Source organism: Wenzhouxiangella sp. 15190, from assembly GCF_003417465.1.
Taxonomy (GTDB): domain Bacteria; phylum Pseudomonadota; class Gammaproteobacteria; order Xanthomonadales; family Wenzhouxiangellaceae; genus Wenzhouxiangella.
In genome coordinates, this window is sequence record NZ_QVMV01000052.1 from 53,930 (window position 1) to 246,023 (window position 192,094).

164 protein-coding genes, 10 tRNA genes and 2 pseudogenes (1 of these 176 only partly in view) are annotated in these 192,094 nt (G+C 63.3%); 109 read left to right on the top strand and 67 right to left on the bottom strand.

Annotated features, from left to right (window positions below; translation table 11 throughout):
• Window positions 1-586: the beginning of an aldehyde dehydrogenase family protein gene (locus DZK26_RS12825; RefSeq protein ID WP_116899293.1), read on the bottom strand. The gene continues 944 nt to the left of window position 1, outside the view; the window shows 586 of its 1,530 coding nt (coding positions 1-586); its start codon is at window positions 584-586; the stop codon falls past the left edge of the window.
• Between the two features lie 192 nt (window positions 587-778).
• On the opposite strand from DZK26_RS12825, the gene rpoE reads away from it, so the two are divergent.
• From rpoE to pdxJ, 12 genes are all read left to right on the top strand, one after another.
• Window positions 779-1,360 carry an RNA polymerase sigma factor RpoE gene (rpoE, locus tag DZK26_RS12830; RefSeq protein ID WP_116899292.1) on the top strand — a complete coding sequence of 194 codons (582 nt, stop codon included), beginning with the start codon at window positions 779-781 and terminating at the stop codon, window positions 1,358-1,360.
• Between the two features lie 13 nt (window positions 1,361-1,373).
• Window positions 1,374-1,976, top strand: coding sequence for a sigma-E factor negative regulatory protein (locus DZK26_RS12835; protein ID WP_116899291.1), 603 nt, complete (start codon window positions 1,374-1,376; stop codon window positions 1,974-1,976).
• Between the two features lie 5 nt (window positions 1,977-1,981).
• The gene (locus DZK26_RS12840) at window positions 1,982-2,977 is read left to right on the top strand and encodes a MucB/RseB C-terminal domain-containing protein (protein WP_116899290.1); all 996 of its coding nucleotides are present in this window, start codon (window positions 1,982-1,984) and stop codon (window positions 2,975-2,977) included.
• 9 nt (window positions 2,978-2,986) lie between these two features.
• Window positions 2,987-3,448 carry a SoxR reducing system RseC family protein gene (locus DZK26_RS12845; protein ID WP_116899289.1) on the top strand — a complete coding sequence of 154 codons (462 nt, stop codon included), beginning with the start codon at window positions 2,987-2,989 and terminating at the stop codon, window positions 3,446-3,448.
• A gap of 21 nt (window positions 3,449-3,469) precedes the next feature.
• A complete protein-coding gene (locus DZK26_RS12850) occupies window positions 3,470-4,879 on the top strand; it encodes a DegQ family serine endoprotease (protein WP_116899288.1) in 1,410 nt (469 codons plus the stop codon).
• A gap of 107 nt (window positions 4,880-4,986) precedes the next feature.
• A complete protein-coding gene (lepA, locus tag DZK26_RS12855) occupies window positions 4,987-6,792 on the top strand; it encodes a translation elongation factor 4 (protein ID WP_116899287.1) in 1,806 nt (601 codons plus the stop codon).
• A 4-nt stretch (window positions 6,793-6,796) separates the two neighbouring features.
• Window positions 6,797-7,597, top strand: coding sequence for a signal peptidase I (gene lepB, locus DZK26_RS12860; RefSeq protein WP_116899286.1), 801 nt, complete (start codon window positions 6,797-6,799; stop codon window positions 7,595-7,597).
• Between the two features lie 34 nt (window positions 7,598-7,631).
• Complete coding sequence (locus DZK26_RS12865) at window positions 7,632-8,000, top strand: DUF4845 domain-containing protein (RefSeq protein ID WP_116899285.1); 369 nt, start codon at window positions 7,632-7,634, stop codon at window positions 7,998-8,000.
• Window positions 7,978-8,718 (top strand): ribonuclease III, encoded by a 741-nt coding sequence (rnc, locus tag DZK26_RS12870; protein WP_404976208.1) that lies wholly within the window; start codon window positions 7,978-7,980, stop codon window positions 8,716-8,718. Before DZK26_RS12865 ends, rnc begins: the two co-directional genes overlap by 23 nt.
• A complete protein-coding gene (era, locus tag DZK26_RS12875; RefSeq protein ID WP_116899283.1) occupies window positions 8,715-9,611 on the top strand; it encodes a GTPase Era in 897 nt (298 codons plus the stop codon). Before rnc ends, era begins: the two co-directional genes overlap by 4 nt.
• Window positions 9,612-9,620: 9 nt before the next feature.
• Entirely contained in the window at window positions 9,621-10,349 is a 729-nt protein-coding gene (gene recO, locus DZK26_RS12880) for a DNA repair protein RecO (protein WP_116899282.1), read from the top strand.
• Window positions 10,346-11,068, top strand: coding sequence for a pyridoxine 5'-phosphate synthase (pdxJ, locus tag DZK26_RS12885; protein ID WP_116899281.1), 723 nt, complete (start codon window positions 10,346-10,348; stop codon window positions 11,066-11,068). Before recO ends, pdxJ begins: the two co-directional genes overlap by 4 nt.
• Before the next feature lie 2 nt (window positions 11,069-11,070).
• Here pdxJ and DZK26_RS12890 read toward each other — a convergent pair whose 3' ends face one another.
• Complete coding sequence (locus DZK26_RS12890) at window positions 11,071-11,835, bottom strand: response regulator (RefSeq protein WP_181918499.1); 765 nt, start codon at window positions 11,833-11,835, stop codon at window positions 11,071-11,073.
• Between DZK26_RS12890 and DZK26_RS12895 the strand changes: the two genes are divergently transcribed.
• On the top strand, window positions 11,823-13,862 hold the full coding sequence (locus tag DZK26_RS12895) for a hypothetical protein (RefSeq protein WP_117238667.1): 2,040 nt from the start codon (window positions 11,823-11,825) through the stop codon (window positions 13,860-13,862). The two genes, DZK26_RS12890 and DZK26_RS12895, sit on opposite strands and share 13 nt — an antisense overlap.
• Window position 13,863: 1 nt before the next feature.
• On the opposite strand, the gene DZK26_RS12900 is transcribed toward DZK26_RS12895, so the two are convergent.
• Window positions 13,864-15,117 (bottom strand): HlyC/CorC family transporter, encoded by a 1,254-nt coding sequence (locus DZK26_RS12900; protein ID WP_116899278.1) that lies wholly within the window; start codon window positions 15,115-15,117, stop codon window positions 13,864-13,866.
• Between the two features lie 4 nt (window positions 15,118-15,121).
• Window positions 15,122-15,949 (bottom strand): inner membrane protein YpjD, encoded by an 828-nt coding sequence (locus tag DZK26_RS12905; RefSeq protein WP_258870904.1) that lies wholly within the window; start codon window positions 15,947-15,949, stop codon window positions 15,122-15,124.
• 69 nt (window positions 15,950-16,018) lie between these two features.
• Between DZK26_RS12905 and ffh the strand changes: the two genes are divergently transcribed.
• From ffh to rplS, 5 genes are all read left to right on the top strand, one after another.
• The gene (gene ffh / locus DZK26_RS12910; protein WP_116899277.1) at window positions 16,019-17,392 is read left to right on the top strand and encodes a signal recognition particle protein; all 1,374 of its coding nucleotides are present in this window, start codon (window positions 16,019-16,021) and stop codon (window positions 17,390-17,392) included.
• Window positions 17,393-17,496: 104 nt separating this feature from the next.
• Entirely contained in the window at window positions 17,497-17,754 is a 258-nt protein-coding gene (gene rpsP, locus DZK26_RS12915; protein WP_116899276.1) for a 30S ribosomal protein S16, read from the top strand.
• A 4-nt stretch (window positions 17,755-17,758) separates the two neighbouring features.
• Window positions 17,759-18,274, top strand: coding sequence for a ribosome maturation factor RimM (rimM, locus tag DZK26_RS12920; protein ID WP_116899275.1), 516 nt, complete (start codon window positions 17,759-17,761; stop codon window positions 18,272-18,274).
• Between the two features lie 4 nt (window positions 18,275-18,278).
• Window positions 18,279-19,028 carry a tRNA (guanosine(37)-N1)-methyltransferase TrmD gene (gene trmD / locus DZK26_RS12925; protein WP_116899274.1) on the top strand — a complete coding sequence of 250 codons (750 nt, stop codon included), beginning with the start codon at window positions 18,279-18,281 and terminating at the stop codon, window positions 19,026-19,028.
• A gap of 86 nt (window positions 19,029-19,114) precedes the next feature.
• Entirely contained in the window at window positions 19,115-19,492 is a 378-nt protein-coding gene (gene rplS / locus DZK26_RS12930) for a 50S ribosomal protein L19 (RefSeq protein WP_116899273.1), read from the top strand.
• Window positions 19,493-19,704: 212 nt separating this feature from the next.
• Here rplS and DZK26_RS14750 read toward each other — a convergent pair whose 3' ends face one another.
• Entirely contained in the window at window positions 19,705-20,160 is a 456-nt protein-coding gene (locus DZK26_RS14750) for a polymer-forming cytoskeletal protein (RefSeq protein WP_116899369.1), read from the bottom strand.
• The gene (locus DZK26_RS12940; RefSeq protein ID WP_116899272.1) at window positions 20,064-21,017 is read right to left on the bottom strand and encodes a M23 family metallopeptidase; all 954 of its coding nucleotides are present in this window, start codon (window positions 21,015-21,017) and stop codon (window positions 20,064-20,066) included. The genes DZK26_RS14750 and DZK26_RS12940 overlap by 97 nt, the downstream gene beginning before the upstream one ends.
• 166 nt (window positions 21,018-21,183) lie before the next feature.
• On the opposite strand from DZK26_RS12940, the gene DZK26_RS12945 reads away from it, so the two are divergent.
• From DZK26_RS12945 to DZK26_RS12965, 5 genes are all read left to right on the top strand, one after another.
• On the top strand, window positions 21,184-22,905 hold the full coding sequence (locus DZK26_RS12945; RefSeq protein ID WP_116899271.1) for a dipeptidyl-peptidase 3 family protein: 1,722 nt from the start codon (window positions 21,184-21,186) through the stop codon (window positions 22,903-22,905).
• A gap of 71 nt (window positions 22,906-22,976) precedes the next feature.
• A complete protein-coding gene (gene htpG / locus DZK26_RS12950; protein ID WP_116899270.1) occupies window positions 22,977-24,869 on the top strand; it encodes a molecular chaperone HtpG in 1,893 nt (630 codons plus the stop codon).
• On the top strand, window positions 24,853-25,695 hold the full coding sequence (locus DZK26_RS12955) for an ion transporter (protein ID WP_116899269.1): 843 nt from the start codon (window positions 24,853-24,855) through the stop codon (window positions 25,693-25,695). Before htpG ends, DZK26_RS12955 begins: the two co-directional genes overlap by 17 nt.
• Before the next feature lie 147 nt (window positions 25,696-25,842).
• The gene (locus DZK26_RS12960; protein ID WP_116899268.1) at window positions 25,843-26,226 is read left to right on the top strand and encodes an RNA-binding S4 domain-containing protein; all 384 of its coding nucleotides are present in this window, start codon (window positions 25,843-25,845) and stop codon (window positions 26,224-26,226) included.
• A gap of 34 nt (window positions 26,227-26,260) precedes the next feature.
• On the top strand, window positions 26,261-27,466 hold the full coding sequence (locus tag DZK26_RS12965; protein WP_116899267.1) for an MFS transporter: 1,206 nt from the start codon (window positions 26,261-26,263) through the stop codon (window positions 27,464-27,466).
• 12 nt (window positions 27,467-27,478) lie between these two features.
• On the opposite strand, the gene DZK26_RS12970 is transcribed toward DZK26_RS12965, so the two are convergent.
• The 3 genes from DZK26_RS12970 to DZK26_RS12980 all read right to left on the bottom strand — a co-directional run bounded on the left by DZK26_RS12970 (window position 27,479) and on the right by DZK26_RS12980 (window position 32,389).
• Entirely contained in the window at window positions 27,479-30,106 is a 2,628-nt protein-coding gene (locus DZK26_RS12970) for an HAD-IC family P-type ATPase (protein ID WP_116899266.1), read from the bottom strand.
• Window positions 30,107-30,202: 96 nt separating this feature from the next.
• Entirely contained in the window at window positions 30,203-30,667 is a 465-nt protein-coding gene (locus DZK26_RS12975) for a peptidylprolyl isomerase (protein ID WP_116899265.1), read from the bottom strand.
• A gap of 81 nt (window positions 30,668-30,748) precedes the next feature.
• Complete coding sequence (locus DZK26_RS12980) at window positions 30,749-32,389, bottom strand: acyl-CoA dehydrogenase family protein (RefSeq protein ID WP_116899264.1); 1,641 nt, start codon at window positions 32,387-32,389, stop codon at window positions 30,749-30,751.
• A gap of 99 nt (window positions 32,390-32,488) precedes the next feature.
• Between DZK26_RS12980 and DZK26_RS12985 the strand changes: the two genes are divergently transcribed.
• The 25 genes from DZK26_RS12985 to DZK26_RS13100 all read left to right on the top strand — a co-directional run bounded on the left by DZK26_RS12985 (window position 32,489) and on the right by DZK26_RS13100 (window position 58,113).
• Entirely contained in the window at window positions 32,489-32,938 is a 450-nt protein-coding gene (locus tag DZK26_RS12985) for an Rrf2 family transcriptional regulator (protein WP_116899263.1), read from the top strand.
• 134 nt (window positions 32,939-33,072) lie between these two features.
• Window positions 33,073-34,383, top strand: a complete 1,311-nt coding sequence (locus DZK26_RS12990) for an N-acetylmuramoyl-L-alanine amidase (RefSeq protein ID WP_116899262.1) — start codon at window positions 33,073-33,075, stop codon at window positions 34,381-34,383.
• A gap of 220 nt (window positions 34,384-34,603) precedes the next feature.
• A complete protein-coding gene (mutL, locus tag DZK26_RS12995; RefSeq protein ID WP_116899261.1) occupies window positions 34,604-36,364 on the top strand; it encodes a DNA mismatch repair endonuclease MutL in 1,761 nt (586 codons plus the stop codon).
• Window positions 36,365-36,404: 40 nt separating this feature from the next.
• Window positions 36,405-37,331, top strand: coding sequence for a tRNA (adenosine(37)-N6)-dimethylallyltransferase MiaA (gene miaA, locus DZK26_RS13000; RefSeq protein ID WP_116899260.1), 927 nt, complete (start codon window positions 36,405-36,407; stop codon window positions 37,329-37,331).
• A gap of 100 nt (window positions 37,332-37,431) precedes the next feature.
• The gene (gene hfq, locus DZK26_RS13005) at window positions 37,432-37,674 is read left to right on the top strand and encodes an RNA chaperone Hfq (RefSeq protein ID WP_116899259.1); all 243 of its coding nucleotides are present in this window, start codon (window positions 37,432-37,434) and stop codon (window positions 37,672-37,674) included.
• Complete coding sequence (gene hflX / locus DZK26_RS13010; RefSeq protein WP_258870902.1) at window positions 37,643-38,974, top strand: ribosome rescue GTPase HflX; 1,332 nt, start codon at window positions 37,643-37,645, stop codon at window positions 38,972-38,974. Before hfq ends, hflX begins: the two co-directional genes overlap by 32 nt.
• Before the next feature lie 105 nt (window positions 38,975-39,079).
• Window positions 39,080-40,249: an FtsH protease activity modulator HflK gene (gene hflK / locus DZK26_RS13015; RefSeq protein WP_147306721.1), complete on the top strand. Its 1,170-nt coding sequence runs from the start codon at window positions 39,080-39,082 to the stop codon at window positions 40,247-40,249.
• Window position 40,250: 1 nt separating this feature from the next.
• The gene (gene hflC, locus DZK26_RS13020; RefSeq protein ID WP_117238668.1) at window positions 40,251-41,108 is read left to right on the top strand and encodes a protease modulator HflC; all 858 of its coding nucleotides are present in this window, start codon (window positions 40,251-40,253) and stop codon (window positions 41,106-41,108) included.
• Window positions 41,108-41,293: a DUF2065 domain-containing protein gene (locus tag DZK26_RS13025; protein ID WP_116899255.1), complete on the top strand. Its 186-nt coding sequence runs from the start codon at window positions 41,108-41,110 to the stop codon at window positions 41,291-41,293. The genes hflC and DZK26_RS13025 overlap by 1 nt, the downstream gene beginning before the upstream one ends.
• Window positions 41,294-41,314: 21 nt before the next feature.
• Complete coding sequence (locus DZK26_RS13030; RefSeq protein ID WP_116899254.1) at window positions 41,315-42,601, top strand: adenylosuccinate synthase; 1,287 nt, start codon at window positions 41,315-41,317, stop codon at window positions 42,599-42,601.
• A gap of 215 nt (window positions 42,602-42,816) precedes the next feature.
• Window positions 42,817-44,097: a serine--tRNA ligase gene (gene serS / locus DZK26_RS13035; protein ID WP_116899253.1), complete on the top strand. Its 1,281-nt coding sequence runs from the start codon at window positions 42,817-42,819 to the stop codon at window positions 44,095-44,097.
• 7 nt (window positions 44,098-44,104) lie between these two features.
• A complete protein-coding gene (serC, locus tag DZK26_RS13040; protein WP_220337270.1) occupies window positions 44,105-45,172 on the top strand; it encodes a 3-phosphoserine/phosphohydroxythreonine transaminase in 1,068 nt (355 codons plus the stop codon).
• On the top strand, window positions 45,135-46,271 hold the full coding sequence (gene pheA / locus DZK26_RS13045) for a prephenate dehydratase (protein WP_258870901.1): 1,137 nt from the start codon (window positions 45,135-45,137) through the stop codon (window positions 46,269-46,271). Before serC ends, pheA begins: the two co-directional genes overlap by 38 nt.
• Window positions 46,272-46,331: 60 nt before the next feature.
• Window positions 46,332-46,556 (top strand): hypothetical protein, encoded by a 225-nt coding sequence (locus tag DZK26_RS14205; RefSeq protein WP_147306720.1) that lies wholly within the window; start codon window positions 46,332-46,334, stop codon window positions 46,554-46,556.
• Window positions 46,557-47,678, top strand: a complete 1,122-nt coding sequence (gene hisC / locus DZK26_RS13050) for a histidinol-phosphate transaminase (protein WP_116899252.1) — start codon at window positions 46,557-46,559, stop codon at window positions 47,676-47,678.
• 3 nt (window positions 47,679-47,681) lie between these two features.
• Window positions 47,682-48,977: a 3-phosphoshikimate 1-carboxyvinyltransferase gene (gene aroA / locus DZK26_RS13055; protein ID WP_116899251.1), complete on the top strand. Its 1,296-nt coding sequence runs from the start codon at window positions 47,682-47,684 to the stop codon at window positions 48,975-48,977.
• Window positions 48,978-49,165: 188 nt separating this feature from the next.
• Window positions 49,166-49,870 (top strand): (d)CMP kinase, encoded by a 705-nt coding sequence (cmk, locus tag DZK26_RS13060; protein WP_116899250.1) that lies wholly within the window; start codon window positions 49,166-49,168, stop codon window positions 49,868-49,870.
• 91 nt (window positions 49,871-49,961) lie between these two features.
• Window positions 49,962-51,686, top strand: coding sequence for a 30S ribosomal protein S1 (gene rpsA, locus DZK26_RS13065; protein WP_258870900.1), 1,725 nt, complete (start codon window positions 49,962-49,964; stop codon window positions 51,684-51,686).
• 67 nt (window positions 51,687-51,753) lie between these two features.
• Window positions 51,754-52,047, top strand: a complete 294-nt coding sequence (gene ihfB / locus DZK26_RS13070; protein WP_116899249.1) for an integration host factor subunit beta — start codon at window positions 51,754-51,756, stop codon at window positions 52,045-52,047.
• A 7-nt stretch (window positions 52,048-52,054) separates the two neighbouring features.
• Entirely contained in the window at window positions 52,055-52,330 is a 276-nt protein-coding gene (locus DZK26_RS13075) for a lipopolysaccharide assembly protein LapA domain-containing protein (RefSeq protein ID WP_116899248.1), read from the top strand.
• Entirely contained in the window at window positions 52,323-53,492 is a 1,170-nt protein-coding gene (gene lapB, locus DZK26_RS13080) for a lipopolysaccharide assembly protein LapB (RefSeq protein ID WP_116899247.1), read from the top strand. The genes DZK26_RS13075 and lapB overlap by 8 nt, the downstream gene beginning before the upstream one ends.
• The gene (locus DZK26_RS13085) at window positions 53,492-54,511 is read left to right on the top strand and encodes a glycosyltransferase family 4 protein (protein WP_116899246.1); all 1,020 of its coding nucleotides are present in this window, start codon (window positions 53,492-53,494) and stop codon (window positions 54,509-54,511) included. Before lapB ends, DZK26_RS13085 begins: the two co-directional genes overlap by 1 nt.
• 2 nt (window positions 54,512-54,513) lie before the next feature.
• Window positions 54,514-56,400 (top strand): nucleoside-diphosphate sugar epimerase/dehydratase, encoded by a 1,887-nt coding sequence (locus tag DZK26_RS13090; protein WP_220337266.1) that lies wholly within the window; start codon window positions 54,514-54,516, stop codon window positions 56,398-56,400.
• Between the two features lie 61 nt (window positions 56,401-56,461).
• On the top strand, window positions 56,462-57,493 hold the full coding sequence (locus DZK26_RS13095) for an alpha/beta hydrolase family protein (protein WP_116899245.1): 1,032 nt from the start codon (window positions 56,462-56,464) through the stop codon (window positions 57,491-57,493).
• Window positions 57,494-57,537: 44 nt separating this feature from the next.
• Entirely contained in the window at window positions 57,538-58,113 is a 576-nt protein-coding gene (locus DZK26_RS13100) for a NifU family protein (protein WP_116899244.1), read from the top strand.
• Window positions 58,114-58,947: 834 nt separating this feature from the next.
• Here the strand turns inward: DZK26_RS13100 and DZK26_RS13105 are convergent.
• The 3 genes from DZK26_RS13105 to DZK26_RS13115 form a co-directional block, all read right to left on the bottom strand.
• On the bottom strand, window positions 58,948-59,286 hold the full coding sequence (locus DZK26_RS13105; RefSeq protein WP_116899243.1) for a cytochrome c: 339 nt from the start codon (window positions 59,284-59,286) through the stop codon (window positions 58,948-58,950).
• Entirely contained in the window at window positions 59,283-59,621 is a 339-nt protein-coding gene (locus DZK26_RS13110) for a cytochrome c (RefSeq protein WP_116899242.1), read from the bottom strand. Before DZK26_RS13110 ends, DZK26_RS13105 begins: the two co-directional genes overlap by 4 nt.
• Window positions 59,622-59,758: 137 nt before the next feature.
• On the bottom strand, window positions 59,759-60,151 hold the full coding sequence (locus tag DZK26_RS13115) for a hypothetical protein (RefSeq protein ID WP_116899241.1): 393 nt from the start codon (window positions 60,149-60,151) through the stop codon (window positions 59,759-59,761).
• 228 nt (window positions 60,152-60,379) lie between these two features.
• Here DZK26_RS13115 and DZK26_RS13120 point away from each other — a divergent pair, with 228 nt between their 5' ends.
• The 6 genes from DZK26_RS13120 (at window position 60,380) to DZK26_RS13145 (ending at window position 71,840) form a co-directional block, all read left to right on the top strand.
• On the top strand, window positions 60,380-61,549 hold the full coding sequence (locus DZK26_RS13120) for an acyl-CoA dehydrogenase family protein (RefSeq protein WP_116899240.1): 1,170 nt from the start codon (window positions 60,380-60,382) through the stop codon (window positions 61,547-61,549).
• Between the two features lie 251 nt (window positions 61,550-61,800).
• Window positions 61,801-64,044 (top strand): transketolase C-terminal domain-containing protein, encoded by a 2,244-nt coding sequence (locus DZK26_RS13125; protein WP_116899239.1) that lies wholly within the window; start codon window positions 61,801-61,803, stop codon window positions 64,042-64,044.
• 274 nt (window positions 64,045-64,318) lie between these two features.
• The gene (gene icd, locus DZK26_RS13130; RefSeq protein WP_116899238.1) at window positions 64,319-65,572 is read left to right on the top strand and encodes an isocitrate dehydrogenase (NADP(+)); all 1,254 of its coding nucleotides are present in this window, start codon (window positions 64,319-64,321) and stop codon (window positions 65,570-65,572) included.
• A gap of 6 nt (window positions 65,573-65,578) precedes the next feature.
• Window positions 65,579-66,379, top strand: a complete 801-nt coding sequence (locus tag DZK26_RS13135) for a nitrilase-related carbon-nitrogen hydrolase (protein ID WP_116899237.1) — start codon at window positions 65,579-65,581, stop codon at window positions 66,377-66,379.
• A gap of 307 nt (window positions 66,380-66,686) precedes the next feature.
• Entirely contained in the window at window positions 66,687-69,665 is a 2,979-nt protein-coding gene (locus DZK26_RS13140) for a TonB-dependent siderophore receptor (RefSeq protein ID WP_116899236.1), read from the top strand.
• Window positions 69,666-69,818: 153 nt separating this feature from the next.
• A complete protein-coding gene (locus DZK26_RS13145; RefSeq protein WP_116899235.1) occupies window positions 69,819-71,840 on the top strand; it encodes a S9 family peptidase in 2,022 nt (673 codons plus the stop codon).
• A gap of 22 nt (window positions 71,841-71,862) precedes the next feature.
• Here the strand turns inward: DZK26_RS13145 and lexA are convergent, their stop codons facing one another.
• The 7 genes from lexA to phhA are packed head-to-tail and all read right to left on the bottom strand — an operon-like array spanning window position 71,863 to window position 78,142.
• A complete protein-coding gene (lexA, locus tag DZK26_RS13150) occupies window positions 71,863-72,492 on the bottom strand; it encodes a transcriptional repressor LexA (RefSeq protein WP_116899234.1) in 630 nt (209 codons plus the stop codon).
• Between the two features lie 37 nt (window positions 72,493-72,529).
• Window positions 72,530-73,075 carry a Slp family lipoprotein gene (locus tag DZK26_RS13155; RefSeq protein WP_181918498.1) on the bottom strand — a complete coding sequence of 182 codons (546 nt, stop codon included), beginning with the start codon at window positions 73,073-73,075 and terminating at the stop codon, window positions 72,530-72,532.
• A gap of 41 nt (window positions 73,076-73,116) precedes the next feature.
• Window positions 73,117-75,096, bottom strand: a complete 1,980-nt coding sequence (locus tag DZK26_RS13160; RefSeq protein ID WP_116899232.1) for a DUF3488 and transglutaminase-like domain-containing protein — start codon at window positions 75,094-75,096, stop codon at window positions 73,117-73,119.
• Window positions 75,093-76,058, bottom strand: coding sequence for a DUF58 domain-containing protein (locus tag DZK26_RS13165; RefSeq protein WP_116899231.1), 966 nt, complete (start codon window positions 76,056-76,058; stop codon window positions 75,093-75,095). Before DZK26_RS13165 ends, DZK26_RS13160 begins: the two co-directional genes overlap by 4 nt.
• The gene (locus tag DZK26_RS13170) at window positions 76,058-77,008 is read right to left on the bottom strand and encodes a MoxR family ATPase (protein WP_116899230.1); all 951 of its coding nucleotides are present in this window, start codon (window positions 77,006-77,008) and stop codon (window positions 76,058-76,060) included. The genes DZK26_RS13165 and DZK26_RS13170 overlap by 1 nt, the downstream gene beginning before the upstream one ends.
• Complete coding sequence (locus DZK26_RS13175; protein ID WP_116899229.1) at window positions 77,001-77,339, bottom strand: 4a-hydroxytetrahydrobiopterin dehydratase; 339 nt, start codon at window positions 77,337-77,339, stop codon at window positions 77,001-77,003. Before DZK26_RS13175 ends, DZK26_RS13170 begins: the two co-directional genes overlap by 8 nt.
• A 2-nt stretch (window positions 77,340-77,341) precedes the next feature.
• The gene (gene phhA / locus DZK26_RS13180) at window positions 77,342-78,142 is read right to left on the bottom strand and encodes a phenylalanine 4-monooxygenase (protein WP_116899228.1); all 801 of its coding nucleotides are present in this window, start codon (window positions 78,140-78,142) and stop codon (window positions 77,342-77,344) included.
• Window positions 78,143-78,196: 54 nt separating this feature from the next.
• Here phhA and DZK26_RS13185 point away from each other — a divergent pair, with 54 nt between their 5' ends.
• Window positions 78,197-79,498: an FAD-binding oxidoreductase gene (locus DZK26_RS13185; protein ID WP_181918497.1), complete on the top strand. Its 1,302-nt coding sequence runs from the start codon at window positions 78,197-78,199 to the stop codon at window positions 79,496-79,498.
• Window positions 79,499-79,700: 202 nt separating this feature from the next.
• Here DZK26_RS13185 and DZK26_RS13190 read toward each other — a convergent pair whose 3' ends face one another.
• From DZK26_RS13190 to DZK26_RS13220, 7 genes are all read right to left on the bottom strand, one after another.
• Window positions 79,701-80,879, bottom strand: coding sequence for an acetyl-CoA C-acyltransferase (locus tag DZK26_RS13190; protein WP_116899226.1), 1,179 nt, complete (start codon window positions 80,877-80,879; stop codon window positions 79,701-79,703).
• 128 nt (window positions 80,880-81,007) lie between these two features.
• Window positions 81,008-83,377 carry a 3-hydroxyacyl-CoA dehydrogenase/enoyl-CoA hydratase family protein gene (locus tag DZK26_RS13195; protein WP_116899225.1) on the bottom strand — a complete coding sequence of 790 codons (2,370 nt, stop codon included), beginning with the start codon at window positions 83,375-83,377 and terminating at the stop codon, window positions 81,008-81,010.
• Between the two features lie 123 nt (window positions 83,378-83,500).
• The gene (locus DZK26_RS13200) at window positions 83,501-85,939 is read right to left on the bottom strand and encodes an acyl-CoA dehydrogenase (protein WP_181918496.1); all 2,439 of its coding nucleotides are present in this window, start codon (window positions 85,937-85,939) and stop codon (window positions 83,501-83,503) included.
• Window positions 85,936-86,574, bottom strand: a complete 639-nt coding sequence (locus DZK26_RS13205; protein ID WP_116899223.1) for a TetR/AcrR family transcriptional regulator — start codon at window positions 86,572-86,574, stop codon at window positions 85,936-85,938. Before DZK26_RS13205 ends, DZK26_RS13200 begins: the two co-directional genes overlap by 4 nt.
• A 183-nt stretch (window positions 86,575-86,757) precedes the next feature.
• Complete coding sequence (locus DZK26_RS13210; RefSeq protein ID WP_116899366.1) at window positions 86,758-87,288, bottom strand: GspH/FimT family pseudopilin; 531 nt, start codon at window positions 87,286-87,288, stop codon at window positions 86,758-86,760.
• Window positions 87,289-87,465: 177 nt separating this feature from the next.
• Window positions 87,466-88,158: a YceH family protein gene (locus DZK26_RS13215; RefSeq protein WP_258870899.1), complete on the bottom strand. Its 693-nt coding sequence runs from the start codon at window positions 88,156-88,158 to the stop codon at window positions 87,466-87,468.
• Window positions 88,155-89,333, bottom strand: coding sequence for a pyridoxal phosphate-dependent aminotransferase (locus DZK26_RS13220; RefSeq protein WP_116899222.1), 1,179 nt, complete (start codon window positions 89,331-89,333; stop codon window positions 88,155-88,157). The genes DZK26_RS13215 and DZK26_RS13220 overlap by 4 nt, the downstream gene beginning before the upstream one ends.
• Window positions 89,334-89,433: 100 nt before the next feature.
• Here DZK26_RS13220 and uvrB point away from each other — a divergent pair, with 100 nt between their 5' ends.
• Entirely contained in the window at window positions 89,434-91,452 is a 2,019-nt protein-coding gene (gene uvrB, locus DZK26_RS13225) for an excinuclease ABC subunit UvrB (protein ID WP_116899221.1), read from the top strand.
• Between the two features lie 81 nt (window positions 91,453-91,533).
• Window positions 91,534-92,052, top strand: coding sequence for a type 1 glutamine amidotransferase domain-containing protein (locus DZK26_RS13230; protein ID WP_116899220.1), 519 nt, complete (start codon window positions 91,534-91,536; stop codon window positions 92,050-92,052).
• Window positions 92,053-92,054: 2 nt separating this feature from the next.
• Here the strand turns inward: DZK26_RS13230 and DZK26_RS13235 are convergent, their stop codons facing one another.
• From DZK26_RS13235 to DZK26_RS13265, 7 genes are all read right to left on the bottom strand, one after another.
• Complete coding sequence (locus DZK26_RS13235) at window positions 92,055-92,375, bottom strand: DUF4156 domain-containing protein (RefSeq protein WP_116899219.1); 321 nt, start codon at window positions 92,373-92,375, stop codon at window positions 92,055-92,057.
• Between the two features lie 130 nt (window positions 92,376-92,505).
• Window positions 92,506-94,698, bottom strand: coding sequence for a TonB-dependent receptor domain-containing protein (locus tag DZK26_RS13240; RefSeq protein WP_116899218.1), 2,193 nt, complete (start codon window positions 94,696-94,698; stop codon window positions 92,506-92,508).
• A gap of 393 nt (window positions 94,699-95,091) precedes the next feature.
• Complete coding sequence (locus DZK26_RS13245; RefSeq protein WP_116899217.1) at window positions 95,092-95,430, bottom strand: hypothetical protein; 339 nt, start codon at window positions 95,428-95,430, stop codon at window positions 95,092-95,094.
• Complete coding sequence (locus DZK26_RS13250) at window positions 95,427-96,395, bottom strand: hypothetical protein (protein WP_147306718.1); 969 nt, start codon at window positions 96,393-96,395, stop codon at window positions 95,427-95,429. The genes DZK26_RS13245 and DZK26_RS13250 overlap by 4 nt, the downstream gene beginning before the upstream one ends.
• Entirely contained in the window at window positions 96,392-97,276 is an 885-nt protein-coding gene (locus DZK26_RS13255) for an ABC transporter ATP-binding protein (RefSeq protein ID WP_116899215.1), read from the bottom strand. Before DZK26_RS13255 ends, DZK26_RS13250 begins: the two co-directional genes overlap by 4 nt.
• Window positions 97,273-97,647: a GntR family transcriptional regulator gene (locus tag DZK26_RS13260; RefSeq protein ID WP_220337264.1), complete on the bottom strand. Its 375-nt coding sequence runs from the start codon at window positions 97,645-97,647 to the stop codon at window positions 97,273-97,275. Before DZK26_RS13260 ends, DZK26_RS13255 begins: the two co-directional genes overlap by 4 nt.
• Window positions 97,644-97,916 (bottom strand): hypothetical protein, encoded by a 273-nt coding sequence (locus tag DZK26_RS13265; protein ID WP_116899214.1) that lies wholly within the window; start codon window positions 97,914-97,916, stop codon window positions 97,644-97,646. The genes DZK26_RS13260 and DZK26_RS13265 overlap by 4 nt, the downstream gene beginning before the upstream one ends.
• A 181-nt stretch (window positions 97,917-98,097) precedes the next feature.
• Here DZK26_RS13265 and DZK26_RS13270 point away from each other — a divergent pair, with 181 nt between their 5' ends.
• Both DZK26_RS13270 and DZK26_RS13275 read left to right on the top strand, forming a co-directional pair.
• Window positions 98,098-98,817, top strand: a complete 720-nt coding sequence (locus tag DZK26_RS13270; protein WP_116899213.1) for an FKBP-type peptidyl-prolyl cis-trans isomerase — start codon at window positions 98,098-98,100, stop codon at window positions 98,815-98,817.
• Window positions 98,818-98,834: 17 nt separating this feature from the next.
• Window positions 98,835-99,425: a DUF2058 domain-containing protein gene (locus DZK26_RS13275; protein ID WP_116899212.1), complete on the top strand. Its 591-nt coding sequence runs from the start codon at window positions 98,835-98,837 to the stop codon at window positions 99,423-99,425.
• 78 nt (window positions 99,426-99,503) lie between these two features.
• Here the strand turns inward: DZK26_RS13275 and metH are convergent.
• The 6 genes and pseudogenes from metH to gloB form a co-directional block, all read right to left on the bottom strand.
• Window positions 99,504-103,210 (bottom strand): annotated as a pseudogene (metH, locus tag DZK26_RS13280) (methionine synthase).
• The gene (locus DZK26_RS14630; protein WP_258870898.1) at window positions 103,207-104,100 is read right to left on the bottom strand and encodes a metalloregulator ArsR/SmtB family transcription factor; all 894 of its coding nucleotides are present in this window, start codon (window positions 104,098-104,100) and stop codon (window positions 103,207-103,209) included. The pseudogene metH and the gene DZK26_RS14630 overlap by 4 nt, the downstream one beginning before the upstream one ends.
• A 274-nt stretch (window positions 104,101-104,374) precedes the next feature.
• On the bottom strand, window positions 104,375-104,944 hold the full coding sequence (locus DZK26_RS13295; RefSeq protein WP_116899208.1) for a carboxymuconolactone decarboxylase family protein: 570 nt from the start codon (window positions 104,942-104,944) through the stop codon (window positions 104,375-104,377).
• Between the two features lie 77 nt (window positions 104,945-105,021).
• Window positions 105,022-105,609, bottom strand: a complete 588-nt coding sequence (locus DZK26_RS13300) for a TetR/AcrR family transcriptional regulator (protein WP_116899207.1) — start codon at window positions 105,607-105,609, stop codon at window positions 105,022-105,024.
• Between the two features lie 66 nt (window positions 105,610-105,675).
• The gene (locus tag DZK26_RS13305; protein ID WP_116899206.1) at window positions 105,676-106,545 is read right to left on the bottom strand and encodes a cupin-like domain-containing protein; all 870 of its coding nucleotides are present in this window, start codon (window positions 106,543-106,545) and stop codon (window positions 105,676-105,678) included.
• A 16-nt stretch (window positions 106,546-106,561) separates the two neighbouring features.
• Entirely contained in the window at window positions 106,562-107,329 is a 768-nt protein-coding gene (gloB, locus tag DZK26_RS13310) for a hydroxyacylglutathione hydrolase (RefSeq protein WP_116899205.1), read from the bottom strand.
• Window positions 107,330-107,387: 58 nt separating this feature from the next.
• Between gloB and DZK26_RS13315 the strand changes: the two genes are divergently transcribed.
• From DZK26_RS13315 to dnaQ, 3 genes are all read left to right on the top strand, one after another.
• Complete coding sequence (locus tag DZK26_RS13315; protein WP_116899204.1) at window positions 107,388-107,987, top strand: class I SAM-dependent methyltransferase; 600 nt, start codon at window positions 107,388-107,390, stop codon at window positions 107,985-107,987.
• Window positions 107,984-108,421 carry a ribonuclease HI gene (rnhA, locus tag DZK26_RS13320; protein WP_116899363.1) on the top strand — a complete coding sequence of 146 codons (438 nt, stop codon included), beginning with the start codon at window positions 107,984-107,986 and terminating at the stop codon, window positions 108,419-108,421. Before DZK26_RS13315 ends, rnhA begins: the two co-directional genes overlap by 4 nt.
• Window positions 108,422-108,501: 80 nt before the next feature.
• A complete protein-coding gene (gene dnaQ, locus DZK26_RS13325; RefSeq protein ID WP_116899203.1) occupies window positions 108,502-109,203 on the top strand; it encodes a DNA polymerase III subunit epsilon in 702 nt (233 codons plus the stop codon).
• On the opposite strand, the gene mltF is transcribed toward dnaQ, so the two are convergent.
• Window positions 109,200-110,690 (bottom strand): membrane-bound lytic murein transglycosylase MltF, encoded by a 1,491-nt coding sequence (mltF, locus tag DZK26_RS13330; protein WP_181918495.1) that lies wholly within the window; start codon window positions 110,688-110,690, stop codon window positions 109,200-109,202. The two genes, dnaQ and mltF, sit on opposite strands and share 4 nt — an antisense overlap.
• 148 nt (window positions 110,691-110,838) lie before the next feature.
• Between mltF and gltX the strand changes: the two genes are divergently transcribed.
• The 11 genes from gltX to DZK26_RS13385 all read left to right on the top strand — a co-directional run bounded on the left by gltX (window position 110,839) and on the right by DZK26_RS13385 (window position 123,490).
• Entirely contained in the window at window positions 110,839-112,269 is a 1,431-nt protein-coding gene (gene gltX, locus DZK26_RS13335; RefSeq protein WP_116899202.1) for a glutamate--tRNA ligase, read from the top strand.
• A gap of 239 nt (window positions 112,270-112,508) precedes the next feature.
• The gene (locus DZK26_RS13340) at window positions 112,509-112,955 is read left to right on the top strand and encodes a Fur family transcriptional regulator (RefSeq protein WP_116899201.1); all 447 of its coding nucleotides are present in this window, start codon (window positions 112,509-112,511) and stop codon (window positions 112,953-112,955) included.
• Window positions 112,952-113,920, top strand: coding sequence for a YafY family protein (locus DZK26_RS13345; protein WP_116899200.1), 969 nt, complete (start codon window positions 112,952-112,954; stop codon window positions 113,918-113,920). Before DZK26_RS13340 ends, DZK26_RS13345 begins: the two co-directional genes overlap by 4 nt.
• A gap of 105 nt (window positions 113,921-114,025) precedes the next feature.
• The gene (gene phoB, locus DZK26_RS13350) at window positions 114,026-114,724 is read left to right on the top strand and encodes a phosphate regulon transcriptional regulator PhoB (RefSeq protein WP_116899199.1); all 699 of its coding nucleotides are present in this window, start codon (window positions 114,026-114,028) and stop codon (window positions 114,722-114,724) included.
• The gene (gene phoR / locus DZK26_RS13355) at window positions 114,724-116,040 is read left to right on the top strand and encodes a phosphate regulon sensor histidine kinase PhoR (RefSeq protein ID WP_116899198.1); all 1,317 of its coding nucleotides are present in this window, start codon (window positions 114,724-114,726) and stop codon (window positions 116,038-116,040) included. The genes phoB and phoR overlap by 1 nt, the downstream gene beginning before the upstream one ends.
• A gap of 61 nt (window positions 116,041-116,101) precedes the next feature.
• Window positions 116,102-117,073 (top strand): PstS family phosphate ABC transporter substrate-binding protein, encoded by a 972-nt coding sequence (locus tag DZK26_RS13360; RefSeq protein ID WP_116899197.1) that lies wholly within the window; start codon window positions 116,102-116,104, stop codon window positions 117,071-117,073.
• A 104-nt stretch (window positions 117,074-117,177) separates the two neighbouring features.
• Window positions 117,178-119,481, top strand: a complete 2,304-nt coding sequence (locus DZK26_RS13365) for an ABC transporter permease subunit (RefSeq protein WP_116899196.1) — start codon at window positions 117,178-117,180, stop codon at window positions 119,479-119,481.
• A 276-nt stretch (window positions 119,482-119,757) separates the two neighbouring features.
• On the top strand, window positions 119,758-121,425 hold the full coding sequence (pstA, locus tag DZK26_RS13370; protein WP_116899195.1) for a phosphate ABC transporter permease PstA: 1,668 nt from the start codon (window positions 119,758-119,760) through the stop codon (window positions 121,423-121,425).
• Window positions 121,426-121,513: 88 nt separating this feature from the next.
• Window positions 121,514-122,350 carry a phosphate ABC transporter ATP-binding protein PstB gene (gene pstB, locus DZK26_RS13375; RefSeq protein WP_116899361.1) on the top strand — a complete coding sequence of 279 codons (837 nt, stop codon included), beginning with the start codon at window positions 121,514-121,516 and terminating at the stop codon, window positions 122,348-122,350.
• A gap of 147 nt (window positions 122,351-122,497) precedes the next feature.
• Complete coding sequence (phoU, locus tag DZK26_RS13380; RefSeq protein WP_404976210.1) at window positions 122,498-123,229, top strand: phosphate signaling complex protein PhoU; 732 nt, start codon at window positions 122,498-122,500, stop codon at window positions 123,227-123,229.
• A 75-nt stretch (window positions 123,230-123,304) separates the two neighbouring features.
• Complete coding sequence (locus tag DZK26_RS13385) at window positions 123,305-123,490, top strand: hypothetical protein (protein ID WP_116899193.1); 186 nt, start codon at window positions 123,305-123,307, stop codon at window positions 123,488-123,490.
• Between the two features lie 50 nt (window positions 123,491-123,540).
• Here the strand turns inward: DZK26_RS13385 and DZK26_RS13390 are convergent, their stop codons facing one another.
• The 3 genes from DZK26_RS13390 to DZK26_RS13400 all read right to left on the bottom strand — a co-directional run bounded on the left by DZK26_RS13390 (window position 123,541) and on the right by DZK26_RS13400 (window position 127,034).
• A complete protein-coding gene (locus DZK26_RS13390) occupies window positions 123,541-125,043 on the bottom strand; it encodes an aminotransferase class III-fold pyridoxal phosphate-dependent enzyme (protein ID WP_116899192.1) in 1,503 nt (500 codons plus the stop codon).
• Between the two features lie 87 nt (window positions 125,044-125,130).
• A complete protein-coding gene (gene tsaE, locus DZK26_RS13395) occupies window positions 125,131-125,556 on the bottom strand; it encodes a tRNA (adenosine(37)-N6)-threonylcarbamoyltransferase complex ATPase subunit type 1 TsaE (RefSeq protein WP_181918494.1) in 426 nt (141 codons plus the stop codon).
• Window positions 125,553-127,034: an NAD(P)H-hydrate dehydratase gene (locus DZK26_RS13400; RefSeq protein WP_116899191.1), complete on the bottom strand. Its 1,482-nt coding sequence runs from the start codon at window positions 127,032-127,034 to the stop codon at window positions 125,553-125,555. The genes tsaE and DZK26_RS13400 overlap by 4 nt, the downstream gene beginning before the upstream one ends.
• On the opposite strand from DZK26_RS13400, the gene queG reads away from it, so the two are divergent.
• Window positions 127,026-128,108 carry a tRNA epoxyqueuosine(34) reductase QueG gene (gene queG / locus DZK26_RS13405; RefSeq protein ID WP_220337254.1) on the top strand — a complete coding sequence of 361 codons (1,083 nt, stop codon included), beginning with the start codon at window positions 127,026-127,028 and terminating at the stop codon, window positions 128,106-128,108. The genes DZK26_RS13400 and queG overlap by 9 nt on opposite strands.
• 1 nt (window position 128,109) lies before the next feature.
• On the opposite strand, the gene DZK26_RS13410 is transcribed toward queG, so the two are convergent.
• The gene (locus DZK26_RS13410; protein ID WP_116899189.1) at window positions 128,110-128,835 is read right to left on the bottom strand and encodes a DUF1499 domain-containing protein; all 726 of its coding nucleotides are present in this window, start codon (window positions 128,833-128,835) and stop codon (window positions 128,110-128,112) included.
• A 142-nt stretch (window positions 128,836-128,977) separates the two neighbouring features.
• On the opposite strand from DZK26_RS13410, the gene DZK26_RS13415 reads away from it, so the two are divergent.
• A complete protein-coding gene (locus tag DZK26_RS13415) occupies window positions 128,978-129,778 on the top strand; it encodes an undecaprenyl-diphosphate phosphatase (RefSeq protein WP_116899188.1) in 801 nt (266 codons plus the stop codon).
• 13 nt (window positions 129,779-129,791) lie between these two features.
• On the opposite strand, the gene mutS is transcribed toward DZK26_RS13415, so the two are convergent.
• Window positions 129,792-132,359 carry a DNA mismatch repair protein MutS gene (gene mutS, locus DZK26_RS13420; RefSeq protein WP_116899187.1) on the bottom strand — a complete coding sequence of 856 codons (2,568 nt, stop codon included), beginning with the start codon at window positions 132,357-132,359 and terminating at the stop codon, window positions 129,792-129,794.
• Between the two features lie 183 nt (window positions 132,360-132,542).
• Here mutS and DZK26_RS13425 point away from each other — a divergent pair, with 183 nt between their 5' ends.
• On the top strand, window positions 132,543-133,040 hold the full coding sequence (locus tag DZK26_RS13425; protein ID WP_116899359.1) for a CinA family protein: 498 nt from the start codon (window positions 132,543-132,545) through the stop codon (window positions 133,038-133,040).
• 128 nt (window positions 133,041-133,168) lie between these two features.
• Here DZK26_RS13425 and DZK26_RS13430 read toward each other — a convergent pair whose 3' ends face one another.
• Entirely contained in the window at window positions 133,169-134,161 is a 993-nt protein-coding gene (locus DZK26_RS13430) for an SMP-30/gluconolactonase/LRE family protein (RefSeq protein ID WP_116899186.1), read from the bottom strand.
• Between the two features lie 158 nt (window positions 134,162-134,319).
• Here DZK26_RS13430 and DZK26_RS13435 point away from each other — a divergent pair, with 158 nt between their 5' ends.
• Both DZK26_RS13435 and thpR read left to right on the top strand, forming a co-directional pair.
• Window positions 134,320-136,116, top strand: a complete 1,797-nt coding sequence (locus DZK26_RS13435) for a winged helix-turn-helix domain-containing protein (RefSeq protein WP_147306717.1) — start codon at window positions 134,320-134,322, stop codon at window positions 136,114-136,116.
• On the top strand, window positions 136,113-136,628 hold the full coding sequence (gene thpR, locus DZK26_RS13440; protein WP_116899184.1) for an RNA 2',3'-cyclic phosphodiesterase: 516 nt from the start codon (window positions 136,113-136,115) through the stop codon (window positions 136,626-136,628). The genes DZK26_RS13435 and thpR overlap by 4 nt, the downstream gene beginning before the upstream one ends.
• A 14-nt stretch (window positions 136,629-136,642) precedes the next feature.
• Here the strand turns inward: thpR and DZK26_RS13445 are convergent, their stop codons facing one another.
• Window positions 136,643-137,233 (bottom strand): hypothetical protein, encoded by a 591-nt coding sequence (locus DZK26_RS13445; RefSeq protein WP_116899183.1) that lies wholly within the window; start codon window positions 137,231-137,233, stop codon window positions 136,643-136,645.
• Between the two features lie 298 nt (window positions 137,234-137,531).
• Between DZK26_RS13445 and recA the strand changes: the two genes are divergently transcribed.
• The 7 genes from recA (at window position 137,532) to DZK26_RS13480 (ending at window position 145,107) form a co-directional block, all read left to right on the top strand.
• On the top strand, window positions 137,532-138,593 hold the full coding sequence (gene recA, locus DZK26_RS13450; RefSeq protein ID WP_116899182.1) for a recombinase RecA: 1,062 nt from the start codon (window positions 137,532-137,534) through the stop codon (window positions 138,591-138,593).
• A gap of 20 nt (window positions 138,594-138,613) precedes the next feature.
• Window positions 138,614-139,066, top strand: coding sequence for a regulatory protein RecX (locus DZK26_RS13455; protein ID WP_116899181.1), 453 nt, complete (start codon window positions 138,614-138,616; stop codon window positions 139,064-139,066).
• Between the two features lie 94 nt (window positions 139,067-139,160).
• Entirely contained in the window at window positions 139,161-141,773 is a 2,613-nt protein-coding gene (gene alaS / locus DZK26_RS13460; RefSeq protein WP_116899180.1) for an alanine--tRNA ligase, read from the top strand.
• A gap of 181 nt (window positions 141,774-141,954) precedes the next feature.
• Window positions 141,955-142,045 (top strand) — tRNA-Ser (locus tag DZK26_RS13465).
• A gap of 269 nt (window positions 142,046-142,314) precedes the next feature.
• Window positions 142,315-143,280: a Gfo/Idh/MocA family protein gene (locus DZK26_RS13470; RefSeq protein ID WP_116899179.1), complete on the top strand. Its 966-nt coding sequence runs from the start codon at window positions 142,315-142,317 to the stop codon at window positions 143,278-143,280.
• A complete protein-coding gene (locus DZK26_RS13475; RefSeq protein WP_116899178.1) occupies window positions 143,277-144,383 on the top strand; it encodes a DegT/DnrJ/EryC1/StrS aminotransferase family protein in 1,107 nt (368 codons plus the stop codon). Before DZK26_RS13470 ends, DZK26_RS13475 begins: the two co-directional genes overlap by 4 nt.
• Window positions 144,384-144,477: 94 nt before the next feature.
• Complete coding sequence (locus DZK26_RS13480) at window positions 144,478-145,107, top strand: bifunctional 4-hydroxy-2-oxoglutarate aldolase/2-dehydro-3-deoxy-phosphogluconate aldolase (protein ID WP_116899177.1); 630 nt, start codon at window positions 144,478-144,480, stop codon at window positions 145,105-145,107.
• Here the strand turns inward: DZK26_RS13480 and DZK26_RS13485 are convergent.
• From DZK26_RS13485 to DZK26_RS13510, 6 genes are all read right to left on the bottom strand, one after another.
• A complete protein-coding gene (locus DZK26_RS13485; protein WP_116899176.1) occupies window positions 145,104-145,751 on the bottom strand; it encodes an SCO family protein in 648 nt (215 codons plus the stop codon). The two genes, DZK26_RS13480 and DZK26_RS13485, sit on opposite strands and share 4 nt — an antisense overlap.
• Before the next feature lie 4 nt (window positions 145,752-145,755).
• Window positions 145,756-146,520 (bottom strand): formylglycine-generating enzyme family protein, encoded by a 765-nt coding sequence (locus DZK26_RS13490; RefSeq protein WP_181918493.1) that lies wholly within the window; start codon window positions 146,518-146,520, stop codon window positions 145,756-145,758.
• Window positions 146,521-146,557: 37 nt separating this feature from the next.
• Window positions 146,558-147,706 (bottom strand): multicopper oxidase domain-containing protein, encoded by a 1,149-nt coding sequence (locus DZK26_RS13495; protein ID WP_116899174.1) that lies wholly within the window; start codon window positions 147,704-147,706, stop codon window positions 146,558-146,560.
• Window positions 147,707-147,891: 185 nt separating this feature from the next.
• Complete coding sequence (locus tag DZK26_RS13500) at window positions 147,892-149,304, bottom strand: dihydrolipoyl dehydrogenase (protein WP_116899173.1); 1,413 nt, start codon at window positions 149,302-149,304, stop codon at window positions 147,892-147,894.
• A 43-nt stretch (window positions 149,305-149,347) separates the two neighbouring features.
• The gene (locus DZK26_RS13505) at window positions 149,348-151,537 is read right to left on the bottom strand and encodes a TonB-dependent receptor (RefSeq protein WP_116899172.1); all 2,190 of its coding nucleotides are present in this window, start codon (window positions 151,535-151,537) and stop codon (window positions 149,348-149,350) included.
• A 74-nt stretch (window positions 151,538-151,611) separates the two neighbouring features.
• A complete protein-coding gene (locus tag DZK26_RS13510; RefSeq protein WP_309545078.1) occupies window positions 151,612-153,753 on the bottom strand; it encodes a cytochrome D1 domain-containing protein in 2,142 nt (713 codons plus the stop codon).
• Window positions 153,754-153,960: 207 nt separating this feature from the next.
• Between DZK26_RS13510 and DZK26_RS13515 the strand changes: the two genes are divergently transcribed.
• From DZK26_RS13515 to DZK26_RS13580, 14 genes are all read left to right on the top strand, one after another.
• Window positions 153,961-154,037: transfer RNA gene (locus DZK26_RS13515), tRNA-Arg, on the top strand.
• A gap of 337 nt (window positions 154,038-154,374) precedes the next feature.
• Window positions 154,375-155,553, top strand: a complete 1,179-nt coding sequence (locus DZK26_RS13520) for a glycoside hydrolase (RefSeq protein ID WP_147316872.1) — start codon at window positions 154,375-154,377, stop codon at window positions 155,551-155,553.
• Window positions 155,554-155,595: 42 nt separating this feature from the next.
• Window positions 155,596-155,672: transfer RNA gene (locus DZK26_RS13525), tRNA-Pro, on the top strand.
• A gap of 14 nt (window positions 155,673-155,686) precedes the next feature.
• Window positions 155,687-155,763, top strand: a tRNA-Arg gene (locus tag DZK26_RS13530).
• 65 nt (window positions 155,764-155,828) lie between these two features.
• Window positions 155,829-155,904, top strand: a tRNA-His gene (locus tag DZK26_RS13535).
• Between the two features lie 5 nt (window positions 155,905-155,909).
• A tRNA-Lys gene (locus tag DZK26_RS13540) sits at window positions 155,910-155,985 on the top strand.
• A gap of 68 nt (window positions 155,986-156,053) precedes the next feature.
• Window positions 156,054-157,334, top strand: coding sequence for a trigger factor (gene tig / locus DZK26_RS13545; protein WP_116899170.1), 1,281 nt, complete (start codon window positions 156,054-156,056; stop codon window positions 157,332-157,334).
• Window positions 157,331-157,936, top strand: coding sequence for an ATP-dependent Clp endopeptidase proteolytic subunit ClpP (clpP, locus tag DZK26_RS13550; RefSeq protein WP_116899169.1), 606 nt, complete (start codon window positions 157,331-157,333; stop codon window positions 157,934-157,936). The genes tig and clpP overlap by 4 nt, the downstream gene beginning before the upstream one ends.
• A 63-nt stretch (window positions 157,937-157,999) precedes the next feature.
• A complete protein-coding gene (clpX, locus tag DZK26_RS13555; RefSeq protein ID WP_116899168.1) occupies window positions 158,000-159,259 on the top strand; it encodes an ATP-dependent Clp protease ATP-binding subunit ClpX in 1,260 nt (419 codons plus the stop codon).
• Between the two features lie 119 nt (window positions 159,260-159,378).
• Window positions 159,379-161,793: an endopeptidase La gene (gene lon, locus DZK26_RS13560; RefSeq protein WP_116899167.1), complete on the top strand. Its 2,415-nt coding sequence runs from the start codon at window positions 159,379-159,381 to the stop codon at window positions 161,791-161,793.
• Between the two features lie 186 nt (window positions 161,794-161,979).
• The gene (locus tag DZK26_RS13565) at window positions 161,980-162,252 is read left to right on the top strand and encodes an HU family DNA-binding protein (RefSeq protein WP_116899166.1); all 273 of its coding nucleotides are present in this window, start codon (window positions 161,980-161,982) and stop codon (window positions 162,250-162,252) included.
• Between the two features lie 14 nt (window positions 162,253-162,266).
• A tRNA-Val gene (locus DZK26_RS13570) sits at window positions 162,267-162,342 on the top strand.
• Window positions 162,343-162,348: 6 nt separating this feature from the next.
• Window positions 162,349-162,425 (top strand) — tRNA-Asp (locus DZK26_RS13575).
• A gap of 98 nt (window positions 162,426-162,523) precedes the next feature.
• Window positions 162,524-164,428 carry a SurA N-terminal domain-containing protein gene (locus DZK26_RS13580; RefSeq protein WP_116899165.1) on the top strand — a complete coding sequence of 635 codons (1,905 nt, stop codon included), beginning with the start codon at window positions 162,524-162,526 and terminating at the stop codon, window positions 164,426-164,428.
• A gap of 73 nt (window positions 164,429-164,501) precedes the next feature.
• On the opposite strand, the gene DZK26_RS13585 is transcribed toward DZK26_RS13580, so the two are convergent.
• A complete protein-coding gene (locus DZK26_RS13585) occupies window positions 164,502-165,287 on the bottom strand; it encodes an enoyl-ACP reductase (protein WP_116899164.1) in 786 nt (261 codons plus the stop codon).
• Window positions 165,288-165,433: 146 nt separating this feature from the next.
• Between DZK26_RS13585 and DZK26_RS13590 the strand changes: the two genes are divergently transcribed.
• The 4 genes from DZK26_RS13590 to DZK26_RS13605 all read left to right on the top strand — a co-directional run bounded on the left by DZK26_RS13590 (window position 165,434) and on the right by DZK26_RS13605 (window position 170,797).
• Window positions 165,434-166,093, top strand: coding sequence for a TetR/AcrR family transcriptional regulator (locus tag DZK26_RS13590; protein ID WP_181918492.1), 660 nt, complete (start codon window positions 165,434-165,436; stop codon window positions 166,091-166,093).
• A gap of 104 nt (window positions 166,094-166,197) precedes the next feature.
• The gene (locus tag DZK26_RS13595) at window positions 166,198-167,175 is read left to right on the top strand and encodes an efflux RND transporter periplasmic adaptor subunit (RefSeq protein WP_181918491.1); all 978 of its coding nucleotides are present in this window, start codon (window positions 166,198-166,200) and stop codon (window positions 167,173-167,175) included.
• A complete protein-coding gene (locus tag DZK26_RS13600; protein ID WP_116899161.1) occupies window positions 167,172-170,258 on the top strand; it encodes an efflux RND transporter permease subunit in 3,087 nt (1,028 codons plus the stop codon). Before DZK26_RS13595 ends, DZK26_RS13600 begins: the two co-directional genes overlap by 4 nt.
• Window positions 170,255-170,797 (top strand): NADPH-dependent FMN reductase, encoded by a 543-nt coding sequence (locus DZK26_RS13605; protein ID WP_116899160.1) that lies wholly within the window; start codon window positions 170,255-170,257, stop codon window positions 170,795-170,797. The genes DZK26_RS13600 and DZK26_RS13605 overlap by 4 nt, the downstream gene beginning before the upstream one ends.
• Window positions 170,798-171,156: 359 nt before the next feature.
• On the opposite strand, the gene DZK26_RS13610 is transcribed toward DZK26_RS13605, so the two are convergent.
• Both DZK26_RS13610 and DZK26_RS13615 read right to left on the bottom strand, forming a co-directional pair.
• Window positions 171,157-171,233: transfer RNA gene (locus DZK26_RS13610), tRNA-Arg, on the bottom strand.
• A 10-nt stretch (window positions 171,234-171,243) separates the two neighbouring features.
• The gene (locus DZK26_RS13615; RefSeq protein WP_116899159.1) at window positions 171,244-172,404 is read right to left on the bottom strand and encodes an HRDC domain-containing protein; all 1,161 of its coding nucleotides are present in this window, start codon (window positions 172,402-172,404) and stop codon (window positions 171,244-171,246) included.
• A gap of 161 nt (window positions 172,405-172,565) precedes the next feature.
• On the opposite strand from DZK26_RS13615, the gene DZK26_RS13620 reads away from it, so the two are divergent.
• Together DZK26_RS13620 and DZK26_RS13625 are read left to right on the top strand one after the other, a co-directional pair.
• Window positions 172,566-174,395 (top strand): formylglycine-generating enzyme family protein, encoded by a 1,830-nt coding sequence (locus DZK26_RS13620; protein WP_181918490.1) that lies wholly within the window; start codon window positions 172,566-172,568, stop codon window positions 174,393-174,395.
• 193 nt (window positions 174,396-174,588) lie between these two features.
• On the top strand, window positions 174,589-175,866 hold the full coding sequence (locus tag DZK26_RS13625) for an NAD(P)/FAD-dependent oxidoreductase (RefSeq protein ID WP_116899157.1): 1,278 nt from the start codon (window positions 174,589-174,591) through the stop codon (window positions 175,864-175,866).
• 10 nt (window positions 175,867-175,876) lie between these two features.
• Here the strand turns inward: DZK26_RS13625 and DZK26_RS13630 are convergent.
• The 7 genes from DZK26_RS13630 to DZK26_RS13660 form a co-directional block, all read right to left on the bottom strand.
• Window positions 175,877-175,963, bottom strand: a tRNA-Leu gene (locus DZK26_RS13630).
• A 38-nt stretch (window positions 175,964-176,001) separates the two neighbouring features.
• The gene (locus DZK26_RS13635) at window positions 176,002-176,574 is read right to left on the bottom strand and encodes a cysteine dioxygenase family protein (protein WP_116899156.1); all 573 of its coding nucleotides are present in this window, start codon (window positions 176,572-176,574) and stop codon (window positions 176,002-176,004) included.
• Window positions 176,571-177,656: a homoserine O-acetyltransferase gene (locus tag DZK26_RS13640; protein WP_116899155.1), complete on the bottom strand. Its 1,086-nt coding sequence runs from the start codon at window positions 177,654-177,656 to the stop codon at window positions 176,571-176,573. Before DZK26_RS13640 ends, DZK26_RS13635 begins: the two co-directional genes overlap by 4 nt.
• Window positions 177,657-177,705: 49 nt before the next feature.
• Window positions 177,706-178,857 (bottom strand): DUF819 domain-containing protein, encoded by a 1,152-nt coding sequence (locus DZK26_RS13645; protein WP_116899154.1) that lies wholly within the window; start codon window positions 178,855-178,857, stop codon window positions 177,706-177,708.
• Window positions 178,854-180,437: a serine hydrolase gene (locus DZK26_RS13650; RefSeq protein WP_181918489.1), complete on the bottom strand. Its 1,584-nt coding sequence runs from the start codon at window positions 180,435-180,437 to the stop codon at window positions 178,854-178,856. The genes DZK26_RS13645 and DZK26_RS13650 overlap by 4 nt, the downstream gene beginning before the upstream one ends.
• A 10-nt stretch (window positions 180,438-180,447) precedes the next feature.
• Window positions 180,448-182,718 carry a TonB-dependent receptor gene (locus DZK26_RS13655; protein ID WP_116899152.1) on the bottom strand — a complete coding sequence of 757 codons (2,271 nt, stop codon included), beginning with the start codon at window positions 182,716-182,718 and terminating at the stop codon, window positions 180,448-180,450.
• A 168-nt stretch (window positions 182,719-182,886) separates the two neighbouring features.
• Window positions 182,887-183,930, bottom strand: a complete 1,044-nt coding sequence (locus DZK26_RS13660) for a helix-turn-helix domain-containing protein (protein WP_181918488.1) — start codon at window positions 183,928-183,930, stop codon at window positions 182,887-182,889.
• Window positions 183,931-184,055: 125 nt separating this feature from the next.
• Between DZK26_RS13660 and DZK26_RS14755 the strand changes: the two are divergent.
• A pseudogene (locus DZK26_RS14755) lies at window positions 184,056-185,225 on the top strand (serine hydrolase domain-containing protein); the annotation flags it as partial.
• 848 nt (window positions 185,226-186,073) lie between these two features.
• Window positions 186,074-187,078, top strand: a complete 1,005-nt coding sequence (gene dgcA, locus DZK26_RS13670) for an N-acetyl-D-Glu racemase DgcA (protein ID WP_220376499.1) — start codon at window positions 186,074-186,076, stop codon at window positions 187,076-187,078.
• Window positions 187,079-187,093: 15 nt separating this feature from the next.
• On the opposite strand, the gene DZK26_RS13675 is transcribed toward dgcA, so the two are convergent.
• On the bottom strand, window positions 187,094-187,363 hold the full coding sequence (locus tag DZK26_RS13675) for a Trm112 family protein (RefSeq protein ID WP_220337252.1): 270 nt from the start codon (window positions 187,361-187,363) through the stop codon (window positions 187,094-187,096).
• 101 nt (window positions 187,364-187,464) lie between these two features.
• Between DZK26_RS13675 and purE the strand changes: the two genes are divergently transcribed.
• Both purE and DZK26_RS13685 read left to right on the top strand, forming a co-directional pair.
• Window positions 187,465-187,962, top strand: a complete 498-nt coding sequence (purE, locus tag DZK26_RS13680) for a 5-(carboxyamino)imidazole ribonucleotide mutase (RefSeq protein WP_116899150.1) — start codon at window positions 187,465-187,467, stop codon at window positions 187,960-187,962.
• Complete coding sequence (locus DZK26_RS13685; RefSeq protein WP_116899149.1) at window positions 187,959-189,083, top strand: 5-(carboxyamino)imidazole ribonucleotide synthase; 1,125 nt, start codon at window positions 187,959-187,961, stop codon at window positions 189,081-189,083. Before purE ends, DZK26_RS13685 begins: the two co-directional genes overlap by 4 nt.
• A 7-nt stretch (window positions 189,084-189,090) precedes the next feature.
• On the opposite strand, the gene DZK26_RS13690 is transcribed toward DZK26_RS13685, so the two are convergent.
• From DZK26_RS13690 to DZK26_RS13700, 3 genes are read right to left on the bottom strand one after another with little or no spacing between them, the layout of a single operon-like run.
• Entirely contained in the window at window positions 189,091-189,651 is a 561-nt protein-coding gene (locus DZK26_RS13690) for a DUF1543 domain-containing protein (RefSeq protein ID WP_181918486.1), read from the bottom strand.
• Window positions 189,641-190,711 carry an ABC transporter ATP-binding protein gene (locus DZK26_RS13695; RefSeq protein ID WP_116899147.1) on the bottom strand — a complete coding sequence of 357 codons (1,071 nt, stop codon included), beginning with the start codon at window positions 190,709-190,711 and terminating at the stop codon, window positions 189,641-189,643. The genes DZK26_RS13690 and DZK26_RS13695 overlap by 11 nt, the downstream gene beginning before the upstream one ends.
• Complete coding sequence (locus tag DZK26_RS13700; RefSeq protein ID WP_116899146.1) at window positions 190,708-191,883, bottom strand: aspartate aminotransferase family protein; 1,176 nt, start codon at window positions 191,881-191,883, stop codon at window positions 190,708-190,710. The genes DZK26_RS13695 and DZK26_RS13700 overlap by 4 nt, the downstream gene beginning before the upstream one ends.
• Between the last annotated feature and the right edge of the window lie 211 nt (window positions 191,884-192,094).

Genomic DNA, 192,094 nt, shown 5'->3' on the forward strand with positions numbered 1-192,094 from the left:
CCAGCACGCCCTTGGGGCTGGGCTTCCATACCGTGGCGTTGCCGCAAATCGCCGAGATGAAGGCGTTCCAGGCGTAGACGGCGACGGGGAAGTTGAAGGCGGTGATCACGCCGACGACGCCCAGCGGGTGCCACTGTTCATACAGGCGGTGGCCCGGGCGTTCGGAGTGCATGGTCTTGCCGTAGAGCATGCGTGACTGGCCCAGCGCGAAATCCCCGATATCGATCATTTCCTGGACTTCGCCGTCACCTTCGGGCTTGATCTTGCCCATTTCCAGCGCAACCAGGGAGCCCAGGGCGTCCTTGTAATCGCGCAGCGCGTCATTGACCAGGCGCACGGCGTTGCCGCGTTCCGGTGCCGGCACCAGGCGCCAGGCAAGCGCGGCTTCCTGGGCCGTCTTGATCACCTTCTCGTAGTCGTCGACCGTCGCACCGCTGACGCGGGCGATGACGCTGCCGTCGGTGGGGTTGATCGACTCGACCAGGTTGTCCTCGCGCATCGGCGCATAGTCACCGGGGCCGAAGCAGGCGCCGGGGTTGATGTCGTTGAGACCCAGACGTTCGAGAAGTTGCTTGTGATCGCTCATTGCCGCATTCTCCTGGAGTTTGTTCACGTGTTTAACGCGGTATTATCGCATCCTGCGCCGGGCAGGTCAGAGGTCCGGCGTGATATTCTCTGGGCCGAAGCACTCCCTTCGATTCAATGAAACTATCCGGCCGGGCCACGGTCTAGTTACAGCGTGAGCCCGGTCGCCTTTACAAGGACAGGAATTGCCCCGATGGGCGAGCGGGAAGTCGATCAAGAACTGGTAGAGCGTGTACAAGGCGGTGACAAATCGGCTTTCGATTTGCTGGTTGGCAAGTACCAGCACAAGATCATCAGCCTGATTTCCCGCTACGTGACCGACCACGCCGAAGCCATGGATGTGGCCCAGGAAGCATTCATCAAGGCTTATCGAGCCATCGGCCGCTTTCGGGGCGACAGCGCGTTCTACACCTGGCTGTACCGGATCGCCATCAATACGGCCAAGAATCATCTCGTCGCCCAGAGCCGACGGCCGCCGCAATCCGATGTCGATGCACAGGATGCGGAACAATTTCAGGTTAATTCGCGTCTGAAGGAGCAGGATTCGCCTGAACACGATCTGTTGCGCGGCGAAATCGAGCGCACGATCAACGAGGCGATTGCCGAGCTGCCCGACGACTTGCGGGTAGCCATCACACTGCGCGAGCTGGACGGTATGAGTTACGAAGATATCGCCAGAACCATGGACTGCCCCATAGGAACGGTCCGGTCGAGAATTTTCAGGGCCCGCGAGGCCATCGATGCGCGGCTTCGACCGCTGCTGGACAATCAATAGGAAGTGCTGATACATGACTGAATCGAGCCGGGAAAACCTGTCGAGCCTGATGGACGGCGAGCTGGATCGCAAAGGGCGAAAGTTTCTCTTGCGGCGTCTCGCCGGTGACGCCGAAATGAAGGCCAGCTGGTGTCGCATGCATACCGTGCGGGCCTGCCTGCACCAGGAACACCTGGCGACGGACAACCTGGTCGACCGGGTGGCCGCTGCCCTCGAGGCCGAACCGGCGCCCAGCCGGAGCCTGCCGGCGCGACTGTTGAGGCCCGTCGCCGGGGGCGCGATCGCGGCCAGCGTGGCGGTGATGGCCATCGTCGGCATCAATTCGAGCATGCTGCAACAGCAGGCTACCGAACCCGTCGATGAAACCGAGGCCGGTTTCGTCAGTCGCCCGACCGAACTCGACCGGCCGTTCACTCAGTCGGCGACCCCGGTGAATTACTCCGAAGACCGCCGCACCCAGCGGCAGCGTATCAGCGGCTACGTGATGCGCCATCACCAGGCTGCCGGCAGCACCGGGTTCGTGTCCTGGGTGCCGATCGTCGCGGACATGAACGGGAACCAGCGTGAAGACGATGCGCGGTCCGACGAGGCCAATGCGCAAGTCGGCGAACCCTGAACGCCATGCAGCTTTTCACCTCCCGCCGAATGCTGGCCGCGCTGTTCACCAGCCTGATGCTGGCGGCCATCGTTCCCGCCCGAGCCGAGGACAGTGTCCATGACTGGCTCGATCGCATGTCGCGGGCGGTCGAGACGCTCGACTACCGGGGCACCCTGGTCCAGGTGAGAAACGGCCAGGTGGATACGCTTCGTATCATTCACCGTGCTGACGAGGAAGGAGTTCGCGAACGCATCTATTCGGTCGACGGCGTCCCGCGCGAGGTGATTCGGGAGGGCGACAGCGTTCGCTGCGTACTGCCCGGTGATGAACCGACGATGCTGGAGAGTCAGCTTGGCGGACGGCTTCTGCCCTCGCTTCCAGTCAATCGGCTGCTCGGGCCGGAGTCGGGTTACCTGATGTCGCTGGGCGGGCGCGAACGCGTAGCCGACATGATGGCGCGGGTCATCCAGATCCAGCCGCGCGATGCCTATCGCTACGGATCGCGACTGTGGCTGGAAGAGCGTACCGGCATGCTGCTTCGATATGCACTGATCGATCACGACGGCCGGCAGTTGCAGCAATTGTCATTCACCTCCCTGGATCTGGGTGCCAACATTGCCGACTCGGAACTCGAGCCGGAACTCGTGGGCAGGCAGGTCGCTACCAAATCGATGGACGAGTCGCTGCAATCGGCCGGCTCCAGAATCGGGCCGGTATCGGTTCGCCCGCGAGTGCCCCGGGGCTTCCGCCTGGTCAACGCCGGTCGGGGAAGCGGGTCCGACGGCAGCGAATTCGAGCATCTGCTCTACAGCGACGGCCTTTCGAGCTTTTCGATTTATGTCGAACGTGCCGGCAGCGAAACCATGGCCGGCCGGGTCGAGGCGATGGGGCCGGTTCATGTCTATACCATCCAGCGTGGTGGCCGGATGTTTACTGTTGTCGGCGAGGTTCCCGCCGCCACCGTGCAGTTCGTGGGCCGGCAGCTTCGGCGCAACAGCCATGTGCCGTCCCGTCGCTGATCCGGCGGCATGATCTGGCAACCGGCCCGCGTCATTGACCGTGATGCCGACCGATTGACGTTGTCGTTTTCCGCGCCCGAGACTTGCCAGCGCTGTGCGCGCGGTGAAGGCTGTGGCGCGGGTGTGTTCGGTCGGCTTTTTGCCCGGCGCGAAACCCGCGTGGCTCTGCCGGCACGCCTGGCCGTTAATGTTGGCGATCATGTTCGCGTGGGCCTCGAGCCCGCACACCTGGCTCTGGCCGCGGGGCTGCACTACGGACTACCCCTGATTGGTTTTCTGGTCGGCGCCGCGACGGGACATGCCGTTTTCTCCGACAGCGCGTTTCGCGACGCGGCAGCGCTCGCGGCCGGCCTTGTCGGGTTCCTTGTGATGGCGAAACTCGTCTCCCGGCGATTTCGCCCGATGTTGAACCCTGTCGTGGAGCACTTGTCATGCCATCAAGACGACACCAATTCACTATTCAGCGAATAACTGCAAAAGGACCGCTCAATCATGCACAGATTCCTTAATTCGACCGCGATTCTGCTTCTGCTGCTGTCCGCTCAGCCGGTTCTGGGCCAGCCGGATTTCACCGGCCTGGTCGAGGCCTCCAATCCCGCGGTGGTCAACATCGAGACCACCCGCTTCGGAACCCGGCCGGACGAGACAGCCGAGGAAGGTAACCGGATGCCGGAAGACATGCCCGAGTTCTTTCGTCGCTTCTTCGATGAGCCCTTCGGTCGTGGCGGACAGCCTGATCGGATGGGCGGGGGCTCCGGGTTCATCATCGAGTCCGACGGCCTGATCGTGACCAACCACCACGTCATCGACGGCGCCGATGAAATCATCGTGCGCCTGGCCGATCGGCGTGAATTCGAGGCCGAGCTGATCGGCTCCGACGCCGAGACCGATATTGCCGTGCTGCGCATCGATGCGGAAAACCTGCCCACGCTCGAGTTCGGTTCGACCGAGGATCTCGAGCCTGGCGAATGGGTCATCGCCATCGGTTCGCCATTTCAGTTCGAGCAGTCGGTGACGGCCGGCATCGTCAGCGCCAAGGGCCGCAGCCAGGGCGCACGCCAGCAGTACGTTCCCTTCATCCAGACCGATGTGGCGATCAACCGCGGCAACTCCGGCGGCCCGCTGATCAGTACCGACGGTGAGGTGGTCGGCATCAACTCCTGGATCCTGAGTTCGCACGGCGGCAACATCGGCCTGTCGTTCTCGATTCCCAGCGAGGTTGCGCAGAACTCCATCGAGCAATTGCTCGAGACCGGCAGTGTGGCGCGTGGCTTCCTGGGCGTGCAGTTGCAGGCCGTCACACGTGAACAGGCCGATGCCCTCGGTCTGGAGCGACCCAAGGGTGCACTGATCAATAGCGTCGAGCCCGGCGGTCCCGCCGAGGAGGCTGGTATCGAGGTCGGCGACGTCATTCTCGAGTTCAACGGCACACCCATTGACCAGCATTCCGAGCTGCCGCCGCTGGTCGGCATGGAGCGCCCAGGCACGGAGGCCGAAATGACCATCTGGCGCTGGGGTGAACGCCAGGAAATCGATGTGACCCTGGGTGAACGCGAAGGCGAGTCGGTCGAGCAGGGCATGGACGGCGACAGCGACGCGGAGCCGTCCAACGCCTTGGGTCTGATCGTCGAGCCGCTGACTGGTGAACTGCGCCAGCGCTACGGCGATCCCGACGGTGGCGTGCTGATTGCCGACGTTGAAAGCGACAACGCCTATCGCGCCGGTATTCGCAGTGGCCAGTTGATCCTGATGATCAACAACCAGCCGATTGAAGGCATGGACGACTTCAACCGTATCGTCTCCGGGGTCGAGTCCGGTCGCAACGTGGCCCTGCTGGTTCAGCAGCCCAACGGTGTGACCGCATTCCTGGCCTATCGCCCCGAAACCGGCGCCGAAGAGTGATGCGATTGGTCGCCGGCCGCCCCGGGCCGGTATAATCCACGCTCTTTACACCGTGATCGCCCCCGTGACTTGCGGGGGCGATCTGATTGCGCGCTGCTCAAGGATCCATGACTGATACCCGCCATATCCGCAATTTCTCGATCATCGCCCATGTCGACCACGGCAAGTCGACACTGGCCGATCGATTCATCCAGGCCTGCGAGGGCCTGACCGAGCGGGAGATGGCCGAACAGGTGCTCGATTCGATGGATCTCGAGCGCGAGCGCGGCATTACGATCAAGGCCCAGAGCGTGACGCTCGACTATCACGCCGACAACGGCGAGGTCTACCAACTCAACTTCATCGACACCCCCGGTCATGTCGATTTCTCCTACGAGGTCTCCCGCTCCCTGATGGCCTGCGAGGGCGCGCTGCTGGTCGTGGATGCCGCCCAGGGGGTGGAGGCCCAGAGCGTGGCCAACTGCTACACGGCGGTTGAGCAGGGACTGGAGGTCATCCCGGTCATCAACAAGATCGATCTGCCGGCAGCCGATCCCGAGCGCGTCAAGCACCAGATCGAGGACATCATCGGTATTGATGCCTCGGACGCGCTGCTGGTCAGCGCCAAGTCGGGCGATGGTGTGCGCGAGATCCTGGAAGCCCTGATACAAAGAATCCCGCCGCCGGCCGACAAGCCCGAGGCACCGCTGAAGGCCTTGATCATCGATTCCTGGTTCGACAATTACCTGGGTGTCAATTCCCTGGTTCGCATCAAGGAAGGCCGACTCAGGAAGGGCGAGAAGATTCGCGTCATGTCCTCCGGTGATGAGCACCAGGCCGACCAGATCGGTATTTTCACGCCCAAGCGCAGCCCGCGCGACACACTGGGCTGCGGCCAGGTGGGTTTCATCGCCGCCGGCATCAAGGAAGTCCACGGTGCGCCGGTCGGTGACACCATCACGTCTGCCCGCCAGCCGGCCGAGGCGCCGCTGCCCGGTTTCAAGCCACTCAAGCCACGCGTGTTTGCCGGCATCTTTCCCATTGACGCTTCCGACTATCCCGATATGCGCGAAGCGCTGGAAAAACTGCAGCTCAACGACTCCGCCCTTCAGTTCGAGCCCGAAACCTCCATGGCGCTGGGCTTCGGTTTCCGCTGCGGCTTTCTCGGCATGCTGCACATGGAGATCGTGCAGGAGCGCCTCGAGCGCGAGTACGATCTCGACCTGATCACCACCGCGCCGACGGTGATCTACGAACTCGAGATGAGCGACGGCGAAATCGTGTCGCTCGACAATCCGGCCGGCCTGCCGCCGGCCAACAAGATTTCCGAAATTCGCGAACCGGTGATCCTGGCCAACATCCTGGTGCCGCAGGACTACGTTGGCGGGGTCATCGGCCTGTGCGAGGAAAAGCGTGGCGAGCAGCGCGACATGCGCTTTCTCGGCGGGCAGGTGCAGTTGACCTACGCCTTGCCGATGTCGGAGGTGGTCATGGACTTTTTCGACCGCCTCAAGTCCGTCAGCCGCGGTTTCGCCTCTTTCGAGTATGATTTCCTGCGCTACGAGGCCGGGCCGTTCGTGCGCCTCGATTTGCTGATCAATGGCGAAAAAGTGGATGCGCTGTCGACGATCGTGCACCGTGACCAGGCCGAGCGGCGCGGACGTGAACTGGCCGATCGCATGCGTGAACTGATTCCGCGGCAGATGTTCGATGTCGCTATTCAGGCGGCCATCGGCTCGCATGTCATCGCCCGCTCGACCGTCAAGGCCTATCGCAAGAACGTGACCGCCAAGTGCTACGGCGGCGACGTCACCCGCAAGCGCAAGCTGCTGGAAAAGCAGAAAGCCGGCAAGCGCCGCATGAAATCGGTCGGCAAGATCGACATTCCGCAGGAGGCCTTCCTGGCCGTGCTGCGAACCGACCAGGAGAAATAGAACGATGAATCTGGATTTCGCGCTCATCCTGACTGTGCTGACGCTGGTTACGGCCGTATTCTGGCTGGCGGAACGGTATTATTTCCGTCGACGCCATCGGCAGGAGCACCCCGGGGAAGACGAACCGCAGGGCGTCCACAAGACGGTCGAGGTGGTCGGCTCGCTCTTTCCGGTCCTGTTGCTGGTGCTGGTCTTCCGATCCTTTCTTTTCGAGCCGTTCAAGATTCCGTCCGGCTCGATGATTCCCACGCTGTGGATCGGTGATTTCATCGTCGTCAACAAGTACGCCTACGGCCTGCGATTGCCCGTGCTCAACAGCAAGATCGTCGAGACCGGCGAGCCCGAGCGCGGCGACATCATCGTGTTCCGCTTTCCCGAGGACGAACGGGTCAACTACATCAAGCGTGTTGTCGGTTTGCCGGGCGACACCATCACCTATCGCAACAAGGTGCTCTACATCAACGGCGAGGCCGTCGAGCAGGAGCCGGCCGGGCGTTGGGAAGGCGTGGGTCTCAACCGCAACGTCCCGGGAACCCGCCCGGTCATGCGCCTGGAATATCTTACCGACGAACCGCACCCGATTGTCGTCTACCCGAGTCGCCCGAACAGGCGCGTCGATGCGGTGACGGTGCCGGAAGGGCACTACTTCGTCATGGGTGACAATCGGGATCAGTCGCTGGACAGCCGCGCCTGGGGATTCGTGCCGGAAGAGAACCTGGTGGGCAAGGCGGTCAGAATCTGGATGCACTGGGACTGCTCGCGCGGTTGTGTCGATTTCGAGCGAATCGGTGATAAAATCCAGTGAACCGGGGGGTGTGGAAACCTGAGGGACGCGAATAATGCAATTGATACAAAACCAGCGTGGGTTGAGCCTGCTCGGCTTCATCATGATTCTTGTCCTGGTTCTGTTCTTTACCTATATCGGTATCAAACTGGTGCCCGTCTATCTCAATCACTTCTCGGTGATGAGCGAAGTCAAGGCCGTGGCGTCTGAACCGGGATCGGCCAACAAGCCGCCCAACACGATTCGTCGCGAGTTGATTCGGCGGCTGAATGTCAGCTATGTGGAACACGTCGAACCGCAGCATATCGCCATCGAGCGCGGTGATGAGATTCGGCTGGTCGTGAAGTACGATGTCGAGCAGCACCTCATCGGCAACATCGACGCCATCATCCGTTTCAACAGTGCCGAAGCCCTCCGGAACTGACCGTATCGATCGGATCCCCGGTATCGACTACCGGTTCGATGATGCGAGCCTGCTCGAGCAGGCGTGCACTCATCGCAGCTTCGGCCCCCGTCACTACGAACGTCTGGAATTTCTCGGCGACAGCCTGTTGAGCATGGTGATCGCCGAGCAGCTCTTTTGCGACCGGCCCCATGCCGCCGAAGGCGATCTGAGCCGGCTTCGATCCCGACTCGTGCGCGATGTCACCCTGGCCCGGCTGGCGGGCGAACTGAACCTGGGCGACCATCTCCGACTGGGTCCGGGTGAACTCAAAAGCGGCGGTTTCCTGCGCGAGTCGATCCTGGCCGATGTGTTCGAGGCCATCATCGGGGCGATCTATCTCGACGGCGGCTTCGCCGAGGCGCGACGCGTGATCTGTGAATTGTTTGCCGGTCGTCTCGCCGACTTGCCGGATGCCGACAGTCTCAAGGATCCGAAGACCCGGCTGCAGGAACTGTTGCAAGGTCGGGGTTACGAACTCCCCGAATACCGGGTGATTTCGGAGTCCGGCGCCGACCATGCCAAACAGTTCGAGGTGGAATGCCGGGCCGGTTCCCTGCTCGATCCCGTCCGGGCCGAAGCCGGCAGTCGCCGCAAGGCGGAACAGGCGGCTGCCCGGTTGATGCACGACCATCTCAAGGACTTGTTCGAATCCGGAAGCGGCAAGGCTTCCGTGGGCCGGGCCGGGAAGTATTCATGACTTCTCAGCGCAGTGGTTATGTCGCCTTACTGGGCCGTCCCAATGTCGGCAAGTCGACCCTGATCAACGCCCTCGTGGGCGAACGTGTGGCAATCGTCACGCACAAGCCGCAGACCACCCGACACCGAATTACGGGAATCGTCAACCGCGTGCAGGGTCAGGCGGTGTTCGTGGACACACCGGGCCTGCATCGCCGACGCGATCACGCGCTCAATCGCCGGCTCAACCGGATTGCTGCCGATACCCGCCAGGGTGTGGACCTGGTGGTCATGATGGTGGATGCCACGCGCTGGACTGACGAGGATCGCCGGGTGCTGGAAATGGTGGAGCAGCTCGATGGACCGAAGATGCTCGCTTTCAACAAGATCGACCTGCTCGATGATCGTACGAAGCTGCTCGAGAAAACCGCGGAACTGAGTTCGGAAGTCGATTTCGACGCCGTGGTCTACCTCTCGGCGGAGAAGTCGAAGGGGCTCGACGACCTGCTGGAGGAAGTCTTCCGGCATCTGCCCGAAGCCGAGCCCGTGTTCGATCCCGACCTGTTTACCGACAAGCCCGAGCGATTCCTGGTCGCCGAACTCATTCGTGAGCAGCTCATGCTGCAGTTGCACCAGGAAATCCCTTATGGCACGACGGTCGTCATCGAGCGTTTCGAGCGCACGGCAAAGCGTGTCGAGATCGATGCGCTGATCCTGGTCGCCAGCGATCGGCACAAGGGGATGGTCATCGGCAAAGGCGGCCAGGTACTCAAGCGCGTCGGCACGCGGGCGCGTCATCGTATCGCCGACCTGCTCGACGAGCGTGTTCATCTCGAGTTGCACGTCAAGACACGCGCCGACTGGATGGATGACGAAGCCGCGCTCGACGAGCTCGGCTACCGTCGCGATACCTGAGGAACCCTGATGCCCCGCGTCGAGGAGCAGCCGGGCTGGGTTGTCCATCGCCGACCCTGGCGTGAGTCCAGCCTGCTGATCGAGTTTTTCGCCCGCGAGTACGGGCGTGTCGGCCTCGTGGCGAAAGGTGCGCGATCGGCACGCTCGGCCTGGCGCGGCCTGGCCGAGCCGTTCGTCCCGTTGGCGGCTTCCTGGTCGAGACGCGGCGAGATGGGCACGCTGACTTCGCTGGATACAACCGGGCCGCGTTATCGACTGACGGGTCGGGCGCTGTGGTGCGGTCTTTATGTCAATGAATTGCTGTTGCGCCTGCTTGAGCGTGACGACCCCCATCCACGGCTTTTCGATGCCTGCGATGTGGTCCTTTCCGGGTTGGCGTCAGGCGAAGTCCCGCAGTCGCTGCTGTTGCGCCGTTTCGAGCTGGTGCTTCTTCGGGATATGGGGGTTGCGCCGGATTTCCACAGCGATGCCGAAGGCACGGTCATCGAACCCGACGGGTTGTATCATCTACAGCCGGAAGCCGGTTTCGTGCCGGTCGATCGACCGGGTGGGGCTGTCTTCAGTGGTGCCGCTATTCGCGCGCTGGAGGCGGGCACCACCGACGAACGTGAAACGGCCCGCGAAATGCGCGAGTTGATGCGGCAATTGATCGATCATCACCTGGCCGGCCGCGAGCTGGCCTCGCGCCGGCTGCTCGCCGGCGCAGCGACGGGAAGGACAGGAGGAAGCGAGTCATGAGTCAGGCGCTGTTGGGTGTCAATATCGACCACGTAGCAACCCTGCGACAGGCCCGGCGCGGGCATCATCCATCGGTCGTGCAGGCCGCGCTCATGGCCGAGCAGGCCGGTGCCGACGCCATCACCATTCACCTGCGCGAGGATCGCCGCCACATTCAGGATGACGACGTCCGCCTGCTTTCGGAGACGATTGGCACGCGTATGAACCTCGAACTGGCCGTCACCGACGAGATGGTCGGCATCGCCGAGCGCGTACAGCCGAGTGATGTGTGCTTCGTTCCGGAGCGTCGTCAGGAGTTGACCACCGAAGGCGGACTGGACGTTTCCGCCGGCCGGGAACGTATCGCCGAGGCCTGCGAGCGCCTGGCGGCGGCCGGCATTCGCGTCAGCCTGTTCATCGATCCCGACCCGGTGCAGCTCGAACTGGCCGTATCCGTCGGTGCCCCGGTGGTGGAGCTTCACACCGGCGCCTTTGCCGAGGCGCGGGGACGGGCAGCGGCCGAGGAACTAACGCGCCTGCGCCAGGCGGTTGCGATCGGTCACCGACTCGGCCTGGTGGTCAATGCCGGCCACGGCCTCGATTATCACAACATTCGGCCGGTGGCGGCCATCGACGGCATCGCCGAATTCAATATCGGCCACGCCATCGTCTCGCGCGCCGTTTTCAGCGGTCTGGATGCGGCGGTTCGGGAAATGCGTCGGCTGATCGCCGATGCCTGAAGTCAGACGTGACGCAAGGCCTGCCGGGTTGCGTGGGCGATTCGCAGAAAATTGAGATAGGCGGTGCCCGGTGAGCTGTCCAGCCCGGACAGCAGCCGCTGGCGCAGCATTCGGCAGGCCTGGGTCATGCGTGTGGCTCCGGCGTAGCCGCCTGCGCCGGCCCACTGGTGCAGCAGTTCGGCCGCCTCGCCGTATTCCCTGGCGGTCATCATGCGGTCGAGCTCTGGCAGTTTCTCGTCGAGTTCGTTCGACAGCATGTCCTGTAGCCGGCTCGCCAGCTCCGCTTCGCCATTGGCGGCTGCCAGCGCACGGGTCCGGTCGATGAGCTGCGTCGGGGCCGCCGGCTGTTCCTGCGGTGTGCGGCGGGCGCCCGGATTGAAAAGGGCTTCGATCGCCTCGACCAGGTCGGGGATGCTGATCGGCTTGTTGAGATAGTCGTCGAAGCCGGCTTCGAGCAGCCTGAATCGTTCCTCGGGCCGGGCGTCGGCCGTCAGCGCAACCATCTGTGCGTGCGCAGAGTGAGCGTCGAGATCGCGTATCCTGTTGGCTGTTGCCAGACCGTCCATGCGCGGCATGTGCAGATCCATGAGAATCACATCGAAATCCTCACGTTCGCACAGCTCGATCGCGCCCGGTCCGTCCTCGGCCAGCTCGACGCGTCCGGCCACACGGCTCAGGCCCGTGCCGAGAAACTCGCGATTGATGCGGTGGTCGTCGACCACCAGCACGCTGAGCGCTTCGATCGAGTAGCGTGATGTTGGCTTCATGGCTGCCATCTTACCCGAGCCGTGCGGCGGGAAGAACCGTCGTCTCGCTGATATTGCTGGCGCTGCATGTTACCGCTGTCCAGGCTGAAAACCGTCTCGTGCTGGAGTCGGCGGCCGGCCATGCCGGCCCGGTGAGCTGGCAGTCGGCGGAAATCGCGCTCGCGCCGTCCCTCGATCCGGAAGCCGGTTCGAGTTGGCGTCTGGAAATCGATGGCCTGGCGGTCGCAGGCTTGCAGGGTTCGTTGAGCGTGAACTGTTCCCTGGGCGGGCTGCAGGGAGCGTGGCCATGGTGTGCATCGGGGCGGTTTCAGTGGCAGGAGACGCATGGCGGCGCCACGCTGGCCGGCCGTTTGAGTCGGCCGGAAACCCGGGCGGGCATTGGCTTCGAGCTGGACGATATCGGCCTTTCCGGCCGGGTCGGCTGGCCGTCCGGCGATGTTGATCCATTGCCGCCGGCATCGTTTCGCTTCGATGATTTCGATCTGGCTGCACTGCCGGCGAGTTTGCTCGAGTCGCTGGGCCTGAGTGTTCTCGAGGGACGGCTGAACGGGTTTGCCGAGCTATCGCAGGGCCTGATGACGTTCGAGCTCGATATCGTCGACACGGGGTTTGACCGCGCCGACGGACGGGTTGCCGGCGCCGGACTTTCGCTGGGATTGCGCGGGGAGCTGATCGGTCTTGCGGCAGGGGAGCCGCTCGAATTTTCCGCGGCGCTGTCTCAAAGCGCCGGCGAACTATTGGCGGGCCCGATTTATCTGCCCCCGCCCGAGCGTCCCCTGACGCTCGATATGGTGGGTGTATTCAAGCCGGGAGAAAACCTGCGCGTCGACTCGCTGAAGATCGATGACGGTGGTCTGGTCGAGGCCGAGGGTCGACTTGTCCTCCAGGCCGGAGGCGATGGTTGGCGGCTGGCCGAACTCGACATCGACCAGGCGCGAGTCGACTTTCCCGGTGCCTGGCGGCGCTGGGGAGACGGTCCGGCATCGGCCAGCGGATTGCCGGATCTGGCGACCGAAGGCGAGATGACCGCCTCGCTTGGATGGCGAACCGGGCGGCTCGAATCGCTGGACCTTCAACTGGACGGTGTCAGCGCCCGCGATGCGGCAGGACGGTTTGCTGTCGACTCCGTGGACGGGCGTCTGCAGCGTTCGTCGGAACGGCTACTGGCCGACCTGGCCTGGGACGGTCTCGAACTATTCCAACTGGTGTTCGGCGGCTCGCGGCTGACGGCCAGCGGCAAGCCGGCCGACTGGCAGCTTACCCGGGCCTTGAGGCTGCCGTTGCTCGATGGCGCCGTGGTGGTCGATCGACTGAATCTCGCCGCTGACGACACCGGCGAACACTCGATCACGCTGGATGCGAGCATTGAGCCGCTCGATTTGGCCGGCTTGACGCAGATGCTCGGCCTGCCGAGTTTTGGCGGTCAATTGTCGGGCAGTTTTCCGGGTGTGCGCGTCAGCGGTGAGACGATCGCCTTTGACGGCGGCATCGATATCGGGGCATTTTCCGGCGGTATCCGCATGAGCGAGCTGGTCATCGAGCGTCCTTTCGGCTCGCTGCCCGCGCTGGCCGCCCAGGTCGAGATCGAGCGACTCGACCTGGCGGAGTTGACCGGCACCTTCAATTTCGGCCACATGGAGGGCGAGATGTCGGGCTGGATGCGCGATCTGCGGTTACTCGATTGGCGGCCGGTGGCCATGGATGCACGCCTTTATACGCATGACGACGCCCCGAGCCGACGCATCAGCCAGCGTGCCGTGGAGAATCTCTCCCGTCTCGGCGGCGGCGCGGCGGCCATCGGCGTCACGGTGTTGCGCATGTTCGAGGAATTTCCGTACCGCCGTGCCGGTCTGGCATGCCGCCTGGATCGCAATATCTGTCACATCGACGGCGTCGCGCCACACGAGTCGGGCGGTTTCTACATCGTCGAGGGCCGCGGCCTGCCGCACCTCGACGTGGTCGGTCATCGTCGCCTGATCGACTGGCCGCGACTGGTCGCGCAGTTGGTGGCGGTCACCAGCGGTTGAGTCACCGCACCTGCCTGACCTGGACCTTCCGGATGCGCTTGTCGACCATGTCGACGATGGTGAAGATATGGTCACCGATGCGCAGGCTGGTGCGGCCGTCGGGCAAGGACTCCAGATGTTCGAGGATCAGGCCGTTGAGCGTCCTGGCGCCGGTGACGGGAAGGCCCCAGTCGAAGCGCCGGTTGAGCATGCGCACGGTCGCGCCGCCGTCGATGATCCAGTCGCCGTTTTCGAGCTTGCGCATCAGGCGCTGGCGGTTACCGCGCTCGCTGGTGAATTCACCGACGATTTCCTCGAGGATGTCGTCGAGCGTGACCAGACCCTGGATGTCGCCGTACTCGTCGACAACCAGGCCCAGTCGCCGTTCGCGCGTCTGGAACTCGAGCAGCTGCTGGGTTAGCGGCGTCCCTTCGGGTACGAAGTAGGCTGACCGGATGGCCTTCTCGAGCGTATCCCGCTGCAGAAGGCCCTGCGTGAGCCCCGGCAGCACGGAACGGATGTGGAGCACGCCGATCATGTTCTCCAGGTCGCCGCGCCATACCGGCAGGCGTGTGTAGATGCTGGTCTCGAGCGTTTGCAGGATTTCGTCCCAGTCGGCCTCCAGGTCGATGCCGACGATGTCCTGGCGGGGCACCATCACGTCGTCGACCGAGCCGTGCTCGAGGTCGAGAATGTTGATCAGCATCTGACGGTGGTCGAGGGAAATGTGTCGCCCGCCTTCCTTGACCAGGGTGCGCAACTCCTCCCGACTGATGGAGTCCTGGGCGCTGAGCTTGTGGGCGCCGAAGGGGCGCAACAGGGTGGCCGCCAGCACGTTGACCAGCCAGACTGCCGGGTAGAGCAGCTTCAGCAACGGGACCAGCACATAGCTGGCCGGATAGGCGATGCGCTCGGGTTTGAGTGCGGCCAGGGTCTTGGGTGCAACCTCTGCGAAGACCAGGATCACGGCAGTCAGCACCAGCGTGGACACCCAGATGCCCGATTCGCCAAGTATCCGGATGGCGATGACGGTTGCCACCGAGGCCGCGAGAATGTTGACCATGTTGTTGCCCAGCAGGATGATGCCGAACATCCGATCGGGCTTGGCCAGCAGGCGTTGCGCCAGCTTCGCGCCGCGGTGGCCGCTATTGGCGTGGTGGCGCATACGGTAACGGTTGAGGGCCACCAGCCCTGTCTCGGAGCTGGAGAAAAAAGCCGACAGCACGATCAGGATGGCCAGCAGGGTGAACAGTGCGGACAGCGGCGCTTCGGTCATGACGTCAGCCCGGGGGCGGAGCCTGCCAGCTGCGATCCAGGAAAACCTCCAGCACCAGCTTGCTGCCGAAGTAGGCCAGCACCAGCACGGCCATGGCGATCAGCGTCCACCGAACCGCCCGGCGGCCGCGCCAGCCCAGCCGCCAGCGGCCGAGCAGGAGCAGGCCGAACAGTAACCAGGAGAGGATTGACAAGGCACTCTTGTGGACCAGGTGCTGGGCAAACAGGTTGTCGATGAAGAGCATGCCGGATGCCAGGCTGAGCGTAAGCAGGAGCCATCCCCCCAGAATCAGCCGGAACATGATGGTTTCGATCACTGCCAGCGGCGGCAGGAATTCCAGGCGGTGAACCAGCCGCGGATGGCGTAGCGCGTAGTCCTGGGCGGCGAGCATCAGCGCGTTGATCGCGGCGATGCTCAAAAGGCTGTAGGCCATCAGCGAGCTGATGATGTGCAATCGGGCCGTGGTGGACAACTGACCCAGAATCAGCGGTTCGATCGGCACCAGCCATTGCAGCGCCACACACAGCGCCGCGCCGGGCAGGGCGATCATGCAGGCTTCGCCCGAGCGCGTCGCGATCGCCGTGACGACGAGCGTGCCCATCACGAGCAGGGCCGAAAGCGACAGCATGTTGATGAAGTTGGAGTCCCACCCGGCCGGCGTATCGATGGCATGCGACAGGGCGAGGCCGTGCAGAACCACGCCGAGCGCCGCGAAGATGACGCCCGTCTGGCGGAATTGCCGACGGTCGCGCAGTTCGGCCAGTACCAGGTCGCCCGTGGCGCCCAGGTAGATGGCGATCGGCATCAGGTGAAACAGAGCGTTCTTGTCCAAGTGATGAGCGACTGCAGAAGACTTCGTCCCAGTATAATGTGTTGATACCGATCTGTAAGAAGCATTCTAATGTTCGACCAGCTCAGCAAACGACTGTCCGGTTCGCTGGAACGGCTCAGAAGCCGCGGCCGGCTGACCGAGGACAATATTCGCGAATCCCTGCGCGAAGTTCGCGTCGCTCTGCTCGAGGCCGACGTCGCGCTGCCCGTGGTCAAGGACTTCATCGCTCGTGTCAGCGACCGGGCGGTAGGGCAGGAGGTCACCAGGAGCCTCAAGCCCGGCCAGGCACTGGTCAAGGTCGTGCACGAGGAGCTCAAGCACGTCCTCGGGGACGAACAGGCACCGCTGAACCTGGAACGTCAGGCGCCGGTGGTCATCCTGTTGGCCGGCCTGCAGGGCGCCGGCAAGACGACCACCGCAGGCAAGCTGGCCAAGTATCTCCAGGAGCGCGAGAAGAAAAAGGTCATGCTGGCCAGCTGCGACGTCTACCGGCCGGCGGCCATCGATCAGCTCGAAACCCTGGCCGGCCAGGTCGAGGCCGGATTCTTCCGCTCCGAAGAGGCCGCCGATCCGGTGCGCATTGCCGAAGATGCCGTCGGCCAGGCGCGCAGGCAGTTCGCCGACGTCCTGATACTCGATACCGCCGGCCGCCTGGCCGTCGACGAGGCGATGATGGACGAGATTCGCCGCGTGTATGCCGCTGCCGACCCGGCCGAAGTGCTGTTCGTCGTCGATGCCATGACGGGCCAGGACGCGGCCAACACCGCCAAAGCGTTCCACGAGGCGCTGCCGCTTTCGGGCGTGGTGCTGACCAAGACCGACGGCGACGCCCGCGGCGGCGCTGCACTGTCGGTGCGTCACATCACCGGCGCGCCGATCAAGTTCCTCGGCACGGGCGAGAAGATCGACGGGATCGAGCCCTTCCATCCCGACCGGCTGGCCTCGCGCATCCTGGGTATGGGAGACGTATTGAGTCTGGTCGAGGACGTCGAGCGCACGGTCGATCAGAAGCAGGCGAAGAAGCTGGCCGGCAAGGTCGGCAAGGGCAGCCGGCGCTTCGGCCTCGACGATTTCCGCGACCAGCTGCTGCAGATGGACAAGCTCGGCGGCATGGGCGCGCTGATGGACAAGCTGCCGGGCATGGGCAACCTGCCCGACGCGGTCAAGTCGCAGGTCGACGACAAGCAGACGCGGCGCATGGTGGCCATCATCAACTCGATGACGCCCAAGGAGCGCCGCTTTCCCGACATCATCAAGGGCTCGCGCAAGCGTCGCATCGCTGCGGGCTCGGGCCTGCAGATCCAGGACGTCAATCGCCTGCTCAAACAGCACAAGCAGATGCAGAAGATGATGAAGAAGGTCGGCAACAAGGGTTCGATGGCCAAGATGATGAAGCGCCTGCCGGGCGGCATGCCCGGCGGCGGGGGTGGAATGCCCTTTTAACCCCTTCCATACAGCGTGAGAATCCGCTAAAATTGCGGGTTTGCCGAATTCAGCAATTGCAAGCAACGGAGCCGTAGCGGCTCCGGGGCGTATCAGGAGAGAGCATGGTCAAGATTCGCATGAGCCGGGGTGGCGCCAAGAAGCAGCCCTTCTATCACATTGTCGTGACCGACAGCCGCAATGCCCGCGACAGCCGTCCCATCGAACGGCTCGGGTTTTTCAATCCGGTGGCGCGCGGTCAGAACGAGCGCCTGCGACTCGATGTCGAGCGCGTGGAGTACTGGCTTGACCAGGGCGCGCAGATTTCCGAGCGCGTTCGCGATCTGGCCAACGAAGCACGCCGGGCGCAGGCCGCGGCCTGAACCAATGAGGCCAGACGAATCGGTCGTCGTCGGCCGATTCAACGGTCCCTGGGGCGTTCGCGGCTGGGTCAAGATCTGGTCCGAAACCCGGCCGCCGACGGCCATCTTCGACTATCAGCCGTGGCTGGTCGGCGACCGCGGCGATTCCCTCGAAATCGAACAGTGGCAGCAGTCGGGTCCCCGGCTGGTGGCCAAGCTCAGTGGCGTCGACACGCCTGAACAGGCGACGGCGCTTGGCCGACAGACCATTCGCGTCGCGCGCTCGACGCTGCCCGAGCTCGAACCCGGTGAATACTACTGGCATGATCTGATCGGCCTGGAGGTGATCAACCTGGAGGGTCACGTCTACGGGCGGGTGGAGAAGATGCAGGAAACGGGCGCCCACGATGTCCTCGAAATCCACGGTGAAGACGGCATCGTCCTGATTCCCTTCGTGACCGATGAATTCGTGCGCCAGGTCGACCTGGACGGCGGCCGGATCACCGTCGATTGGCCAGTCGACTGGATCGAGTCGGAGTGAGGTCATGCTCTCGCGCATCGACGTCATCACCCTCTTCCCCGACTGGATCGGTTCGCTCAAGCAGCTCGGTCTGACCGGTCGGGCCATCGCCGACGGCACGGTCGAACTGCACTGCTGGAATCCGCGCGATTATGCCGAAGGCGTTCACCGCAGCGTCGACGATCGCCCCTATGGCGGTGGTCCGGGCATGGTGATGCGGCCGGAACCGCTGGCGAAAGCCATCGAGGCGGCGCGGGGCGGCGACGCGGGAGCGCGCGTCGGCTGCCTGAGTCCGCAGGGCCGCACCCTCGAGCAGGGGATCGTCCAGGAGCTGGCCGCGCGCGAGCGGCTGATCCTGGTTTGCGGGCGCTACGAAGGCATCGACGAACGTGTGATGGAGACGCTCGTCGACGAGGAATGGTCGATCGGCGATTTCGTGCTCTCCGGCGGCGAGCCGGCCGCGGCTGTGATGATCGACGCGGTTGTGCGCCTGCTGCCGGGGGTGCTCGGCCACGAATGCTCGGCCGAGCAGGATTCATTCTCCGACGGGCTGCTGGACTGTCCGCATTACACGCGCCCCGAATCCTGGCGGGGGCATGCCGTTCCGGAAATTCTGCTCAGCGGTGATCATGCCCGTATCGAGCGCTGGCGACGCGCCCAGGCCATCGAGCGGACCCGGCGACGTCGGCCGGATTTGCTCAGCGGGCGTGATCTGGATGCCGACGACGAGCAGATCCTGGCGGAATTTTCTGACGCGAAGCGAGACAGGCGCTGAAAAACCGGTTACAATAACCGGCTTGTCTGCCCCGGGGTGGGGCAAGAACGCGCCCTCAGTCAAAGCGCCAATGGGAACAAGCAGTCATGAGCAATATCATCGACGAAATCAACAAGGAACAGACCGAACGCGAGATCCCGGATTTCGCCGCCGGCGACACGATCGTGGTCAACCTCTGGGTTCGCGAGGGCGACCGTGAGCGCGTGCAGGCCTTCGAAGGGGTGTGCATCGCCAAGCGCAATCGCGGCGTCAACTCCGCTTTCACGGTGCGCAAGGTGTCTCACGGCACCGGCGTGGAGCGCGTTTTCCAGACCTACAGCCCGCTGATCGAATCGATCAAGGTCAAGCGCAAGGGCAAGGTGCGTCGCGCCAAGCTGTTCTATCTGCGCGATCTGGAAGGCAAGGCCGCTCGAATCAAGGAAAAGCTCTCGAGTTCGAACCGCAAGCGGCGCGCCAGCGCCTAATCCGGACGACGCTGCGAACAAAAAAGGCCAGCCGGGCGGCTGGCCTTTTTTGTGTCTGGAACTGACGGGTGGGAACTTCGATTAAGGATGGCCGCAAGGCAGGCTGCTTTTTGGCACTAGCTCCGGTTTGAAATTTTCAAATTCGAAGCATCAAGTACCAAACAAATTCGAATTTCCGAAATTCGAATGACCAAAACGCCCCATCCGTTTCACTACGAGGCTGCTTTGCTGGTCTTGGCTTCCGGTAATGGCTGTGCTTTTTTCTCTTCTGGCGCTGCCTTCTTGCGGTCAGCGACAGGCTGTGATCGGTTGTGCGACTCGCGAACCTTGCTGTTGCCGTTGAACAGGGCGCCCGGTTCGATCACCAGTTCGGCGACCGTGACATCGCCCTCGACCCGGCCGCCGGCGACGATTTCCAGCCTTCTGGCATCGACGTTGCCTTCGAAGCGGCCGCTGACGAGGACGTGCTCGGCCTGCAACTCGCCGACGAAATGGCCTTCCTGCCCGATGGCTACCTCCGCCTCGGACTGAACGTTTCCCTCGATTCGACCGTCGACGTGCAGGTTGTCGCTCAGGGCGAGGTCGCCGACAAGCTTTGAACCTGCTGCAATGACGGTCGTTCCGGCGTTCTGGACGCCGTCCGGACGACCTCGGTTAATGATTCCCATTGAACGCGATCCTCTTCGCTGAATAGCACATCGTATTCTTCCAGCGACCAGCGCAGGAAGGGTGAAGGGTCGAGGCGGCGCTGCAGGTAGCGAACCTCGTAGTGAAGATGTGGCGCAGCCGACTGGCCGGTATTGCCGGAATAGCCGAGCAGGTCGCCACGCTTGACGTAGCTGCCCGAGTCGATCTCGATTTCGTCGAGATGGCCGTAGATGGTCGAGAAGCCGTAGTTGTGGACCAGCTTGACCATCTTGCCCAGGCCGGAACTCTGATGAACGGCGGCCCATTCGACCACGCCGTCGGCAGTGGCATAGATGGGGGTGCCGCGCTTGGCGCGCAGGTCCACGCCGCCGTGCAGAGCCTCGTGGTCGTGGATGGGATGCTGGCGCATGCCGAAATCGCTGGTCACACGCCCGGACTGCACCGGGAAGCCGCTGGGGATCGAGCGCAGCATCAGCCGCTTTTCGAAAGCAGTCTGGGCGGCGGTGTCGATTCTCCGGGCCAGGGGGCGCTCGTTCGAGGACTCCAGCCCCACCAGGGTTTCGATACGCTGCACCTCGGTGCCGAGAACGGCCAGTTCGCGGCTGCGTTGCCGGACTTCCCGTTCCAGCTCCCGCCGTTGCCCGGCCAGGCGCTCCTTGTCGGCCCGAATGTTTTCCTTTTCGGCAGCCAGCTCGGCGACCTGGCCGTTGAGCGAGCCGACCTTGTTCGACAGCAGCAGGATGCTGACTGCGCCGACGACCATCACCACGGCAAGGCCGATGGCCGCCCCGGCGATGACGCGCCGGACCAGCTGGTCGAGCGTGAAATGACGCGAACCCCGGTAGTCGGTGATCGTGACGTAATAGCTTTGCCGCATGTGCTGGTGTTGACTTCTTGTTGTTGTAAGGGCCCGATTCGGGACGATTTTGTCGAACGAGCGGGGCGCCAATTATGCGAGGGCTGCCGCCCGGTTGCAAACGGGCGCGGTTTTGCGGGTTAGAATTCCGGGCATTCCCGAATACCATGTCGACGGAGTCCCGGTCATGAGCAAGACGATTTCAGCGCTTTTCCTGTGCCTTTACCTGGCTGCTTGCGGCGGTGTCGGCGATGAGGACGATGCCACCGTTTCCGACAGCGGATCGAGTGCAGAGCAGGCGAGTGAACAGTCCTCTGCCGCAACGGAACCGAAAGCGGCCGAAGGCGCGAAGCAGGCCGTGGCCGAGCCGCGGCCGGAAATCTACTCGGAATTCACCCTCGAGTCGGATCTGGGCCATCTCAGCGATGATCAACGCCGCATGGTGGCCGTGCTCATCGACGCAAGCCGGATCATGGACGAGCTTTTCTGGCACCAGGCCTTCGGCGAGCGCGATGCCCTGCTCGAACAGATCGATGACGAGCCCACGCGCGAGTTCGCCCGCATCAATTACGGTCCCTGGGACCGTCTCGCCGGCAACCGGCCTTTCGTGCCGGGATACGGACCCAAGCCGTCGGGCGCCAATTTCTATCCGGCCGACATGAGCGACGCGGAGTTCGAAGCCCTCGAAGACAGCGGCAAGGACGATCTCTACACCCTGATCCGTCGCGATGAGGCCGGCGAGCTGACGGTCGAGCCCTACAACGAGTTCTACGCAGAGCGACTGGCCGACGCGGCCGAAATGCTCGAGCGTGCCGCCGAACTGGCCGAGAACGAAAGCTTCGCCCATTACCTGCGGCTGCGGGCCGACGCGCTGGTGACCAACCGTTACCAGCCCTCCGACCTGGCCTGGATGGATGTCGAGGGCAACAAGGTCGACCTGATCTACGGGCCGATCGAGACCTACGAAGACCAGCGCTACGGCTACAAGGCGGCCTTCGAGGCTTACGTGCTGATCAAGGATCTCGAGTGGAGCGAGCGTCTGGCGCGCTTTGCCGAGTTCTTGCCCGAGCTGCAGCGCAACCTGCCCGTACCCGAAGCCTACAAGGCCGAGGAGCCGGGCGGCGACGCCGAGCTCAACGCCTATGACGTGGTCTACTACGCCGGCGACTCCAACGCCGGCTCGAAGACGATTGCCGTCAACCTGCCCAACGACGAGGAAGTGCAGCTGGCCAAGGGCACGCGCCGCTCGCAGCTGAAGAACGCCATGCGCGCCAAGTTCGACCGCATCCTACTGCCGATCGCCGATGTGGTCATCGCCGAGGACCAGCGCGAGCACATCAGCTTCGACGCCTTCTTCGGCAATACCATGTTCCACGAGGTGGCCCACGGCCTGGGCATCAAGAACCTGGTGGAAGGCGAGGGAACGGTACGCGCCGCGCTCAAGGAGCACGCCAGCCCGCACGAGGAGGGCAAGGCCGATGTGCTGGGCCTGTACATGGTGCGCGAGCTCAGCGAGGCCGGCGAGCTCGAGGGTGACATCATGGATTACTACGTCACCTTCCTGGCCGGGATCTTCCGTTCGGTTCGGTTCGGCGCCTCGAGCGCCCACGGCCGCGCCAACATGATGCGCTTCAACTATTTCGCCGACTTCGGCGCCTTCGAACGCGACGAGAACGGCCACTACCGCGTCGTGAAGGACCGCTTCAGCGAGGCCATCGACGCGCTCTCGCGCGAAATCCTGGTGATGCAGGGCGACGGCGACTACGACAAGGCCGACCGCATGCTCGATGAACTTGGCGTGATCGGCGAGGAACTGCAGTCCGACCTCGACCGCATCGACACCGCCGGTATCCCGGTGGACGTGAAATTCCGACAGGGAAAGGACGTTCTCGGAATTGGCCTTGAATAGCAAGAGGGCTTGAAAGCCGGGGTGTTTGCGCCCACTTCGTCAGCAGTCCAGACAACTGTAACGACGCTGCCATGAGTGAAGCAAACGCCCCGGAAACCCACCGTTTCGATACGGAGGTCCATCAGCTACTCAAGCTGATGGTCAACGCGCTTTATTCCAATCGCGAAATCTTCCTGCGCGAGTTGATCTCCAACGCCTCGGACGCCAGCGACAAGCTGCGCTTCGAGGCACTGACCAACGAAGTACTCAAGGGCGCCGACCAGGACCTGGCCATCGATGTCCGGTTCGACAGCAAGGCGGGCACGCTGACGGTCTCCGACCGCGGTATCGGCATGAACCGGGAAGAGGTGATCGACAATCTCGGCACCATCGCCCGCTCCGGCACCCGGCAGTTTCTGGAATCACTGTCCGGTGACAAGCAGAAGGATGCCGCGCTGATTGGCCAGTTCGGCGTCGGTTTCTACTCCGCTTTCATCGTCGCCTCCGAGGTCACGGTCGAAACCCGCCGCGCCGACGATTCGGCCGACAACGGTGTACGCTGGGTTTCGACGGGCGAGGGCGAGTACCAGATCGAAGCGATCCGGCGCGACGAGCAGGGCACCACCATCACGCTCACGCTGCATGACGATCACAAGGACCTGCTTTCGGACTGGCAGCTCAAGCGCATCATCCGTCACTACTCCAACCACATCGCCTTCCCGATCCGCCTGGCCGAAGCCGGCAAGGACGACGAGCCGGAAACGGTCAATGATTCCAAGGCGCTCTGGGCGCGGGCGAAGTCGGAAGTCTCCGACGAGGAATACCAGGAGTTCTATACCAGCCTGACCGGCGACGAGGAAAAGCCGCTGAGCTGGGCCCACCATCACGTCGAGGGCAGCCAGCGCTACAGCATGCTGCTCTACCTGCCGTCGCAGGCGCCGTTCGACATGCTGATCAACCGTGACGAACGCGAGGGGGTCAAGCTCTACATCCAGCGGGTGTTCATCATGGATGCCGCCGAGCAGGTCGTGCCGCGCTACCTGCGATTCATTCGCGGGGTGATCGACTCGGCAGACCTGCCGCTGAACATCTCGCGCGAGATCCTGCAGGACAACCCGCTTGTCCGGAAGATTCGCGCCACAGTGATCAAGCGTTCGCTCGATCTGATCGAGAAGCTGGCCGGCGAAGGCGGCGAGGCCTGGGAAAAATTCCACAAGGCCTTCGGCAGCGTCCTCAAGGAAGGTGTGATCGAGGATTTCGAGCAGCGCGAGCGCATCGCCTCGCTGCTTCGATTCGCCTCGAGCAAGTCCGACGATGAATCGGTCGGCCTGGACAGCTATGTCGAGAACATGGTCGAGGGTCAGGACACCATCTGGTACCTGACCGCCGACAGCCTGAAGGTGGCGAAGAACTCCCCCCACCTGGAGGTATTTCGCAAGCGCGGTATCGAGGTGCTGCTGCTGACCGACCGCATCGACGAGTGGCTGGTCGCCCACCTGCACGAGTACAAGGGCAAGCAGCTCAAGTCCGCGGCCAGCGGCAAGCTCGATCTGGAAGACGACCAGGCCGAGCCGGACGAGTCGGCGAAGCAACTGGCCGGCCGCATCAAGAAGGCTCTGGGCGAGCAGGTCGGCAACGTGACCGCCGGGTCACGACTGACCGACTCGCCCGGCTGCATCGTCAGCGATGACGACGCCATGAGCCTGCAGATGCAGAAAATGCTGCGCCAGGCCGGCCAGGAGGTGCCAGAGACCAAGCCCGACCTCGAAATCAACGCCGCTCACCCGCTGCTCGAGACCATGGCCGCCGCAGACGACGATTCGCGTTTCAGCGAGCTCTCGCAGCTGCTGTTCGACCAGGCGCTGCTCGCCGAAGGGGGTGAACTGGCCGACCCGGCCGCCTACGTGAAGCGCGTCAACAGCCTGCTGGTCGATGCCCTGGGCAAGAACGGCGAGAACGACGACGATCATGCCGCCTCGGCCTGACGGGGGAGCGCTGGCGCCGGCTGCCGCCGGCGGCTGGCGCGAGCGGCTGGGCCGCTGGGTCGAGGGCCGGGCCTTCAGTCGCTTCATTATCGCGCTGATCGTCGTCAACGCGATCATCCTCGGCCTGGAAACCTCGTCCGCGGTAATGGCTCGTGCTGGCGACTTGTTGCTCGCGGCCAACACCGTCATTCTCGGCGTATTCATCGTCGAGATCGGGCTCAAGCTCATCGCTTTCGGTCCGCGTTTCTTTCGCTCTGGCTGGAACGTGTTCGATTTTCTGGTCGTCGGTGCTTCGCTTGTGCCCACGGCCGGTCCGCTGGAAATCCTGCGCGCGCTTCGTGTCTTGCGGGTGCTGCGCCTGCTCTCGCAGGTGCCCAAGCTCAGGGTGATCATCGAGTCGCTCCTGCGCGCGCTGCCGGGCATGGGCTGGACGGCCCTGCTGTTGTTGCTGGTCTTCTATGTCTTCGCCGTGATGGGCACCATGCTCTTCGGTGAACGGTTCCCCGAGTACTGGGGTAGCCTGGGGGCGAGCCTGTTTTCGCTGTTCCAGATCATGACCCTCGAGTCGTGGTCCTCGGGCATCGCGCGGCCGATGATGGAAGCCATTCCCTGGGCCTGGGTCTTCTTCGTGCCGTTCATCCTGGTCTCGAGCTTCATGGTGCTCAACCTGTTCATCGCGATCATCGTGACCGCTACCCAGTCCATTCACCAGGACGAAGAGGACCTGGAGCGCCGACAGTTGCTCGAGGAGCTACGCTCGATCAACCAAAGACTCGCGCAGCTGGAGCGATTCCCGATAAACGAACAGAAAGACAAAACACAGTAACCACGGAAGGGCACGGAATGCACGGATAGAACGTTTTTGGTTTTGTTCCGTGTTTTCCGTGTCTTCAGTGGTTTCAGGGTTTTGGGTTTTGGGTTTTGGGTTTTCGAGACCTTTAAACTCGATGATCGCAAAAGAAGGTTGTTGCCCATGTCAGAAGCCGTAAGACTCGACAAGTGGCTCTGGGCCACGCGTTTTTTCAAGACGCGCGGCAAGGCCCAGCAGGCCATCAAGGGCGGCAAGGTCGATATCAACGGCCACGCTCCGAAAGCCTCGCGGCTGGTCCGCCGCGGCGATCGTCTGGAGATCACCAAGGGCGAGATGCGATTCGAGATCATCGTCGACGAGGTGGGTGAAAAGCGCGTATCCGCGCCGGTGGCCCAGACCATGTACACCGAAACCGAGGCCGGTCGAAAGGCGCGGGAACGTCGAATGGAGGAGCGCCGCCTCAAACAGGCCGCCGGTGTCGCCCCGGCACGCCGCCCGGACAAGCGCGAGCGCCGCCAGTTGCGCAAGTTCAACCGGGGCGGCTGAGTGCGCACTCGTCACCAGGCCGGTAGTTCGTCGTATGTCTGAACCTCAACCGACCGGCTTGCCGCCGGCCGGCCGTTTCGCGTTTCTGGCCGCGCTTTTCTCGTCGTTCGGACAGACGTTCTACATCGGTTTGTTCGGTTCGGACTTCCGGACCGGCTTCGAGCTGAGCGAAACCGCACTGGGAGCACTGTACGGTTCGGCCACCCTGATCAGCGGCCTGGCCATGTTCTGGCTCGGCGCCATGGCCGACCACCTGACCTTGCGCAAGGCCATTGCCCTGACCATGGCCCTGCTGGCGGGTGGAGCGGCGATGATTGCCTGGTCGCCGCATGTGGCACTGCTGTTTGCCGGGCTGTTCATGGTGCGCCTGGCCGGGCAGGGCCTGACCGGCCACCTGGCCGTGGTCGCTGCCGCGCGCTATGCGGTACGCCGGCGTGGTCGGGCCGTGGCCATGGTCAGCTATGGCTTCATCGCCGGCGAGGCCTTGCTGCCGCCGCTGGTCGCGGGGTTGCTGGGCTGGCTCGATTGGCGCTCGGTGTGGTGGTTGGCTGCCGCCACCGTGCTTTTCGTCGCCATTCCCCTGTTGGTCACGCTGGCGCGGCCGCTGGTCGGGGCCGGGCCGGTGGCGGCCGACGCGCAGCCGGGGAATGCAACGGTGCCGTTCACGCGCCGCAAGCTGTTCGTCCACGGGCGCTTCCTGCGCGTTCTGGCCGTCGTGCTGGTTTCACCCCTGATTGTCACTGCACTCTTCCTGCATCAGGGTTCGCTGGCCGAGCGTCTGGGCTGGCCGTTGCCCATGGTCGCGTCCGGTTTCGTGCTGTTCGCCGGCATGCAGGCCCTGGCGGCTTTCGCCGGCGGCTGGCTGATCGACCGCTTCAGTGCCTGCGGATTGCTGCGTTTCTATCTCCTGCCCCTCGGGGTCGGCGTGCTGGCGCTGGGCATCCTGCCGCCGACGGCGGCCCTGTGGACGATGTTCGCCGGACTGGGATTGACGGCCGGGGTCAACGGCGTGGTCAGCGGTGCGGTCTGGGTCGAACTGTTCGGTACCGAGCGCCTGGGCATGATCCGCGGCGTCTATGCGTCGCTGATGGTGCTGTCGACCGCCGCCGGCCCGGTCGTGCTGGGTGGCTTGCTCGAGCGCGACGTCGCACTGGTGACGATCGGGACGTTCTGCCTGGCCTATGCAGTGATCGTTCCGCCGATCGCCGCCGCGCGGTTGCGGCCCACGTCGACCGGCTGAATAGGTCGGCATTCAGCCGGTCGACGCGCGCGGTTCCTTGCGCCGGCGCCAAAGCCACTTTTCCGCTTCCACCAGCAGCAAAAGAGGCAGCACCAGCACGGCGATCAGCAGCCAGTGCCGGGCCCCCAGGCCGGTGGTGCCGAACACCAGCTGGGCGGCAGGCAGATAGGTGAAGCCGGCCTGCATGACGAGCAAGATGCCGACCAGCAACCAGGCCCAGCGATTGGCGAGCAGGGCCTCGAATGTCAGGCTCGGCGCGAGCCAGCGGCGGCAGTTGAACAGATAGACAATTTCGCCCGCGACCAGCAGGTTGACTGCAAGCGTACGTGCCAGGGCCTCGTCGCCGTTTCCGGTCATGCTCCAGTGGAACAGGGCGAATGTCAGGCCGGTGAGCACCACTCCGACCCAGAGAATGCGCAGGGCGACGAACCGAGTGATCAGTCCCTCTTCGGGCGGACGGGGCGGACGCTCCATGACTTCGCCCTCGGTCGGTTCGAAGGCCAGTGCCAGTGCCAGCGTGACGGCCGTGGCCATGTTGACCCAGAGAATCTGCACCGGGGTGATCGGCAACACGAAGCCGGCCATCACCGCCAGCGCGATCACCAGCCCTTCGGCGGCGTTGGTCGGCAGTATGAACAGAATCGCCTTGCGGATATTGTCGTAGACGCCCCGGCCTTCCTCGATACCCGAGGCGATGCTGGCGAAGTTGTCGTCGCCCAGCACCATCTCCGCGGCCTGGCGCGAGGCTTCGGTCCCCTTGATGCCCATGGCCACGCCGATATCGGCGCGCTTGAGGGCCGGCGCGTCGTTGGCCCCGTCGCCGGTCATGGCGACGACCTCGTCATGGGCCTGCAGGGCCTTGACCAGCCTGAGCTTGTGTTCCGGGGAAGTGCGCGCATAAACGTTGGTGGCGCCCACCCGGTCGATCAGCGTCGCGTCGTCGAGCCGTTCCAGCTCGGGACCGGTCAGCGTGCTTGCGTTGCCCTCGATGCCGAGCTTGCGTGCGATGGCACTGGCCGTGGCGGCATGATCGCCGGTGATCATCTTGACCGTGATGCCGGCGCGGTGGCAGGCGACGATGGCAGCCGGCACCTGGTCGCGCGGCGGATCCTCGAACGCGACCAGGCCGAGCAGGCAGAGTTTCGCATCGATGTCGTCGGGCTCGAAGGAATCGCCCGGGTCCGGGGCATCGCGTTCCTCGGCCAGCGCCAGTACGCGCAACCCGTCGGCCGCGAGCCTTTCGAGTTCGCTGTCCCACCAGGCCTGATCGAGTGCCTCGCGACCGTCCTCGCCGAGCTGTCCATTGCAGCGCGCGAGAATGGTTTCCGGCGCGCCCTTGGCGATCAGACGCCGTTCGTGGGCGGTGGCCATGAACTTGTGTTCGGACGAAAACGGCAGAACCGCCCGTCGCGGATTGGACTCACGTAATTGTTCAATGTCTATTCCGGCCGGTTCGGCCAGCGCCAGCAGCGCCTTCTCGATCGGATCGCCTTCCTCGCTGTCGGGTTCGGCGTCATTGCAAAGCACGGCGGCTTCCGCGACGGCCCGTACGATCGGGTTGTCCCCGGCCGGTTCTTCGGCATCACGGTCGTCTCCGGCGATGACCACGCGGGCGGCCTTGAGGATGTTGCGTGTCAGGGTCCCCGTCTTGTCCGAGCAGATGGTGGTGACCGAACCCAGGGTTTCCACCGCCGGCAGCAGGCGCACGATGGCATTGCGGCCGGCCATGCGCTGGACACCGACGGCCAGCGTGATGCTGATGATCGCCGGCAGACCCTCGGGAATGGCGGCCACGATCAGTGCCACCCCGGCGAGGAATCCTTCCTCGACCGATATGTCGTGGACCACCAGCGCGAGGCCGACGACCACGGCGGTAAAGGCGATCAGGGTGATCGTCAGGATGTGTCCGAAGTGATTGATCTGGCGCAGAAGCGGGGTGGTCAGCTTCTCGACCCCTTCGAGCATGACGCTGATCTTTCCCAGCTCGGTTTCGCTGCCGATGGTGGTCACGACGCCGATGGCCTTGCCGCCGGTCACGATGGTGCCCGAATAGGCCATGCCGCGCCGATCGGCCAGCGCGGCTTCCTCGTCGACCGCTTCGCGGGTCCGGCTCACCGGCACGGATTCGCCGGTCAGCGCGGCCTGATCGACGCGCAGTCCATGGGCTTCGATCAGGCGCAAGTCGGCCGGAATACGGTCGCCGGCCTGGAGTTCGACGATATCGCCCGGAACCAGGTCCTCGGCTGGAATGGTGCGCCACTTGCCATCGCGACGCACCTTGGCCCTGAGGGCGAGCATCTGGCCGATGGCGTCCATGGCCTTTTCGGCCTTGCCTTCCTGGACCAGGCCGATGATGGCGTTGACCAGTACCACCGCAGCGATGACGCCGGCGTCGATCCAGTGACCGAGTGCTGCGGCGAGGGTGGCCGCGACGATCAGGACATAGATCAGGACATTGTGAAACTGCGCCAGAAAGCGCAGCCAGAGCGGGCGGGCCGCCTTGGTGGGGAGGCTGTTGGGGCCATATCGGTGCTGACGCTCTTCGGCTTCGGCCGATTCGAGCCCTTGCGGGGCGCTGTCAAGGCGGCCCAGGGCGTCTTGGGCATCCAGGGTGTGCCAGGATGTGGTTTCTCGTTCCATCGGCGGGCATCGCGGAGATCGTGCATCGATCATAACCAAAAAGAGCCCTTCCACGGGGAAGGGCTCTCAAAGGGTCGTGCTCGCCGCAGGCGCGGGTCAGGCCGCGACCGTGCCCTGCGAGACTTCTTCCTCGGTGGCTTCGCGCACGCCCTTGATGGCGACCTGGAAGTTGAGCGTCTGGCCGGCGAGCATGTGATTGCCGTCGACCTTGACCGTTTCGTCGCCCACTTCCTTGACGGTGACCGTCATCGGGCCGGCATTGGACTCGGCGCGGAATGTCATGCCCGGTTCGACCTTGTCGACACCGTCGAAGGCTTCCTTGGGTACGTCCTGAACCAACTCGTCGCGATACGGGCCGTAGCCTTCCTCGGGCTCGACCGCCACTTCCAGTTCATCGCCTTCGGCCTTGCCCTCGATGGCCTTCTCGAGCCCCGGAATGATGTTCTGGTGGCCGTGAAGGTATTCGAGTGGCTCGCGTCCTTCCGAGGTGTCGATGACCTGGCCGTCGTCTCCGGTCAGGGTGTAGTCGATGCTGACGACGGTGTTGTTGGCAATTTCCATGATGATCCTGCTTTGTAGATTGGTGAACAAACTAACATGGAGCATGCCTCCGGCGCTTTCAACCGCCCCGATTACGAGCGATCAGGCAGGAAAAGTTCGCTCCACGATTGCCGTCGAATCAGTAGCTTGCGGGAGGTCGCCGTAGAGCCCGGCACCGCGCGGCGTCAGTCGGGCCTCGCAGAAGGCTTCGGCCAGCGGGCTGTCTGCCTCGATGAGGACCGTGGCCTGCAGGCACAGCACGAGATCTTCGGTCAGCTTGCGGGCCCGGGGCACGGCTTCGTCGGGACGATGCAGGATTTGCTTGACCTCGTCCAGGCGACTCGCCAGGCCCTCGTGTGCCCCGTGCTGGGCTTCGAGCCGGTCGACCAGGGCCTCGATCGAGCGCGGATCGCGCGTGGCCGCGCGCAGCACGTCCAGGCACTGGACGTTGCCCGAGCCCTCCCAGATGGCATTGACCGGTGCCTCGCGGTAGAGCCGGGGAAGGATGCTTTCCTCGACGTAGCCGGCGCCGCCCAGGCATTCCTGGGCCTCGTTAATCGCGCCCACGGCGCGCTTGCAGACCCAGTACTTGGCCACCGGCGTGGCGATGCGGGCCAGCAATTCGGCTTGCTCGTCGCCGCCGCTGGCGCGCTCGAACTGGCCGGCCAGGAACATCGCCAGGGTCATGGAAGCTTCCGACTCGATCGACAGGTCGGCGAGCACGTTGCTCATCAGCGGCTGGTCGATCAGGGTGGCGCCGAAGGCCTCGCGGCCGCGGCAGTAGTGGCTGGCTTCGACGACGGCCTTGTGGATCAAGGAGGCCGAGCCGATCACGCAGTCCAGGCGCGTCTCGGCCACCATGCGAATGATGGTGGCCACGCCGCGGCCGGGTTCGCCCACCATTCGCGCCCAGGTGCCGGGATACTCGATTTCCGAGGATGCATTGGAGCGATTGCCGAGCTTGTCCTTGAGCCGCATGATGTGGAACGGGTTGACCGAACCGTCGGGCCTGAAGCGCGGCACCAGGAAGCAGCTCAGGCCCTCGTCGGTCTGCGCCAGGGTCAGGAAGGCGTCGCACATCGGCGCCGAGCAGAACCACTTGTGGCCGACCAGGTCGTATTCAGCGCCGGGGCCACCCGAACCGAGCGGCGTGGCGCGCGTGGTGTTGGCGCGCACGTCCGAACCGCCCTGTTTTTCCGTCATCGCCATGCCCAGGGTCACGCCCCGTTTCTGCTCCGGCGGGCGAAAGCGCGAATCATAGGTCGAGGCCAGCACGCGCGGCTCCCATTCGGCCGCGATTTCGGGCTGCGCGCGCAGGGCAGGGACGACCGCGTGGGTCATGGTGATCGGGCACATCGTGCCGGCTTCGAACTGGTTGTGCAGGAACATCATTGCCGAGCGCGCGATGCGTCCGCCGGGCTTGTCCGACCAGGTCAGGCTGGCCAGGCCGTGGCCCAGCCCAATCTCCATGATGCGGTGATAGGCGGGGTGATAATCCACCCGGTCGATGCGATGGCCGAATCGGTCGTGCGTTCTGAGTCTGGGCGTGTACTCGTTGGCATCGAAGCCCAGCGGGCCGATCTCCGAAGCGGCGAGGCGGCCGAAGTCGCGGACTTCGCGTTCGAAAGCACCACCTCCTTCGCGTACCAGAGATTCCTGCAGGGCGGGATGAGCCTCGTAGGGATCGTAGTCGGTCAGGGCCTGGGGCTGGTTGAAGACCTCGTGGGTGTCCAGCTGGGACATTCGAGCGTCAGTAGAGTCGCGTGGCATGGGGCCCCCGAAAATGATGATCGTGTCGGTTCACTATACAAAAGCTGGCAGGCGGCGGGTTAGAATCTCGTGATGCGACTGACCCAATACACTGACTTCTCCCTGCGCGTGCTCATCTACCTGGGCCTGCACGACGATCGCCGCTGTACGATTCGCGAGATTTCCGACGCCTACCGTATTTCCCGCAATCACCTGATGAAAGTCGTGCAGCAACTCGCCGCCGAGGGATTCATCGACTCGGTCCGTGGCGTGGGCGGGGGTCTGACCCTGTCGGCCGACGCCAATAGCCTGAATGTGGGGCGGATCGTACGGGCCATGGAACCGGATCTGGGTCTGGTCGAATGCATGCGCCCGGGCAACGAGTGCGTGATCACGCCGGCCTGTGAGCTGACCGGCATGCTGGTCGATGCGCGCAAGGCCTTTCTCGACGTTCTTGATGGCTACACCCTGGGCGATATCCTGGCGCCGCCGCGGCGCCGGGAACTCTCGCGCCTGCTTGATATCCGGGTCGAGTCGGCCTGACAGAAGCACCGCGGAGTTGGCGAGCCTTTCCGAGGTCAGTTCTGGAAAGTAATTGCAAGCCTCCGATTTGGCTTGAAAAATTATATCCATCGGTGCATGATTGGGGGGAACTTGCGGCCGAGGGTCGATTCCACATGCGCAAGCTGTTAGGTCTGATCGCGTTTCTGCTGGTGGCGGTGACTGTCTCCGCTGCAGCCGGCGAAGTGCGCAATCTGCGCGTCTGGGCCGGCCCGGAAAGCACGCGCGCGGTCCTCGATCTGGGCCAGCGCGTGGACTATCGCCTGTTCACCCTTGACGATCCCTCACGCGTGGTCATCGATATCGACGGCGTCGATCTCGAGCGGTCGCTGGATCTCGACGAAGAGCACAGCGGCGTCATCCGGCGCGTTCGCCACGGTGTACGTGAGGGCAACGATCTGCGCGTGGTGCTCGACCTGGAAGAGCAGGCGCGCCCGCAGAGCTTCCTGCTCGCCCCGGCCGGCGAGTACGGGCATCGACTGGTCGTCGATCTCTATCCCGAAGACGCCCAGTCGCCCGGCGAGCGTGTTCGCGAAGCCGTGCAGTCGGCCATGGACGGCGAGCGGGACATGATCGTGGCTGTTGATGCCGGGCACGGCGGTGAGGACCCAGGCGCGATCGGTCCGTCGGGCACCCACGAGAAGAATGTCGCGCTGGCCCTGGCGCGCGAACTCAAGCAGCGGATCGATGACGAGCCGGGCATGCGCGGTGTGCTGATTCGCACCGGCGACTACTACATTCCGCTCGAAGAGCGTTACGCCCGGGCACGCGAGGCCCGGGCCGACCTGTTCCTGTCGATCCACGCCGACGCCTTCCGGGATCGCCGCGTGCGCGGCAGTTCGGTTTACGTGCTTTCGCGTAGCGGCGCTTCCAGCGAAGCGGCCCGCCTGCTGGCCAGGAGCGAAAACCGTTCGGATCTCGTCGGTGGTGTCAAGCTCGACCGCGGCGACGATGTGCTCAGTTCGGTTCTGCTGGATTTGTCGCAGAACGTGGCCATGGAATACAGCGCCGAGGCGGCCGAAGCCATCCTCGGGCAACTCGCCCGGGTCGGCAAGCAGCATCGCGACCGGGTCGAGCGCGCCAATTTCGTCGTCTTGCGCTCGCCCGATGTCCCGAGCGTGCTGGTGGAAGTCGGCTTCATCAGCAATCCCCACGATGAGGCCAATCTCAATAGCGGTTCGCATCGCCGCCGGGTGTCCGAAGCCATCGTCAATGGCGTGCGCAAGCACTTCTTCGAAACCGCGCCGCAGGGGACCTGGATTGCCGCCAACCGTGATGGCAGCCGGCATGTCGTCGAGCGCGGCGAATCCCTGGGCGTGATCGCGCAGAAATACCGCACCAGCGTGTCGCGCATTCGCCAGGCCAACAACATCGACGGCGACGTCATCCATCCGGGCGCCGTGCTGGTCATCCCGGCCGGGTCCTGAGCCAGTCCCGAGAAAACCTGGAACCACGGAAAGCACGGAAAACACGGAGTTAAATCAGCCTGGCGGCTGGGGCACCTGCTTCCTGCCATGCGCGCCGGCCTGTCTTGACGATTCAAGTCGGCATTTTCCGTGAAGTTCCGTGATTTCCGTGGTTACGCTTTTTTGGTTTTTCCGAACGAAGCCCCGCCATCGAGGCAGCCGCAATCGGTAAACTGTGCGCATGCCGATTCGCAAGCTGCCCGCTCATCTCGTCAACCAGATTGCCGCCGGTGAAGTCATCGAGCGGCCCGCTTCGATCGTCAAGGAACTGGTCGAAAACAGCCTCGATGCCGGCGGTCGGCGGATTCGCGTCGAGGTCGAACGGGGCGGGGCGCGGCGCATCCGCGTAACCGATGATGGCAGCGGCATCGGGCCCGATGAACTGGCACTGGCGCTGAGCGCCCACGCCACCAGCAAGATCGAGTCGCTCGATGATCTCGAGGGCGTGGCCACCCTGGGCTTCCGGGGCGAGGCCCTGCCTTCGATCGCCTCGGTCTCGAGGCTGCGCCTGGCCTCGCGCAGGGCCGGCGATGACAGCGGCTATGAGGTCGAAGCCGAAGGCGGGACGATCGGCGAGGTCAAGCCGGCCGGCATGCCCGAAGGCACGGTCGTCGACGTGCGCGATCTCTTCTACAACACACCTGCGCGCCGGAAATTCATGCGCACCGAGCGAACCGAATTCGGTCACATCGACGACCTGCTCAAACGCCTGGCACTGGCACGCATGGACGTGGGCCTGGACCTGGGCCACGACGGGCGCATGGTGCGCAGCCTGGCACCGGCCGCCGACGATGCCTCGCGCAACCGCCGCGTGGCCGCCGTCTGTGGCGAAGCCTTCATGGAGCAGGCCATTTTGCTCGACGAGGCCCATGCGGGTCTGCGGCTGACCGGCTGGATCGCGCGTCCCGGCTTTTCGCGCAGTCAGGCCGACCTGCAGTTTTTCTTCGTCAACGGCCGCCTGGTACGCGACCGCCTGGTGGCGCACGCGGTGCGCCAGGCTTATCGCGATGTGCTCTTCCATGGCCGTCATCCGGCTTTCGCGCTGATGCTCGAACTCGACCCGCAGCGCGTCGATGTCAACGTCCACCCGCAGAAACACGAAGTGCGTTTCCGTGACGGCAGGCTGGTACACGATTTCCTGTTCAAGACCATCCACCATGCCCTGTCGGATACCCGTCCGGGTGGCGAGGCCGCGCAGACGGCGGCTGCCTCGCGCGCCCATGCCGCCGCACCATCGGCGTTCGGGCAGCAGCAGGGCGCGGGCCAGGCCGGGCTGGGCCTGGGTGTCGCCGAGACCGTCTCGCGCTACGCCGAGCTGGCAAGCGCCCCGCGCCCGATGAACGACGCCGACGCCGACATTCCGCCCCTGGGCTTCGCTGTGGCTCAGATTCACGGCGTGTTCGTGCTGGCGGAGAATGCCGACGGCCTGGTCGTCGTCGACATGCATGCCGCGCACGAGCGCATTGTCTACGAGCAGCTCAAGCAGGCCTGGCGCGAAGAACGGGTCCGTTCGCAGCAATTGCTGGTACCGGAGAAGATCGCCGTGTCCGAGCGCGAGGCGCAGACGCTCGAGTCGCATGTTGACGATCTCCGGCGGCTCGGCTTCGAACTCGGCCTGGCCGGCCCCGAGGCGGTCGTGATCCGCTCGGTTCCGGCGCTGCTGGCGCGTGCCGACGGCCAGGGCCTGGTACGCGACGTGCTGGCCGACCTGGTCGAACTGGGTGAGAGCCAACGTGTCGAGACGGTACTCGACGAACTGCTCTCGACCATTGCATGCCACGGTTCGGTGCGCGCCAACCGCCGCCTGAATATCGACGAAATGAACGCCCTGCTGCGCGACATGGAGCGCACCGAACGCTCGGATCAGTGCAACCACGGCCGGCCGACCTGGGTCCAGCTCGACATGAAGGCGCTTGATCGGCTCTTTCTGCGTGGCCAGTAGGCCTCCGCTTCGGCGCGAACTCCCGCAGGCGGTGTTCCTGATGGGGCCCACGGCGGCCGGCAAGACGGCGGCCGCCTTCGCGCTACATGATCATTTTCCCGTCGAGTTGGTCAGCGTCGATTCCGCCCAGGTCTATCGCGGGCTCGACATCGGTTCGGCCAAGCCCGATGCGGCAACGCTGGCGCGCCATCCGCACGCCCTGATCGATATCCGGAACCCGGAAGACACCTACTCGGCGGCCGACTTCGCCATCGACGCTGAAACCGAGATCCGGCGTATCCATGCAGCCGGTCGCTGGCCGGTGCTGGTCGGCGGCACCATGCTTTACTATCGCGCCCTGCTCTACGGTCTCGATCCCATGCCGCCGGCCGACCCCGAGCTGCGCCGGGCCCTGGCGGCTGAGGCGCGGGAGCGGGGCTGGAACGCACTGCACAGCGAACTGGCACGCCACGACCCGGCCGCGGCGGCGGCCATCAAACCCGGCGATACCCAGCGTATTCAGCGCGCGATCGAGATCCTGCGCCTGACCGGCGCCGGTCCCAGCGCTCACCATGGTCACAACCGCTATCCGCGCCTGAATGCCCTGCGCCTTGTCCTGACGCCTCGTGACCGCCATATTCTCCATCGACGGATTGAAACGCGCTTCGACGAGATGCTCGAGCGTGATTTCGTTGCCGAAGTCGAGCGCCTGAAGGCCCGGCCCGGTCTGAGTGCCGATCACGCCTCGATGAAGAGCGTCGGCTATCGTCAGGTCTGGGCGCATCTCGAAGGCGCCGGTGACATACATGAATGTCGTCGCCAGGCGGTGGCGGCCACGCGGCAGTTGGCCAAGCGTCAGCTCACCGCGTTGCGGCGAATGCAGGGCACGCTCTGGCACGATTCGCTGCAAAAACGTACAATTGACTTGATTTTAAGGCAGGTAGGAAGCTTTTTCGCACAAGGGCAGGATTGGCCATCGTCCGCTTGACTGTGCCCCGGCCCGAGGCCGGTTCCCGACCTGGCGTCGACCCCCGTTACCACACGATAACAACAACCAGATCGAATAAGAACTTCCAAGGAGCGTCAAGATGTCAAAGGGTCAGTCGTTGCAGGATCCGTTTCTCAATGCATTGCGCCGCGAACGTGTACCGGTATCGATCTTTCTGGTCAACGGCATAAAGCTGCAGGGTCAGATCGAGTCGTTCGACAACTTCGTGGTGCTGCTGAAGAATTCGGTCAGCCAGATGATCTACAAGCATGCCATTTCCACCATCGTGCCGGCGCGCAACGTGCACATGGGTGAGATGGCGGAGGAAGACAACCCTGATTGAAGATTTCGCGCCATCGGTTGCCGCCGGCGCTTCTAGAACACTGCTGCTGCATCCGCTGCTCGGCCCGGAGCAGAGCAAAGAATCGCGTATCGAATTTCGCCTGCTGGCCCGGTCGGCCGGTCTCGAGGTGGTCGATGAAGTGCTTGCCCCGCGAGATGCGCCGGATCCCAAGTACCTGGTCGGCAGCGGCAAGGTCGACGAGGTGCGTGAACGCGCCGAAGCCTGCGGGGCCCAACTGGTGCTGGTCAATGCCCGACTGAGTCCCGTGCAGGAGCGAAACCTCGCCCGCAGTCTGGAGCGCGGCGTGCTTGATCGGACGACCCTGATTCTCGACATCTTTGCGCAGCGCGCACGCTCCCACGAAGGCAAACTGCAGGTCGAATTGGCCCAGCTTCGTCATCTGTCCACGCGCCTGGTGCGCGGCTGGACCCACCTCGAGCGCCAGCGCGGCGGGATCGGCATGCGCGGCCCCGGCGAGACCCAGCTCGAGACCGACCGGCGCCTGCTGGGCACCCGCATCCGGCAGCTCACCGCCCGGCTGGAGAAGGTCCAGCAGCGGCGCGAGCAGGGCCGGCGGGCGCGCAACCGCAGCGAGGTGCCGCTGGTGGCCCTGGTCGGCTACACCAACGCCGGCAAGTCGACGCTGTTCAATCGCCTGACTTCCAGCGAGGTGATGACGCGTAACCAGCTTTTCGCCACGCTCGATCCGACGGTACGCCGTATTGAAGGCCTGGCCGGCTCGTCGGTGCTGATGTCGGACACCGTCGGTTTCATCCGGGAATTGCCGCACGAGCTGGTCGCCGCCTTTCGCTCGACGCTGGAGGAAACGCTGTCGGCCAGTCTGGTCGTACACGTCATCGATGCGGCCGATCCGGACCGGTTGCAGCAGCAGTCGGTCGTCGAGGAGGTGCTCGAAGACATCGGTGCCGGAGATCTGCCCATGCTCAAGGTCTTCAACAAGGTGGACCTGACCGAGCGGCAGGCCGGCCTGGAACGAGATTCGGCCGGCCGGATTACCTCGGTATGGCTCTCGGCCGAGTCCGGAGACGGACTCGAGGACCTGGCGACCGCGCTGACGGAGCGATTGACCGAAGGTCGCATCCGGCGTCGGATTCATGTTCCGGTCGAGGGGCAGCGGCTGCGCTCACGCCTGTTCGATCTCGGCGTTGTGCTCGACGAACAGGTCGAAGACGACGGCTCGAGTCGCCTCGATGTTGATCTCGATCAGCGCGACGCCCGGAAACTGGCTCGATTGAAGGGCGCGGATGGACAACTGGCCGAGCAACTCCTGTTAAACTAAACCGTTCCGAGCTTCGGGCATCGCCGGGTCTTATTCGGCGACTGGAATACGGTGGCATTCGGCGCACCGGCCGCCCGACGGCAGGACGACATCACGGAGAGATCAATGCCCTGGAATGAACCCGGACGCGGCAGTGGCGGCGGCGGTGATCGCGATCCCTGGAAAGGGGGCAACGGTCAGCAACCGCCCGACCTGGACGAAGTGTTTGCCAACGTACAGCGACGCCTGAAGAAGATCATGGGCGGCGGTGGCGACGACGGCGGTGGCGGCAAGGGCGGCTCGGGCGGCGGTTCGTTCGCGCCCATCATCGGCCTGATCGTGCTGCTGCTGGTCGTCTGGATCGCCTGGAGCTCGATCCACATCATCGACGAATCCGAGCGCGGCGTCGTCTTGCGCTTCGGTGAATACAACCGCACGCTCAACCCGGGCCTGAAATTCACCTTTCCGCAGCCCGTCGAAGAATTGCAGACAGTCAATGTCAGCCGGGTGCGCTCGCTGGAAAATTCCAGCCGCATGCTGACCGGTGACGAAAACATCATCGATCTGGCCTACGCCGTCCAGTACCGCGTGCTGGTGCCGGAAGATTTCCTGTTCAATGTCTCGCAGCCCGAAGTGTCGCTGTCGCATGCGGCCGACAGCGCCATTCGAGAGATCGTGGGCACCAACAACATGGATTTCATCCTCGAGATCGGTCGCGGCCAGATCGCGCTGGATACCCAGGCTTTGCTGGAGGAAATCATCGCCCGCTATGAGGTCGGCATCGAGATCACCTCGTTCAACCTGCAACAGGTGCGGCCTCCTTCGCAGGTCCGCCAGGCCTTCGATGACGTCGTACGGGCACGCGAGGACCAGATTCGCTTTGCCAACGAGGCGCAGGCCTACGCCAATCAGGAAGTGCCGGAGGCGCGAGGTCGCGCCGCCCGCATTCTGGAAGAGGCGGAAGGCTATCGCGATTCCAAGATTGCCCAGGCGACGGGTGAGGCGGATCGCTTCCAAGCCCTGCTGGCCGAGTATGAGCAAGCGCCGGAAGTGACCCGAGAGCGCCTCTACCTCGAGACGCTGGAAACCGTCTTCGGACGCTCGGCCAAGGTGCTGCTGGATGTCGATTCGAGCAACAACATGCTCTACCTGCCGCTCGATCGAATCCGCGACGGCAACCCGGCGCTTTCGGCGCCGCCGATGATGACGCCGGAGGAACAGCAACGGGGGCAGAGCTCGGGGCCGACCTCCGGCCGCGACGATTCACGTGGCCGCACCGGCAGGGAGGACCGCTGATATGAGACTTGTCATACCCATTCTCGTGATCGTCGCGCTGGTCGTCGGCATCAGCAGTCTGTTCATCGTCAAGGAGACCGAATACGCGATCCGGTTCCGGCTCGGTGAGGTCGTCAGGGCCGACTACGAGCCCGGACTGCACCTCAAGGTCCCCTTCATCAACAATATCCGCAAGTTCGATCGGCGCATCATGACCATGGACATGCGGCCCGAGCAGATGAACACCGCCGAGCAGAAGTTCGTCGAGGTGGACTATTACGTGAAGTGGCGCATCGTGGATCCGCGCGACTACTACGTGGCAACCCGTGGCGACCAGGTGTTCACCCGTGCGCGTTTATCCGAGTTGATCCGCAACGACCTGCGTGACGAGTTTGCTCAGCGCACGCTCAGTGAAGTCGTCTCCGAGCAGCGCCGCGATATGATGGAAGAACTGCTGATCCGCGCCGACCGGCGCTTCGAGGATTTCGGGATCGACGTCGTCGATGTGCGGATCAAGAAGATCGAGCTGACGGACGAAGTGCTCGGTTCGGTCTTCGATCGCATGGAAACGCAGCGTACCGAGTATGCCAACGAACTGCGCTCACTCGGCCGCGAGGAAGCCGAGCGGATTCGCGCCGACGCCGATCGCCGGGTTCGCATCCTGCTGGCCGAGGCCGAGCACGACGGGCAGCGGTTGCGCGGTGAGGGCGATGCCCAGTCCGCGGAGATCTATGCCGAGGCGTTCAACCAGAACCGTAGTTTCTACTCGTTCTGGCGCAGTCTCGAGGCTTACGACCAGAGCATCGGCAAGGATAACGATGTCATGCTGCTCGATGCCGAGTCGGACTTCTTCCGCTACTTCGACAAGCAGCAGGACTGATGTGGAATGACCTCCTGTTGGCAGGCAGCCTGGTGCTGATCATCGAAGGGTTGATGCCGGCCATCAGCCCCCGTAGCTGGCGCAATATGGTCAGCCAGGTCGCCGACCTGCCCGATCGCAGTCTGCGAGCGGGCGGTGTGGCGCTGATTCTTATCGGCGCGGTGGTATTCCACCTCGTCGGCTGACACTCACTCCGGGGAAAACCAATGTCTCGATCCGTCGTGATTCTCGGCACCCAGTGGGGCGACGAGGGCAAGGGCAAGATCGTCGATTTGCTCGCCCACGACGCTGACGCGGTGGTGCGTTTCCAGGGTGGCCATAATGCCGGCCACACCCTGGTCGTAGGTGGCGAGAAGACCGTGCTGCACGTCATACCTTCCGGCGTACTGACCGAACGGGCGCGTTGCCTGGTCGGAAACGGCGTGGTGGTCGCGCCCCATGCACTGGTATCCGAGATCCAGGGCCTGGAAGAGAAGGGTATCGACGTGCGCTCACGCCTGGGGATTTCGCCGGCCTGCCCGGCCATCCTCGGCTGCCACGAAGCGCTCGATCGCGCGCGCGAGATATCCCGCGGCAAGAAGGCCATCGGTACGACCGGACGCGGCATTGGTCCGGCCTATGAGGACAAGGCCTCGCGACTGGGGCTGCGTCTGGCCGACCTGGCCGATCCCGGCCGTCTCGAGGAAAAGCTCGGCGGCGTGATCGACTACTACAATTTCCTGCTCACCAACTACTACGACGCCGACCCGGTCGATGGCCACCGCATTGCCGAGGAAGCCGCGGCAATGGGCGAGGAGCTCAAGCCCATGTTCGCCGACGTCACCGGCGAGCTGCACGAGTTGCGGCGCGAGAAGCGCTCCATCCTGTTCGAGGGTGCCCAGGGCAGCTTACTCGATATCGATCACGGTACCTATCCCTTCGTGACTTCCTCGAATACGACCATCGGCGGGGTCATGACCGGCGCGGGTATCGGTCCTGGCGACATCGACTACGTGCTCGGCATCACCAAGGCCTATACGACGCGAGTCGGTTCCGGGCCGTTTCCGACGGAGTTGCACGATGACGACGGCAAGTTGATGGCAGAGCGCGGCGTCGAATTCGGCGCCACCACGGGGCGTCCGCGACGCTGCGGCTGGCTCGATGCGGTGGCGCTCAAGCGCATGGTGCGCATCAACGGCGTGACCGGCTTGTGCATCACCAAGCTCGACGTGCTCGATGCCTTCGATCGGGTACGTATCTGCGTCGACTACGACGGCGTCGACGGCTTTCCGGTCGGTGCCGAGGAATGGGAGCGCGCAACGCCGGTCTACGAGGACATGCCCGGCTGGGACGGTTCCACCCAGGGCCTGACCGAGCAGGACAAGCTGCCCGCGGAAGCGCGCGCCTACCTCGACCGTCTGGAGGAGTTGATAGAAGCCCCGGTCCACATGCTTTCGACCGGGCCGGAACGCGACGCCAACGTCATTCTGAGGCATCCGTTCAGGGCAGAGTGAGGGTAAGGCGCTTAAAATTCGAAATCCGAAGCACCAAATCCGAAACAAATCCGAAATTCTAATGTTCAAAACAGGCTTTTCCTTTTGCCGTGCAGCACGGAGTGTGACGTTGCCGAAGCGACTTCAGTTAGTTTCAAATTTGGTGCTTCGAATTTGTTTCGGATTTCGAGTTTCGGATTTCGAATTTCGCGCACAGCTATAGATGAATAGTTCTCATGCTTGACCCACATTTACTGAGAAATGAACTCGAAGCCATAGCCGCGCGTCTTGCGCGTAGAGGTTATCACCTCGATATCGAGAGCTATGCCTCGCTCGAGGCGCGGCGCAAGGAGCTGCAGACGCGCACCGAGGAGCTGCAGGCCGAGCGCAACCGCCGCTCCAAGTCGATCGGCCAGGCCAAGTCCGCGGGCGAGGACATCGAGCCGCTGCTGGCCGAGGTCGGCAAGCTGGGCGACGACCTGAAGGCCGCCAGCGAGGAACTCGAGCAGGTTCGCCACGAGCTCGAGCGCGTGCAGCTCGATATGCCCAACCTGCCGGACGATGCCGTACCCGACGGCGACGACGAGTCCGATAACGAACAGGTCCGCAGCTTCGGCGAACCGACGCAGCTGGATTTCGAGCCGCGCGATCACGTCGAGATCGGTGAATTGATCGACGGTATCGACTTTGAACGTGCCGCCAAGCTGTCGGGCAGTCGTTTCGCCGTCCTGGGCGGCCAGGTAGCCCGGCTGCACCGCGCGCTGGCGCAGTTCATGCTCGATCTGCATACGAGTGAGCATGGATACCGCGAGATGTACGTGCCTTACCTGGTGCTCGGGAACGCCATGCAGGGCACCGGCCAGTTGCCCAAGTTCGGCGACGACGCCTTCGTCATCGACGACGATCCGGCGCGCTATCTGATTCCCACTGCGGAGGTGCCGCTGACCAACCTGGTTGCCGACGAGATCGTCGACGCCGGTGATCTGCCGCTGAAGTTCGTTGCGCACACCCCCTGCTTCCGCCGCGAAGCCGGTGCGTACGGCAAGGACACCCGCGGCATGATCCGCCAGCATCAGTTCGACAAGGTCGAGCTGGTGCAGATCGTCCGGCCCGAAGACTCCGAAGAGCGGCTGGAAGAGCTGACCGGCCACGCGGAGAAGATCCTTCAGGCGCTCGAATTGCCTTACCGGGTCATGGCACTGTGTGCCGGCGATATGGGCTTTTCGGCGCGCAAGACCTATGACCTCGAGGTCTGGCTGCCCGGCCAGCAGGCCTACCGCGAGATTTCCTCCTGCTCCAACTTCGGAGACTTCCAGGCTCGCCGCATGCAGGCGCGCTGGCGCAATCCGGACAGCGGCAAACCTGAACTGGTGCACAGCCTGAACGGCTCGGGCCTGGCCGTCGGCCGCGCCCTCGTCGCCGTTCTGGAAAACTATCAGCAGCGGGATGGGTCCGTTGTTGTTCCCGAAGCCTTGCGCTCTTACATGGGCGGTGCGGAACGACTCGTGGTTCGTTGAAACCTAGATGACGATCCACAATTTCTCCGCCGGTCCGTCGATGCTGCCGCTGGAAGTGCGCGAGCGGTTGAGCGAGGCACTGGCGCCGTCGGCCGACGGGGCGCCTTCGATTGCCGAGATTTCGCATCGCGGTCCGCGCTTCATGGCGGTGGCCGAGGAGCTGCATCAGCGCCTGCGCGATCTGACGGGGGTTGGCGAGGAGCATGCGGTGCTGCTGCTGCACGGCGGTGCCAACTGCCAGTTTGCCCAACTGCCGATGAACCTGGCCGCTGATCGCACGGCCGCCTACCTGATATCCGGCCACTGGGGAAAGAAGGCCCTGGCCGAAGCTGAGCGCATTACGGGCGTGGAAGTGGTTGGCAACAGCGAGAATGTCGACTTCACCGATTTACCCGAAATGGGGCACCTGCCGACCGACTGTGCCTACCTGCATTACACCGGCAACGAAACCATTCACGGCATCCAGTACGAACGACCGCCGACCGTGGCGGTGCCCCTGGCTGCCGATCTGTCCTCGGAATTCCTGTCCCGGCCCTATCCTTACAGCGATATTGCGGTCACTTACGCGGGTGCGCAGAAGAACCTGGGAATCGCCGGGTTGACGGTGGTGCTCATCCGGCGCGATCTCCTCGAACGTATCCCCGAGAATCTGCCGCGTTTTCTGGACTATCGCAGTTGGGCGAAGGATCTGAGTCTCTACAACACGCCGGCCGGCCTGGCCTGGTTTGCCGCGCTCGAGATGCTTCGCTGGATCGAGCGTCGGGGGGGGCTGGGAGCCGTCGCCGAGCGCAACCGCGCCAAGGCCGGGCTGCTTTATCACACCATCGACGAATCCGGCTTCTGGTCCAATCCGGTAGCCGAGCATTGTCGTTCGGTGATGAATGTGCCGTTCTGGCCGGCCGACGAGGCGCTGGTGCCGAGTTTCGTCGAGCAAGCCGAGCAAGCCGGCCTTCAGGGACTGAAGGGGCATCGCGCCCTCGGCGGCCTGCGGGCCAGCCTGTACAATGCTCAGACCCTTGACGCGGTGGAGACCCTCGTTGACTTCATGCGGGAATTCGAACGACGGCACGGATAAGGTCGACCTCGGCGAGGTTCGACAAAAGATCGACCAGCTCGACGAGCGGATCCAGGCCCTGATCGCCGAGCGCGCCGGGCTGGCCCAGACCGTGCGTTCGGCCAAGGGTGAGGCGGCCACGCCCGCCGAATACTATCGACCCGATCGTGAAGCCCAGGTTCTGCGCCGCGTGATCGAGCGCAACACCGGTCCGCTGGCCGACTCGGTCATGCTGCGGCTGTTTCGCGAAATTATGTCGGCCTGCCTGGCCCAGCAGGAGCCGTTGCGCGTGGCTTATCTGGGACCGGAAGGCACCTTTACCCAGCAGGCGGTGTTCACCCAGTTCGGGCACTCGGTCAGCGCCAGTTCCGAGACCGGCATCGACGAAGTGTTTCGGCGCGTGCAGGGCGGCGAGGTCGATTTCGGCGTCGTGCCGGTTGAAAACTCTTCGCAGGGTATCGTCACGCACACGCTCGACATGTTCATGCATTCCGATGTCCGCATCGCCGCCGAGGTCGAGTTGCGCATTCATCAGCACCTTCTGACCGGGGCCCGGTCGCTGGACGATATCGAGCGTGTCTACGCGCATCAGCAGTCCCTGTCGCAGTGCCGGATGTGGCTGGCCGGGCACCTGGAGCACGCCGAACTGATCGCGGTTTCCAGCAATGCCGAGGCAGCACGACGGGTACGCCACGCACCGGACGCGGCGGCGATCGCCGGGCGCAACGCCGCCGAGATTTACGGCATTCCCGTGCTGTTTGCCAATATCGAGGATCACGCCGACAATACGACGCGCTTTCTCGTGCTGGGTCGGGAACTATTGCCGCCCTCGGGCGAGGACAAGACCACGCTGATGGTCGCCGGCCTGGACGGGCCGGGCGCATTGTTCGGCCTGATCGAACCGCTGTCGAAGCACGGCGTCAACATGACCCGCATCGAGTCACGCCCCTCGCGCGAGCGCCGCTGGGATTACGTGTTTTTCATCGACATGGAAGGGCACGTCGATGATCCGGGACTCAAGGAAGCCCTGGCCGAAATCGAGTCCCGCGCCGCCCAGGTCCGCATCCTCGGCTGCTACCCCCGCGCCGTCGTCGGCCGCCTGCCGGGGGAGCAGGAGTGATCCGATAAGTCAAAAAGAATCAAAATCAAAAAAAATAAAATTGTCCACAGATGAACACAGATGAACACAGATAAAACCCTAGAAGAAAATAGAAAAAAGAGAAAAGAGAAAGGAAAGATCATTGGGTGTTTCGGTTTGCAAGCGGCAGGCAGTGGTCTATCGCCCGCCAGACGCTCGGCCCGTTCTTGTTTTTCATCTGTGTTCATCTGTGTTCATCTGTGTTCATCTGTGTTTATCTGTGGACAAATAGGTTTTAAGGTTTTTGATGTTTTTGAAGGAAGTTGAATGAAGCAACGCGACTACTCTGACCTGGCCGCGCCGGGTGTGCGGGAGTTGATGCCCTACCTGCCGGGCAAGCCGATTTCGGAGCTCGAGCGCGAGTACGGCGTGAGCGACTCAATCAAGCTCGCCTCCAACGAGAATCCGCTCGGTGCCAGTCCGAAGGCCATCGAGGCTGCCCGTGCCGAGCTCGATGACGCCTGGCTGTACCCGGACGCCAACGGCTTCCATCTCAAGCAGGCCCTGGCCGAGAAGCACGGCGTACCGGTGGAGGCGATCACCCTGGGCAATGGCTCCAACGATGTGCTGGTCTTCCTGGCGCAGGCTTTCCTGCAGCCGGGGCTTGAGTCGGTGTTCTCGCAGTACGCCTTCGCCGTATACCCGATCGCCACGCAGATGGTGGGCGCGAAGGCCAACATCGCCCCGGCGCTGCCGGCCGACCACCCGGGCATGCCGCTGGGCCACGACCTCAGGGGGCTGTTCGAGCGCGTCGGCGACGATACCCGCCTGGTCTTCGTCGCCAATCCGAACAATCCCACCGGGACCTGGCTCGACAAGAACCGCCTGAAGGATTTCATCGGCTCTCTGCCGCCGCATGTCATCTGCGTGGTCGACGAGGCCTACACCGAGTACGCCGAGTCGGACACGCTCGGGGATGCTTCGACCTGGCTGGAGGAATTCCCCAACCTGGTCGTCACGCGCACCTTCTCCAAGGCTTACGGCCTGGCCGGCCTGCGCGTGGGTTATGCGTTGTCGAACCCCGGCATTGCCGATTTACTCAATCGCGTGCGCCCGCCCTTCAACGTCAATGCCCCGGCACTGGCGGCGGCCCGGGCAGCCCTGGACGATCATGAGTTCATCGAGCGAACGCGACGCATGAACAGTGCCGGCATGAAGCAGCTTGCCGAGGGTTTCGAAAAGCTCGGATTGACCGTCATTCCGTCGGCCGCCAATTTCCTGCTGGTCGGTTTCGAGCGTGCTGGCGCCGAACTCAACGAACCGCTGCTCAAGCGCGGCGTGATCGTGCGCCCGGTGGGCAACTACGGCCTGGACAACTATCTGCGCATCACCATCGGTACACCGGAGCAGAATGAACGGTTGCTCGCCGCGCTGTCAGAAGTGCTCTAGCCGATGCGGCTGATCGTCCGTCCCGCAGCCCGGGCACTGAATGGCCGCTACCGCCCGCCGGGCGACAAGTCGGTGTCGCACCGGGCCGCGATTCTCGGCGGGCTGGCCGGCGGCGAGACCGAGATCCACGGATTTCTCGACAGTGCCGACACGCACGCCACGCTGTCGGCGATGCAACAGCTGGGCGCCCGCGTTGAAGAATCGAATGGCGTGATCCGAATGCGGGGCGGCTCGCTTCGTTCACCGACGGGACCGCTCGATCTCGGGAATTCCGGGACCGGCATGCGGCTGCTGGCCGGCGCCCTGGCGGGGCATCCGGACCTGCAGGAGAGCCGGATCGAACTGATCGGGGATGCATCGTTGTCGCGTCGGCCGATGAGTCGCATCATCGACCCGCTGGCCCTCATGGGCGCACGGATCGACAGCCAGGAAAGCAGGGCGCCGCTGGTTATTGAGCCGAGTCCCCTGAACGGGAGACGGCATGCGCTGAATGTCGCCAGCGCCCAGGTCAAGTCGGCCATTCTTCTGGCAGGCCTGAATGCCGAGGGGGAAACCGTGGTGGTCGAGCCGGGCGTGAGCCGGGACCATACCGAGCGCATGCTGCCGGCCTTTGGTGCGTCACTGCACGACGGCGACCCGGGCGTGGCCATCCATGGTGGGCAGTCGCTGTCGGGCTGCCGCATCGACGTTCCGGGCGACCTGTCCTCGGCCGCATTCGCCCTGGCCGCCGGCTTGATGGTGGAAGGTTCGGAAATCGAACTGGATGGCGTCGGCCTCAACCCGACCCGCAGCGGCGTGATCGAAGTCGTCCAGGCCATGGGCGCAGGCCTGGTCATCGAAGGCGACCAGACCGAAGGCGGAGAGCCGCTCGGCCGCTTGACCGTTTCAGCCAGTTCCATATCCGGCGTGGATATCGCGCCCGAGCTGGTGCCCCTGGCCATCGACGAGTTTCCCCTGATCATGGCGCTCGCCGCCGCGGCCGACGGACGGACCCGGATTCGCGGCGCGAGCGAGTTGCGCGTCAAGGAATCCGACCGCATCGCCGTGATGTGCCGTGAACTGGCCCGGCTGGGCGTTGAACTGGAAGAACTCGACGACGGCGCCATCATCACCGGCGGCCGGATCCACGGCGGGAACGTCGATAGCCACGGCGACCACCGCGTGGCCATGAGCCTGGCGGTGCTGGGCCTCGTCGCCGAGGGCCCGGTCACGATCGACAATGCCGAGTGGATTCGGACGAGTTATCCGGGGTTCGTGGATGACATGAGAGCGTTGGGGGCGGAGATGGAGTGGGAGTGACGGTTGGAAGATTCAAATTCGAAATTCGAAGCACCAAACTCGAAACAAATCCGAAATCCGAAATTCGAAAAGCCTGATTTCGAGCGTTTTGGGATTTTTGTCATTCGTGCTTGTTTCGGATTTAGTGCTTCGAATTTCGTGCTTGAGATCGTCGATAATGTCGCCACCCCGGAATCCCAGACAGACGCATGACTGAAACCGCAGATAATCCAGTTCCCGTTCTCACCATCGACGGCCCCTCCGGCGCCGGAAAGGGGGCGGTTTCGGCGATCGTGGCCGAGCGCCTGGGGTGGCACCTGCTCGATTCCGGGGCGGTTTACCGGGCGGTGGCGCTGGCCGCGCTCGACCGTGGCGTCGATCCCGAGGACGAAGCGGCCCTGACGGCATTGTGTGAAACGCTGGATCTTGAATTCCGCGCGGGCGAGGACGGCATCATCGTCCTGCTCGACGGCCGTGCCGTCGACGAGCGGCTGCGCAGCGAAGCGGTGTCGCTCATGGCTTCCCGGGTCGCCTCCAATCCGGCCGTGCGTCGGGCCTTGTTGGGTCTGCAGCGGGATTTTCGGCAGTTGCCGGGCCTGGTGGCCGATGGTCGGGACATGGGTACGGTGGTATTTTCCGATGCCCCGGTGAAGGTCTTTCTGGACGCCAGCGTGGAAGAACGTGCACGACGCCGGCATAAACAGTTGAAAGAAAAAGGAGAAAGTGTTAAATTCTCCCGTCTTTTTCACGACCTTGCCGAGCGCGACCGCAGGGATCGGGAACGAGCCGTCTCGCCGACGGTTCCGGCATCGGACGCGACGGTCATCGATTCGACCGATCTGACGCTGGAGCAGGTGGTCGAACGGATTCTCGATCTGGTCGCCAATCGACCGGGTGGTGAAAGGAAAATCTGAAGCGAAGTCCCGGCCCCGCGGTTCGCGGCGGTCGGATTTTTTCACGAGCGTCTGTCTGATCAGACGCAGAAACCAGAGAGACAAGCGCACCTTGAATGCCAACGCCGCGCAGATCTTGCAGGAAGAATCAAGCGTAATGACCGAATCATTTGCCGAATTATTTGAACAGAGTATTGCCGAGAAGGACCTTCGCCCCGGTGCGATCGTCATGGGCAAGATTGTCGATATCCGCGACGACGTGGTCGTCGTCAATGCCGGGCTGAAGTCCGAGGGTATCGTTCCCATTCACCAGTTCCGAAAGCCGGACGGCGAACTGGAAGTGGAAGTGGGCGACGAGGTGGAAGTGGCGCTGGATGCCGTCGAGGACGGATTCGGTGAAACCCGCCTGTCGCGCGAGAAGGCCAAGCGGGCCCGGGTCTGGACCAAGCTGGAACAGGCCTACGAAAACGAAGACAACGTGATCGGTCAGATCTCCGGCAAGGTCAAGGGTGGCTTCACGGTCAACATCGACGGCATTCGGGCGTTCCTGCCCGGTTCGCTGGTCGACGTTCGTCCTGTTCGCGACCCCGCTTACCTCGAGGGCAAGGATCTCGAGTTCAAGATCATCAAGCTCGATCGTCGCCGCAACAACCTGGTGGTCAGCCGCCGAGCGGTGGTTGAACACGAATACGCCGCCGAGCGCGAAGACCTGATCGAACGCCTGACCGAAGGTGCCGTGGTCAAGGGCGTGGTCAAGAACCTGACCGATTACGGTGCGTTCCTGGATCTGGGCGGTATCGACGGTCTGCTGCACATCACCGACATGGCCTGGAAGCGCGTGCGCCATCCGTCCGAAGTGGTGGAAGTGGGTGACGAGCTGGAAGTGCGCGTGCTGCGCTTCGACCGCGAACGCATGCGCGTCTCGCTGGGCCTCAAGCAGCTTGGTGACGATCCCTGGGAAAACATCGATCGCCGCTATCCGCCGACGACCCGCCTGTTCGGCAAGGTGACCAACATCACCGACTACGGCTGCTTCGTCGAGATCGAAGACGGCGTCGAAGGTCTGGTTCACGTCTCCGAAATGGACTGGACCAACAAGAACGTCAACCCGGCCAAGATGGTTCATGTGGGCCAGGAAGTCGAAGTCATGGTGCTGGATGTCGACGAAGAACGTCGCCGCATCTCCCTGGGCATGAAGCAGTGCACGCCCAATCCCTGGGAAGCCTTTGCCGCCACGCACAACAAGGGCGACAAGGTTTCGGGTGCCATCAAGTCGATCACCGACTTCGGTATCTTCATCGGCCTGGAAGGCGGTATCGACGGCTTGGTTCACCTGTCCGACATCTCCTGGATGACGCCGGGCGAAGAGGCCATTCGCAACTTCCGAAAGGGCGAAGAAGTCGAGGCCGTGGTGCTGGCCGTCGACCCCGAGCGCGAGCGCATCTCGCTGGGTATCAAGCAACTCGAGCAGGATCCGTTTGCCACCTACATGGCCGAGCACCCGCGCGGTTCCATCGTCACCGGCAAGGTCAAGGAAGTTGATCCCAAGGGTGCCGTGGTCGAACTGGCCGATGGTGTGGACGGTTACATCAAGGCTTCCGACCTGGCCAAGGAACGCGTCGACGACGCCACCAAAGTTGTGTCGGAGGGCGATGAGATCGAAGCCAAGTTCGTTGCGCTGGATCGCAAGACCCGCAATCTGACCCTGTCGGTTCGGGCCAAGGATCACGACGAGCTTTCCGACGCGGTCGACCAGTACAAGCACACCGGAAGCGGTGGCGGCAGCACCACGCTGGGTGACCTGCTCAAGGAGCAGCTCGAGAACAAGGACGACTGAGACCGACGCTACCGATCAAGGCGCTATCCACCGTGATGGCGCCGAATCGGTACCGCGGGGAGGGGTAATGACCAAATCCGAATTGATCGAACGTATGGCCGGAGAGCAGAACCACCTCAGCCAGGCCGACGTTGAACTTGCGGTTCGCTGCGTACTCGAGCAGATGAGCCGTGCGTTGTCGGAAGGGGAGCGAATCGAGATCCGCGGATTTGGCAGTTTCTCACTGCACTATCGCCCGCCGCGCATGGGGCGCAATCCCCGAACAGGCGAATCGGTGGCCCTGCCGGGCAAGTATGTGCCGCACTTCAAACCGGGCAAGGCACTGCGTGAGCGGGTCAACGACGGATCGTCGTCGGACTGATGGGTGCATGTTCCGCTGGCTCCTGATTCTGCTTGTTCTCCTTGCCGCCGTAGCCGGGCTGCTGATCGGCGTACTGAATGCCGATGCAGTGACCCTGAACCTGCTCGCTTTCCAGGTCTCCCTGCCGCTTGGTGCACTGGTGTTACTGGCGCTCGTGCTGGGGTTGCTTGTCGGCCTGGTGCTGGCCTGGTTACTGTTCTTCCTGCCCGGCCGGTTGCGGCGTTCAAACCGATCCCGCAGCAATGAAAAGGGGACCGACCTGACTGATCGGCCCAATGGCTGAACTGTTCGTTCTCTTTCTACTTTTGCCGATTGCCGCCGCGAGCGGCTGGTACCTGGCCCGGTTTCAGACTGCGCGTCGCCACCGAAAGCGTGCCAACGCCTTTTCCAGCAATTATTTTCGCGGGCTCAACTACCTGCTCAACGAGCAGCCCGACAAGGCCATCGAGGTCTTCCTCAAGCTCGTCGAGGTCAATCCCGACACGGTTGAAACGCATCTGGCCCTGGGCAGCCTGTTCCGGCGGCGGGGCGAAATGGACAAGGCCATTCGCTTCCACAAGCACATCATCACCCGCCCGGGACTGACCGATGAGCAGCGTGCCCAGGCCCTCATGGAGTTGGGCGAAGACTACATGCAGGCGGGCCTGCTCGATCGTGCCGAGTACCTGTTCTCGGACCTGCTCGATCACGACGACTCCCACCTCCGGCCCGTGCGCCAGCTGCTTGACATCTACCAGCAGGAAAAGGACTGGGAGAAAGCCATTGTGCAGGCCCGTCGACTGCGTGAGGTTGATGGTGAGCGTTCGACGTCCCTGATCGCGAGTTTTCACTGCGAACTGGCCCGCCAGGCGCTGGATGGGGGCGATATCGAAGGGGCGCGCCGCTCGATCAGGCAGGCTCGGCGCTATGATCCGGGTAGTGTCCGCGCGCACCTCATTCAGGCCGAACTCGCCGCGCGGGACGAGGAGTGGGAAGATGCCGCCGAGCACCACCGTCAGGCCTGCGAGATCGATCCGGACTGCCTGAGCTTTGCCTTCGACGCCATACTCGAGAGTCATCAGCGCGCCGATCGCATGGCGGAGTTCGAGTCCTGGCTCGAAGCCCTGGTCGAGCGCAGCCCGATGACGACCGCGATTCTGGCCCTGGCCCGCATGAAGGCCGCGCACGACCCGCGTTCCGCAGTCGCCTTTCTGCTCACTCATCTCTCGCGTCGCCCTACTGTGCGGGGTCTGGACTATCTCATCGATCTCGTCTATCGGCAGGGGGCGAGCCTGGACGAAGTGGGTCCGGAACTGATTCAGGATATTCTGCAGCGCTTGCTGGAAGATCAACCGCGATACCGCTGTGAGCACTGCGGGTTCAGCGGCAGCTCCTGGCACTGGCTGTGCCCGGGCTGTCGCCGCTGGAACACCACCCGCGCGATCACGGGTGTGCTTGGCGAGTGATGTTCTATCCGGCGGCCTGGCTTTTCCTTGCCAGCGCGGTGATTTCGGCCGTTCTTACCTGGCCGCTGCGCAGGCGCCTGTTGCGTGAACGGCTGCTGGATTTCCCGGGCGCGCGCCGAAGCCACGCCGAGCCGACGCCTCGCGGTGGCGGACTGGCCATCGTCGTCGCTCTGGCGCTGATCTGGGTGCTCTGGCCCGGTGCATTGACCGACTGGTGGCAGCCCATGATCGCCGTGTTGTTCATGGCCCTTATCGGCTGGCTGGAAGATCGACATCAACTGCTTGCCCGGTGGCGGTTTCTCTCACAATTTGCGCTAGCGCTGGTCTTGTTGTATTCCGTCGGCGGTCTGCATAGCGTTTCGGTATTCGGCGTACCGTTCGAGGCCGCCTGGTTGTGGAGCGGCCTCGGCATCGTGGCCGTGATCTGGTTGATCAATCTCTACAATTTCATGGACGGCTCGGACGGCATGGCAGCAGGGCAGGGGGTCTGGGTCGGCGTGACTAGCGCCGTACTTTTCGAACTGGGCGGACAGTCGGAGCTAGCGACCTTCGGGCTTGCGGCCGGCGGTGCCTGGGGCGGGTTCCTGCTCTGGAATCGCCCCCCCGCCCGCATCTTCATGGGGGATGTCGGTTCGCTTTCGCTGGGCGCCATGGTGGCCAGTTGCGCCGTACTGGGTGCGGCGACCGGTGCCATCAGCATCTGGGTGAGCTTCATGATTTCATCGTTGTTCGTGGTCGACACGACCGCGACCCTGGTGGCACGCGTCCTCTGGGGGGAGCGATGGTATACTGCGCATCGGCAGCATGCGTATCAGCGGTTGCTCGACTTGGGTTGGAGTCATGCCCGGGTGCTCGGGCTTTACCAGCTGATCAACGTGCTCGTGGTGTTGCCGATCATCGCGGCCGTCGTTCGCTGGCCGCATCTGGACACCGTGCTGGCTGCCGGTCTGGCGGTATTTCTTGCCGTGGGGTGGCGGGTCGTCCAGTCGGCTGCGACAGTGAATAACCACAAGGCGTGATCGTGACCGAACAGCCGGAAAAGCGAGGGGCGTTTCTCAACCTGCGTGCATTGGTCGTCGCCCATGACCTTGTCATGGTCGTCGCTGCGTGGCTGCTGGCCCGATTGGCATCGCTATGGCTGTTGGGCAGTCCGTCCATGGATTGGCAACAGGTGGTTATCGAGGCCAACCTGATCATCATTCTCCAGGGTTTTCTGCACTGGCGTGCCGGTCTTTACCGCGGTGTGTGGCGCTTTGCCAGCCTGCCGGACCTGGGCAACCTGATTCGTGCCGCGGTTCTGGCCGCCGTTTCCGGAGCCGCCGTCCTGCTGGTCATGGAAGCGCCGCTGGAACTTATGGTCCTGATGGTGTGGCTGTTCCCGGCCCTGCTTCTGTTCAACCTGGGCGTACCCCGGTTGATGTATCGCGTGTTCAAGGACATGCGCCTGGAGGTCCACCGCCGGCGCCAGACGCATCGCACGGTCATTCTCGGTGCGGGGCGTTCGGGCCGCTTACTGCTGCCGGAACTGCGTCGTCGGGGCGGTTTCGACATCGTCGGGTATCTCGACGACGATTCGAGCCTGAGAAACACCGAAATCGACGGCGTGCCGGTACTCGGCGACATTGCCGGTTTGCCCCGCATCGCCCGCGAGGCCGATCTCGACATGGCGGCGATTGCCATCCCCTCTGCGACCAATGCGCAGATGCAGCGCGTCGTCGAGATCTGCGAACGCGCCGGTGTCGAATTTCGTACCGTGCCGACGCTCAAGGAACTGGGCGCGACGCTGACACGGTTCGACGATCTCAAGCCGGTCGCCATCGACGACCTGCTTGGACGCGAGCCCGTGTCCCTGGACTGGGAATCGATCCGTGCCGGTCTTGCCGGCAAGCGTGTTCTGGTGACCGGCGGCGGTGGATCCATCGGGGCCGAACTGTGCCGGCAAATCGCTCGACTGGATCCGGCTGGCCTGGTGGTTCTCGACAACAGCGAATTCAATCTCTACCGCATCGATTATCGGCTCAAGGCGGAGTTTCCCGACCTGATGGTCGAGGCCGTGCTCGGCGATGTCTGTGATTCGGCCACGGTGGAGACGGTGATCAAGCGGGCCCGTCCCGAAGTGGTCTTTCACGCCGCCGCATACAAGCACCTTCCGATGCTGCAGAATCAGGTGCGAGAGGCGTTTCGCAACAACGTGGTGGGTACGCGGCGCGTGGCCGATGCCGCGGTGCGCTACGGCGTCGGCACTTTCGTGTTGATTTCGACCGACAAGGCCGTCAACCCCTGCAACGTCATGGGGGCGACCAAGCGCATTGCCGAGCTCTATGCGCAGCACCTCAATCATTCCTCGGAGACGAAGTTCATCACCGTGCGTTTCGGCAACGTACTCAATTCCACCGGCTCGGTTGTCCCCTTGTTCAACGAGCAGATTCGCCGCGGTGGACCGGTGACCGTCACGCATCCTGAAATCACCCGCTACTTCATGACCATTGCCGAGGCCGGCCAGCTCATTCTGCAGGCGGGTGTACTCGGTCGTGGTGGCGAGGTATTCGTTCTCGATATGGGCGAGCCGGTGCGGATCAGCTTCCTGGCCGAGCAGCTTATTCGTCTCGCCGGAAAGGAGCCCGGCCGGGATGTCGAGATCGTTTATACGGGGCTGCGTCCCGGGGAAAAACTGTTTGAGGAACTGTTCCACGAAGACGAGTCGTACGCCACGACCGCTCATGAGAAGATTTTCCTCTCGCGTGGAGCGAGTCAAGGCCTGGACGGCATCGACGAGAGACTGCGCCGGGCCGAGGCCGCCGTCATGCGCTACGACAACAGCGAACTCAGAAGCATCCTGCTCGAACTTGTGCCCGAGTTGGGCAAGGTGCCGCAACGCGATCGAAAGGTGATCCCGCTCAGCGGCTGACCCAGTCACAGGGTGCATCGCGATCAACCCGCCGAGAACGCCTGATTCCGGAGGAATAGTCATGTCGAGACTTCGCCCCGATTCCGCTGCCCGTCGCGGGCGGGTGGTCTCGTTCGACCACCATTCCCGCCTGCTGGAGGGAAATCCCCTGGATGACCCGGCACAGCGCAAACATCCTGTCTATCTGCCGGCGGGCTACGATGACAGCGATCAGCATTATCCGGTGCTCTGGTGTCTGGCCGCCTATACCAACGCCGGGCCGGGCCAGGTGAACTGGCGCAACCACGGCGAAAATCTCCCCGAGCGACTCGATCGCCTGATCGAGACCGGTGCAATGCCGCCGGTCATCGTCGTTTTTCCCGACTGCTATACGAGTCTTGGCGGCAACCAGTACGTCAACACGCCGGCAATGGGCGCCTACGCGGATTATCTGACCGAAGAATTGATTCCGGCCATCGACGGTGCTTTCCGGACCTTTCCCGAGCCCTCGGCCCGGGCGGTTTTCGGCAAGTCCTCCGGCGGGTTCGGGGCGCTCCATCTGAGCCTGTCGCATCCGGGCCACTGGGCGGCGGCTGCCAGCCATGCCGGCGACGCCGGCTTCGACCGCGCCTATCTGGGTGATTTTCCACAGGCCGCCGGCGTGCTGGCCCGCCACGACGGCGACATCGAGCACTTCGTGCGAACCTTCTGGCGTGACAAGCGGCCGGGCGGAGCGGCCTTCCATACCATGATGACCTTGTGCCTGGCGGCAAGTTACTCGCCGGATCAGTCCTGCCCGCTGGGCCTGCGTCTGCCTTTCGATTTGTATACCTGCCAGCTCGACGAAGCCGTTTGGCAACAATGGCTGACCTACGATCCGGCCCGGCGTGCGGCGAGCGAATCAGATCGGCTGGCCGATCTGGCAGGCTTGTGGATCGACGTGGGCAGCCGCGACCAGTATTTCATCCAGTACGGTACCCGGCAGATGCACCAGGCCCTCGATGAGCAGGGCGTGAATCATCATTTCGAGGAGTTCGACGGGACTCATTCGGGCATCGACTGGCGTTATGATCATTCACTGCCCTGGCTGGCCGCGCGCTTGAAAGCGGACTGAGCCGACGGCACATACTTGTCACACCCTCATTACGGGATCGCAGCATGCTGACTGTCACACCTTCGGCCCGCGACTATTTCTCCGACCTCCTCGGCCAGCAGCCCGACGGCACCAACCTGCGTCTGCGCGTGACCAACCCGGGCACGCCCTCGGCGGACGTGGAACTGACCTATTGTGGCCCGGGCGAGCAGGCCGACAGCGACGAGGCTGTCGACTGCCAGGTGTTCACGCTGTTCGTTGATCAAACATCGGCCGAAACCCTCGACGGGGCCATGATCGATTTCGAGACCAACCGGATGGGCGGCGAATTGTGCATCCGTGCGCCCGGCCTGAAGGGGCATGCGCCGTCTGACGACGCCCCGCTGGAAGAGCGCGTGGCCTGGGTGCTGGAGACGAAGGTCAATCCCATGGTCGCGTCCCACGGCGGCCAGGTCGGCCTGGTGGAAGTCACCGACGACAACGACGTCGTGCTGCAATTCGGCGGCGGCTGCCACGGCTGCGGAATGGTCGACGTCACCCTCAAGCAGGGTATCGAGACGACGCTCCGGCAAGCCGTGCCCGAGGTGCGACAGGTGGTTGATGCCACTGATCACGCCGCTGGGGAGAATCCCTACTACTAAAGGGGCGCTTTAAGTCCGGGGGTGCTGGGCCGGTTGGCACCACCGGGTGCTTCGGTGGCCTCGACACTTCAAAGGCTGTTTCGCCCGGCGCTTCGCGCTCTTGCGGCGAATTCCTTTTACCTCGCGCGGTAAAAGGAATCAAAAGCGCGCTGAAAAGATTGCGGAGGCGCCGCAGGACAAACGGGACATGCGGGCTTCAGTATTCTGCTTGCGTCTTCGATTGGGCTCCGTCTAGACACATGGCGTCTCCGACGTCCCTGGGGCGTAATCTGCATTCTGACGGCACGACCTCGATCACCCCCGGCTTCGGCGAGGCTGCTGAAGATGGCTTCGGGTGAATGAGCGTTAGCTTCAAACCCGAGGCACGGCCCTCGAAGGCTCGCTTTCGAAGTCGTGAGGCTGCGTGCGGGCCTGATAATGTGGACGTCGTAAGCCCGCCTGCGTCTCAGAGAGTCAGAACGAAGCCCCAGACAAAATACTGAAGCCACTCCCGCTGCAACTCCCGAGAGGAAAATCGCGCGCTTTTGACTTTAAGCGCGCTTTTGGTGACTTTTCTCGCGCAAGAGAAAAGTTACCCGCCATCAGCCTGCGAAGCAGGCGGGCGGAACAGAAGTTGACTTGTCGAAGTCCGCACAGCGGCCTTGGGGCAACAAGTTGTTTGCCGACAAGGCAGTGAAGGCGCCGCCGCAAGAGCCTGCGAAGCAGGCCGGGCGAAACCGCCTTTGACTTGTCGAGGCTCGCACCGCTTGCGGCGACATCAATCAGCCCAGCGGCAGCGAAGTTGAATCCGCCCGCGGAGCAGGCAAGAGAAACCGCCCTGGATACATCCGGCTGTTACTCGTCGATTTGCGGCGTGACCAGTCCTTCCTGGCTGGCGTACCAGGCTGCCAGATCGGCGATGTCCTGGTCGCTGAGGCCGCTGGCGAAACCCTGCATCTGCGCGTTCTGGCGTTCGCCGGAGCGGTATTGCTTGAGGGCGTATTCCAGGTAGCCGGCATGCTGGCCGCCGAGCTTCGGCGTGTCCGGCGTGGCGGTCATGTTGCCGTCCTTGCCGTGGCAGGCCTGGCAGGACTGGGATTTTTCGAGTCCGCGGCTGGCATTGCCGGCGGCCAGCGCATCGTTGCCGATCAGCAGAAGCAGGGAGGCGGCGAGAGTCAGGGCAAACGGCTTCATGAGTCGTCTCCTTGGTTCAGGCTGACGAAATAGGCGGCAATGTCGCGAATGTCTTCATCGCTGAGGGTGTTGGCCTGTGCCTCCATCGTCGGGTGCTGACGGTCGCCCGCGCGGTACGCCTTCAGCGCCGAGACCAGGTAGCCGTATGTCTGGCCGCCGATCTTGGGCACCGGATAGGTCGGGTAGACGTTTTTCTGATAGGGGATGCCGTGGCAGCCGAAACAGGTGTAGGCAATTACGCGACCGCGTTCGGCGTCGCCTTCGTTCTGGTTTTGCGCCAGCGCGCCGTGGCTTAACATCGCCGCGAGCGCAACGACAAGAATTCGCTTCAGCATTTGGTTCGCCAGTGAGAAATGGTGAAACCCGTATTATACCCAGCCGGCCGGGGAGGGGGAACTCCCGGGGCGTCGGGTGGCGTGCGATTGCCGGGTGAGGGCGGCCGGGGCGGCCGCCCCGAATCGTTATTCCCGGGTCATTCGGCTTCTTCGATAATCAGCTCGTAGGGCTTTTTGAAATCGGTCCGGTGCCACTTGGCGCGAACACGGTAATCCTTCCCGGCCTCGAGCGTAATGTCGAAGTCCACTTCCTCGTCAACGCGGCGCATGCGCTGCCCCACGGCGGGCTCGGTCAGCTGGGCCGGTACGCGGGCAGTGAGGGTGTAGTCGCCCGGCTCGAGCGTAAGCATGCTGCGCGGACCGATGTATTCGCCGTCGACGGCGGTCAGTTCGACCTCGTATACGTACTGCGCCTGGTTCGGCGGACCACCGAAGACGCGGGCCTCGGCAAGCTCTCCGTTGGCGGCGATGGCCAACTGGCAAAGGGCGGCCAGCGTGAAGCCGGTGAGAAGGGTCGTTGCATGTTTCATGGTTGCACCTCAACATCAATTGACTGCCGGGTTGGAGGTGACGGAATGTCAGCCTGACTGAATGCGCAAGATGTCACCGATCGCTAATGCCCGACAGCCTTATAGATACCACAGCGCCCCGGACCCGTCAAAAAGGCTCTGCAGCGATCCGGCGCCAGGACATCGAATCCGGTGCTTGCGTGGGTTCCATCACGTACAATAACAAGGATTGTCCCAATCCATCCCAGAATGACCATGCGCTCACTCGATCCACTCGATCTCTTTGATGTCGACGACCTGCTGACCGACGAAGAACGGATGATCCGCGACTCGGTCGCGCGCTTCGTCGACGAAAAGGCCCTGCCGCTGATTCCGAAGTGCTTCGACGAGGCCCGTTTCCCCGACGAACTGATCCCGGAAATCGCGGATCTCGGTCTGCTCGGATCGAGCCTGGAAGGCTACGGCTGCGCCGGCCTGAATGCCGTCAGCTACGGCCTGATCTGCCAGGAGCTCGAGCGCGGCGACTCGGGGCTGCGCAGCTTCGTGTCGGTGCAGTCCTCGCTGTGCATGTACCCGATCCACGCCTTCGGTTCCGAGGAGCAGAAGGAGCGCTGGTTGCCGGAAATGGCCGCTGGCCGGGTGATCGGCTGCTTCGGCCTGACCGAACCGCAGGGCGGTTCTGATCCGTCCAACATGAAGACGCGGGCGAAGCGCGACGGCGACGACTGGATTCTCAACGGTTCCAAGATGTGGATCACCAACGGCGGTATCGCCGACATCGCCATCGTCTGGGCGCAGACCGACGACGGCGTGCAGGGGTTTATCGTGGAAGAGGATTTCGATGGATACGAGACGCGCGATATTCACGCCAAGATGTCGCTGCGGGCCTCGATCACTTCCGAGCTCTACTTCGACAACGTTCGCGTGCCCGACGCCAACCGCCTGCCGGAGGTCAAGGGACTCAAGGGTCCGCTGTCCTGTCTCAACCAGGCGCGCTACGGCATCACCTGGGGGCCAATCGGAGCGGCCACGGCTTGCCTGAAAGAGGCACTCGATTATTGCGAGGAGCGCGAATTGTTCGGGCGCCCGGTATCGGCCACGCAGAGCGCCCAGCTCAAGCTTGCCGACATGGCACGCCGCATCACCAGCGCCAAGCTGCTGTCATGGCGTCTGGGCCGGCTCAAGGACGAGGGCAGGCTGCATCCCAGCCAGGTCTCGCTGGCCAAGTGGAACAACGTGCGCATGGCGATCGACATCGCCCGCGAATGTCGCGACCTGCTCGGCGGCTCCGGCATCACGCTCGAGTACTCGGCCATCCGCCATGCCCTCAACCTCGAGTCGGTGATCACCTATGAGGGCACCGAGACGGTGCACCAGCTGATCATCGGTCGAGAGCTTACCGGGCATAACGCGTTTTGACGCGTTCTGGCGAACGCGAAATCCGAAATTCGAAGCACCAAATCCGAAACAAAACCCAATGACCAAAATCGCAATGACCGAAACGAAACCGTGCCAAGCCTTCGTTTCGTTGCTGTAGATCCTCTGTGGGAGTTTGTTTGAAATTTGGAATTTCGAACATTCGAATTTGTTTCGGATTTGGTGCTTGAGATTTCGAATTTGAGGCATTCGATTATGCCCGGGCGATCGTAATATCTTCACCGGCCAGATTCATGAACAAATCTACGCAGTCCCGTAATATCAATCGAGCTGAGGTCGTCGACCAGAACTTCCTCGACCATCTCACTGCGATCGAGGAAGGCCGGGTGGCGGTCTTTGATCGGCCCGGCGTGCCCAATTCCGACCTGCTCGAGCTGTTCGACAGCCAGATGGTCTCGCGCCAGCTCGACCTGATGGCGCGTATCAAGCGCCTCGAGAACAAGGTTTTCTACACCATCGGCTCTTCGGGGCACGAGGGCAACGCGCTGGTCGGGCGGTTGACCCGGGCCACCGATCCCGCCTTCCTGCACTACCGTTCCGGGGGCTTCATGGCCGAGCGCTATCGCAAGCGTGAGGGTCTGGATTTCATTCGCGATACTTGCCTGAGCTTTGCCGCCGCGCGCGAGGACGTGGCCTCGGGCGGGCGGCACAAGGTCTGGGGTCATCCCGACCTGTGGGTGCTGCCGCAGACCTCGACCATCGCCAGCCACCTGCCCAAGGCGGTCGGCACGGCCTTGGCGATCGCCCACGGCAGCGGGGGACAGCACGAGCTGCCGGTGCCTTCGGACTCGATCGTGGTTTGCAGTTTCGGGGATGCCGGCCTCAATCACGCCGCCGCCCAGACGGCGATCAATTCCTGCGCCTGGTCGCGCCACCAGAGCCTGCCGGTACCCGTGCTGCTGGTCTGCGAAGACAACGACATCGGTATTTCCGTACCCACCCCCACCAACTGGGTGGCCGACAGCATGCGCAATCGCCACGGCATCAGCTATCACTACGCCAACGGCCTGGACCTGGTGGAGGGGCATGACGCGGTCAGGCGCGCCGTGGAAGAGTGCCGCACGCGTCGCCGCCCGGTTTTCCTGCACTTGAAGACCACGCGTCTGATGGGGCATGCCGGCACCGACTTCGAGATCGAGTACCGCCCCGGCGCCGAGCTCGAATCCGCCGAGGCACGCGATCCGCTCAAGATCTCGGCCGAGGCGCTGGTCGGACGCGGCTTGATGACGCCGGCCCAGATCCGGGAGCGTTATCGTGCGCTTGCCGAGCGCTGCCTGGCCGAGGCCGACCGCGCCGACGGGGCGGGGCGTATCACCACCCGCGACGAGGTCATGAAGCCCCTGGCGCCGTTCAGTCCCGACGCGGTGGCCGAAGAAGCCGCTCGCATGCCGAAGCAGGAGGAGCGCACGCGCGTATTCGGCAACGAGCGCCTGTTGCCGGAGCATCAGCCGGTCAAGCACCTGGCGGTCCAAATCAACCGTGCGCTGACCGACCTGATGGTCAAGTATCCCGAAGCGCTGGCCTTCGGCGAGGACGTGGCGCGCAAGGGCGGCGTATACACCGTTACCAAGGGACTGGCCTGGCGTTTCGGCCCGCGCCGGGTCTTCAATACCCTCCTCGACGAGACCACCATCCTCGGCCTGGCCCAGGGCTGCGGCGCCATGGGCTACCTGCCCATCCCCGAAATCCAGTACCTGGCCTACTTCCACAACGCCTGCGACCAGATTCGCGGCGAGGCCTGCTCGCTGCAGTATTTCTCCAACAACCGCTTTCGTAACCCGATGGTGATGCGCATCGCCAGCCTGGGTTACCAGAAGGGTTTCGGCGGGCACTTCCACAACGATAATTCCATCGCCGCCCTGCGCGATATCCCCGGCCTGATTGTCGGTTGTCCCTCCAGGGGCGATGACGCGGTCACGATGCTGCGAACCATGATGGCCTTGGGCAAGGTCGACGGGCGCGTGTCGGCTTTCCTCGAGCCGATCGCCCTGTATATGAGCAAGGATCTGCACGAGAAAGACGACGGGCAATGGAGCTTCCGCTATCCCGCCCCGGGCAAGCATCTCGTGCCTTTTTCGCCACGTATCTACAACGAGTCGGCGGACGACCTGCTCATCGTTACCTTCGGCAACGGCGTGCCCATGGCGCTGCGGTGCGCTCGTGAACTCGAAATCGAGCGTGGTATCGCGGTTCGCGTGCTGGATCTGCGCTGGCTCAAGCCGCTGGATAGCGAAGCCGTTGCGCGCCATGCCGGCGAATGCCGCTCGGTGGTGGTGTTCGACGAGGGCCGGCCCGACGGCGGCATCGGCGAGGCGGTGATGACCGCGCTGGTCGAGGCCGGCGTGGCCGACCGGCCCGTGCGGCGGCTGACGGGGGCGGACTGCTACATACCGCTGGGGGATGCAGCGAATCTGATTCTGGCCACCGAGGCGGAGTTGCTTGGTAAATGCCTTGATGTGCTCGGAAAAGCGGAGTAGGTAGAGGACTGGTCAAGCACGAAATTCGAAGTACCAAATTCGAAACAAATTCGAATGACAGAAAGCCAAATGACAGAAACAGGCTTTCGTCTTCACTCGTAGCGACAGCCTATCCACGTGGCCGGTGTTCGTTTCGGGCATTGGCATTTTGAACATTCGAGCTTGTTTCGAATTTGGTGCTTCGGATTTCGAGTTTCCCACCTTGTGCTCCTTCTGAATTGAAAATTGCCACCGGTGGTAAAATGACCGTTTTGGATCACCATAAGGACAAGAAATGGGATTTGAGCACGTCAGAATGCCCGATTCGGGCGAGAAGATCCGCGTCGAAGACGGCAAGCTGGTCGTCGCCGACGAGCCGGTTCTCGGCTACATCGAGGGTGACGGTATCGGTGTCGACATTACGCCGGCCTGCCTGAAGGTCTGGGACGCCGCGGTCGAGAAGGCCTACGGCGGCAAGCGCAAGGTGCACTGGGCCGAACTGTACCTCGGCGAGAAGGCCGCGGGCATTTACGACGGCGACTATTTCCCCGACGAAACCCTCGAAGCCATCAAGGACCTGACCGTGGCCGTCAAGGGCCCGCTGACCACGCCGGTGGGCGAGGGCTTTCGTTCGCTCAACGTCTCGCTGCGCCAGACGCTCGACCTCTACGCCTGCGTGCGTCCGGTCAAGTACTACCAGGGCGTGCCCTCGCCGATGAAAAAGCCCGATGACTTCGACGTGGTGATCTTCCGCGAGAACACCGAGGATGTCTATTCCGGTATCGAGTTCGAGTCCGGCACGGCCGACAACGAGAAGCTCGCGAAATTCCTGCGCGAGGAAATGGGCGCAAAATTCTTCGAGGGCGCCGGCCTGGGTGTCAAGCCGATTTCCGAGTTCGGCACCAAGCGCCTGGTGCGCAAGGCGATCGAGTACGCCATCGAGAACGACCGCGAGTCGGTGACCCTGGTGCACAAGGGCAACATCATGAAGTTCACCGAGGGTGCCTTCCGCAAGTGGGGCTACGAGCTGGCCGCCGAGGAATTCGGCGATGTCACCATCACCGAGGACGAGCTGTGGGAAAAGCATGACGGCAAGCGCCCCGAGGGCAAGATCGTCATCAAGGATCGCATCGCCGACATCATGTTCCAGCTGCTGCAGTTGCGCCCGGCCGAGTTCGACGTGCTGGCGACCATGAACCTCAACGGTGACTACCTGTCCGACGCGGCCGCCGCCTCGGTTGGCGGCATCGGCATCGCCCCGGGCGCCAACATGGCCGACCACGTGGCGGTGTTCGAGGCCACCCACGGCACCGCGCCCAAGTATGCCGGCCAGGACAAGGTGAACCCGTCCTCGTTGTTGTTCTCCGGCGTGATGATGTTCGACTACATCGGTTGGCCGGAAGTCGGTCGTCTGATCGAGGAGGCCTTCGAGAAGGTCGTCGTCGGCGGCACGGTCACCTACGACTTCGCCCGCCAGCGCGACGATGCCACGGAGGTCAAGACCTCGGGCTTTGCCGACGCGCTGGTCAAGGCCATCCAGCAGGCCTGATCGGTCGTGGCAACGCCTGTTGCCCCCACCCTCGAGGTCGGCCTGGTCCAGGCCGACCTGGCCTGGCAGGATCCCGAAACCAATCGCCACCGCCTGGCGGCGATGATGGATACCCAGCCGCGCTGCGATCTGTATGTCATTCCCGAGACCTTTTCCACCGGCTTTCTCGGCGACGCCGGCCTGGAAGCCGAGACGATGGACGGGCCCAGCGTCGCCTGGATGCGCGAGCAGGCCCGCTCGCGTGCCGCGGCCTTGACTGGCAGCCTGGTTATCGACGACGGCAGCGGACGACGATTCAACCGGATGGTGTTCATGTCGCCCGAAGGTGAGGCCACCTGCTACGACAAGCGTCATCGCTTCGGATTCGGCGGTGAAAGCCAGCGTTACACCGCCGGCGAGCGACAGGTGGTGGTCGAGTGGCGGGGATGGCGCATCGACCTGCAGATCTGCTTCGATCTGCGCTTTCCCGTGTGGTGTCGCAACGACCGTAACTTCGACATCCAGCTTTTCGTTGCCAACTGGCCGGCGCCGCGAGCCGACCACTGGTCGGCGTTGCTCCGGGCAAGGGCAATCGAGAACCAGGCTTTTGTCATCGCCGTCAACCGGGCGGGGGTCGACGGCAATGAAGTGGAATACCCGGGCTGTTCATCGGTCTGGGATGCCGCTGGCAAGCGCGTGGTTGAGCTGGGCGAGGACGAGGCCACCGCCCGGGTGAGTCTGTCGCGGCAGGCGCTGACGTCGGTGCGCACGCGCTTCCCGTTTCTTGCGGATGCCGACCGCTTCAAGCTGGGAAAACCGGATCTCTGAAGGCTAACCGGGGCAAGTAGTGCTTGCGCTGGCTGTTCCGAGATTGTAAAGTTTGCGTATCGACGGCGTAACGAAAGTTTAATCTTGGCCGTGCGATAAGCGCCTTTATGCTATTAAGTGATTGATTGCCGGAGCATTTTGATCACTTCGAGCAGGGGGAGAGGAGTAGCAGATGGACGGCGTCCAGACGTGGGATCCGACTCTTATCCTGATTTGAGTGCGTTTCATTTGGGAAGTTTGGGCCGGTTTCGAGCCGGAAAATGACCTAAAGCGGCAACTACAGACATCAACTTTAGGAGATTTTAAAGTGAATACTCCGTTCAAGAAGAGCTTGCTCTACACGGCAATTATTGCCGGGCTCGTCCTGGCCGGTGTCAGTTCGACGCCAGCGTGGGCCCAGGAAAACGACGATGACGAGGCTCAGTCCGAGGTGACTGAAGCTCAAGACCAGCAAGAGGAGGACCAAGAGGGAGAGGACACGCTCGATCGCGTGCAGGTCACTGGCTCGCTGTTGAGGCGGGAGGACTTTAGCTCCGTGTCGCCGATGCAGGTCATCACAGCCGAAACCCAGTTCCAGGCAGGGCAGTTGACCACCTCGGACGTCCTGCAGAATTCTACGGTTGCTTCCGGCACCACGCAGTTGAACAACCAGTTCGGCGGTTTCGTGGTTCAGGGCGGCACGGGTGTGCAGACACTCGACCTGCGAGGGCTGGGCACTACGCGCACCCTGACCCTTCTCAATGGGCGGCGCCCGGGCGGTTCCGGAACGCGTGGTCAAGTGCAAGCGGTCGACCTTTCCATGATTCCCGATATCGCGGTGAATCGTTTCGAAGTGGTTCTGGATGGCAGTTCTTCAATCTACGGGTCCGATGCCGTGGCTGGTGTGGCCAATATCATCACCCGTCGGTCGGTTGACCGATCGGAAGTGAACGTTTCCGCCGATGTTCCAATTGACGGTGGCGGCGAGTTCTATCGCCTGGGTGCGATTACCGGCGCCAACTTCGACAACGGCAGCATGACATTCTCGGCCCAGTTGACGAAGCGGGAGGCGCTTCGGACGGGCGACCGTGATTTCCTGGGATGTTCGCAGGATATGGTCAGGGATTCCAGCGGAAACCGGATCGACCGGGAAGACCGGTCCTCGATCGCCGGTACCGAGGGAGCCGGCTGCTACAACATGTGGTACGACTCGATTATCGACGCTGCCACCGGCACGCGATGGATCACCTCTCCGGATGGTGAAATAAACGGGCCTTTCCCCGGTCGCCGGGCTCGCCAGAACAACGCATATGACGAGGATCCTCTTGGCGAGGCCTGGTACGAAACCGTCCGTTTCGGGGATTTCCTGCTTTCGGAGTCGGCGATCAACGAGCAGGAGCGCATGAATGTCTACGCTACGGCCGACTTTACCTTCGGCGATGTCGAGTGGGACGCCGATGTGCTCTACAGCAATCGTGAAACGACACGCACCGGCTGGCGGCAGTTCTTCCCGTTGATCGGCGGGGCTCAGGCGGCGTCTCTGTTCGGTACCTCCTTTTACTCCTACGACAATGACCCGGACTACAATCCGGTCGACCCGGCAGCATCACCGGTCGAAGGGCAGTTGACTCAGCCGATCTATCCTTACCCGCTCAATTCGAACATCGATGTGGACTACTACTTTGCATCGACGGGGCTTTCGGGCGAGTTGCCAACCTCGAACTACTGGTCGTGGCGGGTCCAGGGCAGCTACTCCCGTTCAGACGGCGATTACGCACAGAACGCCATTGATCAGTCGCGCTCGGGTGATGTCCAGTACGACCCTAATCCGCCCACCTATGACCCGTTCGATCCGGCTCTCCTGGACGGGTCCGGCATGTCACAACTGATCGATGCGGTCGGCGCCAACACGCTCGGCAACACGGTTTATGATCAGTGGACGGTAAGCGGGATCCTCGCTGGCGATCTGTTCGAGCTGCCCGCCGGTACCGTGGGTACAGCCTTCGGGGTGGAGTACCGGGACTTCAGCATCGACGACAATCCTGATCCCCTGTCGCAGGCCGGCCAATCCTGGGGCCTGACCTCGGCGACGGTCACCAAGGGCAGTAACAACGTCTCTGAAGCATTCGCGGAAGTGGAAGTTCCGATCCTGGCAGGGGTTCCCGGGTTCGAGTCTCTCACCTTCAACGGATCCGCCCGCTACTTCGATTATGATCGTGGCGGTGATGATGTGGTGTGGAAGGCCGGCCTGAACTGGCAGATCGTGCCTACCGTGCGACTTCGCTCCACGGTCGGGACGTCTTACCGCGCCCCGGCGCTGTTCGAGCAGTTCCTGGGTGACCAGACCGGTTTCCAGGGACAGGCTCTTGATCCCTGCATCGAATGGGAGGACAGCACCAACGAGAATGTCCGTAACAACTGCGCCGCGGCCGGTATCCCGTCGGACTATGCAGGCGTCGGCTCTTCCATCACGGTGATCTCTGGCGGTGGCGTTGAAAACCTGGAGTCCGAGACGTCCGATGCAACCAATTTCGGGATTGTCTGGACACCGGAGTTTACAAACCTGAACGTTGCGCTGGACTGGTACCAGATCGAAGTCAACGACCAGATCGCTCAGTTGGGTGCGAGCGCCATTGCTTCCGGCTGCTACACGGGTGAGAACTTCCCCAACCAGTTCTGTGAGTTGATCGAGCGTAACAGCGGGGATGACCCGACCGGGGCCTACAACATCGCCAGCATCAATGACAGTTTCGTCAACATCAACACTCAAAAAGTGGAAGGTCTCGACCTGAACATGACCTGGCAGGGTGATTTCGACTGGGGTAGCCTGAACGTGGAATCCCAGACCACCCGGCAGCGCGAGAACCTGTTCCAGCTGTTTGCTCCGGGTACCGTGGCCGGGTTCGACGATCTGGACGTGGTGGGCGATATCGGCACCCCCGAAATCGTCAGCAACCTCCGCGCTACCGCGCAGCGAGGCGACTGGTCCGCGACCTATTACACGCAGTACGCCTCCTCAACGGATGCTTCCCGGTTCGCTGATGAAGAGATCAACTATTTCGGTGAAGAGAACGCCGTTCGTGACATCAAGTTCGACGCGTGGTGGCAGCACAACCTGTCCATCCTGTACCGACAAGACAAGTGGGACCTGCTCATCGGGATCAACAACCTCTTCAATGAGGAGCCCGATCTGGTATCCGCCGGTGCGGCTGGTGCAGTTTCCACGCGCGGTAATGTTCCGATCAACGGCACCCAGGCCAGCCTGCTGGGGCGTCGGGTCTTCGGTCGTATCAACTATCGTTTCTGATCGACCGTCGTATCGGAATGGCTTAACAGGCCTTTTCACAAGTGGCGCCTCCGGGCGCCACTTGCTTATGGGGCCAGGTATAATTTAGGACTTCATTGGAAAGCGCTCGCTGGCCAGCGGCAGAGCAAGTCTTTGACAGGACAGGAAAAAATCATGATGAACCTCCTCTTGCGCCTTACCATACTTTCTCTCGCGCTGATCGTATCGGCGCTGCACGCAGCGCCCATCTCCATCGAGTCCATAGCCCGACAGCCGGCGATCAGTTCCGTGTCCATGAGCGTCGATGGAAAGCATCTGGCGGCCATAGTGAGCGCGCCCGGCAGCGAACATCGCGATACCGCCCTGGCCACCTGGGATCTGGACAACATTGACAAGGGCCCCGTAATCACCCCTAGCGGCGACAAAATGAAGTTCATCCGAGCTCGCGCCCTCAAGGCCGGCAAGGTGAGCGTGACCGGCAGGCAGGAAATGACTGCGGCACTCGGAGGATGCGGGGAAGGTAACGACCTTGGAGCGGAAGCAACCTTCATCTTCAAGACTTATCTGACCGACTCGGATCATTCGGAATTCGAGGAAGCCTTCGAGTCGGGTGACCGCATGCTGGGCGCCAGCCAGACGACCAAGCGCTGCGCCGAACTCACTACCACGGCAGGCATGGTCAGTCTTATGCCGCTGGACCCCAAAAATGTCATTATCCGACGCACCAACATGCTGGACTTCACCAGCAACTACTACGAGTACGATCTAACCAGCGGCAAGATCGACTTGCGTTTCCGGGGCAGTCCCGAAGCTTCCCCCGGCCTGTTTCATCCGCGCACTGGAAAATTGCTCACGCGCACCGCGATGAAGTCAAAAGGGGGCAATGAGTACGAGCGGAGCATCGAGATTCGCAATCCGGAGACTGGGGAGTTCGAAGTCCACGAACCCCTGACCACGATGCTGACGGATCGTGTCCAGATGCAGGTTGTCGGCATCGACGACGATACGGGCAAGTATTACGTGCTGACCGACAAGTTCTCGAATCTCGTCCAGGCCTGGACGTATGACCCGAAGGCACGCAGCTTCGCGGACGAAGCGCTGCTGGCTCACCCGAAATTCTCGATCGCCAGCCTGGGTTTTGATTCCAGGCCGGATAGCTTCAACGAGATTATTTCCTTTACCGTCGCAGGCCCGGTTTACGAGACCACCTATGTGGAGCCGGAGATGCGTTCCATCCACGAAGGGCTCAAGCAAGCCTTCCCCGACCGGAACGTCTCGATAACCAACTACAACAACGATCTTTCCCGCGTGCTCTTCCAGACGTCCAGCAACCGGCATCCCGTCGGCTACCACATTCTTGAGGACCGGAAGTCGGTCAAGAACCTGGGAAATCAGCGCCCGTGGATCGAACCGGAAGACCTCGGTGAACAGAGCTGGATCACCTATGAGGCCCGGGACGGCATGGAGATACCTGCCTTGCTCGACCTGCCGGCGGGCTGGAACGAGGAAGAGGATGATCCCCTGCCGCTGGTGGTCAATCCCCACGGTGGTCCGTGGAGTCGCGACTTTGGCGGCTGGGATGCTTCCGGCTGGGTGCCGTTTCTCACTTCCCGCGGCTTCGCGGTGCTTCGCCCGCAATACCGTGGCAGCCAGGGCCTGGGTCGGGACTTGTGGGTTGCCGGTGATGCCGAGTGGGGCCAGAAGATGCAGGACGACAAGGCGGACGGCGCGAAGTGGCTGGTCGAGCAAGGCATTGCCGATTCGGATCGGATGGTTATTTTCGGCTATTCCTACGGAGGTTTTGCCGCTGCGGCTGCTACCGTCAGACCCGATACGCCTTTCCGTTGTGCGATCTCCGGAGCGCCCGTAACCAATCTCACGCGCCTGGGCAACCGTTGGAGCCAGAACCGCACGCAACGCTTGCTGCAGGGCGTTACGGTGCGTGGAATGGACCCCACGAAGAACGCCGACAAGGCGCATATCCCCATATTGCTTTACGTGGGAAGCCGCGACGTACGAACGCCTGACCGGCATGCCCAGGAGTTCTACAAGGCGGTCAAGGACAGGGTGCCCGCCCGTCTGGAGATCATCGAGGATATGCCCCACCAGATGCCCTGGTACTACAGGCATCATGAGGAGACCCTGACGCTTATCGAGGGTTTTCTCGAGGACGAGTGCGGCCTGGGCGAGATTTAGCGAGCGTTGGTGGCGGGAGCGCTCAGGCTCCCTGAAAGGCGCGAATCGTGCCGACGGCCAGCCCCTCGATCGCGAAATCACTGCCCGGTTTGACATGGATGCTGGCGTAGGCGGGATTTTCACTGTCCAGATAGATACCCCGGCCCTTTCGTCGAAGTCGCTTGACGGTGACTTCGTCGTTGATGCGCGCAACCACGACCTGTCCGGCGCGCGCCTCCGGTGTCCGGTGCACCAGAAGCAGGTCGCCGTCGTCGATGCCGGCGCCGGTCATGCTGTCGCCGCGGACCTTGAGCACGTAGTCGGGTTGCGGCCGGAAAAGATGGGGATCGACCTGCAACTCGTCTTCCAGGTTTTCGATCGCCAGCAGCGGCGACCCCGCGGCGACCCGCCCGATGACCGGCAGTTTGCGCAGGGGCTGATCCGCGGTTTCCGGGGCAGGGAGGTTGCGGGTCGGAACGATCCCCCGCGCCCGCCCCGGGCGCAGTTCGATTGCGCCGCGCTGGGCCAGCGCCCGGAGATGGCACTGTGCCGCATTGGGGGAGGAGAAGCCGAAGTGCGTCACGATCTCCGCGCGCGTCGGCGGCAGCCCGTCCGACAGCACGCGCTGTTCGATGAACTCCAGGATCTGCTGCTGGCGCGGTGTGAGCTGCATGACCGAAACTGTATCAAAAAACAGTTATGCCGATCAGTCAGCGAATGATGACGTGACCCGAGAAATGCCAGCGGGAATGCGACCACGGGAACCGCGCATAAGGCCACCATGGATCACGGTAGTACCAGGGATCGTGATAGTAGCGGGCGGGAACTTCTTCACCCCAGAGGAACAGGGTGTCCGCTTCGACGCGGGGGTAGACGTAGCGGAACTCGCCGATGTTGCCTTCGACAAAGCCGGTCAGCGTACCGACGACGGTGATGTCGCGCCCGCGCTCGAACACGGCCGGGTCCTCGAAACCGTCACGGCAGGCCAGGAAGCGACCCCGGTCGTCGTCACCGGAATGCGGTCGGGCGCGCGAGTCGAGTGAGCGGGCGAGCACCTCGATGCAGGTTTCCGACTTGCCGGGGCGGGTATCGACAATGCTGCCGCCCCACCGGACCTGCTGTCCGACGTGCTGATCGCCGGACTGCTCGGGGGTCAGTTCCTCGAACTCGCCGCCGAGCGGTTCCGGAACCGTTGCACAGCCTGCTACAAGCAAAGCTGACAGAACAAGGCCGGATAGCATAGGTATGACTTTCATGATCGGAATCCTCAATATGGATACCATTATCCTCTATTTGTTTAGACGCTGGCCATGCGTCGCGGTTCAACCCGGTCGGTAGACAGTTTTCGGCTTTGCTCGATGAAGTGTTCGCGCAGCCCGGCGTCGTCACAGTCGCCGTAGCGGATCCGGCAGTAGCGTTCGGTGAGTTCATGAAGCTTTTCACCCTCGGCGAGTTCCGGCGCGACTCGTTCCGCCCAGGCCAGCGGTGTTTCGCCGAGTACCGGCCCGAGACCGCGGCGGCCCATCCGGCGCATGAGCCTGATCCAGGCGCGCTGGACAGGATCGCGTGAACCCGCCGGCCGCTTCAGCCAGGCCCAGGCCAGCACGAGAATGGTCAGGCCGAGCAGGCTGACCATGAGCAGTGCCATCCCCGTGCTGGAGAGCCGCGGCAGCCCGAGGAAGCGCATCATGCTTTGTTGCCGGTCGGCATCGAAGCCCAGTACCCAGGCGTTCCACAGATGCTGCAGCCGGTCATAGCGGTATTGCAGGCTGCGTAACCAGTCCAGTCCCGTCGCGTCGCCGGTGGCGACGCGGGCACCGCTCTGAATTCGCGCTGGCGACACCGCAGCCGTTGGGTCGACCCGGGTCCAGCCGCTTCCCGCGAGCCAGAGTTCGACCCAGGCATGCGCGTCGGATTGTCGAACCAGGAGGTATTGGCCGCCTTCCTGCCAGTACCCGCCCTGGTAGCCGGTGACGACGCGCGTTGGAATGCCGGCGGCACGCATCAGTACCGCGAATGCGGAAGCGTAGTATTCGCAGTAACCCGTGCGCAGGTCGAAGAGAAATTCGTCGGCGCCGTGTCGGCCGAGTGGTGCGGTCTGCAGGCTGTAATAGAAGGGTTCCTCGCGTAGCCAGTCGAGCACGTGATCGATGAGGGCCCGGTCGTCTTCGAAGCGTTCCCGCAATTGCCGAGCCATCTCGCGGGTGCGCGGGTTACGGTCTTCCGGCAGGCTCAACGCCAGGCGTCTCAGGGTCTCCGGCAACTGCGGCATGTCGGTGAAGCCGGGATTGCTGCGCATGCGGTATTCGGTCAGCGTGGTGACCGGATCGCGGCGAGTCACCTGGAAATCCAGCGAGATGTGCGCTTCGTCGGGTGTCGTGACCGGATAGTCCAGGGCAAACAGCCAGCGGCGTTCGTGCGGTTCGAGCTGGACGGTGTAGAGGAAATCGTCGGGTCCGGGAGGCACCTTGGCGGCGGGTGTGCGTGAGGCCAGAAAGGCCCGCTCCCAGGTGTCACCGTCGAAATGCCAGAGAACCGGTCCGCGCCAGTAGCGCCGTTCCGGCGGGGGCGGCGTGCCATCGAATTCAGCCCGAAAGGCGGCCGAATCGTCGATGTAGAGATCGGCGATCGAGCCCGGGGACATGCTGTCCGAGAGACCGGTCTTGGCGTCCATGACCTCGTCGGGCAGGCCCCACAGCGGTTCGGCCAGGCGCGGGAAAGTTACGAACAGGATCAGCGCTACGGGCAATGCGGTCAGCAGCATCAAGGCTGCATCCCGAATGATCCGAAGATGCCCGGAACGCGGCACGGCCTGGCCCAACTCCAGCAACTGGATCCGCAGCAGGGCACCGATTGTAATCAGTACGCCGCCGAACAGGTAGGCGAGGTAGACCAGGCGTTCGTCGAACAGAAACTGCGTGGCGATCAGAAAGAGCGAGACCGAGGCGACCATGCGCAGGTCGCGCAGGCGATAGAGTTCCAGCATCTTGGCCGCCAGCATGAGGCACAACAGGCCGGTTGCCGCCCGCCGACCCCACAGGCCGCCGAAGCCGACGGCGAGCAGCGCGATGGCGCCCACGGTCAGCAACAGCCGTAGCCAGCCCGGCGGCGGCCGCCAGCCCTTACCGGCGGCGAGCAGTCGCCATCCGCATAGCAGGACGACCACGGCGCCGAGCAGCGGGGGCATGGCCAGCAGGTGCGGCAGGGCCGCGACAACAAAGGCGGTGATTGTCCAGGCGACGGGCGCGAACGGCAGTGGTGTCGAAGCCTGTTTCACAACTCTGCCAGTGCCCGCATACAGGCATGCTTGTGGCTTTCGCTGCGATCGGGCCCGAAGCGCTCCTCGCCCAATTCGAGTGTCCAGGACCGGTTTTCCGCCTCGGCGCGCAGGATCCAGGCAGTGACGATGCGAATGCGCTCTTCCAGATCTCGGCCGGGCGCGCGCTCCAGGCTCAGGAATACTTCGCGCGACTGTTCGCGCCGGAACTGGCGGGAAAGCAGGGTCTGATGACGCTGGCTGGCCTTCCAGGCGATGCGGTGCAGCGGGTCGCCTTCGCGCCAGCGTCGCAGACTGTGGAAGTCTTCGCCTTCCTCGCGAGCCTGCCTGCGCTGCACGCTTTGTGCGTCACCGCCCTCGGGAAGGGGCGGGGCGTGTTCCGCAGGCTGTGGCCAGACCAGAAAAGGCGTGGTCGGCTCGATCCAGGACCAGGCACGGAAAAGTCCGAGCGGTTGCGTCGTTTCGATCCGCAGTCGTCCGGGCCGGTGCCAGCCGCGCCCACGGGCATCGAGTTCGATCGTAACCTCACGGACTCCCCTGGCTGGAACGTTGAAAACGGCGTCGGGGCCGGGCCCCTTGAGACGCAGGCCGTCACGGTTTCGCTCACAGTGATTGACGGCCGTCAGGCGCCAGGGAACGGGTTTGCCGGCGTGCACGGGCCGGGCGGCGCCGTGGCGCAGGTGCAGGCCGTTGAGATTCCGGAAAGCCAGCAGCATGGAGTTGATCGCCGTTGCGGCGACGATGAAGGTCGTCAGCAGGCCGAGGTTGTTGTTGAAGTTGAGGCTGCCGATGAGCATCGCGCCCATGAGCAAGCCCAGCATCCAGCCGAAACGCGTCGGGAGAATGAAGATCCGCCGGTAGGCCAGGGTCAGCGGCAGGTCGAGACGGGTGCGTCTCTTCAGCCAGCGATCAAGCAGTTTCGGCCGGCCGGTTTCGACCGGTGAACCGGTGGCGGTCGCCATCAGGGAACGGGGGTGGACTCCAGGATTTCCGCCGCCACGGCGTCACCGTCCATATGCGATTCGGCGGTCGGCTGGAGGCGGTGACCCGCCAGGGCCGGGAATACGGTGCGCACGTTGTCGGGCAGGCAAAAGTCCTGCTGCATGATCAGGGCGTGGGCGCGCGAGGTCTGCGTCAGCGCCAGGGCGGCACGCGGCGACAAGCCGGACTTCACTGCCGGATGCGTGCGCGTGGCGGCCACCAGGGCCTGGATGTAATCCAGTATGGGTTCGGAAACGTGCAACCCGGCCGCCAGCTCGATAAGTTCCAGTACCCGTGCCGGGTCGAGGACGGACTCCATGTCCCGCAGGAGATCGCGGCGGTCCGGCTCGGTCAGTAATCGCCGTTCTTCGGCGGCCGAGGGATAGCCAATACGCGTGCGCAGCAGGAAACGATCGAGCTGCGAGTCGGGCAGCGGATAGGTGCCGGTCAGATCGAGCGGGTTCTGCGTGGCGATGACATAGAACGGCTGCGGCAGCCGGTGCGTGTGTCCGTCCACGGTGGCCTGGCCTTCGGCCATGGCCTCGAGCAGCGCGGACTGGGTGCGCGGAGTGGCACGGTTTATCTCGTCGGCGAGCACGACGTTGGCGAAAATCGGGCCGGGGCGAAATTCGAACTGCTCGTCCTCCCGGCGAAAGATCGACACACCCAGGATGTCGGCCGGCAGCATGTCGCTGGTGAACTGGATGCGCTGCCAGTTCCCGCCGACGGCAATCGAAAGGGCGTGGGCAAGGGTCGTCTTGCCCACGCCCGGCAGGTCCTCGATCAGGAGGTGGCCGCCGGCCAACAGGGCGGAAAAGGCGAGATCGACGACCGCTTCCTTGTCGACGATGATGTCGTTGACCGTCGACCGGGCGCGTGCCAGGTCATCGGCCAGCAAGCTCCCCGAGCGGGCGGGAGACTGGTTATTCATCCAGCAGCGCGTTGATCTTGGCTGCGCAGATGAAGTCGTTCTCGCTCAGCCCGTCGATGGCATGCGTGGTGAAATGAATCAAGCAGAAGTTGTAGCCCGCTTCGAAGTCGGGATGGTGCCCTTCCTGGTTGGCGATCCAGGCCATGGCGTTGATGAAGGCCATGGTCTTGTAGAAGCCCTTGAACTCGAAGCGGCGGTAGATCTTCTTGCCGTCGGCGTCGACCTGCCAGCCCGGAATCTGGGCCAGCAATTCCTCGACTCGGTCGCCATCGAGCGGATCGGTGCCGCCTTCGCAGGGGGCGCATTTCTTGTCGGTCAGGGTATCGGACATGATCAGGCTGCTTCCTTGTTCTTGGGTGGATAAGTGGGTTCGAACTCGCCCAGGGCGCGGGCCTTGCGGATCAGGGCGAGCAGATCGGCATTGGCCAGCTCGAACAGGTCGTCCATTTGATCCAGTACGTAGTAGACCGTCTGGTAGATGTCGATGCGGTACGGCGTGCGCAGCGCGTCGATCGGGTCGAACGGCCGGCGAATCGGCTCGTCGCTTTCGAGCGAGTAGATCGTCTCGCCGGGCGACGAGGCGATACCGCCGCCGTAGATGCTCAACTGGCTGCCGTTCTGGATCAGGCCGAACTCGACGGTGAACCAGTACAGCCGCGCCAGGAATACGCGTTCCTTCTTGGTCGCCTTCACGCCGGCCAGGCCGTAGGCGTGCGTGAAGTCGGCGAAAGCCTGGTGGGTGAGCATGGTGGTGTGGCCGAAGATCTCGTGGAAGATATCCGGTTCCTGCAGGTAGTCCATCGATTCGCGCGTGCGGATGAACGAGGCGGCCGGAAACTTCTTTTCCGAGAGCAGTTTGAAGAACTTGTCGAAATTGATCAGGGCCGGCACCGGGGCCACTTCCCAGCCGGTGCGCTCGCGCAACACGCCCGAGACTTCCGTTGGCTGGGGAATGCGATCGGTGGGCAGGTCCAGGATCTCGAGGCCGTCGAGGAATTCCTGGCAAACGCGGCCCTGGATGACCTCGATCTGGCGTGCATACAGGTCGCGCCAGACGCTATGCTCTTCGTCGGTGTACGGGATAATGCCGTTTTCGTCCGGCACCTTGGCTTCGTACTTGGTTGACTTACCCATGAGCACCTCCTTGAATTTTCAGACCCAATGTTATCACCCGAGCGGCAAACTGCCATGAATTCGGGGGCTGATCGCTGGCCCGGCGAGAGCTGGTATCAGGCCGAGGCCGGGGGGTGCAACTGGCCCGCTCTCGATGGGGATCGGCGCTGCCGGGTGGCGGTCGTGGGCGGCGGCCTGGCCGGCATCTCGACGGCCGTCGGCCTGATCGAGCGCGGCATGTCGGATGTCTACGTGCTGGATGCCGGGGAGCCGGGTGCCGGTGCTTCCGGACGCAACGGCGGCTTCGTGTTCGCCGGCTATTCACTCGGCAACGACGCGCTTATCGACCAGGTGGGCGAGGACAAGGCGGCGCGGTTGCACGGCTACACGCGCGAGACCGTCGCGGTGATCCGTGAGCGTATCGAACGGTATCGCATTGATTGCCAGGTCAACGACGCCGGTGTCGTGCTGGCGGACTGGTTCGACGAGCCGGAGACCCTTCAGGCGATGGCTGAACGAATGCGAGCCCGGCTCGGTTTCGAACTTGCGTGGATTCCGGCCGCGGAAATGGACGATTGGGTCGGCTCATCGCGCTATGGCGGCGGATTGTTCGAGCCCGGGAGCTTCCATTTTCATCCGTTGCGGCATATCCGCGGCTTGTCGGCGGTGATCGAGGCCGGGGGTGGGGGTGTATTCGGACGATCGGGCGTTCGCTCGATACGAAAAGCCCGATCAGGGTGGCGCGTGGATACCGGACAGGGGCGACTCGAGGCCGAACAGGTCGTGCTCGCGACCGGTGGCTACGATCGCCGGCTGGCGCCAACCATTCAGCGTGCGCTTCACCCGGTGGCGACCTATATCGCCGTGACGGAGCCCCTGGGAGAAAGACTCGGGGATCATCTGCCGCGGCCGGTGGCGGTCTACGACACACGTTTTGCCTTCGACTACTACCGGCCGCTGCCCGATACCCGCCTGCTCTGGGGCGGGCGCATTTCCATGGCCGGCCGCTCGCCCGCCGCCATTCGTCGCCTGATGCGGCGCGACCTGGCCCGGGTCTTTCCGGCGCTCGGCGAGGTGCGCCTGGACTATGCCTGGGGTGGCTGGATGAGTTACGCACGGCACGAGATGCCGCTGCTGGGACGGACCGGCGACGGGCTGTGGTATGCGTTGGCCTTCGGTGGGCATGGCATGGCCACGACCACCCTGGCCGGGGAAGTGATGGCCGAGGCGCTTTGCGGAGACGGCCAGCGCCTGGCCGAGTTCGAGCGCTGGCGCCCCGTCTGGGCTGGCGGCATCCTGGGGCGCGCCGTGGGGCAGGGTATCTACTGGCGAGCCCAGTTGCGTGACCTCTGGCGGGATCGAACGCGACGCTTGTAGGAAATTTCCTACAAAGTGTTGGGGAGATTTCTTACCTGAAGTCGGGTGGATTTGCTTCTATGCCGATCGACCGGAGTCTGCAAAACTATGACTCATCAGCTTTGGCAGGTCAGCCCGTTTGCTGGTACGGGCGCACCCAGTGGTCTCTTGCGAGACCCGCTGGGGGGTTAAGGCGGCGCATCCCCTGCGCCGCCTTTTTTAATCACATCCGCTCGAAGATGCCGGCCGCGCCCATGCCGGTGCCGACGCACATGGTGACCATGCCGTAGCGCTGGTCGCGTCGGTGCAGGCCGTGGATCAGCTTGGCCGAGAGCACGGCGCCGGTCGCACCCAAGGGGTGGCCCAGGGCAATGGCGCCGCCGAGCGGGTTGACCTTGTCGGGATCGAGCTCGGTGTTCCGGATGACCGCCAGCGCCTGGGCGGCGAAGGCTTCGTTGAGCTCGACCCAGTCGAGATCGTTCTTGCCGATACCGGTCTGCTTGAGCACTTTCGGAATGGCCTCGATCGGGCCGATGCCCATGATTTCCGGCGGGACACCGGCGACCGAGAAACCGCGGAAGACGGCCAGGGGTTTCAGGTTCAATTCCTTGACCACGCGCTCGGAGACGAGGATCAGCGCACCGGCGCCGTCGGACATCTGCGAACTGGTGCCGGCGGTCACGGTACCCTTGGCGTCGAAGACCGTACGCAGCTTGCCCAGCGCCTCGGGTGTGGTGTCGCGGCGCGGCCCTTCGTCGGTGTCGACCACCGTTTCGATCTCGCGAACCGTGCCGTCGGGACCGGGGACGCGATTGGTCACGGTGACCGGACGGATCTCGGTGAACTCGCCGCCGTCGATCGCCTTGATCGCCTTCTGGTGCGAGCGGTAGCCGAACTCGTCCTGGTCCTCGCGTGAGACATCCCATTTCTTCGCCACCTTCTCGGCGGTGATGCCCATGCCGTAGGCAATCGCGACGTTGTCGTCTTCGAACACCTTTGGGTTCATCGCGACCTTGTGGCCCATCATCGGGACCATGGTCATGGTCTCGGTGCCGCCGGCGATCATCACGTCGGCCTCGCCGAGACGAATTCGATCGGCGGCCATGGCGACCGTCTGCAAACCGGAAGAACAGAAGCGGTTGACGGTCACGCCGGGCACATGATCGGGCAGGCCGGCGAGCAGGGCGCCGATTCGGGCGACGTTCATGCCCTGCTCGGCTTCCGGCATGGCGCAGCCGACGATCACGTCCTCGACGCGGGCCGGGTCGAGTTCGGGTACCTCGGCCAGCGATTCGCGGATCACGTGGGCCAGCATGTCGTCGGGACGATAGTTTTTGAAAGCGCCCTTGAACGCCCGGGCGACGGGCGTCCTGACGGCGGCTACTACGTATGCATCACTCATTTCGATATTCCTTTGCCGAATTCATTTGACTGGAACCACGGAAGACACGGAATTCACGGAAGAATATTGATTGTCTTTCTCCGTGTGTTCCGTGATTTCCGTGGTTTCTCTCGAGTTCATGTCTAGCCTTAATTGCGAAGGGGCTTGCCGGTCTTGAGCATGTGCGCCACGCGTTCCTGGGTCTTGTCCATGGCGGCCAGCTTCAGGAAGTGCTCGCGCTCGAGGCGGTGAATCCATTCCTCGTCGACCTGTCCGCCGCGGTCGATCTCGCCGCCGCAAAGCACAGTGGCAATGCGTGAGCCGATCTCGTAGTCGTGCTCGGAGATGAAGTGGCCTTCGAGCATGTTGACCAACAGCATCTTGAGCGTGGCGATGCCGACATCACCGGCGGCCGGGAACTTGCGTCCGGCCAGCGGCGGACGGTAGCCGGCCGCGGCCATGGCACGGATTTCGTGGTGGGCGGCATGCAGCAGTTCGTGTTCGTGCAGCACGATGCGGTCGTGCTCGCGCAGGTAGCCCATCTCGCGCGCTTCCATCGCGGAGCCGGCCACCTGGCCCATGGCGACCTGCTTGTAGCGTTTTTCCAGCAGGGGATGGGTGTCGCCGGCCTTGGTGTCGTCGACGATCTGCATGGCCAGGGTGCCCAGTCCGCCGCCGGCCGGTACCAGGCCCACGCCGGCCTCGACCAGCCCCATGTAGCTTTCCAGATGCGCCACGCGCGTGGCCGTGTGCATGGCCAGTTCCAGGCCGCCGCCCAGGGCCAGGCCGCGCACGGCGGCGACCGTCGGTACGGATGCGTAGCGCAGGCGCAGGTTGGCGGCCTGGAAGCCTGCCACCAGGTCGTGCACGCTGTCGAAGTCGCCCTTCTGGATGGCCTCGGCGGCCGCCTTGAGGTTGGCGCCGGCCGAGAAAGGCCCCTTGGGCTGCCAGATCACCAGGCCCTCGAAGTTCGACTCGGCCCGTTCGACGGCCTCGTCGAGTCCCTCGACCACGCCGTTGTCGATCACCGCCATCTTGCTTTTCAGGCTGGCGATAAGCACGTCGTCTTGCAGCGTCCACAGGCGGATCGAGTCCGTTTCGTGAACGGTCGTGCCGTTGTCGGTTTTCTCTCCCAGCAGACGTACCGGCTGGTACTGGCGCTGGAACACCGGCAGGTCGGGACGCGGCAGGTAGCGCGCCTGGTCGGCGGCCCAGGAGCCTTCCGGCGTGTGCACGGCTTCGATCTGGTTGACCCATTCCGGCAGGTCGGCGTCGACGCCGGTCTTGCCGTCGCTGATGTCCTTCTGGACAAGCTCGGCCATTTTCTGCCAGCCGGCCGACTGCCAGATCTCGAACGGGCCGAGTTTCCAGCCGTAGCCCCAGCGGATCGCCAGGTCGACTTCGCGCGCGCTGTCTGCGATCTCCGCCAGGTGGTAGGCGCAGTAGTGGAAGAGGTCGCGGTGAATCGACCACAGGAACTCGGTGTGCGCGTTCTCGCACCTGGCCAGTTCGGCCAGCTTCTCGCCCGCGTCCTTGATCGCCAGCACTTTCTGCACGTCATCGGGCAGGCTGTAGTCGCTGTCGCGGTAGTCGCCGGACTCGGGGTCGAACACGCGAATGGACTTGCCTTCCTTGCGAAACACGCCCGCGCCGGATTTCTGGCCCAGGGCGCCGGCTTCGATCAGCTTCTGCAGCCATTCGGGCTGTTTGAACCAGTCGTGCCAGGGATCGTCTTCGAGCTGGGCCTGCATGGTATTGATGACATTGCCCATGGTGTCCAGCCCGACGACGTCGGCCAGGCGGAAGGTGGCGCTCTTGGGCCGCCCGATGGCCGGGCCGGTCATGGCGTCGACGGTGTCGAAGCCCAGGCCCAGGCGATCGGCGTGGTGCATCACCGACAGCATGGTGAACATGCCGACCCGATTGCCGATAAAGTTGGCCGTGTCGCGACAGCGCACGACGCCCTTGCCCAGATTGCGGGTGAGGAAATCCTCGAGCAGGTCGAGTACATTGTCGTCGGTGCCGGCATGCGGGATCAGTTCCACCAGGTGCATGTAGCGCGGCGGATTGAAGAAATGTACGCCGCAGAACCGGCCGCGCAGTTTCTCGGGCAGTTCCTTCGACAACTCGGTAATGGAGAGGCCCGAGGTGTTGGAGGCGAAGATCGCGTCGTCGCGAACGTGCGGCGCGAGCTTGCCATAGAGGTCGCGCTTGATGTCCATGCGTTCGGCCACCGCCTCGATGATGAAGTCGCAGTCGGCAAGCTTGTCGAGATCGTCGGCGAAGTTCAGCGGCCGAATGAACTCGACCAGGTCCTTGCTGGCCAGCGGCGCGGGCTTGAGCTTGAGCAGCCCCTGCCGGCCTTTCTCGGCCAGCTGGTTGCGGTCGCCCTCGTCGGAGGGCAGGTCGAAGAGGTCGACCGGAATGCCGGCGGCGGTCAGGTGCGCGGCGATCTGCGCACCCATCACCCCGGCGCCCAGCACCGCGGCACGTCTTACCTTGAGCTTGTGGTCCGTCATATGTGTTCCTTCCAATCCGGATTGGGTGTCAATTAGTCTCTGGAACCACGGAGGACACGGAATTCACGGAGATTCTCTTGCTTGGCTTCCGTGGATTCCGTGCTTTCCGTGGTTCCCGTGTATCTAGCTGGCCTTGGCCACGGGCGGCTGCATGGCCTGCGTGCCGCCGATCTCTTCGGGCGTGAACTCGTCGACGGCGATGACTTTCGCGGTCAGTTCCTGTGCCCGTTTGAGGCCGGTGCCCTGTTCCTCGGTGATCACGCCGGCGGCGACGGCCTTGCTGACCACCTTGTCGACATTGACCGGCGTCGGCACGACCTTGAGTGCGTTGCGCACGGCCATCTCCGCGGGCGCCGCCTCGAGTACGGCCTCGAACGCCTGTGCGAGCAGTCCGGCGCCGTCATCGCCCTTCGACTGGTAGGCGCCGGCAATCAGGCGCTCGCGGCTCGGCGAGACTTCCATCATCAGGCGGGCCATCTTGTGCGTCGTGCGGTCGTCGACCGGATGATGCCGGCGTCCCCAGGGGAACAGCAGCGGACGAAGCACACCGCCCATTCCGGCGACCGGGAAGTTTTGCAGTACACCGAAGATGGCGTTTTCGGCCTGGTGCAGGCTGTCGGCCACGGCCCATTGCACCAGCGGCAGGTCTTCTTCCGGCCGGCCGTCGTCCTCGAAGCGCCGCAGCGCGGTGGAGGCCATGTAGAGGTGCGCCAGCGCGTCGGCCAGGCGGCCCGACAGCTTTTCCTTGAACTTGAACTTGCCGCCCAGGATGAGCAGGCACAGGTCGGCGACCAGGGTGAAGGCGGCGCTGAGCCGGTTGATCTTTCGGTAGAGGCCTGCCGTCGGGCCGGATACGGGCGAGCGGCTGAGTAGTCCGCCGGTCAGCCCCAGCAGGGGCGCACGCACGAAGTTCGAGATCACGAATCCGATGTGACCGAACAGGGCGCTGTCGAAAGCCTTGGCGTCGTCGTCCGCCGCGGACTCCATTTCCTTGAGCAGGTAAGGGTGGCAGCGAATCGCGCCCTGGCCGAAGACGATCATCGAGCGCGTCAGGATATTGGCGCCCTCGACGGTAATGGCCACCGGAATCGATTGCCAGGGAATGGAAAGATAGTTGTTGGGCCCTTCCACCACGGCCTTGCCGCCGTGGACGTCCATGGCGTCGTTGAGTACGCGCCGGTTGGCTTCGGTGAGATAGGCCTTGAGGATGGCCGACAGCACCACCGGCTTCTCGCCGTGGTCGAGCGCGCTGAGCGTGAGCTTGTGCGCGGCCTCCATGCGGTAGGTCTCGCCGGCGATGCGTGCCAGCGGTTCCTCGATGCCTTCGAAATGGCCGATCGGCTGCTTGAACTGGTAGCGCACCCGGGCGTACGCCCCTGTGGTCATGCTGGTGAGCTTGCCGTTGGCCACGCTCTGGGCCGGCAGCGAGATGGCGCGGCCGGCCGCCAGGCAATGCATCAGCATGCGCCAGCCCTGGCCGATGCGCTCCTGTCCGCCGATGATCCAGTCCATCGGGATGAACACGTCCGTGCCCCGGGTCGGGCCGTTGAGGAAGACGCTGCCGCCCGGGATGTGGCGGTCGCCGATCTCCACGCCCGGTGTGTCGGTCGGGATCAGGGCGCAGGTGATGCCCAGGTTCTTCTTGTCGCCCAGGAGGCCGTCGGGGTCCTTCGCCTTGAAGGCCAGGCCCAGAACGGTGGCGACCGGGGCCAGCGTGATGTAGCGCTTGTCCCAGCTTACCCGCAGGCCGAGTACCTCCTCGCCCTTGTAAGTGCCCTTGCAGACGATGCCTTCGTCCGGCATGGCGGCCGCGTCGGATCCGGCCAGCGGGGAGGTGAGGGCGAAACAGGGAATGTCCTCGCCCTTTGCCAGGCGCGGCAGATAGTGGTTCTTCTGCTCGTCGGTGCCGAAGTGCATCAGCAGTTCACCCGGGCCGAGCGAGTTGGGCACCATGACCGAAACCGCCGCCGACAGGCTGCGCGAGGCGATCTTGGTGACCACGGCGCCGTTAGCTTGAGAAGTGAAACCGAGGCCGCCGTACTCCCTGGGGATGATCATGCTCAGGAAGCGCTTGTCACGGATAAACTGCCAGGCTTCAGGCGGCAGGTCCTTGAGTTCGTAGTTGATCTGCCATTCGTCGAGCATGCCGCACAGTTCCTCGACCTCCCCGTCGAGAAAAGCCTGCTCCTCGGCCGAGAGTGCCGGCTTGTCGATGCCGAACAGCTTCTTCCAGCGGGGACGGCCGGAGAACAGTTCGGCGTCCCACCAGACGGTGCCGGCATCGAGCGCCTCGCGCTCGGTATCGGAGATCGGCGGCAGCACCGACTTGAACCAGCCGAACAGACGGTCGGACACGAGAACCCGGCGCAGCGGGCGGATGGCGACCACGGTCAGTGCGACTGCGGCGACCGTATACAGCGTGATCACCGGCCAGGAAGCGGCCTGCCAGATGGTGCCTAGCAGGGCGGCAATCGCGAGCAGCGCGGCCAGCCAGGACGGGGTTCGGAACCAGGCCAGCGCGAGCAGGCCCACGGCGAGTGTGATAATCAACAACCAGGTCATGATGTTGCCTCCAGAGTGCGTCGGGCACTATCGGGGATGCGGTTTTCGAGACTGCCGCGCAGGCCGGCGGCAGCGAACTGAACCAGTTCGGCGGCGATGATGCGGGTGTCCTTCAAGGCCGATTCGGCCATGGTCAGAGTCAATGCACCGACAATGAAATCGAGTTGATGTCGCAGGCGAGTCGGATCTGCGTTCGGCAGTGCCTCGGAAACGGCGTCGGCGAAACGACGCATGACGTGCGCATATTCGGCACGCATTGCTTCGTGCAGGGCTGTGTCACGGTCGGCAAAGGCGCGCAACAGGAGTTGCATGAATCGCTGTCCTTCGGCGTCGCCGCCGCGAGTGAACTCCAGCGCGGGCTCCACGAAAGCGTCGAGCACGGCTTCGAGTTCGGGACGGTCAGTATCGCTTTCGATCGCGTCCAGGCGTTCGAGCCGGGCCGCGTTGAGTGCATCCAGCCGGCGCCGAAAGATCGCCCGGATGAGTTCCTGTTTGGACCCGAAGTAATAGTTGACTGCTGCCAGGTTGGCTTCGGCCGCCTGGGTAATCTGCCGCAGCGTGGTCAGGTGGAATCCCTGGTCGGCGAACAGCCACTCTGCAGCGTCGAGGATGCGATCCCGGGTCGAAATGGCCAATTAAAACGCTCGATTAAAACAACCGTTTTAATCCTACGCTTCCCGGAATCGATGTGCAAGACGGGGAAGGAAAACAGAACAATCTAGCGAGGGAAAACACAGAAAGCACGGAATAAAGAATTTGTGCTATTTCAATTCCGTGATTTCCGTGTCTTCCGTGGTTCCAGGGTTTTTAGAGGCGTCTCAATCGCCCCCGCACTCTGACGGATCGACATCGCGGGTGCTGCGGATGCGTCCCGGATTGGAGACGATCACCGCGCGCGCCTTGTCCGGATCTTCGGGGGCACAAACGCGGATGGTGAGGTTGGTGCCGTAGGCGCCGCCGTGGCCCTGGAAGCGGACCCGGTAACGTCCGGCCGAGTGCATGAGCAAAGATTCCCGTGGTTCGACGACCCGCAGCACGTCCTCGGGCCCGTCAGGCTGGCCTTTCTTTTCGGGATCGAGATAGACGATCCAGCCGATGTCCCAACGATTGCCGCCGGTACAGGCGAGGCCGTTGGAGCTCGGGCAGGCAGCTACCGGCTGGTTGCGGAAAACGGCTTCATGCCGCGCGTAGTTGAGATGGCTGACCAGCTGGTTGGCTGCTGCCGTCAGCCGTTGCTGCGCCATGAAGTTGCCGAGCGCCGGCACGGCAGTGGTGAGTATGACTGCCATTACCGAAACTGCAATCATCAGTTCGATCAGCGTGAGACCGGACTGTCGTTCCGTTGTCATGCGAATCCCCGTTACATTGCGAGCCGTGTGGAACAGCTTCGGCAATCGGTCGGGGATGGCGAAACCGCCAAGTCACCAGCGGTGATGTAGGAGTTTTTCGTTCTGCTGCGTAGTACTGGGGAGCCTCCCGCAAAGGCACCGTCGCGCCCGCGCAGAGTTATTCAGAGGCTCCCTGAATCAATCTTCGGCAGGCTTGCCCTCTTCGAGCGCCTTCACTCGCCGTTCCAGCGCTTCGATGCGCTCGACCAGCGCATCGGTTGACGATGAATCCTCCGTCGCTTCCGGGCGTTGCGCGGTCGCCGGCTCATCGACATCGACCGGTCCGCAGAGCAGGTGCATGTAGCGATCTTCGCGCTGCCCGGGTTGTCGCGGCAGGCGAACCACCAGGGGAGGCGATTTCTGGCCAAGTCGTTCCAGCGTGTAGGCGACTTCGTCGGCGTCTTCGAAGCGATGGATGCGTTCGCTCCGGGTCAGCAATTCATTGACCGTCTGTGGGCCGCGTAACATCAGCAGGGCAACCAGCGCGAGCTGGGCCTTGGTCAGGGAGAGGCCCTTCTCGGCGGTGTGCCGGTAACGTTCAGCGCGCGAGGAGAAGTCATGGCGCACCAGGCCCATGCGTTCGAGTTCGCGCAGGGCCTGGCCGACCCGGCCCGGCTCGAGCTTCATGACGGGCTCGCGGCTGGTTTTCTGGTTGCAGGCCGTCGTCGTGGCGTTGAGCGTCAGTGGGTAGGCGTCCGGCGTGGTCGATTCTTTCTCGATGAGGCAGCCGAGCACTCGCGCCTGCACGGCGTTGAGCCGAAGACCTTCCGATTCCCTGTGGGGAGATTCCGGTGAGTCATCCTGACCTTCGGTTCGGCTCTCGTCGATCAAAGCGCGTCTCCGATACGTTCGACGGCCGTCTTCAGCGTGTCGAGGCCGCAGGCAAAGGACAGGCGCAGATGGCCGACGGTGCCGAAGGCGCTACCGGGCACGGAGGCGACCAGCGCCTTTTCGAGCAGGTGCTCGGCTAACTCGATGTCGTCGCTCAGGCCCAGATTCTCGATCGCGCCGCTGAAATCGGCAAAGGCGTAGAACGCGCCTTCGCCGGGCTCGCAGTTCACGCCCGGCAGTTCGTTGAGCGCCGGGATCAGCCAGTCGTGGCGCTCCTTGAAGGCTTGGCACATCTCGCCCACGCAACTCTGGTCGCCGTTGAGTGCAGCAACCGCCGCGGCCTGGCTGACCGAGCTCGGATTGGAAGTGCTCTGGCCCTGGATCTTCTTCATTTCCTTGATGACCTCGGCCGGGCCGGCGGTGTAGCCGATGCGCCAGCCGGTCATCGCGTAGGCCTTGGAAACGCCGTTGACCACCAGCGTGCGCTCCCTCAGGCCCGGTACCACCTGGGCAAGGGTGGAAAACGGTTCATCGGCCCACCAGATGTGTTCGTAGATGTCGTCGGTGCAGACGACGATTTTCGGATGCTCGAGCAACACCTCGCCGATGGCGGCCAGTTGCTCGCGCGTGTAGGCGCGGCCACTGGGGTTGCTCGGGGAGTTGAGAACCAGCAGGCGCGTCTGCTCGGTGATCGTGGCCTCGAGCTGAGCGGGGCTCACCAGGTAATTGTTCTTGGCCGAGGTGTTGAGGATCACCGGCGCGCCGCCGGCCAGCCGCGCCATGTCGGGGTAGGACACCCAGTAGGGCGCGGGGATCAGTACTTCGTCGCCCTCGCCGATCAGGGCCTGCATCAGGTTGTAAAGGCTCTGCTTGGCGCCGGTGGAGGCGAGGATCTGGTTCGGCTCGTAGCTGAGTTCGTTGTCGCGCTGGAACTTCGAGATGACGGCCTGCTTGAGTTCCGGCGTACCGTCGACCGGCGTGTAGCGCGTCTGGCCGGCCTCGATGGCCTCGGCCGCCGCTTTGCGAATATGCGCCGGCGTGTCGAAATCGGGCTCGCCCATGCTCAGCGAAATCACGTCCTTGCCGGCGGCCTTGAGTTCGGCAGCCTTGGCCGCCATTGCAATGGTGGCCGATGGCTTGACCTGGCTGACGCGCGATGCAAATCGGAAAGTCACGATACAACTCCCTACTGGATTCCTGTGGCGCGGCCGATCACGGCCGCTATCGGATGAACCATTATAATCGCCCTGCCATGTCGACGAGTGATTACGGTCAATGAACAAGCGTTTCCGCATGGCGTCGAGCTACGAGCCGGCCGGCGACCAGCCGACTGCCATCGATACGCTGGTCAAAGGGCTCGGCGCCGGGCAGTCGCACCAGACGTTGCTCGGGGTAACGGGTTCGGGCAAGACCTTCACCATGGCCAACGTGATCGAGCGCGTCCAGCGCCCCGCCCTGGTGATGGCGCCCAACAAGACCCTGGCCGCGCAACTCTACGGCGAGTTCAAGGCCTTCTTTCCCGACAATGCCGTCGAGTACTTCGTCAGCTATTACGACTACTACCAGCCCGAGGCCTACGTGCCGTCGTCGGACACCTTCATCGAGAAGGATGCCTCGATCAACGAGCACATCGAGCAGATGCGCCTGTCGGCGACCAAGGCCCTGCTCGAGCGGCCCGATTCGCTGATCGTTGCCACCGTCTCTTCCATCTACGGCCTGGGCGATCCCAGCTCCTTCCTCAAGATGACCCTCCCGTTGAAGGTGGGCGAGCGCATGCCCCAGCGCGAGATCCTGCGGCGCCTGGCCGAAATGCAGTACTCGCGCAATGACTTCGAGCTGCGGCGCGGCACCTACCGCGTGCGCGGCGAGGTCATCGACATGTTCCCGGGCGATTCGGAGATGGAGGCCGTGCGCGTCGAGCTGTTCGATGACGAAATCGAGCGCGTGAGTTTCTTCGATCCGCTGACCGGGGAAGTGCACGAGAAGACCGACGAACTGACGATCTTCCCCAAGACCCATTACGTCACGCCCCGCCAGGTCGTGCTCGACGCCGTCGAGGCGATCAAGGCCGAACTCAAGGAACGCCTCGAGCAACTGGAACAGGCCGGCAAGCTGCTCGAGGCGCAGCGTCTCAAGCAGCGCACCGAGTTCGATATCGAGATGATGCTCGAGCTCGGCTATTGTCAGGGCATCGAGAACTACTCGCGTCATCTCACCGGCCGGCAACCCGGCGATCCGCCGCCGACCCTGTTCGACTACCTGCCCAAGGACTCGATGCTGATCGTCGACGAGTCGCACGTGACGATTCCCCAGATCGGCGGTATGTACCGCGGCGACCGCGCCCGCAAGGAAACCCTGGTCGAATACGGATTCCGGTTGCCGTCGGCGATGGACAACCGGCCGCTTACTTTCGAGGAGTTCGAGGAACGCGCCCCGCAGATGGTCCTGGTTTCGGCCACCCCGAGGCAGTGGGAGTTCGATCATTCCCAGACCGTGGCCGAACAGGTCGTGCGTCCCACCGGGCTCGTCGACCCGGAAGTGGAGGTTCGTCCGGTGTCCAGCCAGGTCGACGACCTGCTTTCGGAAATTCGCGATCGGGTCGGGCAGGGCGACCGCGTGCTGGTGACCACGCTGACCAAACGCATGGCCGAGAACCTGACCGAATACCTGGCCGAGCACGATGTGCGCGTGCGCTACCTGCATTCCGATATCGACACGGTCGAGCGCGTGGAGATCATTCGCGACCTGCGGCTGGGCGCGTTCGACGTCCTGGTCGGCATCAACCTGCTGCGCGAGGGCCTGGACATGCCCGAGGTCTCGCTGGTGGCGATTCTGGACGCCGACAAGGAAGGCTTCCTGCGCTCGGAAGGCTCACTGATCCAGACCATCGGCCGGGCGGCGCGCAACGTGCGCGGCAAGGCGATTCTCTATGCCGAGAAGATCACCAACTCGATGCAACGAGCGATCGAGGAGACCGAACGCCGACGCAACAAGCAGATCGCGCACAACGAGGAACAAGGCATTACGCCGCAGACCATCGTCAAGAACATCGAGGACATCATGGCCGACGCCCAGCAGATGCCGGGCAAGAAGAAGCCGGCGCGCAAGGTAGCCGAGGAGCGCCAGTCGGATTACGCGGTCGAGCCGGTTTCTCCCGCCGATGCCGCGAAGGAAATCGCGAAGCTGGAGAAGGAGATGTTTCAGGCGGCGGAAGACCTCGAGTTCGAGAAGGCGGCCGAGATCCGCGATCGGATCCACAAGATTCGCGAGCAGGGCTTCAAGGTCGCGACCTGATTCCTGCCGGGGTCTCCCTTGAATTGTTCCTGAAGTGAGTGCAGTACTGTTGTTGTCATCATTAATAACTGGAGTTGAAGAATGGCCATCAGTGACAAGCACATCGCGATTCTCGCCGAAGACGGCTACCAGGAACTGGAACTGCATTATCCGCGGCTCAGGCTGATCGAGGCCGGCGCGCGGGTGTCGGTTCTGGGCGCCGGCAAGGACGAATACCACAGCGGCAAGGGTTATGCCGTCAGCGTTGACGCGAACGCCGCCGACGTCAGGGCGGAAGATTTCGATGCGGTGGTGATACCGGGCGGGATGGCGCCGGACAAGATGCGTCGTCACGAGGCGATGGTCGACCTGGTGCGGGCGCTGCACGACGCCGGCAAGCCGGTGGCCTGGATCTGCCATGCCGGATGGGTGCCGGTATCCGCCGATATCGTCCGCGGCCGTCGCGTCACGTCCTTTCCCTCGATTCGCGACGACATGGTCAATGCGGGCGCCGATTGGGTCGACGAGGAAGTGGTCGTTGACGGCAATCTGATCAGCAGCCGCGTGCCCGACGACCTGCCGGCCTTCTGCAAGGCCATCCTCGCCGCGCTGGAGAATTGATCCTACCTTGAGCGGCAGCGGTAGATGATGAACCGCCGCTCGCCGTCCTGAACGGGTCCGTCGGCCACGATGGTGTCGCCGGTCATGTCCCAGGCGCTGTTGCGGGCGAGATCGGCAAGTTCGGCCTCGACCTTGCCCGGGCTGCGCTCGACGCCCGCGACGCGCTCGCGCACGGAAGTCGTGGTCGTGCCCAGGCGTTCGCAGTTGGTGACCCTCGACGGTTCGACCAGGCGTACGCCTTCGGCGCCGCGCTCCAGTTTGACCCAGCTGCAGCCGGCGGTCAGGAGCGCAACCGCGGTGCCGGCAATCAGTGCTTTTTTCATTCGGTATAACCTCTGGATGTCCGGGTGACGGCGAAGGCATCACGATAGGGCGCGGGTGCCCGGGCGTCAACGCTCGCAACGCGGGGGAGATGTGTCCGGGCCTGCGGTCAGGCCCGGACTGCGCGATGGATCAGAACTGGTAATCGACGCCGACCATGCCGGTGCGCGGCTTGTTGGGCCGGGCGCCGTCGGGCAGGCGCGAGATGATCACCTGGCGGTCGAGCAGATTGGTTACCTTGACGAAGGCGGTCATGGCATCGGTGACGGCATAGCGCGAGATCCAGTCGACCACGAACAGCGATTCGGTGCGGTCGAAGGGTTCGTCGGCGCGATTGCAGCCGACCTGGATGCAGGTCTCGTCCATGTACTTGGCCACGAAGTGGTTGTCCCACCCGCTGGCGTGCTCCAGGCCGAGGCGCAGGCTGAAGAGATGCTCCGGAATGTCGGCCAGTTCGTCGCCGTCGGACACGCCGGTGACGGGATTGTCCTCGCTGATCTCGGCGCTGGAATAGGTGTAGTTGAAGCTCAGCGGAATGTCCAGGCCGTCGGTACGCCACTCGTTGCCGATCTGGAACTCGACGCCCTTGACCACAGCCTCGCCGGTGACGAAGCTGCCGCTGGTGGCGCCGTTGCTGCAGGGGCTGGCGACCGAGCAGACTTCGGCCTGATTTTCGAAGTCACTGAGAAAGCCCACCAGCTCGACAAAGAGGTCGTCGCGAAAATGGCGCAGGCCCAGTTCGTAGTTAACGCTGGTCTCCGGCTCGTCGTTTTCGGTGGCGCCGCCACTGAGCGGGGCGAAGCCGCGATGTACGCCGGCGAGAAGTTGGTATTGGTCGGTGAAATCCCATGTCATGGACGCGCCGGGCAGCCATTCGGCGGCCGAGCTGCTGCGGCGCGCGGGATCGGTGCTGCGATCCGGGGTGTCGAACTGGCGCCGGAAGGTGTCGGCGTCTTCGTAGCGCAGGGCCAGGTCGAGCTTGACGTCCGGGCTCACCTGCCATTCGTCCAGGGCCCAGAAGGACACGGCGTCGGCACCTTCGAGGCGATTGTTGCTCCCGGTCGGGGCGATGGTGTCCTGGAACACCAGGCTGCCGTTGATCTGGTCGTAGACGTCAATCGGCTGGAAGCGATCCATGCGGTCGCTATGGTCACGCACGCCAAACTGCAGTTGATGGTCGCCGATCATTGCATCAACGCCCAGTTCCAGCCCGTAGGACTCGTACTCGCGGTTGTTGTTCTTGTATTGCAGGCCTGAAAAGTCCAGGTCACCGTGCAGAACAGCCAGTGCGTCGGCATCGCCGGCGTTGGCGGCGTCGAGCAGGGATCCGATACCCGACTTGAACCAGTTGCGCGCGAACTCGTTGTAGTAGGCCAGGGCCGAGAATGTGACGCGGCTGGAGAGGTCGAAGTCCCAGGCCAGCGAAAAGCCCTGGTGGTCGTTGTTCATCTGGTCAATATCCGAGAGGCCGTAACGGCGGTTCGCATCGCGCTCGAAATCCGTGTCGGTCAGTCCGGCATAGGTCTCGTTGGAGGTCTCCTCGGAATATTGCGCCTTGGCCAGCAGGCTCTGGCGCTCTCCGGTCCAGCCGAACTTGAGGATGTAGCTTTGGATATCGAAGCCCGTATCCCGGTTGCTGCGGTCGATGTCCTTGAAGCCGTCGCTATTGCGGTACACGGTATCGACCAGCCAGCCGAAGTCGCCCTCGCGGCCGCCGACCCAGGCGTGGGTGTTGTGCTCGCTGTTCTCACCCAGGGTGGTGACAATGCGGCCACTGGTATCGGATGGAATGGGCGTGGTGACGAGGTTGATGACCCCACCGGTGGTTTGCGGACCGTAGCGGAGCAGGGGGGCGCCCTTGAGCACCTCCACGGCTTGCATCTGGAAGGCCTGAGGAAAGTAATAGGCGGCTGGGTTGGAATAGGGCGCCGGGGCGATCATCACCCCGTCCTCGAGCAACGTGACCTTGCTCGAGCGCCCGCCGGCGGCGGCGCGAATGCCGATGTTGGGGCGTAGCCCCTCGCCGTCTTCCTCGCGGATGTAGACGCCAGGCACGGTCTTGAGCAGCTGGTTGACGTCGGTCTGCTGCTCGACTTCCATCTGCTGCGGGTCGACGACGGCACTGGTGCCCGCCAGGCGTCGTGCATCCTCCCTTGTGCCGATGATTCGGACGCGGTCGAGGATGATTTGCAGGTTTTGCTGCGTTGTCTGTGCAGCAGCGTTCTCTTCTTGGTTCTGCTTCTCCCGTTCGGGCTCGGCAGATTGGCCAACGGCGGCGGTGGTGGCGAGTGCGAGCGCAATCGCCGCGAGCGAGCGGTGTTTCATCGGTCGTCAATCCTTCGGTTGTGGAACTGAGAATCGATAGTCTAAACGCAAATCATTCTCAGGCGCAATACCAATATCCTCCTTGGACTTCCGATAGGGGCGCTGCAGATTCCTCGTTCTGAGGCAATGGATCGAGCTTGAGAAGTTCCAAATCTCAAGCACCAAATATCAAACAAATTCGAATGACCGAATATTTAATGACCGAAACGGGCATGGAGCCAAAATGACAAGCCTGTGCGGATGGGCAGGCGGGGTTCCCATATGCACGGCCGGCGAGGGCCGAGCCGATCCGGGATGAATTGGCCGCCCCTCGGTTTAGGTCATTGGAATTTCGTTCATTGAAAATTGTTTGATATTTGGTGCTTGTGATTTGGTGCTTGCCGTAACAACAAGCTAGGGTGACGGCGGATGTCGCCGTTGATCGCGCTGCCACAGCATCCAGATGATCAGCGATGCCAGCGCCGTATAGAGCGTCCAGGCGTGCTGATCACCGAAGCGCAGACTACCGACCATGGCGATGATGCAGCCCAGACCGCTGAGCACTGAAACGGTTATCGGGTGATGATCCAGCGCTCGCTGCGTTCGCAGACGCACCGCGACAAAGACCAGCGGTGCCCCGGCGGCCAGGCCCGGGCCGATGACGAAGGGCCAGGCAGCCCCCTGCCAGAGGGCGGCAATCGCCCCGGCCGTCAGTGCGGCCAGGGCGACAAGGGTGAGTGGCGTCGGTATCAAGTGTCGGTGGCGCGGCGCCGGAACCACACGGCACCGGCCAGTAGGGCCAGGGCGATGAGCAGGCCGATCCACATGCCGGGGCGCAGCAGGAAGTCGAGGCTGTTGGAGAAGCTCATGAACACGTCCTCGCTGAAGGTGACGTCGCCCATGTCGACCTGGCCATTCCTGGATTCCACTTGCCAGCCGATGTTGCTGGGAATGAGGCCGCTGCCCAGGCGTTCGAGCACAATCCTGCCCAGATTGAACTGGGGCAGGCTAAAGCTCGAAAGCATGCTCCAGGCATGTTGCAACAACGAGATCGCGGCCGGAACGGCGACCGCGACCAGGATGGGTACGCGCGGTGCCCAGGAAGAACAGAACACCAGCCAGGCGTAAATCGGCATCAGCCAGAGCCCCTGCACCAGCAGACCCAGCGCCATGACGAGCCATAGCCTGGGCAGGCTGGCCGGCAGCCAGAACTCCGTGATGGGATTGATGCCTGCCATCAGGCCGTAGCCCGAAGCGATCAGGAGAACCAGCAGCTGGGTGACGATGGCGGCCAGCAGGTAGATAGCCGGGGCGAGCAGCCAGGCGGTCAGCACCTTCGAGCCCACGGTCATGCTGTCGGAGATCGGCAGCGACTTCCAGAAAAGGATCGAGCGGTCCTTTCGTTCGTCGTAAAGGCAACTCGAAAGATAGAAGAGCAACACCAGAATGAGCAACTGCAGGAAAAGGCCCGACACCGCGAACAGGGCTCCGGTCACGAACAGTCGCTTCTGGTCTTCCGGTACATCGGCGAACTGTCGGATGGCATCCAGTGTGAAGGCCATCTCGTTGTCGAAGCGCGAGCCCAGGATCAGCCCGAAAACGATGAAGAAGAGGATCAGGCCCAGAATGATGATGGGCGCCCATTTGAACGCGCCTGGACTTTCCCAGAGCTCGCGGCGCATCAATGTCCACATGTTCGAAATCGCGCGTGTGCTCATGCTGCTTCCTCCGCACCGGCGTTGTCTTCGTATTCCTCGCCCATCAGGGCAACGAACAGGTCGGCTACGCTGGGTCGATGCAGCTCGCCGATCTCGTTCAGGCGGTCGATATCGCCGCCATCGAACAGAAAGATGTGACGGCCGAAGAGCACGCGTTCGTGCAGGGGATTCATGGCGCGTGCCTCTTCGACATGATCCGGCTTGACCATGACCTCGCGGTAGCGCTCGTGGACGGCGTCCATGGTGGCGTTGACCACCAGCTTGCCGTCCTTGATGAACAGCAGGTCGGTGAGAATGTGTTCGACTTCCTCGACCTGGTGGGTGGTGATGAGGATCGTGCGCTCCTCGTCGAAGTATTCGTTGAGTAGATTGGAGTAGAAACGCTTGCGAAACAGAATGTCCAGGCCCAGGGTGGGTTCGTCGAGCACCAGCAGCTTGGCGTCGATGGCCATCACCAGGGCGAGGTGAAGCTGCACGACCATGCCCTTGGACAGGGCCTTGACCTTCGTCTTCGGTTTGACCTTGGTGTTCTTGAGATAATGCATGCAGCGCTCACGCGAGAAGCGCGGGTGGAGCCGTTCGGTCATTTCGATGACCTGCCAGACCCGCGCCCAGCGAGGCAGTACGGCGACGTCGGCAATGAAGCACACATCCTCCATCAGCCGATCGCGGTCCTTGTCGGGCTTTCGGCCCAGCACCTCGAGCTCACCGCTGTAGCCGGTCAAGCCGAGTATGGCCTTCAGCGCCGTGGTCTTGCCGGCACCGTTGGGGCCGATCAGGCCGACGATGCGTCCGGACGGAATTTCCAGGTCGATACCGTCGACAGCCCTGTTGTTGCCGTAATATCGCTTCAAATCCCGGGCATGAATGGTCAAACTCATGACTTGCTCTCCTCTTTATCGCGTGCGGCTAGCAGATCCTCGATCGACAGACCGAGCTTGTCGATCCGCTGCGCCAGTCGCGGCCATTCTTCGTTGAGAAATCGCTTGCGTTCACTTGCCAACAGCATGCCGCGTGCACCCTCGCGCACGAACATGCCGACACCCCGGCGCTTTTCCACCAGTTCGTCGTCAACCAGTGACTGATAGGCCTTGGAGACCGTCAGCGGATTGATCTGGAAGTCTACCGCCACCTGCCGCACGGACGGGAGCGGTTGGCCTTCCTTCAGGGTGCCGTCAAGAATGGCGGCCACGGTCTTTTCCCGCAGCTGCCAGTAGATCGGCTGGTTGTCGTCCCAGCGCGCTTCGATCATGGGCGCGACAGGCCCGAGAACCAGGGCAGCAGGCGGAGATTGGAATCGCCGCCCGAGCTGGACCCGCCGGCCTGCTCGCGCTGCGTCACCGCGTTTGATTCGGAAGTGACCGCTTCGGCTCGATCCACGGGTTCGGCCCGCTCGGCCTGAAGCTGCTCTTCGATACCCGAGCGATCGACGGTAAAGGACAACGCCAGGCACACTGCGGCGGCGATCAGCGCCAGTCGATGGGGTATGACGAGTGTTCGGCGTTTCGAAATCGGCAACATGGTCAGCTCCTTCAGCTGTCGTGTTGGTGTACTAGTCTAGTAAAACACCACCACAGAGTCAAGCCCCCCGGAGGATTCGGGACTCGTGAGTGATCTGGTAAACTCCCGCGATTGAACCGACTGCCATTCGGCTGGTCACAGGCAAACTCGAAAAGCCCATTTTCCCAAGGAGATTGTTTCCATGAAGATTGCCCGAATTCTGGCCGGCTCCGTGCTGGTTGCAAGCGCTTCGACCGCGGCCCTGGCCGAAGACGAAGCCCTCGAAACACCCGAAGACCGCTTGAGTTACACCATCGGCATGGATATCGGCGGTTCTCTGGCCGAGCAGGATATGGATCTCGATCTCGATCTGCTGATCGAAGCCCTGCGCGCCAGTTACAACGGTGAGGAAACGCGCCTGACCGAGGAAGAAGCCCTGGCCGAGCGCGAAGCCTTCATGCAGCGCCGCCAGCAGCAGATGGAGTCCCAGCGCGAGGAAGAAGGTGCTGCCAACCGCGAGGCCGGCGAAGCCTTCCTGGCCGAAAACGCCGAGCGTGACGACGTCATGGTGACCGATTCCGGACTGCAGTACCGCGTGATCGAGGAAGGCGACGGCGACAGCCCGGCTGCTGAGGATCAGGTAACCGTCCACTACAAGGGCACGCTGATCGACGGCACCCAGTTCGATAGCTCCTACGACCGTGGCGAGCCGGCGACCTTTGCGCTTAACCAGGTCATCCCCGGCTGGACCGAAGGCCTGCAACTGATGTCCGAGGGTGGCAAGTACGAATTCTTCATCCCCTCCGAGCTGGCTTACGGAGACCAGGGTCGCCCCGGCCCGATCGGCCCGAACTCGACCCTGATTTTCGAAGTCGAGCTGCTCGAAGTGGCCGACAGCGAGTCCCAGGAATCCCAGGAATAAGCGACGACTCGAACGCCATGGGGACTTTGCAGGATGCCCTGCTAAAGGCAGGGCTGGCCGACGAAAAGCAGGCCGAAAAGGACCGGCGTCGGGGCAAGCCCGGCGCCGGTGATTCCGGCCCGAAGAAGGCCCGCGGCAGCGCGCCGGCCAAGAAGAAAAAGCGCGCGGCGGGAGCAACCGGGAAGAAGGGTGCCGATTCGGACCTGGCACGAGCCTATGCCGCCAGGCGCAAGGCCGAAGTGCAGGAAAAGGAAGCTGAAAAGCAGCGTCGTGTTGCCGAGCAGGAAGAGCGGCGCAGGCGCAATCTACAGCTCGACGAGATCCTCAAGGGCAACACCCTCAACCGCAAGGAAGCCGAGGTGCCGCGCTATTTCGAGCACATGGGGCGTATCCGCCGTGTACTGTGCACCCCCGAGCAGCGTGATCAACTCAACAACGGCGAGATCGGCGTGGTTAACCTGCGCGGTTCCTATTTGCTGGTTCCGCTCGAGACCCTCGAGAAATACCGCGAAGTCGCCCCGGACCTGGTCCCCAGCCTGGAAGGTCGCGAAGAGCCCGAGGACGACGGCAGCCACTATCCGCCGGTGCCGGACGACCTGGTCTGGTAAAGGAAGTTTTCAGGTTTCAGGGTTCAGGTTTCAGGAAAAGACAGATCGAAGCCCGCCCCTGAAACCTGAAACCTACTTTTAGTAATCCAGGTTCGGCCGAAGGAACTTCTCCGCCTGCGCCACGCTGACGCCCTTGCGTCGGGCGTAGTCTTCCACCTGGTCCTTGCCCAGCTTGCCGACGACGAAATACTTGCTGTCGGGGTGACCGAAGTAGTAGCCGCTGACCGCCGCCATCGGTTTCATGGCGAAACCCTCGGTCAGTTCCACGCCGATGTTGTCGGTCACCGCCATCAGCCGGAACAGCTTCTCCTTCTCGCTGTGGTCGGGGCAGGCCGGGTAACCGGGCGCGGGACGGATGCCGCGGTACTTCTCCCGGATCAGATCCCGGTTGTCGAGTGCCTCGTCGGCGGCATAGCCCCAGAGTTCGCGCCGGACCTTCTGGTGCAGCGCCTCGGCCAGTGCCTCCGCCAGGCGGTCGGCCATCGATTGCAGCAGGATGCGGCTGTAGTCGTCGGTTTCCGGGAACTGCTCGAGCGCTTCTTCGAGGCCGATGCCGGTGGTGACCGCGAAGAGTCCGGCCCAGTCGTCGATACCGCTGCCGGCCTCGGCCACGAAATCGGACAGGCACAGGTTGGCCGAGGGTTTTTCGGCCTGCTGGCGCAGCATGACCATGCGCTCCATGACCTCGCTGCGTGATTCGTCGGTATAGAAAAGTACGTCGTCACCGTCACGTGCGGCCGGCCACAGCGCGCAGATGGCGCGTGCGGTCAACCAGTCGTTGTCGACGATGCGCTGGAGCATGTCCTGACCGTCCTGGAACAGGCTGCGAGCGGCCTCACCGACCTGTTCATCCTCGAGTATGTCGGGATAGCGCCCCTTGAGTTCCCAGGTCTGGAAGAAGGGGGTCCAGTCGATATAGTCCACCAGCTCGGCCAGCGGCCAGTCGTCATAGACATGCAGTCCCGGTTGCTTCGGGGCTTCCGGGCGGTGTTCGCTCCAGTCCGGGCTAAAGGCATTGTCGCGGGCGGCCTCGATGGAGATCAGCGGCTTGCGGCGGCGGCCCTTGGCGCTGCGTTCCCGGTATTCCTCGTAATCGGACCGAATGTCGGCGGCATAGCCGTCGCGGTGTTGCTTGCTGGCGAGCTTGCGCACGACGTCGACCGAGCGTGAGGCGTCCTTGACCCAGCACACCGGGCCCGGGTAGGCCGGGTCGATCTTCAGTGCGGTATGCGCACGCGATGTCGTCGCCCCGCCGATCAGCAGCGGCAGCCCGAACTTCGCCTCGTTCATCGCCTCGGCGACATTGACCATCTCATCGAGCGAGGGCGTGATCAGGCCCGACAGGCCGATGATGTCGGCTTCGGAGCTGCGCGCCTCGTCGAGAATCTTCTCGGCCGGCACCATCACGCCCAGGTCGTGGACGTCGAAGCCGTTGCAGGCCAGCACCACGCCGACGATGTTCTTGCCGATATCGTGAACGTCGCCTTTGACGGTGGCCAGCAGGACCTTGCCTTTTTTCTCCTTGGTGGTCTGCTCGGCCTCGAGGTAGGGTACGAGGTGGGCCACGGCCTTTTTCATCACGCGCGCGGACTTGACGACCTGCGGCAGGAACATCTTGCCGTCTCCGAAAAGGTCGCCGACGTAGTTCATGCCGTCCATCAAGGGGCCTTCGATGACCTCCAGCGAGGTATCGAACTGCTGCCGCGCCTCCTCGGTGTCGTCGACGACATGCTTGTCGATGCCCTTGACCAGGCTGTACTTGAGTCTTTCGGCGACCGGCTTCTCACGCCAGGCCTCGTCCTTCTCTTCCTTCTTGCCGTCGCCCTTGAACTTGCTGGCAGCATCCAGCAGGCGTTCGGTGGCATCGCTTCGGCGGTTGAGGACAACGTCCTCGACCAGCTCGCGCAATTCGGGGTCGATGTCGTCGTAGACCGCCAGCTGGCCGGCGTTGACGATACCCATGTCCATGCCGGCTTTGGTGGCGTGGTAGAGGAACACCGAGTGCATGGCCTCGCGTACCGGGTTGTTGCCGCGGAACGAGAAGGACATGTTGGATACGCCGCCGGAAATGTGGCAGTCGGGAAAGCGCTTCTTGAGCGTCTTCGCGGCCTCGATGAACTCGACCGAATAGTTGTCGTGCTCCTCGATGCCCGTGGCGACCGGGAAGATGTTGGGGTCGAAGATGATGTCCTTGGGCGGGTAGCCCGCTTGCTCGGTCAACAGCTTGTAGGCACGTGCCAGGCATTCGACCATGTGCTCGGCATTGTCGGCCTGGCCTTCCTCGTCGAAGGCCATGACCACCACGGCCGCCCCGTAACGCCGGATCTTGCGCGCTTCCTCCAGGAAGGCCTGCTCGCCTTCCTTGAGGCTGATCGAGTTGACCACGCCCTTGCCCTGGAGGCAGCGCAGCCCGGCCTCGATCACGCTCCATTTGGACGAATCGATCATGACCGGTACGCGGGCGATGTCCGGTTCAGCCGCGATCAGGTTGAGAAAGTCGACCATCGCCTGTTCGGAGTCGAGCAGGCCCTCGTCCATGTTGACGTCGATGATCTGCGCGCCGTTCTCGACTTGTTGCAGGGCGACCTCGACGGCTTCCTCGTATTTTTCATCGGCGATCAGGCGCTTGAAACGCGCCGAGCCGGTGACATTGGTGCGCTCGCCGATATTGACGAAATTCAGCTCGGGTGTGATCACCAGCGGTTCGAGACCGCTCAGTCGCGTGTAGCGATGTTTCGGTTCCTGTTCGCTCATGCCGCCTTCTGTTGTCGGATGGGACGGGGGGAATGACCATCGATCACCTCGGCGATCGCGGCCAGATGTTCGGGCGTGGTGCCGCAGCAACCGCCGATAATGTTGACCAGGCCGTCGCGAGCGTAGGCTTCGACGATCTCGGCCATTTCCTCTGCTGTCTGGTCGTATTCGCCGAACTCGTTGGGCAGGCCCGCGTTGGGATGAGCCGAGACCAGGCAATCGGCCATGCGAGACAGGGCCTTGATATGGGGCTTGAGCTGGTCGGCACCCAGGGCGCAGTTGAAACCCACCGAGAACGGCTCGCCATGCTCGATCGAGATGTAGAAGGCCTCGGGCGTCTGCCCCGACAGGGTGCGGCCCGAAGCGTCGGTGATGGTGCCGGAGATCATCAGCGGCCAGCGCTCGCCGCGCCGCTCGAACTCCTCGTAAACAGCATAGATTGCCGCCTTGGCGTTGAGCGTGTCGAAGATGGTCTCGATCAGGATCAGGTCGGCGCCGCCGTCGAGCAGGCCGCGCGCGGCTTCCGTGTAGGCCTCGACCAGCTTGGCGAAATCGATGTTGCGGTAGCCCGGGCTGGAAACGTCCGGGGAAATGGAGGCGGTGCGATTGGTCGGCCCGATCACACCCACCGCATAGCGCGGACGGCCGGTTTTCTCGGCCGACTCGTCGCAGGCCTGGCGGGCCAGTTTCGCCGCTTTACGGTTGATCTCCTCCGACAATTCCTCCAGCGCATAGTCGGCCTGGCTGATGCGGTTGGCGTTGAACGTGTTGGTCTCGATCAGGTCGCAGCCCACCTCGAGAAAGTCCTGGTGGATGCGTGTGACCAGATCCGGTTTCGTCAGGGTCAGCAGATCGTTGTTGCCCTTGAGGTCGTCGGCGTGATCGCTAAATCGTTCGCCGCGGAACGCGGCTTCGTCGAGCTGCTCGTTCTGAATCATGGTGCCCATGGCACCGTCGAGCAGCAGGATGCGTTCACCAAGGGCGTCGAACAGCGCTTCGACGCGGTCGGGGTTATGCCATTTCAGGCTCATGATTTCTCCGCGAGAAAGGTGATGATTTCGAAGTTCGGGGTCTTGCGTTCGACCGAGGTGACGTCGCAGAACTCGGTCTGCAGCGCGGCCTTCTTCAACATGGCCGACAGTTGCTTCGGCGTGAAACCATTGTTGGCGTGGCCGAAGTTCTTGACCTGGGCACTGTGGCGATGCTTGCTGAGCGTTGCTCCCACCAGGCGGCCGCCGGGCTTGATCGTTCGCGCCGCTTCGGTGAGCGCCTTCTGTGGCTGGTCGCTGTAGGTCAGGGCGTGCATCATCAGGACGCTGTCGAAGACCTTGTCGTCGAAAGGCAGGGCATGCATGTCGCCGAGATGGAACTGGACGTTGGCAAAGGGTTTGACGCGCTCACGGCCGGCGGCGACGACCTTCTCCGAAACATCAACGCAGTCGATGGACTTAGCCTGGCGGGCCAGCAGTTCGCCCATCACCCCGTCGCCGGAGGCAATGTCGAGCACGCGGCCGAGCGAGAGCAGCTGCACCAGTGCGCGAGTCGTCGCCTCCCAGGTCCGCCCCGGCGAATAGTGGCGTTCCATGTCGCCGGCAACCGTGTCCGGCCAGTTGCGCCCCAGCGCTCGCTGCGCCATGATTTCGGGCAGTCTCTCGGCGTCGGCGGCCACTACGGCGTCGTCCAGATCGTCGCGGAAAAGCGCCCAGAGCCGGTGCAGCTCGGGGTTGTCTTCGGGATTGCCCAGCCGGTAGTAGACGGATACACCGTCGCGTCGGTCGACTACCAGCCCGGCCTCGCGCAGCCGTGCCAGGTGCGTGGACACGCGCGGCTGAGCCAAGCGCGTGATCTGCGCCAGCTCGGCTACCGTCAGTTCCTCGGTTTCGAGTAGCGCCAGCAGCCGCAGCCGGGTGGCATCCCCCAACAGGCTGCAGTGCCTTCCGACACGGTCCAGGTCGATAACTATATCCTTTTATCGCGATTGAAAGATATAGCATAGCCTAGCCCGAACTACGGGGGCTTTCAAGCGAAGGTTGGTCTGATTTCAGGAGATCGATCGTCTCCCCGTTTAAGCGCAGTTGTCTTTATCGCGCGGCAGCGGGGCGAATTGCGGTATCGGTATTTGCTTGCCGGGGGCGGGTCCCGGTGCGGATGAAAGGGGCGCGGCATTCCGCCGCGCCCGTCTCCATTCCGGTCGATCAGCCCTTCCAGGCGTAATCGCTGAAAGCGTCGTCGAGTTCCGGCTTGTTGAGGTGGTTGGAGTAGTTGCTGAGCGTCTTGACGGCCAGCGCGACCACGATCTGCAGGATGTGGTTCTCCTCGTAGCCGGCGTCGAGGAAGGCGTGTACGTCGGCGTCGCTCGGGTTGCCGCGGGTGTCGAACATGCTGCGCGTGAATCGGCTCAGCGCGGCCAGTTTCTCGTCGGGAATCGGCTTGTCCTCGCGCAGGGCCTCGAGCACCTCCGGGGGAACATTGGAGACCTGGTCGGCCAGCATGCTGTGGGCACCCATGCAGTAGCCGCATCCATTGGCGCGGCTGATCGTCAGGAAGACCACTTCCTGCTCGGCCGGCTCGAACCCGGAATGCTCGCGGAACTGCTCGTAGCCATGCATGTAGGTGCTCAGCAGTCCCGGTGCCTTTGCCATGTGCCGGTACATCTCCGGAACGAAACCGAGCGCCTTTTGCGCGCTCTCCAGCAGTGGACGCTGGGCGTCGTTGGCGGTTTCCAGGGTGGGGGTGTCCATTTTGATGGTGTATTCGGCGGTCATGTCATCTCCTGTGTGGCTTGGCTGTCGGTTGTCGTCATGGACCGGATGGTCCAAAAATGAATCAAAAAAAAACGGCGTCATTGGAGTGCCGCGAGCATCTGCCGGGCGGTGGCGCGGGCGGTGCGGCGTCCCACGCCGGATTTCACCAGGGTACGGAGGCCGGCCATGCTGGCGGTCAGATAGTGGGCCAGCGTGGCACTGTCGCGATCGGCCGGGATCTCTCCCCGGGATTGCGCGCGTTCGACACAGGACTGGAGCAGGCCGGTCAACTGCCGCAGACTGCGACGTGCCTGTTCGGCGGCACGTCCATCGTCGTGGCCGAGCTCGGCGGCGGAATTGAAAATCAGGCAGCCCAGCCTCGCCTGCTCCGAACCGGCTGAATCCGCGGCCTCCATAAACAGGTCCTCGAGGAAAGTCCGGGCGGAAGGCGCTGCATCCATGCGTTGTCTCAGCCCAGCCAGCAGATTGTTGCGATAGGCGCCGAGGCAATCGATGAACAGCTGTTCCTTGTTGCCCATGGACTGGTAAAAGCTCGAGCGCGACAGTGCCATCTCGCGCGTCAGGTCGCGCAGCGACGTACCCTGATAACCACGCGCCCAGAACAGGTGCATGGCGGCGTCTCTGGCCCGATCGGGATCGAATTGCAGTGGACGGCCTCTAGCCATACCGGAGATTATAGGACCGGTCGGTTCATAAATCAAGCGAGACCCGGTTCCAGGCCCGTCGTTTCCTTATACGGTTGTTTCGAGTCGCCTGTGTGTCTTGCTGCGGGCCCGGCGCTCGTTGCGGTCATTCCAGGGCTGACCGACGGTCTTGCGCATGACGCCGTCGACGGTGCGCAGCACCAGCAGGTTGTAGAGCATTTTCGAGAGATTGCCCGGTGTGCGCGGGAAGGCGCGTAGCGACATCGAGAAACCGATATCGTGGTACTCGACGAAATGCCAGTAGCCGGGCGGGATGTAGAGCACGTCGCCGTGTTCCAGGTCGGCGACCTGGCCCTGGACTTGCTTGAGCGCCGGGTACTTGTCGTAATCGGGCTGGTCCACGCGGGCATCGAACAGGGCGCTGAAGGAGAATGGCACGCGGTAGAGCCAGGGCGTCTGCTCGGGTGAAAACAGCATCACGCGCTTGGGTCCGCCGAAGTGGCAGAGCATGATGTCGGCCAGGTCGATGTCGAAGTGCAGCTGCACCCTGGATCCCTTCCCGCCCATGAACAGTACGGGCAGCTTCTTGAAGAATTTCAGCCCCACGTCCGGATACTCGAAGTCTTGCTTGAGGTCGGGAATGGTGTTGAAGAAGTTGAAGAAGAACAGCCGCAGGTCGTTTTCGCCTTTCTCCAGCAAATCCATGTATTCGCCCAGCGGCATGCGCGCCGCCGGGGCGTGCTGGTGCTTGTGGTCGCGCGACGGTTTGCTGTCGTAGAGCGGCACGACTACATCGCCGGCGCGCTCCCTGAGGTGCTCGACGGTCCATTTCTCCCGGGCCGGCCACGACTCGGTGAGGCGTTCGATGACTACCGGCCGGGCCGGCTGTTTGTATTCGCGCTGAAACGTCGAGGCATCAACGTTCTCGATTTGATTGACGCGGGTGAGGTCGACCATGACTAGCGAGCGTCCATTAAAAGCTGTCCTTCCAGCGGCGCAGGGCGGCGAAGACCTCGACCGGGTCCTCGCCGCAGTTCGGCTCGTGCTCCCTCACCGCCGCGATCACGGCCGGTTCACGCGAGCGCAGAAAGGGGTTGTAGCGGCGTTCGTCCCCGATCCGGGAGGGCAGGGTGATTTCGCCTTTTTCGCGCAGCGTCTCGGCTTCCCGGGCCCGGGCCTGAAGCGCTTCGTTGTCGGGTTCGACGGCCAGCGCGAAACGGCAGTTCGCGGCGGTGTATTCGTGGCCGCAGAATAGCCGCGTATCGGCGGGCAGGTTGGCCAGCTTGTCCAGTGAGGCGAGCATCTGATCTGGCGTGCCCTCGAACAGGCGTCCGCAGCCGGCCGAGAACAGGGCGTCGCCGCTCAGTACCAATCGGTGCCCGAAGTAGGCGATGTGGATACTGGTGTGGCCGGGCACGCTGAGTATCTCGAAGTGAGCGCCGGGCGAATCGATTTCCACGTGATCGCCCTCGCGGACGGGATGGTCGACTTGCGGAATACGCCGGTCTTCCGGACCGTAAACCGGTACGGCATGCTGCGCGAGAATCTCGTCGATGCCGTTGGTGTGATCCCAGTGATGATGCGTAATCAGCAGGGCGCCCAGGTCCAGACCGTTTTCGGCCAGCCACTTCAGCGGTGGGCCGGCCTCGCCGGGGTCCACGAGCAGGGCGCAGCGACCGTCGTGCAGGGCCCAGACGTAGTTGCTTTCCAGGGTGGGAATGGCGTCGATAGACAGCGGCATGTGCGGCTCCGTCTGGTATCCTTTTCGCGTGTCCGAGAAGCATTCTAACGCGCCCCGCATGCCGGCCGGTTTTTCCGGCCTGCAGCCCCTGGAAACCCGACTGGTCGAGGCCGGGTTCGCCAAACCGCGTCCGAACTGGATTCTCGAAGTCGCGCCCACGGCCAGCGCGTCGCCGCAGATCGAACCGCAAAAAAGTCGTGTGCTGGTCGACGCTGATTCCTGCTGCTGGCCGTTCAGGGCCGAACTCGAATGCTGGCCGCTGGACGACGACAGCGTTCCGGCCGTGCTGCTGCGGCATGTCTGGCAGCCGGCCATTCACGGCGACTTGCTGGGAGAGGCCACGCGCGTGCTCAAGCCGGGGGGCGTGCTGGTATCGGTCTCGGCCAATCCCTGGCATCGCCTGGCCTGGCGGGAGCTGGGGCGGTCAGCGCTGCGTCTTCCGAGCTGGCCGCAGTTCCAGTGGATGCATGTTCGCTGCGAGCTGCAGCTTTCGATATCGGCCAATGTCCAGGTGCGCGGCCTGGTGCCGGGGCTCGTCCCCGTCCTGGTGGTGGTGGCGCGAAAGCCGGCGGAACCGGCGCGCATCGAACCGATTCGCTTCCGACAGCCGAACATGGTCGGCGGCTCGGCCGTACCCAGCCAGTGCCGCGCCGCATGAGCAAGCCGGTGCACATCTGGACCGACGGCGCCTGCCTGGGCAATCCCGGCCCCGGTGGCTGGGGCGTGCTGCTGCGCTGGAATGGCCATGAGCGCGAGCTTTCCGGCGGCGAGGCGGAGACCACCAACAACCGTATGGAACTGATGGCCGCCATACAGGGCCTGGAATCGCTCAAGCGCTCATGCAGGGTGATCCTGACGACGGACTCCCAGTACGTGCGCAAGGGCATCACCGAGTGGATGCCCAACTGGAAGAAAAACGGCTGGAAAACGGCCTCGAAAAAGCCGGTCAAGAACGCCGAACTCTGGCAACGCCTCGACAAGGCGCGCGAACGCCACGACGTGCAGTGGGACTGGATCAAGGGCCACAGTGGTCACCCGGAGAACGAGCGGGCAGACGAACTCGCCAGTGGCGCCGCACGGGCGCAGTGTTGAGTGTGAAGTGTGAAGTGTGAAGTGGGCCGGCCTCATTCGCGCCTTTACACTTCACACTGAACACTTCACACTTTCTCGCCATGAGACAAATCGTTCTCGATACCGAAACCACCGGCCTCGAACCCACGGAAGGGCACCGGATCATCGAGATCGGCGCCCTGGAGATGATCGAGCGGCGCCAGACCGGGCGCAGCTTCCATGTCTACATCAATCCCGAGCGCGATGTGGAAGGCGGCGCGTTGGCCGTACACGGCATTACCAACGAGTTTCTCGCCGACAAGCCGCGTTTTACCGACCTGGCCGACGACTTCATCGAGTTCATTCGCGACGCCGAACTGATCATCCACAACGCCCCCTTCGACGTGGGCTTTCTCGATGCCGAACTGGCCCGGCTGGACTCGCCGGCCCGCGTCGAGGATCACGCCACCATTCTTGACACGCTGCCCCTGGCGCGCGAGTTGCATCCGGGCCAGCGCGTGAGCCTGGACGCGCTGTGCAAGCGCTACGAAGTGGACAATTCCGGCCGCGACCTGCACGGGGCCTTGCTCGACGCCGAGTTGCTGGCCGAAGTCTACTTGGCCATGACCGGCGGCCAGGTCGATCTGGCGCTTGATCTGTCGGGCGAAAGTGATGGCGGTGAGGCCGGCAGCGAGATGACGCTGGAAGTCGATGTCTCGAAACTGGTCGTGCGCGAAGCCGACGAGTCGGAACTTGCGGCGCATCGGGACCGCTTGGAGGCGATCCGGGAGGCGGCCGGCCACTGCCTCTGGCAGGAGGATTAGGGTCCGTCGTCGGTCGCGGCCTCCGCGGCTTCGGGGCCCGGCAATCCGGGCTCTTCCGAGTCAACCAGCAGGGGATGGTCGCGGCCCTCCATCCACAGCAGGATTTCGTAGAAGGTCCGGACGTTTTCCACGTACTGGACCGGCTCGTAGCCGCGCGCATAGCCATAGCGCGTCTGGCTGTACCAGCGCTCCTGGGTGAGCAGGGGTAGTGAATCGCGTACGTCCACCCAGCGGTCGGGATCACCGCCGCGAATCTCGGTGAGAATCCGCGCATCCTCGAGATGCCCGTAGCCGACGTTGTAGGCGGCCAGTGCCAGCCACAGGCGGTCGGGATACTCGATGCGCTCGGGAATGCGGTCGATCATCGAGCGCAGGTAGCGCGCCCCGCCCCTGATGCTCTGCTCGGGATCGACGCGGTTGTCGATGCTCAGCTGCCGGGCCGTTCGTTGTGTAAGCATCATGATTCCGCGAACCCCGGTGTGAGAAACGGCCGACGGATCCCAGTGCGACTCTTGGTAGCCCACTGCCGCCAGCAGGCGCCAGTCCAGGTCGTGGGCAGCGGCCGCTTCTTCGAAGAAGGGGCGCAGGTCGGGCAGTCGCTCCCGGATCTGGCGCATGAAGGTGAAAGTGCCGACCGGCTCGTAGTGGTCGATGTGCCCGTAGTGCCGCTGGCGCAATTCGGCGAGCAGCGAGTCGGCCGTTGCCACCAGGAAGAACTCGCGCATGACCTGCACCAGGGAATCATCGTCGGATCGTTCGGTCGCCCAGGCCAGCGGTTGCGGCTCGCCCAGCTCGAAGGCGGGGCGAATGGCCGGAAAGAACCGGCGATTGAGTTCGAGGATGTTGGAATCGATGATGGTGTAGTCGATCTCCTCGCTGCTGATGTCCTCGAACAGGTCTTCGATACTGGCGTGGGGCCGGATTTCGGGTTCGATCTCGACATCATGACGGTCCAGCAGGGAGCGGTACGCGGTGCCCTCCATCAGTGCCAGCCGACCTTCAGACAGTTCCTCGACCGAGCGGGGACGCGGTGATCCGCGCCGGTAGACCACCGTCGGCACAACCTCCTCGTAGGCCGGGCCGAACCGAAGCCGCGACTGCCGGTCAGGGGTCCGCGTCAGATTGGCCGCGATGAAATCGCCGCGCCCGTCCATCAGCGCCGGGATCAGGTCGCCCACACTGGGTACGGTGACTACCTCGAGCGGCACGCCGAGATAGCGCGAGAACTCGAGCGCAAGCTGGTATTCGAATCCGGTTTCGCCCTCGGCACCCAGATAGTAGGTTGATGCGCCGTTGACGGTCAGCATGGCCAGGTTGCCGCGTGCCTGGATGCGCTCGACCAGTGTCAGGCCGCTGTCCCCGGAAGTGGTGGCGATCAGTATGGTCACCCCGACAATGGCAATCTGGCCGAGCGTTCGAAGACGTTCGGTCAGCACCTTTCGCCAGCCAGGAGTAGCTTGCTCGGTATTTGTTCCGGGGTCGCTCATGCAGGTTCCGGAGATGGGTGGCGAAGTTCGATCATGCTTCCTGCCGCGAAATGGATCATCATGCCCTTTATAGCGGATTTGGCGTGTGAGCTTAAGGCAGAAGCCTCTGCTAGAATAGCCGGCTTTTCCCCAATCGAGCCAACCCGCCATGGCGCGCGACACCCAACCGATTCGAACACGTTTTGCACCGTCGCCTACGGGGTTCCTGCACATCGGCGGCGCACGGACCGCGCTGTTTTGCTGGCTGGCGGCACGCGCCACCGGCGGGCAATTCGTGCTGCGCATCGAGGATACCGACCGCCAGCGCTCCACGGTCGAATCGGTACAGGCCATTCTCGACGGCATGGCCTGGTTGGGCCTGGATGCCGACGAAGGCCCGTTCTACCAGAGCGAGCGCATGGACCGCTACCGCGAGGAGGTTGATCGCCTGCTCGACAGTGGTCGGGCCTACCGCTGCTATTGCTCGAAGGAGCGGCTCGAGAAGCTGCGCGAAGAAGCCATGAATGCCGGCGAAAAGCCGCGCTACGACGGCCACTGCCGTGACCTGGCCGAAGCGCCCGAAGGGATCGAGCCGGTCATCCGTTTCCGCAATCCGCTCGAGGGCGCGGTGGCGTTCGAGGATCGTGTGCGCGGTCGCATCGAGGTGTCCAACGACGAGCTCGACGACCTGGTGATCATGCGCGCCGACGGTTCGCCCACCTACAATTTTGCCGTGGTCATCGACGACCTCGACATGGATATCAACCTGGTCATCCGGGGCGATGACCACATCAACAACACACCGCGGCAGATCAATATCTACCACGCCCTGGACGCCGAGCCGCCGGAATTCGCGCATGTGCCGATGATCCTCGGTGACGATGGCGCCCGGCTGTCCAAACGCCACGGGGCGGTCAGCGTCATGGCCTGGCGAGAGCAGGGCTACCTGCCCGATGCCATGGTCAACTACCTGGCCCGGCTGGGCTGGTCGCATGGTGACCAGGAAGTGTTTTCGCGGCAGGAGCTGATCGAGCTGTTCGACATCGCCGAGGTCAATCACAAGGCTTCGCGCTTTGACACCATGAAACTCAACTGGCTAAACCAGCACTACCTGCGCGAGGGCGATCGCGACCAGGTCCACTCTGAACTGGTCTGGCACCTGCAGCGTGGCGGCCTGCACGCCGAGAACGGCCCGCCGCTGGCGGACCTGATTTCGGTGCAGGCCGAGCGCGTCGAGACCCTGGTGGAACTGGTCGAGCGCAGCCGACCGTTCTTCGAGGATTTCGCCGACTACGAGCACGGCGCTGCCAAGAAGCATTTGCGGCCGGTCGCCGCCGAGCCATTGGAGAACCTGCGCAATCGGCTCGCCGAACTGGCGCACTGGGATGCCGAGCTTCTGCAGGCTGCCGTGCAGGCCACGGTCGACGAACTGGGTATCGGCTTCGGCAAGATCGGCATGCCGCTGAGGGTGGCGCTGATGGGCCACGGCGAGTCACCGTCGATCGACAAGACCCTGTGGCTGATGGGCCGCGAGCGCACGCTGGCACGCATCGACCGCGCCCTGGCCTACATCGCCGACCGCGCCGCTGCCCAGGGCTGAGTTTGGCGGGCAAGTCCCTTAAAACCTTTAAAACGCAAAGACGCTAAGACGCAAAGAACGCCAAGAAAGAAAAATCCATAAAGCAGGTGACCACGGAAGTTGCTGAAAGGCTGGAGTTAACCCAGTTCGCTGATTGTTGGTTTTTATCATTCAATTATTTGTTTTTCTTTGCGTTCTTTGCTACTTCGCGTCTTTGCGTTTTAAAGATTTTCATATTCGCCGCCTGATAGAATGAAGGCATGGATTCGAGCCAGGTCATTCGTGAGGTCGAGCAGCGCTGCAGGCAGCGTGGCCTGCGTCTGACGCCGACCCGGCGGCGGGTGCTCGAGCTGGTACTTTCGGCCGAAGGGCCGGTCAAGGCCTACGACCTGCTCGACCAACTCAAGGCCGAGCAGCCCAACGCTGCCCCGCCGACGATTTATCGGGCGCTGGAGTTCCTGCTCGAGAACCACTTCATCCATCGTCTCGAGTCCCTCAATGCGTTCGTCAGCTGTTTCCATCCGGCCGAGTCCCACCAGGGCCAGTTTCTGATCTGCGACGAATGCCAGACCGTGACCGAGATCCACGATTCCGGACTGAGCCAGCACCTGCGCGATGCGGCCGAGCACGAGCGTTTTCATCCCAGCCGGCAGGTGCTCGAAATCTACGGCTTGTGTGACGACTGCTACGGGGCCAGTCGCTCTTGAGTCGGCGCGAGCGTCTCTATCACCTGCACGACATCCTGCGTCAGCGGCGCACGCCGATTGCCCGCCAGGAGTTGATGGAAGAACTCGGCTGCAGCCAGGCGACCCTCTATCGGCTCATCAACGAACTGCGCGACCACTTGGGCGCCCCGCTAGAGCAGGATCCGGACGGCCGGGGCTTCTTCTACGACCGCAGCCTCGCCGGCAGTTTCGAGCTGCCCGGGCTGTGGATCAGCCCGGACGAACTGCAGGCCCTGCTGACCGCGCGTCACGTGCTGGGCAATGTCCAGCCCGGCTTGCTGGAAGACGAGCTCGAGGGTGTGCAGCAGCGTATCAATCAGCTGCTCGACGCCCAGGGGCTGGATTTCTCGACCCAGCCCGGACGCATCAATATCCGGCATGACGCCGGCCGGCCGGTGCCGGCCGAACTGTTCGAGGATGTCCTTCAGGCATTGTTTAAGCGCCAGCGCCTGGTGATTACCTATCATGGACGCCGGCGCGACGACGTCAGCGAGCGCGAAGTCTCGCCGCAGCGGCTGACCAGTTATCGCGACCGCTGGTACCTGGATGCCTGGTGCCATCGTTCGGAAGGACTGCGCAGTTTCGCCCTGGAGCGCATTCGCAGCATCAGCCGGCTAGAAGAAGAGAGCACCGAGTTGCCGGACACGGAAATTGCGCGGCATTTCGACCAGGCTTTCGGTATCTTCTCCGGCCCGGTCGAACACGAGGCTGTGCTGCGCTTCGGCGCCGAGGCGGCGCGTTGGGCGGCCGACGAGGTCTGGCATCCCGAGCAACGTTCCGAGTGGCGGGACGACGGCCGCTTCGAGCTGACCCTGCCGTTCGGACGCAGCCGCGAATTGATCATGGAGATATTGCGCTATGGCGCCGATGTGGAGGTCGTGGCACCCGATTTCCTGCGCGAGTCGGTGTCGAAGCAGCTCGAAACCGCTCTGGGCTATTATCGATAATGGGTTCCTGAAGGTGTCCCGAGTGTAGGGAGCCTGTCACTGTCGTGTCACGAAAGTGTCACATGACATTGCTGCAATGATGCCAGGTTGACTGTAAGGCATGCCATGAACACCCAGACCATTCTGGTAGTGGAGGACGACGAGGCGATTCGCGATATGATCGTCTTCAATCTGGAGCGCGCCGGTTTTCAGACGATCGAGGCGGGCGACTGCCAGACTGCCCGGGTACGGATCGCCGATGACTTGCCCGACTTGTTGCTGCTCGACTGGATGCTGCCCGACACCAGCGGCGTTGAACTGGCCCGCAGCCTGCGCCGCGACGAGATGACCCGGGATTTGCCCATCATCATGCTGACCGCCAGGACGATGGAAGACGACAAGGTTCGCGGGCTCGACAGCGGCGCTGACGATTACGTCACCAAGCCCTTCGGGGCACGTGAGCTGATCGCACGCATTAATGCACTGCTGCGGCGGTTGGCGCCTGGAGGTGTGGATGAAGAAGTGGTCGTCGACGGGCTCGTGCTCAACACCGCCAGCCACCGCATCACGGGCAACGGCAAGCCGATCGATCTCGGGCCGACGGAATTTCGCATGCTGCGCTTCTTCATGACCCATCAGGACCGCGTCTATTCGCGCACGCAGCTGCTCGACTACGTATGGGGCGGTGGCGTCTACATCGAGGAACGTACGGTCGATGTTCACGTGCTGCGCCTGCGCAAGGCCCTGGCGCCGCTGGGTTTCGATCGCTACATCCAGACCGTCCGTGGTTCGGGTTATCGATTTTCGGCGGTGGAAACGGCCTGATGTCGAGAGCCTGGGTCAGCGAGCTGCTCTATCTGGCTGCGCTGCTGGCCGGCGCCCTTCTTCTGGCACTTTTCTTCGGGAATCTTCCCTGGTTTCTCCTGCTGGCCCTGGTCGTTCTTGTCGGGCGCTGGTTTCATCAGCTCTATCGCCTCGACCAGTGGCTGCGCAGCCGAAGACGCAGTCCGCCGTCATCGTGGGGTGTGTGGGGGCAGTTGTTCGATGACTATTATCGGTTGCGGCGTCGACATCACATGAGCAAGCGAAGGCTGGCGGCCGTCATTCGCGAATTCCGGGAAGCCACCGCCGCCATGCCCGACGGCACGCTGGTGCTCGACCGCGAGTTCCGCATTCTCTGGTACAACCAGGCAGCTTGTACGCTGGCGGGTCTCACTAACCGTAGTGATTTCGGCCAGCCGGTTACCAATCTGATTAGAAGCCCGGCGCTGGTGGCATACATTGAGTCGGGTGACTACGAAAACGCCATTGAGATTGCCTCTCCGGTCGATTCGAGCCGGCGGCTGCTGATGCGGTTGGTGCCTTATACCAATGAGCAGTACCTGCTGTTGATTCGTGACGTCACCCGGCTGCATCGCCTGCAGGCCATGCGCCGGGACTTCGTCGCCAATGCCTCGCACGAGCTGCGCTCTCCCCTGACCGTGCTTGGTGGCTATCTCGATTCGATGGTCGAGGACCGAGAGCTTGATCCGTCCTGGCGCACACCGGTGCGACAGATGCGTGCCCAGACCCAGAGAATGAACAGCCTGGTCAATGACCTGCTCGAGCTCTCCAGGCTCGAGACCGAGGAAAGCGAGGCACCGATGGACAGCCCGGTGGATATGCCCGCGCTTATCCGGCGCCTGGGTCGTGATGCCTGGCTTGCCGATGGGGAAGCGCACCCGCTAGAGATCCAGGTGGAGACGGAGCGATGTCTCAACGGGGTGGAAAACGAGCTCTACAGCGCGCTCTCGAACCTGGTCATCAACGCCTTCCGCTACAGCGAGACGGGACAACCAGTTTCGGTGCGCTGGCAGGAAGAAGAAGACGGCAGCCTGGTGTTCGAAGTGCAGGATCACGGCATGGGTATCGACCGCCGGCACTTGCCTTTCATCACCCAGCGTTTCTATCGTGTTGACAGTTCCCATAGCCGGGCCCGGGGCGGCACCGGGCTCGGTCTGGCCATCGTCAAGCACGTTCTCAAGCGCCACGGTGCCCGGCTGGACGTCGAGTCCGAGCCGGGCGTGGGCAGCGTCTTCCGCTGCATCTTTCCGGCAACCCGGGCCTGCGCGGCACCGAGCCGCCGTAACGGCGCCGCGTAATCAAACTGTCATCTTTCATTCATACAATCTCCAGGCAGAATCGCCAAGGAGTCCGATCGACATGATCAAGCAGCTGTTCAAGTTATCCGCCTTTGCCGCCATCCTGGCCAGTGGCGCGGCCTTTTCCCAGGCCGAAGTCGACCCCGAACTGCCGGAATACGAGCCGGTGTCGGGCATTTCCGGCAACCTCTCGTCCATCGGTTCGGATACGCTCAACAACCTGATGACGTTGTGGGCCGAGGCCTTCCAGGACTACTATCCCAATGTCAATATCCAGATTCAGGGCGCCGGCTCGTCGACTGCACCCCCGGCGCTGACCGAGGGCACGGCCAATTTCGGGCCGATGAGTCGCCCCATGCGCTCGTCCGAGATCCAGGCCTTCGAGGAAAAGCACGGCTACCCGCCGACCCAGGTTGGCACCGCCATCGACGTGTTGGCCGTCTACGTCAACAAGGACAATCCGGTGGAGTGCCTGACCATGGAGCAGGTCGACGCGATCTTCTCCGTGGGTCGTCGCTGCGGCGCAGCCGACGACATCACTCGCTGGGGTCAGCTCGGGCTTGAAGGTGACTGGGCTGATCGCGACATCGCTCTCTACAGCCGTAACGCGGTATCAGGGACCTACGGCTACTTCAAGGACAACGCGCTCTGCGGCGGCGACTACAAGCCCTCGATCAACGAACAGCCCGGTTCGGCCTCGGTCGTGCAGGGCGTGACCGAATCGCTCAACGGGATTGGCTACTCGGGCATCGGTTACGAGACCTCCGGCGTCAAGACGGTCGAACTGACCCATGTCGGCGATGATGTCTGTTACGCACCGACGCCCGACAATGGCGTCAGCGGCGACTATCCGCTGGCCCGCCTGCTGCTGGTCTACGTCAACAAGAATCCCAATCGCGAGCTGTCGCCACTGGAGCGCGAGTTCTTCCGCATGGTCCTGTCACGCCAGGGTCAACAGGTTGTCTTGCGCGACGGCTATATTCCCCTGCCGGAGTCGGCCGCTTCGCGCATTCGCGACGAGCTGGGGCTTTAGGCACCGTCCGGATCGCATGTTGAGTCCGAGCGGCCCCGATACTTTCGGGGCCGTTCGATATCGGCCCGCCGGCGACAACGATCAGTACACGACCGAATTTCTGGATGAGCAACAACGCTACACAAGCAGGCCAGCGGCAGTCCTACCTGCCGAGCGCCGACGCGATGGCGCGTCGCCGGCGCAGCCGCTACCTGGCTGACGGTGCAGCGCGCTGGATGGTACGCGCCGGCGGCGGCGGTGTCGTCGTGGCACTGGCGCTGATCTTCGTGTACCTGTTCAGCGAGGTCTTGCCGCTGTTCAAGGGTGCGTCGGTGGAACGACAGGAAAGCTACGTCACCGCCGATTCCGGGACGACGGCGCCGGCCTACCTGGCGTTGGAACGTTACGGTGAAATCGGCATGCGCTACAGCCGTGACGGCGAACTGGTGTATTTCAGGCTCGGTGACGGCGAGGTAATCCGCCGCATTGACCTGGCCGTGCCGGAAGGGGTGCGCGTGACCAGCGTCGGAAACGGCGAGCCGCGGGCCCGCCGCGTGGCGCTCGGCCTCAGCGACGGCACGGCCATCATCGTCGAGCACAATCATGAGCTCGAATTTCCCGAAATGGGCGTTCGCGAGGTGGTTCCGGACCCGAGCTTTCCAGTCGGCTCCGAACCCGTCGTGGTCGACGATTCGGGCGAGGCCCTGACCGCGATCGCCGTCCAGAAGTCGCGGGACGACACCGGGGTGGCGGCGCAGACAGCCGACGGCCGCATGCTGTTTGTGCGCTACCGGGTCCGTACCGGCTTCCTGACCGGTGACCGGGAGATCGAGCGCGAATCATACGATCTGCCGGCCTTCGGCACCCCGGTCACCCATCTGCAGCTGAGTGCGAATCTCTGGAACCTGATCGCCGCGGATGCCGGCGGCAGCCTGATTTACTGGGATATTTCCAGGCCCGCCGAGGCCGTCATGCGCGATCGTCGGGAGGTCGCCGGTGAACCGGGCGAGTCGATCACCAGCCTGCAGTTTCTCAACGGCACATTCTCGGCCATCGTCGGCACCGCCTCCGGCAACATTTCGCAGTGGTTCCTTGTCCGAGACGAGACCGAGGATGCCGGAGACAACATTTTCTACCTGGCACGGGCGCGCGATTTCGAACAGCATCCGGGTGCCATCACGGCCATTCAGCCCGAGTACACGCGCAAGGGCTTCGTCGCCGTCGACGATGCCGGTTACCTCGGCATTCATTACGGCACTTCAGCACGAACGCTGTTTCTCGACCAGGTTTCCGAAGAGCCGTTGGTCGGCGTTGCTGTTTCTCCCGTCAATGAACGGATTCTGGTAGAGGGTCGCGAGGGCACAATCACCGAGTTCGACTTGTGGAACGAGCATCCGGAGACCTCGTTTCGCGCGCTCTGGAGCAAGGTCTGGTATGAAGGTCGCTCCGATCCCGATTATGTCTGGCAGGCCTCGTCGGGGAGCGACAGCTTCGAGCCCAAATATTCCATGGTGCCGCTGACCGTCGGCACGCTCAAGGCCGCCTTCTTTGCCATGTTGTTCGCCATGCCGCTGGCGATTGCCGGGGCGATCTACACCGCCTATTTCATGTCACCCAGCTTGCGCGGTTACGTCAAACCCACCATCGAGGTGATGGAAGCGCTGCCGACCGTCATTCTCGGCTTTCTCGCCGGACTTTGGCTCGCGCCCTTCCTGGAAAATCATATTCCCGTGGTGTTTACCGTCTTGGTTGGTCTGCCGCTGGCCTTCCTGGTCGTCGCCTGGGCCTGGGCGCAGCTTCCAAGAGGGGTTCGCAGTCGCATTCCGGGCGGCTGGGAAGCGCTGATCCTGATGCCGGTCATCTGTCTGCTGGTATGGGGTTTGATCGAACTCTCGCCGCTGATCGAGATCTGGTTCTTTGACGGCTCGATGCGGCAGTGGTTTACCGACATTGGTATCACCTACGATCAGCGCAATGCGCTGGTGGTTGGCATCGCCATGGGTTTTGCCGTAATTCCCACCATTTTCTCGATTGCCGAGGATGCGGTCTTCACCGTACCCAAGCATCTGACACAGGGCTCGCTTGCGTTGGGCGCCACACCCTGGCAGACAGTCACACGGATCATCCTGCTCACAGCCAGTCCCGGTATTTTTTCGGCAGTGATGATCGGCTTTGGCCGCGCCGTGGGCGAGACCATGATCGTGCTCATGGCGACGGGCAACAGCCCGGTGGTCAACTTCAACATTTTCGAAGGCATGCGCACCCTGTCGGCCAACATCGCTGTTGAGTTGCCGGAAACGGCCGTCAATTCCACGCATTTCCGCATCCTGTTCCTGGCTGGCCTGGTGCTATTTGCCATGACCTTCATCGTCAATACCATCGCCGAAGTCGTGCGTCAGCGCTTGCGCACGAAGTACAGCAGTCTGTGAGGTTCGAGTGTACCCCGCCGCTAATTCTGTAGCATTCAGAGCGTGCCTGAGCCGACAGTGCAAGGCGCGCCCCGCAGTGAATGGCAAGCCCTTTACAAGGGGGGCAACGCCGCAATGTCGTCTCAGGCACGCTCCCGAAGGGCGAGCCGGAAAGCGTTCACCTGCGGTGTTATGCCTCTTGACAAGGACGCTGCCATTGCCTGCGAGCCATGCCTTGCAGCTAAACGCTTTCCGACTCGCTGAAAGTTACAGCATTAACGGCGGGGTACACCACCCATGAAGTTCAGGGAATGGTTCAAATCCGGCGATCCGTGGATCTGGTTGATCGGCGGGGCGCTGAGTATCTCGGTAATCATGGTTGTCGGGCTGCTGCTGTTGATCGCCGTCCGCGGCTTTGCCCATTTCTGGCCGGCCGAATTGGTCGAAACGACCGTGAGCGCCGTCGATGGCAGTGAAACCGTGATTCTCGGCGAACAGGTTGAAAGCGAAACCCTGCCGGCCCATCGTGTTCGCGAGTCCGGCCAGCTTATCGATGAGGAAACCCTGGTCGTCACGCGTCATCTGTTCAAGGTGGGTAACCGGGATCTGACCGGCCGGGATTTCGTCTGGCATCTCGAACCCGCGCTTGGGGAATGGCACTACCCCGAAGACGCGATGATGGTCGAGCGGCGCGAATGGGGCAATTTTTACGGTTATCCCCTGCGCCTGGAAGAAAACGGACAGATTGTCGCTGAAGGTGAAAACCTATGGGATGAACTGCAGGCTCGCATCGAGCGTGCCAACGAACTGCATGCACGCATTCAGCAGATCGAACGTTACGAGATCGGCCGGATCAACAGCCAGCTCGAGGAGATCCGCCTCGAAGAGCGCGGGCTGGATCATCGCGGCGTCACCGGCGCCGAGCGGGAAGCCGCCATGGCCGACCTGGACGCGCGTCGCTCCGTGCTGGAGGAGCAATACGAAGAACTGCGGGCGCAGCGCAACGATCTGCAGGAGCAGAACGAGCGCGATGTGCTCCACGCGCGCACGGCCAATGGGCAGAAAGTGGCCATCAAGGTTGGCGACATCGTTATGGCGTCGAAGAACAATGCCCTGAGCCTGGCGGGGAAGGCCGGTTTCTATTGGCACAGGATCACGGATTTCCTAACCGGCTATCCGCGCGAGGCCAATACCGAAGGCGGTATATTCCCGGCCATTTTCGGGACGGTGGTCATGGTGCTGATCATGTCGGTGCTGGTGACGCCGTTCGGTGTTCTGGCTGCCATCTACCTGCGCGAGTATGCCCGACAGGGTCCGATCCTGCGCATGATCCGGGTGTCGGTCTACAACCTGGCCGGTGTGCCCTCGATCGTCTTCGGGGTGTTCGGGCTGGGGTTCTTCGTCTACATGCTTGGCGGCAGCATCGATGAGTTGTTCTTCCCAGAGCGGCTGCCGGCGCCGACCTTCGGTACGCCGGGACTGTTCTGGGCTTCGCTGACGCTTGCCTTGCTGACCCTCCCCGTGGTTATCGTTTCCACCGAGGAAGGCCTGGCGCGTATTCCACGCACGGTGCGTGAGGGTTCACTGGCGCTGGGTGCGACCAAGTGGGAAACGCTGTGGAAGGTGGTGGTGCCGTTGTCGGCGCCGGCGATGATGACCGGCCTGATCCTGGCCGTGGCGCGTGCCGCGGGTGAGGTGGCGCCGCTGATGCTCGTCGGCGTGGTCAAGCTTGCCCCCAGCCTGCCGGTCGACGGTGAGTTTCCCTATGTGCACCTCGAGCGCAAGATCATGCACCTGGGCTTCCATATCTACGATGTCGGCTTCCAGAGCCCCAACGTCGAGGCGGCCCGGCCACTGGTCTATGCCACGGCATTGACCTTGGTGGCGCTGATCCTGATCCTGAACCTGAGCGCAATCGCCATCCGCAACCGGCTGCGTGAAAAGTATCGCTCAGAGAGTGATTGAGAATGATTTTATGGAACCACGGAAAACACGGAGGTGAATTCCGTGGTTCCCGATCGCAGGAATCTAATCGAGAGTTGAACAGTCAATGATGGAAGAGAAGCAACAGGAAACGCAGATTCCATCCGGCGTATCCGTCAATCAGGATCGCCAGACGCTCAATATCGAGCGTGAGGATATCTGTATCGAGACCCGTGGCCTCAACTTGTACTACGGCGAGGATCAGGCGCTGAAGAACGTCGATCTGCGCATCCCGCGCAATCGGGTGACGGCCTTCATCGGGCCGAGCGGTTGCGGCAAGTCGACGTTGTTGCGCTGCTTCAACCGCATGAACGACCTGATCGATATCTGCAGTATCGAGGGCGAGATCCTGATCGACGGGCAGGACATTCATCACCGCAACGTCGACGTGGCCGAACACCGGCGACGGGTGGGTATGGTGTTTCAGAAGCCCAATCCGTTTCCGAAGTCGATCTTCGAGAACGTTGCCTACGGGCTGAGGCTGCAGGGCGTTAACGACAGACGCAAGCTCTCGGAAGTGGTCGAGAATGCGCTGCGTTCGGCAGCGCTCTGGGACGAGGTCAAGGATCGCCTGGACGACAACGCCTTCGGGCTTTCGGGCGGCCAGCAGCAACGGCTGGTCATCGCCCGCGCAATCGCCATCGAACCGGAAGTGATCCTGCTCGACGAGCCTTGTTCCGCGCTGGATCCGATTTCCACGGCCAAGGTCGAGGAACTTATCATCCAACTCAAGGATCGTTATACCATTGTCATCGTGACGCACAACATGCAGCAGGCCGCGCGTGTTTCCGACTTCACCGCCTACATGTATATGGGCGAAATGGTCGAGTTCGACGACACGGCCCGGTTGTTCACCAATCCGCGCCGCAAGGCGACGGAAGACTACATCACCGGGCGGTATGGGTGAGTGTAAAGTGTGAAGTGACTGTTTCGATTTGGGTGTTTGGTTTTAGGTTTTCTAGGTGTTAGGTGTTAGGCACAAGCTCAATGCGCTGATTGTTTTACTTCACACTTAACACTTAACACTTAAGTCTCGTTCGGACTTGGAGTAGATTTGATGGACAAGCTGCATCTCGATAGACATATTTCCCGCCAGTTCAACGAGGAACTCGAGTCCTTGCGTCAGCAGGTGATGACCATGGGCGGGCTCGCCGAGGAGATGATCGGTGATGCCGTACGGGCACTGGTCGAGGGTGATTCCGAACTGGCGCAGCAGGTAGTCGAGGCCGACGATCGTATCAACGAGATGGAAAAATCCATCGATGAGCGTTGCATCATGGTTCTGGCCAGGCGCCAGCCGACAGCCAGCGACCTGCGATTGGTTGTTGCAATGATCAAGGCCATCAACGATCTCGAACGTATCGGCGACGAGGCCGAGAAAATCGCCCGCATGGCGATCCGGCTGGCCGAGGCTGATCGGCCGCGCAACAATTATCGCGAGCTCGAGGTCATGGGGACGACCGTGCGTCGTATGCTTCACGATGCCCTGGACGGCTTCGCGAGGTTAGCTGCGGAAGTCGCGGTGAACCTGGTGCGCGAAGACAAAAACGTGGATGCTGACTACGAGGCCATCCTGCGCCAGTACCACACCTACCTGGTCGAAGAGCCGCGCAACACCCGCCGGATCATCGACGCCATCTGGGTAGCCCGTTCGATGGAGCGCATCGGCGATCATGCCAAGAACATCGGTGAGTACATCGTCTACCTCGTCGAGGGCAAGGATCTCCGCCACGCATCCCTGGCCGAGATGGAGCGGGAAATCGGCGACGACGTCGATTCGAAGTGAGGAATCGCCCCATTCTCAGGTTCTGAGAAGCTGGCGTGCTGAACTGTCATCACGTTCAAGTGATGGAGTTCAGACATGCAGGCTACGATCGCAAACCGCCAGGCCCGTCCCCGTATTCACTTCCGGACAACCCTCCGCCAGTGCACCCGGCAGTTGGTGGCCATTTCCGGTGAGTTGCTGGCCCTGGCGAGCCTCACGGTCGCCATGGCCGCCGGCATAATGATACTGGCAGGCCTGGTGGGGGGAAGTATTGCAGCTTAGCCCGGCAAGGAAGGCGCGGTGCGCGTGCCACACCGCGCGATCCAGTGCTCTCAGGCCGCTTGTTCGGATTGACGGACAGGACCGTTGACCAGGGCGTCGCGCGTGGCTTCGACGATCAGGTCCACCTCTTCGGAGGTGATGCCGAACGGCGGCGTGTAGCGCAACGAGTTGGCACCGCCGTGGATCACGTTGATGCCGTGCATGCGCAGGTATTCCTCGGTGGAGCCTTCGCCGTAGGCCTTGTAGACGCTGCTGTCGAGTTCGATGGAAAACAGCAGGCCGGTGCCCTGCACACGGGTGATGCGCCCATCCAGTTCCTCGGCCAGCTGGCCGAACTTTTCCAGGAACTCGTGCCCACGCTCGACGATGTTCTCGCGCAGTTCGGGTGTGACCTGGCGCAGTACGGCGGTGCCGACATCCAGCGCGCGCGGGTTCGCCGTCATGGTGTTGCCGTAGACGCCCTTGCGGTAAAGGCCGGCGGCCTTGTCGTTCATGGCCAGCACCGACAGCGGGTACTGGCCGGCGTTGAGCGCCTTGGAGTAGGTTTCGAGGTCGGGCGCTTCCAGCCCTTCGAAGCCGGGATAGTCGACCACCGACAGCACGCCCTGGCTGCGCAGGCCGGCCTGGATGGAATCCATCAACAGCAGGGTGCCGTGTTCCTTCGTTAGGCGCCGGGCCTCGGCGTAGAACTCGGGGGTGACGGCCATGCCCGGATTGCCCTCGCCCATGACCGGTTCCAGGAACATCGCCTCGATGAAGATCCTGTTCTTGTCGGCCCAGTCGAAGACCTGCTGCAGGTGCTCGATGTTGTTGGGCTCGACCGTGATCAGCGTGTCTTCCTCGCGATAGGAAGCCAGGTGCTGGCTATAGGTCTTGCGCGTCGAGTCCGAGAAGCGCGCGGGCCGGTCGGTGCGGCCATGGAAACTGCCCGAGAGCGACAGGCGGTGCAGCTTGTAATCCGCCTTGAGGCCAGCCGGGTCGGTCATCTGCTTGGCGTTGATATCGGCGATGCGGCTGGCGACGGTAACCGCTTCGGAACCGGAGTTCATGCACAGGAAGCGGTGGAAGGGACAGCCCTCGTCGCGGCGCATGCCGATCTCTTCGGTCAGCGCATCGAAGAAGCGCTGGTGCGAAAAGCTCGGCGTCATGATGTTGGCCATCACGTGCGGCTGGTTCATGGCGTCGAGGACCGCCCCGGGGGCATGACCCAGCCCCAGCATGCCGTAGCCGCCGGAGTCGTGCAGCACTGCGCCCTTGGTGGTGATGATCCAGGGTCCACGCGCGGCCAGCGCCACGAAAGGGTTGACGCAGTCGTCCGGGTAGAAGTTGACGTAACCGGACTGCAGAGCCGCTTTCTGGTCGACCTCATCGATGCCGATCAGGTCCGGATAGGCTTCGCGCCAGCATTCCAGCAGGCCCAGTGCATCGTCCACGGCCTGCCCGAGCCGGGGATCGCTCTCGGCAAAGCGTTCGAGGACGTCGTCGGCCAGGCCGTTGGTCAGCGGCTTGCCGCCGATCTTGCGCAGGGTGTCGAGTTTGCTGATGATGCTCACGCGCGTCTCCTTGTGGGCTGGTCTCGCAGCGGGTGAAAACCGAACATTATAGCAAGCGACGGCTCTGAAGGCCGCATCGGGCGGTTTTCAGCGCTTGACGCGAATCGTGCGCCCGCCGCCTTCGCGGTCGTCGATATGGATATGCCAGTCGGGGCCCGGCAGCCAGCCCTCGCCGCGCTCGGGCCATTCGACCAGCAGCAGGCTGCCTTCGGTCAGCAGGTCCTCGAGTCCCAGGTAGGCAATTTCCTCGCCGTGGCCCAGGCGGTAGAGATCGAGGTGGTGGATGTCCCGCCCGTCGATGACGTAGCTCTCGATCAGGCCGTAGCTGGGGCTCTTGACCCGTCCCTCGTATCCAAGCGCTCGCAGGAGGCCGCGTACCAGTGTGGTCTTGCCCACGCCCAGGTCGCCCGAGAGATAGACGATGCCCCCGTCGGCGAACTGGCCGGCCAGCGCCCCGCCCAGAGCCAGGGTTTCGGATTCGCTGAGGGCTGTGTATTCGCGCGGCTTACTCACGCCGGAAGGACCCGGGCCAGGGCATCGACGAGATCGCCAGCGAGAATCTGGCGCCGGCCATATGCGGCCCGGTCGCCCGCCAGGGCGTGTGCCAGCACGCCGCAGCAGGCTGCATCGTAGGGCTTGAGACCCTGGCCGAGCAGCGAGGCGACGATGCCGGTCAGAGCGTCGCCCATGCCGGCCGAGGCCATGGCCGGGTTTCCGAACGGGCAGACAGCCACGGTCGCGCCGGGGCCGGCCACCAGGCTGCCGTGACCCTTGAGGATCACCACCGCATCAAAGCGTTCGGCCAGGGCCGAGGCGGCGGCGAAGCGGTCGGACTGAATTTCGGCCACGCCGGTCTCGAGCAGGCGTGCGGCCTCGCCCGGGTGGGGTGTGAGAATCCAGTGCGCCCGCCGGGTCGGCGCGTCAGCCAACAGATTGAGCCCGTCGGCATCGACCACCAGCGGCGCGTCGTGCTCGATCGTGCGCTTCCACAGGGCGCGTGCCCAGTCGTCGCGGCCCAGGCCGGGGCCCAGTGCCAGTACGTCGGCGGTCCCGACCAGTGGTTCGAAATCCTCGAGGGTTTCCACGCCGTGGCTCATCAATTCCGGCTGGATGGACGGGGCCAGGGTGGCGTGGGATCCGCGCGTTGCCAGGGTGACCAGTCCGCTGCCGGTTCGCAACGCCGCCCGGCCGGCCAGCACCGGCGCGCCCGCCATGCCGTGATTGCCGCCGATGATCAGCGCCCGGCCCAGATCCCCCTTGTGGGTATCGGCCGGCCGGGCAGGAAGGCAATGCCGCAACAGGCCGGGATCCAGCAGCGTGGCATCGGTCTCGACTATGTCGTGGATGGCCTGCGGTGTGTCCAGGGCGTCGAAGAGCACGGTGCCGCACCAGCGCCCGGCCTGGCCGGTGTAGAGGCCGCGCTTGCGGCCGATGAAGGTGACCGTGGCCCAGGCGCGCACGCAGCGGCCCTGCGGCATTCCCGTGTCGGCATTCAGGCCCGAAGGCACATCGACGGCCAGCACGGGCCGGCCGGTGTCGTTGATGTGGTCGATCAGGCGCGCATAGTCGTCGCGCACGGGCCGGTCCAGGCCGGTGCCCAGCAGGGCGTCGACGATCACGTCGCCGCGCAGCCGCTCGTCGGATTGTTCGATCGAACCCCCGACGGCCAGCCAGTCCTTCGCCGCCCGTGCGGCCGTTCCGGACAGTTCATCGGGTGATTTCATGGCGATCAGTTGCACCGCCAGTCCGGCCTCCCGGGCCAGGCGCGCCATGACGTAGCCGTCGCCGCCGTTGTTGCCGCCGCCGCAGCAGATGGTGACCGCCCGCGCCTCCGGCCAGCGCGCGCGCATGATTTCGAAGGCACGCCGGCCGGCGCGACGCATCAGGTCATAGCCGTCGATGCCGTGTCCTTCGATGGCCTGCCGGTCGAGTTCGCGCACGGATTCGGCACGGTAGAGCGGCACGATGGGATAATGTCGATCATGAGTCATGATTGCGATTATAGGCAAGGTGAGCTCGATTCCGGTGAACTGGTCGAGAAGATTCGCCAGTGGGGGCTGGAGCTCGGGTTCGCCGAGGTCGGTATTGCCGACACCGACCTCTCCGTCTACGAGCAGCGCCTGGATGCCTGGCTGGCCGAAGGCCGGCACGGTGAAATGGACTGGATGGCGGCCCACGGGCGCAAGCGCAGCCGGCCCGCGCTGCTGCATCCCGACACCCGCTCGGTGATCGTCGCGCGCATGGACTATTTGCCGGAGTCGGCCCGGCCGGTGGAGGAACTGCTCGACCAGCCCGACCGCGCGGTTGTGTCGCGTTATGCCCTGGGCCGCGATTACCACAAGCTCATCCGCAAGCGGCTCAAGAAACTGGCCCAGCGCATCGAGCGCGAGATCGGGCCTTTCGGCCATCGTGTGTTCACCGACTCGGCGCCCGTACTGGAAAAGCCGCTGGCCGAAAAGGCCGGCCTGGGCTGGATCGGCAAGCACACCCTGTTGCTCAGCCGCCATGCCGGGTCGTGGTTCTTCCTGGGCGAGATCTATACCGATCTGGAGCTGCCGGCCGACGAGCCGGTGACCCCGCACTGCGGCACTTGCCGGCGCTGCATCGACGTCTGCCCGACGCAGGCGATCACCGGGCCGTACCAGCTCGATGCGCGCCGCTGCATCTCCTACCTGACCATCGAATTGAAGGGCTCGATCCCCGAGGAACTGCGGCCGCTGATGGGCAATCGCGTGTTCGGCTGCGACGACTGCCAGATGGTCTGTCCCTGGAACCGCTATGCGCAGCACACCGGCGAGGCCGACTTCGCGCCGCGCAAGGACCTGGACGCCGGCGATCTGGTCGAACTGTTCGGTTGGGACGAGGCCACTTTTCTCGATCGGACCGAGGGCAACCCGATCCGGCGAACGGGCTACGAGTGCTGGCTCAGAAATCTTGCCGTGGCCCTGGGCAACGCCCCGACCTCAAGTGAGGTGGTCGAGGCGCTCAGAGCGCGCCGGGATCATTCCTCCGAACTGGTGCGCGAACATGTCGCATGGGCGCTCGATCGGCACGCAACCGAGTAATTCAGGACTGGCTCCGCGCCTGCAGATCTTCGAGATAGGCCTTAATGCGCGCGGCATTGGCGCCCACGTCGCTCTGTCCCACGCGCGACTTGGAACGCACGTCGATTGCGCTGCCGTTGTTATCGCCCCGGATCCGGATTACGACGTCGTCCTTGAAGCCGAACCAGAATGTGGTCGCTGTCGCCTCGATGCGACCTTCCGCCTCGCTCGCTTCAACGATTTCCCAACCCTGGGCACGGGCCGCCTCCAGGGCATGTTCGAAGGCGATGGCCGGCCAGGCGTCGAGCTGCAGGGTTCGGATGTCGGGATAGTGATCCCGCTGTTTCTCCGCCGTTTCCTCGCCGGGGTATTCGACGGGATTGGGGGCGTCTGCCCGCAAAGGCGCGATGGCCACGAATTCGGGTGGATCGGCGGTGTCGGTGGTGATGTCATGAATCGGCGGCACCGATCGCGCCTTCTGGACCTGCAGGTACGGCACAGCCGCCGTCGTGAGGCCGATCACTACGGCGGCGACGAGCACAGTGGCGCCGCCGCGGCGTGTGGCCGGTATCAGCAGCAAAAGGATGCCGAGGATGCCGGCGGCGACACCCCCGTACAACGCCCACTCCATCATCGTGAACCCGAAGCGGAAGTCCCACCAATCCATACGCGTGCCCGGGCCGGCCAGCAGCAGAAGCCCGACCGCAATGATGGCGATCACAAGGATGATGATGCGCAGTGCTTTCATACCGTATCTCCCCGAGGCATGGCGCCGGTTGTCTCCGACCGATTGAATTGAACGGTATCATAACGCCCGAATCCCTGACGCCCCGTCAATTGGACTGGCACATGCCCGCAGCGCGGCGAAACAACCCGACCGAGGAACAAGCGTGGACTGGCTGCAGACCCTGCTGATCGCCCTGATCCAGGGCCTGACCGAATTCCTGCCCGTCTCCAGCCAGGCCCACCTGGTGCTGTATTCCTGGGTGACCGGCGGCGTCTACCAGGGCCTGGATTTCGACATCATCCTGCACGCGGGCTCGTTGTTCGCCGTGGTGTGGTATTTCCGCACCGAACTGCAATCGATGGCGCGTTCCTGGTTGGGCTCGCTCGCAGGTGGACGGGCCGATGCCGACTCGCGACTGGCCTGGTGGCTGATTATCGGCACACTGCCGGTGGTCGTTTTCGGCTTCCTGCTCAAGGACCTGGCCGCCGAAGAGCTTCGCGGTGTGGGTGTCATGGCCGCCGCGCTGATTGTCTTCGGCCTGCTACTGGGCTGGGCCGACTGGCGCGGGCGGTGCGATCGCGACGAGTATCAGCTAGGGCTCCGGGCCGTACTGGTGATCGGTTTCGCCCAGGTATTGGCGCTGATTCCCGGCACCTCACGTTCGGGCATCACCATCACGGCCGCGCTGTTCATGGGCCTGACCCGCGAGGCCGCCTCGCGGTTTTCCTTCCTGCTGTCGATCCCGGTCATCGCGGGCGCCACGGTGCTGGGTCTGCACGATCTTTCAACGGCCGAACTGACCACGCCGTGGGGGCTGTTGCTGCTGGGTTTCGTGGTCTCGGCGATCAGCACCTACGCCTGCATCCACTACTTCCTGGCCTTCATCAAGCGCATCGGCATGCAGCCGTTCGTGATCTACCGGATCGTGCTGGGCGGTCTTCTTCTGGGCTACGTTCTTTTGTAAGAGAGCCTCTGCCTCAGCCGTCTATCTTCTTGAGCCTGTAGAGCCAGTCCAGAGCCTCGCGTGGGCTTAGGTCGTCGGGGTCGACGTCCTCGAGCATGTCACGCAGCGGATCGGGCTCGGAAGTGGATTTCTCCTCAGCCCTGGACTGACCGAACAGGCCGAGCTGGGGTGTGCTGGCTGTGACGGCCTCGTTTTCCAGGCGGTCGAGGTGTTTTCGGGCCTGGGCAATGACGGGTTTGGGTACGCCGGCAAGGCGCGCGACCTGGATGCCGTAGCTCTGGCTGGCCGGGCCTTCCCTGACTGAATGCAGAAAGACGATCTCGTCGCCGTGCTCGCGGGCGTCGAGGTGGACGTTGGCGATGCCCTCGTGGTCCTCGGCCAGGCGGGTGAGCTCGAAGTAGTGGGTGGCGAACAGGGTCAGCGCGCGCAGGTTCAGTGCCAGTTCGGTCGCCACCGCCCAGGCGAGGGCGAGGCCGTCGAAGGTCGAGGTGCCGCGGCCGATCTCGTCCATCAGCACCAGCGAGTGCTCGGTGGCGTTGTGCAGGATATTGGCGGTTTCGACCATCTCGACCATGAAGGTGGAGCGGCCGCGGGTGAGGTCGTCGCCGGCGCCGATGCGCGAGAAGATGCGATCGATCGGGCCGATACGCGCCGATTTCGCCGGCACGAAAGAACCGGCGTGGGCCAGGATGGTGATCAGCGCGGCCTGGCGCATGTAGGTGGACTTGCCGCCCATGTTGGGGCCGGTGATCACCAGCATGCGTCGGTCGGGATCGAGGCGGCAGTCATTGGGCACGAAGGCCTCGTCCTGGACGCGCTCGACCACGGGGTGGCGACCCTCGGTGATTTCCAGGCCCGGGGTTTCGTCGAGCACGGGGGCATTCAGGCGCAGGGTCTCGGCGCGTTCTGCGAAGGTCACGAGCACGTCCAGCGCGGCCAGCCCGGCGGCGATGATCGCCAGTCGCCCGTGTTCGTTGCTGAGGCGCTCGATCAGTTCCTCGTAAAGCGCCTTTTCGCGAGTCAGCGCCCGCTCGCGCGCCGACAGCACCTTGTCCTCGAAGGCTTTCAGTTCCTCGGTGATGTAGCGTTCGGCGTTCTTGAGCGTCTGGCGGCGGCTGTACTCGGTCGGCACCTTTTCCATGTGGGTCTTGCCGATCTCGATGTAGTAGCCGTGCACGCGGTTGTAGCCGACCTTGAGCGTCTGGATGCCCGTGCGCTCGCGTTCCTGTTCTTCGTAGCGGACCAGGAAGTCGCCGGCGTTCTGGCTTAAGCTGCGCAGTTCATCGAGTTCGGCATCAAAGCCTTCGGCGATCACGCCGCCGTCGCGGATGACCATCGGCGGCTGTTCGACGATAGCGGTCTCGAGCAGCTCGAACAGGTCGGGGCAGGGCGCGAGGTCGTCGCGCAGCTCGTCGAGCAGCGGTACCGAAACCTGCTCCAGGGCATCGCCCAGCGCCGGCAAGCGGCCCAGGCCCTCGCGCAGGGTCGCCAGGTCGCGCGGCCGGGCGGTTTTCAGCGCAATGCGGGTCAAGACGCGCTCGATATCGCCCAGGCCGGAAAGCTGCTCATTGAGGCCGGGGTGTGCATGGGTCTCGAGCAGGGCGGCCACGGCCTCGTGGCGCGCCCCGAGGGCGGCGCGGTCGCGCAGCGGATGGGTCAGCCAGCGTTTGAGCTTACGGCTGCCCATGGGCGTGCCGGCGGTGTCCATCAGGCCGACCAGGGTGTGCTCGCTGCGGCCGTCGGGATGGACGTCGATTTCCAGGTGGCGGCGCGTGGCCGCGTCGAGTACCAGGTGCTCGGCCGGGCGCACGGCGCGCATGCCAGACAGGTGCGGCAGGTCGCCGGAGAGCATGTCGCGCGCGTAGCCGAGCAGGGCCCCGGCGGCGCCAACGTGCGGGCCGCGGCCCTCGATGCCGAAACCGGAGAGGTCCTGCACGCGGAACTGCCGGCACAGTTCGCGCTCGGCGGATTCGGTGTCGAAGGCCCAGGGTGGATGTTCACGCACGGCCGCGCCTTCGCGGTTGAAGGGCACGGCGGCGTCTTCCGGCAGCAGCACTTCGGCCGGGCGCAGGCGTTCCAGTTCTGCGGTCAATTCGGCCGCCGAGGCCAGCGCGCAGCAGCGCAGCCGGCCGCCGGCCAGGTCCAGCCAGGCCAGGCCGAAGCCGTCCTTTGCTGGCAGGATCGCCGCCAGCAGGCGCTCGGCGCGCTCCTCCAGCAGGGATTCCTCGGTGACCGTGCCCGGCGTGACGATCCTGACGACCTTGCGCTCGACCGGCCCCTTGGCGGTATCGGGGTCGCCGATCTGTTCGCAGATGGCCACCGATTCGCCCTTCTTGAGCAGGCGCGCAAGATAGCCGTCGACGCTGTGATAGGGCACGCCGGCCATCGGAATCGGTTCCCCCGCGGATTTGCCGCGGTGGGTTAGCGTGATATCGAGCAGCCCGGCGGCGCGCCTGGCGTCGTCGTAGAACAGTTCGTAGAAGTCGCCCATGCGGAAGAACAGCAGGATGTCCGGATAATCCGCCTTGATCCGGAGGTATTGCTGCATCAGGGGCGTGTGCTGGGTGCTCGTGTCGGCCATTAGCTTGGAAGCTCTTGAAAAAATTCGTCCACAGATGAACACAGATGAAAAAACAGAACATCAAAGGTGATGAAGCGGACTGTCTTTTCCCAACAAAGTGTTCTGAGGGGATCCTTTTTTAATATCTCTGTTTATCTGTGGACATAAAGAATTTCAGAACGAGGCATTATAGGAGCCATGGCGATGCGACACGACGATGAAGCGCTCTCGATGCTGGCCACCGCCCTGGCGGCCGAGATGAAGATGCTGGGGCGCAGGCTGGTCACGGCCGAGTCCTGCACCGGTGGCTGGATCGCCAAGGTGTGCACTGACCTGCCGGGCAGTTCGGAATGGTTCGAGCGCGGGCTGGTGACCTATTCCAACGAGGCCAAGACCGAGCTGCTGGGCGTCAGGCCCGGCGATATCCACCGTTTCGGCGCCGTGAGCGAGGAAGTGGCGGCGGCCATGGCGCGCGGCGCGGTCGAGAACAGCCGCGCCGACGTGGCGGTTTCGGTTTCCGGAATCGCGGGTCCGGACGGTGGCACGCCCGACAAGCCGGTGGGTACGGTCTGTTTCGGCTGGGCGCTGCCGGACGATATCGTCGAGACCGAGGTGCATCGTCTCGGCGGAGACCGGGAGGAAGTCCGCCGTGCAAGCGTGGGCGTGGCCATTCAAGGGTTGCTCGAGCGGCTCGCTTCCTGAGACTTGGCGTGGGGCCTAAAAAAGGAAACGGGCGCTCTCGGCGCCCGTTTCCTTGTGCTTTCCGAAGCCTGGTTGTGTCATCCGGACTGCTTGGATGAGTAAGCGCTGAAGCAGCGAAGGAGTGTTTCTCACTCCGCGCTTTCCGGAGGCGGTCCCAGGTGGAATGTGTGAACGGCGGGCTTGGGCTCAACGCCGAGATTGGCGGCCACGACATCCCAGTTGGCAACGTAGATCTGTTGCCGTCCCGCAGCCCGCTTGGCGAATGCGAGATTCGTCGGGAACTGCAGACCGTCTTCGGGGCCCAGAACGGGTTCGGGAGCCGCATCCGGTTGGATACGCATGATCCGGCCAAGACCCTCGCCGCGCAGACCGACGATGGCCCCATAGAGCCGGCCGCGGTGGTCAATATCGAGTCCGTCCACGGCGAACAGGTCCGGATGTTGCGCGAAAATCTCCGGTGCACCGGCTGACCCGTCCGGCTGAATCTCGATGCGAACGACACTTGCCCCTTCGGTCACCGCGACAAAGACCTCGCGGTCATCGATCGCGATGCCGTTGGCGCCCAGATTGACCTCCGGATTGAGCGCTCCGCTGGCCTGGAGCATCGGATCGTGGATCCACAGTTCGACCGGTCGGCCATTCGGTCGTGACGGTCCGATGCGCCAGACTGCGCCCATGATGGTGTCGGTGGCATAGAGATTGCCCCGGCGGTCGAAATCGAGATCATTCGGCATCAGGATTTCCTCGCTGCCGGGGATGCGGAATCCCTCTCCATCGGAATCGATGTGCCAGACACCGTGAGTGGCGGGATCGAAACTGGCAACAGCCGCATACACGTGACCGTAGTGATCGGTCGTCAGGCCCAGGATTCCGAAGGAACCGAGTGGTGCCGGATCGAGCTCGAAGAACGGGCTCGCACCGCCCTGGCCATCCAGTCGCCGGATCTCCCCGCGATCACCGGTGATGCTGACGTAGAGATTGCCGAAGCGGTCCGGGGCGACATCCTCGGGGAATTCGCCGGCCGAGGGATCGAAGGAACGAATGATCTCCGCTCCCGCGTTTGAGACGGGTATCGTGGCCAAAAGGCAGATGGCTGTGATGCTCAGTAGCAATGATCTCATTGCAAGTACCTCTCGTTTGAACAGGTGGCTCGATCATTGACCTGGCTCGCGATGTTTGTCATGAACGCCATCTGAGCGGATCCTGAACGCTCCATGAGCGAGGCATTGGCGGCTCGTTATAATGATTCGGCACCCACCACTCAGGGGTTTTGGCAGGCTTGTCCAGAACTTTACGCATCGGTGGCAGACAGGTGGACGTGGCGGCCAACCGGATCGAGACTCCCGATGGCTGGATCCAGGTCAAGCCGCGTTCGATGGCCGTACTGCAATACCTCGTCGGCCATGCCGGCGAAGTCTGTTCGCGCCAGGACATCATGGATCGCGTGTGGGCGCGGGTTGAAGTCAGCGAAGAGGTGCTCAATCACGCCGTTCATGAACTGCGCGGGGCCTTTGAGGATGATCCGCGTCATCCCGAGATAATCGAGACCATTCCGCGCGGTGGCTATCGTCTGATCGCGTCAGTCGAGGAATTTCCGCAATCGGGCTGGCGGCGCAAGATGCGATGGTTGCTTCCGGCCATGGTGGTGGTCGTCCTCGCCAGTTCAGGAATCTGGTGGTTGGTCGATGGGGATCGTGCGGCAGACATGCCGGTACGCAAGCTCGCCGTGCTGCCGTTCGAGTCCATGGGCCCCGACACGTCGTTCGACTATTTCAGCGACGGACTGACCGAAGAACTGATCACCGAGCTCAATCGCATCAACCCCGCCCGCCTCGACGTGATCGCGCGCACATCCGTAATGGCTTTCAAAGGGCAGCGAAGGCCCCTGTCCGAGATTGCCGGGATGCTCGGAGTCGATTATGTGGTCGAGGGCAGCGTCCGCCGGGATGCCGACCGCATCCGCATTACGGCGCAGTTGATCGAAACCGAAGGCGAGACGCATCTGTGGGCGGAGAGTTTCGATCGGCGTCTGGAAAACATACTGGAACTTCAGCACGAGATTGCTCAGTCGATTGCGCGACAGGCGCGAGTGCCTCTGGATCCAGAGGTCCGACCGCGGCGCCACAGCGTGGACCCGGAAGCGTATCGAGATTTTCTGCGCGGGCGGGCACAGACCTACCAATTTCACCGGTCCGGATATGCAGCCGCTCTGGAGAGTTTCGAGGCGGCACTCGAACGACAGTCGGACTATGCCGTCGTGCATGGCTGGAAGGCGGCGGCCTTGAGTGGCCTGGCATTTTCCAGGCCGTCAGCCGAGGAGCGGACGGCGTATGCGAGGCGGGCGCTACAGTCAGCCCGCCGGGCCCTCGAACTCGACCCGGAACTGGGTATCGCCCATTTCGCACGTGGCTGGCTGGCATTTTCTCAGGAGTGGGCGTTTGCCCGGGCCGAGCGGCTGTTTCGCGAGGCGCTCGAAGTTGACCCCAATAGCTGGTGGATTCATTTCGGCTATGCCGAACTACTCAGCGCGTTGGGACGGCACGAAGAAGCAATTGCTCATATGGAGACTGCTTACGAACTCGATCCGGTCAATCCTTTCGTCAACGTCGAACTGGCTGCCGTCCATGCGCATGCAGGCCGGTACCGAGAGGGATTGGAAGTGATTGACCGGGCGCTGGAAGCGTTGCCGCACCATCAGGAACTGCACGACCGGCGTTCCAATTTTTTCGAAGCCCTGGGCCGGTTCGAGAAGGCCATCGAGGCGCGGGAGAAATATGCGGCCATCCAGGATCGGGAATATGATGCCGACGGCCATCGGCGCGCGCTCGCCGAGCAGGGCGAGCGCGGCTATTGGCGGTGGCTGCTGGACAGTCCCGACTGGTATTCAGACGTGGTGCTGCGCGCCAAGCTGTTGGCTTTGCTCGGTAGACACGATTCGGCCCTCGACTTGATCGCTGAAGCGGTCGAGCAACGCAAGCCTTCGGCGGTATACATCGGGGTGTACCGCCAGTTCGAGCCACTGAGCGGTAACGCTCGCTTTGATGCTTTGCTCGAACAGGCAGGTCTTTCGAATTGAGTACCTACACGCGCCGTCTTTTCTTCGCCTTGTGGCCCGACGACGACACGCGTCGCGGCATTCTTGCGCGACGCGAGCAACTGGGGCAGATCCGTGGCAAGCGGGTACCCGATCATAACCTCCACCTGACCCTGCTGTTCTTAGGCGACCAGCCCGGGGAGCGTCTAGGCGAATTCGAGGCGGCGGCGGGGGCAATCCGGGGCGAGCCGTGTGAGTTGCGCCTGGATCGCTTCGGCTGGTTTCCGCGCGCCGGGGTGCTCTGGCTGGGCGGAGAGGCGCCCGAGGCGCTCCAAGCGCTTCAGGCAGCTTTGTATGCCCGTATCGGTGAACTCGGGATCGATCTGGATCGGCGCCCGTTCCGGCCGCACGTGACCCTGTTTCGCAAGGTCGCCCACCGCCCGGATCTGCCCACCCCGACGCCGCTGCATTGGCCGGTTCGGGAATTCGCGCTGGTCGAGTCGATACCCGGCCAGCCCTATCGGCGGATCGGTCGGTGGTCGATCGGGCAGTAGTGCGGCGGGGTACACTAGAGAGGGTGCAGCGCGGGATTCCGAAGCTCGAGACGTCCGCCGGAAGCCATGATCGCTGCGACTTCCATGCGCGCGATATCCTCCGGCACCGTGAACTCGAGCGTGACCCGCCGCCAGTCGGAAATTTGCGCGTCGTGCGGTAAAGCGAGGCGTTCGCTTTCCGCCTGGCGAGATCCGAGCATGGCGCCCAGCGCGCCGGCACTCGCGGCCGCTGGCTTGTTCCACATCCGGACCGTCAGCGCCGTCGGCTCCAGGGGCGGTCCGAACGTCTCGTTCTCCAGCCGGGCGCGGATATCCATGGAGAAAGCCAGGCGTCGGCCGGCGAGTGAATCCAGCTGCTCCGGCGGTACGGGTTGGACTAACTGCGACCACGGTTCCGGGCCGGTGCGCTCGATGGTGGCGATACCGTCACGAATCTCGAGGCGATATGAATCGGTGGTGGCGTGGTGGGCAAAGCGCCAGGGTCGCGCCAGTCGTCCGGAATCGTCGGAAAATTCGGGCGCCCGGATCAGGCCGGCGTCCGGGGAGCGGTCGCCGCAGGCGACGAGAAGCCCCGTGAGCAACAGTGAGAGTGTGATCGTGGCCAAGCCGGACCTCGGCGCGAGGGATCTGCAGCGGCTGAACATTCTTCAAAGCTTCCGTGGCGGGTCGGGAGAGCGAATAGTAACCGTTTCTCGGTGTTTTCCGCCCGGTATTGGCGCCATTCTCGGGTTTTGAGAAAGCGCCTCCTATACTGGGGACGAATGAAACGTAGGAAGCTGCCGTGACGGCCTGTAGGAATTGCCCGCGAGCCGGCCGATCCGCCTTGGATCGCGACGGCGCTGTGAGATAATCGGGTCCGATCGCGGCACCCATCGAACGAATCGAGAAGAGAGGACATATATCGTGGACGACAATCGCAAGCGAGCACTGGCCGCGGCACTGGGCCAGATCGAAAAACAGTACGGCAAGGGCGCGATCATGCGCATGGGCGACGACGCCGGGCGCAAGGATGTTCCGGTGGTCTCGACCGGGTCGCTGGCGCTGGACGTTGCACTGGGCGTCGGTGGTCTTCCGCGCGGTCGCGTCATCGAGATTTACGGGCCGGAATCCTCCGGCAAGACGACGTTGACCCTGCACGCCGTCGCCGAGGCGCAGAAGGCCGGCGGCATGGCTGCATTCGTCGATGCCGAGCACGCGCTGGATCCGAGTTATGCCGAGGCGCTGGGCGTCAACGTCGACGACCTGCTGGTCTCGCAGCCCGATACCGGCGAGCAGGCTCTGGAGATCACCGACATGCTGGTGCGCTCCGGCGCGGTGGACATCGTGGTGGTCGACTCGGTTGCCGCACTCACGCCCAAGGCCGAGATCGAGGGCGAGATGGGCGACTCCCATGTCGGGTTGCAGGCGCGGCTGATGAGCCAGGCGCTGCGCAAGCTGTCGGGCAACATCAAGCGCACCAACTGCCTGGTGATCTTCATCAACCAGATCCGCATGAAGATCGGCGTCATGTTCGGCTCGCCGGAGACGACCACCGGTGGCAACGCGCTCAAGTTCTACTCCTCGGTGCGCCTGGATATCCGTCGCATCGGCGCGATCAAGCGCGGCGACGAGGCGGTGGGTAACGAGACCCGCGTGAAAGTGGTCAAGAACAAGATGGCGCCGCCGTTCCGACAGGCCGTCTTCGAGATTCTCTACGGCGAGGGCATCTCGCGCGAGGGCGAACTGATCGAGCTCGGCGTCGAGCACGGCCTGGTCAAGAAATCCGGTGCCTGGTACAGCTACGGCGACGACCGCATCGGCCAGGGAAAGGACAATGTCCGCCAGTTCCTCAAGGACAACCCGGACATGGCCGCCGATATCGAGCGCCGGGTGCGCGAGAAGTTGCTGCCCAAATCGACCGGTGAGGCGACGGAGGATGCCGAAGCCGCCGAGGCCGAAGACAAGGCCCAGTCGCAAGCCGGTTGATCCAGGTCCCGGGCAACGGTTTGACCGAAGAGGACGCTGCCAACCCGGCGGGGATCCGCGAGGCCGCGATTCGCCTGCTGGCGCGTCGGGAGCACTCGCGATTCGAGCTGGCCCGCAAGCTCATCCGGCGCGGCTGGTCGGGGCCGGCCGTCGAAGAAGTCATCGACGAGCTCGCCGGGGAGAATCTCCAGTCGGACGAGCGTTTTGCCGAAAGCTACGTGCGTCAGCGTGTCGCCAAGGCCTACGGGCCGGTTCGAATCCGGGCCGAGCTGTCCGAGCGTGGTATCGATCGCCACCAGGCCGCCCAGGCGCTTGAGGCCGAATCGCCCGACTGGTTCGCCATCGCCGCGAACTGGTATGAGCGACGCTACGGCCCGGAACCGCCGGCGGACCTCAAGGAAAAATCCCGCCGCCAGCAGGCGCTGGCGCGGCGCGGATTTGCCCACGAGCACATCCGCGAACTATTCGAGTGAAAGCGACTGGAACCACCGGTGCGCTCTTGCGTACACGGGACTTAAACTATATGTCTGAATTCACGGACGCCCGATTCCCGGACTGTTTGAACCAATGAAAACCACCGCCGAAATCCGCCAGACCTTTCTCGACTTCTTTGCCGAGCGCGATCACCGTATCGTGCCCTCCAGTTCGCTGGTGCCGGCCAATGATCCGACCCTGTTGTTCACCAATGCCGGCATGGTGCAGTTCAAGGACGTGTTTCTCGGCTCGGAGAAGCGCTCGTATTCGCGGGCGACGACCTCGCAGCGCTGCGTGCGTGCCGGCGGCAAGCACAACGACCTGGAAAATGTCGGCTACACCGCCCGGCACCACACCTTTTTCGAGATGCTGGGCAATTTCAGCTTCGGCGACTATTTCAAGCGCGAAGCGATCGAGTTCGCGTGGGAATTCCTGACGAACACCTGCGGATTCCCGCCCGAGAAGCTGTGGGTGACGGTCTACGAGGAAGACGACGAAGCGGCGGATATCTGGCTCAAGGAAATCGGCGTCGACCCCGAGCGATTCTCGCGCATCGGCGCCGAGGACAATTTCTGGGCGATGGGCGACACGGGCCCCTGTGGGCCGTGCTCGGAGATCTTCTATGATCACGGGCCCGAGGTGCCGGGCGGCCCGCCGGGGACACCCGAGGAAGACGGCGACCGCTACATCGAGGTCTGGAACCTCGTATTCATGCAATACGATCGCGCCTCGGACGGTACGCTCAGCCCGCTGCCGGCGCCCTCGGTGGACACTGGCATGGGCCTGGAGCGTCTCGCCGCGATCCTGCAGGGCGTGCATTCCAATTACGACATCGATCTGTTCCGGCACCTGATCGACGCGGCGGCGGAGCTGACCGGCGCCAGGGACCGGGACTCGGCCTCGCTGAAGGTCATCGCCGATCATATCCGTGCCTGCGCTTTCCTGATCGTCGACGGCGTGCTGCCCTCCAACGAGGGCCGCGGCTACGTGCTGCGCCGCATCATCCGCCGCGCCATCCGTCACGGCTACAAGCTCGGCTGCGAGGAGCTGTTCTTCAGCCGCATGGTCGCACCCCTGTCCGACGTAATGGGTGATGCCTATCCGGAGCTGGTGGACAAGCAGGAATTCGCCACCGAGGTGCTCGAGCGCGAAGAGAAGCGCTTCGGTGAGACGCTCGATCAGGGCATGAAGCTGCTCGAGGACGCCATTGCCGAACTCGACGGCAGCGAGATTCCCGGTGAGGTGGCCTTCAAGCTCTACGACACCTTCGGGTTTCCCGTCGATCTCACCCGCGACATCGCCCGCGAGCGCGAGCTGACCGTCGACGAGGAAGGCTTCGAGCAGGCCATGCAGCAGCAGCGCGAACGCGCCCGCGCGGCCGGCAAGTTTGCCGGCGGTGACGGAATGCCGACAGAACTGATTGCCGAGCTGCCGGCAACCCGCTTTCTCGGCCATGAACAGCATTCGGTGGACGACGCCGAAGTGCTGGCTATCCTGGTCGACGGAAAACCGGTCGACGCCATCGATTCGGGTGACGAGGCGGTACTGGTGCTCGATCGCACGCCTTTCTACGCAGAGTCCGGCGGCCAGGTGGGTGATACGGGTCGGCTCGACGCCAAAGGTGCTCACTTCGAAGTGACCGATACCCGCAAGTTCGCCGGTGCCTTCCATGGCCATGTCGGCCGCCTGGCCGAGGGCTCGCTGAAGGTCGGCCAGCGGTTATCCGGACAGATCGATTCGCAGCGCCGTGCCGATATCGTGCGCCACCACTCGGCCACGCACCTGCTGCACTCGGCGCTGCGTACGGTGCTTGGTGAACACGTCCAGCAGAAGGGTTCGCTGGTCGCGCCCGATCGCTTGCGTTTCGACTTCTCGCACCATGCGCCGGTGACCGAGGAAGAACTGGCCGAGATCGAGCGCCTGGTCAATGAGCAGGTCCAGGCCAATGCCAAGGCCGAAACCCGGCACATGCCATTCGACGAGGCAATCGAGGCCGGCGCGCTGGCCTTCTTCGACGAAAAATACGGCGATGAGGTGCGCGTGTTGCGTTTCGGCGATTTTTCGATGGAGCTGTGCGGCGGTACACACGTCGACCGCATGGGCGATATCGGCCTGTTCAAGATCATTTCCGAGACCGGTATCTCGGCCGGTGTCCGCCGCATCGAGGCGGTGGCCGGACGCGTGGCGGTGGACTGGCTTCAGAAACTGGATCATTCGGTGCGCGAGGCGTCCGGTCAGCTCAAGACCAGCCCGGAACAGCTTTCCGAGCGCGTGGGGCAGTTGCTGGGTCGCTCGCGCGAACTGGAGAAGGAGCTCGAGCGCCTCAAGGGCAAGCTGGCTTCGGCGGTCGGCTCCGACCTGGCTTCGCAGGCCGTCGAAATCGACGGCGTACAACTCATCGCAACCAAACTGGAAGGCGCCGACCCCAACAGCCTGCGCGACACGGTCGACCAGCTCAAGAACAAGATCGGCTCGGGCGTGATCGTGCTGGGGACCCCCGCCGGTAATGGTGTGCGCCTGGTCGCCGGCGTGACCAAGGACCTGACCGACCGCATCAAGGCCGGCGAACTGGTCAATCACGTCGCCGGCCAGGTCGGCGGCAAGGGTGGCGGACGCCCCGACTTTGCACAGGCCGGGGGGAGTGATGTGTCCGCGCTACCGTCCGCGCTCGAGTCCGTTGCCGACTGGTTGCGTGACAGGCTCTAATCCGGCCTGAAATCCGAAATTCGAAATCTAAAATCCGAAACAAGCACGAAATTCGAAGCACGAAACGGGGGTGATGGGCCCTGTTTCGGATTTGGTGCTTCGGGTTTCGAATTTTTCCCAGTGCGCCTGATGTAGCCCCTGCGATATCGGGGCCCGTCATGTATAATTCGCCCGCTACAAAGGAGAGGTGGCAGAGTGGTTGAATGCGCCGGTCTCGAAAACCGGTAACGGGTTTTCCCCGTTCGAGGGTTCGAATCCCTCCCTCTCCGCCAGATTGACAGTACAGCGTAGTGGCGAGTGAGAAGGAGCTAATGGCACTTCGGGATTCGAACCCGATCAGAGGGGTCGAACCGAGCCGAAGGCGAGCTCGCTGACGCGAAGCGTCAGCCCGAAGGGCAAGCCCGCGGAAGCGGGCGCAGCAATCCCTCCCTCTCCGCCAGTCTTTGACAGCAGCGAACGACACCCGCAAGATGCCGCTATCGGGTCCGAATCACAGGGAGGCGGGCCGATCAGGCCTCGATGACATGCCGGACCAGTCACCATGAATCGGATCAAATGTGCCGTCATCGGCGTGGGTTACCTGGGCCGGTTCCACGCCCAGAAATACGCCGCGCTGGACAATGCCGAACTGGTCGCCGTGGTCGATATCGACGATCAGGCGGCACAGCGCTCCGCACGGGATTGCGGTTGTCGGGCGCTGACCGATTACCGAGAAGTTATCGGTGAGGTGGATGCCGTTTCCATTGCGGTGCCCACGGTGCGTCACTATGACATCGCCCGTGATTTCCTGGAAGCCGGCGTGCATGTGCTGCTGGAAAAGCCCATTGCGAGTACGCTCGACGAGGCGAAGGCGCTGACGCGCCTGGCCCGCGAACGTGGCGTGATTTTCCAGATCGGTCATCTGGAGCGTTTCAATGCCGCCTTCCTCGACCTGGGCGGCTTCGAGCTCAACCCGCTATTCATCGAGTCGCACCGCGTCGCCCCCTTCAAGCCGCGCGGCACGGACGTCAACGTCGTGCTCGATTTGATGATCCACGATATCGATCTGATCCTGGGCATGGTCAAGAGTCCGGTTCGGTCGCTGGCGGCCAACGGCACGCCGGTGCTTTCCGACGAACTGGATATCGTCAATGCCCGGCTGGAATTCGAGAACGGCTGCGTGGCCAATGTCACTTCCAGCCGAGTGAGCGTGAAATCCGAGCGGCGCATGCGCATTTTCCAGCCCGAGGCCTATATTTCCATCGACTTCCAGAGTTGCGGCCTGGCCGTGCATCGCATCGGCGACCGCGAGATGTTCCCCGGCGTGCCGGAGATCCTGCGCGAGGAATCGTCGTTCGAGGAGAACGACGCGCTCAGGCGGGAAATCGAGTCGTTCGTTTCGGCGGTTCGCGATGGCACGCCGGTCGTCGTGACCGGCGAGGACGGTCTGCGCGCCCTGGAGACGGCCATGCATATCTCCGCCATGGTGGATTCGCGGCCGAAAACCGGGGCAGTGCGTTCGGCATGAAGCCGATTCCCATGGTGGATCTCGGCGCCCAGCACGAGCGCCTTAAGCCGCAACTGGAGGCCGCGATTGCCGAGGTCATGGCCGGCACCCGCTATATTCTGGGTCCCAACGTTCAGGCCCTGGAGGAGGAACTGGGCGAATACCTGGGCGTGCGCCACGCCTTGAGCTGCGCCTCCGGCACTGACGCGCTGCATCTGGCGCTCCGCGCCGCCGGCATCGGTCCTGGCGACGAGGTCATCACGTCGCCATTCACCTTTATCGCCACGGCCGAGGCGATCTGCTACTGCGGCGCCGACCCGGTTTTCGTCGACATCGATTCGCGGACCTTCAATATCGATCCCGCGGGTGTCGCCGCTGCCGTCACCGAGCATACGAAGGCGATCCTGCCCGTTCATCTATTCGGCCAGCCCGCGGACATGCCTGCCCTGCAGTCGATTGCCGACGAGCACGACCTGGCGATCATCGAAGACTGTGCCCAGAGCTTCGGAGCGACGATCGACGGTCGGCAGACGGGGGCATTCGGGTTGGCCGGGGCCTTCAGCTTTTTTCCCAGCAAGAATCTCGGTGCCTGCGGCGACGCGGGTCTGGTCGCCACCAGCGACGATGCACTGGCCGAAGAGCTGCGCATGCTGCGCAATCACGGGCGCCGGGTGGACGGCTATGAGCACAAGGTGGTCGGTTACAACAGCCGCCTGGACGAAATCCAGGCCGCCATCCTGCGCGTCAAGCTCCCCCTTGTCGATGAATTCAATCGGCAAAGAAGGCGTGTGGCGAAAAGTTACCGTGAGTGTCTGTCCGAGACGGTGCTGACGCTGCCCTTGGAGAATGATCGCGGCCGACACGTCTATCACCAGTTCACGACGCTGGTGCCGGAAGGCCGGCGTGAGGCAATTCAGGCGGCACTCAAGCAGGCCGGCATCGCCAGTGCCGTCTATTATCCGACACCGTTACACCGTCAGCCGGCATTTTCTCGCTACACCCGGGGAGGATCCCTGGCCAACAGCGAAGCGGTGGCCGAACGCTGCCTGTCATTGCCGATCTTCCCGGAAATGACCGAAGCCCAGATCGAGCGGGTGGCGGAAAGTGTGAAGTGTGAAGTGTGAAGTGTGAAGTGTGAAGTGTGAAGTGTGAAGTGTGAAGTGAAGGGTTGCGATTTTCTTTACACTTCACACTGAACACTTCACACTCGATGCCGCTATGACCCCCAACGATTTCGTCCAGCAACTCGGCAAGACCCGCGCCTCCGCCATCCTCCGCACCGACGATGCCGAAGCCGCCGTTCAGGCGATGGAAGCAGCCATTCGCGGCGGCTTCACGATCTGTGAGTTCACGCTCACGATTCCCGACGTCTACGAGCTGATCGCCGATTTCTCGAAGCGCCATCCCGACGTGGTGTTCGGGGCAGGCACCGTGCTAACGATCGAGGAAGCGGAAAAGGCGGTGGACGCCGGGGCGAAGTTCCTGGTCTCGCCGGTGACCGACGAGGTGGTGATCGAGGCTGCCTCGCGCCTGGGCGTGGCCGCGATGCCGGGCACGCACACACCCACCGAGATGCTGCGCGCGCATCGGGCGGGCGCCGGGCTCCAAAAACTGTTTCCCGCACCGGGAATCGGCCCGGAATTCGTCAAGGCCTGCCTGGGTCCGATGCCGTTTCTCAACATCGTGCCCACCCACGGCGTGACCGAGGCCAATGCGGCCGACTGGCTGGCGGCCGGGGGCCACGCGATCGGATTCGTGGCGCCGCTGTTCGACCCGCAGCTCGTGGCCGCGGGTGATTTCGACGGTATCGAAGCCCGGGCCAGGCGTCTGCTCGCGGCCCTTGGCTAGTCCGAAGCGACCGCTTCCGCCCGCGGCGTTTCGTGCAGGCGCTCGAGGGCTTTAACGATGGGATCGACCGGCCGCGCCAGGCCCTCGCTGCGTTCGGCGACCCGGCCTTCCGGGTCGAGCAGGGTGAGCAAGTTACTGTGGTCGAAAGTACCGTCGCCGTTGTCGCGATAGCGAACGCCCAGCATGGCGGCCAGGGTACGGATGTCGGCCGGTGCACCGTGCAGGAAGTGCCAGCGCTCGGCATCGACATCGTAGTCGGCGCCATAGTCGGCCATGCGTTCGGGGGTGTCGCGGGCCGGGTCGAAGCTGACGACGACCACCTGCAGGTTTTTCCGGATGGCATCGGGCAAGGCCCGGTCGATCCGGCGTGCATCGTTGACCAGAACCGGGCAGGCGGTGGTGCAGGATCCGTAGATCATGGTGATGAGCGTCGGTTTGCCGGCCAGCTGATCCAGCCGGATTGAGCGACCGTCCTGTGTCTGCCAGTCGGCATCCAGGTGAAAGAGGGAGTGCTCGTGCGTGATCGCTTCGGCGGTCATCGGCGTGTGGTTGGCATGGGCGTCGTGGCCGGCATGCGGGTTTTCCGCGAAGGCCGAAACGGCCAGGAGAGCGCCCGTGGCCAGGGCGATGAATGCGGTTTTCATGGTGTTACTCCGGATCGTAGGCACACCGGAATCCCAGTGTGCTGGTCGTGGTGACGGGCTGGTAGTTGCTGCGCGACTGGAATCGCAGGAAAGTGGCGTAGTGGGCTTCGTCGAATTCCGGCAGGAAGCGGGCGGTATCCCCGCATGAGCCGGTCAGCAGGTCGATGTCATCGCCGCGTCCCAGAATCAGCTGGAAGTCCTCAACCCATTCGAGCACCAGTCCATGTAGGTCGTGGATGCCCAGCCCGTCGGCCGGGCCGGATGCGACGGGCCGCAGGTCGCCGGCACCGGGATTGGCATACCAGCTGAACAGTTGGCTTGCATAATCTTGCGGGGCGATCTCCAGGGCCTGGCGCTGACGTTCGGAAGCGTATTCCCACTCGGTCATCGATGGCAGGCGGCCGCCGATTTCGCGACAGTAGGCCCGCGCGGCGTACCAGGACACCCGGGTGACGGGCCGGTCCGGGGCGGCGTTGCCTTCACCCAGGCCCTCGGCCGAGGGCCAGTGCGACAGGTAGCCGGCGTCGCGGAAGATACCGGGCGCCTGGTCCCGACGCCACTCGGGGTTGGCCCGCACGAAGTCGAGAAACGCCGCGTTGGTAACCTGGTGGACATCGAGCAGGAAATCCTCGACCCGTCCGGATTGACCGGTGTCCTCGCGGACGATGGGCAGTTCCCAGTCGCCGCCGTCGATGTACACCATGCCGGCCTCTTCGGCGAAGACTGCAATGGGCAGGCTCAGCATCAGTGTGATCAGCAGTGTGCGCATGACGGCGGCTCCTCGGTACTTTGGGTACGCGTTTGGACTACTGCTTGCGCGGTCCGGCGACCAGGGTGCCGGCGGCGCCGCGTTCGGCATCGGCGAACTCATGGTCGACCAGCTTGTAGCTGCCTTCCTCGGGCACGATGAAGTCCATGACCGCGCCGTTGCTGGCGCCGAGCAGGACAGTCTGCATACCGTGCCATTCGTTCTCGACGTTGCCCTCGTACCAGACGCGGTCGAAGATGGCACCGATGACGTGGAAGCTGGATGTTCCACTCGGCCCGGCGTTGAGCACATACAGACGAACCCGTTCGCCGGCATTGGCGCGCAGCGGCGCGTCGTGCAGGGCGTTGACATGGCCGTTGAAGGTCACCTGGCTGGGATCGCGCGCCATCGCGGCTTCGTGGTCGTAGCGATAGCCCTCGGTGTATTCGTCCTCGGTCAGGTAGAACTCCGACTGCACGAGCACGTATTCATGGTCGACCTGGTCGTCGGTCGGGAAGCCTTCTTTCGGCGAGACCACGACGGCCCCGTACTGGCCCTGGGCGGTGTGCATCAGCACGCTGGGGGTGCCGCAGTGGTACATGTACACGCCGGGGTAGTTGGCGACCCACTCGAACTCGATGGTCGCGCCGGGGGGAATTGTCTGCCACTTGTCGTTGGCCGCCACGGTACCGCTGTGGAAGTCCATCGAGTGCGGCATGGGGCTGACCGCCGGCTGGTTCTTCTGGATCGGGTTGGCTTGCACCTGGCCGAAGAAGGGGCTTCCGCCGTTGACCGGCTCGGTGATGACCACCGGCTCGTCGGAGCGGTTCTTCATGGTGAACACGACCCGGTCGCCTTCGCGCACGTGCAGGGTCGGTCCGGGCACGCTGCCGCCGAAGGTCCAGGCATTGTAGGACTTGCCCGGCGCGACCTCGATCTGCTGGGAGATCACATCCATGCGGACGTCGTGGGTGCGGTTGCCCTCATAATCGAGTTCGGCCAGGTGGGGTACGGCCGTGAGGTAGTCGCCCACGACGGGCGGGCCGCTGTAGTCTTCGGTGTAGACGCGAGCTTCGGGCAGGCCGAAGATCTTGCCGTCGACCATGAATTCCCCGTCGTGGACGAGGCGGTCGTCGGCGCTCAGGCCGCCGGAAATCAGTCCGAAGGCGAGGGCGGTGGCGATGGTCGGGGACTTGAACAGTTTCATTTTTTACAGCTCCTTTGCGAGCAATTGGCAGTCTTGGAAATACCAAATATGTATTTCGCGTGCATCTTAAAGCCTGCAGCCCGGGGTAATTTGACGGGAGTCAAACAGGAACGATTTTCGAAGAGAATTTTGCCGGTTCTGTGCTGGTAATCGCGGGCTTGCTGAATGTAGCCCGGAGTGCGGATTTAAACGCCCGGTAGCGAATCCTCACCCGGATGGCACAACGGCAGGTCGGGCCGGCGCTCGCGTTCGGGAAGCTGGCGGCGAATATCTTGCAGGGCGGTGCGCATGCCTTCCTCCAGAACGGGGTGGTAGAAGGGCAGTTGCAGCGCCTCGATCACGTTCACTTCCTGCTGGATCAGCCAGGCGAGCTCGTGGGCCAGGTGCTCGGCGCCGGCGCAGGCCATTTCGCCCCCCACCAGTCGGCCGTCGGGGTCGGCGTGTACCTTCATCAGGCCGTGCTCGTAGCCCTTGATGATGGAGCGGCCCTGACGGCTGAAGTCGCACTCTCCAGTCAGGGCTTCGCCGGAAAGATCATCGCCGCGTTGCCCCGCCCAGGCCACCTGGGGCTCGGTGAAGACGATGCCAATGGGCGTTCGCCGGCTCATGCATTCGGCGTCGGGGTGCAGGGCGTGCCAGGCCGCCAGCCGACCTTCGTCGGCGGCCTCGTGCATGATCGGGCGAATGCCGTTGATGTCGCCGGCGAACCAGACCGGCGCGTCGCCGGCGCGCAGGCTGGCGGGGTCGATCCGCGGCAGACCCTTGTCGTCTGCCGGCACATCGAGTCGGTCGAGTCCGAGGTCCTCGATCGGGGGGCGACGGCCGATGGCGGCGATCACGAGATCGACTTCGATTCGTTCCTCGCCGAAGTGGATCGAAACACCGTTCGGGGTGGGCTCCGGCCGGGCATCCTCGCCCAGGTGGAGATGCAGTTCGCCGCTCAACGCCTCGTGCATGACGTCGTTGATCTGGCTGTCGGCGATCCCCGCCAGGCGCTGGTCGCGGCCGAACAGGTGAACCTCCGAGCCGAGCATGGCCAGGCCCTGGCCGATCTCGCAGCCGATGGCGCCGGCGCCGATCACACCCACCCGCCGGGGAATATCGGGCATCTCGAACAGATCGTCGCTGGTCAGTAGTCGATCGTCCAGTGCCCGCCAGGGTTTCGGGACGAAGGGTTTGGTCCCGGCGGCCACGACGATGGCGTCGGCACTGTAGCGTGTGCCGTCGACCTCGAGGCAGTCGGGTGCGACAAAGCGTGCGGCGCCGCGGATAAAGCCATCGCCCATCTTTTCCACCGCCCGAACGGGACCGGCGGTGAAGCGATCCCGGAGCTCGCGCACGCGTTGCATCACTGCCGCGCCGTCGAGTTCGCCGGCCGGGCCCGTGAGCAGGCCGTCGCGATGGAGACGCCGGGCAGCCCGGTGGTCAAGGGCGACCTGCAACAGCGACTTCGACGGCATGCAGCCGACCCGGGCACAGGTCGTACCCAACGGGCCGGGGTCGATCATGAGGATGTCGTCGGTGAGATCGCGCGCCTGTTTCCAGGCACTGAGGCCGGCAGTGCCGGTCCCGAGAATGATCAGTCGATGATGTGGCATGTCTGGTCCTCGAAACGACAATCAGGAAACCAGATTACCGCGTTCAATGGTGCCAGGTGAGGCTGAGCATCCCCCAGCGCCCCGGTTCGGCCAGCAGGGGGACGATCGGATCGCCGGGGGTGCGGCCGAGCACCTGGCCCGTGCGCCAGTACTGACGGTCGGTCAGGTTGAACAGGCCCAGGCCGATTTCCAGATCCCTGCGCGGGAACCAGCGCGTGAGCCAGTCCACCGTCGTGTAGCCGGGCGGAGAGAACAAGGGCTCATCTTCCTCGTCGACCAGTTCGCGCTGACCCCTTGTCGCCGTCGCAATGAGCCGGGTCTCCAGGCTGGCGTCGGGAGACTGCCAGGCCAGCTCGGCAATCACGCTCGGCGGTGAAACGCCGGGGAGGTTGCGCCCGCTGTCGCGGTCTTCCCCGTGCGACCACTCGCCGGCCAGTTCCGTGCTGAAGCCCGCGCCGAGATCCCGGCGCAGTCGCAGTTCGCCGCCCTCGATGCGGACGCGGTCCCGATTGATCGACTGGAACAACAAGAAGCCGGTGGCCGGGTCGAAGCCCAGCGGTGCGCGGGTCTGGATAAAGTTCTTGTAGTCGTTGCGGTAAAGCGCCAGCTCCGCAAGCGTCTCGGCGCCGCGCCAGCGCAGACCGGTTTCCAGCGTTCGGCCTTTCTCGGGGTCGAGGTCCGGGTTTGCAATGGCACGCACCCGGAACTGAGGCAGCTCCAGGCCGATATTGACGTCCTCGAAAGGGGGGGCGCGCAGGCCGCGGGCGTACTGGGCGAAGAACTCCATGTTGTCGTCCAGCGGCCAGACCAGCCCCAGCCGTGGCAGCCAGCTGCTGCTCGACAGCTCGGTGGTCTCGGCAGCGGGGAACGACGATTCGAACAGCGGATCGTCGAGCACCGAAAGGTCGTAGTACTCATAGCGAATGCCCGGGCTGAGCGTGGGGCCGCCCGCCCAGAGCCGGATTTCGTCGTGCAGGTAGACGCCCAGTTCGGTGATCTCGCTGCGCGGGAAATCGCGCAGCGGGAAGTTCTCGCCGAGGACAGCGCGGGTCGATTTGCCGGTGTTCCGGTTGGTCTGCAGGCTGTCGCGCTTGCTGACGACTTCCGAGCGACTCAGCTCGAAACCGTAGCCCAGGCGCTGCGACAGTCCCAGTGCATCCAGGTCGGATTCCAGGTCGGTGCCCAGGCCGGTGGTTTCCTGGCGGAATTCGAAGCGACGGAATACGTCGACCGGCGGCTCGGCGGCGGGTCGCTCGTCATCCGTTTGCTGGAGAACGTCGGCCTCCTGGCGCCACAGCCGCCAATGGCCGCGGCTCACCGGTCCGATGGGCGCCAGTTCCTGGTCAAGCAGGATTCGCCACTGGTGACGTCGATCGTCGCCCAGCAGTGCTTCGGTCGCCGCAAATCTGCCCAGGCCGATCATCGCCCGGAGGTCGGCATCGCGCGTCTCGCGCATGCCGTCGAGGGTCAGGCGGATACGACCATGATCGGTGTCCAGGCCGCTGCGCACGAGCACGGCGTGATGATCGCGATCGAGCAGGTCCAGGGGAATGTCATTCGGCCGGTCGGCGATATCGGTTTCGGCGGAACGCTGGGCGGCACCCGCGATAAGCATGTCGAAGTCGCCGTTTCGGAAAGCCGTGGCGGCGGTAAGGCGCGCGCGATCGCTGTCGCTCGCGCCGCGCAACCCGATTCGGCTGCCGCTTCGATCGTCGGTGATGATGTCGTCGACGTCGATCGTCGTGATCGCCACCACGCCGCCGAGCGCTTTCGAGCCGTAGATCGTCGAGGCTGGACCGCGCAAGATTTCCACCCGCCGGGCCAGGCCCAGTTCGAGCAATCCGCGCCCGGTGTTGGCGAAGTTTCCGACGTCGAACTGGTCGGCCACGGGGACGTTGTCGATCACCACGGCCGTTCGGTTGCCGCCGATGCCACGGATGCGAAAACCGTTGAAGCCGAAGCGCGTGCCGCCTCCGTCAAGGTCCACGCCCGGTTCATAGCGCACCAGATCGGCGGCGTCGAACACCATGTCGCGGGACAGTCGTTCCTCGCCGATGACGGTGACCGTACCGGCCACCTCCGATAGCTGACGCGGCTGGCGGTGGGCCACGACGGTGATCGGGTCGAGCTCGCGGGTCTCTTCGCTCTTGTCGGTTTCGCTATCCGCTTGGGTTTGAGCGATGACGGGCGAGGTAAACAGCAGGGTGATCAGAATGAAGTTCGTTCGATGCATTTTTGCTCGTCTCTATATCGAAGCGCCCCGGAGGACCGGGGCGCTGGATTTCTGCGTTGTGCAAGGCGATTCGGTCAGTAGATTTCCTTGCGGGTGTTGTAGTTGTTGAACTTGCCGGTCGGCGTGACGATCCGCTCGCCCTTGATGACGTGCTTTAGCTCACGTGTCTTGTCATCGACGATGACGATGGCCGATTCCTCTTCCATACCCGACCAGACCGAGAACCAGACCTCGTCGCCGCCCTTGTTGTACTCGGGCTGGACGATGCGCTTCGGTCCGGGTCCCAGATCGGCCCATTCAGCGATGGGCAGGACCTCGTAGCCGGCACCCAGGTCGTTGATATCGAACACGGCAACGGTCTGGGCCTTCTCCTCGTCCGGATGCAGCGGTGTGTCGACCCAAAGGTTGGTCGACTCCGGATGCGTCTTGACGAACAGCGAGCCGCCACCCTGGCCTTCGAGTACCTGCACGGCCTTGAAAGCGTGCTCCGGATGGTTCTCCGGATCGGTGCCGATAAGCGTAATGTCGGCGTTGCCCAGGGCACTGGTGACCCAGACCGGCCCGTACTCGGGATGGACGAAGTTGGCGCCGCGGCCCGGGTGGGGGATGCGCTCGACATCGACCAGGGCTTCGAGCTCGCGATCCTTGGCGTCGACCACCGCGATCTTGTCGGACTCGTTGGCCGCCGTCAGGAAGTAGCGCCCGCTGGCGTCCCAGCCGCCGTCATGCAGGAAGGGTGCCGCGCCGATCGTGGTGACCTGCAGGCTGTCGATGTTCTCGTAGTTGACCAGCAGGATTTGTCCGGTTTCCTTGACGTTGACGATGAACTCTGGGTGCTGGTGCGAACCCACGATGGCGGCGACGCGCGGCTCCGGATGGTATTCCTGCGTGTCGACGGTCATGCCGCGGGTGGAGACGATCTTCTTCGGCTCTAGTGTCTGGCCGTCCATCAGCACGTAGTGCGGCGGCCAGTAGGCGCCGGCGATGGCGATCTTGTCCTCGTAGCCCTCGTAGCGCGAATTCTCGACCGAGCGCGCCTCCATGCCGATCTTGATCTCGGCGACCACCTGTGGCGGATCCATGTAGAGATCGATCAGGTCGACCTTGGCGTCGCGGCCGATGGTGGTGAAGTAGCGGCCCGAACTCGAGGCGCGCGAGATGTGCACGGCGTAGCCGGTCGGTACGTAGTTGACGACCTCCTTGCTGTCACCGTCGATGATGGCGACCTCACCGGCATCGCGCAGCGTCACGGCAAAGAAGTTGTCGACGTCGTAGTCGTGCTGCGGGGATTCCGGACGGTCTTCCGGCGCCACGTGGACGGTCCAGCTGTCGATCATCTCCGGCATGCCCCATTCCGGCGGTTGCGGCGGATCGTGCTGCAGGAAGCGCGCTAGCATGTCGATTTCCTCGTCGCTGAGCTCGCCCGACTCGCCCCAGTTGGGCATGCCCGCCGGTGATCCGAAATTGATCAGCGCCTTGAGGTAGTCGGAACCCTTTTCCTGGGTGATGTCGGTGGTCAGGGGTTTGCCGGTCGCACCCTTGCGCAGCACGCCGTGGCAGCCGGCGCAGCGTTCGAAGTAGATTTCCTGCGAGCGCTCGAACTCGGCTTCGGTCATGTCCGGCGCCCCGGGCGTGCGCACCGGCTTGCCGCCCTCGACTGACGAGGGCGCGCCGCGGTAGGCCATTTCTCCCTCGCTGGCGCCGGAGTGGCGTTCACCTTCGGCCCGGTCGGTCAGGCCCAGCTCGACACGCTTGTTAGCAACCTGTTCGGTGGTCACCGTGGCACCGTCGTTGCCCCAGGAATTCATCACGAATGTGACGATGTCAGCGACATCCTGGTCGGAGAGGTAGCTCATCGGCGGCATCACGCCGTCGTAGGTCTCGCCTTCGACCTCCAGCTCGCCGGAGCGGCCGGACAGTATGTTTTCGATCACCATCCCGGTGTTGCCATCCAGATTCGGGTTTTCGGCCAGGGGTGGAAAAGCGCCTGGCAGCCCGCTTCCGTCAGCCTGGTGACAGGACTGACAGTGCGTCTGGTAGCCCTTCTCGCCGGCGTCCATGTCGCCCGCGGCTGCCTTGGCGACTTCGGCGGAGTGGACCTCGGTATCGTCCTGCGAAGACGCGTTTGGTGACGTATCGGCCCCGCAGGCCGTGGTAACAGCCAGGGACAAGCCGATCGCCCCGAGCCAGTGGATGATGTGAAGCGGTCTATTCATTGTGTAAGCCCTCCGTAGGTATGTCGGCGAGATGCCTGCGGCTATGATAGATGCGCAAGATATGCACCTTTTGAGCCAGATCAAAAACCGCCCCTTTTTCTACGCTTCAATCGGCTGTACAACCTTCTTTTCCGAATATTGCCACAAAATTCGATGAACCATCTTGACAGGGCCGAACCCGTTTCCGATAATGCCCGGCTTCACAACGCGCCTGTAGCTCAGCTGGATAGAGTACCTGGCTACGAACCAGGCGGTCGGAGGTTCGAATCCTTCCAGGCGCGCCAAATAACGAAAAAGCCCCGCTTCGTGCGGGGTTTTTTCGTTATTTGGCGCGCCTGGAAGGCCCCATTCGGTTCTCCCAGGTTCGAACCGAGCGGCGGGGCGCGTTAGCGGCCCGGCGCGAGCTCGCTGAAGTGCCAAGCACTTCAGCCCGAAGGGCAAGCGGCCGTAGGCCGCGCAGCAATCCTTCCAGGCGCCGGCCCTGAGGATTCAGGATTCAGTGGTCGGCGTTCGGGCGACGCACTTGTAGTACCTTGGTAGTGAATCCAAAAATCGCGCACCCCGAACCACATGCCCTTCTCGCTCAGAACAATCCAGTCACTTGCGTTGGCACTGCTGCTGGTGTCGGCATCTTTACACGCTACGCAAACCGAAGAACTCCAAAGCCCCGCCGGCCCCGGCAGCCTGGCGCCGTCCATTGCTGCGCTGGCCGACGGCCGGCTTGTCCTGACCTGGCTCGAGCCTTTCGAGGACGGTCATGCGCTGAAATTTTCGGTACTGGACGAAGGCGGGTTCGGGCCGGCGGAGACGATCGCCAGCGGGAAGAACTGGTTCGCAAACTGGGCCGATACGCCCGGCCTTTTCGTGCTGCCGAACGGAAACTGGGTGGCGCACTGGCTGGTCAAGTCCGGGCCGTCGACCTATGCCTACGATGTGATGCTGGCGCGTTCAACCGACAACGGTTCGACCTGGAGTGCACCCATTTCGCCCCACCGGGACGCTACGCAGACCGAGCACGGGTTCGTCAGCTATTTCGCCCAGGCCGACGATGTCGCGGGCATGATCTGGCTCGACGGACGCCGGATGGCGAAAGACCCGGAAGGAGAGGGCGCAATGACGTTGCGAGCTGCCCTTGTCGGGCCCGACGGCGCTTTGTCCGGTCAAACACTGCTCGACGAGCGCGTCTGTGACTGTTGCCAGACCGCATCAGTGCGGACCTCGCAAGGGCCTGTCGTGGTCTATCGCGACCGCAGCGAGGACGAGATTCGCGATCACTACATCGTTCGACGAACCGGAGACGGATGGAGCGAGCCGGAGCTTCTCCACGCCGACAACTGGCGCATCGGCGGCTGCCCGGTCAACGGCCCGGCCATGGTGGCTGACGGCGCCCGTGTCGCGGTGGCTTGGTTCACCATGCCGGAAGGCGCCCCGCAGGTCCGTGTCGCCGTTTCAAAAGACAGTGGCGAGAGTTTCGACTTGATCGATACGCTCGGTGAGGGAACGGCGCAGGGCCGCGTGGATCTGGCGCGGTCCGAACACGGCTTTTTGCTTTCATGGATCGATCAGGAAGATCGCTCGGGTGTGTTGAGGTTGGTCGGATATGACTGGCGGGGGGAGCAGCAATGGGGCGAGCGCATCGGGGGGCTGGATGCCGGTCGTGCCAGCGGTTTCCCGCGCCTGGGGATTCAGTCGGGTTGCCGCCCGGTCGTGGCCTGGACCGGACGACACAACGGTGAACGGCGCGTGCGTGTCGTCCGCCTGGCTGCACGGACAGACTGCAAAGCGGTTCCAAACGGTTGACCCCTCTCGGCCGAGTCCGTAGTATTGATCGGCTTGGAATATCGGGGTGTAGCGCAGCCTGGTAGCGCAACTGCTTTGGGAGCAGTAGGTCACAGGTTCGAATCCTGTCACCCCGACCAGTCCAGGGAATTAAGCGCCCGTAGCTCAACCGGATAGAGCATCGGCCTTCTAAGCCGACGGCTGCAGGTTCGAGTCCTGCCGGGCGCGCCAACCCGTAGCGATACGGGTTATAATGGTGGATTGGTGACTGCGGGTCGCCGAAAAATTGATCGATGGTGGGCGTAGCTCAGTTGGTAGAGCACTGGATTGTGGCTCCAGAGGTCGCGGGTTCAATCCCCGTCGCTCACCCCACCCGAGGGCCGTTAGCTCAATTGGTAGAGCAGCTGACTCTTAATCAGTAGGTTCGGGGTTCGAGTCCCTGACGGCCCACCATTTCCGCAGCCGGCGACGATCACCGACCGGCTCATTCAACACAGACTGACACTTCAAAAGACGCGAACATGCAGGTATCCGTTGAAAAGACCGGCGATCTCGAGCGGCGAATGACCGTTCAGGTGCCCGGCGACAGCATTGACAACAAGGTTTCCGGACGGCTCAATGAGCTGCGCCGCCAGGTGCGGCTGAAAGGGTTCCGGCCGGGACGCGTGCCGATGAATATCATCCAGAAGCGCTACGGCGACCAGGTGCGCGACGAGATCCTGCAGGAAGTGATGCAGTCGAGTCTGCAGGAAGCCATCGGCGAGCAGGAAATGCGCGTGGCCGGCGTCAAGGGCATCGAGCCCAAGCCGCGCGAGGGCGAAGGCGACTTCGAGTTCACCGCCGAGCTGGAAGTGTTTCCCGAAATGCCCGAAATCGAGGTGGCTGACCTCGAAATCGAGCGCCCGGAAGTCGAGATCGCCGAGGAAGACATCGACAACATGATCGAGACCCTGCGCGAGCAGCGACGTACCTGGAGCGAGGTCAGTCGCGGTGCGCAAGAGGGCGATCGGGTGCGGCTGGGTTACGTGGCCGAGCTCGACGGCGAGACAATTCCGGATGTCGGCGAACACGAAATCGCGCCGGTGCTCGGCCAGCTGTCTTCGTTTCCCGAGCTCGAGGAGTTGCTGCACGGCGTTCAGGTCGGCGACGAGAAGGAAGCCGATTTGACCTTCCCCGAGTCGTATCGCAATGAGAGCCTGGCCGGCAAGACCGCCCCGGTAAAGCTGCGGGTCAAGGCGGTCGAGGAGTCGGAAGCGCCGGAAATCGACGATGACTTTGCCGAGAGCTTCGGCGTCGAGGGCGGCGTCGAGCAACTGCGCGCCGACGTCAAGAAGAACCTGGAGCGCGAGAAGCGCCAGGCCGTCGTCAACCGCGTCAAGCAGGCGGTGACCGACGGGCTGGCCGAGCGCTACGGCGACCTCGGACTGCCGGCCAGCGCGGTCGACCAGGAAGTGCGGCAGATGCAGGAGCAAATGCAACAGCAGACCGGGCAGCAGCCGCCGCCGGCCGAGCAGCTCCGCGAGGGTGCCGAAAAGCGCGTGCGCCTGGGTCTGCTCCTGGCCGAAATCGCGCGCCAGCACGATATTTCGATTGATGCCTCCAGGGTGCAGGCCAAGATCGAGGAGATGGCCGAAACCTACGATCAGCCCGAGCAGGTGATCGAGCTTTACCGCTCCGAGCCGCGCCTGATGGACCAGGTCGAGAACATGGTGCTCGAAGAGCAGGTGATTGACTGGGTGCTTGAAAACGCCAAGGTCAGCAACAAGACCATGTCATTCAACGAACTGATGGGTCAGGCATGAACGAGAAAGCGCTCAATCTGGTACCGATGGTCGTCGAGCAGTCCGCTCGCGGCGAGCGGGCCTACGACATCTATTCCCGTCTCCTCAAGGAGCGGGTCATCTTCATCGTCGGCCCGGTCGAGGACTATGCGGCCAACCTGATCGTCGCGCAACTGCTCTACCTCGAGTCGGAAAATCCCGACAAGGACATCAACATCTACATCAACTCGCCCGGCGGCTCGGTGACGGCCGGCCTGGCCATTTACGACACGATGCAGTTCGTCAAGCCGGACGTGGCCACGATGTGCATCGGCCAGGCCGCCAGCATGGGCGCCCTGCTGCTCGCCGCCGGGGCGAAGGACAAGCGCTACGCGCTGCCACACTCGCGCATGATGATTCACCAGCCGCTGGGGGGCTACCAGGGGCAGGCGTCTGATATCGACATTCACGCGCGCGAAATTCTGAAGATGAAGGACACGCTCAACCGGATCCTGGTCAAGCACACCGGGCAGGATATGGAGACGATCGAGCGCGACACCGACCGAGACAAGTTCATGTCGGCCGAAGACGCGCGCGATTACGGCCTGGTCGACGACGTCCTCAGCGATCGAAACTCACAGTAAACGAAGGCATTTTCGGTTAAACTCGATGACAATGAGTGGAATCGGAAAGAAGACGTACGGATCATGAGCGAATCCCCCAGCGACGGCAAGATTCTCTACTGTTCTTTCTGCGGAAAGAGCCAGCACGAGGTGCGCAAGCTGATTGCGGGTCCCAGCGTCTACATCTGTGACGAGTGTGTCGAGCTCTGCAACGACATCATCCGCGAGGAGCTCGAGGGCGCCGGCGAGGCCGAACGCGAAGAACTGCCGACGCCGCACGAAATCCACGATTTCCTCGACAACTACGTCATCGGCCAGCAGCCGGCCAAGAAAGTGCTTTCGGTGGCGGTCTACAACCACTACAAGCGCCTCGAGTCCTACAAGCACCGTGAGGACGTCGAATTGGCCAAGTCGAATATCCTGCTGATCGGCCCGACCGGCTCGGGCAAGACCTTGCTGGCCGAGACGCTGGCGCGCATGCTCAACGTGCCGTTCACGATTGCCGACGCCACCACGCTGACCGAAGCCGGTTACGTCGGTGAGGACGTCGAGAACATCATCCAGAAGCTGCTGCAGAAGTGCGACTACGACGTCGAGAAGGCGCAGCAGGGCATCGTCTACATCGACGAGATCGACAAGATTTCCAAGAAGGCCGAGAATCCCTCGATTACCCGCGATGTCTCGGGCGAGGGCGTTCAACAGGCGTTGCTCAAGCTCATCGAGGGGACCATGGCTTCCGTACCGCCGCAGGGCGGACGCAAGCACCCCCAGCAGGAGTTCCTGCAGGTCGACACGCGCAATATCCTGTTCATCGTCGGCGGCGCTTTCGCCGGCCTGGACAAGGTGATCCAGGAGCGCTCCCAGTCGGCCGGCATCGGTTTCCACGCGGAAGTCCGCAACCCCGAAACCGAGGATGTGTCGAAAATCCTGACCGAGGTCGAGCCCGAGGACCTGATCCACTACGGCCTGATCCCGGAGTTCGTGGGTCGCCTGCCGGTCGTTGCCACCCTGACCGAGCTCGACGAGAAGGCGCTGGTGCGCATCCTGACCGAGCCGAAGAACGCCGTGGTCAAGCAGTTCCACAAGCTCTTCGAGATGGACCACTGCGAACTCGAGGTTCGCGACGACGCGCTACGCGCCATTGCCCGCAAGGCGATGGCCCGAAAAACCGGTGCACGCGGTTTGCGCACCATCATCGAGAACGTGCTTCTGGACGTGATGTACGACCTGCCGTCGACCGAGAACGTCACCAAGGTGGTTGTCGACGAGGCCGTGATCAACGGCGAATCCGCCCCCTACCTGATCTACGAAAACCAGCCCCAGCGCGCCGGCGCGGAATCCTGATTTCGCACCGTGCCAGGCCTCACCCGGGTTGAATCGACCCGGTTCGGGGCCAATATCTGATACCAGTTCACACCAGGCAGGCCGGGTTGCCCGGCTTGCAGCGACTCCAGAGAGATTCAATGGCCGACTACGACGTCAGCAAACCCGATTCACCCCGTCAGCCCGTGCCGGTTCTGAGCCTGCGCGACGTGGTGGTCTATCCACACATGGTCATCCCGCTCTTCGTGGGCCGGGACCGTTCGGTTCGTGCCCTCGAGGAGTGCATGAATGTCGACAAGCAGATCCTGCTGGTCACCCAGAAGAACCCGGAAGTCGAAGAGCCGGGTCCGGAGGACCTGTTCGACTGCGGTACCGTGGCGACGGTTCTTCAGATGCTTCGCCTGCCCGATGGCACCACGAAGGTGCTCGTCGAGGGTGGCCAGCGCGTGCGCGTCGACGAACTCGACGACAGCGGCGAATACCTGGCTGCCCGCTACACCTCGCTGGCAGACGAGGAAGAGGACGAGCGCGCGCTGGAAGTGACCACCCGCAGCCTCACCAACCTGTTCGAACAGTACGTCAAGCTCAGCCGCAAGGTGCCGCCGGAGCTGATGACCACACTGTCGGGCATCGAAGATCCGAGCCGACTGGCGGACACCATTGCCGCCCATCTGGCCGTACGCATCGAGGACAAGCAGCGCGTCCTCGAAATCGCGCCGGTGGCCGACCGCATGGAGTTCCTGATGGGACTCATCGAGGGCGAAATCGACGTTCTCAAGCTGGAAAAGCGCATTCGCGGTCGCGTCAAGAACCAGATGGAGAAGAGCCAGCGCGAGTACTACCTTAACGAGCAGATGAAGGCCATCCAGAAGGAATTGGGTGACCTCGACGAGTCGGGCAACGACCTGGGCGACCTCGAGACGAAGATCGAGAAGGCCGGCATGCCCAAGGAGGCGCTGGAGAAAGCCCGTACCGAGTTCAACAAGCTCAAGATGATGTCGCCGATGTCGGCCGAAGCCACGGTGGTGCGCAACTACCTGGACTGGATGCTGATGCTGCCCTGGAAGAAGCGCAGCAAGATCAGCCACGACATCAAGGCTGCCTCGGACATTCTCGAGGCCGACCACTATGGGCTCGAGCGGGTCAAGGACCGGATTCTCGAATATCTGGCCGTGCAGAAGCGCGTCAAGAAGCTCAAGGGACCGATCCTCTGCCTGGTCGGTCCGCCGGGCGTGGGCAAGACCTCGCTGGGTCGTTCCCTCGCCAGGGCAACGGGGCGCAAGTTCATCCGCATGAGCCTGGGCGGCGTGCGCGACGAAGCCGAGATCCGCGGCCACCGCCGCACCTACATTGGTTCGCTGCCCGGCCGTGTCCTTCAGAGCCTGAGCAAGGTCGGTACCCGCAATCCGCTGTTCATGCTCGACGAGCTCGACAAGATGTCGATGGACTTCCGCGGCGATCCATCTTCCGCGCTGCTCGAAGTGCTCGACCCCGAGCAGAACAACACCTTCTCGGATCACTACCTGGAAGTTGATTTCGATTTGTCGGAAGTCATGTTCGTGGCTACGGCCAATTCCCTGAACATTCCGGCACCGCTGCTCGATCGCATGGAGATCATCCGGATTCCGGGTTACACGGAAGACGAGAAGCTCAATATCGCCACGCGCTATCTGCTGCCCAAGCAGCTCGAGCAGCACGGCCTCAAGGAAGGCGAATTGCAGATCAGCGAAGGCGCGATCACCGACATGATTCGCCATTACACGCGAGAGGCGGGCGTACGCAATCTCGAGCGCGAAATCGCCAAGGTCTGCCGCAAGGTGGTCAAGGAACTGAGTCTCGATGAAAAACTCGAGAAGCGCCATGTAACCGTTCAGAACCTCGACAAGTACCTGGGTGTACGCCGCTTCCGCTATGGGCGGGCCGAAGAGCAGAACGAAATCGGGCAGGTCACCGGTCTGGCCTGGACCGAGGTGGGCGGTGAGCTGCTGCAGATCGAAGCCACGGCCCTGCCGGGCAAGGGCAAGCTGACCCACACCGGCCAGCTCGGCGACGTCATGAAGGAGTCGGTGCAGGCCGCTTTGTCGGTGGTTCGATCCCGTGCCGCTGCGCTGGGTATCCCGGAGGACTTCCATCAGAATCGTGATCTGCACGTTCACGTCCCCGAAGGCGCTACGCCCAAGGACGGGCCCAGCGCCGGTATTGCGATGGTGACCGCTCTGGTTTCAGTACTGTCTGAGGTCCCGGTCAGGGCCGACGTGGCCATGACCGGGGAGATCACGCTCAGGGGCAAGGTGCTGCCGATCGGCGGGCTCAAGGAGAAGCTCCTGGCCGCGCTGCGAGGCGGTATCCGTCTGGTGGTGATCCCGGAAGAGAACAAGAAAGACCTCGACGAGATTCCCGATCGCATCAAGAAGGACCTGGAGATCCGCCCGGTGAAGTGGATCGACGAGGTGCTTGAACTGGCGCTGGTGGGTCTTCCGCCGGTCGATCAGGCTGGTGAGAACGAGGCCGCAAAGAGTGGCCGGGACTCCACCACGGGGGTGAGAGCACACTGATCGCCCCATTTGGCGGCCTTTCCGGGTATTTTTCTCCCTCCCGGCTATTGATGCGGGGGGGCGCGTGATATACCATCGTTGACCAACAGACGGTCGGTTGCTGCCTATGGGGGTCGACTCACGCAGCAGCGCGGGGACTGGCCGCTGCCACCCACTGATACATATAATGTCTGGAGCGACAGTAATATGAATAAATCTGAACTGATTGAAGCAATCTCTGATTCCGCTGGTCTTTCGAAGGCCGATGCCCAGCGCGCACTGGATTCCACCATCGAATCCATCACCAAGGCTCTTAAGAAGGGAGACACGGTTTCTCTGGTTGGATTTGGCACCTTCTCGGTCAAGAAGCGTGCAGCTCGCATGGGCCGCAACCCGGCCACCGGCGAGACGATCAAGATCAAGGCGTCCAAGACGCCGGCATTCAAGGCTGGCAAAGGCTTCAAAGACGCGATAAAATAACGGGCTTGTGCCCGGGGTGCTTAGCTCAGCTGGGAGAGCATCGCCCTTACAAGGCGAGGGTCGGAGGTTCGAGCCCTCCAGCACCCACCAGGATTAGGAGTGGTAGTTCAGTTGGTTAGAATACCGGCCTGTCACGCCGGGGGTCGCGGGTTCGAGTCCCGTCCACTCCGCCACTAATCTTCAGGGCGCCCGCGGGGCGCCCTGTTCATTTCTGAAAACCTGACTGATGCGGCCACCGCATTAGCTAAACAACCGGGGTCTCTCAAGGATCATGCTTCAGGCCATTCGTGAACGCGTAACCGGGATTGTCGCCATATTCGTGCTCGGCCTGCTGGCCATTCCCTTTCTTTTCTTTGGAGTCGACAGCTACATGCGAGGCGTGCCGCAGAACGCCGTCGCCATGGTCGGCAGTGCCGAAATTTCGGCCAGTGAATTCGAGACCAGTTTTGCCCAGTATCGCCGGCAGCTGCGCGAGCAGCTCGGTGACCGATACAACGATATCGAAACCAGTCAACCGTCTTTCCGGCGCGAACACCTGGAGCAGATGATCGATGAGTTGCTGCTGCGCCAGTATGCCGAGGACCTGGGTCTACGCGTCAGTGATCGCGCCGTCGCCGAGATCATCCAGGGAATTCCCGCCTTCCAGATCGAAGGCGAATTCAACCCGGATGTTTATCAGCAGGCGCTGCGTGGTGCAGGCGAGACACCCCGCAGCTTTGAACAGAGCCTGCGTGAGGACATACAGACCAGTCTCGTACCTCAGGCTGTCTCGGAGTCGGCGGTGGTCACCGAGACCGAGGTCGATCGCATGATCAGCCTGCAGCAGCAGACCCGGAAGCTCAGCCTCATCCAGATCGACGCGGCGCAGTTCGAGCAGCAGGTGGAAGTGACCGAAGCCGATATCGAGACTTACTATGAAGAGAACCTCGACTCGTTCACGACCGAGGAACGCGTCCGGCTGGCCTACGTCGAACTTCAGCCCGAGTCGCTCATCGACGAGGCTTCACTCAGCGAAGAAGAACTGCGCCAGCGTTATGAAGCGGCGGAGCAGCGTTACCTGACACCCGAAGCGCGGCGCGCCTCGCATATCCTCATCACCCCGGAAGAGGCCGGTGATGCAGAGTCTGCGCGTGCGCTGGCCGAGGAAATCAAGCAGCGAATCGAGGAAGGCGAATCCTTCGAGGAATTGGCCGCCGAGTACTCGGACGACCCGACTTCGGCCGAGCAGGGCGGTGATCTCGGCTGGATCGAACCCGAGGACATGGTCGAAGCTTTCGAGGATGCCCTCTACGACCTGGCTGAGCCGGGTGACGTCTCCGAACCGGTCGAGACCCAGTTCGGCTGGCATCTGATCAAACTCGACGAGATCCGACCGCCGGAAGGCATGAGTTTTGAGGAGGCGCGTCAGGAGATCCTGGATGATCACCTGCAACGAGAGCGCGAGGACCTCTACATCGAGATGTCGGACCGGATGGTTGACCTGGTTTATGCCGATGACAGCAGTCTGGAGCCGCTGGCCGACGAACTCGATCTGGAGATCAAGAAAACCGACTGGTTTACCCGGTCCGGTGGAGAGGACGGTATTGCGTCGAATCCGGAAATCGTCGAAGCCGCCTTTTCCGATCTCGTGTTGCTCGACAAGGCGGTTTCGGACCCGATCGAAATCGATCGTAACCACATGGTGGCCGTCCGGGTCGTTGAGCACGAGCCGGCCGAGCCGCGGCCACTGGAAGAAGTGGCCGACCAGATTCGACAGCGCCTGATCACTGAGCGGACCCGCGAGTTGGCGCGGGAACGCGCCGAATCCCTGCGTGAACAAATTATCTCGGGCGAGGAAACGCTCGAGAGCCTGGCGGAAGCCGAGAACCTGGAAATGGTGACGGTCGAGTCGCTGGGCCGGCAGGATTTCCAGCAAGGGCCGAGCTTTGTGCAGGAAGTCTTTCGCTTACCGGCGCCGGGCGAGGAACCCACGTTGCACGTCCTGCCGCGTCAGGGCGGCCATGCCGTCGTGCGCCTGGAGGCTGTGCAGTCAGGCAATCCGGCCGAGGCGGGCGAATCCCAGCGCGAGATGATGCGCCGGCAGCTTCGCACGAGTCGCACGCAGGAAGCCATCGAGGGGCTGCTGGCGCGGTTGCGCGAGGAGACCAATATCAGCGTGGATGAGGAGCGGCTCTGACGCGGACAGTGTGAAGTGTTCAGTGTGAAGTGTTAAAAAGAAGCCGGGCAGTGCCCGGCTTCTTTCGTCTGGGTTAATCCAATCCGGCCATGCCGACGATGTTGTAGCCTCCGTCGACATAGGTGATCTCGCCGGAGATACCGGCGGCCAGGTCCGAGCACAGAAAGGCGGCGGCGTTGCCGACGTCTTCCTTGGTGATGTTGCGGCGGATGGGTGATGCTTCCTCGACGTGCTCGAGCATGCTGCGCAGATTGGACACGCCGGAAGCGGCCAGGGTCTTGATCGGGCCGGCCGAAATGCCGTTGACCCGTATGCCCTCGGCGCCCAGGCCGTGGGCCAGATAGCGCACGGATGCCTCGAGCGAAGCCTTGGCCAGGCCCATGACGTTGTAGCTCGGCATGGCGCGCACGGCTCCGAGGTAGCTGAGCGTGAGCATCGCACTGTTGCGGCCTGTCATCAGGTGTTTTCCGGCGCGTGCCAGGGCGGCGAAGCTGTAGCTGGAAATATCGTGCGCAATCCGGAAACCGTCGCGGTCGATGACGTCGGCGAATTCCCCTTCGAGTTGTTCGCGCGGCGCGTAGCCGACGGCGTGAACGATGATGTCGAGTTCGCCCCATTCCTTTTCGATGGTGTCGAAGACCGCGTCGATCTGCTCGTCGCTTCCGACGTCCAGCGGCATGGTGAGGGTCGATCCGGTCTGATCGGCGATTTTCTGGACTCGCGACTGCAGTTTTTCGTTCTGGTAGGTAAATGCCAGTTCCGCGCCCTCGCGATGCATCGCCTCGGCGATGCCCCAAGCGATTGATCGCGGGCTGGCGACACCCACGATCAGGGCCTTCTTGCCTTCGAGCATGCCCATAGATGGCCATCCTTGTGTCGTTAGTTGAAAGGAGACGATTGTAACGGCCCGTGAAGGAAGTGTCGCGGCAGTACGGTTGGCTTGTGTTAATATCCCGACCGATCGGTCGGTTCGGCCGGCACTTGATGGGGAGAACTCAGCGTTTCATGAGCTCGCAATTGCACGACTGCTCCGGGTGCGGTACCGGTGAATCGACGTCGACCGGGCGCGTCCGCCTGCTGGTAGCGGCCGAGACCGAGTTTGCCGAGCGCGGTTACTCGGGTGCATCTATTGCCGGAATTGCCCGCCGCGCCGGTGTTGGCAAGTCGACGGTGTTTCATCACTTCGAGTCCAAGGAAGCGCTCTATCTGGCCGTCATATCGCGAGCGGCGGCGGAATTTGCGCACACGCTCGAGCATGTGCTCTCGTCGTCGGAGAGCGTCGGCGAGGGACTTGCGCGATTCCAGGCCGCCCATCTCGATCACATGCACCGGAATGCCCAGGTTGCCCGCCTGATTCTGCGCGAGCTCCAGGATGAGCGTTTCGGGCACGACCGTCCCTTGATCGCCGAAGTGCTGTCGGCCAACTACACGCGCCTGCTACGCTTTCTGCAGTCAGCCCAGTCCCGTGGGGAAATACGCGCCGATGCGGACTGTGAAGTGGCAGCCATTGCCCTGTTTTCGGCGAATGTATTTCACTTCCAGTACGCTGGGGCGATGGCGCGCACCCCGGAACTCACCGGGGCCAGCGACAGCGGGCGCTTTACCCAATCGATTTCCGATCTCGTCCTCAACGGCCTCAATGCCACCGAATCAGGCAGCGATTGACCATGCTATCGAAGTCCAAGTTCTCTTGCCTTTTCATTCTCCCTTTCCTTGTTGTCGCCTGCGGGCAAGATGATTCGGATGACGGTTCCGAGCGATCGACGCCGGTGACCATCACCGAAGCCGTCGTCCAGCCCGTTGAATGGATCGAGCGCTCGATTGGCCGCCTGCGCGCCAACAGTGCGCCGAACGTGGCCGCCGAGACGGCCGGCGCGGTCGCCGTCATCCACCACGATGCCGGTGATGCCGTCGAAGCCGGGGAGCGCTTGGCCGAACTCGACGACCAGGTCCAGACCATCGCGGTCAATTCGGCCCGGGCCGAACTGCGCCGCCTCGAGGCCCTGATGGCCAACGAGCGTCGCAGGGTTAGGCGCCTGACCAACCTGCGCGAACAGCAGTCGGTTTCCCAGGATCAGCTCGACGAGGCCGAGACCAACGTCGAGTCCCTGGAGGCGCAGATCCAGGCGGCGCAGTCCGCGCTGGAGGATGTCGAGTACAACCTCGCGCGAACCCGCATCGTCAGCCCGGTCAGCGGCATCATCCAGGAACGACTGGTCAGCGCTGGCGACTTCGTCAATCGCGGGCAGGTGATGTTCGAACTGGTCTCGCCGGCGGCGTTGCGCGCACTCGTGCCGCTACCGGAACATCTGCAGAATCACGTCGAGGTCGGCCAGCCGGTGCGGCTCTGGGTGCCTTCCCGGCCTGACGATGTTCACGACTTCGAGGTCACCGAAATCCGGCCGCAGGTGGGCTCGGGCTCCAGGGCCATTGAGCTCATCGTGGATCTCGACAACCCCGGTGGCTGGCGCGTCGGCGGGTCGGTGTCTGCCGAGATCGTGATCGAGCGTCGTGACGGCCTGGTCGTGCCGCCGACCAGCGTGGTCCGCCGGCCGGATGGTCGCGTGGTCTACGTGATCGAGGATTCGCGTGCCCGTGAAAGGCCGGTTGAAGTCGGCCTTCGTGATGCCGACTGGATCGAGATTCTCGAAGGCGTGAGCGAAGGCGAGCGCGTGGTCGTCGACGGCGCTGGCTTCATGACCGACGATGCCAGGGTCACGGTCGAGGAAGGCGGAGACGCGCGATGACATTGCCGGAGCTATCCATTCGCCGGCACGTGCTGGCCTACATGGTATCGGCGGTGATGGTGCTGTTCGGCATCCTCGGGTTCCAGCGCATCGGCATCGACCAGTTCCCGGAAATCGAGTTTCCGCTGGTTTCGGTGACCACGGTGTTGCCCGGCGCCAGTCCCGAGATCGTCGAGGCCAGTATTACCAGCATCATCGAAAGCTCGGTCAACAGCGTTCCCGGAATTGACTACATCCAGTCCAGTTCCTCGCCGGGCGTTTCCAACGTCACGATCAACTTCCAGTTGTCGAAGGACATCGACGTCGCCTTCAACGAGGTCCAGGCCAAGGTCAACCAGATTGTGCGCCAGCTGCCCGAGGACGCCGACCCGCCGGTGGTCGCCAAGGTCGAGGTCGGCGCCAGCCCGGTCATGTGGCTGGCGCTGCAGGGCGATCGCACCATGCAGCAGCTCAACCAGTATGCCGAGAACGTCATCAGCAAGCGCCTGGAGACGATCAACGGCGTGGGCGAGGTGCGCATCGGCGGCCGGCGCGAGCGCACCATCCGTGTGGAGGTCGACCTCGAGCGCATGAATGCCCTCGACATCACGCCGCAGGACATTCGCCGGGCGTTTGCCTCCGAGCATGTCCAGTTCCCCGGCGGGTTTCTGGTGTCCGGGCGCACCGAGTCGCTGATCAAGCTGGACCTCGAATATCACAGCCCCGAGGCGCTTTCGAGAATGGTCGTGGCCCATCGTGACGGTGCGGCGATTCGGCTCGACGATATCGCAGAGGTCGTCGACGGCCTGGCGGACTATCGATCGATTGCCCGGTTCAACGAGGAGCCCACCGTGGGGCTGGGGATCGTCAAGATTTCCGGGTCGAACACGGTGGCAATCGTCGACGAGGTCCAGCGCCGGCTCGAGGAGGAGATCATTCCGCAGTTGCCCCCGGGCATGACCATCCAGGTCGCCTCCGACGACTCCGAGCTCATTCGCGAGATCGTACGCGCGCTGCAGGATCACTTATGGGAAGGCGCGTTACTGGCGGCCATTATCGTGCTGCTGTTTTTGCGCTCGTGGCGCGGCACCATCATCATCGCGCTGGCCATTCCGGTGTCGTTGCTGGCCGCCATGGCGGCGATCAACCTGATGGGCTACACGCTCAACACGATGACCCTGCTGGCACTCCTGTTGCTCATCGGCGTCGTCGTCGACGATGCCATCGTCGTCCTTGAGAACATCTACCGGCATCGCCAGGAAGAAGAACCCGATCCGGAGAAAGCCGCCATTTCCGGCTCCAATCAGGTTTTCTTCGCCATCATCGCCACCACCCTGACGCTGGTTTCCATATTTGCGTCGGTGATCTTCCTCGGCGGCATCATCGGCCGGTTCTTCGAGTCGTTCGCTGTCACCGTGACGGTGGGCGTTCTGGCTTCCTCGATCGTCGCGTTGACGCTCACGCCCGTGCTGTGTGCGCGGTTTTTGCGTGTGCGTCGCACCGATAGCGAGCATGGTCGCATCTATCATTCGATGGACCGTTTCTTCGACGGCATGAACCGCGGCTATCGTCGGTTGCTGGACGCTTCGCTCAACAGGCGCTGGACCGTCATCCTCGTGGCCTTGCTGGTCGTGGCCAGTTCCGGCTTCTTCTTCGTCGCCATCGACAAGGAATTCGTTCCCGAGGAAGACGAGGGCCGGTTCCAGGTCTTCTTCCGCGCTCCGCTGGGTACCGGCATCGAGGCGACCAACGAGTATATGAAGGAGATCGAGTCGGTACTCGGTTCCAAGGATGTCATCCGCAGCTATTTCACAGCCATCGGTCTGGGGGCCGCCGGAGAGGTCAATCGCGGCATTGCTTTCGCGCGCATGGTCGAGCGCTCCGAACGCGACATCAAGCAGCAGGACTTCCTCGACGAGTTGCGGAGCGAACTGGCCGGCATTCCGGGCGTGATCGCTTTCGCCGCGCCGCCGTCGATCGTCAGCGGGCAGCGTGGTGATCCGCTGCAGTTTTCCATTACCGGCCCCGATCTCGACACCGCCGCCGAGTTGGGGGAGACCATGAAATCCCGGCTGGAGGAAATCGATGGCATGGGCCGTCTGGACCTGGATCTCCAACTCAACCTGCCGCAGATCGACATCGATGTCGACCGGGTACGTGCCGCCGAGGCCGGCGTCAGTTCGGCCGATCTCGCCTTCGCCGTGAACATGCTCGTGGGCGGATTCGATATCGCCCGCTACAACGACGAGCCCGGCGACGGTGAGCGCTACGATATCCGCGTCAAGGCGCGTGAAGGCCAGTTCGACACTCCGGACGACCTCAACCGCATCTACCTCCGGGGCAGCGACGGTTCGCTGGTACGCTTCGATTCGATCGCCGAAGGCGTCGAGCGACTGGGTCCGGCGGTGATTACCCGCTTCGACCTGAACTACTCGGCCGATTTCTTCGGCAACCCCGAGATGCCCCTGGGCGAGGCCATCACCGCCATCGACGAGATTGCCGAAGAAATCCTGCCCCTCGGCTACCGCGTGGCCTACAAGGCGCAGGCCCGGGAGTTCCAGCAGACGCAGCAATACGTGATGTTCGCCTTCGTGCTGGCCACGATTCTGGTGTTCATCGTGCTCGCCAGCCAGTTCAACTCCTTCATCCAGCCGCTGATCGTCATGGTCGCGCAACCACTGGCGGTCATCGGCGGTGTACTGTTGCTATGGCTGACCGGCAATTCACTCAATATCTACTCCATGATCGGTATGGTCTTGCTGGTCGGGTTGGTGGCCAAGAATTCCATTCTGCTGGTGGACTTGACCAACCAGTTCCGTAACCAGGGGCAGGGCGTCGACGAGGCGCTGGGCAATGCCTGTCCGATTCGCCTGCGCCCGGTGCTGATGACCTCGCTGACGGTCATTCTGGCGCTGACGCCGCCGGCGCTGGGCTTCGGGGCAGGTGCCGACACCAACGGCCCGCTGGCCATCGCCGTCATCGGCGGTATGCTCAGTTCCACGCTGCTGACACTGGTCGTGGTGCCGGCGGTCTATTCGCTGATCGAAAACAGCAAGTTCCTGGGTTCGAGCAGCCCCGGGCAAAAGGAAACGGAATCGACATGAAACTGATCGTCATATCGGGAAGCCTGAGAAAGGGCTCGTTCAATACCCGACTGGCTCGCCTGATGGCCGAGCAGGTGCCTGAAGACGTCACGGCCGAAGTGGCCACACTGCACGGCATTCCCCTCTACGACGGCGACGTCGAGGAAGCCGATGGCGTCCCGGAGGCGGTCGAGTCGCTTAGAAGCCGTATCAAGGCGACCGACGGTCTTGTTCTCGTTACACCCGAGTACAACGCGGGCATGCCGGGCGTGTTCAAGAACGCGCTGGACTGGCTTACGCGCCCTGGAGAGGAAATGAAGCCGACATTCGGCGGCCGGCCCACCGCGCTGGCCGGCGCCACTCCGGGTGCCTGGGGAACGGGATTCGCCCAGGCCGGCGCCCTGATCAACCTGCGCCAGCTCGGCTGCCATCTGTTTCCGGACCACCTGCGCGTTTCGAAGGCGGGAGATCGTTTCGACGGTGAACGCGCCGACGATAAGTTGAAGGAGCAGGTGGCGGGCTGGCTGGATGAATTCATCACCTTCGCCGGACGCAATTGAAGCGGGACTCTGTGGTCCGTGATCTGTAGTCCGTGGTCTGTACTCAGTCGTCTGATGTCTCAGACTTCAGGCCACAGACCACAGACCACAGACCACCGAAAGATGGCGCCCCGGGCAGGAGTGCTGCGCGGCCTCGCGGCCGCTTGCCCTTCGGGCTGTCGCTTCGCTCCAGCGATCTTCTTTCGAAGATAGCTTACGCTTCGCTCCAGCGATCCTCTTTCGAAGATAGCTTACGCTTCGCTCCAGCGATCCTGTGCTGGCGCACAGGATTCGAACCTGATTGTTATTTGTCGCAGGTTCGACTTGTGCTATCTGAAGGGCTTGAGACTCCGTGAAAGACCAGAGCATCTGTTTTTAATTGGCGCCCCGGGCAGGAGTCGAACCTGCGACCTGCCGCTTAGGAGGCGGCTGCTCTATCCTGCTGAGCTACCGGGGCGGTGCTGAAATCAGGACGCCGAAATATTAACAGAGACGCCATCCAGCCGCCCGTCGAGTATCCGGCCGCGCCAACCGTCGAGCCATTCTGGATGCTCGCCGCGAATCAGGCGGGTCAGTTCCTTCTTGCTGGCGATGACGGCCGGCTCGATTTCAAGTTCGTCGGCAATCGTCCGGACGGTTTTCTGAGCCTCACGCAGTTGTTCACGCTGGTCCGGCGTGAGCGGATTCAGCCAGTCCGGTCGCTCAAAGTCTTCCGGCCGCACCTCGTTCAGCATGGTTTCGATCGTCGTCCCGAAGCGCTTTCGCTGCCCACCGGGCAAACGGCCGATGGCTTCGCCCAGCCGGTCCTGGCCGGCAGCCCGAGCCAGTTCGATCAGCGTGTCGTCGCCGATCACGAAACGGCGGGGAAGATCCCTTTGACGCGCAACCGCTTCGCGCCATTGGGCCAGGGCGTCGAGCCGGGCCAGGTCTGTGGTTTCCATCCGGCCCGCGCCCTTGACCCGGCTCAGCGGCGGTGTGGTGTCGCCGGCGCGGGCGGCATCCACGATCCGGGCGCAGTCCTCCCGGTGCCATTCGAGCCGTCCGGCGTCCTCGAGCAGTTCCTCGAGTCGCTCCTTGAGCCGCGGCAGCCAGATGACGTCCTCGGCGGCGTAGTGCAGCCATTCTTCCGGTAGCGGGCGCCGGCACCAGTCGTTGCGGGCCTTGCCGCCGACCAGGTCAACGTCGAGCGCTTCCTTGACCAGGTGTTCGTAGCGAAGCTGCAGGGGCAAGCCCAGAAGTGCGGCGGCGACCTGGGTATCGAACAGCGGCTCCGGCCAGCAACCGCCCACCGCGTGCAGGATTTCCAGGTCTTCCCCGACACTGTGCAGGACCTTGACGATGTCCGAATCGGCCAGAAGGGTGCCCAGGGCTTTCGACTCGGGAATCGCCACAGCATCGAGCAACCAGACGCCGTGGCCCTCGCTGACCTGGACCAGGCCGGGACGGGCATGAAAAGTACGTTCACGCACAAACTCCGTATCCAGGCCGATAGTGTGACTGGCCCTGCAGTCCGAAACGGCTTTTTCGATGGCATCCTCGGAATCGAGAATATTGGCGTTCTCGATAGCTTTTTGTGCTGCGTGAATGTCGTCATCGGCTACGGCCCGGCAGGGCAGTTCATTCGGCATGGGAATGCAGTCTCCGTCGCTGGCGGTGGTTGTCGTGGGCGGCTCTATACGCTATTTTCACACATTCGATTGGTGTGCCTGATGTCGCAAATGCACCGGGGATGCCTGAAAGGGAAGCGCCAATCCTTCGTTTTATACCAGCAAAGGGAGCTGAGATTCAGATGAGATATCTGCTGCTTGCAACGAGCGTCGTTTTCGTGTTCACGCCCTGGGCGGCCTTCGCTCAGGAAGACACAGAGACGACGGAGGGGGCCGAAGCCGAGGCGCAGACCGAGGAAACCGAGGAGCAGCGGCAGGTAAGGCGCCTCGGGGATGTCGTGGGTTCGGGGGATGAGTTCGATATCGATTTCGACAATCTCAACGTGCCCGAGCAGCCGGTTGAGGATGTTCCTGAGGTGAGCTTGCCCGATCCCGAGCAGGATGAGCAGCTTCAGACGCTCCTGCGCAGGCGTGCGTTCGAACCCAATGACCAGGACACGCTCGATGCGTTGAGCGATTTGATCGACGAGATTGAGGCCGATATCGAGGAAGCGCTGGCCGGGGAAGATCTGGCTCTGGCGCAGCAGCTCGCCGGCGTCGTGGCCGAGGTCGAGCCCGATCGCGAAATCATCGCCGAGGTCGAAGCAGCGGTTGAGCAGGAAAGCATGATCGGCCAGACACTGGAGCAGGCAACGGCCGCGCTCGAGGCCGGGCGATTGACGCAGCCTGCCGGGGATAATGCAGCCGAACTGTTCGCCCGGGTGCTGGAACTCGACCCCGGTAACGAAACGGCACAGACCGGACTTGAGGAAACGCACCAGGCCATCGTCGACAGTGCCATCAGCATGGCTCGTGACGATCTGGACTTCGAGGGCGCCGAGGCGCGACTGGTCGAAGCTGAGGGCGTTCTGGAATCCCCTGAAGCCATTGCCGAGGCCCGCGACAGTATCGTGGAGTTTCGAACGGGTTACACCGAGGATCTCCACCAGGAAGCGCTGACGCACATCGACGAAGGTCGCTACGACGAGGCGGACGAATCCATCACGGAACTGGTCGCGCTCGGACACGACCGCGACAGAGTCGAGTCCCTCCAGGCATCGCTGGCGGACGCACGCCTGTACGGCAGTTTCGAGCCGGGGCAGGTCTTCGACGATCAGATCGAAGCCCTGGGTGAGCCCGGTCCCGAAATGGTCGTCATCCCGGCCGGCAGTTTCATGATGGGTTCACCCGAGGATGAAGAAGATCGGATGTCCAACGAAGGGCCCCAGCACCGGGTGACCTTCGACCGGGGTTTTGCACTGTCGCGAACGGAAATCACCGTTGGTCAGTTCGCCGAATTCGTCGAGGCCACCGGCTATCGCACCGACGCCGAGGTTTCCGGCTCATCCCGCATTTACAATCTGGAAACCGGGCGGATGGACGCGCGCGACGATGTCAATTGGCAGCTGGATTACGCCGGGGAGACAGCGGATGAAGATCTGCCCGTCATTCACGTCTCCTGGCGGGATGTCAGCGCCTATATCGACTGGTTGTCGGAAGAAACCGGGCGCAATTACCGTCTGCCGTCGGAGGCCGAGTTCGAATATGCCCTGCGCGCCGGCAGTCAAACGCCTTACTGGTGGGGCGAAGGGCCACCGCCGGAAGACGACATGGAAAACGTCACCGGCGACGGCGATACCTCGCCGACGGGCGCGCGCTGGAACGTGGCGTTCCGCCGCTATTCCGATGGCCACTGGGGTCCGGCACCGGTCGGAAGCCTCGTGCGCAATCCGTTCGAGCTCAATGACATGGGCGGCAATGTCATGGAGTGGGTCGAAGATTGCTGGCATGACAGCTTCGTGCGCGCGCCCGCGGACGGCTCGGCCTGGGTCAATCCGGGCTGCAACCGCCGCGTGATCAAGGGTGGCTCATGGTCGAGCACGCCGGCCATGGCACGTTCGGCCTTCCGGATTTCCAGCACCACGGAAAGTACCGACATGCGCGTCGGATTCCGCGTCGCGCGCGATCTCTGACCATTTCCTCCCGCGCCGGGCCCGCCGGGCCCGGCCGCGCTTGTCGCCGTTCCCGCAAGCATTCGCCTGTTTTCTCCCTTTCGTGCTTGCGCTAATATTAGAAACAACTTATATTAGATAATAACGATATGTGAGGCGGCATGCCCCAACGGCTTGCTGCCTTCGATGCGCCAACCGCAGATCAGGAGGAATCATGGCCAGAATCGTCATTATCGGGGCCGGCGTCGGCGGAGTTCCCGCAGCCTACGAATTGCGCGATACGCTGGGCTCGGGACACGAGATCACCGTCATTGGGGCTCAACCTTACTTTCAGTTCGTACCTTCCAATCCCTGGGTTGCCGTGGGCTGGCGCGATGCCGAGGCCGTCACCGTCGACCTGGCGGGGCCGATGAAAAAGCGCGGCATCCGTTTCGTGCATGACACGGTCAGCGCCATCGAGCCTGAAGGGCAACAGGTCTCCCTGACCGGCGGAGAAAGTCTGGACTATGACTACCTGGTCATCACCACCGGCCCTGAACTGGCCTTTGACGCCATCGAGGGCCTGGGACCGGAGGCCGGCCATACCCATTCGGTCTGCACGCTTGAGCACGCCGAAAAAGCCTGGGCGGACTACCAGCGCTTTCTCGAAAATCCCGGCCCCATCGTCATCGGGGCAGTGCAGGGCGCGAGTTGTTTCGGGCCCGCCTACGAGTTCGCCATGATCGTCGATGCCGACCTGCGCAAGCGCAAACTGCGTGACAAGGTGCCGATCACCTTTGTGACCAGTGAACCCTATATCGGTCATCTCGGGCTCGGCGGCGTCGGCGACTCCAAGAGCCTGATGGAACACGAGCTGCGCGAGCGTCACATACGCTGGGTGACCAATGCACGCGTCGACCAGGTCGAGGCCGACACGATGCACATTACTGAAGTGGACGACGACGGCGAGGAACGCCGCAGCCAGGAGCTGCCTTTCCAGTTCGCCATGATGCTGCCCGCCTTTCGCGGCGTATCGGCCGTGGCAAATACCGAAGGGCTGTGCAATCCCAAGGGCTTCGTCAATATCGATGATTATCAGCGCAATCCCAACTATCCGAACATCTATTCGGCCGGGGTCTGCGTGGCCATTCCGCCGGTGGAAGAAACGCCGCTTCCGGTGGGCGCACCCAAGACGGGTTACATGATCGAATCGATGATCAGCGCCATCGTCCACAACATCGCGGCCGACCTCGAAGGCAAACCGGCCGAATCGAAGGCGACCTGGAATGCCATTTGCCTGGCCGATCTCGGCGACTCCGGCGTGGCCTTCGTGGCGCTGCCGCAGATTCCGCCGCGCAACGTCACCTGGGCCAAGCAGGGCAAGTGGGTGCACTGGGCCAAGATCGCGTTCGAGAAGTATTTCCTGCGCAAGGTGCGCAAGGGGCACGCCGAGCCGGTCTACGAGCGCTACGTGCTCAAGGCGCTGGGCATCACCAGGCTGACCGGCAAATAGAAAATTCAGTTGGTGCCGAGGGCGGGAATCGAACCCGCACTGCCTTTCGGCAAACGGATTTTGAGTCCGTCGCGTCTACCAGTTCCGCCACCCCGGCATCGGGAAGCCTATTGTCGTTATCGGGATGTGGTTTGTCTAGTCCGCGTCCAGGCTCAAGGTCGTCGGCCGGGGCTGGTACCAGTGGCCCTCGACCGGCTTGAACACACAACACTCGTCCATGACGCCGGAGTAGATGTGGATGGTCACCGCCGGCTCGTCCTTGCTGGGGTTGGCGATGGTGTGGTGTTCGTGCGGCGGAATCAGGCTGCCGGCACTGCCCACGCCCGAGCGCATGGTCGTGCGCGGCTCGAACTTGAATTCGTCCCTTCCGCGCTCGACCAGCTCGTATTGAACCACCTCGATCTCGCCGTGCCAGACTGCTTCGACGCACCACATCCCGGCGTGGTCGTGCAGCGGCGTGCCCTGGCCCGGTCCCCAGGTCATGGCCAGCACGGTGTAGCCCAGCTCCGTGTCCTGGTGCAGCAAGCGCCGGCAGTAGTGATCCTCACTGTACTCGTACACACACTCGGGCAACCGGATGTGCTCGTCGGCCATCAGTTCGCACAGGCACTGGCGCAGATTCTGGGTAATTTGCTCCGCACTATCGGCCGACACGGCGCGGTGAATACTTTCGATCATGCGCGACTTGCCGGGGAAATCCAGGCTCATTGCAACCACTCCCTGATCGGTTTACCAAAAGTCGGGACGTCGGCCAGGAAGGCGTCGTGGCCCTGGACGGAGGGCAGCGCCTGGTAGGTGACGTCGTTGCCGCTGCTCTCGAGGGCGGCGGCCAGTTCCTGTTGCTGGGTCAGCGGGAACAGGATATCGGTTTTCACGCCCAGCACCAGGGCCTCGCCGGAAAAACAGCGGTCGAACATTCGCTTGAGCGTTTCCTTGCTGTCGCAGAAATCGAAATTGTCCATCGCCCGGGACAGGTACAGGTAGCTGCAGGGGTCGAACTGGCCGACGAATTTCCGCGCGTGGGTCTCCAGGTAGGATTCGACGGCAAAGCGCATCCCGAAGCGCGTGGGCGGAAAGTAATCCTGGCTCTGCCGCCCGAAGCGTTGCTGCCATTCGGTAGCCGAGCGGTAGGAAATCATCCCCAGCTTGCGCGCCAGGCGCATGCCGACCTCGGGCCATGCGTCCTCGCTGTACTGACCGTCCTGGAAATTGCGGTCGGTGACAATGGCCTCTCGCTGCAAGGATCGAATGGCGATCGCCATGGGCGTGGCCGAGCAGGCCGTGGAGATCAACGCCAGCTTGCGGGTACTCTGCGGAAACTGCTTGAGCCAGGCCAGGGCGGTCAGGCCGCCCATCGACGGGCCGATGACCGCGTGCAGGGTCTCGATGCCCAGGTGCTCGACCACAAGGTGGGTGGTACGGGCGATGTCTTCGATGGCCAGTTCGGGAAAGCCTAGACGCCAGGGTTTTCCGGTCTCCGGGTTGATGCTGGCCGGTCCGGTCGAGCCCATGCAGGAACCCAGCGAGTTGACGCACAGGACGAAGAATCGATCGGTGTCGATGTATTTGCCCGGCCCGATCATGTCTTCCCACCAGCCCGGATCCGGATCCTGGGTGCTGGAGGCGGCGTGCGCTCCGGGCGACAGGCCGGTGAAGATCAATATCGCGTTGGATTTATCGGCGTCGAGTTCACCCCAGGACTCCCAGGCGAGGCGAACGTGCGGCAATCGCCCGCCGCGGTAGAGCGAGAACGGTTCCTCGAGATCGAAATAGTGGGTGGCCGGGCCCATGAATGCGCTCTTTGATCCAAAACGCCCATTCTATAACGAGAGCGCAAGCCTAGCCCGCCAGCCAGCTCGTCAGGCCGACGCCGATGAAGTTGGCCACGGCATAGCCGAACACCCCCAGCAGCACCGCCGGTGCCACCAGGTCTGGGCGACCCTTGCCGGCCGCCATCGCCGCCGCACTTGCGGGGCCCGCCGCACAGGCATTGGAGGCGATCACGCTGTCCATCAGGTCGGTGCGGAACAGCCTCCCGAGTCCGAAGATCGCCAGGGCGTGACAGAGGACGATGATCGCGGCGAAGGCGGCGATCTCCAGCGCCGAACTGATCATGGCCGCCACGTCGGCGCTGATGCCGATGGCGGCGAAGAACAGGTACATCAGGAACAGGCCGATCTCGTAATCCCCCTCGAGCCGGCGCAACTGGTGTGGAAATGCGTTCGCCAGCAGCACGGTGAGCGCGGTGATGAACAAGATGGCGTAGCCGCCAACCCCGAACCATATCGCCAGCGCCTGGCCGACGGCGCAAATCGTGAACGACAGCGCCACGGCGATACCCAGGTGCAGGGGATCGAGGGGCGTGATAGCGGATTCTGGCTCGCTCCCGTCGTTCGGCGTATGCCCGGATTCGTCTCCTGTCATCTGTGACCCGTCGCCGGTCACCCGGAACCAGCGCCTCAACAGCGACAGCGAGGGTGCCAGCGCCAGAAAGGCCAGGTAAAACACGCCCACGACGTTGTCCGCCGCCACGCTGGCCGTTGCCACGGAGGGATCCAGGTCCACCGCCTGGGTGACGGCCGCCATGTTCATGGAGCCGCCGATGTAGGTGGCGCTGAATACGCCGGCCAGCTTGGCCGTGTGTTCGCCCAGCGGCAGCAGCCAGATGCCCAGCAGCGCACCCAGTATGGTGCCGACCGCGCCCAGGACGAACGGCACCAGCATACCCCGCGTCTCGGCCAGCACCCGCCGCAAGTCGGCCTTAAGCAACAGCAGCGGGATGGCCAGCGGTACCAGGTAGACCCAGACGACGTTGTAGACGGGCGCCTGCTTGGGCAGGACGCCCAGGTTGGACAGCAACATGCCGGTCGCCAGAACGATCGCCAGGCCGGAGACGTTGCGGCCTAGGCGGGTGCGATCGCTCCAGAAACCGAGTGCAGCCAGGGCCGCGAGCACGGCCCATAGCGCGAAGGTCCAGTCAGCCTGGATCACTGGTCTTCGGTCTGTTCGTTGACGCGGCGGAGATCGAGGTGGTGGAAATCGAAGCTGAAGTCGGTCGTCGGCGAAACGGCTTTCATACGGGCGCCTTCGACCTCGCCTTCGGGCGTGAGCGTAAAGGTCATGTAGGCGTCGGCATTCAGGCGACGGTCTTCCCAGCGCACGATGAAGGTGTCGTGCTGGAAGTGTTCGAGCGGCCCGGTCAGCGGTTCGCTGCGCGGCGAACGGAACCAGAGCCGGCCATCGTCTTTCAGGGTCAGCGTGATCTCGCCGTACCAGGGGTCACGATATGTGCCGGCATACGCTTCAAGCGGCAGGCTGGGCGTGCTGTCGGCATCGCGCTCGGCCATGGCCTCGGCAACGACCTCGGCGCCGGAATCCCGGCGCTGCTGAATCAGCTCGTCGACAACGGCAATCCAGTCGGCATCGTTTTCGTTGTTGCCGTCCAGGAACAGTTCGGCGATGTCATAGGCTACGGGTCGCGGCACTGCCGACATCCGGTTGTTCGAGACGAACACACCCAGGTCCTCGCGGGGCAATAACATCAGGTGGGTGGTCATGCCCAGCACCCCGCCGCCGTGGGAATGAAGCGGCTGGCCGTGGAAGGTCGAAATGCTCCAGCCGAGGGCATAGGCCGACAGCTCGGCGCCGGCGTGTTCGCTCAGATAACCCGGCGTACGGGTGATCGTCACCGGCGTTAGCAGTTCGTCGAACTGACCCTCGCTGATCAGCCGTTCGCCGTCGGCGCTCACGCCTTCATCCAGGATGAAGTTCATCCACTTGGCCATGCTTCGGGCGCTGCAGACAATGCCGCCGGCGGGAGCGGCCGTGTCGCCGAGCAGTCCGGTCGGCGTAGTCTGCAGTTTGCCGTCGACATCGATGTGCGGCGTGGCCATCGACGCGCTTTCCGGCGCCCGATCCCGGGTGGCGGCGCAATCGTTCATGCCCAGTGGGAAAAGCAGTCTTTCCTCGAGAAAGGACTCGAAAGATTGTCCGGAAACGGCCTCGACCACCATGCCCGCGATGATGTAGAGGGAGTTGTCGTAGTCGTACTGTGCACGGAAACTGCTGGTCGGTTCGAAGTGACGCATGGCACGAAGGATTTCCTCGCGCGTCGACTTCGCCTGCGGGAACATCAGCAGGTCGCCCGCGCCCAGCGGCAGGCCGCTGCGGTGGGTGAGCAAGTCGCGGATACGGAATTCGCGCGTCACGTACGGGTCGTGCATGCGGAATTCGGGCAGGTGATCGATCACCCGGTCGTCGAAGCTCAGCTTGTCGTCGTCGGCCAGCAACGCCAGCGCGGCGGCGGTGAAGGCCTTGGAGACCGAACCGATGTGGAACAGGGTGTCGGCATCCACCTGCGTTTCGCCGCCGATTTCGACGATCCCGTGTCCTTTCGCGTAAACCACTTCGCCGTCGTTGATCACCGATACGGTCACCGCCGGCGAACCGAAGGTGTCCATGGCGCGCTCGACCACTGCGTCGATGGCCGATGTGTCGGGGGCGGCCAGTGCCGCCCCCGAAGTCAACAGGCCGACGGCGAAAAGTGCCGGCCGAATCGCTCTTCCCATCATGGCGCGCGGCTTACTGGAAGTGCCAGCGCACCATGGCGCCGTAAGTTCGAGGCTGCGTGGGTGCGCCCGTGGGAATCGTGGCGAAGCTCGGCGAGAAAGCGGTCCATGCCCACTCGTCGAACACATTGTTGACGTAGAGCGAGATATCGAAATTCCGCAACGCTACGCCGGCACGCAGGTCGACCAGGTGGTAGTCGTCGATATCCACCCGCGGCGACGAGGGCGGAAACTCCGTGCCCGAGGCGTCGGTATAGCCGTCGAAGCCCACCGGCATCTCGCCCTTGTAGCGATACGAGGCACCCACGTAGGCCGGCCGCTCGCCGAGGCGGAAGCTGTAGTTGGCGTCCAGTACCGCCTGCCACTCCGGCGTACTCGGCAGCTGATCACCGTCGGCGCCGCCCAGATCGGGCTCGTCGGCGGCCAGTTCGGCGTTGACGTAGGACAGCGAGCCGGTCAGCGTCAGCGCATCGGTCACGGCCATGCCGAGCGTGGCTTCCAGGCCGCGGCTGACCGCCTTTTCGGCATTGCCAACTACTTGCGTGCCGTTGCGAACGACGCCGATCTGGTAGTCCTGCCAGTCGATGTAGTAGCCAGCCAGGTCGTAGGTGAAGCGGCCGTCGGCCGAACTGCCCTTCACGCCGGCTTCGTAGCTGACAAGGTCGTCGGGCTCGAAGAACGGATTGGAGAGCGGCTCACCGGTTTCAGGGTTGAGCAACAGGAAATTGGCGCCGCCCGGCCGGAAGCCGGAAGCCACGCGCGTGTAGAACGACATATTTTCCGCAGGGCGATAGCGCAGGTTGAACAGGAAGTTGGTGACATCGTCCTCGATTTCGGAAAGCGGCAGCGGTGCGAGCAGCGGCCCGACCGTGTTGAGCTCGACGTCGTTGGAATAGTCCGTATAGCGCAGGCCCAGGCTGGCGTCGAGCTGGGGCGTGAAGTACCAGGTGCCCGTGGCGAAGGCCGAAAGCTCCTCGTAATTGGAGGGGAAGTTGGCAAAATACAGCGGCACGTCGGGCGTGATCACCAGATCCTGGATGTTGAAACCCTCTTCCTCGGTATAGAAGGTACCGACGATCCACTCGAAGCTTTCATTGGAGTCCGACGTCAAGCGGAGTTCCTGCGTCCACTTGTCGAAGCCCAGATCGCCAACCAGCACCGCCGAAGAGTGGGGCGCGGTATCCGGGAAGAACTGGTCGGCGAAACTGGCGAAGGACTCGGTCACGTCCGCTTCCTGCTTGAAGAACATCTCCTGGTAGCTGGTCACCGAGGTCAGTTCGCCCAAGCCGAGGTCGTAGTTGACTGTCAGGCCGCCGAGCGATGCCTCGTACTCGCTGGGGTTGATGGCCGCCTGGCCCGTTTCGTATTCACCGTGGATCGGTTCGGCCGCGCCGAAGCCCGGAACCGGCAAGTCCCGGGCGTAGTTGGCCTGAACCAGCGAAGTCCCGTCCTGGGTGGCGCTCTGGTGAAGCCCCTGCAGTTTGACTTCCAGCCGGTCGGTGACCTCCCAGAGAAGACTGCCGGAACCGCCGTAGTATTCGTAGTCGTCCCAGTTGTCTTCCCCGATCGTCACGTTATCGACATAGCCACTGGTGTCTTCCCTGAATACCGTCAGGCTGCCGCCGAGTGTGTCCTGGACCAGCGGGCCGTTGAGATTGGCGCGGTAGAGCTGATTGAAGCCCCCGCCTTCGGTATTGGACAGGTTGGTCGAAACACTGCCCGACCCAGCATTGAGCGAGGGCGCGCGGGTATTGAACTTGAGGATGCCGCCCATGGCGCTGGCACCGTAGAGCGTGCCCTGAGGCCCTTTCATCACGTCGAGGGTGCCCAGGTCCAGCAGGGTGCCGTCGAGCGGCGTGGGCTGGGTGTAGACCGTGGACGAGCCGAAGGGAATGTCGTCGACATAGCTGGAAACGCCGGCTGACAACTGGGCGTTGATGCCGCGCATGTAGACATTGTTGAGGTACGGACGACCACTGTTGGTGGTCGATACGCCCGGGACGAAAGTCAGGATGTCGGTCAGTCCGGCAAAGCCGGCGTCGATGCGCTCGTCGGTGTCGATCGTGGACACCGCCATGGCGACGTCCTGCAGTGCTTCCTCGCGCCGTGAGGCGGTGACGACAATGACATCATCCAGCTCCGTGTTTCGTTCGTCCTGTCGTTCATCTTCGACCTGGTCATTGTCTTCCTGTGCCAGGGTGTCGGGTGCAAGGCTCAGCCCGGCGGCGATGGCGAGTGCCAGGATTGTGACATTGAGCGTCGTTGTGTTCGGTTTGTTCATCATGTCTCAGGTCCCCGTGATCGTTGACCATATCGTGGTTGGCGGTTGCCGTGGTCCGCCCGATGCAGACTCCCCAGGGGTCCGGCGGGGCGGATTTAATCCAATGGTAATCCGGAAATTTTTGATGAATTAGGCTGAGGCGACTTATTATTGTGCAAATCCGACAGGGCCTCAGTGTCGGTGGGATCGGCGCCAGGCCTTGGGACTGCAGCCGTTCAGCCGTCGGAAAGCGCGCGAGAAGGCCGAGTGATCCTGATAACCGACGATGTCGCCGATCTCCGAAATCGAGTGCCGGTTCTCGTTGAGCAACAAGCGGGCGGCCTCGATCCGGCGGGTGATGATGTATTGGCCGATGGTGGCGCCGTGCAGGGACTTGAAACCGCTCTTGAGCTGGGTTTCCGATATGCCCAGGTGCCGGGCCAGCTGAGGCAGTGTCGGCGGGTTGGCATACTCTCGGTTGAGGATGGTGCTGGCGCGGCGGATGATGTCCCCGCGCGGGAAGGCAGTCTGGACGGCGTCGCGCTCCAGGTAGGCCTGGTTGTTCTTGAGAACCTGCAGCCCGATGCTGAGCAGTTCGTGGAACTTGGCGAACATCCAGTGATTGAGCAGCCGTCCAGAAACCGGCAGGTGGAAGAATGACCAGGTCAGTTCGCGATGGACATCTTCCAGAAACAGCACACGCTGGCGTGGCTGGTCGTGACGACCCTCCAGGATGTCGCGCAACCAGGCCGGGTAATCTTCCGGCTGCTCACCCATCCGTTCCATCAAGTTCGACAAAGTCGTGTACACCACCACATGGCGGATGGTCTCGTTCACCTTGGGCGCGCGGTATGTGAGTTCGAGGCCCGGCAGCGCGGAGACGATGATGGCCGGCCCCAAGTCGTGGACGTTCTTGTGTTCGCCCAGGAACTCGGACCGCTTGACCGAGGACACGAACTGGAAGCTGATCAGGTCGGCGACTTTGTTGTGGATCACGACGGGCGCGCGCAGGAATGAATCGTTGATCTCGATCATGCGGTCCTCATCCAGCCTGTAGCAATGTGACCGCCCCAGCGCACTGTCGCCCATGTACTCGATGAAACGATTATCCGGCGACGAATGGAACCGGGATATGCATTGGGCATTCTCGAACAGCTGGCTAAGCTCCGCCGTCGATGCCGCCTCGGGGTCGAAGCCGGGGGCCATGTGCACGCAATACTCGTCGCCGAAAATCATGGGGCGATTATAGGCATAACCGACGAGTCTGCATATTTTTCTGTCGTATCGGCCTAACCGGCTTTTCCGGCCCACGGGTAACATCGGGCCAATTCAGCCATTACCGAACCCAAACAGGACGGGCCATGAACTGCATCCACCGCTTCACTTTCGCTGCCATTCTCGCCGTACTGCTCGCCAGTTCCGCCCTGGCGCAGGACGATTCGGTCACCACGCCGGAGCCCGCCGTTGGGGACGAGGCCGGAACATCAGTCGCGCAGGACGAGGACGCGCCGGGTGCCCCGGACGAAGCTTCCAGGCCGTCCGGACTGGATGACACCGCGGCACTGGAAGCCTTCATCGACGGTGTGGTCGAGCCGCTGATGCGCAACAACAACAGCCCGTCCGGCACCGTGGCCATCGCCCGCGACGGCGAATTCATATTCACCAAGGGTTACGGTTACAAGGATATCGCCGCGCAGGAACCGGTTGACCCCGAGACAACGCTGTTCCGGCCCGGCTCGGTATCCAAGCTGGCCACCTGGGTGGCCGTCATGCAGTTGGTGGAGCAGGGCAAGCTCGATCTCGACACGGACATCAACGAGTACCTGGAGGCGGTGGAGATTCCCGCCACGTTCGACGAGCCCATCACCCTGTGGCATGTCATGACGCATACCACCGGCTTCGAGGACGGGGGCATGGGCTACCTGATTATCGAAGACCCGGACAAAGCCCTGCCGCTCAAGGAGGCGATGCAGCGGTATCGCCAGGAGCGCGTCAACCCGCCGGGTGCCCAGAGCGCCTACTCCAACTACGCCACGGCGCTCGCCGGCCTGATCGTGGCCAATGTCTCCGGTCAGCCGTTCAACGAGTACGTCGCCGAGCACATCTTCGAGCCCCTCGGCATGGACACCGCGACTTTCGATGAGCCCCTGCCCGAGCATCTCGAAGACCAGGTGGCCACGAGCTACGGCTTCGAGGCCGGCGGCTACAAGGAAAAGCCCTTCGAGATCGTCAGCAGCTTCGGGCCGGCCGGCGGTCAGTCGGCCAGCGCCACCGACATGGTGCGCTTCGCCCAGGCGATCCTGAATGGTGGCAGTCTGGACGGCCAGCAGATCCTGCGCCCGGAAACGGTCGAGGAGATGCTCAGCCTGCAGTTCAGCCACGACGAGCGCCTGATGGGCATGGCGCTGGGCTGGTACGAAACCGATTACGAAGGCACGCGGGTGATGGGTCACGGCGGCGATACCCGCTGGTTCCATTCCTATCTCGGCGTTGACGAGACCCACGACCTGGCATTCTTCGCGTCCTTCTCCGGTTCGGGCGGTAGCGCCGTGCGCTCTGCGCTGTTTCCGGCCTTCTACGGACAGTATTTCCCGCGCGACGAAGCGCCGCCGGAGCCGCCGGAGGACTTCGCCGAGAGAGCCGGACGCTACGCCGGAGAGTATGGGTTCTGGCGCACCAATTTCTCCAAGATCGAGAAGGCCCTGCGCATGAGCAGCGTGGTCCAGGTATCGCCCGGGCCGAACAACACGCTGGTCGTCGGTTTTGGCGGTAACGCCAAGCAGTACGTTGAAGTCGGCGATAACCTGTTTCGTGCACGCAACGAGGACGTAACCCTCGTCGCCGGCGTGGCCCCGCGCCTGATCGCTTTCCAGGAAAACGATGCCGGCGAGATCACCGGTTTCGTCATGGACGGCCTGCCGTTCATGTCGCTGCGTACGCTCAAACCATGGGAAACGCCGAACGTCAACTATATGTTGCTGGGTTTTGCGTTCCTGGTGTTCCTGGCAGTGCTGCTGCGGCGCTTCTTCCAGCGTTCGGCCATAAAGGCATGGCCGGCACCCGACCGGTCCGCCTACGGGGCCGCCGTGTTGGCCTCGGCCGCCAACTGGCTGGCGCTGATTACCGGCGTGATCGTCATCTCGGTCGTAGGCGACAGCATGTTCAGCGAGATCTCCACACTGTTCAAGGTGTGGCTGGTGATGCCGATTCTCGCCGTGATTGCCTGTCTCTGGCTGCTGTTCAAGCTGGCGGTGGTCTGGAAAGACGGCCTGCTGGCCAGTCTCTGGGCGCGGCTGCGCTACACCGTCGTGGCGCTTTGCGGTCTGTTCGTGATCTGGTTCTACTGGTTCTGGAACATCCTTGGATTCCAGTACCTGGCATGAACCGAAACATTGCAAGGGAACGGCGCATGCGCCAGATAACGTTTCGCCGGGAAGACTGGAAACTCCGCTTCCCGTTCACCATCACCGACCACGTCTTCACCGGTGTAGAGGCCCTGTACGTGGAAATCGCCGAGGGTGGTCACACCGGCCGTGGCGAGGCCAGCGGTGTCTACTATCTGGGCGAGAACGGTGACAGTATGCTGGCCCAGGCGGAGACCGTGCGTGCGGCCCTCGAGGCCGGCGCCGGGCGCCGGGAACTGCTGTCGTCGCTGCCGGTCGGCGGCGTGCGCAACGCCATCGACTGCGCACTCTGGGACCTGGAGGCCAAGCAGGCCGGCAAACGCGTCTGGGAGTTGGCGGACATCGTCCCCGACGAGACTTACACGTTCGGTACCGTGGGTATCGATACGCCCGAACGCATGGCGGCCGCCGCCCGGCAAATCGATGGCGATCGGATCAAGGTCAAGCTCAGCGGCGAGCAGTCGGTCGAGCGCATTTCCGCGGTACGCCAGGCGCGCCCCGGGGCCCGGATCGTCGTCGACGTGAACCAGGGTTGGAGCTTCGAACAGCTCGAAGCGCTGGCACCGAAGTTCTGCGAGCTGCGAATCGACATGATCGAGCAGCCGCTGCCGCGCGGCGGTGACGAGGCGCTGGAAGGCTACCAATCGCCGGTACCGCTGTGTGCCGACGAGTCCTGCCTGGACCGCTCCGAGTTCGAAGCCGCGGCCCGGCGCTACCAGATGATCAACATCAAGCTCGACAAGACCGGCGGCCTGACCGAGGCACTGGAACTGGCCCGCCTGGCCAGGACACGCGGCCTGGAGCTGATGGTCGGCAACATGGTGGGCACCTCCCTGGCCATGGCCCCGGGTTATGTCGTCGCCCAGCTCTGCCGTTACGCTGACCTGGACGGCGCCCTGTTCCTGGAGCAGGACCGCGAACACGCGATGTCCTTCGAGAACGGCCGCGTGTCGCCGCCGGATCCCGCGCTCTGGGGTTGATCTATTGGTGGCCCACTAGATCGGGTCGGTGAACTGGGTGGTACCAATGCCCCGGTCGGGCAGCAGAACCGGGATGCCGTCGATGACCAGGTAGATCACCTTGTCGTCACGGGTGATCAGCGCCTCGCGCGGTTTTTCTTCCACCGGGCTGTGGTCGACGTACAGCACTTCACCCGATTCAATGCGGTCGGCCAGCTTCTTCAGCCGGCTCTTTTCGAGCGGACGCAACGGCTGGTGGCTCACCGGGCAGCACAGGATGTCTAAAAGGGGGTCTGTAATGGCCATGGGCGAATTGTATCCGCTCCGCGCAATGGCGGGAAGCGCGTTTACTGGGGCATCCGGCACTGCTAGTATTGCCTGCTTTCCCTTAGCGGAAGGATCGCAAAATGGCCGAAGCCGCTCTGATCGGCATCATCATGGGCTCGAAAAGCGACTGGGAGACGATGTCGCACGCCGCCGAAGTACTCGAAGCGTTGGCGGTTGCGCACGAGGTCAAGGTCGTTTCCGCGCACCGAACGCCAGACGCCATGTTCGAATATGCCGAAAGTGCCGAGGAGCGCGGCATCGAGGTCATCATCGCCGGGGCCGGTGGCGCGGCTCATCTGCCCGGCATGGTTGCCTCCAAGACCGTGTTGCCGGTACTGGGCGTTCCCGTGCAATCGCGAACCCTCCACGGGCTCGACTCGCTGCTCTCGATCGCCCAGATGCCGGGTGGCGTGCCGGTCGGCACGCTGGCCATCGGCAAGGCGGGCGCGATCAACGCCGGCCTGCTGGCCGCCTCGATGGTCGGCCGGGCGCATCCCGAAATCCGCGAGCGCTATCGTCAGTGGCGTCAGGCCCAGACCGACAGCGTGCTGGCGGCCACCGACCCGCGACAGTCATGAAGATCGGTATTCTCGGGGGTGGGCAGCTGGCGCGGATGATGGCCCAGGCGGGCCTGCCGCTTGGCGCGGAGTTCATTTTTCTCGATCCCAAGGCCGACGCCTGTGCCGGTCAGCTGGGTGAGCTGATCACCGCCGACTGGGCCGATGAAGCCGCGCTGGAAAAGCTTGCCGGCTGCGACCGTATCACCTGCGACTTTGAAAACGTACCGGCCGCCGTACTCGAGCGCCTGGCCAACTCCGGCCATCCCGTCCGTCCGACAGGCAGTGCTTTCGCCGCCGCGCAGGATCGTCTCATCGAGAAGCGATTGTTCGAATCGTTGGACATCGAAGTCGCACCCTTTGCGCCCGTCTCGGGCCGAACCGATCTGCTCGAAGCGCTGGATCGTATCGGCTATCCCGCAGTGCTCAAGACCCGCCGAATGGGCTACGACGGCAAGGGGCAATACTTGCTCCGCTCGCAGGAAGACCTCGAGCCGGCCTGGTCCGAATTGGGCGATCACGAGCTGATTCTCGAGGGCTGGGTCGATTTCGACTTCGAGTGCGCCATTACCGTGGTGCGCAACGCCGCCGGCGAGACGCGATGCTATCCGCTCTCGCACACTGTTCATTCCGACGGCATGCTGCGGCTCGCGGCCGCCCCCGCGCATGTCGATGCCGGCTTGCGCCAGCGGGCCGAAGCCTGCGGCCGATTGCTCGCCGAGCACCTGGACTATGTCGGCTGCCTGACCCTCGAGTTGTTCGTCGCCGGTGAACGCATCCTGGGCAACGAATTCGCGCCGCGTGTGCACAACTCCGCACACTGGACCATCGAGGGCGCGATCTGCTCGCAGTTCGAAAACCACATCCGCGCCGTCTGTGACCTGCCCCTGGGCAGCACCGCACTGCGCGCACCGGCGTTGATGTTCAACTGGATCGGGGAGATGCCGTCGACGGACGAATTGTTGAAGGTGCCCGATCTCCATTGGCACGACTACGGCAAGCAACCCCGGCCCGGTCGCAAGGTCGGCCACGCCACGCTGCTGGCCGAGACCTGGCCGGCGCTGGTCCCCGTGGCGCTGGATATGCAGCAATCACTGCCCAGCCCGCTGGACCGGCTGCTCGGCGGTCTGGTCTCGATCTGAGCGGGCTTCAGGATTCGAGCCGCCTCGATTGCCAGTCGGCAATCGTGCGGCGCGGAATCGGGAAATAGCCGTTGGTGACGGCCGGCTCGCCGGCGGCAGGATCGGCTTCGAGATGAATGTGCCAGTCGCCGGCACGAACTTCCAGAATATCGTCGATATCGTAGAGATCGTCGCGGTGGACGGAATCGCGGCCCACCAGGAGTTCTTTCCGGGCGCGCTTCTTGACCTCGGAGACCGACTGCCCCGCATACAGCGCGTAGGCATGGCGCTCCCACAACTCACCGGGCGCATAGCCGCCGATATTGACGAAGTAGAGTCGTACGCGGTTGTATGCCGGCTTGTCCGACAAGAATACGCGGTAGCCCGGAACCTGCTCGACCCGCGCGAAGGCGTCGACGTGCAGGCCCTCCGGATTGCCGAACCACTGATCGAGCAGTTGATCGTGCGTTGACTCGAGATCGCTGCCGACGGCGAATGCGATGTCGTGCATTTCCACTTTGCAGCCGTCAGCACGTCCGCCGAGGCAGACGACGTACAGGGCCGGGGTGTTGTCCTTTTCAGTGGCCATTGGGATTCGATGGGGTGATGAAGGACTCGGCCTGTGCCGTCGGGAATAACACCAGATGACGCGCGTCCAGCGTGACCCCGATGGTTTCGTCCACGGCGTAGTCGTCATGGCTGGGGAACAGTGCGGCGATCTCCTCGCCGGTGTCGAGCTCCAGGCGGTACAGGATCTGGGCACCCTGAAACTGGCGCGTGATGACCCGGGCACGGGATCCGTTGCCATCGGGACGAATGTCATCAGGGCGGATCAAAAGGGCGAGTTCATCGCCGTCCGGGCGCTCGCGTGGAACCGGCGAGCGGCCCAGACCGTGGACGAGCGTTCCTTCCTCCACGCGCGCCCTGAGGTAGCTGCCGCGGCCGGTAAAAGCCGCCACGTAGTGGCTGGCCGGGCGGTGATAAAGCTGGTATGGGGAATCCCATTGCAGCATGCGCCCGTCCTTGAGCAGACCCACGCGGTCGGCCAGGGCGAAGGCCTCCTGCTGGTCGTGGGTGACCATCAGGGTAGCCGTGCCCCGGGCCTTGAGAATGCTGCGAACTTCCTCGCCGACATGCCGCCGAAGGCGGGCATCGAGATTGGAGAAGGGTTCGTCCATCAACAACACGTCGGGCTCCGGCGCCAGGGCGCGGGCGAGGGCCACGCGCTGCTGCTGACCGCCCGAGAGCTCGTGTGGATAGCGATGCGAGTAGCCGCCGAGACCGGTCAGCTCCAGCAACTCCTCGATGCGACGCGCGCGTTCGCTGCGCGAGAGCCGGCGCAGGCCGAAACCGACGTTGCCGGCCACATCCAGGTGCGGAAACAGGGCATGGTCCTGGAATACCATGCCGACGCTGCGTTTCTCCGGGGCGAGTCGGAAGGTCGGCGTGGAGGCGACCTGGCCGCCGATGCGGATCTCGCCGGCACGCAGCGGTTCGAAGCCTGCGATGGCGCGCAGGGCCGTTGTCTTGCCGCAGCCGGATGCGCCCAGCAGACAGCCGATTTCGCCCTGGTCGAGTTCGAAGCTCAGGCCACGTATGACGCTGGTTTCTTCATAGCCGAGCCAGATGTCGTCGACTTCGAGAATCATGGGCAGTAACGCTCGCGAATGGACCCGGTCACGACCTCGGCAATCCGGTCGACTTCGGCGTCGCTGACGATCAGCGGCGGCAACAGGCGGATGGTGCAGCCCCGGGTGACGTTGATGATCACGCCCTCGGCGAGCGCGTCGGCCTTCAGCTCGGCGCAGTCGCGGTCGAGCTCGATACCCACCATGAGGCCGCGGCCGCGGATTTCGCGAACCGGCGCGAGGCCCTCGAGATTCCGGCGCAGGGTGTCGACCAGGCGCCGACCGGCGTGTTCGGCACGTTCGCCGATGGAATCCTTGTGCATGATATCGATGACCGTCAGCGCGGCCCGGCAGGCCAGCGGATTCCCGCCGAAGGTGGTGCCGTGGCTGCCGCGCTTCATCAGTGCGGCGACCGCTTCGCGCGCCAGGCAGGCGGCGACCGGCACGCCGTTGCCGAGTGCCTTGGCGACGGTGATGACGTCGGGTTTGAGGCCGGCATGGTGCTGGAAGGCGAACCAGCGACCGGTCCGGTTCATCCCGCTCTGGATTTCGTCGAGCATCAGCAGGGCACCGTGCTCGTCGCACAGCCGGCGCAGGTTCGGCAGATAGTCTTCCGGCGGTACGTGAACGCCGCCTTCGCCCTGGATGGATTCGATCAGCACGGCGACGATGTTCGGGTTTTCCGCGAACGCGCGTTCGGCTGCCCCGGTGTCGCCAAAGGGTACACGCACGAAGCCGTCGACCAGGGGCTCGTAGCCGGCCTGGATGGCTGAATTGCCCGAGGCGCTGATGCCGGCCAGCGTGCGGCCGTGAAAGCTGTGTTCGGCGACCAGAACCGCCGGGCGGTCGATTCCCCTGTCGTGGGCATGAAGGCGCGAAAGCTTCAGGGCGCATTCAATCGCCTCGGCGCCCGAGTTGGCGATGAACGCCCGGTCCAGCCCGCTGATGTCGGCCAGCACGTCGCCGAGTTGTTCCTGCAATGGCAACTCGACAATGTTGGCCGTGTGGACAAGCGTGTGCGCCTGCTCGGCGATCGCTTGGGCCAGCTTGGGGTGCGCATGCCCCAGGCTGCACACGCCGATGCCGGAAATGGCGTCGAGGTAGCGCTGGCCCTTGTCGTCGATCAGCCAGGCGCCTTCACCGCGGACGATGCGCACCGGCATGCGCGCATAGGTATCGAACAGATGCGTCATCAAGTCCGTCGAGAATCGAAAGATGCGGTCATTCTACCGCTGACCGGCGGCGCGGGCACGCCGCCGGTCGACGGAGGAGCCTCTGAAAAACTGTGCGCCGGCCCTCCGGGTTTCGCCGGAAATGCCGCATCTCGCGCGTTGCGTCCCCCGGCCGTAGCTACGGCTACTGTCACTCGGGTCGCACCACACGATCTGCGGCATTTCCGACTGA

Excerpts from the sequence above, each read along its gene's own strand:
- mltF (WP_181918495.1), bottom strand. The coding sequence starts at position 110,690 with ATGAGCGACCCCGGAACAAATACCGAGCAAGCTACTCCTGGCTGGCGA.
- DZK26_RS13240 (WP_116899218.1), bottom strand. The coding sequence starts at position 94,698 with ATGAAACACCGCTCGCTCGCGGCGATTGCGCTCGCACTCGCCACCACC.
- miaA (WP_116899260.1), top strand. The coding sequence starts at position 36,405 with ATGGGGCCCACGGCGGCCGGCAAGACGGCGGCCGCCTTCGCGCTACAT.
- DZK26_RS12865 (WP_116899285.1), top strand. The coding sequence starts at position 7,632 with ATGCAATTGATACAAAACCAGCGTGGGTTGAGCCTGCTCGGCTTCATC.
- DZK26_RS13075 (WP_116899248.1), top strand. The coding sequence starts at position 52,055 with ATGTTCCGCTGGCTCCTGATTCTGCTTGTTCTCCTTGCCGCCGTAGCC.
- aroA (WP_116899251.1), top strand. The coding sequence starts at position 47,682 with ATGCGGCTGATCGTCCGTCCCGCAGCCCGGGCACTGAATGGCCGCTAC.
- DZK26_RS13110 (WP_116899242.1), bottom strand. The coding sequence starts at position 59,621 with ATGCTGAAGCGAATTCTTGTCGTTGCGCTCGCGGCGATGTTAAGCCAC.
- DZK26_RS13305 (WP_116899206.1), bottom strand. The coding sequence starts at position 106,545 with ATGGTCGACCTCACCCGCGTCAATCAAATCGAGAACGTTGATGCCTCG.
- DZK26_RS13295 (WP_116899208.1), bottom strand. The coding sequence starts at position 104,944 with ATGACCGCCGAATACACCATCAAAATGGACACCCCCACCCTGGAAACC.
- serC (WP_220337270.1), top strand. The coding sequence starts at position 44,105 with ATGACGATCCACAATTTCTCCGCCGGTCCGTCGATGCTGCCGCTGGAA.
- lon (WP_116899167.1), top strand. The coding sequence starts at position 159,379 with ATGGCCGACTACGACGTCAGCAAACCCGATTCACCCCGTCAGCCCGTG.
- rpsP (WP_116899276.1), top strand. The coding sequence starts at position 17,497 with ATGGTCAAGATTCGCATGAGCCGGGGTGGCGCCAAGAAGCAGCCCTTC.
- lepB (WP_116899286.1), top strand. The coding sequence starts at position 6,797 with ATGAATCTGGATTTCGCGCTCATCCTGACTGTGCTGACGCTGGTTACG.
- phhA (WP_116899228.1), bottom strand. The coding sequence starts at position 78,142 with ATGGGTAAGTCAACCAAGTACGAAGCCAAGGTGCCGGACGAAAACGGC.
- DZK26_RS13565 (WP_116899166.1), top strand. The coding sequence starts at position 161,980 with ATGAATAAATCTGAACTGATTGAAGCAATCTCTGATTCCGCTGGTCTT.
- DZK26_RS13615 (WP_116899159.1), bottom strand. The coding sequence starts at position 172,404 with ATGCCGAATGAACTGCCCTGCCGGGCCGTAGCCGATGACGACATTCAC.
- DZK26_RS12940 (WP_116899272.1), bottom strand. The coding sequence starts at position 21,017 with ATGCGGCAAAGCTATTACGTCACGATCACCGACTACCGGGGTTCGCGT.
- DZK26_RS13265 (WP_116899214.1), bottom strand. The coding sequence starts at position 97,916 with ATGTTGCCGATTTCGAAACGCCGAACACTCGTCATACCCCATCGACTG.
- lapB (WP_116899247.1), top strand. The coding sequence starts at position 52,323 with ATGGCTGAACTGTTCGTTCTCTTTCTACTTTTGCCGATTGCCGCCGCG.
- DZK26_RS13270 (WP_116899213.1), top strand. The coding sequence starts at position 98,098 with ATGAAGATTGCCCGAATTCTGGCCGGCTCCGTGCTGGTTGCAAGCGCT.
- hfq (WP_116899259.1), top strand. The coding sequence starts at position 37,432 with ATGTCAAAGGGTCAGTCGTTGCAGGATCCGTTTCTCAATGCATTGCGC.
- DZK26_RS13625 (WP_116899157.1), top strand. The coding sequence starts at position 174,589 with ATGGCCAGAATCGTCATTATCGGGGCCGGCGTCGGCGGAGTTCCCGCA.
- DZK26_RS13125 (WP_116899239.1), top strand. The coding sequence starts at position 61,801 with ATGAACAAATCTACGCAGTCCCGTAATATCAATCGAGCTGAGGTCGTC.
- DZK26_RS12850 (WP_116899288.1), top strand. The coding sequence starts at position 3,470 with ATGCACAGATTCCTTAATTCGACCGCGATTCTGCTTCTGCTGCTGTCC.
- DZK26_RS13175 (WP_116899229.1), bottom strand. The coding sequence starts at position 77,339 with ATGTCCGATACCCTGACCGACAAGAAATGCGCCCCCTGCGAAGGCGGC.
- DZK26_RS13235 (WP_116899219.1), bottom strand. The coding sequence starts at position 92,375 with ATGAAAAAAGCACTGATTGCCGGCACCGCGGTTGCGCTCCTGACCGCC.
- pstA (WP_116899195.1), top strand. The coding sequence starts at position 119,758 with ATGAAGTTCAGGGAATGGTTCAAATCCGGCGATCCGTGGATCTGGTTG.
- DZK26_RS13700 (WP_116899146.1), bottom strand. The coding sequence starts at position 191,883 with ATGACGCATCTGTTCGATACCTATGCGCGCATGCCGGTGCGCATCGTC.
- era (WP_116899283.1), top strand. The coding sequence starts at position 8,715 with ATGACTTCTCAGCGCAGTGGTTATGTCGCCTTACTGGGCCGTCCCAAT.
- DZK26_RS13685 (WP_116899149.1), top strand. The coding sequence starts at position 187,959 with ATGAAGATCGGTATTCTCGGGGGTGGGCAGCTGGCGCGGATGATGGCC.
- uvrB (WP_116899221.1), top strand. The coding sequence starts at position 89,434 with ATGAACAAGCGTTTCCGCATGGCGTCGAGCTACGAGCCGGCCGGCGAC.
- DZK26_RS13430 (WP_116899186.1), bottom strand. The coding sequence starts at position 134,161 with ATGAGATCATTGCTACTGAGCATCACAGCCATCTGCCTTTTGGCCACG.
- queG (WP_220337254.1), top strand. The coding sequence starts at position 127,026 with ATGAGTCATGATTGCGATTATAGGCAAGGTGAGCTCGATTCCGGTGAA.
- DZK26_RS13255 (WP_116899215.1), bottom strand. The coding sequence starts at position 97,276 with ATGAGTTTGACCATTCATGCCCGGGATTTGAAGCGATATTACGGCAAC.
- DZK26_RS13120 (WP_116899240.1), top strand. The coding sequence starts at position 60,380 with ATGACCATGCGCTCACTCGATCCACTCGATCTCTTTGATGTCGACGAC.
- DZK26_RS12890 (WP_181918499.1), bottom strand. The coding sequence starts at position 11,835 with ATGAAGCCAACATCACGCTACTCGATCGAAGCGCTCAGCGTGCTGGTG.
- DZK26_RS13155 (WP_181918498.1), bottom strand. The coding sequence starts at position 73,075 with ATGAAAGTCATACCTATGCTATCCGGCCTTGTTCTGTCAGCTTTGCTT.
- DZK26_RS12945 (WP_116899271.1), top strand. The coding sequence starts at position 21,184 with ATGAGCAAGACGATTTCAGCGCTTTTCCTGTGCCTTTACCTGGCTGCT.
- alaS (WP_116899180.1), top strand. The coding sequence starts at position 139,161 with ATGAAAACCACCGCCGAAATCCGCCAGACCTTTCTCGACTTCTTTGCC.
- DZK26_RS13025 (WP_116899255.1), top strand. The coding sequence starts at position 41,108 with ATGTGGAATGACCTCCTGTTGGCAGGCAGCCTGGTGCTGATCATCGAA.
- rpoE (WP_116899292.1), top strand. The coding sequence starts at position 779 with ATGGGCGAGCGGGAAGTCGATCAAGAACTGGTAGAGCGTGTACAAGGC.
- DZK26_RS12835 (WP_116899291.1), top strand. The coding sequence starts at position 1,374 with ATGACTGAATCGAGCCGGGAAAACCTGTCGAGCCTGATGGACGGCGAG.
- DZK26_RS13115 (WP_116899241.1), bottom strand. The coding sequence starts at position 60,151 with ATGAAACATGCAACGACCCTTCTCACCGGCTTCACGCTGGCCGCCCTT.
- DZK26_RS13095 (WP_116899245.1), top strand. The coding sequence starts at position 56,462 with ATGTCGAGACTTCGCCCCGATTCCGCTGCCCGTCGCGGGCGGGTGGTC.
- DZK26_RS13100 (WP_116899244.1), top strand. The coding sequence starts at position 57,538 with ATGCTGACTGTCACACCTTCGGCCCGCGACTATTTCTCCGACCTCCTC.
- rnhA (WP_116899363.1), top strand. The coding sequence starts at position 107,984 with ATGAGCAAGCCGGTGCACATCTGGACCGACGGCGCCTGCCTGGGCAAT.
- DZK26_RS13600 (WP_116899161.1), top strand. The coding sequence starts at position 167,172 with ATGACATTGCCGGAGCTATCCATTCGCCGGCACGTGCTGGCCTACATG.
- DZK26_RS13165 (WP_116899231.1), bottom strand. The coding sequence starts at position 76,058 with ATGGCGACCGCCACCGGTTCACCGGTCGAAACCGGCCGGCCGAAACTG.
- DZK26_RS13655 (WP_116899152.1), bottom strand. The coding sequence starts at position 182,718 with ATGATGAACAAACCGAACACAACGACGCTCAATGTCACAATCCTGGCA.
- DZK26_RS13500 (WP_116899173.1), bottom strand. The coding sequence starts at position 149,304 with ATGCCACATCATCGACTGATCATTCTCGGGACCGGCACTGCCGGCCTC.
- DZK26_RS13650 (WP_181918489.1), bottom strand. The coding sequence starts at position 180,437 with ATGATGGGAAGAGCGATTCGGCCGGCACTTTTCGCCGTCGGCCTGTTG.
- DZK26_RS13660 (WP_181918488.1), bottom strand. The coding sequence starts at position 183,930 with ATGATTTTCGGCGACGAGTATTGCGTGCACATGGCCCCCGGCTTCGAC.
- DZK26_RS13195 (WP_116899225.1), bottom strand. The coding sequence starts at position 83,377 with ATGACGGACCACAAGCTCAAGGTAAGACGTGCCGCGGTGCTGGGCGCC.
- DZK26_RS13300 (WP_116899207.1), bottom strand. The coding sequence starts at position 105,609 with ATGGCTAGAGGCCGTCCACTGCAATTCGATCCCGATCGGGCCAGAGAC.
- DZK26_RS13585 (WP_116899164.1), bottom strand. The coding sequence starts at position 165,287 with ATGGGCATGCTCGAAGGCAAGAAGGCCCTGATCGTGGGTGTCGCCAGC.
- DZK26_RS13640 (WP_116899155.1), bottom strand. The coding sequence starts at position 177,656 with ATGGGCCCGGCCACCCACTATTTCGATCTCGAGGAACCGTTCTCGCTC.
- DZK26_RS13030 (WP_116899254.1), top strand. The coding sequence starts at position 41,315 with ATGTCTCGATCCGTCGTGATTCTCGGCACCCAGTGGGGCGACGAGGGC.
- DZK26_RS13605 (WP_116899160.1), top strand. The coding sequence starts at position 170,255 with ATGAAACTGATCGTCATATCGGGAAGCCTGAGAAAGGGCTCGTTCAAT.
- clpX (WP_116899168.1), top strand. The coding sequence starts at position 158,000 with ATGAGCGAATCCCCCAGCGACGGCAAGATTCTCTACTGTTCTTTCTGC.
- DZK26_RS13385 (WP_116899193.1), top strand. The coding sequence starts at position 123,305 with ATGCAGGCTACGATCGCAAACCGCCAGGCCCGTCCCCGTATTCACTTC.
- DZK26_RS12965 (WP_116899267.1), top strand. The coding sequence starts at position 26,261 with ATGTCTGAACCTCAACCGACCGGCTTGCCGCCGGCCGGCCGTTTCGCG.
- dnaQ (WP_116899203.1), top strand. The coding sequence starts at position 108,502 with ATGAGACAAATCGTTCTCGATACCGAAACCACCGGCCTCGAACCCACG.
- DZK26_RS13675 (WP_220337252.1), bottom strand. The coding sequence starts at position 187,363 with ATGGCCATTACAGACCCCCTTTTAGACATCCTGTGCTGCCCGGTGAGC.
- DZK26_RS12990 (WP_116899262.1), top strand. The coding sequence starts at position 33,073 with ATGCGCAAGCTGTTAGGTCTGATCGCGTTTCTGCTGGTGGCGGTGACT.
- DZK26_RS13510 (WP_309545078.1), bottom strand. The coding sequence starts at position 153,753 with ATGAATAGACCGCTTCACATCATCCACTGGCTCGGGGCGATCGGCTTG.
- DZK26_RS13410 (WP_116899189.1), bottom strand. The coding sequence starts at position 128,835 with ATGAAAGCACTGCGCATCATCATCCTTGTGATCGCCATCATTGCGGTC.
- DZK26_RS13170 (WP_116899230.1), bottom strand. The coding sequence starts at position 77,008 with ATGAATAACCAGTCTCCCGCCCGCTCGGGGAGCTTGCTGGCCGATGAC.
- DZK26_RS12845 (WP_116899289.1), top strand. The coding sequence starts at position 2,987 with ATGATCTGGCAACCGGCCCGCGTCATTGACCGTGATGCCGACCGATTG.
- DZK26_RS13230 (WP_116899220.1), top strand. The coding sequence starts at position 91,534 with ATGGCCATCAGTGACAAGCACATCGCGATTCTCGCCGAAGACGGCTAC.
- DZK26_RS12985 (WP_116899263.1), top strand. The coding sequence starts at position 32,489 with ATGCGACTGACCCAATACACTGACTTCTCCCTGCGCGTGCTCATCTAC.
- ffh (WP_116899277.1), top strand. The coding sequence starts at position 16,019 with ATGTTCGACCAGCTCAGCAAACGACTGTCCGGTTCGCTGGAACGGCTC.
- DZK26_RS13185 (WP_181918497.1), top strand. The coding sequence starts at position 78,197 with ATGAATTCGGGGGCTGATCGCTGGCCCGGCGAGAGCTGGTATCAGGCC.
- ihfB (WP_116899249.1), top strand. The coding sequence starts at position 51,754 with ATGACCAAATCCGAATTGATCGAACGTATGGCCGGAGAGCAGAACCAC.
- DZK26_RS13210 (WP_116899366.1), bottom strand. The coding sequence starts at position 87,288 with ATGACAACGGAACGACAGTCCGGTCTCACGCTGATCGAACTGATGATT.
- DZK26_RS12975 (WP_116899265.1), bottom strand. The coding sequence starts at position 30,667 with ATGGAAATTGCCAACAACACCGTCGTCAGCATCGACTACACCCTGACC.
- DZK26_RS13505 (WP_116899172.1), bottom strand. The coding sequence starts at position 151,537 with ATGCATCGAACGAACTTCATTCTGATCACCCTGCTGTTTACCTCGCCC.
- DZK26_RS13085 (WP_116899246.1), top strand. The coding sequence starts at position 53,492 with ATGTTCTATCCGGCGGCCTGGCTTTTCCTTGCCAGCGCGGTGATTTCG.
- gloB (WP_116899205.1), bottom strand. The coding sequence starts at position 107,329 with ATGCCGCTGTCTATCGACGCCATTCCCACCCTGGAAAGCAACTACGTC.
- hflC (WP_117238668.1), top strand. The coding sequence starts at position 40,251 with ATGAGACTTGTCATACCCATTCTCGTGATCGTCGCGCTGGTCGTCGGC.
- DZK26_RS13145 (WP_116899235.1), top strand. The coding sequence starts at position 69,819 with ATGATGAACCTCCTCTTGCGCCTTACCATACTTTCTCTCGCGCTGATC.
- DZK26_RS13425 (WP_116899359.1), top strand. The coding sequence starts at position 132,543 with ATGCGACACGACGATGAAGCGCTCTCGATGCTGGCCACCGCCCTGGCG.
- lepA (WP_116899287.1), top strand. The coding sequence starts at position 4,987 with ATGACTGATACCCGCCATATCCGCAATTTCTCGATCATCGCCCATGTC.
- trmD (WP_116899274.1), top strand. The coding sequence starts at position 18,279 with ATGCTCTCGCGCATCGACGTCATCACCCTCTTCCCCGACTGGATCGGT.
- DZK26_RS13200 (WP_181918496.1), bottom strand. The coding sequence starts at position 85,939 with ATGACCTGGTTGTTGATTATCACACTCGCCGTGGGCCTGCTCGCGCTG.
- DZK26_RS13475 (WP_116899178.1), top strand. The coding sequence starts at position 143,277 with ATGAAGCCGATTCCCATGGTGGATCTCGGCGCCCAGCACGAGCGCCTT.
- phoB (WP_116899199.1), top strand. The coding sequence starts at position 114,026 with ATGAACACCCAGACCATTCTGGTAGTGGAGGACGACGAGGCGATTCGC.
- mutL (WP_116899261.1), top strand. The coding sequence starts at position 34,604 with ATGCCGATTCGCAAGCTGCCCGCTCATCTCGTCAACCAGATTGCCGCC.
- pstB (WP_116899361.1), top strand. The coding sequence starts at position 121,514 with ATGGAAGAGAAGCAACAGGAAACGCAGATTCCATCCGGCGTATCCGTC.
- cmk (WP_116899250.1), top strand. The coding sequence starts at position 49,166 with ATGACTGAAACCGCAGATAATCCAGTTCCCGTTCTCACCATCGACGGC.
- DZK26_RS13260 (WP_220337264.1), bottom strand. The coding sequence starts at position 97,647 with ATGATCGAAGCGCGCTGGGACGACAACCAGCCGATCTACTGGCAGCTG.
- DZK26_RS12840 (WP_116899290.1), top strand. The coding sequence starts at position 1,982 with ATGCAGCTTTTCACCTCCCGCCGAATGCTGGCCGCGCTGTTCACCAGC.
- DZK26_RS13315 (WP_116899204.1), top strand. The coding sequence starts at position 107,388 with ATGCCGGCCGGTTTTTCCGGCCTGCAGCCCCTGGAAACCCGACTGGTC.
- DZK26_RS12960 (WP_116899268.1), top strand. The coding sequence starts at position 25,843 with ATGTCAGAAGCCGTAAGACTCGACAAGTGGCTCTGGGCCACGCGTTTT.
- DZK26_RS13190 (WP_116899226.1), bottom strand. The coding sequence starts at position 80,879 with ATGAGTGATGCATACGTAGTAGCCGCCGTCAGGACGCCCGTCGCCCGG.
- DZK26_RS13485 (WP_116899176.1), bottom strand. The coding sequence starts at position 145,751 with ATGAAAACCGCATTCATCGCCCTGGCCACGGGCGCTCTCCTGGCCGTT.
- icd (WP_116899238.1), top strand. The coding sequence starts at position 64,319 with ATGGGATTTGAGCACGTCAGAATGCCCGATTCGGGCGAGAAGATCCGC.
- DZK26_RS13340 (WP_116899201.1), top strand. The coding sequence starts at position 112,509 with ATGGATTCGAGCCAGGTCATTCGTGAGGTCGAGCAGCGCTGCAGGCAG.
- purE (WP_116899150.1), top strand. The coding sequence starts at position 187,465 with ATGGCCGAAGCCGCTCTGATCGGCATCATCATGGGCTCGAAAAGCGAC.
- DZK26_RS13250 (WP_147306718.1), bottom strand. The coding sequence starts at position 96,395 with ATGAGCACACGCGCGATTTCGAACATGTGGACATTGATGCGCCGCGAG.
- DZK26_RS13470 (WP_116899179.1), top strand. The coding sequence starts at position 142,315 with ATGAATCGGATCAAATGTGCCGTCATCGGCGTGGGTTACCTGGGCCGG.
- DZK26_RS13495 (WP_116899174.1), bottom strand. The coding sequence starts at position 147,706 with ATGAAACTGTTCAAGTCCCCGACCATCGCCACCGCCCTCGCCTTCGGA.
- DZK26_RS13275 (WP_116899212.1), top strand. The coding sequence starts at position 98,835 with ATGGGGACTTTGCAGGATGCCCTGCTAAAGGCAGGGCTGGCCGACGAA.
- DZK26_RS13480 (WP_116899177.1), top strand. The coding sequence starts at position 144,478 with ATGACCCCCAACGATTTCGTCCAGCAACTCGGCAAGACCCGCGCCTCC.
- hflK (WP_147306721.1), top strand. The coding sequence starts at position 39,080 with ATGCCCTGGAATGAACCCGGACGCGGCAGTGGCGGCGGCGGTGATCGC.
- mutS (WP_116899187.1), bottom strand. The coding sequence starts at position 132,359 with ATGGCCGACACGAGCACCCAGCACACGCCCCTGATGCAGCAATACCTC.
- rplS (WP_116899273.1), top strand. The coding sequence starts at position 19,115 with ATGAGCAATATCATCGACGAAATCAACAAGGAACAGACCGAACGCGAG.
- serS (WP_116899253.1), top strand. The coding sequence starts at position 42,817 with ATGCTTGACCCACATTTACTGAGAAATGAACTCGAAGCCATAGCCGCG.
- phoR (WP_116899198.1), top strand. The coding sequence starts at position 114,724 with ATGTCGAGAGCCTGGGTCAGCGAGCTGCTCTATCTGGCTGCGCTGCTG.
- DZK26_RS13360 (WP_116899197.1), top strand. The coding sequence starts at position 116,102 with ATGATCAAGCAGCTGTTCAAGTTATCCGCCTTTGCCGCCATCCTGGCC.
- DZK26_RS13635 (WP_116899156.1), bottom strand. The coding sequence starts at position 176,574 with ATGAGCCTGGATTTCCCCGGCAAGTCGCGCATGATCGAAAGTATTCAC.
- rimM (WP_116899275.1), top strand. The coding sequence starts at position 17,759 with ATGAGGCCAGACGAATCGGTCGTCGTCGGCCGATTCAACGGTCCCTGG.
- DZK26_RS12900 (WP_116899278.1), bottom strand. The coding sequence starts at position 15,117 with ATGACCGAAGCGCCGCTGTCCGCACTGTTCACCCTGCTGGCCATCCTG.
- gltX (WP_116899202.1), top strand. The coding sequence starts at position 110,839 with ATGGCGCGCGACACCCAACCGATTCGAACACGTTTTGCACCGTCGCCT.
- DZK26_RS13105 (WP_116899243.1), bottom strand. The coding sequence starts at position 59,286 with ATGAAGCCGTTTGCCCTGACTCTCGCCGCCTCCCTGCTTCTGCTGATC.
- DZK26_RS13695 (WP_116899147.1), bottom strand. The coding sequence starts at position 190,711 with ATGATTCTCGAAGTCGACGACATCTGGCTCGGCTATGAAGAAACCAGC.
- DZK26_RS13620 (WP_181918490.1), top strand. The coding sequence starts at position 172,566 with ATGAGATATCTGCTGCTTGCAACGAGCGTCGTTTTCGTGTTCACGCCC.
- DZK26_RS13580 (WP_116899165.1), top strand. The coding sequence starts at position 162,524 with ATGCTTCAGGCCATTCGTGAACGCGTAACCGGGATTGTCGCCATATTC.
- clpP (WP_116899169.1), top strand. The coding sequence starts at position 157,331 with ATGAACGAGAAAGCGCTCAATCTGGTACCGATGGTCGTCGAGCAGTCC.
- recO (WP_116899282.1), top strand. The coding sequence starts at position 9,621 with ATGCCCCGCGTCGAGGAGCAGCCGGGCTGGGTTGTCCATCGCCGACCC.
- DZK26_RS13690 (WP_181918486.1), bottom strand. The coding sequence starts at position 189,651 with ATGGCCACTGAAAAGGACAACACCCCGGCCCTGTACGTCGTCTGCCTC.
- DZK26_RS13400 (WP_116899191.1), bottom strand. The coding sequence starts at position 127,034 with ATGACTCATGATCGACATTATCCCATCGTGCCGCTCTACCGTGCCGAA.
- tig (WP_116899170.1), top strand. The coding sequence starts at position 156,054 with ATGCAGGTATCCGTTGAAAAGACCGGCGATCTCGAGCGGCGAATGACC.
- lexA (WP_116899234.1), bottom strand. The coding sequence starts at position 72,492 with ATGCAGCTCACACCGCGCCAGCAGCAGATCCTGGAGTTCATCGAACAG.
- DZK26_RS12895 (WP_117238667.1), top strand. The coding sequence starts at position 11,823 with ATGTTGGCTTCATGGCTGCCATCTTACCCGAGCCGTGCGGCGGGAAGA.
- DZK26_RS13365 (WP_116899196.1), top strand. The coding sequence starts at position 117,178 with ATGAGCAACAACGCTACACAAGCAGGCCAGCGGCAGTCCTACCTGCCG.
- hisC (WP_116899252.1), top strand. The coding sequence starts at position 46,557 with ATGAAGCAACGCGACTACTCTGACCTGGCCGCGCCGGGTGTGCGGGAG.
- DZK26_RS13590 (WP_181918492.1), top strand. The coding sequence starts at position 165,434 with ATGAGCTCGCAATTGCACGACTGCTCCGGGTGCGGTACCGGTGAATCG.
- DZK26_RS12980 (WP_116899264.1), bottom strand. The coding sequence starts at position 32,389 with ATGTCCCAGCTGGACACCCACGAGGTCTTCAACCAGCCCCAGGCCCTG.
- DZK26_RS14750 (WP_116899369.1), bottom strand. The coding sequence starts at position 20,160 with ATGGGAATCATTAACCGAGGTCGTCCGGACGGCGTCCAGAACGCCGGA.
- DZK26_RS12955 (WP_116899269.1), top strand. The coding sequence starts at position 24,853 with ATGCCGCCTCGGCCTGACGGGGGAGCGCTGGCGCCGGCTGCCGCCGGC.
- DZK26_RS14205 (WP_147306720.1), top strand. The coding sequence starts at position 46,332 with ATGAACACAGATAAAACCCTAGAAGAAAATAGAAAAAAGAGAAAAGAG.
- DZK26_RS12970 (WP_116899266.1), bottom strand. The coding sequence starts at position 30,106 with ATGGAACGAGAAACCACATCCTGGCACACCCTGGATGCCCAAGACGCC.
- dgcA (WP_220376499.1), top strand. The coding sequence starts at position 186,074 with ATGAACCGAAACATTGCAAGGGAACGGCGCATGCGCCAGATAACGTTT.
- htpG (WP_116899270.1), top strand. The coding sequence starts at position 22,977 with ATGAGTGAAGCAAACGCCCCGGAAACCCACCGTTTCGATACGGAGGTC.
- pdxJ (WP_116899281.1), top strand. The coding sequence starts at position 10,346 with ATGAGTCAGGCGCTGTTGGGTGTCAATATCGACCACGTAGCAACCCTG.
- DZK26_RS13490 (WP_181918493.1), bottom strand. The coding sequence starts at position 146,520 with ATGCGCACACTGCTGATCACACTGATGCTGAGCCTGCCCATTGCAGTC.